Raw genomic sequence first — 229,190 nt, 5'->3', positions numbered from 1 at the left:
TCCTGCCGTCCATCAGCGGCAGTCTGATGGAGGTGCATGTGCGCCGCACCGTGAGCGGCGGCGAGCCGAGCGCAGCCGATATTCCCTCCCCCTTTGCCGACGGCGCCTGGCTGCGGCTGCAGAGTTTTCCCCTTGGAAGGTCAACCGTCATCATGTTCCGCGACATTACCGAGGATGTGCGCCGCCATCGGCTGGCCGATGCCAAGGCCGCGATCATCGAGGCGATGACCGCCCATGGCGATGTCGGCTATGTCCGCCTGTCGGTGCGCGGCACGATCGACGCGGTCGATGTGCCCTTCACCGACATGCTGAGCCTGCCGCGCGAGCGGGTGATGGGCGTGCAACTGACCGATCTGGTGCTGACCCATGGCCGCGCAGCATTCCGCCAGGCGCTGGAGCGGGCGATGCAGGGGCAGGGCGCGCAATGCGTGCAGACCATGCTGCTGAGCAATCGCGGCGAGGCGGTGGCCGTGAAGGCCTCTATCGTCGCCCTGCACGGCGCCTATGGCGCCGAGGGGGCGGTGGTGCTGATCACCGCGCTCGATGGGAGCACGGTAGTGGAGTTGCCGCGCGCCGCCGAATGAGGGCGCGCGCGGGTCAGCCGCAGCGGGCGCTGGTGACGACCATCTGATCGTCATAGCTGACGGTCAGCCGGTCAGGGCGGAAGTCCATGGTCATGGCCATATTGGGGCCGCCCCAGCGCAGCGTCTTCGCGCCCGATGCCTTGAGCAATTCCGCGCCCAAATCGGCCGTCGCCTTCTGGCCGGTGAAGCGGTCGAGCCCGTCATGGCTGCACGGCCCCTGCGCCATGGCAGGCGGCGATGCGGAGTCGGGGCCTTCACCATTGGTCCCGGCACAGGCGGTCAGGGGCAGGAATATCATCGCCATCATCGTCATCCGCATCGTCCGTCTCCTCATTCGGTCCGCGTCATTTTCAGCCGGCCATTCTTGACGGCAAAGGCCAGGCGCCCTTCGACCAGGTCCACCGCATCCCGGCCGAACTGGTCATAGCGCCAGCCTTCCAGGATCGCGAGATCGTCGCGCACGCCAGCGGCCAGCGCCTCGATATCGTCGGTGCGGGCGAGCAGGCGCGGGGCGACATTGATGTCGCGCGAGCGGATCTTGAGCAACAGCTTCAACAGGTCGGCGACCAGTGCGCCATCCTTGCCCAGGCCCGGACGCTTGGGATCGCGTTCGGGCATCTCGTCCTTGCCGAGCGGCTTGTGCGCGCCCAGCGCCGCCATCAGCCGGCCGCCAATGTCGTTGCTCTTCCAGGTGGCGGACAGGCCGCGCACCTTGCCCAGATCCTCCTGCGCGCGCGGCGGGTGGCTGGCGATGTCGGCCAGCGTCTCGTCCTTGACGATGCGGCCGCGCGGCAGATTCTTGTCCTGGGCTTCCTTCTCGCGCCAGGCGGCCAGCGCCTTGAGGCGACCCAGGACATCGGCCTTGCGGCTGGCGATGCGGACGCGCTTCCAGGCTTCGGACGGATCATTCTCGTAATTGGAGGGATCACTGATCCGCTCCATTTCCTGGTCGAGCCAGTCGCCGCGCCCGGTCTTGCGCAGTTCTTCCAGCATCTTGGGGAAGATTTCGATCAGATAGGTGACATCGCCGATCGCATAGTCGATCTGGCGCTTGTCGAGCGGGCGGCGCGCCCAGTCGGTGAACCGTGCGCCCTTGTCGAGTTGCACGCCGAGCCAGGCGTCGACGAGGTTGCCATAGCCGATCTGTTCGCCAAGGCCGAGCGCCATGGCGGCGATCTGGGTGTCGAACATCGGATGCGGCGTCTTGCCGGTCAGATTATGGACGATCTCGATGTCCTGGCCGCCGGCATGGAAGACCTTGAGCACGTCCTCATTATTGACCAGCAGGTCGAGCAGGGGCGTAAGGTCGATCCCCGGCGCCTTGGGGTCGATCGCCGCGGCCTCGCTGGAGTCGGCGACCTGGACCAGGCAGAGTTCGGGCCAGTAGCTATTCTCGCGCATGAACTCGGTATCCACCGCGACATAGGGGGATTTGGCCATGCGGGCGCAGAAATCGGAAAGCGTCTTGCTGTCGGTAATCAGCGGATGAATTTGCATATGGTCTTCGATCTTATTATGGGCTGGCCCGCGTCCTGCGGGCTGGTCGATAGTCGACAAGGCAAGCCCATAGCCGGGCCGCAACAATTTGTCATTTCCGTAAAACGAATTTGAAAGATCGAAACGCCATGCACGCCTATCGCACCCACAATTGCGGCGCCCTTCGTGAAGCCGATGTCGGCGCGAATGTGCGCCTGTCCGGCTGGGTGCATCGCAAGCGCGATCATGGCGGCGTTCTCTTCATCGATCTGCGCGACCATTATGGCCTGACCCAGATCGTCGCCAAGGCGGACAGCGAGCCGCTGCGCATCCTGGACGGCCTGCGTGCGGAATCGGTCGTGACGATCGACGGCACCGTCGTCGCGCGCGGCCCGGAAGCGACCAACCCGAAGATGGCGACCGGCACGATCGAAGTCGTGGCCGACAAGGTCACCGTGCTGTCGACCGCGGCTGAACTGCCGCTGCCGGTGGCGGGCGAGCAGGAATATCCCGAGGATATCCGCCTGCGCTATCGCTTCCTGGACCTGCGCCGCGAAACGCTGCACGCCAATATAGTCACCCGCACCAAGATCATCCGCGACATGCGTCGCCGCATGGAAGATGCCGGCTTCACCGAATATTCGACGCCGATCCTGACCGCGTCCTCGCCCGAAGGTGCGCGCGACTTCCTGGTGCCCAGCCGCATCCATGCGGGCAAGTTCTACGCTCTGCCGCAGGCGCCCCAGCAATATAAGCAGCTGCTGATGGTCGCCGGTTTCGACCGCTATTTCCAGATCGCCCCCTGTTTCCGCGACGAAGATCCGCGCGCCGATCGCCTGCCGGGCGAATTCTACCAGCTCGACCTGGAAATGAGCTTCGTCACCCAGGAAGATGTCTGGAACACGATGGAGCCGGTCATCGCATCGGTGTTCGAGGAATTTGCCCAGGGCAAGCCGGTCACCCCGGCCGGCAGCTTCCCGCGCATCCCGCATGCCGAAGCCATGCTCAAGTATGGCAGCGACAAGCCGGACCTGCGCAACCCGATCATCATCCAGGACGTGACCGAGCATTTCCACGGCTCGGGCTTCGGCATCTTCGCCAGCCTGGTCGAAAGCGGCAATGTCATCCGCGCGATCCCGGCGCCGGGCGCGGGCGCGGGCAGCCGCAAATTCTTCGACGACATGAACAACTGGGCGCGCGGCGAAGGCTATTCGGGCCTTGGCTATATCAACATCAAGGATGGCGTCCCCGGCGGCCCGATCGCCAAGAATCATGGCGAGGAAGCGACCGCCAAGCTGATCGCGGCGCTGGGCCTTGGCCCGAACGACGGCGTGTTCTTCGCCGCCGGCAAGGAAGGCCAGGCGGCGAAGCTGGCGGGCCTGGCGCGCATCCGCGTCGGCGAGACGCTCGACCTGATCGACAAGGACCGGTTCGACCTGTGCTGGATCGTCGACTTCCCCTTCTATGAATATGACGAGGACGAGAAGAAGGTCGACTTCGCCCACAATCCCTTCTCGATGCCGCAGGGCGGGCTGGACGCGCTCAACAATCAGGATCCGCTGAGCCTCAAGGCCTATCAGTATGACATGGTCTGCAACGGCTATGAGATCGCGTCGGGTTCGATCCGTAACCAGTCGCCCGAGGCGATGGTCAAGGCGTTCGAACTGGTGGGCCTCAGCCAGGCGGACGTGGAAGAGCGGTTCGGTGGTCTCTATCGCGCGTTCCAGTACGGTGCGCCGCCCCATGGTGGCATGGCCGCCGGTGTCGACCGCATCGTGATGCTGCTGTGCGGCGCGCAGAATCTGCGCGAGATCACGCTGTTCCCGATGAACCAGCGCGCCGAAGACCTGCTGATGGGGGCGCCCAGCGCCGCCGAGTTCAAGCAGCTGCGCGAACTGCATGTTCGTGTCGTGGAGCCGCAGGCGAAGGCATAAGCCTTTCCATCGGCTGGGAAGAACAGGGCTCCCGCCATCTGGCGGGGGCCTTTTTCTTTGCCGTCTTGCCTTGCTGTATTGTTATGATAACACACGTGGCGGCAAGGGAGCGTGGCGGATGATGCGGACGATCATGGCGATAGTGGCGGCGGGGCTTGCGGCGGTGTCTGTGCAGGCGACTGGTCCCGGTTTCGATCCGCGCGCTTTGAAGGCGGTTGCCGGGCCGCCCAATGAGGTGATGGTGCTGGGCACGCCCCATCTGTCGGGCTGGCCAAAGGATTTCGATGCGCAGGCGCTGGGGCCGTTGATCGACCGACTGGCGGCGTGGAAGCCGCAATCGATCGCGGTCGAAACCCTATCTGGTCTGCAGTGCGATGCGTTGCGCCGCGCGCCGTTCCGCTATGCCGAGACGGTGGAAACCTATTGCTGGGACGCGACGCCGGCGCGCCAGGCGACCGGGCTGGACGTTCCGGCTGCCACGGCCGAGGTCGAGCGGCGTCTGACCGCCTGGCCGGAGCGACCGACGGCATCGGACCGGCGCCATCTGGCGGCCTTGTTCCTGGCGGCGGCGGATCAGGGATCGGCGCTGGTGCAATGGCTGCGGCTGGACGGCGCGGACCGTCATGTGGGGGATGGGCTGGACGCCATATTGGTGGCGCGGCTGGAAACGCTGCGCCAGCGTCGCAACGAGGAGTTCCTGATTGCCGCGCCGCTGGCTGCCAGGCTGGGGCTGGAGCGGCTGGAACCGATGGACGACCACAGCGCCGACCGGCCCTATCGCAATGCCGAGGAGGAGAAGGCAGCGGGCGCGGCGATCATGAAGGCGTGGGACAATGAAGCGACGGCGCGGCGCAAGGCGGCCGATGCGGCGCTGCAGCCCGGCATCCGGACGGGGGCCGGCGTGCTGGCGCTCTATCGCGCCTATAATGCGCCGGATCAGGCGCAGACCATCTATGACAGCGATTTCGGCGCGGCGCTCAAGGAGCCTTCGCCCGAGCGTTTCGGGCGCGGCTATGCCGGCTATTGGGAGGTGCGCAACCTGCGCATGGCGGCCAATATTCGCGACGTGTTCGCCGCCGCGCCGGGCCAGCGCATGCTGGTGATCGTCGGCGCCTCGCACAAATTCTATCTCCAGGCCTATCTCGACATGATGCACGATGTGCGGCTGGTCGATACCGACGCCATACTGCACTGAGGCCGCGCTTGCTCTTGGCGGCGCGGTTCGATCTAATCAGCCGTCCCCTTGCAGGAGAGCGGCGCATGACGATCAATCTGTCGGACTATGAAACCGGGGCGAAGTATAAAGGCGATTATGATGCGGCGCTGCTGGCGCTGCAGCGTCGCCTGTCGAAGATTCAGGTCGCCCATATCCTGCATCGCCGCCGGACCGTCATCATGCTGGAAGGCTGGGATGGCGCGGGCAAGGGCGGCATCATCAAGCGGATGACCGCGGACTGGGACCCGCGTTACTATCAGGTCCACCCGATTGCCGCGCCGACGCGCGAGGAACTGGACCATCATTTCCTCTGGCGCTTCTGGACCCGGCTGCCCGCCAGCCAGAATATCGGCCTGTTCGACCGCAGCTGGTATGGCCGGGTGCTGGTCGAGCGGGTGGAGAAATATGCCACCAAGGCGGAATGGAAGCGCGGCTACAAGGATATCAATGCGTTCGAGGCGCAGCAGGTCGATACCGGCACCAACATCATCAAGCTGTTCGTCCACATCACCCAGGAGACGCAGGATGAGCAACTGGCGCAGCGGCTGGATACGCCGTGGAAACGGTGGAAGACCGGCGCCGACGATTATCGCAACCGGGCCAGGCGGGCCGAATATTGGGATGCGATGCACGACATGTTCGAGAAGACCGACACCAAGCAGGCGCCCTGGAAGGTGATCGACAATAATAACCGCAAGGCCGGACGAATCGCGGCGCTGACCTATGTCGCGGAGCGGCTGGAGAAACTGGTGCCGATGGATTTCCCGGCGGCCGATCCCGAGGTGGTCAAGCTGGCACGCGAGGCATTTGGCTATAAGCCGGCCAAATAATTCCGTAAAAACAACGATCTGTAACAAAAGCGTCATCAAATACTAAGCGGTCATTTACCCTTTTCTTCTAGGCCGGGCGCCATGTACGCGCCCCAGATGCTCGATCGGCCCGACCCGGAGCCGCATGTTGCCGCCGGCACCGCCTTGCCCTTTGCGCAGGGCTGCACTGCGGTCCGGCTGGGCCAGCCGCTCAGCCAGGCCGTCGACCGCTTCCAGGACGATGCGGCGCTGCGGCTGCTGCCGGTAGTGGACGCCGCCGATCGGCCGGTGGGGGCCATTTATGAGCGCGACATGCGGCGCATCCTGTTCAACCCCTTCGGCCATGCGCTGCTGCGCAATCCCAGTTTCGGCGGGCGGCTGGACGAACATGTGCGGCCGTGCGCGACGGTCGAACAGAGCGCCAGCGTCGAACGGCTGATCGACCTTTATGCGGCGCAGGGGAGTGATTGCGAGGGGCTGATCGTGACGCAGGGCGGCCATTATGCCGGCGTGGTCGGCGGCCTGCTGCTGCTGCGGCTGGCGGCGGAGCGGGATACGCGCGATGCGCTGGCCCGCACCCGGCGGCTGGAACATGTGACGCGCGAGAGCGGCGCATTTCGCGCGGATGTCGAGGCGCTGATCGCGGATCTGGTCGGCATGGCCGACATGCTGTCGGCGCGCGCTGAACAGGCGGTGGAGCGGGCGTCGGGCAATGGCGAGGCGGCGGCCGGCATGGCGGTCGCGGCGGAGCAGACTGCCGACAGCCTGCACGGCATCGCCAGCGGCGGGCAGGAACTGGGCGGGCTGTTCCAGGCGATGGAAAGCCAGGTGCGCGCGGCGGGCGAGGCGATCCGCGCGGCGGTGGCGCAGACGCAGGTCGGGGCCGAGCAGACGGCGGCGCTGCGCGTCGAGGCGGACGGGATCGGCGCGGTCATCACCCTGATCGACGATATTGCGCGGGCGACCAGCATGCTGGCGCTCAATGCCAGCATCGAGGCGGCACGGGCCGGCGAGGCGGGGCAGGGCTTTGCCGTGGTGGCGCGCGAGGTGAAGACGCTGGCGAGCCAGACGCGCGAGGCGGCGGCCGAGATCGGCCAGCGCATCGGCCATGTCCGGCTGGCGGTGGAGACGGTGGCGCAGGGCCATCTGCACATGGACGCGGCGATGGCGACCGCGAATGAGGTGTCGGCATCGGTCTTTTCGGCGGTGGCGCGCCATGGCGCCTTCAGCCGGTCGATCGCCGCCAGCCTGTCGGAAGCCGGATCGTCGAGCGACCATATCCGCCAGAGTGCGCGCCAGATCAGCGACAATGCAAGCGCGGCGGCGGCGGGCGCCCATGATATCGGCGTTGCGGCGGGGCAACTGGCGACGGTCGCGCACCGGCTGGATGATCGGGCGAGCCGGTTCCTACAGGCGATCCAGGCAGGCTGAACCGCACAAAGCCTCTGGTAACGGCGCAAAAAGCAGCTAGTCTTGCACCCAATGGGTCCGGCACGGGCCGAAAATGGGAGAGAAGATCATGCTTGTCATGTTCGTCGGCGTCGATCGCACCGAAACCGCGGTCAACCCTACCCAGGTGACCTTCGTCTCATCCGTGACCGACGGCACCCGCATCCGCTTTGGCGAAGGCCGCAGCGTCACCGTGACCGAACCGATCGCCGAGGTGCTGGATTCGCTCAACCGCGCCCTGCGGCCGCACGAATAGCGGTCTTTTCCCTCTTCCCCTCCGTTGCGCCTGCATGGCGACAGCCCTGTCGCGCGCCCGGCAGGTAAAAGGCCCGCCGCGCCATCGCGCGACGGGCCTTTTCAGAGCGTGAAGCCAGAGGTGGACGAAAGGCAGGATCAAGCGCCCGGTTGATCCGGTCGGGCGCGGTCGTCCTGCTTAGTCGTCATCCCCCGCTTCGGGTCCGGCCATCATCCCTTCGGCGACTTCCTCGGTCTTGCCGCGGATCGCCTTTTCCAGGCGGTCTGCCATTTCGGGATTTTCCTTGAGGAAGGTCTTGGCGTTTTCGCGACCTTGGCCGATGCGGACCGAGTCATAGGAGAACCAGGAGCCCGACTTCTCGACCAGCCCGGCCTTGACGCCGATGTCGAGCATCTCGCCGATCTTGGAAATGCCCTCGCCATACATGATGTCGAACTCGACCTGCTTGAAGGGCGGGGCGACCTTGTTCTTCACCACCTTCACGCGGGTCGCGTTGCCGACGATATCGTCGCGATCCTTGATCTGGCCGGTGCGACGGATGTCGAGACGGACCGAGGCGTAGAATTTGAGCGCGTTGCCGCCGGTGGTGGTTTCCGGATTGCCGTACATCACGCCGATCTTCATGCGCACCTGGTTGATGAAGATCACCATGCACTTGGAGCGGGCGATCGACCCGGTCAGCTTGCGCAGCGCCTGGCTCATGAGACGCGCCTGCAGGCCGACATGGCTGTCGCCCATCTCGCCCTCGATCTCGGCACGCGGCACCAGCGCGGCGACCGAGTCGACGACGAGGATGTCGATGGCGTTGGAGCGGACCAGCGTGTCGACGATTTCCAGCGCCTGTTCGCCGGTGTCGGGCTGCGACACGATCAGTTCGTCAATGTCGACGCCCAGCTTCTTGGCATAGATGGGGTCGAGCGCATGTTCCGCGTCGACGAAGGCAGCGGTGCCGCCGGCCTTCTGGGCTTCGGCGATCGCATGCAGCGTCAGCGTGGTCTTGCCCGAGCTTTCCGGGCCATAAATCTCGATGATGCGGCCCTTGGGCAGGCCGCCGATGCCGAGCGCGATGTCGAGGCCGAGCGAGCCGGTCGAGATCGATTCAATCTCGATCTTCTCGCGGCTGCCGAGCTTCATCGCGCTGCCCTTGCCGAAGGCGCGATCAATCTGGGCGAGCGCCGCCTCCAATGCTTTCTGTCTGTCCATTGTGCCTGTCTTCTTGGAATCGATGAGTGAGAGCATAGCGGTCATCGGCCTATCCCCTGTCAAGCGGATCGCGTCGAGTCACTCGGCGCCTGCCAATGATGTATCCTGTTTGTTCCTGTGGAACAAGAGGGGAACGGAAATTTCCTATCCTGCCTATTCAGTCGGCGAGAATCTTCTCCAGCGCGCGTTCCACGGCACCGATGGTGAAGGGCTTGGCGAGCGTCGGGCGATCGGCATGGCCCTGCGGCAGATCATCCGCCATGCCGCCGGTGGCGAACAGGAAGGGGATCGACTGCTGCGCCAATATGTCGGCGACCGGCCAGCTTTTTTCACCCTGGAGATTGCAGTCGAGCAGGGCGGCGTCGAACCCGCCCTCGCGCGCCAGGGCGCACGCCTCGTCCACCGACGCGGCGGTCGCGTGGAGGCGATAACCGAGCGCGTCGAGATAATCTTCCAGCATCATGCCGATCATCGCTTCATCCTCGACGATGAGGATGGACTTGCCGTCAGCCATGCGCCCTTGTCCCTTGTGCTTGCTTCCCATCGCTAGCCAAAGGGGCAGGCGATGCCCAGCATAATCGTTTGCCGGCGGCCAAGTTCATTCCGCCGCCGGTCGCATCGCCAGCGCGTCGCGCGCCGCTTCGGCCAACTGATTGACGGAAAAGGGCTTGGGCAGGAAGGCGACATTGGCGATGTCGATCGACTTGCGCAGTTGCTCCTCGGCATAGCCGGACATGAACAGCACGGGGAGGTCGGGGAAACTGCGTCGCGCCTGCGCCACCATGGCCGGGCCATCCATATTGGGCATCACCACGTCGGAGATCAGCAGGTCGATCTTCTCGCCGCCGCCCAGCACTTCCAACCCCTGTTCGCCGTCGCTGGCGGTCAGCACCTTGTAGCCCTGGCGGGTGAGGGCGCGTTCGGCCACGGCGCGGACCATATCCTCATCCTCGACCAGCAGAACCGTGCCGGTGCCCCAGGTTTCGCTGCGCTTGATCGGCGTCTTGGGCTTGGCCTGCTCGATGTCGCCGCCGGCATAGACCGGCAGATAGATGACGAAGCTGGCGCCCCGGCCCAGCTCGGATTCGGCGAAGATATAGCCGCCCGACTGCTTGACGATGCCATAGACGGTGGAAAGGCCAAGGCCCGTGCCCTTGCCCAGTTCCTTGGTGGTGAAGAAGGGCTCGAAGATCTTGGACAAGATGTCGGGCGGGATGCCCAGCCCCGTGTCGGACACGCGCAACGCGGTATAGTCGCTGATCGGCAGAATTTGCTGCCGCATCTCGCGCACGCGGTTCGCCGGCACGCCATAGGTCTGGATATTGAGCGTGCCGCCTTCGGGCATGGCATCGCGGGCATTGACCGCCAGGTTGATGATGACCTGTTCCAGCTGGCCGGGGTCGGCACGCACTGCGCCGAGGTTGCGGCCATGGCTGACGTCGAGCTTCACATTCTCGCCGAGCAGCCGCTTCAGCAGGTTGGAGACGTCGGCGACGATGTCGGGCAGCTGCAATATCTGGGGGCGCAGCGTCTGCTGGCGCGAGAAGGCGAGGAGCTGGCGGGTGAGGCCCGCCGCGCGATTGCTGTTCGACTTGATCTGGGTGATGTCGTCATAGTCGCTGTCGCCCGGCGTATGGCGCATCAGCATCAGGTCGCAATGGCCGATGATGGCGGTCAGGATATTGTTGAAGTCATGGGCGACGCCGCCGGCCAGCTGGCCGATCGCCTGCATCTTGGTCGCCTGCGCGACCTGACGCTTGAGCTTCGATTCCTCGCTATTATCCTTGAGGCTGAGCAGCACGGCGGCCTCGCCCAGGCCGCGCACGCCGGCAAGGCTGAGCGCGATCGGTTCCTCGGGCTGTTCGCGCATGCGCACGGCGATGTCGCCCGACATTTGCGGGCCGACGGCAAAGCGGCGTACTGCATCGGCCACCGCCGCCTGATCCTCGCGCACGACAAGGTCGCCGGGATAGTTGGGCGTTTCGGCATCCTTGATGCCGGCGGCGCGGGCGAACGCCTTGTTGACGAACAGCACCCGGCCGTCGCGGTCGGCCATGGCGAGGCCGAAGGGCAGCAGCGAGAGCAGGGTTTCGATATAGGAAAGGGCGGAGGTGCCGCCGCCGCCGGCCGGCTCGTCGATCAGCAGCAGCAGCATCGGGCCGTCCTGCGCGCCATTCTGGACGCCGCCCGGCTGCGACGCACGGCGCAGCGGCACCTGGAGCAGGCGCAGCGGCAGGCCGCCGCTTTCCTCGCGCGCCAGGAACAGCCGGCCCTTGTCATCGACCCGCATATGGGCGGCGAAATCGCGGCCGGTGATGTTGGCGTCGATCCGTCCGGCGGCGCGCAGCAGGAAGGCACCGTTGGCGGCGCGGATGCGGCCCTCGCCGCCGATCATCACCGCCATGATGCCGGCTTCGCCCAGTTGCCGTCCGGCTTCGCCCGTCAGCACGCGATGGACATCGTCGAGCGCGCTGGGCTGGCGCATCGGGGTGAAGCGCCAGAGCAGATAATCTTCGGAGCGACCGGTGCGGGTGATGTCGACGTCGAGGCGCAGGGTCGCATGGGCGATCGCCTCCACCTTGGCCTCGCCATCGCGCCAAGCGGCGCGGGCGGCGGCGGTCAAGCTCTCGATCAGCGAGGCATCGGCATTGACGGCCGGGGGCGAGGGGTAGCCGGGGAACCATTCGCCGAACAGGTCGCTCGCGCAGACCAGCCGGCCGGCGCGGTCGGTGACGGCGATCGCCATGCTGGAGGCGTCGGCGGCGGCGCGCGCCACGGTCCAGTCGGGCACGGCATCACTGGCGGACAGCGGCGGGGGGTAGAGGCGGCGATACCAGGCGAGCAGCGCGGCGATGGTGATGACCGTGGCGGCAAAGCTGGCGGCCAGCGCCCAGTCGCCAATGGCATAGAGGACGATCGCGGCGGAGGCGGCCGCGGCGAGCGCGAGCAGGGGCACGAAGCTGCGCGACGGGGCCTGCCCCATCCACGCCTCATCATCCCTATTTACCCGCGCGACCATCGGCGCCGTCCCCTTAAGCCCTTACAATGGAACCATGACGCCACGGATCAGATCCGGGCGATCTCTTCCAATGCGCTGCTTTCGGTGCGCTTGCCAATCCTCAATTTGCGCGCCTGCCACTTGCGCCCCATGCGTCGGCGCCAGAACCAGTCGGCGCCGACATAGCCGAGCACCGCGCTGGCGAGCGAGATGAGGAACAGGCCGAGCAGCATGGCCGGGGCGGCTTCGGAAAAGAGCCAGGCGCACCATTGGCCGATCGAGGCATGGCCATCGACCAGCGCCATGAAGCCCGAGGTGTCGGCGCTGCGGCCGAGCATCCAGTTGCCGAGCCACACCGACGCCATCAGGATCAGCGGCGTGGTGGCCGGGTTGGACAGGAAGGTCATTGCCGCCGCCACCGGAATATTGGCGCGGAAGGGCAGGGCGAAGATCGCGGCGCCGGCGATCTGGACGCCGGGGATCAGCAGGAAGATGCCGACGAACAGGCCGAGCGCGACGCCGCGCGGCACCGACCGACGGGTGAAGCGCCACAGCGAAGGTTCCAGCACGCGATGGGCGACGGGGGCAAGGACGCGGCTCTTCTCCAGCGATTCACGGGTCGGCGCGTTGGCGTGCCACCAGCGGGAGAAGCGATTGTCCATGGATCAGCTATGCGCCTTCATGATGCGCTGCTGATCGCGCTTCCAGTCGCGTTCCTTGATCGTGTCGCGCTTGTCGTGATTCTGCTTGCCTTTGGCCAGCGCCAGTTCGACCTTGGCCCGGCCCTGGCTGTTGAAATAGACCATCAGCGGCACCAGCGTCATGCCCTTGCGCGACACCGCGCTGTGCATCTTCTCGATCTCGCGCTCGTGCAGCAGCAGCTTGCGCACCCGCTTGGGCTCGTGATTTTCGCGGTTGCCATGGCTATATTCGGGGATGTTGCTGTTCACCAGGAAGACCTGGTTGCCCTTCACCTCGGCATAGCTTTCGGCGATATTGCCCTCGCCGCCGCGCAAGGCCTTCACCTCGGTGCCCTGCAGCGCGATGCCGGCCTCGAACACGTCCTCGATGAAATAATCGAAACGGGCGCGCCGGTTCTCGGCGACGATCTTCTTCTTGTCGAAGGTTGCGGGGCGGGGGCGGGCCATAGTCTGCTGCTTAACTCAATTCATCATATAGGGACGCCGGCGCGTCAAACCAGACCGGCGATCTCTAGCGCGCGATCGACCGCGGCGCGGCTCGATTCCGACGGCCAGGTAATCGGCAGCCGAAGCTCGCCGGGCATGTCGGGCCGCACGCGGGTAAGCGCATATTTGACAGGGCCGGGTGAAGAATCGCTGAACAGGGCATCATGCAGGGGATAGAGACGATCCTGCAGCGCCAGGGCACCATCCCAATCCTGCGCGGCGCAGGCCGCCTGGAAATCGGCGACCAGGCGCGGGGCGACATTGGCGGTGACCGAAATACAGCCCCGGCCGCCCATCGCGTTGAAGCCGAGTGCGGTTTCGTCATTCCCCGAAAGCTGGCAGAAGTCCGGGCCGCAGGCGAGGCGCTGCGCGGTGACCCGCCCCAGATTCCCGGTGGCGTCCTTCACCCCGACGATCGACTGATATTCCTGGCTCAGCCGGTGCATCACCGGCACGCCGATGTCGGTGATGGTGCGGGTGGGGACGTTGTAGAGGACGATCGGCAGGTCGCAGCGCTGCGCAAGATAGGCGAAATGCTGGTAGACGCCTTCCTGATTCGGCTTGTTGTAATAGGGCGCGACGACCAGCGCCGCGTCGGCGCCGGCGGCCTGCGCCGCATACATATGCTCCAGCGCGATGCGGGTGTCGTTCGATCCGCAGCCGGCGATCACCGGCACGCGGCCGGCCGCCTGGTCGACGCAGATGGCGATGACGCGATTATGCTCTTCGACCGTCATGGTCGCGCTTTCGCCGGTGGTGCCGCAGGGGACCAGCGCGCTCGACCCTTCCTCGATCTGCCAGTCGACCAGGGCGCGGAAGGCGGCCTCGTCCACCGCTCCGTCGCGGAAAGTGGTCACCAGGGCTGGAATCGACCCGGAAAACATCATTAAACTCCTTCAATTCTCCGGGCGACCGGGGCATGATCGGGCAAGCGGCGCGCTATAGCGCGTCATTCAGGGCCTGATAAGGATGCAATAGCGATTATGTCCAGCATGCCGAAGCCCGGAACTGTCGAAAGTTACCTGATCCGCATGCCTGTCATTGCTTTATTGCTCGCAACCGCCGGTGCCGGCGCCCAGACCGAAACCCCCACCGTCTATGCCCAGGCGATGGTGCAGCCTTTGCCGGGCCAGCCGGGCTCGACTCAGCCCAGCGCCTGGAACCAGGCGGCGAGCCGCGTCGGCATGCCGTCCGATCCCTCGATCGCCGGCACGATCAGCCAGTGGCGCGCCTTGCAGCAGAGCGATGGCCTCGGCTTTTCCACCTATGCCAGCTTCATCATGGCCAATCCCGGCTGGCCGGGCGAGAACCGGATGCGGCGGCTGGCCGAGACCGGGATCAATCCCGACAGCTTTGATCCGCGCCAGGTGATCGCCTTCTTCGCCCGCTTCCCGGCGCGCACCGCGACCGGCCATGCCCGCAATGCCGTGGCGCTGATGCAGGCCGGGCGGATGGATGAGGCGCGGGTGGCCGCGCGCACCGCCTGGATCACCGGCACGCTGAGCCCGACCGACGAGGCGAGGCTTTTGTCGCTGTTCGGATCGGGCTTTACCGTGGCCGACCATGACCAGCGCGCCGATGTGCTGTTGTGGAGCAATGATACGATCGGCGCGATGCGAATGCTGGCCTATGTCAGCCCGGCGCGGCGGGCGATCTATGATGCGCGTATCGCCTTTCGCCAGAAGTCGCCGGACGCCGCGATCAAGATGCAGACGGCCGAGCCGGCCGGCGGCGCGAGCGATGCGGGCTTCATTGCCGACAAGGCGACCTGGCTGCTCAACAGCGGCAACTGGATCGCCGGGCGCCAATATCTGGCCAATCGCCAGCCGCTGACCTTCCGCCCCGGCAATGCCGAAAAATGGTATGAGACGCTGCTGACCCAGGCGCGGTCGTCGGCGAACGACAGCCAGTGGAGCTTTGCCTATGGCATCGCAAGCCAGCTGGACGACGCCTATGCGCCGGGCACGGATGTGTCGACCCGGCCGATCGGCGAGCGCGACGATTATACCAGCCTTGCCTGGCTGGCGGGCACGACCGCCTTCTACAATCTCAACCGGCCGACCGATGCGGTGGCGATGTTCCGCCGCTATGCGACCGGCGGCAAGTCGCCCCAGGTCCAGGCCAAGGGCTATTATTGGGCCGGGCGCGCGGCGCTGCAGGCGGGCGATGCCGCCAGCGCCAACAGCTATTTCAACCAGTCGGCACAATTCCCCGATCAATATTATGGCCAGCTGGCGCTGGAACGGCTGGGCCGGCCGGTGCCGCCGCCGCCCGAACGGGCGGTGGCGATCTCGGCCGCCGAGCGCAGCGAGTTCAACAACCGTTCGGTGGTGCGCGCCGCCAGGGCGCTGGGCCAGATGGGCTATTGGGAAGACCAGAGCAAGTTCGTGCGCGCCATTGCCAATGGTGCGGACAGCGATGGCGATCATTTCTTGGCCGCAGAGCTGGCGCAGAATCTGGGCCGCCCCGACATGGGCGTGATGGTCGGACGTCGCGCCGTGTCCAACGGCCTGACCGGCTATGGCGCCAGCGCTTTCCCGCGCGTGCCGGTGCCGCCGACGGCGCAATATAACTGGACCATGGTCCATGCGATCGCGCGGCAGGAAAGCCAGTTCGACAAGCAGATCGTCAGCCATGCCGGCGCGCGCGGCCTGATGCAGCTGATGCCGGGCACGGCGCGCGAGCAGGCGGGCAAGCTGGGCCTGAGCTATGATGCCGGTTCGCTCAATGATCCCAGCTACAACATCATGCTGGGGTCGGGCTATTTCCAGCGCATGCTGGACTATTATGGCGGCAGCTATCCGCTGGCGGTCGCTGCCTATAATGCCGGGCCGGGCAATGTGAATCGCTGGGTCAAGGCCAATGGCGACCCGCGCCTGCCGGGCGCCGACATGCTGCGCTGGATCGAGCAGATTCCGATCTTCGAGACGCGCAACTATGTGCAGCGGGTGCTGGAAAATGCCGTCGTCTATGAAGCGATGAATCCGGAGCGGGCCAAGTTCAAGGGCAGCAATGCGGTGCTGAGCCGCTATCTGGGCAAGCAGACGCCGGGCTGATCTTTCCGGTTTGCGCGTCGGCCAAGGCTGTGGATAAGGGGCGGCATGAGCGGTCCCTATCCCAATTATATCAGCCCCGAGGGCTTTGCGAAGCTGCGCGCCGAATATGACCATCTGCTGGGTGTCGAGCGGCCGCGCATCGTCGAGGTGGTGAGCTGGGCCGCGGGCAATGGCGACCGCAGCGAAAATGGCGACTATCTTTATGGCCGCAAGCGGATGCGCGAGATCGACGGGCAATTGAAGCGCCTGTCGAAGAAGATGAAGGACGCCAAGGTCGTCGACCCGCGCCAGCAGCCCGATAAGGGGCGGGTCTATTTCGGCGCGACCGTCACCATCGCCGACGAGGATGACAATCATCGCACCGTGACGATCGTCGGCAATGACGAGACCGATGTGGATGCCGGCCGGATCGGCTGGGGATCACCGATCGCCCGTGCGCTGCGCGGGGCGGCCATCGGCGACCTGCGCCGGGTGCATCTGCCCGCCGGGGAAAAGGAATATGAGGTGATGGCGATCAGCTATCCGCAATAGGATTTCGATCGCTTAACTTCCCATATTTCCCGCACATTTCGATATAGAATTTCCAACCCCTATAATATCCTTGCGCGGGCCACCCCCATTATAGGGGCGATCAGCCCTGTAGGACAGCATCCGCCAGCCAGGCGCGGAAGGCGGCCATGGCGGGGCTGTCGGGGCGGGACAGCAGGCGGGTGAGCCAATAGCCGCCGACATCGACGCTCTCAGGAAAAGGCTGGACCAGCCGCCCGGCCTGCAGATCGGCGGCGAACATCGCGACCGGGGCGAGGGCGACGCCAAGGCCGGCGCGCGCCGCCTCCACCATCAGCAGCGAGGTGTCGAACATCGGCCCGCGCAGCGGCGGGCAGGGCGCACCGGCGGCGGCGAACCAGCGCGGCCATTCGTCGGCACGATAGGAGCGCAGTAGCGGCTCGCGCGCGAGCGCGGTGGAATCGATCAAGCGAGCGGCGAGGGCGGGCGTGCAGAGCGGGGCGAGCGGCGCGCGCAGGATCGGCTGGGCATGGGTGCCGTGCCAGGCACCCTCGCCAAAGCGGATCGCCAGGTCCAGCCCTTCGCCGGCCAGGTCGACCCGGTTATTGTTGGTCATCAGCCGCAGATCGACATGGGGGCAGGCGCGGGCGAAATCGGCAAGGCGCGGCAGCAGCCAGCCGCCGGCAAAGGTGCCAACCACGCCCAGCGTCAGCACTTCATGCAGCCGCCCGCCCTCGATCCGCTCCAGCGTGCCGCCGACCCGGTCGAACGCATCGGCCAGCACCGGGAGCAGCGCCAGCCCCTCATCGGTCAGAGCGAGGCCGCGCGGCAGGCGGCGGAACAGCGGCGCGCCGATCCGCGCCTCAAGCTGCGCGACCTGCTGGCTGACCGCGCCCTGGCTGACGCAGAGTTCGAGGCCGGCGCGGGTGAAGCTGAGATGCCGGGCGGCCGCCTCGAAGGCGCGCAGGGCATTGAGCGGCAATTGGGCGCGATCCATGGTCCAGGCATAAGATCAGCTAATGACTGTGTCGAGAATTGATGCTTTGTCGCTAGCCGGTATCTCCCGCAATCTCTGCCCATCACCAAGCATATAGGGGTAGGACGATGCGCAACTGGATGGGCGTAGGTATCAGCATGGCTGCGATGTTTCTGGGTGGCCCGGCCTGGACGAAGGCGGCGGATGATCCGTTGCTGCGGCCGATCGCGCTTGCCTCGTCCAAGCGCTGGCTGGCGCCGCAGGCGCCGATCCGGCTGCATGGCCAGACCTATCTGGTCGGGTTCGGCGGCCTCAATGTCGCGCTCATCAGGACGAGTGCCGGGCTGATCCTGATCGACGGCGCGGTGCCGCAGGCGGTGCGCGACGTGGAGGCGAACATCAGGGCGCTGGGCTTTTCGATCCGCGACGTGAAGCTGATCCTGAGCACCGAACCGCATTTCGACCATGCCGGCGGGCTGGCCGCGCTGGCCCGCGACAGCGGCGCGACGGTGGTGGCGAGCGCGCCGGCAGCGGCCGTGCTGCGCACCGGCGGCATCGATCCTGCCGATCCGCAGGCGGCCTGGCTGGAGCGTTTCCCCGCCGTCCGCCGGCTGCGCACGGTCAAGGATGGCGAGGAGATCCGGCTGGGCGACACGGTCATCACCGCCGTCGCGACGCCGGGCCATACGATGGGCAGCATGAGCTGGCGCTGGAAAAGCTGCGAGGGGCGGCAATGCGCGACCATGGTCTTCGGCTCCAGCCTCAATCCGATCGCGGCCGATGGCTATGCATTTTCCGATCCGGCGCACCGGCCGGTGGTCGACGCCTTCCGCGCGACCTTTGCCAAGGTGGGGGCAATGGATTGCGACCTGTTGATCACCGCCCATCCCGATCCGGCCGACCCGGCCAAGCTGGCGCGCCTGCGGGCGAAGCGCGTGCCCAATGCCTTCATCGATCCGACCGCCTGCCACCGCTATGCCGACCGCGCCGCCGGGATGCTGGACAAGAAGCTGGCGGCGGAAGGGGAAACGCGCAGTTACAGCCGGGGCCAATAGCCCCTTTCCCTGCCGGCCTTAATTTGCGACACTATTGTTGTAAATATAAAGGAGAGCAGGATGCAGATCGCGGGCAGGACGATATTCATCACCGGGGGCGGCGGCGGTATCGGCGGGGGGATGGCGCAGGCCTTTGCCGAGCAGGGCGGGCGCATCATCCTGGCCGATATCGATGCGGATTTTGCCGAGGCGGAGGCGGCGAAGCTGCCGGCGGGGACGGACGCGATGGCGCTGCCGATCGACGTCACGAGTCGCGACAGCTGGGCGCAGGCCAGGGCAGCGGCGGAAGCGCGCTTCGGGCCTGTGGATATCCTCTGCAACAATGCCGGGATCGCGTCGGGCTTTGCGCCGCTGATCGACATGGACCCGGCCGATTTCGACCGGCTGGTCGCGGTCAACCTGACCGGCGTCTATAATGGCATCGCCTGTTTCGCGCGAGCGATGGTCGATCGGGGCGCGGGGCATATCGTCAACACATCGTCGATGAACGGGCTCAACCCCTTCGGCCTGTTCGCCGCCTATTGGGCGAGCAAGTTCGGCGTGCTGGGCCTGTCGGATTCGCTGCGGCAGGAACTGGCGCCCCATGGCGTCGGCGTCTCCACCCTGTTTCCCGGCCTGACCCGCAGCCGCATGTCGGAATCCGATACGGTCGGGCCGGGCGCGATGGACCCGGCGCGGCTGGCGCAGATTCGCGCCAACATGATGGAGCCGATCTGGCTGGGCCGGGCGGTGGTGCGTGCGGTCGAGCAGGACCAGCCCTATATCATCACCCATCCCGAATATCGCGACGACTTGGCCCGCCGGTTCGATACGATCCTGGCGGCGTTCGGCGAACCGGCCCAGCCGGGCTATCGCACGGGGGCGTCGGCGACCGGGCGCTGACTGAGGCGCGAAAGCTCAGGCCCGAAAGCTCAGGCCCGATAGTTCAGGAACGGGCGGCGGCGAGGATCATCTCCGCCCCCTTTTCCGCGATCATCATGGTCGGCGCATTGGTGTTGCCCGACGTGATCGTCGGCATCACCGATGCGTCGATGACGCGCAGCCCGGCAATGCCATGGACGCGCAATTGCGGGTCGACCACCGCGCGCGGTCCGCTGCCCATGGCGGCGGTGCCGACCGGATGGAAGATGCTGCTGGCGATCGCGCCGATTCCTTCGAGCAGGGCGGCGTCATCCTGCCGCTCCGGGCCGGGCCGGAACTCCTGCGGCGCATAGGGGGCGAGGGCCGGCTGGCCGACGATCGCGCGGGTGACGCGCACCGCCTCGACCGCGACCTGGCGGTCTTCGGCCGCCGACAGATAATTGGGGCGGATGGCAGGCGGGGCGAGCGGATCGGCGGAATGGATCCACACATTGCCGCGGCTGTGCGGGCGCAGGTTGCAGACGCTGGCGGTGAAGGCGGGAAAGGCGTCGAGCGCGCCACCGAACGCGGCCAGGCTCAAGGGCTGGACATGATATTCGAGATTGGCGGTGGCATGGCGCGGGTCGGATTTGACGAACATGCCAAGCTGGCTGGGCGCCATCGACAGTGGCCCGGAGCGGCTGGCCAGATAGTGCAGGCCCATCCACGCCTTGCCCAGCCATGATCCGGCGCGGCCGTTGAGGGTGGCGATGCCGGTCACCCGATAGGCGCAGCGTATCTGGAGATGATCCTGCAGATTTTCGCCGACGCCCGGCCGGTCGGCCAGCACGTCGATGCCGAGTGCCGCCAGCCGGGCGCCGTCACCGATGCCCGATCGCTGGAGGATGGCGGGGCTGCCGATCGAGCCGGCCGACAGGATGACTTCGCCATCGGCCTGCGCGGTGCAGGCGTCGCCATCCAGCAGGAAGCGGACGCCGGTGGCGCGGCCCTGCGCAATCGTCACCCGGTCGATCGTCGCGCCGGTGACGATGCGCAGATTGGGGCGGTTCATGGCCGGACGCAGGAAGGCGTCGGCCGCGCTCCAGCGCCGGCCGCGCCGCTGCGTCACCTGAAAATAGCCCGAGCCCAGATTGTCGCCGCCGTTGAAGTCGGCGGTTTCGGGCACGCCATATTGGCTGGCGGCCTGGCGGAAGCGGTCGAGCAGATCCCAGCGCAGCCTTTGCCGCTCGACCCGTATCTCGCCGCCCGCGCCATGGGTGGCGCTGGCTCCGTCCTGATGATCCTCCGCCCGCACGAAATAGGGCAGGATATCGTCCCAGCCCCAGCCGATATTGCCGGCCTGGCGCCAGCCATCATAATCGGCGGCCTGACCACGCATGTAGATCATGCCGTTGATCGAACTGCTGCCGCCGATCACCCGGCCGCGCGGATAGGCGATGGCGCGGGCGCCAAGGCCGGCCTCCGCCTCGGTCTTCAGGCACCAGTCGGTGCGCGGATTGCCCATGCAATAGAGATAGCCGACCGGGATTTTTATCCACAGCCAGTCGTCCTTGCCGCCGGCCTCCAGCAGCAGCACGCTATTGCGCGGATCGGCGCTCAGCCGGTTGGCCAGCACGCATCCCGCGCTGCCCGCGCCCAGGATGATATAATCCCAGCGGCCATTATCCCGGTCCATTGCCTCTCCTCTTGTGCGCGAAGCATGGCCCGGCGGGGGCGGCGGCGTAAAGGGGAAGGGCGGGCGCGGTGGCGATATCTGGCCGGGCCATGGCCTGCAAACTGGCCATGGGCGTGGCCGGGCAAGGGGCTATGGCAGGCGGGTGACGGCGCAGGAGGATGACCAATGCAGATTGCGATACTGACGTTCGAGGGTTTCAACGAACTGGACAGTTTCATCGCCGCCGCCATCCTCAACCGGATGAAGCCGCAGGGCTGGGCCGCCTATATCACCGCGCCCGACGAGACGGTGACGTCGATGAACGGGGTGAGGGTGCAGCGACAGCGGCCGCTGGACTTTGCGGCGCAAGCGGACGCGGTGCTGATCGGCAGCGGCATCCGCACGCGCGAGATTGCGACCGATGCGGCGATGCTGGGGCGGATCACGCTCGACCCGGCGCGCCAGCTGATCGGGGCGCAATGTTCGGGCACGCTGCTGCTGGCGAAGCTAGGCCTGGTCGGCGATCTGCCGGCCTGCACCGACCTGACCACCAAGCCCTGGGTGGTGGAGGCGGGGGTGCGGGTGATCGATGCGCCCTTCATTGCCCATGGCAATGTCGCGACGGCCGGCGGATGCCTGTCGGCGCCCTATCTCGCCGCGTGGATGATCGCGCGGGGCGGATCGATGGTGGATGCGGAAGCGGCGCTCCATTATGTCGCGCCGGTGGGCGAGAAGGCCGACTATGTCGCGCGGGCACGGGCGGTGATCGCGCCTTTCGTGGAAGCGGTGCCGGCCTGACGATCGGCTATCTGCGCAGCAGGAACACCGCATGTTCGGCGAACAGATTGGCGTTCGCATGGGTGGTTTCCTTGTCCCCTTTCAGGAACCACTGGCCATCGATGGTCCAGCCGCGATCCTTTACCAGCGCGCGGAAATCATCCACCGTCACATGATGGATGTTGAGCGTGTCATACCAAGTGTCGGGCAATAGCCGCGTCACCGGCATGCGACCGCCCCACAGCAGCGACAGGCGGCCGCGCCAATGGGCGAAATTGGGGAAGGAGACGAAGGCCTGCCGGCCGATGCGCAGCAATTCCTCCACCACCAGGTCGGGGCGCCGGGTCGTCTGCAACGTCTGGCTGAGGATCGCATAGTCGAAGCTGGCGTCGGGATAATAGGCAAGGTCGGTGTCGGCGTCGCCCTGCACCACCGACAGGCCGCGGCCGACCGCGGCGGCGACATTGGAGCCGTCAATCTCCAGCCCGCGGGCATCGACCTGGCTGGTGTCGCGCAGCGCCGCCATCAGCGCGCCGTCGCCGCAGCCGACATCCAGCACCCGCGTGCCCGGCCGCACGGTGCGGGCGATCAGCGCGAGATCGGGGCGGAGGAGATCGCTCATGCCCGGCCACCGCGCAGGAAGCCGTCGACCACGCGGTTCAGTTCCGGGCTTTCGAGCAGGAAGGCGTCATGGCCGAAGGGGCTGGACAGTTCGACGAAGCTGGCCTGCGCGCCCGAGGCGTTGAGCGCATGGACGATCGCGCGGGATTCGGCGGTGGGATAGAGCCAGTCGGTGTCGAAGCTGACGAGGCAGAAGCGCGCCCGCGTCGCCGTGAACGCCCGCGCCAGCGACCCGCCATGATCCTCGGCAATGTCATAATAGTCCATGGCGCGGGTGATGTAGAGATAGCTATTGGCGTCGAACCGTTCGACGAAGCTCAAGCCCTGATGGCGCAGATAGCTCTCCACCTGGAAGTCCGCGTCGAAGCCGAAGGTCTTGGCGTCACGCCCCTGCAACCGGCGGCCGAATTTCTCGGTCAGGCCTGCTTCGGAAAGATAGGTGATATGCGCCGCCATGCGCGCCACGGCGAGGCCCGCGCTCGGCACCTTGCCATCGGCATAATAGTCGCCGCCGCGCCAGAGCGGATCGGCCATGATCGCCTGGCGCCCGACCTCGTGAAAGGCGATATTCTGGGCGCTGTGCCGCGCGGTCGAGGCGATGACGACGCAGCGTTCGACCCGGTCGGGGAAGAGGGTGGGCCAGGTCAGCGCCTGCATGCCGCCCATCGATCCGCCGATGACCGCCGCCAGCCGGTCGACGCCCAGATGGTCGAGCAGCATCGCCTGCGCCCGCACCATGTCGGCGATGGTCAGCACCGGGAAGCGCATGGCGTAAGGATCGCCCAGCGCCGGATCGATGCTGGCGGGGCCGGACGATCCCATGCAGCTGCCGATGACGTTGGAGCAGATGATGAAATGGCGCGCCGGGTCGACCGGCCGGCCTTCGCCCACCATGCGCCACCACCAGCCGGGCTTGCCGGTGACGGGATGGTCCGATGCGACATATTGGTCGCCGGTCAGCGCGTGGCAGATCAGGATGACGTTGGATTTGTCCGCGTTCATCTGCCCATAGGTCTCATAGGCGATGTCGACCGGGGACAGGCTGGCGCCGCTCGACAGCGGCAGCGGGCCGGGAAGGCGGGCCTGGCGGCGCAGGCCGAAACGTGTGTCAGGGGAAACGCTGGCCATGACATCGGGCTAAGACGAGGGAAAGAGGCTGTCAATTGGCGGGGCGGGGTGGCGATCGGCCTGCGCCGTGCCTAGATGGAGGGCATGACCGATCAGACCCGCCCGACCATCGTCGCCTATGGCCCGCTCTATCCCTATTTGACCGACCAGCTGGAGCAGCGCTTCACCGTCCATAATGTGGCGGCGGACGCGGATATGTCCGCGCTGCCGGCCGAGGTGCTGGAGGCGCGCGCGCTGGTCAGCTTCGGATCGGTCGGGGCGCCCGCCGCCATCATGGACGCGCTGCCGAAGCTGGAGATGATCGGGCTATTCTCGGTCGGCTATGACAAGGTCGATGTCGACCATGCTCGCGCAAAGGGCATCCGCGTCACCAACACGCCCGATGTGCTGACCGACGATGTCGCGGACCTGGCCGTCGGCCTTCTCTATGCGACGGTGCGCAACATCGCCGCCAATGACCGGCTGGTGCGGTCGGGCGGCTGGGCGCGGGGCGAGAAGCCGGCGCTGGCGGGCCGGGTGACCGGCGCGACCATCGGTATATTGGGGCTGGGCCGGATCGGCCGGGCCATTGCCAGACGGCTGGAGCCGGTGGCGGGCGAGATCCTCTATCACAACCGCAAGCCGGCGGCCGACACCGCCTATCGCTATGTCGCCGACGCGATCGACTTTGCGCGCCAGAGCGACGTGATCATCGTCGCTACGTCGGGCGGGCCGGAAGCGGCCAAGCTGGTCGACGGCACGATGCTGGACGCGCTCGGGCCGGATGGCGTGATCGTCAATATCAGCCGGGGCGGCGTGATCGACGAGGTTGCGATGGTCGAGCGGCTGGCCGACCGGCGCATCGCCGGCGCAGGGCTGGACGTGTTCGCGCACGAACCGCATGTGCCCGAAGCGCTGTTCGCGATGGACCATGTCGTGCTGCAACCCCATCAGGGCAGCGCCACCGTCCACACCCGCAAGGCGATGGCCGACCTGGTGGTCGCCAATCTGGACGCCTGGTTCGCCGGGGAAGCGCTGCTGACGCCGGTGGTGTAGTATGGGTGGGTCGCGGACTGTCCGAAAATCCTCTCCAAGCTTGCTTGGGGAGGGGGACCGCCGAAGGCGGTGGAGGGGCAAGTAGATGAGGTTGCGCCATTTCCCCTCCGTCAGCGCTTCGCGCTGCCACCTCCCCAAGCAAGCTTGGGGAGGAATGAGAAACGTTAGCTTCTGGCCGCTAGCCGTCCTTGCAATCTCAATGGAAGTCGCGCGATTTGGGTAGAATGCGCACGTCGCGGGGGTGACGGGCGGCGGGGGCGGCCTGTATCGGCGGTTCGGATTGCGACAATCGGTTGAGGTCAGCGGTGCGGTCATGGATGCGGCTGGCCATCAGATGGACGACGCCCTCCTTGCTGCGCTGCACCTCGCCCTCGACCAGCATCAGACGGCTGGCCATGACCGGGCGGCGCTGCAGCTCGAACAGGCGCGCCCAGAGCAGGATATTGGTGATGCCGGTCTCATCCTCGATGGTGATGAAGACGGCATTGCCCTTGCCCGGCCGCTGGCGCACCAGCACCACGCCGGCGGTGCGGACGCGCGCGCCATTCTTCGCCGCGCTGGTCTGGGCGCAGCTCAGCACGCCTTCGGCGGCGAACACCGGACGCAGGAACTGCATCGGATGGCCCTTGAGCGAGAGGCGGGTCACCGCATAATCGTCCATCACCTGTTCGGCGAGCGGCATGGCGGGCAGCATCGCATCGGCCTCCTCCCCCAGTTCGCGCGCGGCGCGGTCGTGCCGGCGGGCGGCGGCGAACAGCGGCAGTTCGTCCGACGGGGTGCGCCGCGCCTCCCATAAAGCGGTGCGCCGGTCCTGTCCCAGCGAGCGGCAGGCATCGGCATCGGCCAGCAGCCGCAGCGCCCGCGCGGGCAGGCCGGCGCGCCGGGCCATATCCTCGATGCTGGTGAAGAGGCCGCCCTGTGCCCGCGCGTCCATCATCTGCGCCGCCCATTGTTCGCGAAAGCCGTCGACCTGGCGCAGGCCAAGGCGCAGCGCCAGCGCCCGACCGGTGCCTTCGCCCTTGTCCGCGCGGCGGCTGCGCAACAGCGGTTCCAGGCCATTGTCCCAGCCGCTCATATTGACGTCGACATCATGGATGGCGACGCCATGCTCGCGCGCGTCGCGGACCAGCTGGGCCGGGGCATAGAAGCCCATCGGCTGGGAATTGAGCAGGGCGCAGGCGAAGATGGCGGGCTGGTGGCATTTGATCCAGGCCGAGACATAGACCAGCCGGGCGAAGGACAGCGCATGGCTTTCGGGAAAGCCATAGCTGCCGAACCCTTCGATCTGCTTGAAGCAGCGCGCAGCAAACTCCGCCTCATAACCGCGCGCGGTCATGCCGTTGATCATCTTCTCGCGGAAATGATGGATGGTGCCGACATTGCGGAAGGTCGCCATCGCGCGGCGGAGCTGATTGGCTTCGGAAGGTTTAAATTTGGCGGCCGTAATGGCGAGCTTCATCGCCTGTTCCTGGAACAGGGGGACGCCATAGGTCTTGCCGAGCAGGATCTTGAGTTCATCCGCCGGGCCATGTTGCGGGCTGGGTGAAGGATAGGTCACCTTTTCCTCGCCGCAGCGGCGTCGCAGATAGGGATGGACCATGTCGCCCTCGATCGGGCCGGGCCGCACGATCGCCACCTGGACGGTCAGGTCATAGAGGGTGCGCGGCCTGAGGCGCGGCAGCATGTTGATCTGCGCCCGGCTTTCGACCTGGAACACGCCGATGCTCTCGCCCTTGCAGAGCATGTCATAGACGGCCGGATCGCTGGAATGGAGGTCGACCGTCAGGCGATGGTCGCCCAACCCCTGGTCGCGCATCAGGTCGAACGCCTTGCGGATGCAGGTCAGCATGCCGAGCGCCAATATGTCGACCTTCATCAGGCCGAGCGCGTCGATGTCATCCTTGTCCCATTCGATGAAGCTGCGGTCGGCCATCGCCGCATGATGGAGCGGCACCGTCTCGTCGAGCCGGTTCTGGGTCAGCACGAAGCCGCCGACATGCTGCGACAGGTGACGGGGAAAGGGGGCGTCCAGCAACTGGCCGATCAGCGCACGCAACTGCATGATCTGGGGATTGTCGAGCGCGAAGCCGGCCTCGACGATGCGCTGGTCGCCGACATCGCCCGAATAGCTGCCCCAGACGGTGCTGGAGAGGCGGGTCGCGACATCTTCGCTGAGGCCCAGCACCTTGGCGACCTCGCGCACGGCGCTGCGCGAACGATAATGGATCACGGTCGCGGCGATGCCCGCGCGATGGCGGCCATAGCGCTCATAGATATATTGCATCACCTCCTCGCGCCGCTCATGTTCGAAATCGACGTCGATGTCGGGTGGCTCGTCCCGCTCCTCCGACACGAAGCGGGAAAAGAGCAGGTCATGCTGTTGCGGGTCGACCGAGGTCACGCCCAGCAGGAAGCAGACCATCGAATTGGCCGCCGATCCGCGCCCCTGGCACAATATGCCCTTGCTGCGCGCGAAGGCGACGATGTCGTGTACGGTCAGGAAATAATAGGCATAGTTGCGCTCGCCGATCAGCTTGAACTCCTCGTCCATCAGCGTGCGCACCTTGTGGGGGATGACCGGGCCATAGCGGGCATGGGCGGCGCTGACGGTCAGTTCCTCCAGCCATTGCTGCGCGCTCCAGCCCTCCGGCACCGGCTCGTGCGGATATTCGTAGCGCAGCTGGTCCAGGGTGAAGCGGATGGTGGAGAGGAAGCGGATCGTTTCGGCTACCGCCTGCGGACAGGTGCGGAACAGATGGGCGATCTCGGCCGGGGCATGGATATGGCGCTCGGCATTGGCCTCCAGTTTCCTGCCCGCCCTGGCGATGGTCGTGCCCTCGCGAATGCAGCTCAGCACATCCTGCAGCGGCCGCTGTTCGGGGCTGGCATAAAGGGCGTCCATCGTCGCCAGCAGCGGCACGCCGGTCCGCGCCGCCAGATCGGTGAAGCCGGCCAGCCGTCGCGCATCGCGCCCGTCGCGGCGCAGCGCGGCGCCCAGCCAGATGCGACCAGGGGCTAGGCGATGGAGGCACAGCAACAGGGCTTCCAGTTCGGTCGGGCGCGGCGGCGGCACCAGGCTCAGATGCTTCTGGCGGATCGCTTCGCCGGGCGGACGATCGGCAAAATCATAATCGACCGGGTGGCGGTGCGCCTGCTGCTCGGTCGCGCTGGCATAGGGCAGGACGATCAGTTGCAATTCGTCGAGATGACCGGTCAGATCCTCATAGCGCAGGATGCAGTCGCCCTTGATCGAGCGGAGATTGCCGACCGTCAGCAATTTGGTGAGTTCGCCCCAGCCGCGCCGGGTACGCGGATAGGCGATGATGTCGGGCGTGCCGTCGACGAACACCAGCCGGGCGCCGACCACCAGGCGCAGGTCGCTCTCGCAGCCCTGTTCCTCTTCCGGGCTAAGCATGAGCGGCAGACCGGCCTCTTCCCTGGCCGTCATCAGGGCGGCGCGCGCCTTTTCCGGGGCCTTTTTGAGGGCGACATGGGCGCGGACCACGCCGGCGACGCTGTTTCGGTCGGCAATGCCGATGCCGGTGAGGCCCAATGCCATGGCGCGTTCCACCATGTCGCTGGCGTGGGAGGCGCCGCGCAGGAAGGAGAAATTGGTGGCGGCGACCAGTTCGGCGAAGGGGGGCTCGGCCGGTGCCGGGCGCGGCGGGGCGGGTTTCGTTTTTTCTCGGGCTGCCTCGATCGCGTTCAATTCGCGCCGGTCGATCGATCGGGGTTTGGCGGGATCGGGCGGCGGGCGCCGGCCGCTCATGCGAACAGGCCGTGAATATACCAGCCGGGATGGACCGTCTCCGCGCCATAAAGGCCGTGACGGAAGATCCAGTAGCGGCGGCCGCGCGCATCCTCGACCCGATAATAGTCGCGGGTGCGGCCGGTGCTTTCGCCCTCGATCGCGCCGTCTTTGGCCTGCCACCATTGCGGCGCGATCCGTTCCGGCCCCTCGAACCGGGTGACTTCATGCAGGGTGCGGCGCCAGCGGAAGCGGTGAGGCGGGCCGTCGGGGACTTCCGCGATCACATCGATCGGTTGCGGCGGATCGAACAGATGGAGCGGGCGCATCGGCGGGTCGCCGGGCTCGCCGACCGGCGCCCAGCCTTCGGGTGCGCGATGCTCGACCGCCGGCAGCGCCAGCTGTGCCTGTTCGGGAATATGGCTGTCGCGTGGTTCCAGCCGCTGGATACGCGCACGCCCGGCGCGGATCGACAGGCGATCGACCAGCGCCTCCACGCCCTCGCTCTTGCGCGCCTCGCCCCCTTCGAGCGCGAGCTGGGTCGGCGCCATCGGGTCGGCGCGCGGCACGGTGAGGCGCAGCATGTCGAAGCCGAAGCCGGGATCGAGCGGGTCGGACAGGCTGTCGATCCGTTCCTGGAACAGGCGCATGATCGCCGGCGCATCGCGGATCGGCAGGCTGGTTTCGACCCGGATCGGGAAGGCGAGGCCGTCGCTGCGGAAGAAGACCGCCTCGAACCGGCGGCCGCCCTGGCCGCGCTCGGCCAGTTGTTCGCCGGCTTCCGCCGCCATCTCCGCCACGATCTTGATCGCATGGGCGCTGCTGCCCATCGGTTCGGCAAAGCGCCGTTCGACCCGGATCGCGGGGCGCGGGCGGCGCGGGGCAAGCGGGCGGTGGCCCAGGCCCAGCAGCGCGTGGAGCGCGTCCACAGCCTCCTCGCCGAATCGGGCGGCGAGCGCGGCGGCCGGGCGCGCGGCGAGGTCGCCGACGGTGCGCAGTCCGGCGCGGCGGAGCGCCACCGCGCTCTCCGCCTCCAGCTCCAGCGCCTCGACCGGCAGGCGGCGCACCGCCGCATCCTCGTCCGGCGCGGGGGCGGCGGGGAAACGGGCGAGCGCATGGGCGGCCTCGGGCGATGCGGCGATGGCGTGGCGCACGCGCATGCCATGCCGTTCCAGCCGGTCGGTCGCAGCCTGCGCCAGTTCCGCCTCGCCATCCCACAGATGGGCGCAGCCGCTGATGTCGAGCATCAGGCCATGGCCGGAATCGAGCGCGGCATTGGGGGTGTAACGGGCGCAACCGTCGCACAGCCGCTCCAGCCAGTCCTGGTCGCCATGGGGATCGGCCTCGAACACGCGCAGTTCCTGCTCGCGGGCGCGCGCATCGGCCAGCGTCATGCCGGCGGTAAGGCCCGCCGCCAGCGCATCGGCATCCAGCGTCGCGAGCCGCATCGCGCCGCGAACATTTTCCACCACCACCGCGGGCGCATCGCCCTGCGCGGCCCAGAGGTCAGGCCGCGCGATCCGCAGCCGATCGATCGGCAGGAAGGGGAACCAGAGCGCCAGATAGCGGCGCGCCGTCCTGCTGTCCGTCCTGTCCATGCTCATGGCGTTCATGCCGTCCGTCTCCAAAAGCCCCTTTCTCGCCATCCCATATCAGCCGCCAGGCCAGCCCGTCCGGCCCCGCCCGTCGCCGCAACAGGCTGAGGGCGAAGGCACTGTGCCCCGGCGCATTGCCGGGCAGCGGATCGGATGGGGCGGCCGCCACCTGCCAGCGGGTTTCCGCCGCGCTGGGCACCGGATCGCCGCCAACCCGCAGCAGGAAGGCGGTGACGCCCGATTGTTCGGCCGCCAGCGCCAATCGCCGGCTGGCAGTGAGGTCGAGCAGCGGGGCGCGCCCGCGCAATTCGATCAGCAGCGCGCCGAGTGCGGGGCAACGCAGCCCCTCCACCGCCGCGCGCAGCAGCATCGCGTCATCGGCCATCAGCCCGATCAGCAGCCGGGCCGGGTTCAGCCCCAGCGCCGCGAGGCCGGGGCCATAGGGCGATCCGCCCGCCCTGGCCGATGTGGTGGTGCGCAGCCAGAGCAGGGGGGCGTCATCCGCCGCCAGCCGGGCGAGGATCAGCGCCAGGCCGGCCGCCGCTCCTTCCTCCTCGGCCGCGCCGAACAGTTCATGCACCCGCCCGCGCAGGAGGCCGCCGTCGAGCGCCGCGTCCAGCCCGGCATGACCGGTCGCAAGCCGGGCACAGCCGACCGTCAGCGCTGGCGTCCGGTCCAGCGCCGCGATATGCCGCTTCAGCGCGGCGAGACTTTTGATCGACTCGCTCATTGCATTTGTTCCTGATATGTTCTTATTTCACGCCATTGGCTTCCCGAGTCAATCCGCTTGCCAATCCAGAGGACAAAGAAGGATTTCCTGATGACCGACACCGCCCGCAAACGCGCCGATTTCCGTGCCCTGCACCAGGATGGCTTCTTCCTGCTGCCCAATGCCTGGGACGCGGGCAGCGCGGTGCGGCTGGCGAAGAAGGGCTTTCGCGCGATCGCGTCGACCAGTGCCGGCGCGGCCTGGGCGGCGGGCAAGGATGATGGCGAACTGGGCCGCGACGCGGTGCTGGCGCATCTGGAGATGCTGGTTGCGGCGACCGACCTGCCGGTCAATGCCGATTTCGAGAATGGCTTTGCCGATGCGCCCGAGGATGTCGCCGCCAATGTGACGCTGGCGGCGCAGACCGGCATTGCGGCCCTGTCGATCGAGGACTGGTCGGGCGGCGCGCTCTATGACCTGCCGCTGGCGGTGGAGCGGATCGCGGCCGCGCGTGAGGCGATTGACCGGGTCGATCCGGCGCTGATGCTGGTCGGGCGCAGCGAGAATTTCCGCGTGCCCGGCATGGCGCCGAGCGAGAGCATCGCCCGCGCCGTAGCCTATGCGGAGGCGGGAGCCGACTGCCTGTTCGTGCCTTTCCTGCTGGACCATGGCGCCGTCGCCGAACTGGTCGCGGCGGTCGCGCCCAGGCCGGTCAATGTCGTCATCCATGACTATGACGCGGCCGGCATCGCCGCGCTGGCGGCGCTGGGCGTGCGCCGTTGCAGCATCGGCGCCAGCCTGGCCCAGATAAGCTGGGCGGCGTTCGACGATGCGGCCGGGCGGTTGAAGGTGGCCGAGGGGTAAACTTCCCCGTCTCCGTTCGTTTCGAGCCAAGTCGAGAAAACGTAGCGCTTCCCGCTTCTCGACACGCTCGAAGCGAACGGATGTTGGGAGAAGGCTTCGTTCTACTCCACCGTCACCAATGTCACCGACTTGGACGGCAGGGTCAGCGCCACCTGGCCCTGCGCCAGCCGCGCCGGCAGCGGGCCGGGCACGAAGGGATCGGCGCCCTCGAAGCGGATGCGGGTGTCGATGGTCGCGGCGGTCAGCGTCCGGGCGCTGGCCTTGCGCCAGGCGCCCCCTTTCAGGTCGATGCGCACCGGCCGGGCGGCGGCGGGGTCGAGATTGACGATGCTAAGATGCAGCGCGCCCGCCGCATCTTTCGACGCCGACACGCTGAGCCCCGGCAGCCGCACCGCGCCCGCGACATAGTCGGGCGCCTGCACATCGACCGGGATCATCGTCGCATTCTGATGGACCTTGTAGAGGTCGAACACATGCCAGGTCGGCGTCACCACCATCTTGGCGCCCTGCGTCAGCACCAGCGACTGGATGACATTCACCATCTGCGCGACATTGGCCATGCGCACCCGGTCGGCATGATTATTGAAGATGTTGAGGCTCATCCCGGCGATCACCGCGTCGCGCAGCGTGCTTTCGAGGTAGAGCTGCGAGGGCGCGTCCTTCTCGCTGTCGAACCAGGCGCCCCATTCGTCGACCGCGATCGCCACCTGCTTCTTGGGATCATAGCGGTCCATGATCGCGGCATGGCGGCGGATCAGTTCGTCGGTCAGATGGGCGCGGGCCAGTGCGGAGGCCCATTGGTCGGTGCCGAACCCGATATTGCGCCCCTTGTTGCGCCAGTCATTGCCGGCGAAGCTGTAGAAATGGAGCGAGAGGCCCCACATCAGCGGACGTTCGGTGTTGTAGGCGAGCGGCGTGGGGTTGGGGCGCCATTTCATCGCCTGCGCCATGACCTTTTCGGTCCATTCATAATCGTCGGTATCCGCACCCACCGCGATCAGCTTCGGCCGCTCGCCCGAATAGGCGCGCAGGAAGGCGGCATAATGACGGAAGGCGGTGGCATAGGTGTCGGCGGTCATGTTGCCGCCACAGCCCCAGCTTTCATTGCCCACACCGATGAAGGGCACGGCCCAGGGCGCGGCATGGCCATTGGCGGCGCGCTCTTTGCCCGGCTGGCTGTCGGCCGGCGCGGTCATGTACCGCATCCAGTCGTCCGCCTCGCGCACGCTGCCCGATCCGACATTGACCGACACGAAGGCCTTGGCGCCGATCTGGTCCAGGAAATCCATATATTCATGGGTGCCGAACGCATTGGTTTCGGCCGACTTGTCCCAGGCGGCGTTGATGCCGGCAGGGCGCTGCGCGGCCGGGCCGATGCCGTCGCGCCAATGATAGCCATCGGCAAAGCAGCCGCCCGGCCAGCGGATCACCGGCACCTTCACCTGGCGCAGCGCGGCGACCACATCGCTGCGGATGCCGCGCACATTGGGGATGGGGCTGCCTGGCCCGACCCATATGCCTTCATAGACGCCGCGGCCCAGATGCTCGACGAACTGGCCATAGATATTGGGATCGATGGTGGCGCCGGGCTTGCCGGTGTCGACGGTCAGGACGGCGCTGCCGCCGGGCGCAGCCGCCGGGGCCGATGCGCCGGCAAGACCGGCGAGCAAGCCCGCCGTCGCCGCCAGCAGCGCCCGCCGCGTTCGCACCCAAGCCCGTCCCGAAAGCTGCACGCTCATGCCATCCCCTTCCTCAATTTGTCTGAGTATAGGCTAGGCGGGCGGCAGGGCCGGGGTCAAGGGGCCGTAACGTCCTTGGGTTCTTCCATCCGCGTCACATGGATCGCCTGTTCGTTCATCTGGGCGCTGCCGAAGATGGTCATGAAGGCGATGTCGGTGGCGTCGCGGCCGACGGCGATGCGGACCATCCCCTCGATCGGGGCCAACCCCGTCGCGTCGACCATATGCCAGGCGCCGTCCAGCCACACCTCCACCACCGCGTGGAAATCGGGCGGATCGAGATCGGCGGCATAGACCGACACCAGCCGGGCTGGAATGTCGCGCGCGCGGATCAGCGCGGCGGTGAGGTGCGCGAAGTCGCGGCACACGCCACGCTGGGCGACGAACGTGTCGGCGGCAGTGGTGGTGATATCCGAACTGCCCGGCACATATTGCAGATTGTCATGCACCCAGCCGACCAGCGCCTGCACCAGCGGGCCGCCGTCCAGCCCTTCGAAATGGCCGCAGACGAAGCTGACGAACCTGTCCGCCTCGCAATAGCGGCTGGGCCAGATGAAGGGCAGCACATCCTGCGGCAGGCTGGGCAAGGGCGAGCGGGCGAGCGAGAAGAGATCGGGCGCGGGCCGATCGACATCGACCAGCGCCTTGTAGCGGCTCAGCATCCGCCCGGTGCCGCTGCGCGTCCAGGTGCGCCGGCCGATCGCGCTGCCGCCCATGAGGTTGGTCAAAGGCCCGGCATTGTCGATGATGTGCGATTGTTCGACGATGCGCTGATCGGCCATGGCGGCGGCCTCGACGGCCATCAATACGTCGGTCGGCCCGGAAAATTCATAGTCGAGGGTCGCTTCGATCGCGAGACGCATGGCCATCCTTCAGGAGAGATTCGGCAAGATGTCATCCTGCCGATGCTGCAGGCCGCTGTCGCGCTATTCCGGCAGCTTGCCGAACGGCAGCAGCTTGCGCGCCTGGGCGGCGGCGGCCTTGCCATTGCCGGCGCGCAGCGCGGGCAGGATGGCGGCGGCATTGCGCTTCATCAACTGGTCGAGCGGGGCGGGGGCAGGGGCATTGGCCGCCCGTTCGGCCAGCGCCAGTGCGCCGGCGACATCATTATGATCGGCGCGGATGCGCATCAATGCGGCCAGGCCCGAGTAGAAGGCGCGGTTGCCGCCCAGCGCGACCGCTTTGCCCAGGGCGGCCTCACCCACCTGCTCCTTCGCGCCCAGCACGGTGCGGGCGATGAAGCTGCCAAGCTGGTCGATCGCGTCGAGATGCCAGCCGGCGATCACCATCTGTGCCTCGGCATCACGTGGGTTGCGGGCGGCCAAAGCCTCGAACGCGGAAAGCGAGCTGCGCGCATCGGGTCGGCTGCGGGTCAGCTTGGCGCGATAGCCGATCGCGACCGCGCGTTGCAGCACCGCCTCATGATCATTGGGGGCGGTCATCAATATGCGGTCGGCGGCGCTGATGGCCTGACCGATGAGGCTGAGCGCCCGCGCCTTGTCGCTGGTCTGGAAGGCCGCCGCAGTCAGCAGCTCGCGCGGGGTTTCCGCCAGCGCGGCTGGCGCTGCGGAGAGGGCAACGGCACAGATGATCGGACGGCAGAGCGACGGGGCGAAGGGCACATATTCTCCTGTTGTGGCGGCGCCACCCTGGCGCCGGATCAATAGTCCCTGGAATAACGAAGTGCGGCGGAAGATCCCGCATTGGTGCCGGTCTTCGACAGGATGCTCAGCGTCTTCGACAGGGCGACTTCCAACTGGGTGGCGGTGAAGCCCTTCGAGTCTGTCACGACCTCCACATAGATATTGTTGGAGATATGCTGGCCGACGGCGAGCGACGTGCCGCGCCCGGTATCCTCATCACCGCCGACGATGCCGATCCGGTCGAGGCCCGATGCGCCCTGCAGCTTGCCCATCGGGTTGAGCCCGCCACTGCCGCCGCGCAGGCCGTTGAGCGCGGCCGCCAACTGGATCGCCTGGGTGGCGGACAGATTGGCGACATTGTCACCGAACAGGATGCGCGAGAGAATCTCGTCCTGCGGCAGGGTTGGCGTCGACACAAATGTGATGTCGGGCTGCTGCGCGGTGCCGGCGACGGCGATGCCGGCGCTGACATCGTCAATCTCGGTCAGCGCCTTGATTGCCAGCGTCGGGTTCATCATGTCGCCATTGAAGGTGATGACGCCCTGATCCAGGTCGAACTGATGGCCCGAGAAGCTGTAGCGGCCGCGGATCACCTCGATCTTGCCGCTGACGCGCGGCTTGGTCGCGGTGCCGGTGACGCGCATGTCGGTCTTCCATTCGGAATCGAGGCCCATGCCGGTCACATAGATCTGGTTGTCGGCGCGCAGGCGGATGTCGAGTTTCCAGTTGGTCGGCGATGCCGCGGCGGCCTTGCGGTCAGCGATGCGCTGCGCCAGCACATCCTGGCCCTCGCCCTTGCGGCGGACGCCCTGCAATTCGCGAATCTCGGTGCCACCCTGCCAGGCGACGCGATAGCGGGTCTCGGGCAGCGACAGGTCGCCCTTGATCAGGCCGCCATTTTCCGCGCTGTTGGTGATGTTGAGGGTGCCGCTGACCACGCTGGTGATCGCTTCGCTGCGGGCGAGGCGGGCATGGTCCATCTTGACCGCGATGTTCATCGGGAAGCCGCTGTCGGCGGCCAGGCCGACGGTGCCGCTGGCCTGGACCGTGCCGTTGCCGGCGCGGCCGGAAAAGTCGCGAATGTCGAGCCGGTCGTTGGTGAAGCGGCCGTCGAGCTTCATCTGGGTGACGCGGGTGCCGAAGCTCGTATTGTCATAGGTCAGCGCATTGGCGCGGACCAGGCCGTTAAGCTGCGGCGCGGTCAGTCGGCCGCCGAAATCGGCCGCGACCGCGATGCCGCCGCTCAGCCGCTGATCGGCAAGGCCGGCGAAGGAGAAGAGCACGTCGGCCGGGCCGGCATAGCGAATGCCGCCGCCCAGCGGCGCAGCCATCAGCTGTTCCGACCAGTTGGCGCCCGGTCCCGGCGGGGCCATGGTGGCGACGAAGCGGCCGATCGTGCTGTTGCCCTTGCGGATGAGGCCGCGCATGTCGCCGCCGGCGGAGGACAGCTTGCCCTCGACATTCATCGACACTGCGTCGGACACGGCGGCCAGGCTCGACCGGCGGAAATCGCTGATCGCCAGGTGCGTGGTCGCGGTCGGGAAGGCGGTTCCGCTCTGGCTGTAATCGACCATGCCGGTCGCCTTGCCGCCGATGCCCAGGCCCGGATTTGCGACATTGGCGATGGCGAGGTCGAAATCCTTGAAGCGGGCCTGCAGCGCCGTGTCCGTGCCGAAATGGCCAGCCAGATCGACCTTGCCCTGCGGCAGCACCAGGCTGACCGGTTCCAGCCGATAGCCGGTCTTTTCAGCGCGGATGATCGCCGGCTGGTTCAGGCGGAAATCGACATTGCTGGCCTTGCCCTGCAGCGCGACGGCATAGAGGTCGGGGCGCAGCGCGGCGTTGACCGCGACCGAGAAGGGCACGCCGCTGGAGCCGTCGGCGACCAGCTGGGCCTTGCCGCGCCCACCCTGATAATCGAGCTTTGCCCGCGCCTTGCGCACGACATAGTCGCCATAGGCGGCGTTCGCCATCTGCACGTCGGCGATCACCTTGGGCTGGTCGCTCAGCAGCATGGAGGCGGTGACGACGGCGCGGCCGATGACGATGTCGGCCTCGCCCGGCAGCTTGGCATTGCTGGCGGTCGCGTTGACGTCGACGCCCTGTAGCTTGCCGACGGCATTGAGTTTCACCGCACCGGTGATGCCAGACCCGTTCATCGCCAGCTGGCCGGTGAAGGGGCCGGCATTGGACTGCTGGATGCGGCCGTTCATGTCGACCCCGGCGAAGCGCGCCTTGGTCACGTCGATCGTCAGCGGGCCTTGCGCGGTGCGGATCAGCACATTGGCGAAGAAGGGGCCATAGGGCGATCCGCCGGTGGCATCGAGGCGATAGCCGGCCGGTTCGCCATTCAGCTTGGCAACGACATCGGTCAGCTGCACGCCGACATTGGGGCGCGGCGCGCGCAGCACCGCCTGCGGCCGGTCCGCTGTGCCGCGCACGGTCAGGAACAGCGGGCCATATTGTTTCGAATAGGCTTCGGTGTCGAAAGCGAGCTGGCCGTTGGTGTCATAGCTGCCCGAACCGGACTTGATCTGGAAATTGGGCGCGGCACCCTTGAGCACCGCCAGGGTGAACCTGCCCTCCGGCGTCATGCCGATCCGGCCGGACATCACAGCATTGCCGCCCAGGAAGTCGCGGACCGAGGCATTTTCCCAGCGCGCGGTGCGCACGCCGAACATCCCCGACAGGCCGAAGCCGCCCTTGGGTCCGGGGATCAGCTTGACGTCGGTGTTGAGGTTGACGATGCCGACGCCGTCGATCCGATAGTCGTTGACCCGGCCTTTCAGCGCGCCACGATAGATGGCGTTGTCGAGATCGGCGAGGATGATGGCGGTGGCGTCGATCTTGTCGCTGTCGAGCTTGAGATTGTCGCTGATCAGCTTGCCGCCGGCATAGGCAAAATCGCCCTTCACCCGCAAATTGGTCATCAGGCCGCCGGCGGCGGCATTGAGGCCGGTGACGCGCTTCGCGGTCGCATTGACCGGGATGCGGATGCGGTCGGCGTCGATCACGGCGCGGCCGCTGGCCTTCAGATTCTCGATGCCGGTGGCGTCGAAGGCGAGGGACGTGGCGCTGATGTCATAATCGATGAAGGGCGTCGCCATCGGCCCGTCGAGGATGATCGAGGCACGGACATCCTTGCCCTTCACCTTGTCCATGAAGGCGCCCGGCTGCAGCAGCGAGGCATTGATCTTGAGCGCGCTGAATGTGCTCTTGCCCAGGTCCGCCAGACCCTGCGCATCGGCCGACATGGCGGGTGAGCGCAGCGACCCCTTGAGGTTGACGCGCCGTTCGTTGAGGCCGGCGAACAGGTCGACATCGAGCTGCGGCCGGGTCAGCCGGTCGGCAATGTCGCCATAGACGAGGCCGGGGCGCAGCGGCCCCTTGGCGGTGAAGCTGCCGTCGCGGGCGGCGAGCGCGATATTGGCCAGTTCGCCCCTGGGCGTGGTGGCGATCAGCTTGCCGTTCCAAGCCTGCCAGGTGCCCTTGCCGTCGAGCGAGGCGGTCATGCCGTCGGGCAGGCCGCTCATCGCCGCGATCACGCCGCCCTTGGGCGCGGTCAGCGTGCCGCTCATCGCCAGGCGATTCTGTGCCGGCACCGCGTCCAGCTTCGCCTGCAGCCGATCGCCGCTGTCGACCACCGCATTGGCGGACAGCTGGGCACGGCCGTCGGCGATATGGACGACGCTGTCGATCGCGATCTCACGCTTCTGGCCGATCACGGGCTTGGCGAGCAGGAAACGGTCGAGCCGCATCCGGTCGACGTCGATGTCGAGGTCGGGCAGGATCGGCGCATTGGGATCGGTCGGGGTCTGGTTGAATTGCGGGCTGCGCGCCAGCACCACCAGCGGGCTTTCCAGATTCTGCACCGAAATATGGTTCTGGAGGTAGCGGAACGGGCGCCAGACGACATGCACCCTGGGGCTGACCGCGAACACGCCCTTGGGATCGCGCAGGATCAGGTCGTGGATGGTCATGTCGCTATAGATCGATCCCTCGATCCGGCCGACCTCGATCCCCATGCCCGATTCCATCTTGAGCGCGGCGATCTGCTTGATGAGGAAGCTTTTGCCCGGCTGGGTATCGAGGAACAGCAGCAGCCCCGCGACCAGCACCACGAGCCCGACGATCAGGCCGGCCAGGCCGATGGCGATCTTCTGCCACAGCGGGCGGCCCTGGCGGATCACCACGGTCTCGGTCGCTTCGGGCGCGGGGGGAGGGGTATTTTCCGCCATCAGAAGGCCTGTCCGATACCGATGTAGAGGGCGAATTTGGATTCGCCGGGCTGGCGGTTGATCGGCATGGCTATATCTGCGCGGAAGGGTCCGAAATTGGTGTAGAAACGTCCGCCCAGGCCCACGCCATAGCGGATGTCGGAAAATTGCGGGATCTGGCTTTCATAGACCTGGCCCGCATCGACGAAGGCGACGACGCCATAATTGCCGAAGCGATAGCGGCCCTCGACCGCGAATTCATTGACTGATCGGCCGCCGATCGGATCATTGTTCGCGTCCTTTGGCCCCAGTTCCTGATAGCCATAGCCGCGCACCGACCCGCCACCGCCGGCATAGATGCGCCGCGAAGGGGCGACATCGTCGCGGGCGACGCCGTTGATCGTGCCGATCTTGGTCCGCGCCGCCAGCACGAAACTGTCGGAAATCGGATAATAGCCGGCCAGGTCGAAGCTGGCGCGGACATAGGGCGAGACATTGCCCTGCAAGGACGCCTCGGGCGACACGCGCAGATTGGCGCGAAAGCCGCTGGTGGGGTTGAGCAGGTCGTTGGAGCGGTCATAGCCGACCTGCACCGGCAGGGCGCCGATGAAATAGGTCAGCCGCTTGTTTTCGCCGCTTTCGTCGATCGTGGTATTTTCGTTCGAAAGCAGGATTTCGCCGCCATAGGTATAGGTCCAGCGCTTCTGGAAGATCGGTGTCGATTGGCGCGACCAGCTGGCATTGAGGCCCAGGGTGAAGGCTTCATAGGCGTCATATTTCTGATGGTTGACGCCGGCGCCCGCCTGGAAGGTCTTGTCGCGCTTGCCCGCATTGGACCGGCGGAAGGTGCCCGATACGCCCTGTTCCTGGGTGCCGGCGATGACGCTGGCGATCAGCGCGCCTTCGGGCGGGAACAGGTTGCGATGGGTCCAGCTGCCTTCGGCGCGGAAGCCCTGTCCGGTGCCATAGCCCAGTTCGCCCGCCAGCCGCCGGGCCGGGCCGGCTTCCTGATCGACATGCAGGTCGACATATTCGGTGCCATCCGGGCCGGGCTCGCCGGTCTGGACCGGATCGACGGCGACGCTGGCGAACAGGCCGGTCGCGACCAGCGCCTTGCGCAGATCATCGACCTTGCGGCTGTCATAAAGGTCGCCTTTGTCGAAGCGGGCGATCACCGCCATATGGTCGGCGCCGAACGCCTGCTTCTCGCCGCTGGTGGTGATGGTGCGGAATGTGCCGCGCGGGCCTGGCTCGACCGGCAGCGTATAGTCGCCGGTCACGGTCGCGGGATCGAGCAAGATGTCGCGGTCGCCGATCCTGGCGAAGGCATAGCCCTGTTCCGGCAGCTTGAGCGCGACATTGGCCTCCGCCGCCTCGACCGCGGTGGCGACGATATAGTCGCCGGTCTTCAAGGTCAGGCTGTCGCGGATCAGGCCGGGCGGGATGGTCTCGGGCGCATGGATGACGATCTCGTTGATCTTGTAGCGCTTGCCCGGCGTCACCGACAGGATCGCCTTCAGCGTGCCATCCTGCTGCTGGTCGAGCGAGGCGAGGGCGGTGGCATCATAATAGCCCTCCGAATGGAACAGCCGCACCGCCAGTTGCTCGTCGGCCTGGGCGCGCTGCTGCACCATCGATGCGGTCTCGGCCTTGCCCTTGCCGTCGACCAGGGCGGATGCGGCACGGAACTCATCCTCCAGACCGGTCTTGCCGAAACCGTCGAGCTGGGTCGCGTAGCGGACCTCGGGCGTCTTTTCGTCGCTGTCATCATCGGCGACATTTTCGGGCACGGTCACGCTGTCGAGCGCGGGCAGCGGCTGGGCCAGTTCGGTTTCGACCGGCGGCTCGGTGGCGGGGGGCAGTTCGGCGCCGGTCGCGGGTGCGGTCGCGGGCGCCGTGCCGCTGGCCGGCGCGCTGCCCTGGGCACTGCCCTGGGCCGGCATCTGCTGGTCGAGCCAGTCGTCGATCGAGGGCAAGGGGGCCTTGCTGTCGGTCCCGCTATTGCTGGCCTTGTCGTCGACGCTGCCGGCGCCGGGCAGGCGCGCGTTGAACTCGTCGTCGGGCAGGATCGGTTCTTCGTCGGCGGGCGCTGTGGTGCTGGGGGCGCTGGCCGGAACCGTCTGCGCCATCAGGGGCAGGGGAGAGGCGGCTGCCATGATCATGCCCAGCGCATGCCGAACATATCTCGCCTGCCGCTTCTTCATCTGTCTGCGATGCCCCTTTCGCACCGGGCATCCCATATGTCCGGCAAACAGGCAATACGCCCAATGACTTGCAACGGTTCCGCCTGCGTGACGATTTCGCCCGGCGGCGCGGCGCTTCCATCGGTGCCCCCGCCGGTCTAGAGCCGCTTCATGACATTTGCGCTCAACATCACCCGATCGATCACTGGCCAGCCCTGGCGCTGGCGCGGCCTGGGGGCGGACGCGCGTTCGCCCGGCTATCAGCCCGACGATCTGGTGGCGCAGCTGCTGCTGGCGCGCGGCTGTCCGCCCGACGGGGTGGAGGCGCATCGCAATCCCACCATCCGCCATTTCATGCCCGACCCCAGCCTGTTCCGCGACATGGACGCGGCGGCCGAGCGGCTGGCCGATGCGGTCCAGCGCGGCGAGGATGTGCGCATCTTCGGTGATTATGACGTCGATGGCGCGACCAGCGCGGCGCTGCTGATCCGGTTGCTGCGTGACATTGGCCTGGATGCCCGGCCTTATATCCCTGACCGGCTGATGGAAGGCTATGGCCCGTCGGGCGAGGCGCTGGTGCGGCTTGCGGGGGATGGCGCGCAACTGATCGTCACCGTCGATTGCGGCGCGCAGGCGTTCGAGGCGCTCGACATGGCGAAGGCGGCCGGGGTCGACGTCGTCGTCGTCGACCATCATAAATGCGCAGCGGCGCTGCCGGTGGCGCTGGCGCTGGTCAATCCCAACCGGCTGGACGAAAATGCGGGCGCGGCCGTCCATGGCCATCTCGCCGCCGTCGGCATGGCCTTCCTGCTGGGTGCGGCCCTGCTGCGGACGTTGCGCGCGCGCGGCTGGTTTGCGACCCGGCCGGAACCGGCGATCATGGAGTTGCTCGACATCGTCGCGCTCGGCACCGTCGCCGACGTCGCGCAGCTCAAGGGGCTCAACCGCGCCTTCGTGGCGCAGGGGCTCAAGGTCATGGCCAAGCGGCGCAATATCGGCCTTGCCGCGCTGATGGACGCCAGTCGCCTCAATCGTGCGCCGCTCTGCCATGATCTGGGCTTTGCCCTCGGCCCGCGCATCAATGCCGGCGGGCGCGTCGGCAAGGCGGATCTGGGGGTGCGGCTGCTGACCACCGAAGATCCGGCCGAGGCCGCGCGAATCGCCGCCGAACTGGATCGACTGAACGAGGAACGGCGCGCGATCGAATCGATCGTGCAGGAACAGGCGGAGGCCTTGCTGGCGGCGCAGGACAATCGCGCCGTGGTGCTGGTCGCCGGGCCGGGCTGGCATCCCGGCGTTATCGGCATCGTTGCCGGGCGGCTCAAGGAACGGGCCGGCCGTCCCGCCATCGTCGTCGCGCTGGACGAGGATGGCGTGGGCAAGGGGTCGGGCCGCTCCATTTCCGGCGTCGATCTGGGCGCGGCGGTGCTGGCGGCCAAGGATAGCGGCCTGCTGGTCGCGGGCGGCGGCCATGCGATGGCGGCGGGGCTCACCGTGATGGCGGACAAGGTCGATGCGCTGGCCGACTTCCTGGATGATCGCCTGTCAGCTGCCGTTGCCCGTGCGCGGGATGGGCGCGCGCTGCTGATCGACGCGGTGCTGGCGCCGGCCGGGGTCAATCCCGACTTCGTCGCCGCGATCGAGGCGGGCGGCCCCTATGGCGCAGGCTGGCCCGCGCCGTTGATCGCCGCCGGGCCGATGCGGGTGATTCGCGCCGATGTGGTCGGCAATGGTCATTTGCGGGCGATCATGGCGGGCGATGATGGCCGGTCGATCAAGACGATCGCCTTCCGCCAGGCCGAGTCGGAACTGGGTCAGGCGATTCTGGGTGCGCCGCGCGACCGCCGCCTGTGGGTGGCGGGCCGTGCGAAGATCGACGACTGGGGCAGCCGACCCGCCGCAGAGCTGCATCTGGAGGATGCCGCCTGGGCCGATTGAGAAAGATTGCAATTTTCTTGCGCAAAGGGGGTTGACCCTTTCGCCGGTCCCGCCTAATTGCGCCCTCGCTTCGCAGCGCTGCCACGGCGGCGACAACGAACGGCCCCTTCGTCTAGCGGTTAGGACGCGGCCCTTTCACGGCTGAAACACGGGTTCGATTCCCGTAGGGGTCACCACCTTCATGACAAGGTGGTGCATCGCTTTGATAGCGAACCCGTCCCTGTCAGGGACCATCCAGCAGCATATATTGCCGATCGTTTCACGCACCGGCATTTGGTTTCCACGCGCGGCGCCCCCTCTTGTGGTTGATGGCCGAACCGCATGGAGATTGCGAAAAAAAAGGCCCGAAGCCATATGAAGCTCCGGGCCAAGAAAAGGTTGCCCCACCGGGGCCTCCTTCGGGTCGCGCTGATTCCCTAGGGAAATCTCCTCGGCATGGCCGTGATGCAGATCACATATTTTCCGAGAATCATCCTGCCCTCCTGTTCATCCGGAGCGCATAGGCTATGCCGGTAACGGAACGATCGATCGTCACCGAGGAGTGGAGGATTGCAGGTCGAGGAACAGGTCGAGGTGCTGGCAGCGGTTTTCCGATGTGATCGGAAGGCGGCAGAGCTGCTGCGCCGCGTGCTGGTTCCGCAGCAGGTCGGCGCCAAGCAGATATTGGCCCGGCAAGGGGAGGCGTCGCACCATTGCTGGCTGATCGTCGACGGCTGCGTGGCGGTGCAGACCTTTGGCATCGACGGCCAGCGCCAGCAATTGGCGCGTCATGGGCCGGGGGAGTTTTTCGGCGCCTACCCAGCGCCCACGACGCACCGGGCGGAGATAGAGGTGCTGGTCGAAAGCCGCCTGTTGCGCGCGGAGGCACAATCGCTGGCCGCGCTGGTGGCGGGCGATGCGCAGATCGGCGCGGGCATGGCCTGGCTGCTGGCGCGCCAGCTCGACCGGGCGCTGGATCGAATGGCGACCCGGTCCACCTATAGCGCGGCCGGGCGGGTCTATAGCGAATTGCTCGCGCTGGCCGATGGTCGCGACCATATCGTGCCCGCGCCGCAGGTCACCACCCTGGCGCTGAGCGCGAACACGACCCGCGAGACCGCGTCGCGCGCGATCGCCGTGCTGATCCGGCGCGGTATCGTCAGTCGGGAAGATGGTCAGATGCAGATCCATGCGCCGCGCATGCTGGCGGACATGGTCGTCTGAAGGCGCGCGCCGTCAGCTGGACGGCGGATAATAATGGCCGACCGGGCAATCGCCCTGGCGGGTCATCACTTCGCCGGCAATTTCAAACCGATATCCGGGGCCTTGCAGCGCCATGGCGGCGGCCTGTGGCCAGGGCATGCAGATGCTGCCGGCCGGTGCGGCTGGCGCCAGGAGCAGCGCCAGGCATTCCTCGCCATCGATCGGATCATTCGGCATGACCGTTTGATATTCCAGCGCCAGCCCATGGTCCGGCCAGTCCCTCAGGATCAGGCTGGCCTGGAGCATGGCGGTGGCCATATCGTCGAATGCCTGGAAATGCAGGCCATTGGCGCTTTCGCGCATGGCTGGCGCGAGGCGTGTCGTCGATGCCAGCACAGCCTTGTTGATGGCCATGGGCAGCGCATCGCCAGAGGGAGGCATTGATTGTTCGAGGATGATCTTGCGCACGGGCAATGTGCGTGACTGCCACAGCCGATAGGCAGGGGCAGGCTGATCCGAGGCACGCCCGATATGTAGCGCGATGGCCTGTGTCGCAAAGGCGTCGGCACGGCGCAGCGCCAGTCCCATGGCGATCTCGCACCCCTTGTCGATCGCCGCGTTGGACAGGCTGGTGATGGCGTCGGGCGCGTCCAGGCTGTCGGCCATGTCGATCAGGCGATCGAAGCGGGCGAGCCAATGGTCACCGAACCGGCCGACCGAACTTTGCCGAAAGACGTCGAGACTTGTCGGCAGGACGATGTGCAACTGGATGCCCCGGAAAAGGGCGCATTCGGCGATCAGGATATCGGCGCCCGCGGCGAGCGCCCCGAAGGCGGCACCCGGCGCAATCTGATCGAGCGCCGCCTCGATCTTGGTGCGGGCTTCCTCCTCATTGTCCGGCAGGCCGATGATGCCGCTGAAATAGAGGCTGGGTGGCGGGCGCAGCGGATCGAGGGGCGCGGTAGAGCGCCCCTGCCTGGTCAATATCTCGTGGAATTGCCGCAGGGTCGCGGCATGATCTTCCCAGGCGTCCGGCGCGGCCGTCATGGCCTGTGCCAGGGCGGCCTGCGCTGCGGCCTCGTCACCCAGCAGCAGATGGGCTTCGGCCGCTGTCGCCGCCAGCCAGTAGCGCGTTTCCTGCACATGATCGCCGCTGTCGAGCAGCGCCAGCACCTGGCGGGCGAGGTCGGCCGCGTCGGCGGGGCGATCGTTCAGAAAGGCGAGGGTGGCGGCATTGATGAGCGGATAGGTGGCGCGGCAGTCGCTGGCCGCCTGGAGATAGGCCTGTCGCGCCTCGTCCAGCAGCGCGGCGCGTTCGGCGCCCTCGCTGCGCAGCGCCCGATCCTTGAGCAGCCGGCCCTTGAGGGTCAGCGCATCGCTGTCGCGTGACGGCAGCAGGCCCGCCGCGCCGAACATCGTCCAGGCGCGAACGGTGTCGCCGCTGCGTGCAACCCTGCGGATTTGCGCAAGGATCGGAAGGATCATGTCGCCACCACCCCGTCGCCGCGCTCAGTCTTCCTTGGGCGGTGGATTCTTGATGTCGGGATCGATCGACAGCGGGATCCATTTGGGTTCGGTGGCACTGGGATTTTGCAGCAGGTCGATATTGATGTTGAAGCCGTGCCGCGTGCCATATTTGCCGCCCTGATTGTAGCGTGCCTGGAACCGGACGGTCTTGTAGCGGTCCTGATCGGCGCGATAATCATCATAGATCAAGCCGCCGTAAAAGGAAGAGAGCGGCTCCTCGGTCGTTATGGCGTCGTAATTTTTCGAGAAGAACAGCTGATCGCCGATCAGGTTGATTTCCACGATCGAATTTTCGGTGATGGCGATATAGTCATGATCGGTGACGCCGGGCTGTTCATAGCGCAGCGAAACCCAGCCCTCCTCGCCCTTCAGTGCGACATTGAACTGCAGCGGCGCGACGCCATCTTCCAGTTCGACCTCGATCAATGGCGCCAGGCCATATTGGGTATAATTCAGCGTCGACATCTTATTTGCTCCCCTTCGTCAATGGTTTGGCCAGCTTGCCCTGCCAGACCTGCCAGTCCTTGTTCGCCGGATCGCGCGCCACCAGGTCGGCGACGTCGGCGCGGGCCTCGGCGCGCAGCGCCTTGGCGCGATCGGTTTCACCCAGATCATAGAGCAGGTTCGACATGGAATAGCGCGCCAGCATCCAGTCCTGCAGATAGCCGGCATTTTTCGGATCACGCCGGAGCAGCGACCGCAGGATCGTATCCTGCTTTTCGCGCTGCACCAGTGCCGCCCGGTCATCCCCCTGCAAGCGCAGCGCGTCCGCCATCCAGGCATGGCGATTGGCGAGATCCGCAGCGATCGCCGGATCGCCGGGCGCCAGGCGCTGGACCCGCATCATGGTGTCGAGCGCGCCCTTGCAGCTTTGCAATGTTCTGTCGGGATTCTTCCTGGCGAGGGCGATGGTGCAGATATTGCCCTGCGCATAGCCCAGTTCTCGCCAATAGGCGTCGTTCGCCGGTCGTAACTGCACCAGCCTTTCGGCCAGCGCCTGATAGGATTGGAAGTGTGTCAGGGCGGCGTCGTTCCGATCGCGGATAAAATCGACATAGCCGAGCCAGAATTCGCTCTGGGCATGGGCGAACAGGCGTTGCGGATCGTTCGGTGCGGCGGCCAGCAGGGTTGAAGTGACGCGATAGGCCTCGCGGAACTGGGCGATGGCCTCTGGCGTGTCGCCGCGCTTGAAATCATCCTCGCCCATGGCCTGCAGGATGCGGGCGCGCCGTTCGAGCGAATCGCCCGGCAATGTTTCCAGGTCGGGCTGGTCGGCATAATAAGCGAGCGCACGCTTGTTCACCGTCTGCAGCACGTCGAGCCGGCCAACGCCCTCCAGCTTTTCCCGCAGATCGGTCAGCATGAATTCGATCAGTCCCTCTGCCTGCTGGCGCTGGCTTTCTGCCTCGCTCCTTGCCCGCGCGACAAAGACCAGCATCGCCGCCATCAATAGGACAAGAAAAAGCGCAACAAATGTGACGGCTATCACACGGCGCAACTGGCGCTGGGCGTCGCGCTGGATGATCTGGTCGAGCGGTACGCCGGTCAGGCCGGCGACGATCTTCAACCGGGCCAGTTTGGGGCCGTCGCTGTCGGCGCGGAAATCGGCGGCGATCGGTTCACGCTCTATGCCAGCGGCATCGCGCGCGATCAGCGCGGCGGGAAAGCTGTCGGCCGGCTCACCCGCGACCAGCGCGGCGATGATCGGCCGGTCGGGATGAAGTTCGCGGAACAGCGCGATTTCCGCATTGACCCAGCGCGAGGCCTTCGCCGCTGGCGAGCATAGCACCAGCAGGGCGTCCGACTGGGACAGGGCCAGGCGCACCTGTTCGTCGAGGCTGGAAGCAGCCGGCAATTCGGCGCGATCGCGAAAGATCGGGGTCAGCCGGCGCGGGACCGCCGCCCGGCCGGCCTGTATGCCGACCAGGCGCCTGGGCATCCGATAGGTTTCCAGCCAATGATGCAGCTTTCCCGCCGCGCGCTCGTCGGCATGGCTGTAGCTCAGAAAAGCACGATATTGGCGCGCCCCGACCGTGGCAGGCGCCTCCTTGACCTTGTTCATGCGCGACCCGCACTCACTCCATTGTCCCCCACCTGTCATTGTCGGCGTGAGCCCGGTCGGCGATACATGGTCGCCATCTTGTCGGATCCCGCCGCAATCTCCTTGGGGTGTGCCAGAAAAACATGATTCATCAAGGGGAAGCGTCGCATCGTCGGGATGGCGCGGTCTTCGGCGGACGCCTAGACGTCGCTCATCCCGGCCGCCTCGCGATCGTCGGCGCCCAGCGCGACGAACTGCTCGATCAGCCAGGATGCGGCCGGGCCGGGCGGGGTGTCGCGGCGCCAGATGCCCGAGAAGCGATAGGTGCCGCCGGGATGATCGGGCATGGCGAGCCGCACCAAAGTGCCGGCGACCAGATCCGCCTCGATCATCGGCAGCGGCATATTGCCCCAGCCAATCCCTTCGCGCAGCAGCGCATGCTTCGCGCCCAGATCGGCCAGGCGCCAGGTCTTGGGGCTGGCAACCGAGAAATCGCGGCCTTCGGTAAAGCGCGACCGGTCGGTCAGCACCAACTGGGTATAGTCGCGCCCGGCGCCCGGCGCGATCGCCTCCATCCGGCCAAGTGGATGATCGGGCGCCGCCACCGGCACCATCGGCACCAGTCCGGCGGACATGCTCTCAATCCCCTCGACCCCGGCCGACAGCGGCCCGGAAATGCCGATTACCGCGCCCCGGTCCAGCACCATCGCCACGATCGCGCCCAGCGCCTCGGCATGGAGCCGCAACTGTACCGTCGGAAATTCCTTCGCGAAGGCGCGCAGCACCTTGCCCAGCCGTTCGGCCGGCAACATCACGTCGACCGCCAGATTGACCTCCGCCTCCAGCCCGTCGAGCAGCCCCTTCACCTTGGCGCGCAGCCCGTCCATGCCATGGGCGATGCTGCGGGCCTCCGCCAGTAGGGCGCGGCCGGCGACGGTGAGCTGCGGCTTGCGCGTGCCTTCGCGCTCGAACAGCAGCACGCCCAGCTGCGCCTCCAGATTGGCGATGCCATAGCTGATGACCGACACGGCACGATTGAGCTTGCGCCCGGCGGCAGCGAAGCTGCCGGTGTCGACGATGGTGAGGAAGATGCGCAGCTGGTCGAAGGTCGGGGTGCCGGGATTGTTCACTGTTCGATTTCCTGGAACGTTTCGATGCATTTTATCCATCTGAACGGAAATGCGTTCAAGCGCTAATTGGGTCTTCGACAGGGCGGCCCCATCATGGATGTGCCGCCCGCAGGAGACACAAGATGATCGAACTTCGTCCTTTCGACAGCCTGGGTGGTGCCAATCATGGCTGGCTGGATGCCAAGCATCATTTTTCGTTCGCCGGCTATCATGATCCCGCTCGCGTCCATTGGGGCAATCTGCGCGTCTGGAATGACGACACGATCGCGCCGGGCACCGGCTTCCCGCCGCACCCGCACCGCGACATGGAAATCATCACCTATGTCCGCGAAGGGGCGATCACCCATCAGGACAATCTGGGCAACAAGGGCCGGACCGAGGCTGGCGATGTGCAGGTCATGTCGGCCGGCACCGGCATCACCCATTCGGAATATAATCGCGAGGATGTGACGACGCAGATCTTCCAGATCTGGATCATCCCGACCCGCGACGGCGAAGCGCCGAGCTGGGGCTCGCGTCCCTTCCCCAAGGGCGAGCGGAGCGGCCAGTTCGTGACGCTGGCGTCGGGTTACGGGAATGACAATGACGCGCTGCCGATCCGCACCGATGCGCGGGTTGTCGCCGCGACGCTGAAGGCTGGCGAGAGTGCCGAATATCCGATCGGCAAGGATCGCAAGGCCTATCTGGTCCCGGCCACCGGCGCGATCCAGATCGACGATGTGCGGGCCAATGCCCGCGACGGCGTGGCGATCCAGGATCTGGATGTCATCCGCGTGACGGCGATCGAGGATAGCGAGATCGTGCTGGTCGATGCGGCCTGACGACAAAAGGGGAGGGGCGCGGGTCATGCGCCCCTTCTTTTCCAGAATATAGAACAGAGTGACCGATTTTATCCGGCTGATCCTGAAAGTGCGATCGCGCTAGAAGGAAACCAACGAAACGGTCCAGACGAACAGGGAGCCTTCTCATGCTGAACATCGCCACCCCGCGCCTCAGCTCCGCCGAATGGCAGGACGTGAAGGCTACCTTGAGCGCCGTTGCCGATTGCGGCTGTGGCGAACCGGCGGCTGCCGGCCCGGTCCGCTCGCGGATTGGCCATGCGCTCGACGCGATCCTGGGACCGAAAAAGGCCCAGCCGGTGATGCTGGCCCCGCATCTGCACGATGTGCGCGAATTTCTCTGCGAATCCGGTCGCACCCGCGCGATTGCCGAACGCCATGTCCCCGCACTCGCCGCGCAGGGCTATAGCCGCGCCCAGATCGAGGCGCTGGCGCTGCTCGGCGCCTGACCCCATTTTCCGAAAAGAGGATAAGTCCCATGTCCATCCGCACTTCAGAGGTCGACGGCGTCGATCTGGTCATCCTGCCCCCGGTCCGCGATCTGGGCGATGGCTTCTCGGTCCGCCGCGCGCTGCCGTCCGCGCATCGCCGCATGGTCGGCCCCTTCATCTTCTTCGACCAGATGGGCGAGGCAACCTTCAACAGCGGCGAGGGGCTGGATGTGCGCCCGCATCCGCATATTGGCCTGGCTACCGTCACCTATCTGCTGGAGGGCGAAATCCTGCACCGCGACAGCGTCGGATCGGTCCAGTCGATCCGCCCCGGCGAGGTCAACTGGATGACTGCGGGCAGCGGCATCGTCCATAGCGAGCGCACCAGCGAGGAAAATCGCGCCAAGGGCAGCAAGCTGTTTGGCCTGCAGACCTGGGTTGCGCTGCCGACGCAGGCGGAGGAAGTCGATCCGGGTTTCGCCCATCACAAGGCCGACGAAATCCCGACGATCGAGGATGCGGGCACGCGCCTGACCCTGATCGCCGGCAGCTCCGATGGTCTGGTATCGCCGGTGAAGACCTTCTCCGACATGGTCTATGCCGATATCGCGTTGCAGGACGGCGCCCGCTATCAGCTCAAGGCCGAGCATGTCGAACGCGCCATCTATGTGGTGCAGGGTGAAGTCGAGGTGATCGGCCAGACCGGCGGCTTTGCGACCGGCGAACTGGTGGTGTTCAAGCCCGGCGCGGAGATCATCCTGCGTGCCAAAGGCGCGACCCGGCTGATGCTGATGGGCGGCGAACCGCTGCCCGAAAAGCGTCATATCTTCTGGAATTTCGTCTCTTCCTCGCCCGATCGGATCGAGCAGGCCAAGGCCGACTGGCAGGCCCAGCGCTTCGCCCCGGTGCCCGACGAGCATGAATTCATCCCCCTCCCGGCATAAGGAGCAGCATCATGGCCCAGGGTAGCGCCCATATCGGCAAGGACCGGTATCGCACGGAGATCGTCGTTGGCGGTCATGCCATCACTGCCGACGAGCCGAAGGCGCTGGGCGGCGCCAATCTTGGCCCGGCCCCCTATGATCTGCTGCTGGCGGCGCTGGGTGCCTGCACCGCGATCACGCTGCGCATGTATGCGGAAAAGAAGGGCTGGCCGCTGGAATCGCTCGACGTCGCGTTGCGCCTGTCGGGCAAGGAGGAAAAGCGGATCGACCGCACACTGACGATCGTCGGGCTGGACACGGAGCAGCGGGCGCGGCTGGCCGATGTTGCCGAGCGGACCCCGGTCACCCTGACCTTGAAACAGGGCCTGCCGATCGCGACGATGCTCGGCTAATGCCCAACATCCGTTCGTTTCGAGCGAAGTCGAGAAATGGCGGCGCTAACGGTTCTCGACAGGTTCGAACCGAACGGGATTAGGGATTCGTGCGCAACCGAGCCACGATTGCCCTGGCGGCGCGGGTGACATCGTCCCAGCTGATGTCGAAGCCGGCGTCATTGCCATAATAGGGGTCGGTGACCCCGCTGCCTTCCCGTCCCGGCACCAGGTCCATCAGCAGCGACAGGCTGGCGGTCCCGTCGCCGGGGCGGATGCGGCGCAGATTGGCGAGATTGTCGCTGTCGAGCGCGAAGATATGGGTGAAGCGGTGGAAATCCGCCGGCTTCGCCTGCCGCCCGCGATAGCCGCTAATGTCGATGCCATGGCGCCGCGCCACCGCCTGCGCGCGCGGATCGGGCGCGTCGCCGACATGCCAGTCGCCGGTGCCGGCCGAATCCACGACAATATCAAGACCCGCCTGTTCGGCCTCCGCCCGCAGCGCGGCTTCCGCCAGCGGGGAGCGACAGATATTGCCGAGGCAGACGAACAGGACCGACGCCTGCGTCATTCGGCAGCGGCCGTGCTGAGGCCGAGCGCCGGGATGCCGATCGAACGGCGGCCGCCGAAATCGGTCCGCGCGACGATCACGCCCAGCTTCTCCATATATTCGATCAGCCGGCGGACGCGGCCGGGCGAACTGGTGCCATAGGCGCGGGCCAGCACCGTGTCCTCGGGGCAGGGCTCGCCCTCCATCGCCGCGCGGGCGATCAGCAGGAAGGGAGCCAGCATATCTTCCGGCACCGGATCGGCGGCGCGGATCGGCTCTTCCCAGCGCGGGTCGGCCGAATCGCTCATGCCGGCGAGCGCCATGGCGAAGCGCTTGCGGAAGGCGGGCAGGTCGAGTGGCGGCTTGCGCAGCCCCTTCATCCGGCAGCGGACGCCGAAATCCTGGAACAGGGCAGCGACGCTGGGGACGGCTTCGCCCAGGTCCGCGACGATCTCGTCCAGCACGGCGATCACGATCGGCTCATTCTCGCCGAAATCCAGTTCCGGCGCGGCGGGCTTGGCCGACGGCACATCGGCGAGCTGGCGCATGATTTCCTCGGCCGGGCGGGCAGGCGGTTCGGCGCGGGGCGGGGGCGGCGGCATCGATTCTTCCTCGACCCGCGCGAACAGCAATTCCTGAAAATCCTCGCCGGTGGTGATCGGCGGCGGCATCAGCTTGTGGGTGCCACCGCGCGTGCCGGTCTTCACCGCCCCGATCTTCACCGCGACCGGGCGGCGCGCGATCGCGGGCCCAAGCCCCAGGAAACGGCCACGCTCCAGATCGCGGATCTGCTCCGCCTGACGGCGCTCCATGCCCAGCAGGTCGGCGGCGCGGGCCATGTCGATGTCCAGGAAGGTACGACCCATCAGGAAGTTGGAGGCTTCGGCGGCGACATTCTTGGCCAGCTTGGCCAGGCGCTGGGTGGCGATGACGCCGGCCAGGCCACGCTTGCGGCCACGGCACATCAGGTTGGTCATGGCCGCGAGCGACAGGCGCCGGGCTTCGTCCGACACGTCGCCGGCGGCGACCGGGGCGAACATCTGCGCCTCGTCCACCACCACCAACGCGGGATACCAATGGTCGCGCGGCGCGTCGAACAGGGTCGACAGGAAGGTCGCGGCGCAGCGCATCTGCGCTTCCAGTTCCAGCGACTCGAGGCTCAGCACCACCGACGCGCGATGTTCGCGGATGCGGGCCGCCATCTTGACGATCTCGCGCTCATTATAGTCGCCGGCATCGATCACGACATGGCCATATTCGTCGGCCAGGGTGACGAAATCGCCTTCCGGGTCGATCACCACCTGCTGCACCATCGGCGCGCTTTCCTCCAGCAGGCGGCGCAGAAGATGTGACTTGCCGGACCCGGAATTGCCCTGGACGAGCAGACGGGTGGCAAGCAGTTCCTCGACATCGACCAGCACGGGATTGCCCGTACCGTCATTTCCTATGCTGATGCTGGCGGTCACGAACGTCCTTTGGCCCAGCCTGTGGCCTGCGCGCAACCCGTATTGGGCAGTTTGCCAGCGTTGGCCGCGTAATATCTTGACCATCGCATTGTTGCGATGCAGCATCGATCCATCATGGAGAGCATAAACCCCGCCCAATCCGCGCCTGCGATCACGCAGAATCCCGACATCCGTTATCTGGGACGCCTGCTGGGCGATGTCATTCGGGCCTATGGCGGGGAGAAACTCTACAAGCAGACCGAATATATCCGCTCCGCCTCGGTCGACCGTGCGCGCGGGCTGCAGGGCGCTGACCTGACCGACACGGGCCTGGATGCCCTCAATCTCGACGACACGCTCAACTTCACCCGCGGCTTCATGCTGTTCTCGATGCTCGCCAATCTGGCCGAGGATCGGCAGGGCGTGGCGGCGGAACCGGGTGCCGATGTCGCGTCGGCGGTGGCCAAGCTCGAATCGCATGGCATCGGCAAGGATGCGGTGCTGGAATTGCTGTCGCACAGCCTGATCGTGCCGGTGCTGACCGCCCACCCGACCGAGGTGCGGCGCAAGAGCATGATCGACCACAAGAATCGCATTGCCGACCTGATGCAGCTCAAGGATGCCGGGCGGACCGAGACGGATGACGGCGAGAATCTGGACGAGGCGATCTTCCGCCAGATCGCGCTGTTGTGGCAGACGCGGCCGTTGCGCCGCGAAAAGCTGTTCGTGCAGGACGAGATCGACAATGTCCTGACCTATTTCCGCGACATCTTCCTGCCGACGCTGCCGGCGCTCTATGGCCGGTGGGAACGGGTGCTGGGCGCGCGGCCGCACAGCTTCCTTCGGGTCGGCAACTGGATCGGCGGCGACCGCGACGGCAACCCGTTCGTCCAGGCGCCGCAGCTGCGATCGGCACTGGGCCGCGGCTGCGAGGCGGCGCTGGCCTATTATATGGAATCGATCCATGCGCTGGGCGCGGAACTGTCGGTCTCGACCGAACTCGCCCATGTGCCCGAAGCGGTGCTGGCGCTGGCGGAGGCGAGCGGCGACGCGTCGCCCAGCCGGCAGGACGAGCCCTATCGCCGGGCCATTTCGGGCATCTATGCGCGGCTGGCGACCACCTATGTCCATCTGGTCGGCAAGGCGCCGCCGCGCCCGTCGGCGCTGAAGGGCGAGCCTTACGCCGCGCCGGGCGATTTCCGCCGCGATCTCGTCACTGTGGCGCAGGGGCTGGCGAGCGAGGGCGATGGCGCGCTGTCGACCGGGGGGGCGCTCGGTCGGCTGATCCGCGCGGTCGAGACATTCGGCTTCCATCTCGCGACGCTCGACATGCGGCAGAATAGCGACGTGCATCAGCGCGTGGTCGCCGAACTGCTGAAGGTCGCCGGGGTCGAGGCGGATTATGCCGGGCTGGACGAGTTTGCCCGTATCGCCCTGTTGCGCAAGGAACTGGCGACCAACCGGCCGCTCGGCACGCGCTTTGCCGAATATTCCGAGGAAACGGCGTCGGAACTGGCGATCGTCCATGCCGCCGCCGAGGCGCACCGCACCTATGGGCCGCAGTGCATCACCCATTATATCATTTCCAAGGCCGAAAGCGTGTCCGACATGCTGGAGGTCAATATCCTGCTGAAGGAAGCGGGGCTGTGGCGCGCGCCGGAAAATGGCGACCCGGCCAAGGCGGCGATCATGTCGATCCCGCTGTTCGAGACGATCGGCGACCTTGAGGCCGCGCCCAAGATCATGACCGCCTATTTCGGCCTGCCCGAAATCGCCGGGGTGGTGCAGGCGCGCGGCCATCAGGAAGTGATGATCGGCTATTCCGACAGCAACAAGGATGGCGGCTACATCACCTCGACCTGGAGCCTCTACAAGGCGAGCCAGGCGCTGGAGCCGGTCTTTGCCGAGGCTGGCGCGGCGATGCAGCTGTTCCATGGTCGCGGCGGCGCGGTCGGGCGTGGTGGCGGCTCCGCCTTCAAGGCGATCCAGGCGCAGCCGCGCGGCAGTGTGCAGGGGCGCATCCGCATCACCGAACAGGGCGAGGTGATCGCCGCCAAGTTCGGCACGCGCGACGTGGCGATGACCAATCTGGAGGCGATGACCAGCGCGACCCTGCTCGCCAGCCTGGAACCCGAGGGCGTGTCGGCGAAGGATGCCGCCCGCTTTGCGGCGGCGATGGACGAACTGTCGAAGAACGCCTTCACCGCCTATCGCGACCTGGTTTACGGCACCGAGGGGTTCAAGGAATTCTTCCGCCAGCTGACCCCGATCCAGGAAATCTCCGGCCTCAAGATCGGGTCGCGTCCGGCGAGCCGGACCAAGAGCACCGCGATTGAGGATCTGCGCGCCATTCCCTGGGTGTTCAGCTGGGCGCAGGCGCGCGTCATGCTGCCGGGCTGGTATGGTTTCGGCCATGCGATCGCCGCGTTCGAGGACAAGGCGCTGCTGGCCGACATGGCGCAGCACTGGTCCTTCCTGCAGTCGGCGCTGGCCAATCTGGAGATGGTGCTGGCGAAGTCGGACCTGGGCATTGCGGCGCGATATCTGCCGCTGGTCGAGGACCAGGCCAAGGCGGAAACACTGTTCGGGCGTATCCGTGAAGGCTGGTCGCTGACCCATGACGGGCTGCTGGCGGCCACCGGCCAGTCGCGCCTGCTGGAACGGAGCCCGACGACCGAGACGTCTATCCGGCTGCGGCTTCCCTATATCGAGCCGCTCAATCTGCTGCAGGTCGAACTGCTCAAGCGCTATCGCGCCGGCGAGGATGATGCCCGGATCAAGGAAGGCATCGAACTGTCGATCAACGCGATCGCGACCGCGCTGCGCAACAGCGGCTGAACTGGAATGCTACGGAGCGGGTTGGGGATGGCCGACCCGCTCTGTAGGATTTGTCGCGCTTAACTTCGCATATTTCCCGCACATTTTGATCGTATCGATCAATTGTGGGAAATCATGTTGCGAGCGGCCAGCCGGTCCATCCCCCTTATAGCATCGCCCTGCTGGGTAGGACAGGCGCGGTCAGGGGAGGAGGGCGACGCGCCAGGTCTCGCCCTCGATCGGGTCGCCGAAGACGGTGTGGACGTCGCTCGACACGCAGACGAAGCCATGCCGGGCATAGATGCGGCGGGCGGGTTCCAATATCTTGTGCGTCCAGAGGGTGACGGCGCGATAATGTTTGTCGCGGGCGAATTGCAGGCAGGTGGCGACCAGCGCGTCGCCGATTCCGCGCCGCCGGGCAAAGGGTTCGACATGGAGCAGGCGCAGCCGGGCGAGGCCGTTGCCCTCGTCGGTCAGGAATATCGCGCCGGCCATGACGCCGTCGATCTCCGCGATCCAGCATTGTTCGCGGTCCGGCTTGAAGTCGCGCAGGAAGGCGGCGACGGTTTCGGCCTCCAGCGTTTCGAGCGGCCGGCCCCAGCCATGGCTGGCGGCGTAGAAGATCGACTGGCGGGTGACGACCTGGCTGACCTCGCCGGTGCGGAAGGGGCGGATGGTGAAGGGGCCGCCGCTGGCGGGATCGAGCAACAGCCGCGCGCGGGTGAGCGCCTGGAGCAGATCCTGCTGCTCGACGCTGTCGAGCCGGTCCAGATCCTGGGCAACAACGGCGCGCTGGCGGCTGTCGATCTGGTCGAAGGCGGCGCGGCCGACGGTGGTGAGGCGGATCGGACGGGCGCGGGCGTCGGCCGTTTCCTGATCACGGACGATCCAGTCCTTCTTCTCGAAGCGGGCGATCATGCGGCTCAAATAGCCGCGATCCAGGTCCAGTTCGGCCTGGAGCGTGCTGGCCAGCACCGGTTCCAGCCGGGCGATTTCGAACAGCAGCCGCGCCTCGGGCAGGTTGGCGTCGCTGTCGAGGAAGCGCGCGTCGATCGCCCCCACATGGCGGGTGAAGAAGCGGTTGAAGGTGCGGATGGTTGCAATGGCCTGTTCCATGCCGACGCTTCAGCATGGAATGTTGACGGAGTCAACTATATTGGCAACTATATTGGGGCAGGCGAATGCGGGACGGCCGCAGTCCATGGCCGTCCCGCACCCCAGATCCCTTTATGGAAAGGGATGAAGGCTGGGCGGGCGGGCCGATCAATGACCGGCCCACCCGTTCATGCGATCAATATTTGACGACGACGCCGGCCATCGGGCGGATCGAATGGAAATTGCCGGTGGTGTCGGCCTGGACACGCAGGCGGACATTGCTGCGCTCGGCCGAGCTGCCAAGGTCGGCGGGCGACAGTTCAAGGCCCGCGCCATAGGTCATGCCATGATAGTCGCGGCTATCCTTGCCCAGCGCGTCGAAATTGGTCCACTGATAGCCGACCTTGCCGAAGAACATGCTGTCCTTGCCGGCCTTCACGCCGACGCGGCCGGCCGCGCCATATTCCCAGTCGATGTCGCCGCTGACGCCCTTGGACACGGTACCTTCGACGCCGAGCACGAGCGGGCCGGCGACATTATAGTTCACGCCCGCGACGCCTTCGACCATGCGGCCCTTGTAGCCGACGGGGGGAATGCCCTCCTTGCTGGTCTCGCTGTCATAATTATGCACGCCCGCCATCACGCCGACATAGGGTTCGATGCGGCGGGTGGAGCTGCTGTCTTCCTGCGCCATGGCGGCGGCAGGCAACAGGGTGGCGGCAGCAACTGCCGTGAAAAGCAGTGTCTTCATGGGGGTGACCCTTTATCTGTTTCTGAAATTGGGCCGGGGTGTGGACCCGCCGGCATGTCCCGTGCGCTGCAAGCGTCTGCGAGGACATGGGGCATCAATGGTCGGGGCCGGTGGAAGGTTTCCTGAACGAAATGCGAAATATTGCCCAGGCCATGATTATGTGTTGGAAACGACACGGTTTCTGTCAGGGGGATGAACAAAAGTCGCTTTTTCTGAACCACAGATAAATGCCCGATCTTGAACCGCTTTTCATTCACCACCAATTCAACCGCAGGGCGTTAACCGGGGTCATGAAGCATATGAGGAGACAGGCAATGACGCGGACCGGATCACGATTCCTGGCTGCGCTTGGTCTCGCGAGCGCGATGGCCCTGGGGGGCTGCGCCTATGATGACGGCTATGGTTATGGCGGCGTGAGCGTCGGCACCGGCTATTATGGCGGTGGCGGCTATTATGGCGACGGCTATTATGGACCTTATGGCTATGCGCCGGGCGGCTATGGCGGCTGGTACAATGACTATTATTATCCGGGACGCGGCTATTATGTCTATGACCGCGCCGGTGCGCGGCATCGCTGGAATGACAGCCAGCGCCGCTACTGGGAAGCGCGTCGCAAGGACCGGCCGGGCAATGGTCGGCCCGGTGACGGCAGGCCCGGTTATGGGCGACCCGGTGACGGACGTCCGGGCGATGGTCGGCCGGGCTGGGATCGTCCGGGTGACGGGCGCCCCGATGGCAATCGACCGGGCGACGGACGCCCTGGCGGTCGCCCCGGCTGGAATGGCGGTGACGGTCGGCCTAATGACGGCAATTGGAGCCGTCCGCGCCCGCCGCGCGGCAATGACACGCCCGGTCGCGGGCGTCCTGGCGCCAGCGGCGGCGACCAGCGCTATGTGCCACAGCCCGGCCAGCGCCCGCCCCAGGCGAGCCGCCCGCCGCGCGACATGGGCGGCAGCGCCCGTCCGGCGCCGCGCATGCGGTCGGACGCCGGGACAAGGGGCGGCGGCCGCGAACCGGTTCGGACCCGTCCTCAATAATGCGGGAGACGTTCATGAGGGGAATGACCGGCGCCGCGTTGTTGCTGGGCCTGGTGAGTCTGGCCGCCTGTGACGGGCGGGAGGAAAGCGCGATCGACAATCTTGCCAATGGCGCCAATGCCAGCCAGGTCGAGAATAATGTCCGGGCCGAGGCGCAGGCGCTGATGGAGCCGCTGGCGCCGCCTGCGCCCGGCACGCCCGGTGGCCTGCCGGTCGAACCGGCGCCGGCCGAGGAAGGGGCGATCGACCCCGACAGCGCCCAGGGCGCGGCCCAGGTGGTGCAGGGCTATTATGGCTTGCTGGAGGAAAAGCGCTTCAGCGACGCGCAGGATCTGTGGAACGACAAGAGCGCGATCGGCGCGCAGGATGATGCGCATTTCGCCGCGCGCTTCCGTGGCTTCAGCGAGATCCATGCCAATATCGGCAGCCCGGCCGAGATCGAGGGCGCGGCCGGATCAAGCTTCGTGACGGTGCCGGTGCAGGTCTATGGCCGGCTGAAGGCGAACGGCAAGCCCTGGTATCGGCTGCGCCAGGTGGTGTTGCGCCGGGTCGATGCGGTGCCGGGCGCGAGCGAGGCGGATCGGCGCTGGCATATCGAATCGATCGGCGCCTATGTCGCGCCGCCGGCGGACGAGTCGGACAATGCGACCCAGACCGCGCAGCTGATTTCCGCGACCGACGGCCTGGCCCGGAAACACTGACACCGGCGCGGCGGGGCCGCACCGGTGTCGGGGCTTGGCCTGCCGCCATGCCCATGAGGGCTGGCGGTGGCCTTGACGGCGTATCGCTTAGGCGACGGTCGCCTTGACGATCTTGCCCGGAGTCTTGGGCGGCTCGCCCTTGGGCAGCGCGTCGACATGTTCCATGCCCGAGGTGACTTCGCCCCAGACGGTATACTGACCGTCGAGGAAGGTGGCGTCGTCGAAGCAGATGAAGAACTGGCTGTTGGCGCTGTTCGGGTTCATTGCGCGGGCCATCGAGCACACGCCGCGGACATGCGGTTCGCGGCTGAATTCGGCCTTGATGTCGGGCAGCTTGGAGCCGCCCATGCCGGTGCCGGTCGGATCGCCGCCCTGCGCCATGAAGCCGGGGATGACGCGGTGGAAGACCACGCCGTCATAGAAGCCGTCCTTGGCAAGGGTGGTGATGCGTTCGACATGGCCGGGCGCCAGATCGGGGCGCAGCTTGATCACGACGTCGCCGCCGCTGTCGAGGGAAAGGGTAAGGGTTTCGTCGGCCATGAAAGATCCTCTCATTGGGGAAGGCGTTGATCGCCTCATATAGAGGCTTGGGATGGGGATGGAAGCGGCTGTTTGGCAAAGCCTGTCCCATCTGTTGCCAAAGCGCGTCCAACCCCATTGCAATTATATTGTGCATCGGCGAAAGCATCGAAATGTTACAGGAACCGGACAGTTGCGCGCGCCATGACCGAACGTGGCGATTTGGCCGAGCCGCGGCCGCACGAGGAACTTGCTGACGAGAGTCTGATCTCGGCCGGTATGGAGCAGGCCGAGTCGAGCCTGGACGAGGATGACCGGCTGAAGCCCGAATTCCTGTCCGCCGTGCTGGATGCGGTGGATGAAGGCGATATCGACCATGCGCGCGAGTTGGTTTCGCCGCTGCACCCCGCCGACATCGCCGACCTTCTGGAACTGACGCCCGCCGAGCAGCGTGGCGAAGTGGCCGCCGCGCTGGGCGACCTGGTTGGCGCGGAGGTTCTGTCCGAACTCAATGATTATGTGCGCGACGACCTGATCGGCGCGCTGGCGCCCGAACAGGTCGCCGAATTCGCCTCCGAACTCGATACCGACGACGCCGTCGCGATCATCGAGGACATGGAGGAGGCCGACCAGCAGGCGGTGCTGGAGGCGATGGAGCCGGAGGATCGCGCCGCGATCGAGTCCGCGCTTTCCTATCCCGAAGAATCCGCCGGCCGCATGATGCAGCGCGACCTGGTCGCGGTGCCCGAGCATATGACGGTCGGCCAGGTGATCGACTATCTGCGCGACAATGGCGACCTGACCCGTGATTTCTGGGAAATCTTCGTCGTCGATGAGGGGCATAAGCCGATCGGCACCTGTCAGCTCAGCTGGGTGCTGACCTGTCCGCGCGGCATAGCCATGGCCGACCTGATGAAGCGCGAGCAGACGCTGATCCCGGTCGACATGGACCAGGAAGAAGTGGCGCTGCGCTTCCAGAAATATGCGCTGATTTCCGCCGCGGTGGTCGATGGCAGCGGCCGGCTGGTCGGCATGATCACGGTCGACGACATCGTCCACATCATTTCCGAGGAAGCGGGCGAGGATATTCTCCGCCTGTCGGGTGCGGGCGAAGGCGACATCAACGAGCCGGTGATGGACAGTTATCGCGCGCGCGTGCGCTGGCTGCTGACCAATTTGCTGACCGCGCTGGTGGCGTCCACCATCATCGGCATTTTCGAGAATACGATCGAGAAGATGGTGGCGCTCGCCACGCTGATGCCGATCGTCGCGGGCGTGGGCGGCAATGCCGGCAGCCAGACCATGGCGGTGACGGTGCGCGCGCTGGCCACCAACCAGATTACCGGGTCCAACGCCCGCCGCACCATATTGCGCGAAATTCGCGTGGCTTTGCTCAATGGCTGCACCGTGGCGCTGGTGCTGGGGCTGGGCGTGGGGCTGGTGTTCCACAATGTCGCGCTGGGCGGCGTGATAGCCGCGGCGATGATGACCAATATTGTGACGGCCGGGCTGGCGGGTGCGGCGGTGCCGCTGGCGTTCGACCGGATGAACCTCGACCCGGCGGTGGCATCCTCCATCTTCGTCACCATGATCACGGATTCGATGGGCTTCTTCGCTTTTCTGGGGTTGGCGACGGCGGCGGGATTGACCGGCTGAACCGCCGCCCCATCTAGACGCCAATGCCGCTGCACCTGACCAAGATCGCCTTCCAGAGCGAAAGCCCCGCAACCCTCAAGGCCTGGCTGGAAAGCCATGCGGACGAGGCGCGCCTGACCACCCGTTACCTGCCCAAGCGGCTGGAGGAGATGGAGGGCGGGTCGCTCTACTGGATTCACGGCCATGCGCTGGTCGGCCGCAGTCCGATCCTGGGATTTCAGGAGACCGGGCAGGGGCGCTACTGGATCCGGCTGGCGCCGCGGCTGATCCCGGTGCGGACGGCGCCCAAGCGTGCGCATCAGGGCTGGCGCTATCTGGAGGACAAGGATGCGCCGCCCGATCTGGGCGGGGGCGAGGCGGACGATCTGGAAGCGATGCCGCCCGCCATGCTGAACGAACTGGCGCGGCTGGGGCTGGTCTGACGCCAGCCCCAGGCGAGGTTCAGATCATCGGCTTGCCATCGGCCTTCACCACGGCGCCGCCCTTCATGACGAATCCGACCTTTTCGAGCTGGCGGACATCGGCCAGCGGGTCGCCGTCGACCGCGATCAGGTCGGCATAGCGGCCGGCCTGCAACGTACCGACATCGGCGCTGCCCAGCAGGTCGGCGGCATTGGCGGTGGCGGCCTTGATCGCTTCCATCGCCGGCATGCCCGCCCGCACCATCAGCGCGAATTCCTGGGCATTTTCGCCATGGTCGGACAGGCCGAACGTGTCGGTACCGAAAGCGATCTTGACCCCGGCGGCATAGGCCTCGCGCAGATTCTTCTGCAGCAGCGGGCCGATCACCAGCGCCTTTTCGGCGGTCGAGGGATTGAGCTGTTCGGGATGTTCCTTGGCGCGCTGATAGACGCGCTCGCCCACCAGCATGGTCGGCACCAGATAGGCGCCATATTGCTTGAAGATCTTGTAGCTGCCGGCGTCGGCATAGGAACCATGCTCGATCGAATCGACGCCCAGCGCGATCGTATGGTCGATCGCCTCCTTGCCATGGGCATGGGCCGCGACCTTCATGCCCAGGCTGTGGGCGGTATCGATCACCGCCTTGATCTCCTCGTCGGTCATCAACTGATGCTTGGGATCGTCGCCGATCGACATGACCCCGCCCGAGGGCATGATCTTGATGAGGTCGGCGCCCTCGCGCTTGAGCCTGCGCACGGCGATGCGGGCGGCTTCCGGGCTGTCGATCACATTGTCGCTGATGTGCGGAATGTCGGCAAATTCGACGCGCAGGCCGTTGACCGCGTCGCCATGGCCGCCGGTCGGGCCGAGCGGCGTGCCCGCCACCCACAGGCGCGGGCCGGGGATGACGGCGCCGTCGATCGATTTCTTGAGCGCGACGATCACCTGGGTATCGGCGCCGCAGTCGCGGACCGAGGTGAAGCCGGCGAGCAGCGTGTTGCGCACGAAACCGGTCGCCTCGATCGCGTCCTCATAGGCGCTGCGCGTCACGGCGTTGCGGATCGGGTCGCCGCTGTGCCAGCCGGCGGTGATATGGTCATGGGTGTCGATCAGGCCGGGCAGCACGGTCTTGGCCGACAGGTCGATCACCTCTGCGCCGGCGGGGGTGACGAAACCGGACTGGATCGCGGTGATGCGATCATCATGGATCAGGATCGACACTTTCTCGCGCGCGGCAGCGCCGGTGCCGTCGATCATCCGTCCGGCATGGACCACGACATCCTTGGCCATTACGGCCGGCGCCGACACCGCGACCAGTGCTGCCATGCTGCATGCGGCGAGTGCCGCTGCCTTCCCCCAGATCATGTAACCCCCTGTTTAATTTGATGGCGGCAGCGTCGCGCGCAGCGAGCCGGCCGTCAACGGATTTATATCAGGCGAGGGCGTGGAGCCGATCGCCGACCATCCGCAGGTCGGCGACGAAGCGGGCCTGTTCCTGCGCCTGACGATCGGGGTCGGGCAGGCGCAGCAGATAGCTGGGATGGACGGTGATCCAGGCTTCGGTGCCGTCATCGAGCGGGATCGGCCGGCCGCGCATCTGGCTGATCGTCACCGGCTTGCCCAGCAGGGCGCGGGCCGCGGTGGCGCCCAAAGCGACGATGATGCGCGGGCGGATCAGGTCCAGTTCCTGTTCCAGCCACCAGCGGCAGGCCCTGATCTCCGGCACGTCGGGTGTCTGGTGCAGGCGGCGCTTGCCGCGCTGTTCATATTTGAAATGCTTGACGGCGTTGGTGACATAGGCGCGTGCCCGATCCACGCCGGCTTCGGCCAGTGCAGCGTCGAACAAATGGCCGGCGGGACCGACAAAGGGGCGACCGGCCAGATCCTCCTGATCGCCCGGTTGTTCGCCGATGAAGAGCAAAGATGCGTCGAGCGGCCCTTCGCCGAACACGGTCTGCGTGGCTGGCCCGTGCAGCGGACAGCGGGTGCAGGCCATCGCTTCGTTTCGCAACGCCTGCCAGGCGGCGCGGCTATTGCCGGAGCGAGCGGCCGGGCGTGGCGCAGTGGCGATCATCGCCGCCTCGCGTGCCTGGGCGCCGGCGACCAGATCGGGGATCAGGGCGGCTTCGGGCAGGTTGCGCCAATATTTGCGCGGCATTTCCGACAGCATCGCCCCGGTCTTCAATCGGGCCGGGTTGAAGATGGCGGCATAATAGCCCTTCCACACATCTTCGACCGGATCCTCGGCCGGGGCGTCGCCGCGCTGCGCGCCGGGGCCTTCGGTCAATATGTCGCCATCCCAATGGATGCTGACCTCCGGCGTCAGGATCGACCAGCGCATCGATGCGAAGCGGCGGGTGAAGAAGCCGGCATTGGCGCGGACGATATGATGGTCGGGCTCGAACCAGGCGATGAAGCGCGGGCCGTCGCCTTCATCCAGTTCGCGGAAGCGGACGAAGGCGCGCATCTTGTGGATATCGCGCCGCACCGCCTTGGCCAGATCCTCGACCCGGCGCAGCAGCGGATCGGCGCGATCCTCCATCCGGCCGGGCACCGCGCGCACCGCCAGCAACAGGCTGTAGAGCAGGGAGAAGCGGGCGGGATCGCGATGGAGGATCGCGCTTTGCGCCAGGTCGACAAAGGCGCGCGGCACGGAAAAGGCCGCATCCGCCGGAGCCGGGGGCAGGGGTGTTGCGTCGCTGCCGAACAGGTCTGGCGTGGCGCTGCCCGCGACATCCCAGAGGATGGCGTCGGCGGGAATGGCGGCCAGGGCCAGCGCGCGGGCCGCATCGCGCCAGCCCTCAAAATCGTCCGGCCCCGCCAGCGTCACCCGATGCATGGCCGTCCGGTCAGTCCTCCGCCTCGGCGCGGGCCAGTTCGGCGGGCTTGCGGCGCGCGAACAGCTTCGCCAGCTTTTCCTCCTCGGCGGCGCTCAGTTCCTTGGCGGCGTCGGGGAACATCTCTTCCTCTTCCTCCTCGATATGGTGGAGGTAGCGCTTCTTGAGCTGGTCGAAGGTGCGGCGCCAGGCATCGCCATTGAATTTCAGGCCATCCAGCTCCTCCAGGAAATCGTCGATTTCCTTATGTTCGGACACGCTGTGCTGGGCATCTTCGCGCAGGTCGGGCTGGGCGAGCATAGTGGCGTAGAGCGTCTCTTCCTCGGCGGCGGCATGGGCCGTCACCTCGATCTTGAACTGGTCGAACAGCTTCTCCAGCCGGTCGTCATCCTTTTCGCGCGTCGCCTCCGCCATCTTGTCGAACAGCTGGCGATGGGCGTCATGATCCTGTTTCAGGCGATCGAAAATGCTGGCCTTGGCCATGGGCAATCCTCCTTCATGCGATGAAGGAGGAAACGATGGCCCAGTAAAAAGGGTCCGGCGCTTAGCCGAACAGCGCGTGGAAGATGATCGCGACCGGAACCCAGAGCAGCGCGCCCAGCAGGCTGGTGCCCCAGAGCTGGAGCAGGTCGCGGCGGAAGCGCAGGCGCAGACCGGCATGGGACAGGCCGCTGTGGTCAAGCATCTGCCAGCGATGTTCGAGCGCGCGGGCGGCGATGGCGAAACCGCCGATCGCGATGATGACGCCGAGGTGCAGGACCAGCGAGCCGCCCATCTTGGCGACGATGAAGATCTGAAGCAGGCAGAAGACGACAAGGGCGGCCGCAAGATGCGTGCTGATGCGCTTGGCAAAGCCTGCGCCCTGCCGCTCCATGGCCTGATTGTCGAAAAGTGTCGCCAAAGTCCCGATCCCCTTGCTGATCGTGTTACAAGAGTTTCATGAACCGTGCTTGCGATCAACCGCAAAATTGCCTCGGCTCCCCTTAAAAAAGTTCGAGCTGGGCGGCGGGACGCCGCAACTGCGCGGACAGATCGACTCGGTCGGCCAGTTGCACCGGGCGCCAGTCGGCGGCGATCAGGAAGGGGCGCAGCTTGACGATCGACGTGGTCAGGCGCGCGACATCTTCCAGCCGCAGCTGGCGATGGCGGCGACTGGCCAGGATGCGCTCGACCGCCTTCACCCCCAGGCCCGGCACCCGCAGCAGCATTTCGCGCGGCGCATGGTTGACGTCGACCGGGAAGCTGGCGCGATGCTGCAAGGCCCAGGCGAGCTTGGGATCGATGTCGAGCGGCAGGCAGCCACTGTCCCGGTCGGTCGCGGCGGCGATTTCGGTGGCGGAATAGCCATAGAAGCGCATCATCCAGTCCGACTGGTAGAGCCGATGTTCGCGCATCAGCGGCGGGCGCTTGAGCGGCAGCACGCTGCTGGGCGAGGGGATGGGGGAGAAGGCGCTGTAATAGACGCGGCGCAGCCGGTGCCGGTCATAAAGGCTGCTCGCCCGCTGGATGATGGCGCGATCGTCAGCGGCATCGGCACCGACGATCATCTGGGTCGACTGGCCCGCCGGGGCAAAGCGGGGGGCATGGCGATATTTGCGGCGGGCGTCGCCCATATCGTCCATCTGGCTGCGCATCTGCGCCATCGCCCCCTCGATCCGACGGCCGTCCTTTTCCGGCGCCAGCCGCTTGAGGCCGGGTTCGGTCGGCAGCTCGACATTGATCGACAGCCGATCGGCATGGAGGCCGGCCTGACGCAGCAGGTCCGGATCGGCATCAGGAATGGTCTTCAGATGGATATAGCCGCGAAAATCATGATCCTCGCGCAGGCTGCGGGCGACCTCGACCATCTGCTCCATCGTATAGTCGGACGAGCGGATGATGCCGGAGGAGAGGAACAGTCCCTCGATATAGTTGCGGCGATAGAAGCTGAGCGTGAGGTCGACCACTTCGCGCGCGGTGAAGCGGGCGCGGCGGACATCGCTCGACCGGCGGTTGATGCAATAATGGCAGTCGAAGATGCAGCTGTTGGTCAGCAGGATTTTCAGCAACGAGATGCAGCGGCCGTCGGGCGCATAGGCATGGCAAATGCCCATGCCTTCGGTCGAGCCTATCCCCTTGCCGTCGCGCGAATCCCGCTTGGTCGTGCCGGACGAGGCGCAGGACGCGTCATATTTGGCGGCATCGGCAAGGATTTCGAGCTTTTTACGGGTGGACAGGGCGGACATGTGTTCATGTTACGTTCCTGATTCCGGCTTGTCCATAATCCAGATCAGGCCGGCTCCTCGTCCAGCACCTGGCGCACCTTGCCGGCGAGCTGGTCCATGGTGAAGGGCTTGGCCAGGAAGGCGACGCCGGGATCGAGCATGCCGTTATGGACGATGGCGTTGCGGGTATAGCCGGTGGTGTAGAGGACGCGCAGTTCCGGCCGGTCGGCACGGGCGCGGTCGGCGAGGATGCGGCCGTTGATGCCGGGCATGACGATGTCGGTGAAGAGCAGGTCGACCCGCGGTTCGATCGCCAGCATCGCCAGCGCCTGTTCGCCATCGGCGGCCTGGACGATGGTGTAGCCCAGTTCGCGCAGGGAATCGACCGACATGTGCCGCACCCGGTCCTCATCCTCGACCACCAGGATGATCTCGTCCCCCTGGGCACGGGGCAGATCGAGGGCGATGGCGGGCGCCACCGGATCGGCGACCGGCACGCCATAATGGCGGGGCAGATAGATTTTGATCGTGCTGCCCTGACCGGGTTCGGAATAGATTTTCACATGGCCGTGCGACTGGCGGACGAAGCCGAACACCTGGCTGAGGCCCAGGCCCGTGCCCTTGCCCACGCCCTTGGTGGTGAAGAAGGGGTCGAAGGCGCGCTCGACCACGTCGGGCGTCATGCCGGTGCCGCTGTCGGTGACCGACACCAGCACATATTGGCCGGGGATCACCTCCGCATGGGTCGCGGCATAGGCATCGTCGAGATAGGCATTGCCGGTTTCGACCGTCAGCCGGCCACCATCGGGCATGGCGTCGCGGCCATTGACGCACAGGTTCAGGATCGCCGCTTCCAGCTGGCCGGGATCGATGCTGGCCCGCCACAGGCCGCCGGACAGCACGCTTTCCACCCGCACCCGCTCGCCGATCGTCCGGCGCAGCATGTCCGACATGCCGCCGACCAGCTTGTTCACGTCGGTCGATTGCGGCGCCAGCGGCTGCTGGCGCGAGAAGGCGAGCAGCCGCGCGGTCAGTTGCGCGGCGCGCTGCGCGCCCTCGGTCGCATTGTCGAGGCCGTTGCTGATGCGCCGATCGATATCGGCGGGCAGGCGGCGCCGCGCCATGTCGAGCGAGCCGATGACGACCGCGAGCATATTGTTGAAGTCATGGGCGATGCCGCCGGTCAGCTGGCCGATCGATTCCATCTTCTGCAACTGGCGGACCTGCGCCTCCATCGCCGTGCGCTGTTCCGCTTCGCTGACCAGCCGGGCATTGGCCTCGGCGAGCGCCCGTTCGCTCGCGACCGCCTCGATCATGCGGCGGCGGGCGTTGCGCAGCGCCAGCAGGCCCAGGATGATGACCAATGCGGCGCTGACCGACAGGCTGGCGGTGACCCAGAAGGTCAGCCGGTTGGCCTCCATGCTGCGCAGGCGCAGCAGATCGGTCTCGCGCGCCTTCATGGCGGTGATATGGGCATGGATGCCGGCCATCGACATCAGGCCCGGCGCGAAGGCGTTGGGATCGACCGGGCGGTTGCGCCGTCGCAGCTCGATCCCGCCGTCCAACAGGGTCAGGCGCTGCGCCAGCATCTGGCCCAGCCGATCGGTCGCCTGCACCTGTTCCGGATTGTCGCGCACATCCTCGCGCAATTGCGCGATCTCGCGCGGCCAGTCCGCCTTGAACGTGTCGAACGGCCCCAGGAAAGGATCCTGGCGGGTCAACATATAGCCGCGCTGGGCGCTTTCGGCGGCCTGCACCCGCGACAGGATCACCGACAGGCGGTTTTCGACGCGCAGCGTGTGGTTGACCCAGCCGATCTCGGCTTGCTGGCTGCGATAGAGCCAGATGGTGCCGCCTACCGCAACGATGACGGTGGCAAGCGCGAGCAGCAGAACGACGATGGATCGTTCGGGGCGGAGCGCATTCATCTGGTCTTAATGGGCAATTAACAACGGTGGGGCAACCCGATTGTGTCTGTCATGCGACGGGTCGTTGCGGTTATGTCCGGGCACTTCGTTGAACCGGTCGGCAGATAGGGGGCGGGATGATGGACAGACGCGATTTTCTGGCGCGGGGCCTGGGCGGGCTGGGTGCCCTGTCGCTGGCGGCGGGGGGCGATGCGGCCAGCCTGTTCGATCCGCTGGCCGGGCTGGAGCCGATCCGCGCGACGCCCGATCGCATCTTTCGCATCACCGTCTGCCTGCGGCCCTTCCGCGCCGCCGGGCCGCGCATCGCGGTGGAAGAGGTGGGACGCAAGCGGGTCGTCCATCATTATGGCCATGGCGGCAGCGGCTGGTCACTGTCCTGGGGATCGGCCGAGGTTGCGGTCGGCATGGCGCTGGCGGATGGGATGACGGATATTGCGGTGATCGGCGCCGGCGCGATCGGCCTCACCACTGCGCTCACCGCCCAGCGTGCCGGGGCGCAGGTGACCATCTATGCCAAGGAGCAATTTCCCGACGTGCGATCGGCGCGGGCGACCGGCACCTGGTCGCCCGATTCCCGGATCGCGATGGAGGGTGGCGTCGATGCCGGCTTTGGCGATCGCTGGGAGGCGATGGCGCGGCGATCCTTCGCTTTCTATCAGGGGCTGCTCGGCCTGCCGGGCGATCCGGTGGAATGGACCGACCGTTACATGCTGTCGGACGGCCCGGCCGTGGCGCCCGCCGTCGAGATGCCGACGCCGCAGCGGCCCGATCGCTTCATCCGGCTGGAGGAGCGGCTGCACGACATCATGCCGCGATCGGTCGAGCTGGCGCCGGGCACCCATCCCTTCCGCACCGAACGCGCCCGGCGCAGCAGTTCGCTGACCTTCAATGTCGCCGACCTTGCCCATCAATTGACCAATGATTTCCTGATCGGCGGCGGCCGCATCGTGCCGATGGAATTGCACGAACCCCAGGATGTGACGCGGATGAAGCAGAAGACGGTCATCAACTGCACCGGCTATGGCGCGCGGGCTTTGTGGCGGGACGAGAGCATCGTGCCGGTGCGCGGCCAGATCGCCTGGCTGATCCCGCAGGCCGGCGCCACCTATGGCGTCTATCATGACAAGCTGGCGATGCTGGCGCGGCGCGACGGCATCGTGGTGCAGGAGGTCGGGGAGGACGACTGGTTCGGCTATGGCGACGCCAACGAAGCCCCCGACCGCGCCGCCGCCGAGGCATCGGTGCGCAAGCTGGCGGGCTTCTGGAAATAGCGCGGCGCCGTCCAGCCCCGCCCCCGCCTGTCAGGCGAAGACCAGCGACTGGTGCGCGCCGACCCCGGCCTTGACCCCGGATGCGGAGGCAAAGGTCGCATTGTGCATGGGGGAGGTGGCGTCGCCGGCGGCATAGACGCCGGGCACCGAGGTCAGGCCCCAGGCGTCGATGCTGATGAAGGGGCCGGTCGGGCCATCCTCCAGCGCGCAGCCGAGCTGGACCGCGACATCGCTGCTGAGCCGCGTTCTGGGAGCGGTGAAGACAGCGGCGATTTCTATCGTCCGGCCGTCGGCCAGTTGCACGGCGCTCAGCGCGGGCGCGTCACCAATCAGTGCGACCACGGGCACGCGCTCGATCGTGACGCCGCGCGCCTCCAGCCGGGCGCGTTCGGCATCGTCCGGCTCATATTGGCCCTGGGTGAAATAGGTGGATGGTCCCCAGTCGGGGATCAGCGCGGCCTGATGCGCGCACATTGGGTGGTTGGCGATGATGCCCAGGGGATGGTCGCGCACTTCATAGCCATGGCAATAGGGACAGTGCAGCACCGTCTCGCCCCAGCGTTCCGCCATGCCGGGGATCGACGGCAGCTCGTCGCTCACGCCGGTCGCCAATATCAGCCGCCGGGCCAACCGGGTTTCGCCGCTGGCCAGGGTCAGTGCGAAGCTGTCGCTGCTCTTGATGGCATGACGCACTTCGCCGGCCAGCATCCGGGCGGTGGGATAGGCGAGCAGCTGGCGCGCGGCATCGCGGATGATGGCGCGGGGCGTGCGGCCATCCTGCCCCAGGAAGCCATGGGCGGCGTCGGCAAAGCGGTTCCGCGGCAGGCCGGCATCGATCAGCAGCACATCCTGCCGCGCGCGGGCGAGCTGCATTGCCGCCGACTGGCCGGCAAAGCTGCCGCCGATCACGATCACGTCATGCATGGGTCTTCCTTTCAATGGCTGCACCGAATCACGATACTTGATAAGTTACATAATCGTGCCTCGCACATTTGCAACAATTGATGTTGCGTGATAGGCGAGCGGGAAAGGAGACGCCTGCGATGCAGCTGGATGCGCGCCTGTCGAGAATGCTGCATATCCTGATCCACATGGATCGGCTGGACGGCCCGATGACGTCGGAGCTGGCGGCGCAGATGCTGCGCACCAATCCGGTGGTGGTGCGGCGGACCATGGCGGGCCTGCGCGACGCGGGCTATGTGCGATCGGAAAAGGGGCATGGCGGCGGCTGGACCCTGGCCCGTCCGCTCGACGCGATCCGCATCCTCGACATTTATCGCGCGGTGGGCGAGCCGCGCATCTTCTCGATCGGCCCGGCCGACCCCAATCCGCAATGCCTGGTCGAACAGGCGGTCAACGCCTCCATGGCGGCCGCGATGCAGGAGGCGGAGGCGATGCTGATCGCCCGGCTGGGACAGGTGACGCTGGCGCAGATCGCGGCGGACTTCGACCAGCGCTATGCCGCGCTGCTGGCGACCGGGGCGATCGAGCCGCTGACCGGCCATTGAGCCAAGCGGCTTGCCAACCGCCTGTGGCGCGGCCATCAGGCGGGGCATGCAATGGCAATTCTGGATCGACCGCGGCGGCACCTTTACCGACGTGGTGGCACGCGACCCGCAAGGGGTTCTTCACACCGCCAAGCTGCTGTCGAGCGACCCCGAGCGCTATGCCGACGCGGCGGTCGAGGCGATCCGGCGGCTGACCGGCGCGGGCGACGGGCCGATCCCGCCCTGTACGCTGCGGATCGGCACGACCATCGCCACCAATGCGCTGCTGGAGCGCAAGGGCGAGCCGGTGCTGCTGGCGATCACGAAGGGATTTCGCGACGCGATCCGCATCGGCTATCAGGACCGGCCGGACCTGTTCGCGCGGCGGATCGACCTGCCGCCGCCGCTCCATGCCGATGTCGTGGAGATGGACGAGCGGCTGATGCAGGATGGCACCATCCTGACGCCGCTGGACGAGGTCGCGGCGCAGGCGGCGTTGCAGCGCGGCTATGATGCCGGGCTGCGCGCGGTCGCGATCGTGCTGATGCATGGCTATCGCTATCCCGCCCATGAGCAGGCGCTGGCGCGGATCGCCCGGCAGATCGGCTTCACCCAGATATCGGTCAGCCATGAGGTCGCGCCGCTCATCAAGCTGGTCGGGCGGGGCGACACGGTGCTGGCCGACGCCTATCTCTCGCCGGTGCTGCGCGCCTATGTCGACGGGCTGGGCGCGGCACTGGGCGAGGACGCCGACATGCTGTTCATGCAGTCCAATGGCGGGCTGACGCGGGGCGACCTGTTCCGTGGCAAGGACGCAGTATTGTCCGGCCCGGCCGGCGGCATCGTCGGCCTGGCTCGCACCGCCGAGCAAGCCGGGTTCGGCGAGGTGATCGGTTTCGACATGGGCGGCACGTCGACCGACGTGTCCCATTATGCCGGCAGCTATGAACGCGACAATGAGGCGCGGGTGGCGGGCGTGCGGCTGCGCGCGCCGATGATGCGCATCCACACCATCGCGGCGGGCGGCGGCTCCATCTGTTCGGTGGTCGACGGGCGTTTTCGCGTCGGCCCGGAATCGGCCGGCGCGGTGCCGGGGCCGGCCTGCTACCGGCGCGGCGGACCGCTGACCATCACCGACTGCAATGTCATGCTGGGCAAGGTGCAGCCCGATTTCTTCCCCAGCCTGTTCGGCCCCAATGGCGACCAGCCGCTCGACCGGGACGCGGTCGAGGCGCGCTTTGCCGACATTTGTGCGCAGGTGGAGGCGCAGGCCGGCCGGGTGATGAGCGCGCGGGACGCGGCGCAGGGCTTCATCGCCGTCGCCGTCGCCAGCATGGCCAATGCGATCAAGCGCATCTCGGTCGCGCGCGGTCATGATGTGGCGCGCTATACGCTGGCGAGCTTTGGCGGGGCGGGCGGGCAGCATGCCTGTCTGGTCGCCGACGCATTGGGCATGGACCGGGTGATGATCCATCCGCTGGGCGGCGTCCTGTCCGCCTATGGCATGGGCCTGGCCGACCGGCGCGCGGTGCGCGAGCGGACGCTGGCGCTGCCGCTGGACGATGCGGGCGCCGACGCGCTGACAGCGGCGATCGCAGACCTGGGGGAGCAGGCGCGCGCCGACCTGCCCGAGGCGGAGCGGAGCGAGACGGTGCTGCGGCTGCGCTATGATGGCACCGACAGCCTGTTCGACGTGATGCTGGGCGATCGGGCGGCGATGCTGGCCGAGTTCGAGGCGCAATATCAGGCCCGCTTCGGCTATGGCGGCACCGGCACCGTGTTGGTCGACATGGTGCGGGTCGAGGCGATCGCGCCGACCGCCGAGGATATGGGCAAGGTGGCGACCATCGCGACCCAGAAGGCCGCGCCGCTGGCGCAGGTGATGCTGGCGGGCACACCGGCGCCGGTGTTCGACCGGGCCGGGCTGACGCTGGACAGCGCGATCGATGGCCCGGCGCTGATCAGCGACCCGGTGTCGACCACGGTGGTCGAGCCGGGCTGGCGCGCGCGGCTCGATTTGATCGGCAATCTGCTGCTGACCCGTCATGCGCCGCGCCCGGCACCCGCCGCCGATGACGGCACCGCCGTCGATCCGGTCCGGCTGGAGGTTATGGGCGGCCTGTTCATGGCGATCGCCGAGGAAATGGGCGCTGCGCTTCAGCACAGCGCGTCCTCCGTCAATATCCGCGAGCGGCTGGATTTCTCTTGCGCCCTGTTCGATGCCACCGGCAATCTGGTCGCCAATGCGCCGCACATGCCGGTTCACTTGGGCAGCATGGGCGAAAGCATCCGCGCGGTCATGCGCCGGCGCGGGATCGGTGCCGATGGCCGGGCGATCGACGGGCGCGGCATGCTGCCGGGCGACGTCTATGCGCTCAATGCTCCTTATGATGGCGGCACGCACTTGCCCGACGTGACGGTGGTGATGCCGGTGTTCGTGGATGAGACGGCGCACGCGCCCGCCTTCTATGTCGCGGCGCGCGGCCATCATGCCGATATTGGCGGTATCTCGCCCGGCTCCATGCCGCCCGACAGCCGCAGCATTGAGGAAGAGGGCATCGTCCTCGATAATGTGCTGGTGGTGGATCAGGGCCGCTTCCTGGAGGGCGATCTGCGCGCCTTGCTGGGCTCCGGCCGCTGGCCCTCGCGCAATATCGACCAGAATATCGCCGACCTGTCCGCCCAGATCGCCGCCTGCGCCAAGGGCGCGGCCGAGCTGCAGCGGATCAGCGGCGATTATGGCGCCGATGTCGTGGCCGCCTATATGGGCCATGTGCAGGATCAGGCCGAGGCAGCGGTGCGCCGGCTGATCGATCGCCTGTCCGACGGGCACTATCGCTATGCGATGGACAATGGGGCGGAGGTGGTCGTCAACGTGACGATCGACCGGGCGGCGCGCGGCGCGACGGTGGATTTCACCGGCACGTCGGACCAGCTGCCGGGCAATTTCAACGCGCCTTTGTCGGTCGCGCGCGCGGCCCTGCTCTATGTCGTGCGGACCCTGGTGGACGAGGCCGTGCCGATGAATGACGGCTGCCTCAAGCCCATGACTTTGGTGGTGCCAGAGGGATCGCTGCTGCGGCCGCTTTATCCCGCGGCGGTCGTCGCCGGCAATGTCGAGACCAGCCAGGTCGTTACCGACGCTCTGTTCGGCGCGCTGGGCGTGATGGCGGGCGCGCAGGGGACGATGAACAATTTCACCTTCGGCAATGCGCGCCACCAATATTATGAGACGATCTCGGGCGGATCGGGCGCCGGGCCGGATTTCGACGGCGCCGATGTGGTGCAGACCCACATGACCAACAGCCGCCTCACGGACCCCGAAATATTGGAAAGCCGATTCCCGGTGCTGCTGGAGGAATTTTCCATCCGGGCCGGATCGGGCGGCGCGGGCGCGCATCATGGCGGCAATGGCGGGCTGCGCCGCATCCGCTTCCTGGAGGATATGACCGCCGGCATCCTGGCCAACCGGCGCAGCGTGCCGCCCTTTGGCCTCGACGGCGGCGCGCCCGGCGGGCTGGGGCGCAACTGGGTCGAGCGTGGCGATGGCCGGGTCGAGATGCTGGGCGCGACCGGATCGGCGCAGATGGCACCGGGCGACGTCTTCGTGATCGAGACGCCGGGCGGCGGCGGATTCGGCAAGGGCTGATCCGCCTCCGTCCGCGCGGAGCGAACGGAGGTCGGGAGGCAGGGTGCTCTAGTCCCGCCAGCTCCTGTCGGTGCGGTCGATCAGGCGGACCATCGCCTGGAAATCCGGCACGCCGACGCCGACCGGCAATTGCACCCCGGCGAGGTCGCGCTGATGCACGGCGATGACATCGGCGGGGATCTCCACCGGCGTGCCGGCGGCGCAGGCCGCGACCTGGATCTCGCAGGCACGCTGGAGCATCCATTGCATCAGGAAGGCTTCGGGCAGGCTCTTGGCCATCACCAGCGTGCCATGGTTGCGCAGCATCATGATTCGCCGCGCGCCCAGATTGGCGATCAGCCTTTCCCCTTCGTCCGGCCGGATCGTGACGCCTTCGAAGTCATGATAGGCGATCCGCCCGGCAAAGGCGGCGGCGTAGAAATTGATCGGCCGCAATCCTTCCTGCGTGGCGCTCACCGCCATGCCTGCGGTCGTATGGGTGTGGATGATGCAATGAGCGTCGGCCAGGTGGCGGTGGAACACGCTATGCTGGGTGAAGCCGGCGCGATTGACCGGATAGGGGCTGCCGTCCAGCACATGGCCGTCGATATCGATCTTGACCAGGTTGGACGCCGTCACCTCGCTGTAGAGCAGGCCGAACGGGTTGATGAGGAAGGCGTTTTCCTCATCGGGCACGCGCAGGGTGATATGATTGTAGATCAGTTCCGACCAGCCGAAATGGTCGAAGATGCGATAGCAGGCGGCGAGCTGCTGGCGCGCCTCCCATTCGGCAGGCGACATGTCGGGCTGTCTGGCGGCACTTGCCATGGCCATCCTCCTTTATATTATGGACGCCACTATCCTCCGCTCGACGCATTCTGTCGAGGGAAAGGGCGTGAAAGCCCTGCAGGGGTTGAATTTGCCCGACTCTGCTGGTAGGGCGCGCCCCACATGCCTCAGGGTGACCTGTGGCGACTCACGGATTTTTATATTCGGTCGGCCCGTCGGGAGGGTTTCATTCCTGGCGATCCGCCCGTTTTCGATTGGAGATTGACGGACTTATGCAGATCATCGTTCGCGACAACAATGTCGACCAGGCCCTCCGCGCGCTCAAGAAGAAGCTGCAGCGTGAAGGCGTGTATCGCGAAATGAAGCTGCGTCGTCACTACGAGAAGCCCTCGGAAAAGCGTGCGCGCGAAAAGGCGGCTGCTGTCCGCCGCGCCCGCAAGCTGGAGCGCAAGCGCGCCGAGCGCGACGGCGTCCGTTAAGGACTGCCGATATCAGGACGGCCGGTTCGCGGTCGTCCTGACTCTTTGCTGATTTCCCGTTCTTCATTGCGAGGCGTTCGCCCATGTCCACGACGGCTGTCCCCCTTCGTCCTATCGCCAAGGGGTCGCTGACGCGACTCTGGATCGGTGTCGCCGCGATCGCGCTGGCGGCCGGTGGTCTGGCCTGGGCAGGGCAGCAGGGCGTGGAAGCATCGCCGGCCGCCTTCCTGACGCAGAACGCCCATGCCAAGGGCGTGGTGACGACCGAGTCGGGCCTGCAGTACCAGGTGCTGGAGGAAGGCAGCGGGCCGAGCCCGACGACCGCCGACGTTGCGCTGGTGGGCTATAAGGGCACGCTGCTCGACGGCACCGTGTTCGACGAGAATCCGCAGACGCCGATGCCGGTCGATGGCGTGGTGCCGGGCTTCTCCGAAGGCCTGCAGAAGATGAAGAAGGGCGGCAAATATCGCCTGTGGATCCCGCCGCAGCTTGGCTATGGCGAACAGGCCGCCGGCCCGATCCCGGCCAATTCGGTGCTGGTGTTCGATGTCCAGCTGCACGACTTCAAGTCGCGCGCGGAAATCATGCAGATGCAGCAGCGGATGCAGCAGATGCAGGGTGGCATGCCGCAGGGCGCCGTTCCGCAGGGCGTGCCGGGCAACTGATCCGATCGATCCGAGAGTAGAGAAGGGCCCGGTTTCCGGGCCCTTTTTCTTTGGTGGTTAGAGGTTGTCTGAAAAATGCGCGAAAGGGCGCATTTTTGATGCGGTGCGGCTGCGCCAGAGGCGCAGTCCGGACAAATGCTCAGAGGCTGGCCTGATCGCCGGGCGCCGATGGCGGGAAGGCGAGGCCTTCGGCGCTGCCAATCTTTTCCTCGCCGGTGAACAGGCGGTCGAGTCGCGCCTTCACGTCGCGCCGATATTCGACGCAGGACACCGAACGCGGTGCGCCAATGTCGATATCGTCGGCGATCGCCGACTTGATCCGTTCCAGTGCGTCATTGTCGAGGATGCCGGCCCGATGCAGTTCCCGGCAGAGCTGGACCATTCCGGCGGCGGTCGCCTGGGCCCGCATGCCGACATTGGTCAGTTCGAAATGCAGCTTCTTCTGCTGCTCCATTGCCACGGTCATGCCATTCTCTCCTTTCGCTTTAGGATAGAAGCGCAGGAGCAATCGTTACGTTCCGGGACGCATTCGTCAATCGCCGTTTTTATCGTCGCTTTTCAGGATGGTCTGCCCTGCCAGAGCCTTGGACCGTTCCTCCAGATAGACCTTGATCATGGCGACGATCGGATCGGCCAGGAACAGGCCGAGGATGCCGAACAGCGCACCGAGCAATATCTGCGCCGCCAGCACCAGTGCCGGGGCCAGGTCGGTTGCGCGCTTGGCCACCATCGGCACGATCAGATAGCCGTCGATGATCTGCACCGCCATGTAGACGCCAAAGGCATAGAGGCCGGTATGGGTGCCGCCGGAAAAGCCGACAAGGACGATCAGCACGCCCGAGATGATCGCGCCGATATTGGGCAGGAAGGCGAGCAGGCCGGTGAGGATGCCGAGCAGGCCCGCCATCGGCACGCCGCCCGCCCACAGCAGCAGCCATACGCCCACGCCCTCCACCGTCATGCCGATCAGCCGGCCGAACATCAGCCGGCGCAAGGTGAAGGCCATCTTGTCGGCGACGGTGTAGAAATGGGCGCGCTTGTCCATCGGCAGCATCCAGGCGACGCCGCGCTCGTACAGCTTGGGTTCGACCGCGATGAAGATGGCCAGCACCAGCATCATGACGCCGCTGGTGATCGCGCCGACGGCGGTGCCGACGGCGGCGGTGACCCGGCCCATGGAACTCATTGCCTGCTGGGCCAGGCCCTTGAGGTCTTCGGGCGTGGTGGTGATGCCAAGCTGCTGCATCCAGCCGCCGACCCGCTCCACCTGCGCCTCGACGATGGTGCGCATCGCCTGCGCCTGGGCGGCCAGGCTGGAGCCGGTGAGGTAGAAGGTGTAGGCGAGGAAGGCGACGACGGCGAGCAACACGATCGTCAGGCGCCAGCCCCGGCCGATCGGCAGCACGCGGCCCAAGAGGCGGGTGCCGCCATCCATCATGGTGGTGAAGACCAGCGCGCCCAGGATCAGCATGATCGGCTGGGCCAGCAGCACGATCAGCGCGATGCCGATCGCCATCGCGAACCAGACGCCCGCCCGCTTGATCTCATGCTGGACCAGCGGGCTGCGCAATTCGCTGGGGCCGGGTTGCTCGATATGCTGCTGCGCGTCGCTCAAACCCGGAACCCCCTGTCAGATGCTGTGAACTATTTCGCCTCGGTAACGCTCTGGGGGCGCAGGCTGTTCCCGGCACGGCCGCCACGGAAGGCATGGAGCCAGCTGATCGGATTCCAGCTCGAATCGCCGTCCAGGCTGAAGGTGATGAATTCGGCGCGACCGCCGATCGCTTCCCACGGCACCGGGCCGCCCAGGCCATTTTCCTCCAGCGGCGCGCGGCTGTCGGCGCTGTTGTCGCGATTGTCGCCCATCAGAAAGACATGGTCGGCGGGCACGCGGACCGGGCCATACCAGTCGAGCGCGCTCGGCCCCATGTCGATCGTGACATAGGTCTTGCCGTTGGGCAGCACTTCCTGCCGCACCGGCAGTTCGCACCAGCTCTTGCCCGCCTTGTCGGTCACCAGCGCGCCAGGGAACTGCATCGGCGGGCAGGGGGCGTTGCCGTCGACCGCTATGCGCAGGGGCTTGAGCACCTTCTGCGGCACCGGCACGCCGTTCAGGATCACCTGACCGCCGCGCACCTCGACAATGTCGCCGGGCAGGCCGATGACCCGCTTGATATAATCCTCGCGCCGGTTCTGGGGCGAGACGATGACGATGTCGCCACGCTCGGGCAGATGGCCCAGGATGCGCCCCTTCAGGAAGGGCAGCGGATGGAAGCTGGGGCTGACATAGGACCAGCCATAGGGGAATTTGCTCACCACCAGCCGGTCGCCCTTCAGCAGCACCGGCATCATCGATTCCGACGGGATGTAGAAGGGCTTGGCGACGAAGCTGTGAAAGGCCAGCACGGCGAGGATGAGCAGCACGATGCTCTTCACCTCATGCCACCAGTTCACCCCGCTGTTGCCGGCCCCGCTATTGCCTGCCTCCTTGTCGTCGGCTGCCGTTTCGGGCGCGGCGGGGGGCAGGGGGTCGGTTTGGGTCATGTCGACTGCCGTCATGGAAGGGCTATGCTCGGATGGGGAGGGCGGCCCGCTCAAAGCGGCAGCGCCTCGATGATGACGAAGGCCTGCGCCCATGGATGATCGTCCGTGAGCGTCAGGTGAATGACCGGCTTGTAGCCCGCCGGCACCATCGATGCCAGCCGCTGTGCGGCACCGCCGGACAGCGCCAGCGTGGGGGCGCCGCTGGGCGCGTTGACGACGCCGATATCCTTCATGAAGACGCCGGCCTTGAAACCGGTGCCGACCGCCTTGGAAAAGGCCTCCTTGGCGGCGAAGCGCTTGGCCAGCGTGCCGGCTTTGGTAAACGGCCGGCGTTCCGCCTTGGCCTGTTCGACATCGGTGAAGACGCGCTGGACGAACCGGTCGCCGAAGCGGTCGAGCGAATTCTGGATCCGCTCGATATTGCAGAGATCGGAGCCGAGGCCGATGATCACGCTTTGGCGGCCTTCATCGGGCCAGGTCCATCTGGCGCCGCATTTCGCGGATGCTGGCTTCCAGCCCGCCGAAGATCGCCTCGCCGATCAGGAAATGGCCGATATTGAGTTCGGCGATCTGCGGGATGGCGGCGATCGGCGCGACATTGTCGAAGGTGAGGCCATGGCCGGCATGCGGCTCGATGCCGTTCTTGGCGGCGAGCGCGGCGGCGTCGGCAATGCGGCGCAGCTCGACCGCGCGGGCCTCGCCGGTCAGATGGGCATAGGCGCCGGTATGAAATTCGACCACGGGCGCGCCAAGCTGGATCGCGGCCTCGATCTGGGCGGCGTCGGCCTCGATGAACAGGCTGACGCGGATGCCGGCCTCGGTGAGTGCGGCGACGATCGGGCGCAGCACTTCGATCTGGCCGGCGGCGTCCAGGCCGCCCTCGGTCGTGCGCTCCTCGCGCTTTTCCGGCACGATGCAGGCGGCATGCGGCTTGTGCTTGAGGGCGATGCCCAGCATTTCCTGCGTCGCCGCCATTTCCAGGTTCAGCGGCACGTCGAGCGCCGCCATCAGCATCGCGATATCCTCGTCGCGGATATGGCGGCGATCCTCGCGCAGATGCGCGGTGATGCCGTTGGCGCCGGCCTTCACCGCCAGCAGCGCGGCCTTGACCGGATCGGGATGTTCGCCGCCCCGCGCGTTGCGGATCGTCGCCACATGGTCGATATTGACCCCCAGGCGCAGCGGAACGGCGGCCATCTTATTGCTTCCGGCTGCCGGGCTTGATCGCTGGCACCGCTTCCAGTTCGGGCGGCAGCTGATCGGCGTCATAGACCGGGAAATTGATGCTCACGAGCGGGTAGAAGGGGACGCCCAGGTCCACTTCGCCGGCCGAACGATCGACCAGCGCCACTTCGGCGACGACGATGCCGCCTTCGCGCTCGACCGCCTCGATCGCCTGGCGCGAGGACAGGCCGGTGGTGACGACGTCTTCCACCATCAGCACTTTCTGCCCCGGCGATATGGCAAAGCCGCGGCGCAGTTCGAACACGCCCTCGGGCCGTTCGAGGAACACCGCATCCTTGTCGAGCGCGCGGCCGACTTCATGGCCGATGATCAGGCCGCCCATGGCGGGCGACACGACCAGGTCGATCTCCTGGCGCAGCTCGCGCGGCAGCTGCTGCACGGTGGCGCGGGCCAGCTTGCCGGCGCGCTCGGCATTCATCAGCACGCGGGCGCACTGCAGGTAATTGGCGCTGCGGCGGCCCGACGACAGGATGAAATGTCCTTCGAGCAGCGCACCTGCTGCCCGGAATTCTGCCAATACTTCTTCGTCGGTCATTCCGCCCTGTTCCACTATTCCGTTGCGGGAGGTCGCGCAAAAACGGCGCCCGGCCCGCCCATATCGCACGGGCATGACATGCCCATGATCGCGCACCTGTGCGCGAGGTGCGAGATAGGCGGGAGCGGGAGGCGTTGCAACAGCGAAGAAAATCTGGTCCACACTGACTTGAGGCAGAAAAATTCGTTGCCTATAAGCCGCCACATAGACCGAACGGGCGGGCACGACGCGAAAGTGGACGTTCCCGTTGCAGCGGCAACAAGGGGTTAGGGGTAGATGAGGCTATGAAAAAGGTGAGATCGCTCATTCTGGCCGGCTTGCTGGCAATGGCGCCGGCAACGGTGATGAGCCCGATGGCATTGGCGCAGGAGAATGCCGCCGCTGCCGCCCCCGCTGCTGACAATGCAGCTATATCGACCGAATCACCCGACAATGCGACGGCCCCTGCGGCCGAAGCCGCGCCCGCCGCCAAGGTCGCCGCGCCGCCGCGGATGAAGCCGACCGAAGGCATCGGCATGCCCAAGCCCGGCGAGATCACGCTGCAGGAGCAGTTCACCTCCACCGGCCACACCGCGCGCTGGCTGCACGACAAGATGCTGCTGCCGCTCATCACCATCATCTCGGTCTTCGTGCTGCTGCTGATGCTCTATGTGATGGTGCGCTATCGCCGCTCCGCCAACCCGGTGCCGTCCAAGACCTCCCACAACACTGTCATCGAAGTGGTGTGGACGCTGGTCCCGGTCCTCATCCTGCTGGTGATCGCGATTCCCTCGATCGGCCTGCTGGCCGACCAGTATAAGCCCGCGCCCAAGGATGCGCTGACCGTGAAGGTCACCGGCTATCAATGGTATTGGGGCTATGAATATCCCGACAACGGTATCCCCGAATTCGTGTCGAACATGCTGCCCGAGGACAAGGCGAAGGAAAATGGCGAGCCCTATCTGCTCGCGCCCGACAATCGCCTGGTCCTGCCGGTCGGTCGTCCGGTCAAGCTGATCATCACCGGCGCCGACGTGATCCACAGCTTTGCCGTGCCTTCGCTCTGGGTGAAGATGGACGCCGTGCCCGGACGCCTGAACGAGAAGAGCTTCACCATCGAGAAGCCGGGCGTCTATTATGGCCAATGTTCGGAACTGTGCGGCGCACGCCACGGCTTCATGCCGATCGCGATCGAGGCGCTGCCCCCGGCTCAGTTCGACCAGTGGGTCCAGTCGCAGGGCGGCACGCTGAAGGGCGCAGCGGCGGAGAAGACGGCTGAAGCCGCTGCCGCTACTGCTGAAAAGAAGATCTGAGGGGTAGGAACGTCATGACCACCATCACCGCCGACCATCATGGCGATCATCATGGCGACCATGCCCATGATCATCATGATGCCGACCACAAGCCGGCCTTCTTCCAGCGCTGGTTCATGTCCACCAACCACAAGGACATCGGCACCCTCTATCTGATCTTCGCGATCATGGCCGGCCTGATCGGCGGCGCCATTTCCGGCCTGATGCGCATGGAATTGCGCGAGCCGGGCATCCAGTTCCTGCATATCTGGGCGCAGTGGAGCGACGGTCCCGCCGCGACGCTGGACCAGGCCTATCACCTCTGGAACGTGCTGATCACCGCCCATGGCCTGATCATGGTCTTCTTCATGGTGATGCCCGCGATCATCGGCGGCTTTGGCAACTGGTTCGTGCCGATCATGATCGGCGCGCCGGACATGGCCTTCCCGCGGATGAACAATATCAGCTTCTGGCTGCTCATCCCCGCCTTCCTGCTGCTGCTCGGCTCCACCTTCGTGCCCGGCGGCACCGGCAATGGCGCGGGCACCGGCTGGACCGTCTATGCGCCACTGTCGACCAGCGGGTCGGCCGGCCCGGCCGTCGACATGGCGATCCTGTCGCTGCACATCGCCGGCGCCAGCTCGATCCTGGGCGCGATCAACTTCATCACCACCATCCTCAACATGCGTGCGCCGGGCATGACCCTGCACAAGATGCCGCTGTTCGTCTGGTCGGTGCTGGTTACCGCCTTCCTGCTGCTGCTCGCGCTGCCGGTTCTGGCCGCGGCGATCACCATGCTGCTGACCGACCGCAATTTCGGCACCACCTTCTATGATGCGGCCGGTGGCGGCGATCCCGAACTCTACCAGCATCTTTTCTGGTTCTTCGGCCACCCCGAAGTCTATATCATGATCCTGCCGGGCTTCGGCATCGTCAGCCAGATCGTCTCGACCTTCAGCCGCAAGCCGGTGTTCGGCTATCTCGGCATGGCCTATGCCATGGTCGCGATCGGCGTGGTCGGCTTCGTCGTCTGGGCGCACCACATGTTCACCACCGGCATGTCGGTGAATGTGAAGATGTATTTCACCGCCGCCACCATGGTCATCGCGGTGCCGACCGGCATCAAGATTTTCTCGTGGATCGCCACCATCTGGGGCGGGTCGATCAGCTTCAAGACGCCGATGGTATGGGCGCTGGGCTTCATCTTCCTGTTCACCGTGGGCGGCGTGACCGGCGTGGTGCTGGCCAATGGCGGCGTCGATGACGTGCTGCACGACACCTATTATGTGGTCGCGCACTTCCACTATGTGCTCTCGCTGGGCGCGGTCTTCTCGCTGTTCGCGGGCTTCTATTACTGGTTCCCGAAAATGACGGGGCGCATGTATAATGAAGTGCTGGGCCAGCTCCATTTCTGGGTCTTCTTCATCGGCGTGAACCTGCTGTTCTTCCCGATGCACTTCCTGGGCCTGAGCGGCATGCCGCGCCGTTATCCCGACTATCCCGAGGCGTTCGCCTATTGGAACAAGATCGCGACCCACGGCTATGAGATCATGGCGGTCGGCGTGCTGATCTTCCTGGTCAATGTCTTCTGGTCGCTGTTCGCCGGCAGACGCGCCGAGGGCAATCCCTGGGGCGAAGGCGCGACGACGCTGGAATGGACGCTGACCAGCCCGCCGCCCTATCACCAGTTCGAGACCCTGCCGGTCATCGACTGATTGCCATGCGGGTGCCCGGCCTAGACCGGGCACTCCATCCCCCTGCGGCGGGGCAGATGGGTAGGACCGTCTGTCCATTTGCCGGAATCGGTCAGGGCCTGTATGGGGCGCCGGCTGATCGAAGAGGAGTTTATGGCCAGTTCGCCGCTTTCGTCCGGGGCTAATGCCCCCGTCCTGCCCGCTCATTGGCGCGATTTCGTCGCGCTGACCAAGCCGCGCGTGATGACGCTTGTGGTGTTCACGGGCCTGTGCGGGCTGCTCGCCGCGCCCGGCCATATCCATCCGGTGCTGGGCTTTACCGCGATATTGTGCATCGCGCTGGGCGCCGGCGCGGCCGCCGCGCTCAACCAGTGGTGGGAAGCCGACATCGACGCCAAGATGAAGCGCACCGCCAGCCGGCCGCTGCCCGCCGGCCGGATGGAGCGGCAGACGGCGCTGCATTTCGGCGTCGGCCTGTCCTTCTTCTCGGTGATCCTGATGGGGATGGCGACCAACTGGCTGGCCGCTGCGGTGCTGACCGTCTCGATCCTCTTCTATGTCTTCATCTATACCATCTGGCTGAAGCCCCGGACGGCGCAGAATATCGTCATCGGCGGCGCGGCCGGCGCCTTCCCGCCGGTGATCGGCTGGGCGGCGGTGACGGGCGACATCACCGCGCTGCCGATTGCGCTGTTCATGCTGATCTTCTTCTGGACGCCGCCCCATTTCTGGGCGCTCGCGCTATTCGTGAAGACCGATTATGCCGCCGCCGGCATCCCGATGCTGCCGGTCGTGTCGGGCGAGGTCGTGACCCGGCGCCAGATCCTCTTCTACACCTTCATCATGGCGGTTGCCGCGCTGGCTCCGGTCGCGCTGCAACTGACCGGCGCGATCTATGGCACGGCGGCGCTGGTGGGCACCGCGATCTTCGCGGCCATGGCCTTCCAGGTCTATCTGCGCCGCGAAACCGATCCCGCGCGCATGGCGCCGGAAAAGCGGCTGTTCAAATATTCGATCCTGTATCTCTTCCTGCTGTTCGGGGCAGTGGTCGTCGACCGCTGGCTGCTGGCATGAGTCCGGAAGATCAGGATCAGGTGCGCGCACGGCAAAAGTCCCGTGCGCTGGTGACCGGGCTGCTGCTCGGCTTCCTCGCCATCCTCTTCTTCGCCATCACTTTGGCGAAGATCGGCGCGAGCCATAATATCTGATGGCCTCGCTCCCGCCCTCGCCCTTTGACCGCGACCGCCGCAACCGGCGGACGCTGGTGGCGATGGCGGGCATCGGCCTGGCGATGCTTGGCCTCGGCTTCGCCTCGGTCCCGCTCTACCGCATCTTCTGTCAGACGACCGGTTTCGGCGGCACGACCCAGCGCGCGGCGGCCGATGTGAAGCTGACCCCGGTGGCCGGGCGGACCATGTCGATCCGCTTCGATTCCAATGTCCAGCCCGGCATGCCCTGGGAATTTCGCCCCGAACATCGCACCGACACGGTGACCGTCGGCGCCCGCGACATGGCGATTTTCATTGCGAAGAACCTGTCCGACAAGCCGGTGACCGGCACCGCCAGTTTCAACGTCACGCCGACCCAGGCTGGCGCCTATTTCACCAAGATCCAATGCTTCTGCTTCACCCAGCAGACGCTGCAGCCCGGTGAAGAAGTGCGCATGCCGGTGATCTATTATGTCGATCCCAAGATATTGCAGGATCCCGACAACAAGGACACGCAGCAGATAACGCTCAGCTACACCTTCTATCCTGTTGAGCAGGGGAAGCAGCCAAGCTAAGCTGACGAGAATAACCGAAAAACAGGGAAGAGGTAGAAACCGTCATGGCAGGCGCCAAGAACCACGATTATCATATCCTTCCGCCCAGCATCTGGCCGCTGTTCGGCTCGATGTCGGCGCTGGTGATGGCGATGGGCGCGATCATGTGGATGCATCCCGACGCGATGCCCGCCGGCGGTGGCTGGATCTTCCTGATCGGTGTGGCCGGTGTCCTCTTCACCATGTTCAGCTGGTGGAGCAATGTGATCGCCGAGGCGCATGCCGGCGATCATACGCCGGTGGTTCAGCTGCATCTGCGCTATGGCATGATCCTGTTCATCGCGTCCGAAGTCATGTTCTTCGTCGGCTGGTTCTGGGCCTTTTTCGACTTCTCCCTCTTCCCCAGCGAACTGGCGCCGATCGAGGGCATGTTCCCGTCCAAGGGCATCGAGGTGATGAACGCGTTCGAGCTGCCCTTGCTCAACACGCTGATCCTGCTCTGCTCGGGCACCACCGTCACCTGGGCGCATCATGCGCTGATCCACGGCGATCGCGAAGGGCTGAAAAAGGGCCTGTGGTGTACGGTGATCCTGGGCGCGCTGTTCAGCTGCATCCAGGCCTATGAATATATGCACGCGCCGTTCCCGTTCGGCGGTTCGCCCTATAGCTCGGCCTTCTATATGGCGACCGGCTTCCATGGCTTCCATGTGCTGGTCGGCACCATCTTCCTGGTGGTGAACCTGATCCGCGCCTATAAGGGCGACTTCACCCCGCGCCAGCATTTCGGCTTTGAAGCGGCCGCCTGGTACTGGCATTTCGTCGACGTGGTGTGGCTGTTCCTGTTCGCCGCCATCTATGTCTGGGGCGGCTGGGGCGCGCCGATCCACGGCGGCTGATGATTCAAGCATGACGGCGAAGGCGACAGGCATGGACCTGCTTGCGGCCTCCGCCCGCGGCCTTTGCCCCCGTTGCAGCGCACCGACCCTGTTCGAAGGGCCGGTGCGTTTTGCGTCGCGCTGTCGCCAGTGCGGGCTGGACTATGGCCAATATAATGTCGGCGACGGGCCGGCGGCTTTCCTGACGCTGATCATCGGCGCGGTCATGGTCGCGCTGGCGCTCACGCTGGAACTGACGGTCCATCCGCCGCTGTGGCTGCACCTGCTGCTCTGGGCGCCGCTGACCGCCGGCGCCGTGGTCGGCAGCCTGCGCGTCGCCAAGGGCGCGCTGCTGACGGTCGAATATCGCAAAAATGCCCGCGAGGGACGGGTGGTGGAGAAGAAGGACGCATGAGCGGACGGCGCATCCCGATTGTTCCGACCGTGCTGGTCTGTGTCGCGATCGCTGTCATGATCGCGCTCGGCATCTGGCAGTTGCAGCGCCGGGGCGAGAAGGAAACCATGCTGGCGTTGGCGGCCAGCAATGTGTCGCGCCCGGCCGTCGCCTTCCCCAAAATGCCGCCGGTGCCCGATGAACTTCTGTTCCGCCCGTCGTCGGTCCATTGCCTGCGCGTCGTCGGCTGGCAGGTGGAGGCCGGGCGCGCCGCCGACGGATCGACCGGCTATCGCCATATCGCCCAATGCACGACCGGCGCCGAAGGGCCGGGCGCGCTGGTCGCTGTCGGCGTCGGCCAGAAGCCGGATGACAAACCGGCCTGGACCGGCGGGCAGGTCGAAGGCTGGATTTCGCAGGAGCCCGATCATCGCTCGCTGATCGCGCGGGCAGGGGGCAGGACCATGCCGCTGCGGCCGATGCTGGTCGCGCGCGCCGCACCGCCGGGCCTGAAACCCATGGCACCGCCCAGCACCGCCGACGTGCCCAACAATCATCTCGCCTATGCGGTGCAATGGTTCATTTTTGCCGCGCTGGCGGCAATAATCTATCTGCTTGTCCTGCGCCGACGCAATGCGGAGCCGCCAAGGCCGTCGTAAAGGCTTGCCCCGGCGCGCGCGCGTCGCTACCGCGCTTTCCCATTATGCAATATGTCAGCACCAGGGGAAGCGCACCGGCGCTCGGTTTTGAAGATGTCACGCTGGCGGGCCTGGCGTCCGACGGTGGGCTTTATGTGCCGGAGAGCTGGCCGCAATTTTCCGCTGCCGACATTCGCGCCCTCGCTGGCCTTTCCTATGTCGAAACCGCCGTGCGCGTCATGGCGCCGTTCGTCGCCGGATCGCTGAGCGAAGAGGAACTGCGTGAGCTGTGCACCGCTGCCTATGGCCGGTTCAGCCATGACGCGGTGACGCCGCTGGTCCAGCTCGACAATCGCCACTGGATGCTGGAGCTGTTCCATGGTCCGACCCTGGCGTTCAAGGATGTCGCGCTCCAGCTGCTCGGCCAGCTGTTCGAGCGCTTCCTGTCGCGCCGCGACGACCATCTGACCATCGTCGGCGCCACATCGGGCGACACCGGTTCGGCCGCGATCGACGCGGTCGCCGGCCGCGAGAAGGTCGACATCTTCATGCTGCATCCCGAGGGCCGGGTGTCCGACGTGCAGCGCCGCCAGATGACCACGGTGCTGGCGCCCAATGTCTACAACATCGCGATCGACGGCAGCTTCGACGATGCGCAGGCGCTGGTGAAGCGCATGTTCAACGACGCTGACTTCAAGGCGCGCTTCAACCTGTCGGCGGTGAACAGCATCAACTGGGCGCGGCTGATGGCGCAGGTCGTCTATTATTTCTACGCCGCCGTGCGGCTGGGCGCGCCCGATCGCCCGATTGCCTTCTCGGTGCCGACCGGCAATTTCGGCGATGTCTTCGCCGGCTATGTCGCGTCGAAAATGGGCCTGCCGATCGCCAAGCTGGTGGTCGCCACCAACGTCAACGACATATTGCACCGCGCTTTGTCGGAGGGCGACTATAGCCAGGGCCAGGTCGTGCCGACCGCGACGCCCAGCATGGACATTCAGGTCAGCTCCAATTTCGAGCGGCTGCTGTTCGATGCCGGCGGCCGTGACGGCGTTGCGCTCGCCCAGCAGATGCAGGGTTTCGAGGCGAGCAAGGCGATGCGCCTCACCAATGCTCAGCGCGAGGGCGCGGCGAACCTGTTCACCTCCGCCCGGATCGATGCCGACGGCATGACCATGGCGATGCGCTGGGCGTTCGACGCCGCCGGCCAGGTGATCGACCCGCACAGCGCCATCGGCCTCGCCGCCGCGCGCGAGGCGGACATCGACCCGTCGATCCCGGTGGTGACGCTGGCGACCGCCCATGCCGCCAAGTTCCGCGACGCGGTGGAGCGGGCGACCGGCACGCGGCCACCGCTGCCTGCACGGGTCGGCGACCTGTTCGCGCGCGAGGAAAGCTATGCCAAGCTGCCCGGCACGTTCGAGGCGGTGACCGCCTATGTCGCGGAGCGGGCGACGCCGCGCGGCTGATCGCGGGTTGATCCCCTCTCGACAGGAGCGGCGCAAGAGACGATGAGGCCGAAATGGAACTCAAGACTCTCATCGGCGAACCCTGGTCCGACTATGGCCTGATCGACTCGGGCAACGGTCGCAAGCTCGAACGCTATGGCCGTTTCCGCTTCATCCGCCCCGAACCGCAGGCGATGTGGGCGCCGGCGACCGAAGACTGGCGCGCCGACGGCGAATTCATCCCCGGCTCTGACGAGGATGGCGGCGGCCGCTGGTATTATGACAAGCCGGTCCCGGCCGAGGGCTGGCCGCTGCACTGGAAGGAAGTGACCTTCCAGTCGAGCTGTACCCCCTTCCGCCATCTCGGCTTCTTCCCCGACATGGCGCCGGTGTGGGATTTCATGCGCGCCAGCACCGCCGACAAGCCCGAGGCCGAGGTCATGAACCTGTTCGGTTATACCGGCGTCGGGACGCTTGGCATGTCGGCGGCCGGCGCGCGCATGGTCCATGTCGATGCGTCGAAGAAATCGGTGGCGCAGGCGCGGGCGAACGCCGACCTGTCGGGCATGGGCGGCCGGCCGATCCGTTGGATCGTCGAGGATGCGGCCAAGTTCGTCGCGCGCGAAGTGCGGCGCGGCCGCCGCTATGACGGCATATTGCTCGACCCGCCCAAATATGGCCGCGGCCCCGACGGCGAAGTGTGGCGGCTGGAGGAGGATCTGCCGGGCCTCATCGCCAATTGCCGCCAGTTGCTGGACGCGGACAGTCGCTTCCTGTTCCTCACCGTCTATGCGGTGCGCATGTCCGCGCTGGCGATCGGCGAATTGCTACGCCAAGCCTTTGCCGACCTGCCCGGCGAGGTGGAAGCGGGCGAACTGACCGTGCGCGAGGAAGCCCGCGGCCTGCTGCTCCCCACCGCCATCTGGGCGCGCTGGAAGCGCTAAACCGCCTATAAGCCCTCTCCCGTTTACGGGAGAGGGTTGGGTGAGGGCTTTTCTACGACTGCCCTCATGATAGACTCTGCCAATGCCCAGCATCGGCCCGACCAGTCCCAACGCTTCACGTCTGCGGCGCAACGCAACTGAATGTGAGCAACGGCTATGGGCCGTCTTGCGCAATCGCCAGCTTGAAGGTTTCAAGTTCCGGCGCCAGGCGACGGTCGGGCCATTCGTGGTCGATTTTCTCTGCGCCGAATATCGCTTCATCGTCGAGATCGATGGCGGGCAGCATGATGAACGGACGGATGCGTCGCGCACGACGCAGCTGCAATCGGCGGGCTATGTGATCCACCGGTTCTGGAATCATGATGTGGTCGAGAATTTCGACGGCGTGGTGGAGCGGATCAGGCTGGAATTGCTTGCCGTTCGAGAGACGTAAGCAAGAAGACCCTCACCCAACCCTCTCCCGCCTGCGGGAGAGGGCTATTACGCGCGTTGCCTTACTTCCCGACCTTGATTTCGAACAGTTTCGGCCAGTTCTTGCCGGTGATGAAGACGCGGTCGGTCTTCGCGTCATAGGCGATGCCGTTGGCGACGGCTTCGCTGTCGGTGACGCCGGCCTGCTTGCGCAGCGGGGCGACATCGATCCAGTCGATCACGCCGCCGCTGCGCGGGTCGATCCGGGCGATCTTCGTGTCATACCAGACATTGGCCCAGATCTCGCCCTTGACCCATTCCAGCTCGTTCAGCCGATCGACCGCGCGGCCGTTCCAGGTGACGGTGATGCGGCGCTGTTCGTTCAGCGTCTCGGGATCGAGGAAGCGCAACTGCGCGCTGCCGTCGCTCATGATGATCGACCGGCCATCCTGGGTCAGGCCCCAGCCTTCGCCTTCATAGCGGAAGGTGGAGAGGGGCGAGAAATCGTCCAGCTTCCAGACAAAGCCCTGGCGGTGGCGCCAGGTCAGGCTGACCAGCTTACCGCCCCAGTTGACGATGCCCTCGCCGAAATAGGGCTGCTCGACCACGCGGCGCTGTTCGACTTTGCCGGTCTTGAGCGCGACCTTGCGGATCTCCGACTGGCCTTCAAGGCCGGTGCTCTCATAAAGCGCGCCGTCGAGGTAGAAGAGACCCTCGGTGAAGGCCGCCGGATCATGCGGATAGGCCTTGACCAAAGTCCAGGGGGTTTCCGCCCCGGCCGGCGCGGTCAGGGTAAGGGCGCAGGCGAGCGCCAGCAGCCCTTGCCTCATTCGGCGGCCTGCGCGGCGATCGCGGTGGCGAGCCAGGCGGGCAGGGTGGCGGGGGCGATCGCCTCCACCCGTTGCAGTTCGATCGAGAGGCCAAGGTCGGGCAGGGCGGCGCGCTGGCGCTTTTCGTCGGCCTGTTCCAGCGGCACCGCGACCAGCCGCCGGTTCACCTTGTTGCGATAATGCATGCGGGCGGTGTTTTCCTGACCGACATAGCAGCCCTTGTCATAATCGACGCCGTGCAGCTCCTCGGCATTGGTTTCGAGCCACAGAATCTGGTCCTGCCCCAGTTCCGCCGCGCCTTCGAACACCCCAAGCGACAGCCGATGGGCGCGGAACGCGGCGGCGGCGTCGCCATCGCTCGCCGGCGCCAGCCAGCGCGCGCCCAGTTCAGGCAGGCGCGGGTCGCGGGGTCTGTCGGCGGCATCGAGCGCCCAATGCACCGCCAGCGACTCGTCGCGGGCAATCACCACCTTGCGGCGCAGCCGGTATATGGTCAGCCGCTTGGCCAGCGCATCTGCCTGCGCCGCCTCGCAGTCGATCAATATATCGCCGTCATCGCCCCACAGGATGAAGTCGAACAGCGCCTTGCCCTGCGGCGTCAGCAGCGCGGTCCAGCGCGCTTCGCCGTCTTTCAGCGTCAGCACGTCGCGGGTCAGCAGCCCCTGCAGGAAGGGACGCGCCTCTTCGCCGGAAATGCGCAGCACCGCGCGGTCGGTAAGGGTGGTATCGGTCATCGGCTTTAGGTAGGACGGCGGCACGACTTCGCCAAGCGGTTCGCGCGAACAGCAGACAGGAATATCGCCATGACCCAGACCTTCGACATGATCCTCAAGAACGGCACCGTCCATACGCCGGGCGGCGCGGAGCAGGTGGATGTGGGCGTGCGCGGCGGCAAGATCGTCGCCATCGGCACCAGCCTTGGCGATGCGGGCGAAGTGATCGACTGTACCGGCCTTGACGTGCTGCCGGGCTGCATCGACAGCCAGGTGCATTTCCGCGAGCCGGGGCTGGAATATAAGGAGGATCTGGAATCGGGCAGCCGCGCCGCGGTGCTGGGCGGCGTCACCGCCGTGTTCGAAATGCCCAACACCAATCCCAATACCGACACTGCCGAGCGGGTGCATGACAAGCTGAAGCGCGCCCATCACCGCATGTGGTGCGACCATGCCTTCTATGTCGGCGCGACGGCAGAAAATGCCGAGCAGTTGAAGGAACTGGAGCGCATTCCCGGCACGTCCGGCGTCAAGATCTTCATGGGCGCATCGACCGGCAGCCTGCTGGTGGATGATGACAATGCGCTGGCCCGCGTGCTGGCGTCGGGTACCCGCCGCGTCGCCATCCATGCCGAGGACGAGACGCGGATGAACGCGCGCAAGGATTATCGGGTCGAGGGCGATCCGTCCTCGCATCCCGTGTGGCGCGACGATGAAAGCGCGATGATCGCGACGAAGCGGATCATCGCGCTCGCCCGCAAGGCGCGCCGCCGCATCCACATCCTGCACGTCACCACCCCGGCGGAGCTGGAATATATCGGCCAGAACAAGGATGTCGCGACCTGCGAAGTCACACCGCAGCATCTGACCCTGGCCGGCGAGGATGCCTATCCGCGCCTGGGCACCTATGCCCAGATGAACCCGCCGATCCGCAGCGCGGCGCATCGCGACGGCCTGTGGTTCTGGCTCAACCAGGGCGTGCCCGACGTGCTGGGCAGCGACCATGCGCCGCACACGATCGAGGAAAAGGCGAAGGTCTATCCCGCCTCGCCCAGCGGCATGCCGGGCGTGCAGACGCTGGTGCCGCTGCTGCTCAATCATGTCGCCGAAGGGCGGCTGACGCTGCGCCGCTTCATCGAACTGACCTCGTCGGGGCCGCAGCGCGTGTTCGGCCTCACCTGCAAGGGCCGGATCGCGCTCGGCTATGATGCCGACTTCACCGTGGTCGACCTCAAGAAGAAATGGACCGTCGGCAAGGATTGGCTCGCCTCGCGCTGCGACTGGTCGCCGTTCGACGGCATGGACCTGACCGGCAAGGCGATCGGCACCATCATCCGCGGCAACCGCGTGATGTGGGAAGACAGCCTGGCCAATCAGGCGGTCGGCGAGCCGGTCCGGTTCGAGGCGACCGAATTCAACTGATCGGGATCAGGCCGTCGCCACCGACGGCCTGCAGCCCCCTCCCGTAAACGGGAGGGGAATGGCGGGAAACCACCCATCTCAGACATGAAAATGGCCCTGACCATCCGAAGACGATCAGGGCCGCAAGTCGTACGGAAAAGAATTCCGGGCCGGTCGCTCAGCCGCGTTCGCCGAGCAAGATCAGATTAGAAGCGGAAACCGCCCGTTACCGCGATCTGATGGCGCGACGCGGCGATGCCGGTGTTGAAACCGTCATAGCTGTAATTGCCATAGTCGCTGTAGCGATATTCGAGACGGGCAAAGTTTCCTGCGTTCGCGAATTCGATGCCGCCGCCGACGCGGTAACCGTCAAGGTTGTCGCCTTCGCTGGCGCTGTCGCCATCATAGCTGACCGAGAGCTTCGCGCGGGCGTTGGTGTAGCCGCCCTTGGCATACAGCATCAGGTTCTGCGACACCGGGAAACCAAGGCGCGCGCCGACATAGAGGTCGCGGCCAGCCGACAGCTTCCAGCGATCGCCATCGACAAGAACGTCGGTTGCGGTTTCCTTGACGGTGGAGTCGCTGACTTCACCTTCAACGCCGATTACCAGAGTGCCGATGTCATAGTCATAGCCAGCGGTCAGGCCATAGAGGAAGCCGCCCTTGCTATCGTCGAGATCGTCGTAGGACAGATTGACACTGTCATAGCCAACGGTCGCACCGACCTTAAAACCGCCGAAATTCGAGGCTTCCTGCGCGTATGCGGGAGCCGACACAGCAGCCAGAGCGGCCGCCGCGAAAAGAACGTTCTTCAAATTACAAACCCCTGATATTGATGCACAAAGTTATCGTGCGACCCTTGCTGGCTCAAATAGGGGGTGAAGCCGTTAGGGCAACCTTGGTTTCGTTTCCAAACCGTTTCGAGGATGGATTGTGACAATTATGTCGCGTTGCGATTTGTCGGGATGGATTGACGATGATTGGGGTTATCGTCCCCGATATGGCTCACATGCGATGCCATCCCCGTCGCCATCCATATGTGCCCCATAGCCCGGCTGCCCCCGGTGGATTGGCGCAGCGCCGGCTGCACGGGCGTCGGCGCAATTCCGATACGACCATGTTCCCGACCCCGTTGGAGTTTGGGCGCGTGGGCTGCGCTGAGGAGTGGCGCTAGAACCTGAAGGCTGCTGGGCGTCCAGTTCGTCCGCCGACATCGGGCGATCCCGGATCGTGTCGCGGGTCGGTCGCCACTCTGATGTGACTTCGTCGGCGGCGCTGGCTTCGGGGACCGTCGTTGAGGAGGACATGTATCTGCTACCACCGCCCACGGCGACGCCGACCAGCCCGGCGACCGCAAACGACTTCAAGGCGAAATTGTTACGCATGTGGGGCATATTGTCGATCGAGAGTAAAGGATCGGTTTGCATTCGAGGGCGGTGCCGATCCGGTGCCCCATTGGCGCGACTCGCTTTGATGGGAGCCGTGCTGCCGCGCGGCGGTCAGAGGGTTTCCGGCTTTGAAGTGGGGGGCCTGCCAGCGGGCCTGTTCGAGATTGCATCAGTGATATGGATAGCCATGGGACAAGCGCGAGGCGGCGTGCCAACGATTATGTCCAGTATCAAACATTCTCTTCCAAAACCCGTCAGTCCGCTTCCCACCCATTCCGGCCGCCCCGATAAAAGCCCTGTCCTACAGCCATGTGCCCGGTATAAACTTCCGGCCGGCTCCTTCCTATCGTCAACCCATTCTATTCCGGTCGTTTTTTCCGATCGGCCCAATATCCCTCATGGCGCACACGCGTAAACTTCCACGCGCTTGCAGCTAAGGCATTGAAAAGATGTTGTTATGATCGGGGCAAAACGTCATCGGGCAGCCGCTATCGCCGCCTGATCGGCATAGTTTCGCCTCTTGCGACCAAGTAATCCCGCTGTTTGGGCCTTTTCGCCCACCATGCACGCCCATCCGCTACCCTGAACGGGTCTGTCCAGACCGGGGTCAGGCCGTGGCCAGCCGGTTGCGGCGGGCGGCGGCATAGCTGTCGCTGGCGAAGAGGATGAGGCCCAGCCAGATCAGGCCGAAGCTCAGCATCTGCCCCTGGCTCAGCGTCTCGCCCAGCAGCACCACGCCGCACAGAAATTGCAGCGTCGGCGCCAGGTATTGCAGCAGCCCCAGCGTCGCCAGCGGCAGGCGCTGGGCGGCGGTGGCGAACAGCACCAGCGGCACGGTGGTGACGCCGCCGGCCAGGATCAGCAGGCCGGTGGTCGGCACGTCCTGGCCAAAGCTGATGCCGCCATGGCCCGACAGCCAGATCAGGTAGCCGATCGCGGGTGCGACCAGCAGCAGCGTCTCGACGCCGAGGCCCGTCATCGGCGCAATCGGGGTGAGCTTGCGGATCAGGCCATAAAGGGCGAAGCTGATCGCCAGCGCCAGGCTGATCCACAAGGTGGTGAGCGCGGCCGCAGCCAGGATGGCGACGCCGATCGCGGCGATCGCGATCGCCAGCATCTGTCCGCGCCGCAGCCTTTCCTTGAGTATGACGACGCCGAGGCCCACGCTGACCAGCGGGTTGAGGAAATAGCCCAGGCTGCAGGCGACGACATGGCCGTCATTGACCGCCCAGACATAGACCAGCCAGTTGATCGCGATCATCACCGCCGATGCCATCAGCGGCAGGACCAGCCGGGGCGTCCGCAAGGCGGTTATGAAGGCCGCCAGTCCCTTGCGCGCGGCCAGCAGCACCAGGATCAGGATGACCGACCAGATCACCCGCTGGGTCACGATCTCGATCGGGTCGACATGATGTAGCAGGCGGAAGAAGAGCGGCAGCATCCCCCAGATGCTGTAGGTGCCGATCGCGGCGATGACGCCCTTGCGGGCTTCGCTTTCCGCTATGGTCACAGGATTCCGCCGCCCAGGAACAGGCGCAGCGCGCCGAAGGCGGCGACGATCAGGCAGAAATTCTGCCCGCCCTTTTTCGACGACATCAGGCCGATGAAGGCGCCGAACAGCGCCATCGGCACCAGCAGCCAGTTGAGCGCGCCGAGCAGCGGAAACACCGCCGGGATCATCAGGACAAGGGTGACAAGACCGATCAGGGCTGACAGAAGGTTGAGCATAGTCCGACTGATGGCGGCTTTGCTGTCCCGGAACAAGACAAGCGACCATGCCACCCTGCAGAAACTGGCCCTGCGATGGGGTAGGGGCGTCTATGCACCCTGAATGCGAACGGAAAGTCCCGCTATCCGTTCTATGTGCCGGGTTATGAAGGAGCGAGGCGGATGGCGATTTCCAGACAAGTTGGTGTGATGGCGTTGCTGCTGGCGCTCGCGGCCTGTGGCAAGGGCGGCAAGGACGGCAATCTTGCCGCGCTGGACGACCAGTTGACCAACAATGCCGCGGACCCGGCGGTCAAGGGCGCGCTGGCCGATGATATCGTCGTCGATCCCAATCTGGTCGGCCAGTCGAACCGCAATGCCGTGCGCAGCGCCGATCGTGCCGCCAATGGCGCATTGCCGGTGCTGAGCGGCGACGCCGGCAAGGCGCAGGCGGAAGCGGCCAAGCTGGTCGGCGGCAAGCTGCTGTCCGCCCCGGCGCCGGTCAGCGGTCCGATCAAGAACAGTCCGATGACGCTGGGCGGGCTGGCGCGCGAACAGGCGCAACTGGGCGGCGGGGGAAATGCCGGCTGCGCCAAGAAGCTGGTCTATGGCATGCAATGGGCCAGCCGCATGCCCGATCCCTTCACCCTCTATCCCGGCGCGCAGCTGACCGAGGCGGCGGGTGCGGAGAAGGATGGCTGCACCCTGCGCGCGGCGAGCTTCGTGACGCCGGTGCCCAAGCAGGGCGTGATCGATTATTATTATACCCAGGCCCGCCGCGCCGGCTTCGATGCGGAACATCGCATCGTCGAGGGCGACAATGTGTTGGGCGGCACGCGCAAGGCCGATGGCAGCGCCTATTTCATCGTCTTCACCAATGCGCCGGGCGGCAAGACGGGCGTCGACATCATCGCCGACCACGGCCGATAAGCGTAAGGGGGGCTTCGCCCTCTTTTGCTGCACAGGGTCGCTTTGTTTCCAAAACGGAAACGATCTGTCGTCCTTTTGCCGGCTACAAGCCCGACCCGTGCATCGCTACATCCCCTGCAACAACAGGTGGGATCAAGGCGATGCAACACTCCGTCTTCAACCGGGCCGATACGGCCAATGACAATGTCGGCGAACCCTTTGACGCGCAGGAGCGCCAAGTGCTCTGGCTGGCCGATAGCGATCCGGCCAGTTCCGTGCCTTCGGTCCGCGCGCCGCTCGGCCGCTTGCGCAGCTTCCTGCGCGGCCCGGAACCGACCTACACCCTGGCCAATCCGCGGCTGGAAACGCTGCGCCAGAGCGCGATCATCCTGCGCACTGGCCGGTCGCTGACCGGCGAGGAGCTGGAGGCGTTCGATGCGGCGGGTTTCTCGCGCGAGCAGCTCGACCTGCTGCGCGTGCTCTACATGACCGGGGATGCCCGGCGGGCGGTGGTCCGTGCGGCCTGATCCTTCAGGCGGCGCGTTGCGCCAGCCGCCGATGCAGGCGCTGGAGATGCTGCGCGCATTCCATCTGGCGCATCCGCGTGTCGTCACGCGGCTGGCGCTGTTCTTCCTGATCCTGTTCGTGGAAATCGTCTTGTTCAGTGGCATCAACGGCATGGTCGATGATCTGCTGGTCTCCTTCGTGGCGACGGTCGCGGCGTCGCTGCTGTTCCTGCCGATGATGGTCAGCGGCCAGGCGCGGTGATCGTGGATGCCGCGCCCGGCTGGCGCCAGCCGGGCGGAGCGTGTAGCACCGGTCCGACGCGGAAGGAGAGCGGACGGGACGGCGCCATGGATCTGGATGATTTGCGCAGCTTTGCCCAGGTCGTGCGCCATGGCGGCTTCAGCGCGGCGGAGCGCGCCACCGGCGAACGCAAGGCGAAGCTCAGTCGCCGGGTTGCGCGGCTGGAACAGGTGCTGGGCGTCCGCCTGATCGAGCGATCGACCCGCAATCTGCGCGTGACCGATGTCGGCCGCGAAATCTATCGCCAGTGCGAGACGATCGCCGAGGGGATCGACGCCACCCAGGCGATCGCCGCGCGTGCCCGGTCGCAGATCAGCGGCAATCTGCGCATCGCCTGCCCGCCGGGGCTGGCCCGTTATCTGCGCACCGATGTCTTTGCCCGGTTCCTGCTGCTCTATCCCGACGTCCATCTGGAAATGCATATCAGCAGCCAGCGGATCGACCTGATCCAGGAACGGTTCGATGCCGCCTTTCGCGTGGATATCGACACCGTGCATGATCAGGCGCTGACGATGCATCAATTGGGACGGCTGGACCGCATATTGGTTGCCGCGCCGGCGGTGGCGGCGCAGGTCGCGGCAACGACCATCGCCAGCCTTGCCGACCTGCCGACGCTGAGCGTGGGCGAGCATGTCGAACATGATGAGTGGCTGTTGATGAACGGGCAGGGGCGACAGCATGTCGTCGCCCATCATCCCCGATTCTGCAGCAATGATTCAGCGACGGTGCGCGATGCGGCGGTGGCCGGGCTGGGCGTGGCGCTGCTGTCGTCAGCGGCCTGTTCGGTCGAGCTGCAACAGGGACGGCTGGTGCATGTCCTGCCCGACTGGCGGACCAGCGAGGGCATCGTCCACGTCCTCTTCACCGCGCGCACCGGCATGTCGCCGACCCTGCGCGCGTTCATCGACTATGTCGCGGAAAGTTTTCCGTCGCTGACGAGCGGCCCGCTGGCCTGAATGGCCGTCAGCGCAAGCCGGCTTCCTTGGTCAGGCTGTACAGCCCGCCGACGATCAGCCCGAGCGCCAGCATGTGCGCCGAAAATTCGAAAACAATATCAACCATCATCGATCCCCACCGATTGGAAGCGATCCTTCTGCGGCCATGCGCCTAACAAGCCGTTAATGCTGATGGGAAAGAGGGGCGCCCGGCACGATGCTTGACGCTTGTTTGTCCCGATCATAGCATTGGGGCCAAATTTGGTGGAGCGTTCGGAGACTGGGTTCCATGGAAGAAAATGTCCAGGAACGTGGCGCCGGATACCGCTATTCGCGGCGTGCGACCCTGCCGTTGATCCGGCAATTGTCGGTCGTGCCCAACTGGCGCAACGCGCTGCTGCTGGCGCTGCAATGGGCGGTGATGATCGCCGCCTGCGTGATCGCGATCCGGGCCGATCGCTGGCCGGCCTATCTGATCGCCGGCATCGTCATCGGCACGCGGATTCAGGTTCTGGCGGTGATGATGCATGAGGCCTGTCACGGGATGCTGTTCAGCAACCGGCGCGTCAACGACCTGATCGGCGACCTGTTCGTTGCCTATCCGCTCGCGCTGAGCATCGATCTCTACCGTGTCGCCCATATGGTGCATCATCGCCATACCAACACGATGCGCGACTATGATTATCGGGTGCAGCGCAAGGATGCCGACCAGCATTTCCCGAAAAGCGGGCGCGCCATGGTCGTGCTGCTGCTGCGCAGCCTGTCCGGCCTCAACTATTATCGGGCGGCGCGGGCGGCACGAATCTGGTCGCCCTTGTCCAATTTCCACAATCCGATGCGCTTCGGCTTCGATTTCCGGCTGGCGCTGCGCGTCCGCTACATCGTCTGGGCGGTGCTGGTCTATGGCGCGATCCTGTGGTCGCCCTGGCGCTGGCAGATATTGGGGCTGTTCATGATTCCCCAGTTCATCTGGGCCAATGTGTTCAACCGGTTGCGGGCGATGGCGGAACATAATGGCGTCACCGACGAGACGGAAATCCGCGGTACCCGCACCGTCATCCCGACCCTGATCGACCGGATCCTGATCGGGCCGCTCAATGTCAGCTATCATCTGGAACATCATCTGTTCCCGTCGGTGCCCTGGCATAATCTGCGCCGCTTGCACCGGCATCTGATGGCATCCGATCCGCTCTATGCGCGCGATGCGCACGTTACGCAGGGCTATTGGGGGGTGATCCGGGAATTGATGCCGCCGCCTGCGGTCAGTGGTCCCGATCGGCAGCAGGTTCCGGTCGAGACGAATCCGTAATTCGAAGGGGCGCACGGATCAGGGAATGACCAGTTCCATCCCCGCCTTCACCCGGTTGAGCGCCAGATAGCTGTGATAGCTGGCGACCGATTCATTTTCCGCGAACAGGCGGCGGGTGATCGCTTCATAACTGCGCATGTCGGGTGCGACGATCAGCATGATGAAGCTGCGGCCGCCGGTGACATAATAGCATTGTTGCACTTCGGGCGCGTCGCGGAACAATTGCTTGGCCTTGTCGACGCGCGCCGCCTTTTCATCGACCAGATTGACCTCGACGATCGATGTGACGCCCAGGCCCACCTGATCGGGATCGACGATCGCGACATTGCGCACGATCACGCCGCTGCGCTCCATCGCGGCGATGCGGCGCTGCACGGCGGCGGTCGACAGGTTGACCGCCTCCGCAATTGCGCGCTGGGGCATGCGGGTGTCGCGCTGGATCAGGCGCAGAATCGCCCGGTCGAAATGGTCGATCTTGGTGGTCTGGCTCATGAAATGAGTAATTGTTGCATTTGACCGGCCAATCAAGAGCGCCTTTCTCATGTCGATGATGATATTTCCCGTCACCTGAATTTTCGACAGGCGGAAGGCGAGCATGAACCAGTCACGAGCATCCGGCGCGATCCTGGCCGGCATCTTTTGCGGTATGGGAGCAGGGGCGCTCTGGGGCCTCGTCTTCCTGGCGCCTGAGATCGTGCCGGGCTTCAGCCCGCTTGAACAGGCGATCGGCCGTTATCTGGCCTATGGGCTGATGTCCGTGCTGCTGGTTGCGCCGCGCTGGCGGGCGATCCGGCCGCTGCTGACGCCGCGCATCCTGTGGGCGCTGGCCTGGCTCGCACTGGCAGGGAACCTCTTTTATTATGTGCTGCTGGTGAGCGCGGTGCAGATGGGGGGCATTGCCATGACCTCACTGGTGGTCGGCTTCCTGCCGGTGGCGGTGACCATCGTCGGCAGCCGGCAGGCCGGCGCGGTGTCGCTGCGGCATCTGGCGCCGTCGCTGCTGCTTTGTGTCGCGGGTGCGCTGTGCATCGGCTGGCAGGCGATCGTCATGCCGGGCGGGGGCGCGGTGGCGACGCGGATCATCGGCTTTGCCTGCGCGGTCGGGGCGCTGATTTCCTGGACCGCCTTTGCGATCGGCAATGCCCATTGGCTGCGGCGGATGGACGGTATCACGTCGCAGGACTGGAATTTCCTGATCGGCCTTGCCACCGGCGCGCAGGCGCTGCTGTTCCTGCCGTTGGTGCCGTGGCTGGGCAGTGGCACGCATGATGCGGCCGACTGGACCCGCTTTGCGGCTGTCGTGATCGCTGTCGCTCTGTTTGCCTCGATCGTCGGCAATGCGCTGTGGAATCGCATGACCCGGCTGCTGCCGCTGACCATGGTGGGACAGATGATCCTGTTCGAAACCGGCTTTGCCCTGCTCTATGGTTTCATCTGGGAAGCGCGGCTGCCGACGCCCTTGGAGGGCACGGCATTCGTGTTGGTGATCCTCTCGGTGCTGAGTTGCATCGCCGCCCATCGCCGTCCCGTCCCGGCGGAGGCCAGCATCGCCGCCTGAATGCGTCCTTTCCCCTTTGGCGGAATCGCGATAGGGCGACAATCATGACCAATATCTTCCTTGTTATGGGCGGCGGCGCGGTTGGCGCGGCGCTGCGTTATCTGCTGGGGCGGTTCGCCGGGCAGATGGCGCCCGGCGCGGCCTGGCCCTGGGGCACTTTTGCCGCCAATCTGATCGGCGGTTTCGCCATGGGCCTGCTCGCCGGATGGCTGGCGCGTGGCAGCACGGCGTCGGGCGAACCGATGCGGTTGCTGCTCGGTGTCGGCGTGCTCGGCGGTTTCACCACCTTTTCCTCCTTCAGCCTGGAGACGATGCTGATGATCGAGCGCGGCCAGATCGGCCTGGCGCTGGGCTATGCACTCTTCTCGCTGGTCGGCGCGGTGGCCGCGCTGGCGCTGGGTCTTACGGTTATGCGGAGTGTTGCGGCATGAAGGGGCGTCCTCCCGGCAAATCCGGCGGTCCGGCACGGGGCGGCAAGCCCGGCGGTAGCAGCGCGAAACCCGGCGGCCGCAGCGGCGCGCCCGGTCGCGCCCGCGGCGGCGCCAAGGCGGCGAGCGCGCGCAAGCAGGATGGCGACCGGCCGTTCAAGTCAGGCGGCAAGCCCGGCACCAAGTCAGTGGGCAAGCCTCGCACCAAGGCCCCCGTCGCCAAGGCGGCGACACCGACCCCGGCGGTCGCGGCCAAGTCCAATCCGGCCAAGGGCGTCAGCCTGGACGTGCGGCAATATCGGGTGCAGGCCGATGACGATGGCATCCGCCTCGACCGCTGGTTCCAGCGGCATCTGCCCGATGTCGGCTTCAACATCGTGTCGCGCTGGTCGCGTACCGGCCAGTTGCGTGTCGATGGCGCCCGCGCCGCGCCCGGCGACCGCATCGCCGAAGGCCAGATGATCCGCGTGCCGCCGGCGGAGCCCAAGGTGGCGGCGGCCGACAAGCCCAAGCGCGTCCGCGTCATCGACCTGACCGAGGACGAGATCGCCTATGTCCAGGACATGGTGATCCACCGCGACAAGCAGGCGATCGTCATCAACAAGCCGCCCGGCCTCGCCACCCAGGGCGGGACCAAGACCGACGAGCATGTCGACCGGCTGCTCGACGGGCTGATCTTCGACGCGGAATCCCGGCCCAAGCTGGTCCATCGCCTCGACAAGGACACGTCGGGCGCACTACTGCTCGCCCGCTCCAGCCGCTCGGCCGCGCATTTCGCCAAGGCCTTTTCCAGCCGCACCGCGCGGAAAGTCTATTGGGCGATCGTCATCGGCGTGCCCAGCATCGACGATGGCATGATCGAACTGCCGATCACCAAGCAGCCGGGCACCGGCGGCGAGAAGATGCATGTGGACGAGGAAGAGGGCCTGCCCGCCCGCACCCGCTATCGCGTGATCGAGCGCGCCGGCAATCGCGCCGCCTGGGTCGAGTTGCAGCCCTATACCGGCCGCACCCACCAGTTGCGCGTCCATATGGCGGCGATCGGCCACCCGCTGGTTGGCGACGGCAAATATGGCGGCAAGGACAGTTTCCTGTCCGGATCGATCAGCCGCAAGATGCACCTCCATGCCCGCCGCATCCGCGTCGACCATCCCGATGGCGGCCGCATCGACATGAAGGCGGAACTGCCCGAACATTTCCTCAACAGCCTGGTCGCGCTCGGCTTCGACCTGTCGCTGGGCGATATGCCGCTGGATGACGAGATCGACCGGACGCCGACCCGCGAGGACGAGAAGAAAGCGGCCCGCGCCCATGCCAAGCAGATCCGCAAGGGCCGGCGCGGCGAACGGCGCGGTCGCGGCGAGAAATAAGGGGCGGGGCATGAGCAACCGCCTTGCCGTCTTCGATTGCGACGGCACGCTGGTCGATAGCCAGCACAGCATCTGCACCGCGATGGCCCATGCCTTCGAGGGCGAGAAGCTGACACCGCCCGACCGGCTGGCGATCCTGTCGATCGTCGGCCTGTCGCTGCCCCATGCGATGGCCCGGCTGCTGCCCGATGCGGAGCCGGACTATCACCAGTTGCTGACCGATCGTTACAAGGCGGCCTTCCACGCCCTGCGCAGCGCCAATGCCGTGTCCGAACCGCTCTATCCCGGCATGGCCGACCTGGTGCGGGCGCTGGACGGCGATGGCTGGCTGCTGGGCGTCGCCACCGGCAAGTCCGATCGCGGCCTCAACCTGTGTCTTGCCCATCATGATCTGGCGCATCATTTCGTGACCCTGCAGACCGCCGATCGCCACCCGTCCAAGCCGCACCCTTCGATGCTGCTGCAGGCGATGGCGGAGGCGGGCGCGGTGGCCGAAACCACGGTGATGATCGGCGATACCCATTTCGACATCGACATGGGGCTGGCCGCCGGTACCCGCGCGATCGGCGTCGGCTGGGGCTATCATGCGCCGGCCGAACTGGTGCAGGCCGGCGCCCATGCGGTGGCGATGGACAGCGACGAATTGCGCCGCCATATCGACGCGCCATGAACGACATGCCTCCCATCCCGCCGGTCGACCCGGAAAAGATCGCGCGCCAGCGCCATTTCGCGCTTGGCCTGTTCCGCCTGTCGGGTGCCTTCCTCGTCATGTTCGGTTTCCTGGCGATCATGCAGCGCTTTTCCTGGGTACAGGGCGACAAGGCCAAGGCGTTCGGCCTGATCATGGTCGTCGCCGGCCTGTTCCAGTTCATCATCGTGCCGCGCCTGATGCTGGCCCTGTTCAAGCGGAGCCGCCCGTGAAGCGTTTCTACAAGGATGTGACGGTCGAGCCGGTCGAGGGCGGTTTCGCGATCCGGCTGGATGGCCGCCCGGTGCGCACGCCGGCCCGCGCTGAACTGGCGCTGCCCAATGCAGTGCTGGCGGAGGCGGTGGCGCAGGAATGGCGCGACCAGGGCGAGACGGTCGATCCGGCGACGATGGCGTTCACCGGCCTTGCCAATGCCGCGATCGACCATATCGCCGGCAACCGCGCGAAATTCGCGGCCGACATTGCCGAATATGGCGGCACCGACATGCTCTGCTACCGGGCCGAGGGGCCGGAGGCGTTCGTCGCGCGTCAGGCCGCCGCCTGGGATCCGCTGCTCGACTGGGCGAGTGCCCGGTACGACGTTGCCTTCGTCACCACCCAGGGCATCATCCATGTCGCCCAGCCCGACGCGACGCTGGAACGGCTGGCGGCGGCGGTGGACGGACTGGATCCCTTCACCCTGGCCGGCCTGTCGCGGCTGGTGACCTTGAGCGGCTCGCTGGTCTGCGGCCTGGCGGTGCTGGAAGAGGCGTTCGACGCAGATTCCGTATGGGAAGCGGCCGAGATCGACGAGCGCTGGCAGGCCGAACAATGGGGCGAGGATGCCGAAGCGCTGGCCCGTTCGGCGCGCCGCGCGGGCGAGTTTGCCGTGGGTCGAGCCTTTTGCGGGATGGCACGAGCCTAGGGGGCTGGGAACGGGACCGCTCGTTCGTTCATTCTTGTGTTGGCGGATGCCCTGACTGCATCCGCCACATTGGATCAACGACCAGGGAGACCCTGACCTTGCAGTCCCGCCTTTTGGTTCCTGCCTTTCTTGCCCTTTCCACCCTCGCCGCACCGGCCCTGGCACAGGATGCCCCGGCAGCCAGCGCTGCCCCCGCCGCCGGCCAGATGACCCCCGAACAGATCAACGCCTTCAACCAGGCGGTGACCGATTTCACCGCCGGCCAGACCGCGCTGCAGGCGGGCGACAATGCCACCGCCGCAACCAGATATGAGGCGGCGATGCCCGCCATCCGCACCGCGGTGGAGGTCGACCCGACCAAGATCGACAATGTCAATTTCCTCGCCAACGCGCTTTATGCCGATGCCGCTGCCCAGGGCGCGCTCGGCAAGATGGACAAGGTGATCGCGCTTTATGGCGAATCCCTGCCGCACTGGCGCAAGGTGGTGGAGGCCAAGCCCGCCGATGCCACCAGCCGCAATATCCTGGCCGGTATCCTGATCCAGTTGGGCAACCAGAAGCTGGGCGCGCAGGACAAGGCCGGCTCCGCGCCGCTCTATCAGGAAGCGCTGGGCCTGGCCCGCAAGTCGGCGGCGGCCAATGCGGCCGATCCGGTGACGAAGAATATCCTGCTGTCGGCGCTGATCGGCGCCAGCCAGGCGACCGACGATGCCGCGCTCAAGACCGAAGCGGCGACGATGAGCAAGGCGATGCTGGCCGACGGTTCGGTCGATGCGTCGAACAAGCCTGCCGCCCAGGCGCTGAGCGGCGTCAAGGCCGGCTGAGCATGAAGAGGCCTCGCCCGGTGATCCGGGCGGGGCCTTTGCCGGTCAGGCTTCGACCATGCCGGTAATCTTGTTGGCATAGACCATGCGGCCCGGCCCCAGCATACCCAATACCTGCGGCACCATGTGGCGGGCGAGCGCGAAACAGCCCTCGCTGCGGCCGCACTTGCCCCAGGCAGCGACATGGTCCTCGCTGACATAGTCGGCGCCATGGATGACGATGGCGCGCATTTCGGCATTGTTGTTCTGCGGATCGAGCCCCGCCAGCCGCATTGACCGGCCATGCTGGCCATCATAGACGGTCAGCGTCTTGTAGGCGCCCGACGAACTGGCAAGCGAATTGGGCTCGTTGGAAAAGCTCTGCAGCCAGCCCGAATGGCCCGGATCGGACCCGCGGCCGTGCGACACCAGATAGCTGTTGGCCTGGCCACCGATCAGGTCGACGATATGGAACCGAAATTCCTTCGACGGCGCGTTGAAGTCGGCGATGGCGATGCGGTCGCGCAGGGTGAAGTCGCGCGCATGCTGGTCGAGCGCGGCCTTCGCCTCTTCCAGCAGCAGCGCATAGGGCTTGCGCGAAAAAATCGGTGCGGCCGATGGAGTCGCGGGAACCGGAGGGCGGTTCGCGGGTTCAGGCGCTACCGGTAGTGCGGCCTTGCCAACACTATCGGTCAAAAACGAGAAGGCGAGTCCGCTTAAAGCGAACTTCGTGAATTTGCGGCGATCCATGTGCCGTCTATAACAAATCAACGCCCCCGCTCCAAGACGGGGGCGCCCTTCGTCACAGGCTGCTATTGCCCGCTTCGTCCGCTCCCTGGCTCCCCTCGCCGTTTTCGCGCAGGCGTGAGGTCATGCCGCTGGCTTCGGCATCATCCAGAATCTGCTGCTGTTCCGACACGGACGGCGGCGGTGCCGGAGTCGGGGTGACGACATTTTCCGGCTCGGGCGGCAGCGCTTCCGGCTCGTTCACGATGACATTCTCGACCGGCGGTTCGACCAGATTATTGGTCGCCGGGGCTTCCTCTTCCTTCTGGCCGCAGGCGGCAAGCAGCAGCGCGCCCGACAGGGCGGCGAAGGTCAGGGGGCGGGCAAAATGGCGCATGGGGATCAGTCCTTGGCTGCGGGGGCGGTCGAATTGACCGCAGTGGGGTCGACGCGGCGGCTGGAGGCCTCGATCTTCTGGGCCAGCAGCTTGTCCCAGTCATAGGGATCGGCGCGGAAGTTCATGGTGCCGTTGCTGCTGGCAAAGGCGGTCCAGTAGAGCAGATAGACCGCGACCTGCGAGGGCAGCGACACGCGCTGGGTCTTGTTGGTGTCGATCAGGCTCTGGATCTGGCCCGACAGGCTGGGATCGCTCGCCACCATGAGTTCGGCCAGCGATACCGGCTTTTCCAGGCGGATGCAGCCATGGCTGGCAAGCCGGTCATAGCTGGAGAATTTCCCGCGCGAAGGCGTGTCGTGCAGATAGACGGCGAAGGGATTGTTGAAATCGAACTTCAGCCGGCCGAGCGCGCTGTTGGGACCGGCGGGCTGGACGATGCGCTCGCCGCCCTCGGGCGTCTTCACGATCTTGTAGCCCTGCTTGGCCAGGGTTGCGCGGCCCTTGGGGAACAATTCCTTCCTGGCGATCGACATCGGCACGTTCCAGGGCGGATTGACCACGATGGAATGGATGTTCGACGACAGCATCGGCGTCTGGTTAGTCGGGCTGCCGGTGACGGCGCGCATCGATGTGACGGGTTCGTCGCCCTGGAACACGGTCAGCACGGCGGCGGCGATGTTCACCTGGACGCGGTTTACCGGCAATTCGCGCGGCATCCAGCGCCAGCGTTCCATATTGGCCATGATCGCGGCGATGCGATCATCCACCGACACGTTGAGCGCGGTCAGGGTGCGTGCGTCGAGCAGGCCGGTGGGGTTGAGGCCATAGCGGCGCTGCGCGCGTTGCAGCGCGGCGGTCAGCGGCTCGGTGCCGGTGACGCTCTTGTCCTCCAGCGCCAGGCGGGCGCGCACGACATCGGCCGAGGCGCCGGCCGACAGGCTGGGCCAGCCGCCGGTGTCGCGGATCTTCTCATAGGTGGCGAGGCCCTTGCGCAGCCCGTCATAGCCCGAATAGGGCGGGGTCAGGCTGGCGGCCCATTGCGGCAGCCGATCCTCGGCAATCGCCTTGGCGAGCGAGGGGCGCGGATCGAAGGCGGCAGGGCGCAGCGCCCAGACCTCCAGAAAATCGGCGGTATCGACCCGGCCGGTGCTGAGCGCGCGGCCGCGATCCAGCAGTGCGTTCAGCAATTGCTGCCCGTGCATCGGCGCGGTCGGCTTGCTGCGCGCCATCAGCCCTTCGGCCATGCCGCTCTTGAGCCATTCATTCGCCCAGTCATCCTGCGCCTGGGACAGGGCAGGCAGCGGCACGGGCGGGGGCATCACCGCCATCGGCGGAGGCAGCACGACCTGGCCGGCCGGCGGCGCGCTCTGGGTCGGTGTCACCGCCGGTGGCTGCGCGACGGCCGGGATGGCGGCGGCGGCCAGCAGGGGCAGGGCGAGGAAACGGATCAAATCGGGACGGTTCATGCTGGACCAGATAGCGCAAAGCGGCCATCTATCAAATCGCGATAGCGGGAAAAGATCATGCTGCACGTCGTTCACCATCCCGCCTATGTCTCCCCGGCCACAGACGGCCAGCAGGCGCGCTTCGACAAATATGGCCTGGTGATGGACGTGCTGGCCGAAAGCGGCGCGCCGATGACCGTTCATGCGCCCGATCCGATGCCCGCGTCCTGGATCGCGGCGGTGCATGATCCCGCCTATGTCGAAGAGGTGCTGGCGCTCGCTGTGCCGCCCGAAAAGGAACGGCGGATCGGCTTTCCGGTAACCGAGCGGGTGATGCGCCGGGCGCTGCTGTCGCCCGGCGGCACCTGGCTGGCGGCGAAGCTGGCGCTGGTCCATGGCTATGCCGCCAATGCCGCCGGGGGCAGCCACCATGCCCTGGCCGACAGCGGCGCGGGCTATTGCGTGTTCAACGATCTGGCGATCGCGGCCAACCGGCTGATCGCGGAGGGGGATGTGAACCGCATCCTGATCCTCGACCTCGACGTGCATCAGGGCGATGGTACGGCGTCGCTGATGGCGGGGCGGGGCGATGTCTTCACCCTGTCGATCCATGCGAAGAAGAATTTCCCGGTGCGCAAGGCGCGCTCGACGCTGGATCTGGGCCTGGCCGACGATACCGGCGACGCAGACTATCTGGCGGCGCTGGGCGAGATGCTGCCGCGCGTGCTGAATGATTTCGTGCCGGACCTGATCCTCTATCAGGCCGGAGTGGACGGTCATGTGGATGATCGGCTGGGCCGGCTGGCGCTCAGCGACGAGGGGCTGGCCGCGCGCGACGGACTGGTGATGGGTCAGGCGCTGGCGCGCGCCATTCCGGTCGCCAGTTGCATGGGTGGCGGCTATGGCGCGGACCGGATGGCGGTCGCGCGGCGCCATGCCGCCTGCATGCTGCGGATGGCGTCAGTGGAGCGTGCTGTCTGACGCGCTGGGCTTCGCGGCGCGCCCTTCCATCAGCTTCGCGGCGATCAGCCCGGCCACGCTCAGCGCGACCAGATCGCTCAGCGCCAGATAGAGGCTGTAGCCCCAGGGCGCATGGTTGAACACGGCCTGGCCGATATGCAGCCACAGCACCGTGGCGAGCGCGAACAGGATCGACACCCGCGCCCGGCTGTTGAAGTCGCCGGTGACGAAGCGCAGCGCGAGCGCAATCAGCACACCGGTCGCCAGCGCCAGCAGCAGCCCGCCGATCAGGCTGGAGCCGTCCATCACCGGGAAGCCGCCATTATTGTAGAAAAGCATCGCCACCGGCCCCTTGCCATAGAGGATCGTGCCCTGCGCCGTGGCGGGATCGGGGATGACATAAACGCCGGTGCCGCTGCGGGCCAGCGCCTGCGCCATCGCGGCCTGGAGATTGGCGCTCGCCTGCGGATCGGCACGACTGAGCGCCAGCGCGCTCAGGGGCGTGCCCCAGAAGAGGAAGCCGATGATGAACATGGCGAAACCGCCAAGCAGTCCGCCCAGGATGGTCCGCAGCATCATAGCCTCACTCCCCGTTCCAACGCGCTCCGACAGTGGAGGCTGATCTACAAACGCCGGGAAGGCAATGTCTTTCCGTGGAGCGGATCAATCCTTTGGACGGGCGGCCTTTTCGACCAGGCCCGACAGGCCTTCGCGCCGGTCCAGTTCGTCGAGCACATCGTCGAAGGGAATGCCGCAATCGGCCAGCAGCACCAGCAGGTGGAAGAGGAGGTCCGCGCTTTCGCCGACCAATTCGGCCCGATTATCGGCCATGGCGGCGATCACCGCCTCGACCGCTTCCTCGCCGACCTTCTGGGCGATCTTGCCCCGGCCGCGGGCGGTCAGCTTCGCCACATAGGATGCCGATGGATCGGCCTTCCGTCGCTCGGCGATGGTCTGTTCGAGGGTTTGAAGGGTCGCGCGCATGGGCTGCATCAAGCGTCCCGCGCGCGACCCGTCAAATGAATTTTACTTCTGCTTGCGGCGCGCGAAGAAGACGCGGCCGGCCAGAACGGCGGCGCCCATGCCGAACAGCGCCATCTGTTCGGGTTCAGGCACCGGGGTCGGCGTGCCACCGCTGCTGCCGCCCGACGAGGTGCCGCCGCCGCTGGAGCCGCCGCACTTGAACCAGCAGAAGGTGGCGTTGGCCGGGGCGGGGATGGCGAGGCCCATCAGGCTGGCCGAACCCGCTACGAGAAGAAGTTTGCTGATCTGCATAAAAGTCACCCTGTTTCAAAATGGACAAATCGCTTCGAAACGACCCTGCGCCCTGTCTACGCAGTAACCGTGCCAATTTTGCCAAGTGACGTTTTTCTGCGGTTGGCGACCGATGGCCGCCAAAAGCCCCATATGGTTAATGTCAATTAACCCGACATTTTGGCGCTTTTCTGCGCTTTAATGGCCCCGAACGGGGATGCCGGCGCGGGCCAGCGCCTGATGCGCTTCAGCAATAGTATGTTGACCGAAGTGAAATATCGAAGCGGCCAGCACCGCGCTGGCATGGCCTTCGACCACGCCCGCGACCAGATGGTCGAGCGTGCCGACGCCGCCGCTGGCGATCACCGGGATCGACACGGCATCGGCGATCATGCGGGTCAGCGCCAGGTCATAGCCCTGCTTGGTGCCATCGCCATCCATCGAGGTGACGAGCAGTTCGCCTGCGCCAAGCTCCGCCAGGCGCAGTGCATGTTCCAGCGCGTCGATGCCGGTCGGCTTGCGGCCGCCATGGGTGAAGATTTCCCAGCGCCCCTCGCCCACCTTGCGGGCATCGACCGAGCCGACGATGCACTGCGCGCCGAAGCGATCGGCGATGTCGGCCACCAGTTCGGGGCGGGCGACGGCGGCGCTGTTGACCGCCACCTTGTCCGCGCCCGCCAGCAGCAGGGCGCGGGCGTCCTCCGCGCTGCGCACGCCGCCGCCGACGGTGACGGGCATGAAGCAGACTTCCGCGGTGCGGCGCACCACGTCCAATATGGTGCCGCGTGCCTCATGAGTCGCGGTGATGTCGAGGAAGCAGAGTTCGTCGGCGCCGGCCGCGTCGTAGAGCTTGGCCTGCTCCACCGGATCGCCGGCATCCTTGAGGTCGACGAAATTGACGCCCTTCACCACGCGGCCATTGGCAACGTCGAGGCAGGGAATGACGCGGGTGCGGACGGTCATTGAAACAGGCTCCCAGATCCGGTGGGGAGGGGGTCAGGCCGCCGCCTGCGCGACCGCTAGCGCGGTCTTGAGGTCGAGGCGGCCGTCATAGATGGCGCGGCCGGTGATGACGCCTTCGATCCCGTCATCGGCATGGAGGCTGAGGACGCGGATATCCGCGATCCCCGCCACGCCGCCGCTGGCGATCACCGGCATGTCGGTGGCGCGCGCGAGATCGACGGTCGCATCGATATTCACGCCCTTGAGCAGGCCGTCGCGGCCGACATCGGTGAAGAGCAGGCTGGCGACGCCCGCATCCTCGAACCGGCGGGCGAGGTCGATCACCGGCATGTCGCTCTTTTCCGCCCAGCCGTCGGTGGCGACGAAGCCGTCGCGCGCATCGACCGCGACGACGATGCCGCCGGGGAAGTCGCGCGCGGCCGCCTTGACGAAGGCGGGGTCTTTCAGCGCAGCGGTGCCGATCACGATGCGCGATACGCCCAGGTCAAACCAGCGTTCGACCGATTCCCGGTTGCGGATGCCGCCGCCGAGCTGGACATGGCCGGGAAAGGCCTCGACGATGCGTTCGACCGCTTCGGCATTGACCGCATGACCGGCAAAGCTGCCATCCAGATCGACGACATGGATATGCTGGGCGCCGGCCGCGGCAAAGATCAGCGCCTGCGCGGCGGGATCGTCGCCATAGACGGTGGCACGGTCCATGTCGCCCTCGGCCAGGCGGACGACCTGGCCGCCTTTGAGGTCGATGGCGGGGAAGACGATCAGGGACATTATCCGATTTCCGTTCGGTTCGAGCTTGTCGAGAACCCACGCGCAACGGTTCTCGACAGGCTCGAACCGAACGGGGGTAGGGGCGGTATCACGGCTTCCAGTCCAGAAAGCGCGCGAGGAAGGACAGGCCGTAGCGCTGGCTCTTTTCCGGGTGGAACTGGCAGCCGATGATGGTGTCGCGCGCGACGGCGGCGACCAGCGGCCCGCCATGGTCGGTGACGGCGGCGACATGGGCCGGATTTACGGCCTCAAAATGATAGCTGTGCAGAAAATAGGCCTCGCCGGCCTCGATCAGCGGCGGCTCGCCGTTCAGCACCACATCGTTCCAGCCCATATGCGGCACCTTGATCGAGGCATCGGTCGGTTCGATCAGGCGCACCGTGCCGGGAATCCAGCCCAGCCCCTCATGCCGGCCGAACTCCTCGCCGGCGTCGGCGAGCAACTGCATGCCGACGCAGACGCCCAGAAAGGGGATGCCGCGCTGGTTCACCGCCTCGTTCATCGCGTCGACCATGCCGGGGATCGCGACCAAGGCATCGCGGCAGGCGCGGAAGGCGCCGACGCCGGGCAGGACGATGCGGTCGGCCTTCGCCACGACATCGGCATCGGCGGTGATGGTCACATCATCGGCGCCCGCCTTGCGCAGGGCATTGTGGACCGAATGGAGATTGCCCGCGCCATAGTCGATCAAGGCAATGATCATGGCAGCAGCGTGTCCAGATTGACGCTGGCGGCACGCGCCGGGAGGAACTCGATCAGGTCGAACGATGCCGCGCCGTTGACGACGAAGGGATCGGTCGCGGCCTTCGCCGCGATCTCGTCACGTTCGCCGCGCGCCAGCAAAATGCCGCCGGTGCGCGGTTCGCGCCGGCCGGCGAGCAGCAGCCAGCCATCGGCAATGCCCTGGTCCAGCCAGGCCCGATGATCGGCCAGATGGCCGTCCAGCACATCGATCGGCGCCGTATAGGTCAGCGAAATGATGAACATGGGGTCGGCCTTTCTATGGAAATGATGCTTAGAGCATGCCCTTGGTCGAGGGGATGGCGTCGGCCTTGCGCGGGTCGATCTCCACCGCCTGGCGCAGCGCGCGGGCCAGGCCCTTGAACGCGCTTTCGACGATATGATGATTGTTGCTGCCATAGAGCAGCTCGATGTGCAGCGTGATGCCGGCGGCCTGGGCCAGGCTGTGGAAGAAATGCTCCACCATCTCCGTGTCCCATTCGCCGACCTTGGTGACGGTGAAGGGCAGCTTGCACACCAGCCAGGGGCGACCGGAAATGTCGAGCGCGACGCGGCTCAGCGTTTCGTCCATTGGCGAATAGACGCTGCCGTACCGGCTGATGCCGCGCTTGTCGCCCAGCGCCTTGGCCAGCGCCTCGCCGATTGCGATCGCCGTATCCTCGGTGGTATGATGCTGGTCGACATGCAGGTCGCCGACGGTCTTGACGGTCATGTCGATCAGCGAGTGACGCGACAGCTGCTCGATCATATGGTCGAGGAAACCGATCCCGGTGGAGACGGTGTAAAGACCGGTGCCGTCGAGGTTGACGGTCACGTCGATCTGCGTTTCCGCAGTGTTGCGGTGAATCTCGGCCGTGCGCATGCGCGCCCTATAGCGCGTCGCGCGCGCCATGCAATCTGATGATGTACCTCTCGGGCGGGGGTTGACCGCCGCTTTCGCGTCGTTAGGACATATGCCCCATGAGTGAAGACCTGCCCGACAGCCTGATTCCCTATGACGAAATCGTGCAGGAGGCCCTGCGCGCGGTCGTCGGCCGCGTGCTGGGCGAAGTGCAGCAGACCGGCGGCCTGCCGGGCGCGCATCATTTCTACATCACGTTCAAGACGCATGCCGCCGGGGTGGATATCCCCAAGCATCTATCGGAACGTTTCCCGGACGAGATGACCATCGTCCTCCAGAACAAGTTCTGGGATCTCAAGGTCAGCGACCGCCATTTCGAGGTCAGCCTGACCTTCAACCAGGTCGCGGCGCATCTGGTCATTCCCTTCAGCGCGATCACCGCCTTCGTCGATCCCGCCGTCAATTTCGCGCTGCAGTTCCAGGTTCAGGCCGACGAAGAGCCCGAACCCCATGACGTGGCCGAAAATGACGCGCCGCTGGTCACGACCGAGGATGGCTCCAACGTCGTCACGGTGGATTTCGGCAAGAAGAAGTGAGCCCGGCGGCCGGCATCGGCCGCAGGCTCAAAATTCGTGGCGATAGGAGAAGCGCAGCTTCTGGCTCGTCCCGAAACTATTGTCGACATAGCTGATATTGGCGCCGACCGTGTCGCGACGCGTAAGATGGTAGGACAGGCCACCACCCAGCGCCACGCCCGAAAAATCATGGGTGCCCTTGGTCACATTGCCGCCCGCCATCGCGGTCAGCTTCGGTCCCAGCGGCCGCAACAGGAACAGCCCGACATAGCCGCTGTTGCTGCTGAGCGCGATCGGCAGGCCATCGCTCTGGTCGATATCGCTGACCGGGCCATGCCCATTGGTATAGGTATAGCCGAAGGGCACGAATATCTGCAATTTGCCGGTCTTCAGCCCGATTTGCGACAGGGGCACGAAGCCGCCGAGCGAATAGCGCGTCTGTTCCACGCCCGAATCGAAATGACTCTTGCCGGCCGAGAAGGTCAGGATCGCGACCGGGAGCAGATAGGATGCGCCGACCGACCAGAGGCCCGATTCCGACACGCGGGCATTGAATTTCAACTTGGGGCCGACCGCGACCGATCCGGACAGCGAAAATTCGTCGGAGGCGCGGGTGATGCCGACCTTGGTCGCGATCTTGGTGGGGTCGTCGGACGATTTTTCTTCTTCTGCTGCGTGGACCGGAGCCGTCGTGGCGGCAAGGCAGAGGAGGAGGGCAAGGACGGGGCGATCGGACATGCGGTTTTCCTCCTGGATGCCGGGCAGGATATCGGGCCGCGTGCGCCGATCAATTGCGGTAAACCCCGGTAAAGGCGCAGATCCTGCCTCTGCATGACGGCCTGTGGCCCGCCGTGCGGATGGGCCATAGGGATATGCGATATTCGCAAGTTTCGCCTTGGAATTTCCCGCCCCGGCCCTACATCGGAACCAGTTTTGCGATTGATTCTTAACTGGGAGTTCTGAATGTCCGCTACCCGCACCGAAACCGACAGCATTGGCGCCATCGAGGTGCCGGCCGACGCCTATTGGGGCGCCCAGACCCAGCGCAGCATCGAGAATTTCCCCTTCGGCGCGACCGAGCGGATGCCGATCGGCATCGTCCATGCGCAGGCGATCGTGAAGCAGGCGGCGGCGCGGGTGAATGCGAAACATGGCCTAGACGCGACGATCGTCGCGGGCATCGAGAATGCCGCGCAGCAGATCGTCTCCGGCGCGCTCGACGACCAGTTCCCGCTCGTCATCTGGCAGACGGGCAGCGGCACCCAGACCAACATGAACGTCAATGAGGTGATTGCCGGCTATGCCAATGAGCAGCTGGCCGGCACGCGCGGCGGCAAGAGCCCGGTCCATCCCAACGACCATGTGAACATGAGCCAATCGTCGAACGACAGCTTCCCGACCGCGCTCCATGTCGCGACCGTGCTGGCGACCCGCGACAAGCTGATCCCGGCGCTGGAGAAGCTGACCGGCGTACTGACCGCCAAGGCAGAAGGCTGGGGTCATATCGTCAAGATCGGCCGCACCCATACGCAGGATGCGACGCCGCTGACGCTGGGCCAGGAATTTTCCGGCTATGCCGCGCAGCTGGTCAGCAGCAAGGCGCGGATCGAGGGGGCATTGAACGGCAATATCCGCAAGCTGGCGATCGGCGGCACGGCGGTCGGCACCGGTCTCAACGCACCCGATGGCTGGGCGGACGACATGACGGCGGCGATCAGCGACATTGCCGGCACCCCGTTTGAAAGCGCACCCAACAAGTTCGAGCAGCTGGCCGCCAAGGATGGCCTCGTCTTCTTCTCCGGCGCGCTCAACACGCTGGCGGTGGCGCTGACCAAGATCGCCAATGACATCCGCTTCCTGGGCTCCGGCCCGCGCTCGGGCCTGGGTGAGCTGGACCTGCCCGCCAATGAGCCGGGCAGCTCGATCATGCCGGGCAAGGTCAACCCGACCCAGTGCGAATCGCTGACCATGGTGGCGGCGCAGGTGATCGGCAATCATCAGGCGGTGACCGTCGGCGGCATGCAGGGCCATTTCGAACTCAATGTCTTCATGCCGCTGATCGGCGCCAATGTGCTGCGCTCGATCCATCTGCTCAGCGTCGGCATGGAAAGCTTCGCCGACCGCTGCGTCGAAGGGATGCAGGCCAATGAGGGCCGGATCGCCGAACTGGTCGAACGCTCGCTGATGCTGGTGACCGCGCTGGCGCCCGAGATCGGCTATGACAATGCCGCGACCATCGCCAAGCATGCGCACAAGAAGGGGCTGACGCTCAAGCAGGCGGGCCTCGAACTGGGGCTGGTCGATGAGCCGACCTTCGACCGGCTGGTGCGGCCGGAAAATATGGTCTGATCCAGATCAACTGGCGGAACCGGGGCGGGTGCGATACATTAATCCCCTATGAAGAAAACGCCCGCCCCGACCGCCGCAAAGCTTCCGTCCACCGCGACGCGCGTTCGCAAGTCGAGCCTGTTTCGCAAGGCGGCACGGCTCGGCGCGACGGTGGTGGCCGCACGGGTCGCCGCCGACACGGGCAAGAAGGGCGTGATCGGCCTGATCGCCGGGGCCGGCGCCAAGCGCCTCATCATGCGCTATCCGGTCGGCGCCATGGTCCTTACCGGCGCCTATCTGGCGGGCAAGCTCTATGAGGCCAAGCGCGAGGCGGACCGCAAGATGGCGACCAAGCTGCTGACCGACGCCAGCGCCAAGCCGATCCTGATCGACGAGGCGCGTGCCGCCCGCAAGAAGGCGGGCTAAAGCGCGCCCTGCCAGGCCTTGATCGCGTCGATCGGCCAGGCGAGCATCAGGACATTGAGTGTCAGATTGTCGCGGATCACCGCCAGTGCCAGCAATTCAAAGCCGATCGCGACGATGATTGTCAGCCAGACGGGCGCGCGCGACGCGAACAGGAAGCCCAGGGCCATCATGCCGATATCGCTCATCGAATTGAGGATGGAATCGCCTGAATAGCCGAGTGCGATCGTCGCCGTGCGGTAACGGTCGATGATGATCGGTGAATTTTCGAGGATTTCCCACACCGCCTCGATCGCCACCGCCACCGACAGGCGGACGCCGAGCGGCCTGCGTCGCATCAGAAAATGGGTCGCGCCATAGAAGAGGAAGCCGTGGATGACGTGGCTGAGGCTGTACCAGTCGGACAGATGCTGGCTGTTACCGCTGTCGATCGGCCCATGCCATAGCGCGATCGTGCCGCAGGTGCAGATCGGCGGGCGGCCCATCAGATAGAGGATCGCGGCAGCCGCCAGCGCGATCAGCAGGGCGAGGATAAAGCCCCGCTGTTTCATTCCTTTACGCGATCGCGCCAAGCCTCTTCTCCCCCAACCTCTTGCAAAATGCCGTCCACGACGCCACTAGCGGCCATGGCCGACAACATTCCCACCGACACCCCCGATTTCAAGCGCCGCGGCGTTCTCTTTGTCCTGTCCTCGCCCTCGGGCGCCGGCAAGTCGACGATTGCACGCAAATTGCTGGCCTGCGAACCGGACCTGTCGATGTCGGTGTCGGCGACGACGCGGACGATCCGGCCGGGCGAAGTCGATGGCAAGGATTATCATTTCGTCGACCTGGAAGAGTTTCGCCGCATGGCGAACGACCATGAGTTCCTGGAATGGGCGCATGTCTTCGGCCAGCGCTATGGCACGCCGCGCGCGCCGGTCGAGGCGATGCTCAAGAGCGGCAAGGATGTGCTGTTCGACATCGACTGGCAGGGCGCGCAGCAGCTGCATCAGATTGCCGGCGGCGACGTGGTCCGCATCTTCATCCTGCCGCCCTCGATGGAGGAGCTGGAAAAGCGTCTGCGTGGTCGCGCGACCGACAGCAATGAAGTGATCGAGGGCCGCATGGCGCGCGCCGCGGGCGAGATCGCCCACTGGGACGGCTATGACTATGTGCTGTGCAATGTCGACGTCGAGGAATGTTTCGAGCGCGTGCGCACCATCCTGCACGCCGAACGGATGAAGCGCAGCCGCCAGACCGGCCTCATTGGCTTCATCCGTCGCCTCAGCCGCTATCATCAGGAAGATTGAAATCTAGTGGATTGATTTTGACATTTGCATCCCTTGTCGATGGGCTGGATTTGCAAATGTCAAAATCGTAAAATCCACTAGAAACAAATATTTCTAGTGGTCCGAACAGATTCTGACATTCGTGTGCGACATCGCCTCAAGCGGTATCGAATGTCAGAATCGGACCACTAGCGGCCAACGGGGCCGCTATTTCTCGAATCCTGCCGGGTCGGCCCAGTCGGGGTGGACCCAGGCCATCACCTTGAACAATGTCCCCATCTCCGCTTCGTCGGTGAGGCGGTGGCGCTGCGCCTCCAGTTCGGCGGCGCGCTGCGGGCTGCCCTTGGCCAGCACGGAAGCGCGCACGTCGATGCCCAGATGCTGCAGGAAATGGCCCTGCGTCACCGCGCCATGGACGCGCAGCCCGGCCTGGCGCGCGACATTGGCCAGCATCATGAAATCGACATGGGTGGTAAGGTCGCTCTCGCCCGGATCGGTGAAGGGATCGGTGAACTGGTGGTTCTTCACCGCCTGCAGCGTGTCGCCCAGGGCCGGGCCTTCATAACCATAGTCGATGATGATCGCGACGCCGCCCTGGCGCGCGATCCGGCTGGCAAGGGCATAGCCCGCGGTGGCACCGGCCTGCGCCACTTCGATGATCGCGCCCTCGGGCGCCTGCGCGGCGATCGGCGGCAGGCCCGATTCGATCCGGCGATAGCCCGGCACCGCCATGAAGCGGCCTTCTTCCTCGCGCCGGATCACCACCCGTTCACGCCATTCGTCGCCGACGCGGATCATCTGCCGCACGGGCAGGGCATCGAAAAATTCATTGGCGACCACCAGCAGCGGCGACTGGTCGGGCAGGCTTTCGACGCTGTCATGATGGACGACATGGGGAATCTGGGCGCGCTGCCGCTCGCGCAGGGTCGGGCTGGTCTCGACGAAATGGATGCGCGAGGTGACGTCGGCGCCCTCCAGCGCGCGCAGCGCATCGCCTGCCAGCGTGCCGCGCCCCGGCCCCAGCTCGACATAGAGCGGATCGGCGCGCCGGCCCGATCGCAGCCAGACATCGGCCAGGCACAGGCCGATCAGTTCGCCGAACATCTGGCTGATTTCCGGGGCGGTGGTGAAGTCCCCCTCCAGCCCCAGCGGATCGCGCGTGCCATAATAATGCTGGTTCGCCTCGCCCATATAATGGGCGATGGAGATCGGCCCGCCGGCGTCGATCTGGCGGGCCAGGCGCTCGGGCAGGCCCATCGCGCCGGGCAGGGCGTCAGCTGACACTGGCGCTGCCCGCGATCGGTTCGACGCGCACACGCCGGCCCTTGGCGGTGACGATCAGGTAGAGGCCGCCCAGGATCATCGGCACGCACAGCCACTGGCCCATGTGCAGGCCGGTGCGAGCGGCAAATTCCATCAGCTGGGCATCAGCCTCGCGGAAATATTCGACGCCGAAGCGGAACACGCCATAGAAGAAGACGAACAGGCCGACCAGCATGCCCGGCTTGTAGCGCGCCTTGGTCTTCCAGAAGGCGAAGGCAAGGATGCAGAACAGGATGATGCCTTCGAAAAAGGCTTCGTAAAGCTGGCTCGGATGGCGGGCGAAGGGGCCGCCGGTCGGGAAGATCATCGCCCAGGGCACGTCGGTTTCCTTGCCCCACAGTTCGCCATTCACGAAATTGGCGAGGCGGCCGAAGAACAGGCCGAAAGGCACGACGCAGGCGACATAGTCATGGATGCGCAGCCAGCTCAGCTTCTCCTTGCGCGCCATGTAGAGGATGCCGAGCGACACGCCCGCCGCGCCGCCATGGAAGGACATGCCGCCATTCCACAGCTTGAAGATGTCCAGCGGATGCTGGAGGATTTCGGGCTGGTAGAAGAAGACATAGGCGAGCCGGCCGCCGATGATGATGCCCAGCGTCGCATAGAAGATCATGTCGTCGGCATGGCGCCGGGCCATCGGCGAACCGGGCTGGGCAATGAGCTTCAACAGATACCAGTAGCCGATCAGGATGCCGGCCAGATAGGCCAGGCTATACCATTTGAGCGTGAAGAAGCCCAGGTCCAGGGCGACGGGGCTGAGCCCCAGCTGGTCGAAGCGGATGGCGCTCGAAGCGGCGGCGACAAGGTCCAGGATCAAAATGGCATTCCCTCGGCAATCAGGCCTGCGGCCATAGAACAAGCGGCCGGCAAGATGAAGAGGGGCGATCCCGATTGCAGGATGATCGGGGCAAATAGGCCGGACATGCCCGGCGCGGCGACGTCAGGCCGCTTCGCTACAGTCCAGCAGCGCCGCGCGATCCCGGATTTCCACCATGCGGCGGCCGGGCAGGGCGATGATGCCGATCCGCTTGAGGTCGGTCAGCTGCCGGCTCACCGTCTCGATCGTCAGGCCCAGCACGTCGGCGATCTGCTGGCGCGACAGCGGCAGGTCGAACCGGTCGAGCGGGGGCTGGCCTTCGCGGGCCAGCCGGCGCGACATGTCGAGCAGGAAGGTGGCGATCTTCTCGCGCGCATTCTTGCGGCCGAGCAGCAGCATCCAGCTGCGCGCCCGGTCGAGATCGTCGAGCGTGCGTTGCAGCAGCCGATGCTCCAGCTCGGGATGCTCGCGGGCAAAGCCGTCAAAGGCGCCGCGGGTGAAAAGGCACAGGCGCGCGTCGGTGAGCGCCGTGACGCTGTGCGGCGTGCTGCGGCCGAAGGGGCGGCCGATGAAGTCGGATGGATAGACCACGCCGACAATCTGCTCGCGCCCGTCACCGGTCGAGGCCGACAATTTGAGCGTGCCGTCGATCACATTGGCGACGATGGTGGCGTCGTCGCCTTCCCACATCACCGTCTGCCCCGCCGCGATCGTGACGCGCCGGCCCAGGCGATTGAGCGCGCCGCGCTCATCCTCTTCCAGCGTGGCGCAGATGGCGCGGTCGCGCACCTCGCAGCGCTGGCAGAAGCTGGCGTCGGAGCAGGGGGCAGGAACGGGCATGCCGCCGGGCAGGGTTTGCGCGAGATCAAAATGCATGTTCATGACCGCTGCTTGGCGCGGCGGCGGGGCGGGCACTATCCGTAAATCCCCTATGGGACTTTCTGTCCTATTCGACCCCCGCCTGGAAGGCGATGCGCAGCGTTTCCGACAGGCTGTGGACCTGCAGCTTCTGCATCAGGTTGGCGCGATGAATCTCCACTGTGCGCGGGCTGATGCCCAGGTCATAGGCGATCGTCTTGTTGGGCAGGCCGTCGACCAGGCCCTTGAGCACTTCGCGTTCCCGATCGGTCAGGATGTTGAGCCGGGCGCGGGCGGTCTCGCGCTGGCTGTTGCGGCCCTGGTCGGCGCTTGCCTGCGCGCAGGCGGCTTCGATCGCGGCGAGCAATGCCGCCTTCTCGAACGGCTTTTCGATGAAATCGGTGGCCCCGGCCTTCATCGCGGCGACCGCCATGCCGACATCGCCATGGCCGGTCATGATGATGACCGGCAGCATCATGCCGCGCGCGCGCAACTCGCGCTGCACTTCCAGCCCGTCAATGTCGGGCATGCGCACGTCCAGCAGCACGCAGCCGCCCTCCAGCGTCCCGACCTCCTTCAGGAATTCGGTGCCGCCCGAGAAAAGCCGCACCGAAAAGCCGCTGGTCTTGAGCATGAAAGAGAGAGACCGGCGGATCGCCTCGTCATCATCGACGACATGGATGGGCTGGTCGGTGGGCAGGCTCATGGCAGGCGGTCCGCAGAATCGAGAGTGAAGTGGAAGGCGACGCCGCCCCAGTGCGAGGCGTCGGCCCAGATCCGTCCGCCATGCCCCTCGACGATGGTGCGGCTGATCGACAGGCCTACGCCCATGCCGGCGGGTTTCGTCGTGCTGAACGGGGTGAAGAGCGATCGCGCGACCGCCGGATCGAGGCCGGGGCCACTGTCGGCGATGATGAGTTCGACCTGTCCGTCCTCGGCCGGCACCGCCGACAGGCGCAGGATGCGGCGATTGCGGCCGTCCATCGCCTCGACCGCGTTGCGCACCAGGTTGATGATGACCTGCTGCACCTGCACCCGGTTGGCGATCACCCGGCCGACGCGCGGGTCGACGACGATGTCCATGTCGATGCCCCGGCTGTCGATGCCGATGAAGGCCAGCGCGACCCCCTCGGCCAGCAGCGTGGCGGCCGGTTCGGCCTGGCGATCGGCTTCGCCTCGGCGGATGAACTCCCGCAGCGACCGGATGATCTGGCCCGCGCGCATCGCCTGGCGCGCGGCTTCGTCCATCGCCTCGCCCAGCAAGTCGCGGTCGACCGGTGCATCGGTGCGCAGCAGGTCGCGGCCTGCCTCCATATAATTGGCGATCGCAGTCAGCGGCTGGTTCAGTTCATGCGCCAGCGCCGCAGCCAGCGTGCCCATCGCCGTGACGCGGGCGGCATGGCTGAGTTCCGCCTGCAGATCCTGCAGGCGGCGCTCGGCCTTCTGCCGATCGGTCAGGTCCCGCACGAAGCCGGTGAACAGCTTTTCGCCATGGTCCTGCACTTCGCCGACCGCCAGCTCGATCGGAAAGGTGGAGCCATCGCGCCGGCGCGCGGTGGTCAGTCGGCCGATGCCGATGATCCGCTTTTCGCCGGTGTCATGATAATGTTGCAGGTAGGAATCATGGCGCTCGCGATCGGGCGAGGGCATCAGCATCGCGACATTGCGGCCGAGCACATCGGCCTCGGCATATTGGAACATGCGCTGGGCGGCCGGGCTGAACGAGACGATATGCCCGGTCGCGTCGATCACGATCAGCGCATCGGGCACCGTTGCCAGGATCGATCCCAGCAGAGCCTGTTCCCGGCTGGTCGCATTATCCTGCGGATCGCCATCGTTGAACGCCATGTCCGATCACTGACCGTAAATCAGTGCGCCAGCAAGAGCGGAACCCGTGTTTCGGCCAGAATATAGCGGGTTACGCCGCCAAAAATGGTTTCCCGCAGCCGGCTGTGGCCAAAGGCACCCATCACCATCCAGTCGATCGACAGTTCCTGGCAGGCATGGGACAGCGCTTCTTCCACGCTGCGATCCTTGCGCGGCCATTCGTGAATCTCGACCGCAATGCCGTGGCGCGAGAGATATTCGGCCGCGTCGGTCGGCGGGAAGTCGCGCTTCGACCGCTCGTCCACGGTGACGACATGGACTTCGCTCGCCACCCGCAACAGGGTGCGGCTCGCGGTCAGCGCCGACGCCGCCTCATGCGATCCGTCCCAGGCAACCATCGCGCGGCCGGTGCAGCGAAAGCCCTTGGCCATGCTCGGGATCGCCAGCACCGGGGCGCGGCTGTTGACCGCCAGGTCGGCGACGATCGGCGCTGGATCATCGGCCTGCCGGCGGCCCGGCGGCGGCAGGGAAACGAGCATCGCGTCGGCCAGGCGACCGGTTTCCAGCAGGCCCTGGACCAGGTCGCCGCTGCGATAATGCCAGTCCCACGCCATGCCCTCGCGCCGCAGGCGCTCTTCCAATCCGAGCCGCATTTCCTCGTCCCGGCGGCGCACCGCATCGATCGCCTCGGGCACCAGATAGCCGCTGCCATAAAGATCTGCGGCGACCAGTTCGGGCAGCGGCGCGATCTGCAGGCAACTGATATGGGCGCCGGTCGCGCGCGACAGGTCGAACGCGGCCTGCAGGCGGCTTTCCATGCCGTTGTCCGCGCGGATGTGCAGCAAGATGGTCTTCATCGAACATGTCCCGACAAGAGGGCGCCGATGCAGCGCCGCATGATCGTCATCCTGACTAGTAGCCCGCTCGGCTCGTCTCTATCCGCAAATTTCCCTATTTCGATCGCCGATCCAATGGCACATTCGGGGGGCAACGATCATAGCAAGGGATGCCTTCTTCATGACCGACAAGGATATTCTGGAAACCCGCACCGGCATTCGCGTCCAGGTGCGCCCGGCGCAGGATGGCGATGCCAAGGCGCTGGCCCATTTCTTTTCGGCCGTATCCGATGATGATCGCCGCTTCCGCTTCCTCAGCAGCGCGCCGGGCGTCAGCGCCGGGCAGATTCATGATCTGATCCATGGCGACCCCGATAATTGCGAGACCTTCCTGGCGACCGACGAGAAGGGCGCCATACTGGCGGCCGCGACCCTGGCCGCCGATCCCGACCGGACACGCGCCGAAGTCGCTATTTCGGTGCGCGCCGACCATCGCGGCAAGGGCGTGGGCTGGAGCATGCTGCGCCACGCCACCGACCGCGCGCAGGAAATGGGTGTCGGCCTGCTGCAGGCGATCGAGAGCCGCGCCAATCATGCCGCGATCGAACTGGAGCGCGAACAGGGCTTTGTCGCCCGCAGCGTCGATGACGAGCCGTCGCTGCTGATCCTGGAAAAGCGTTTCTGATCGCATGGCTGGTAAAATGATGAAGGGGCCGGAGCGGCGATCCGCTCCGGCCCCTTCCTTCTGGTCCACCCCCCGGAGGATCAGAAGCGCATGCCGACGCCCACGCCGAACACGAAGGGATCGAGCGATACCTTGACGTTCTGGGTGCCGGCCGCCGCGGTGGTCAGCCGCACCTTGGTGTCGATGTCGATATATTTGACGTCGAGGTTGAGGAAGATCTTGTCGTTGAGGTCGATGTCGACCCCGACCTGGCCGGCCCAGCCGAAGCTATCGGACATATGGACCTTGGTCTTGCCGACCGCATCCTCCAGCCCGCTCGACGCATCCTCGTTGTAGAACAGCGTATAGTTGACGCCGGCGCCGATATAGGGGCGGACATGGCCTTCGACGATCGGGTGATATTGCATCGTCAGCGTCGGCGGCAGCACCCAGGTGGAGGCCAGCTTGCCGATCCCGCCGGTGGTGCCGCTGCGGCCGCTGGCGCTATGCTTGGTGGTCGCGGCGATCAGTTCGAAGCCGATATGGTCGGTGGCCATGTAGGTGACGTCGACTTCGGGCGCGATGCCGTTGTTCACCGACACCTTCTCGCCGGGGAAGCCGGGCAGGATGCTGCCGCTCTTTTCGGTGGGGGCGACCATGATGCCGCGCACGCGCACCAGCACGTCGCCCTGCTTGGCTTGGGCCGGGGCGGCGGCCAGCGCCGTGCCCATGGCGCCCATCGCGGCGACAATCATCATCTTTTTCAAGTGCATGTCTTTTCTCCATCCCTGATCGTGGGTCAGTGATGGCGCTCTGCTCCCGATCGGGGCGGCCTTCCTTGATGCGGCGCAATCGGCGATTTGATCCTGCGCAATGTTCGGCATCGGGCGCCATGGCAGGCGGGGCGCCATGTTCCGCTATCATCCCGACCTGCTCGCCGCGCCGGTGCCGCGCTACACCAGCTATCCCACTGCTGCCCAGTTCGGCGAGGATGTCGGCGCGACCGACATGGCGCAGCGGCTGGACGCGATGTCGGCGGACGCGCGCCTGTCGCTCTATGTCCATATCCCCTATTGCCATGACATTTGCTGGTATTGCGGGTGCAACACCGGGGCGGCGACCCGGCCCCGCCGCCTGTCCGCCTACGTCGATGCGCTGGAGCGGGAAATGGCGCTGGTTTCGGCGCGGCTGGGCGGGCGTGGCCGCGTCACCCATGTCGCCTTTGGCGGCGGCAGTCCCAATTCTCTGCCGCTGATCGACTGGGTCCGGCTCAATCATCAGTTGCTGCTCTGCTTCGACGCCAGCGCGGCGGCGATGGCGGTGGAACTGGACCCGCGCCGGATCGACCGGGCCTGGATCGACGCCATGGCCAAGGTCGGGGTGACGCGCGTCAATCTGGGGGTGCAGACCTTTGCCACCCATGTGCAGCAGCGGATCGGCCGGGTGCAGCCGGCCGAGACGGTGGCGATGGCCGTCGGTGCGTTGGCCCGTGCGCGCATCCAGGTGGGGTTCGACCTGATGTATGGCCTGCCGGGGCAGAGCGAGGCGGATCTGGCGCAGACGCTGGAGGACAGCATTCGCCTGTCTCCCTCGCGCATCGCGCTGTTCGGCTATGCCCACATGCCGCGCCTGCTGCCGCGCCAGCGGCGGATCGACGCGACCGAATTGCCGGGCGTCGAACAGCGCTTTGCGATGGCGAAGCTTGGCCATGCGATGCTGACGGCGGCCGGCTATCAGGCGATCGGCTTCGATCATTTCGCGCTGCCCGACGATCCGCTCGCGGTGGCCGCCGCTGCCGGAAGGCTGCGCCGCAATTTTCAGGGCTTTACCGAGGATGACAGCGATGCGCTGATCGGCATGGGCGCGAGCGCGATCAGCCAGTTTCCCGACCTGATCGTCCAGAATGAGAAGAATGCGGGCGCCTATCGTGAAGCGCTGTCGGACCATCGGCTGCCCGCGGCCCGTGGAGTGCGGCGCAGTGCCGACGACCAGCGGCGGGGCGCGTTGATCGAACGGCTGCTGTGCGACGGTCGGGCGGCCTGTGGCGACCTTGCCGAACCGGCGCTGCTCGACCGGTTCGAGCGGATCGGCCTGCTCCGGCGGGAGGGGGACGAGTTGCTGCTGCAACCCGGCGCGGCGCCCTATGCCCGGTCCATCGCCGCCTGTTTCGATGCCTATCTGCGTCCGGCCGAAACGCGCTTCAGCGTCGCGGTCTGATCGCCGGCCCGGCCACTGCCGGGCCGGCGATCGCACGTCGGATCAGAAGCGCACGCCCACGCCCATCCAGACACGGGCCGGGTCGATCAGATAGCCCGCCGTGTCATAGTTGAGCCGCTTGTCGAGCAGGTTCTGCACCCCGGCATGGACGGTGAAGGCGGGCGTGATCTTGTAGGATGCGCCCATGTCCACCACCGTATAGTCGGGCGACACGATATTATTGCCGCTGATCTGCGCCTCGGTGACGGCTTCCTCGCCGCGATAGACGGCGCGCACGAAGGCGGAGAAGCGCTTATCCGGGCGCCAGTTGAGCGAGGCGCTGGCCTGCTGCTTGGGCGTGTCGTTAAGTGCCGCGCCGATATTGGCGCCGCTCAGCTGTTCCGAATCCGTCAGCGTGCCGGTGGCGTTGAGCCGCAGCGTGTGGGTCAGCGGCACGTCGACCGAGACTTCGACGCCGCGTACCCGCGCTTTGTCGACATTGACATAGGTCGTGGGAGGACGGCCGATCGAGCTGAGCGGTTCATCGACGCACCAGGCCCCCGCCACTTCGCAGGTCACGCGCGTGATCTTGTCGTTGAAGCGGGTGTCATAGGCAGTGACGCTGGCGTTGAAGCCATTCCGCGAGAAGAGCAGGGCAGCCTCGATCGTGCGGGAGGTTTCGGCTTCTAGGTCGGGATTGCCATAGATGGTGCCGCCACGGCTGGTCTGGCCCCAGTCGGGAATCGTCTGGCGCAGGCTCGGCGCGCGGAAGCCCTGCGAATAACCGCCCTTCAGCGTCAGGGACGGGGTGATGTTCCACACCGCATAGACGCGCGGGGTCCAGTGGACGCCATATTGTTCGTCATGGTCCATGCGGATGCCGCCGGTCAGCGCCAGTCCGTCGAGCAGCTTCAGCTCATTTTCGGCAAACAGCGCCCAGCTGGTGCGGGTGGTGCCGGTGGTGGTCGATCCCGACAAAAGGTTGCCGGTCAGGTCCGACAGATCCTCATAGCGATAAAAGCCGCCGACGGTCAGCGTGTTGGACGGCAGCGGGATCACCCACAGGCTTTGGCCGACCGTGTTCTTGATCCGCTTCTGCGCCTCGACATCTTCGGCATCCTCATATTGCAGATAGGATTCGGAACTGGCGAAGCCCCACTGGCCGCTATGGCTGATCGATGCGACCTTGCGCTTCTGGGTCTGGGTGGTTTCGGTGCCGAGCGGCGCGGTCGCCGATGTCTCGGTCGTCTCGCCGGCAACCTCGATCACCTTCTGCCGATAATAGCCGCCCTCCAGCAGGATCTGGTGGTTGGCGCTGAGGTTGAAGCCCAGCTTGCCGGCCAGGCTGTCATCATGCCGCTCGGGCGTGCCGCCGATTTCCGTGTCGCCCTCGCGCCGGTTCATCGATCCCTGCAATTGCAGGCCGATGCCGTTGGTGACGGGGCCGGACAGATAGAAATTGCCGTCGGTATAATTGCCGAAATTGTCCGCCAGCTGCATCGTGCCGTTGACGCGTGCGCTGCCGCGCCAATGATCGCTGATCCGGCGGGTGATGATGTTGACGACGCCGCCCATCGCGTCCGATCCGTAGAGCGAGGACATGGGGCCACGCACCACCTCGATGCGCTCGATCGCTTCGAGCGGCGGCAGCAGGCCACCTTCGCTGACATTGCCGCCATTGGTGCGGGATTCGCGCGACGACAGCCGCTTACCGTCGACCAGGATCAGCGTATATTGCGGCGCCATGCCGCGGATCGAGATGTCGCGGCTATTGCCTTCGCCCGGCGTGACGGTGACGCCGGGGATTTCCATCAGCGCATCGGTCACTTCGCGATAGGGCATGGCGTCCAGCGTCTCGCGGGTGATGACGCTGATCGAGGCTGGCGCGTCGCGGACCTCCTGTTCGCGGCCGGCGGCGGTGACGACGATCTGGTTGGAATCCTGGTCGGCCTCGGCCGCCAGCGCCTGCTGTGCGCTGGTCAGCGCGACAAGGGCCGCGGTCGCCCGCAGCAAATGGATGGATGGCATGGAAATCCCCTGTTCTGGATAGACGGGCACCCGCCAGCCACCCGGCCGGACGGGTGCCGGAAATCAGTGGTGCGGGCCGGGCCCGATCGGTGGAACGAATATCATGGCGGGTTCATTTGCGATCGATTGTCAATTGCAAGTGGCCGTTGCCAGAAGCGCGGGGCGGCGCCAAATATCGATATCGGATAAGGCTTATGCGGCCTTGCTATGGGGCAGGGCTGCGTCGCTGCCGCAATGGTCGGCGAACATGTCGCACAGCCAGGCGATGGCCGGGTCGCGATGCGACCGCTCGTTCCACAGCAGCCGATAGCCGAAGGTGCCGACCAGGTCCGGCGCGGGCAGGCAGGCCAGGTCATGGGTCCGGGCGATTGCCTCGGCCGCGCGCGTCGGCAGCGTCATCAGCGCGTCCGATCCCCGGATCATGTGCGGTGCCGCCTGGAAATAGGGCAGGCGGGCGATCACCCGCCGGCGCGGCGCCAGATCGCCCAGGCGCAGTTCGATCCGGTCGAAGCCGCTGTCGCTGACGACGAAGCTGATATGCGGGCAGGACAGGAAATCCTCGACCGACAGGGATCGGTCGGTCGGATGCGCCGCCAGCTTGTGATGGCGATCGACGACGCAGCTGAACGTTTCGGTGAACAGGAAGCGCTCATAGGTCTGGGCCGGATCGGGATCGAGCCCGCTGATGATGAGGTCGATCTCGCCTGCGGTCAGCCGCGCCACCATGTCGCCGGTCAAAGGCACGATGTCGATCGCCGCCAGCGGCGCCGCGCGGCCGATATGCGGCAGGGTCGGCGCCACCACGGCGGCGACGCCGAAATCGGTCGATGCGACGCGGAATCGGCGATCAAGCGTCGCCGGATCGAAACAGGGCGGTTCCAGCAGGCCGGCGGTCGTCGCCAGCCAGTCCTGGAGCGAGGGCGCCAGTTCCTCCGCCCGCCGGGTCAGTTCCATGCCGCCGGCGGTCCGCACCAGCAGCGGATCGCCCAGCAGGCTGCGCAACTGCGCCAGCGACCGGCTGACCGACGGCTGGCTGACGCCCAGTTGCTGCGCCGTGCGGGTGACGCTTTTCGTGCGCAGCAACAGGCCCAGTATCACCAGGCTGTTGAGATCGAAATGCACGCCGCCAAGCAAGAGAGACCGGTCCGTTCCTTAAGGATAATGCGGACCATTCTTAACTTCAGGGGTGGTCAGGGTCCAGTCCCGTTGCATTTCCGGACTGTTGCGCGGCGCGATCGGTGCCGATTGACAGGCCCCTTAATCCGGATTTATGAAATAACCTGTATCACATCTTCGTCGATCAAGAGGCTGTGCGCCTGCAATCATTGTGTCCGGGGCAACAGGTGCGACGATGATGAAAGGGATGGGCGCCGTCTGTGCGGCGCTCGACGCCGTGACGGTCGATCCAGCATATAAGGGCCGCGCGGTCTGGATGGGAGGATGCCATGACACGCCGTTTCCGGACGTTGCTTCTCTGCGCCTGCGCGACTCTGCCCACCCTGCCGATCGAGGCCCAGGCGCAGGATAAGGCGCAGGACAGGGCCAGCGTGACCCAGGACATCATCGTCACCGCCCGCCGGACCGAGGAACGGCTACAGGACGTGCCGATCTCGATCACCGTGTTCAATCAGGAAGAACTGGCCAACCGCAATGTCGTCAATGCGCAGGATCTGGCCGCCTATACCCCCTCATTGTCCGCCAACGGCAATTTCGGCAGCGAAAATAGCAGTTTCGCCATCCGCGGCTTTGCCCAGGACATCGGCACCGCGCCCTCGGTCGGGGTCTATTTCGCCGATGTGGTCGCGCCGCGCGGCGCCTCCAACGGCCTGCCCTCGGGCGATGGCGCTGGGCCGGGTGCCTTTTTCGACCTGCAGAATGTCCAGATATTGAAGGGGCCACAGGGCACCCTGTTCGGCCGCAACACGACTGGCGGCGCGATCCTGCTGGTGCCGCAGAAGCCGACCGACGAATTTTCCGGCTATGTCGAAGGATCGGTCGGCAATTTTGACATGTGGCGCGGTCAGGCGGTGGTCAACGCGCCGCTCGGCGACCGGGCGCGGATGCGCATCGGGGTCGACCGGCAGAAGCGCGACGGCTATATGCGCAACGGCAGCGGCATCGGCCCCGACCGGTTCGGCGATGTCGATTATATCGCGCTGCGCGCCAGCCTGGTCGTCGATCTGACCCCCGATCTCGAAAACTACACCATCCTCTCTTACAGCGATTCCAGCAATAACGGCCCGATCCAGAAGCTGGTCGCGGCCGCGCCGGAGGGGCTGGGCCAGCTCGCCTATGGCCAGTTGCTGCGCCAGGGCAACGGTTTCTATGATGTCATGCAGTCACTGGAGGATCCCTATTCCAGGACCGAGCAATGGCAGTCGATTAACACCACCAGCTGGCAGGCGAGCGATACGCTGACGGTCAAGAATATCGTCAGCTATGCGCAGTTGAAGCAGCGCATGAACGCGCCGCTGTTCGGCACCGATTTCGTCGTGGATTTCGCCGCGATCAATCCTTTCCTCGCCGCGCTGGGCAGCTATCATCTGCCCTTCACCACGGTGACGTCGATTCCGGGCGGCTATACCGCCAACCAGTCGACCTTTACCGAGGAACTGCAAGTGCAGGGGCGCTCGGGCGATGGCCGGCTCAACTGGCAGGCGGGGGCCTATCTGGAGGTCAGCGAACCGCTGGGCATGAGCGGCAGCCAGTCGCCCTTCCTGGCGTCCTGCACCGATTCCGCCACGCTGCAATGCACCGATCCGATGGGCTTCCTGTCCAATCTCGATCCGACCATCCCGGCGTTCGCCAAGCCGATCCATGCCGGCACCGTCAATTACACGGCGGGGCGCACCAATTTCCACAATGTCGGCCTCTATGCGCAGGCGACCTATGCACTGACCGAGCAATTGAAGCTGACCGGTGGTTTCCGCTACACTTGGGATCATTCGCGCAATGTCAGCGACCAGCGCACCTATATCGTCGCCTATCCGCCGCAATATGGCGCCTTCAATCCGGTCGCACCCTATCGCTGCACCAATCCGCAGGCGGCGGCGACCAATTGCGTGTCGCACTATTATCAGTCGTCGGAAAAGCCGACCTGGCTGGTCGACCTGGATTACAACCCGACCCAGGACATATTGCTCTACGCCAAATATGCGCGCGGCTATCGCGCCGGCACGATCGTGCCGAACATCACCGCGCCGCTCAACATCGTCGAGCCGGAGAAGGTGGACAGCTATGAGCTGGGCCTCAAGACCAGCTTCGGCGGGGCGCTGCGCGGCACCTTCAACCTGGCCGGCTTCTATAATGATTTTTCCAACCAGCAATTGCAGGTCGGCTTCAATGCGCGGCCGCTGTCGGGGCAGGCGTCCACCGCCGCGCCGGTCAATGCCGGCAAGTCGGAGATATGGGGGCTGGAGGCCGATGCCTCGCTCACCCCGTTCCAGGGACTGGTGCTGACCGGCGGCTACAGCTATTTGCGCACCAAGATCAAGTCGGTGCCCGATTTCTCCAGCTTCAACGATCCCAATTATATCCTTGCCGCGCCGTTCCAGCCCGGCGATCCCGAAGTGCTGTCGCCGCGTCACAAGGTCACGGTCAGCGGCACCTACACCCTGCCGCTGGACGAGGAGAAGATCGGCCGCATCTCCTTCGGCGCGACCTTCACCCATCGTTCCTCGATGCTGGTCAACTATACCGACCGCACCAATCCCGATCCGTCGATCGCCGCGCTCAGCACACTGGCGCCGCTCGATCTGCTGAACCTCAACGCCAGCTGGAACAGTATCGCCGGCGCCCCCATCGACCTCAGCCTGTTCATGACCAATGTGACCAAAGAAAAATATTACAGCTTCATCGCCGGGCTGGGTTCGCCCAGCGTCAATTTCGAGACGGCGACGCTGGGCGAGCCGCAAATGTATGGCGCGCGCCTGCGCTTCCGCTTCGGCGGATGAACGGGCGCCGACGACTGCGAAAATTGATCCATGTCTAGGACGGCGCTTCCGGCGGCTGATAGGTTGCATGGCAATCAAGCGGAGTCGGTTCGATGGACGTGATCACGGATGCTGCCTATCTGTTTCGCCGGTCGCGCGACGAGACGCGCAAAGCCGACGAAGCCCGTGCGCGCGGCGATGCGGTGTGCGTGATTGCTGCGCACAATGAACTGGCGCTGCGCTACAAGGTTCGCGCCCTGTCGCTGTCCAGCGGCGCGGTCCCCTGCATCGACGCGACCGGGCGACGATCGGCCTAGGGGCGATCGACATTCAGATGATGACGTGACGAAAATGGTGGTTTTCCGTGACCCGGAGCGCAGCGTACTTAAAGTACGTGAGCACCGGAAGCGCGGAGAACCGCCATTTGCAGGCCGTCAGGGCTGAATGTCGATTGACCCTAATCCTTCTCGCCCTGCAGGCTGATACGGCCGGTTTTCAGCCCCGGCGCGCTGACCTGTAGCGTGATTGCGCCCGGCTTGCCGGTGCCGCGCAGGAAGGCGACCGCCTTGCCGCCCACCGCCGCGCGCTGCGGCGAGGCAAAGGCGGTATGGTCGGTGACGCTGCCATTGTCGAAGGCGACGACGCGGCCCGGCCCCGATACCGTCGCGCTGAGCAGCGGCGTGGCGCCGGGCACCAGCACGCCCTTCGCGTCCACCACTTCGGCCCGCACCGCGACGACATCGTCGAAGCCGCCGCCGACTGCCTTGGCCTCCGGCACCAGCCGAATTGCAGCGGGCGCGCCGGCGCTGCGCAGAATATCTTCCGCCACCTTTGCGCCGCCGCGATAGCCGACCGCGCGCAACTCGCCCGGCGCATAGTCGACGTCCCATGTGATCGCGCTGTCGTCCGCGTTGCGCGGCTTGCGCCCCAGCGACTGGCCGTTGAGGAACAGCTCGACCTCGTCGCTGTTGCTGTAGACCTCGACCTTTTCCTTGTGCGCGGCGCGATTGTCGGGCGACCAGTCGGCTAGCGCGCCCGGCCCCTTGGGTTGGGGCAGGGCGATGCCGACCATGGTCGGCATTTCGCTGATGTCGATCACCTCGGTCACGCGCCGGGCCAGCTTCACCACCGGCTTTTCCGACCACCAGCTCGCCCGTTCCCAGCCGATCGGCTTCACGCCATCGACCCGGTCGACCAGACCGGACGGGTTGCTGATCGCCGGCCAGCCGGCCCGGTCCGCCTCGCCCAGATAATCGACGCCGGTCCACAGGAACATGCCGGCATAGGCCGGGTCGTCGCGCACCACGAGCCAGCTTGACCGGTTCTTGCTGTTCTCCGTGCCGATGATCTTGCGGCTGGGCTTGTCGGCATGCGCCTTGGCCAGTTCATTCTCGCGATAATTCTGGCCCACCACGTCCAGCAGGTCGGCGGTGCCATTGTCATAATCATGGGTGGTGTTAGGGCGGAACAGCGCCATCGTCACCGGCCGGGTCGGATCCTCGGCATGGAAGATGTCCTGCAGGCGGGTGATGATCGACTGCGCCACCAGCGGATAGGGCGTATCGTGAATCTCGTTGCCGATCGACCAGATGACGATGCTGGGATGATTGCGATCGCGCCGCACGAAATCGCGTGCATCGATCGACGACCAGTCGGTGAAATAGAGGTGATAATCCTGCGGATTCTTCGCCACCGTCCACATGTCGAAGCCCTCGTTCATGACGATCAGGCCGAGCCGGTCGCACAGGTCGAGAAATTCGGGCGAGAAGGGGTGATGGGCGGTGCGCACCGCATTGATGCCCAGCGCCATCAGTCCCTTGAGCCGCCGTTCATAGACGGCCAGCGGCACCGCCATGCCGAACGGTCCGCCATCGGCATGGATCGCCACGCCCTTCAGCTTGATGTTGCGGCCATTGAGCCAGAAACCGCTCGCCGCCTCGAACCGGGCATCGCGCATGCCGAAGGGGACGCGTTCCTCATAGAGCAGCCGCCCGTCGGTCGCGCGCACACGCAGCAGCGCCTGGTGCATCGCCGGATCGCCAATGTCCCAGCGGCGCGGATCGGCCAGGGTGCCGGTGACATCCATCTGGGTCGCGCGCCCGGCGGGCAGGCTGATGCTCTGGCCGGTGAAGGTCGCGATGCTGCGGCCGTCCGGCCCCTCGATCACCGCCTCCAGCCGCGCCTCGACCGGGGCACTGCCCTGGTTCATCACGCTGCTGCCGATGGCAAGGTCCGCGCTCTTCGCGTCGAGCCTGGCCACGCGCACCGTGCTGCCCCAGGTTTCGGCATGGACATCACCCAGGGTGATGATGCGGACATGGCGGTAGATGCCGCCGCCCGCATACCAGCGCGAGGCTGGCTGGGCGGACGTGTCGGCACGCACCGCCAGTACATTCTCCTGCCCGGCGGGTTTCAAATGCTGGGTGATCTCGTAGCGGAAGCTGGCATAGCCGCTCGGCCGATGGCCGACATGCTGGCCGTTGATCCACACGCCCGACCGTTCCATCACCCCGTCGAACTCGACGAAGACGCGCTGGCCGGCGCTGGCAGGCGGCAGGGTGAAATGCTTGCGATACCAGGCGACGCCGGTGGGCAGGAAGCCGCCCGATCCGGTCGCGGGCGCATGTTCGTCGAACGGCCCGGCGATCGCCCAGTCATGCGGCAGGTCGACCGACTGCCAGCTTGCATCGGCAAAGCCGGGCTGTTCCGCGGTCGCGACATCGCCCTGATGGAAGCGCCAGCCGGCATCGAAATTCTGCGCGCCGGTCGGCTGGGCAAAGGTGGGGGCGGGCAGAGCGATCAATAGCGCCAGCGCCAGACCGGCGGCACTCCGCCCGATCATCCTGCGCATCCGTGCGGTCCGTCCCGTCGCCATATCGGCCCCCTCTCCAGAATATGTCCACTATGTGGCGCTGTGGCGCCCTATGTGGGTATATGGCTACAGGAGTGGCGGGCCGATGCCAAGCGGCTTTGCTGGCCCTGCGGAACGGGCGGTGACGCGACAGGCAAATCTCCTACGAAGTTCACAGTGTCGTGCGCGGATTCGAGCGAAATGCGCCGCAAACGCCCCCATGACGCGCCTGCCACGCGACGGCGACGCGTCGGTCGGGTCATGATGCGGGTCATCCCGACGCGTCGCCGACGCGACATCCAGGCGACAGATCAGCGCTGCTGATGCGCGTGAACGGAGGGAGGCATGGAGGGGGCGGGCCATCCGACAGGATAGATCAGAGAAAGGCCGAGTAGGAAAGCGGGTGTCCGGAAGCGTCCCGCGCGTCATCGGTGTCGGTGCGGACTGAGGGCCATGCTTGCAGGCAAGCTACAAAATTATTGGGACAATTGCATGTCCAGGCCAAGCAAGCTGGCAAGTTTGAAGGTGGCGAACAGCAGGCCGACGAGCAATAGCGCCAGGATCGCGCTTATCTTGCCAACGGCGGTCAGGACATCGCCTTTCCGTGCCTTCCTGTCCTGATCATAATGCCATTTGACGGCAAAGAACATGCCGGTGCCGAGGACCGCAATCTTGAATATTATGAATATGACAGGGAATGAATCCATCACCCAAATTATTCCGGTGTAATTCTTGAAGCTAATGATTTTTTTACGTCGCTGGAACGGTGGCGAACATTGGACATAATGCCCGCCCTCGATCGAGGCCGCTTTCAGTGTCAGACCTGACCCGCTGGTGGAAAGCGAGGATGTGCCCCTTCAGCGCACCTTGAAACTATATGTGCCGCTGACCGGCTGATGGTCATTGCCCATCACCGTCCATTGAAGATCATAGCTGCCGGTCGGCAGGGCGCGGGGCAGGGTGATGACCAGGCCCTTGCCATCGGCGGCCGCGGCGGTGGTGAAGCCCTTGATCGGCATTGGCGGATGATCGGCCATGCCCGGCATGCCGGTCATGGTGAGCGTGATGCTGCTATGGTCGGCCTGCAGCGCTTCGGAAAAGCCCAGGGTCAGCCGGGTCGGCTTGGCAACGCTGGCATTGGCGGCGGGGTTGGCCGCAACGAGCTGCGGCTTGGCGAAGGCGGCGCCGGGCAGGGCGGTCAGCACAAGGGCAGCAGCGATCAGGGGCAGGCGGGGCATGGCAAACTCCGAAAAAATGCGCGTCTTGCAGGGGAATACGCATTGTCCTGTCGCATCCCTCACGCGCCGCGCTATTTTGTTCGAGGGATGGGCCGGCCGGATGCGTATCGTCAGGCAGGACATGAAGGACGGGACGATGGACGATCTGGATGACATGCTGGCCGGGCTGCGCGACGCGCCGGCGGCGGCGCGCTTCGACGGGCTGGAGGCTGCGGTGATGCAGGGGCTGGACCGCCGCCGCGAACGCAGCGTCGCGCGGCGCAGCCTGATGCTGGCCGGCGTGATGGCGATCGGCATCGGCTGGATCGGCAGTAGCGTGCCCGCGCAGCCGGCGCAGGCGGCGCCCGGCCCGCTGCTGATCGGCATGTCCGACTATGCGCCCTCGCGCCTGCTGGAGCGATAGGCATGGGCAAACGCTATTGGCTGGTGGCGCTGGTCGCCTTTGCCGCGGCGCTGGCCGCCGTGCTGGTTGCGCGCACCTGGCTCGCGCCCGCGCCGCCGGTGGAGAATGAAGTTCATGCCCTGCTCCATGATCGGCTGACGCTGGACGCCGGCCAGAAGCAGCGCATCGCCGATCTGGAAGCCGCCTTCGCCCAGCGCAAGGCGGCGCTCGACGCGGAAATGCGCGCCGACAATCAGCGGCTGGCCGCGGCGATCGCCGCCGAACATGGCTATGGCCCGCGCGTCGCCCAGGCGGTCGACCGGTCGCACCAGGCAATGGGCGAATTGCAGAAGGAAACATTGAAGCACATCTTCGCGATGCGCGGCGTGCTGCGGCCCGATCAGGCCGCGCTGTTCGACGCCGCCGTCGTCAAGGCGCTGACCCAGCCTGCCGGGTGATAGCCGACGATCCCGATGATGCCACGCTGGCGGCGCAGGCGCTGGCCGGGCGGCAGGCGGCCTATGGCGCGCTGATGCGGCGGCACCGCGATGCCGTCTATCGGCTGGCCCGCGGCCATGTCGGCGATGCGGACGCGGCAATGGACATCGTGCAGGAAAGCTTCGTCGCCGCCTTTGCGTCGCTGGCCCGCTATGATGGACGCCGGCCCTTTCGCGGCTGGATCGCGCGGATCACGATCAACAAATGCCATGACTGGGCCCGCCGCCGCGCGGTGCGTCGCTTTTTCAGCTTCGCCCGGCCGATCGAGGACGCCGCCCATGTCGCCGACGCGGCGCCCGATCCCGAGCAGGCGGCCCAGTCCCGCGCTGGCGTCGCCCGGATCGAGGCGGCGGTAGCGGCGCTGCCGGTGGCGCTGCGCGAGGTGGTTTTGCTGCGCGGGATCGAGGGCATGAGCCAGGCCGAGGTCGCGGCGATATTGGCCGTCAGCGAAAAGGCGGTGGAAACCCGCCTTTACCGTGCCCGCCGGCAATTGCAGGAGATGTTGAGGGAAAGCGACGCGAACCGCGTATAGAGCAGCATGACCGACCTGCCTTCCCTCCCTGTCGACCGCCGCAGCCTGATCCGGGGGGGCGCCGCGCTTGCACTGGCGCAGGCCTTGCCCGGCTGGGCCGCCACCGGCACGCAGGACGCGGCGCAGGGCGCGCTGTCGGGCGAGGCGATCGCGCTCAGCATCGGCGACGGGCATTTTGCGACCGGCGGCCGATCGGCCCATGCGATCAGTGTCAATGGCGGCACACCGGCGCCGCTCATCCGCCTGCGCGAGGGGCAGCATGTCAACATCGCCGTCACCAACCGGCTGAAGGAGGATAGCTCGATCCACTGGCACGGGCTGATCCTGCCCTTCCAGATGGATGGCGTGCCCGGCATCAGCTTCCCCGGTATCGCGCCGGGCGAAACCTTCACTTATCGCTTCCCGGTGCGGCAGGCCGGCACCTACTGGTATCACAGCCATTCCGGCATGCAGGAGGCGATGGGCCTTTATGGCCCGATCATCATCGATCCCGCCGGCGCCGATCCGGTGGCCTATGACCGGGAGCATGTGATCCTGCTCGCCGACTGGAGCCCGGTCCATCCGCACAGGTTGCTGCAACGGCTCAAGCAGATGGGCGGCTATTACAACATGCAGCGCCAGACGCTGGCCGGGTTGCTGGCGGGGAAGGATCAGGCCCTCAAGGACCGGATCGACTGGGGCGCGATGCGCATGGACCCGACCGATATTTCCGACGTCACCGGCGCGACCTACAGCTATCTGGTGAACGGCATGGGCACGGCCGAAAACTGGACCGGCCTGTTCGCGCCGGGCGAGCGGGTGCGGCTGCGCATTATCAACGCGTCGGCGATGACCAATTTCAATGTTCGCCTGCCCGGCCTGCCGATGACCGTGATCCAATGCGACGGGCAGGATGTGCAGCCGGTCGAGACCGACGAGTTCCAGATCGGCATTGCCGAAACCTATGACGTGATCGTCCAGCCCGGCGAAGCGAAACCCTATGCCCTGATTGCCGAGGCGATCGACCGGTCGGGCCTGGTCCGCGCCACCTTGGCGCCGCAGGTCGGCATGGTCGCGCCCGTGCCGGCCCGGCGCGCCCGGCCGCTGCTGGGCATGAAGGATATGGGCATGGACATGGGCGGCATGGATATGGGCCATGGCGGCGTGATCGACCTCAGCCAGCCGGCCAATGAAAGCATGTCCGGCCACAGCATGAAGATGCGCGACAAGTCGGTCGCGCCCGGCGTGAAAATGGGGCCGGGCGTCGCCACCCTGTCGCCGATGCCGGCCGATCGCACCGCCGACCGGCCGACGGGGCTGGAGGATGTCGATCATCGCGTGCTGACCTATGCCGATCTGCGGTCGCTGACGCCGAACAGCGACCTGCGCACGCCGACCCGATCGCTCGACATCCACCTGACCGCGAACATGGAACGCTATATGTGGTCGTTCGATGGGGTGAAGCTGTCCGAAGGGGCGGAGCCGATCGCCTTCCGCCATATGGAACGGGTGCGCGTGACCCTGATCAACGACACGATGATGCCCCATCCCATCCATCTGCACGGCCATTTCTTCGAACTGGTGACCGGCGAGGCTGCGCATAATCCGCGCAAGCATACGGTGAATGTGCTACCCGGCGGCAAGGTGAGTTTCGACCTTACCGCCGATGCGCTGGGCGACTGGGCGTTCCACTGCCATATGCTGATGCACATGCATGCCGGGATGATGCGGGTCGTGACGGTCCGCCACGAGGAGGACGCGGCATGAAGCTGATCGCGCTCCTGCTGCTCGCCGCCGCTGCGCCGGTGCAGGCCCAGACGATGGATCATAGCCAGATGGACCATGGAGCGATGGGCCACAGCATGCCCACCACCGACGCCGCCATCCCGCAAGGCACGGCCCCGCCGGTGCCGACCGACCATGCCGCCGACGCGCTCTATGACCCCGCCGCCATGGCCAGCGCCCGCGCGGCGATGATCGCGGAAGGGGGCGGCATGACCTATTCGCAATGGATGCTCGATCGGCTGGAATATCGCGCCGGCAAGGGCGCGGATGGCTATGCCTGGGAAGGCGAAGGCTGGATCGGCGGCGACATCAACCGCTTCGCGGTCAAGAGCGAGGGTGAGGGGACGGTCGGCGGATCGCTCGAACGGGCCGAGGTGCAGGCGCTCTACAGCCGGGCGATCGACCCCTGGTTCAACCTGCAGGCGGGCGTGCGGCAGGATTTCGGCGAAGGGCCGGACCGCAGCTATGCGGTGATCGGCATCGACGGCCTGGCGCCTTACTGGTTCGAGGTCGGGGCCGAAGCCTTCCTGTCGACCAGGGGCGACGCCCATCTGCGGCTGGAGGCGAGCTATGACCAGCGCATCACCCAGCGGCTGATCCTGCAGCCCGCCGCCGAGTTCAATCTGGCGGCGCAGGCCGTGCCCGAACTGGGGATCGGCGCCGGCCCGTCCGATATCGAGCTGGGGCTGCGGCTGCGCTACGAGATTGCCCGCGAATTCGCGCCCTATGTCGGCGTCAATTGGGAACGCAAGCTGGGCGACACGGCCGACCATGCCCGTGCTGCCGGCGATAGGCCGTCGGCCACCAGCCTAGTGATCGGCCTGCGCGCCTGGTTCTGAGAGGCGCTTGCAGCCCGCCTGATATTCGATTATCGATCCCGCCGATCCTGCGCCGCACGGCATGGGATCATGATCGCGCCGGTGTCCCGAAAGGGGCTTAATAGGGAATGCGGTGCGGACGGGTGACTGTCCAAATCCGCAGCTGTCCCTGCAACTGTAAGCGGTGAGCGCGATGTACATGTGCGGACGGCAGAATGACCGATCCGCCAGCCACTGGGCCGGACGCTAAATCCTGCGAGGCCTGGGAAGGCCGTGCATCAAGCGATGACCCGTGAGCCAGGAGACCTGCCGGCGTCTGGTCGCTCTTGCCTTGGTCCAGGGGATGGCCGCGGCACGGTAACTTCCGTCTGAGCGACGAACGAGCGGCTGGGGCCGCTGCGACAAACGCGCGTCGGTTGCCCATGGGCGCCCGGCCGGCGCGTGTGTCGGACGTTCGCGCGCGTGCCGCTCGTGAAGGTTGCCCCCGCCCGTCGAACGCGGCGCCGGATGGGGGAATATATGAAGTCCATTATCGTTTCGCGGGCCGCCTTGGCCCTTTCGCTCGCCTTTGCATCGCCGGCTCTGGCCGACGAAGGAGAAGGCGACAGCATCGTCGTCACCGGCACCAGCCTGGAAGAGACGCTGCCGCAGCAGCTGTCGCGCTATGGCCATGCGATCGAGATCGTCACCGACACGCAGATCCGCGATGCCGCCGCGATCGATACCGCCCGCGCGCTCGAAGGGGTGCCGGGCCTGTTCATCCGGTCGCAGTCCGGGCCGTTCAGCTATGTCGACATTGCGTTGCAGGGATCGCGCACCAAGGATGTGCTGTGGACGATGGACGGCATCCGCCTCAACAACCGCCTCTATGGCGGCACCTCGCCCAACGACACCATGGCCGCCAGCATGATCGAGCGGATCGAGGTGCTGAAAGGCGGCGAAAGCCTGTTCTACGGCACCCAGGCGGCGGCCGGTGTCATCAATGTCGTCACCCGCGACTTCAGCGATGATCTGGGCGGCCAAGTCAATGCCAGCCTCGACAGCTTTGCCGGCACTAGCCTGGATGGCTATGTTCGCGGCGCGATCGGCCAGCATCGCTTCGTGGTCTGGGCCAATCGCAGCCAGTCGGACGGCTATCGTCCCTATGACGTGATGCAGCCCAGCGCCACCGATCGCGCGCGCGGCTATGATCTCTGGTCGGCGGGCATCAAATATCAATATGATATCGCGCCGGACCTGCGCCTCAACGCGCTCTACCAGCACACCAAGGCCGATCTCGACAATATCAGCGCGACCCGGACGAAGGAGAGCCGCAACGACCGCAATGAGGAAGTGGCCAGCCTGCGCCTCGATTATACCGGCGAGGATGGGGTGCAATTCTTCCTCAAGGGCTATTTCCACGACTGGAAGACCGCCTATGTCCAGATCCGCAACCCCATTCCGGCGGGGCCGCCGCAGGTCATCTACCCGGCCGGCACCTTCTGGGGCTATCAGGATTATGGCGGCAGCGCGGTGGTGCAGCTCAACATGCTGCGCGGCATCGACACGCTGATCGGCTATGATTTCCAGAGCTTCAACGGCCGCGACGACGTCCTGCTGATCGCGCCGACCGATGAACAGGTCCATGCCGGCGTCTTCCAGCTGCGCACCAATGACGAATTGTCGAGCAAGGGACGGATCGCCGCGGGCCTGCGCTACAACAAGGCGAAGGGATCGGAAAAGACGATCTGGAACGTCTCGGGCCGTTATGATGTGAGCGAGGCGCTGTTCGTGGAGGCCAATGGCGGCACCTCCTTCGTGCTGCCCGACGCCTCGCAGCTCTATGGCAATGATCCCTGTTGCGAGGTCGGCAACCCGAATTTGAAGCCCGAGGAAAGCCTGAACCTCAACGCCGCGCTGGGTGGCGCGCTGGCGGGCGGGGCGATCCGGTGGAAAGCGACCTGGTTCAACCGGCGCATCACCGACCTGATCGACACCACCTATGATGATCCGGCCTTTCCGGAAGGCACCTATATCAACGTCAGCGACAAGGTGCGGGCCAGGGGCGCCGAACTGGAGCTGAACGCGAATTTGACCGGTGGCTGGGGCCTGTCGGCCAGCTACACCTGGTCGCGCGTCCGCAATCAGGGCAGTTCGGTGCAGCGCGATCGCAATCCGGAACAATATGGCCGCGCCGCGATCGTCTATGCGCCGCAGACCGGCCACTTCGGCGCCAATCTGTCGGCCAATTGGGTGGGCGATGTCTGGTCGACCGCATCGGGCTTTGGCCGGATGAACTATGGCAATTATGCCGTGGTCGATGCGGGCGCGCATCTGTGGCTGGATCAGGCGCGGCGCAACCGGTTCGGCATCAATGTCGAAAATCTGTTCCACCGCGATTACGCCTCCACCGGCTATCGCTCGGCGGTCAGCGATGCAGGAGTATTGGACGGCAGCAACAGCCGCTTCCTCTACTTCTACCGGGGCGTGCCGCGCACGCTGCGGGTCAGCTATGGCCTGAGCTTCTGACCATGATGCGGCCGGTCCTGCTGCTGCATCGCTGGCTGGGCATCCTCATCGGCGCCGTCATGACGCTGTGGTGCCTGTCCGGCTTCGTGATGCTCTATGTCGACTATCCGCGCCTGACACCGGCCGCGCAGCTTGGGGGGCTTACGCCCCTCAAGCTGTCGGCTGAAAGGGCGGGGATGTTGCCCGACGCCATGATGCTGTCCGCCGCCCGGATCGAGATGATGGCGGGGTGGCCCGTATTGCGGGTGACGCCCGCGCTCGATCCGACGCGCACCATTCCCCAGATGCGAGTATCCGCTGGCACCCATGACTGGGCGTCGGGGAAAGCGGTCGAGCAGGTCGATCCGCAAAATATCCACAGGATCGCGCGCGAATTCGGACGCAACAGCGCCATTGCCGGCCCGGTCGGGCAGGTCGCCCAGACGGAGATGGACCAGTGGACGGTCCAGACCTTCCGCCGCAATGCGCCGCTCTACCGTGTCGATTACGCCGATGCGGCCGGGACGCAGGCCTATGTCTCGGGCAAGAGCGGGGAAGTGGTGCAGCTCACCACCCGTTTCCAGCGCTTCTGGGGCTGGCTCGGCGCGGTGCCGCACTGGCTCTATCCCACGATCCTGCGGCAGGATGGCGCGCTGTGGAGCCAGGTCGTCATCTGGACCTCGCTGATCGGCTGCTTCCTCACGATCACGGGCCTGTGGGTCGGCATCGCCCGGCTGCGCCGTCGCCGCGACGGCAGCATCGGATCGCCCTATCGCGGCCTGTGGTGGTGGCATCATATGGCCGGGCTGTTCTTCGGCATCCTGACGCTGACCTGGGTGGCGAGCGGGCTGCTGTCGATGAACCCCTGGGGGCTGCTCGACAGCGAGGCGATGATGACGGAGCGCCAGCGGTTGAACGGCGACTTCGCCTGGGGCGATGCGCGCCGGGCGATCGCGGCGCTGCCCGCCTTGCCGACGGGTATCGTCCGGCTGGAGGTAGTGCCTGTTGCCGGTGCCATCCATCTGGTGGCGATCGATCGCGCTGGCAAGGCGCAGCGTTTCGACGCTGCTGGCCGGCTTGCCGCTTTGTCCGAAGCGGGGTTGCGCGCGGCGCTCCAGGATGGCTCGCCGATCGGCTCGATCGTCCTGCTGCGCCAGGAGGATGCCTATTATTACGGTCACAAGGCTAGCGTCGCCCTGCCGGTATGGCGCGTCATCCTGGCCGATGACCAGGCGACACGCCTCTATGTCGATCCCGCGTCCGGCCGTCTGATCCGCGCCTTCGACCGCAATGGCCGGGCCTTCCGCTGGATGCAGGACGGGCTGCACCGGCTCGACTTCCCGCTGCTGCGCACCCGTCCCTGGTGGGATCTGATCGTCCTGCCGCTGCTCGCCATGGTCACGCTCGTTTGCGGGACGGGGACGTGGATGGGCCTTTCCAAGCTGCGGCGCGATCTGCGCCGCGTCCGCAATCGCCGGCGGCGCGCCCGCGCCCTACGGCCCCTGATCGGAGAAACCGCATGACCGCCACCCCTTTGCAGGCGTCGCTTCGGCGACGCAGCGTGCCGCTGATCGCGGCGCTCGTCCTTGCCAATCTGGCCGTCTGGGGCTGGGCCTTCGCCCTGTTCGGCGACCGGCCGGTGATGATGGGCACGGCCCTGCTCGCCTGGGGCCTTGGCCTGCGCCATGCGGTCGATGCCGATCATATCGCCGCGATCGATAATGTGACGCGCAAGCTGATGCAGGATGGTCAGCGGCCGCTGACCGTGGGCCTGTGGTTCGCGATCGGCCATAGCGCGATCGTGCTGATCGCCGCGCTGGGCCTTGCCTATGCGGTCAGTGCGCTGGCCGGGCTGGAGCGGTTCCGCGCTGCCGGCGGCGTGGTGGCGACGCTGATTTCCGCCACCTTCCTGTTCGCTATCGCGATCATGAATCTGGTGATCCTGCGCCAGGTCTGGGTCACCTTCCGTCGGGTGCAGGCGGGCGGCACATATGTCGAGGCGGATCTCGACATGCTGACCGGCGGGCGCGGGCCGCTGTCGCGCCTGTTTCGTCCGGTCTTCCGCCTGATCTCGCGCCCCTGGCAGATGGCGCCGCTCGGCTTCCTCTTTGGCCTCGGCTTCGACACCGCGACCGAAGTGGCGATATTGGGCCTCTCCGCCGCGCAGGCGAGTGACGGCTTTGCGCTCGGCCCGGTGCTGGTTCTGCCCCTGCTGTTCGCGGCGGGCATGGCGCTGGTCGATACGGTCGACGGCATGCTGATGATGGGCGCCTATCAATGGGCGTTCGTGAAGCCGCTGCGCAAGCTCTACTACAACATCGTCATCACCGCCCTGTCGGCGGCCGTGGCGATCGGCATCGGCACGATCGAGACGCTGGCGCTGCTGGGCGACAAGCTGGGCCTCTCCGGCGGCATCTGGGACGTTGCCGCCACGCTGGGCGAGCATTTCAATGATCTGGGCTTCGCGATCATCGGCCTGTTCATCGCCTGCTGGATCGCCAGCGCGCTCTTCTATCGCTGGAAGGGCTATGACGCGATCGAACTGACCCCGGCGGGCGAGGTGCGGGCTTAGCCTATTCCGTTCGGGCTGAGCTTCGGTTTCGCCCAGCCCGAACGGCAGTTTTTACCCCTCGCGCGCGACCTGGAAGCCGGCGAAGGACTGGCTGACCGGCATCAGTTCCAGCGTGTTGATGTTGAGATGCGCCGGCTGGTTCGCGACCCAGAGCAGGGTGGCGGCGATATCCTCCGCCGTCATCGGATTGGCATTGCCATAGAGGGTGTCGGACGCCTGCTGGCTGCCGGTGCGGATCAGCGTGAATTCGCTCTCGACCATGCCCGGCTCGATCGAGGTGACGCGCACGCCGGTGCCGTGCAGGTCCGACCGCAGGCCGAGCGAGAATTGGCGCACGAACGCCTTGGTGCCGCCATAGACATTGCCGCCGGTGTAGGGATAGGTCGCCGCGACCGAACTCAGATTGATGATCCCGCCCTTGCGCGCGACGAGGCCCGGCAACAGCTTGTGGGTGACGGTGACGAGGCCGGTGATGTTGGTCTCGATCATCTGCTGCCACTGGGCGAGGTCGGCCGACTGGGCCGGCGCAGTGCCGAGCGCCAGGCCGGCATTGTTGACCAGCATGTCGATCGCGCGGAAGGCTTCGGGCAGGCTGGCCAGCGCCGCATCGATCGCGGCTTCATCGCGCATGTCGAACACCAGCGGGCAGAAGGCGTCACCGATTTCGGCGGCCAGCTTTTCCAGCCGATCGGCGCGACGGCCGGTGCCGATCACCTGCCAGCCATCGGCGGCAAAGGCGCGGACGGCGGCTTCGCCGATGCCGGCGGTCGCGCCGGTGATGAGGACGGTCTTGGTCATGGGGCGCTCCTGTCTTTTGTCGTCAGCCCAATAGCGAGATCAGGCGGCCCCGCCCAGCGCCTTCACCAGCGCGACGCTGGCGCGCATCCGCTGGGTCTGAGCGATCAGCACCGCGCGCTGGGCGTCAAGCGCGTCGGTCTGGGCCGTCACCACCTCCAGATAGTCCGACGCGCCATCGCGATAGCGGGTCAGTGCCAGATCGCTGGTGCGCTGCGCGGCGTCGGCGGCGCTGCGCTGATGGCCGATCTGGTCGGACAGGTGATGATTGGCGGCAACCGCATCCTCGACCTGGCGGAAGGCGGTCAGCACCGTGTCGCGATAGCCGGCAGCCAGTTCCTCATACTCCGCGCGCGACATCTTCACCTGCGCGCGGCGCTTGCCGCCGTCGAACAGGTTGAGCAGCGCCGATGCTGGACCAAGGCCCCAGAAGCTGTTGGGGGTGGAGAACAGGTCGCCATGGGTGGTTTCCCAGCCGCCGGTCAGGCCCAGCGTCAGCGTCGGGAAGAAGGCCGCCTTGGCGACGCCGATGCGCGCATTGGCGGCGAACATGCGCCGTTCGGCCGCCGCGATGTCGGGCCGGCGTTCCAGCAGTTGCGAGGGCGCGCCGGTCGGCACGTCCGGCGCGGCGAGCGGCTGGGTGCGGGCGGCGATGCTGAAGTCCGACGCGATCGCGCCGACCAGCGCGGCGATCTCATGCTCGGTCGCGGCGCGTTCATTGGCGATGGCGGAGATGTCCGCCTTCGCATTGTCCAGCACCGTCTTGGCGCGATTGACGTCGATGCCCGACGACACGCCGCCCTTGTGGCGCCGGTCGGTCAGGTCATAGGCCTTGCCGAAGGCTTCGACCGTCTGGTGCAGCAGTTCCGCCTGTGCATCCAGCCCGCGCAGCCGCGCATAGGCGTCGGCGACCGCCGCCTGCAGGCTGAGCCTGGCGGAGGCGAGATCGGCATTGCTGGCGTCGGCATCGGCCCGCGCCGCCTTCACGCTGTTGCGGATGCGGCCCCACAGGTCGAGCTCATAGTCGAGGCTGCCGCCTACCACATAGTCATTATAGGTAACGGCGCTGCCATTGCCCTGGAATCGGTTGCCCGACACGCGGCGGCGGCTGGCATCGGCGCCGGCACTGATTTGCGGGAACAGGTCGGCATTTTCCACCCGTGCGGCGGCGCGCGCCTGGTCGTAGCGGGCCAGCGCGGCGGCCAAAGTCGGGCTGGCCTGCTCGGCGCGGGTTTCCAGATCATTGAGGACGGGATCGTTGAACGCCTCCCACCAATTGCCGCGCGGTGTGGCATCGGCCGGCTGGGCGGCGGTCCAGCCCGCCACTTCCTTATATTCGGCGGGGGCGCTCGTCTGGGGCGGCTGATAGGCCGGCGCCATCGAACAGCCGGCCAGCAAGACCGCCGCCAATGTCACGCCTGCGCCGCCGATCCGGCGGTCAGCGCGCATGCGTCGCACCCTTTCCGCCGGCGGGCGCCGACGCCTGCACCTTCACCATGTCGCCGGTGCGGATCGCATCGGGAGGGGTGTCGACGATCCGGTCATTGGGGCTGAGGCCGCTGGCGATCTGCACCGTGGCGCCCTCGTCACGGGCGATGGCGACCGGCTTCATGGTGATGCGATTGTCCGCACCCACCACGGCGACGCTGGGGCCGTTGTTGCTGTAGAGGATCGCGCTGCCCGGCAGGGTCATGCCATTGCCTTGGCCGGCGCCGACCTTGAAGCTGACCTGGGCGAAGGCACCCGGCTTCAATGCGCCGTCGGGATTTTCCGCCTGCAGCTGGACCAGCACGGCGCCCGACTGCGCATCGACCGCGCCTGAACTGCTGGTCAGGGTCGCGTTGAAGCTGCGGCCGGGATATTCGGGCAGGGTCAGGGTCGCGCCCATGCCCGGCCGGACCGAGGCGGAATAGCCCTGTGGCACGCGGACATAGATGCGCATGCGATGGACGTCGGACACGGTGAACAAAGGCTGGGCGGCGGCATTGCCGGACACCACCAATGCGCCGATCTGGGCCGAACGGCTGGTGACGACGCCGTCGAATGGCGCGGCGAGGCGGGTGAAGCCCTGCTGGGCCTTCAGTCGCTTGACGTTGGCGAGCGCCGCGTTGGAGACGGCGGTGCGGGCGGCAAGATCGCCGGCCTTCTCGTCGGCTTCCTGGCGCGAGACGGCGTCCTGCGCCAGCATCGCGCTCCAGCGCTTCGAGGTGGTTTCGGCGAGGCGCTGGTTGGCGAGCGCGGTCTGATAATCGGCCTGCGCGGCGGCGACCTGCTGGTCGAGGTCTGGCGCGTCGAGCACGGCGAGCGGCTGGCCCGCGCGCACCCGGTCGCCGATATCGGCCAGCCAGCGGCGGACATAGCCATTGGTGCGGGCATAGATGGCGGCGCTGTTATAGGCCTGCACATTGCCGGGCAGGACCAGGTCATTGCCCTCGCCATTCACCGTCGGCTTGACCACCGCGACGGTCGGCACCGATGCGTCGGCGGCGGTTTCGCGCAGTTCGTTGGTGGCGCTGATGCGCGAGGCGACGCCCACGCCGACCACGACGAGCGCGACAACGGCCGCGCCGATGCCGATCTTCTTCAGCGTGCCGCTGTCGGGGCCGGCCTGCTCGGGATTTTCGATGCTGTTATGGTCAGACATGGCTTGGCTGAATTTCCATGTTGTTGGCCTTCGCAGCCTTGCGGCCGTGGACGAAGGCGAAGACGGTGGGGACGAAGAAGAGGGTGGCGATGGTGGCGCAGATCAGGCCGCCGACGACGGCGCGGCCCAGCGGGGCATTTTGTTCGCCGCCTTCGCCCAGGCCCAGGGCCATCGGACCCATGCCGATGATCATGGCGAGCGCGGTCATCAGCACCGGGCGGAAGCGGACCATGCCGGCCTCCAGCGCAGCCTTGGTCGCGTCGCCCAGTTCAGCGAGCCGTTCGCGGGCGAAGCTGACGACCAGGATGGAGTTGGCGGTCGCCACGCCCATGCACATGATCGCGCCGGTCAGTGCCGGCACCGACAGGGTGGTGCCGGTCATGAACAGCATCCAGATGATGCCGGCCAGCGCCGCGGGCAGGGCGGTGATGATGACGAACGGGTCGACCCAGCTCTGGAAGTTGACGACGATCAGCAGGTAGATGAGCACGATCGCACCGGCGAGGCCGAAGCCAAGGCCCGAGAAGGCGGTGTTCATCGTCGCATATTGGCCGCGAATGGTGATGGTGGCGCCCTTGGGCTCCTCCGCCTTCAGCGACTTGATCGCCCGGTCGATGTCGCCCGCCACCGCGCCCAGGTCACGGCCCTGCGTGGTGGCGAAGGTGTCGAGCACCGGTGCGATATTATAGTGCGACACGACCGGCACGGTGTTGGAGCGGACGATGGTCGCCAGGCCGCCCAGCGGCTGAACCGCGCTGGCGCCCGCACCCGACACCGGGACGTTGGACAGGTCGCTCATCGACCCGACCAGATATTCGGGCGCCTGCGCGACGACCGGATATTGGACGCCATTCTGCGGGTTCACGAAGAAGACCGGTGCGGTCTGCGAGGTGCCGGCCAGCGAGCTGGCAAGGCTGGTGGTCACGTCCCGTTCGGTCAGGCCATATTGGCCGACGCGGGAGCGATCGACATCGACATCCAGCTGCGGCGCACGTCCGGGCTGCTGGATGCGGGCGTCGGCCAGGCCCGGAATGGTGGTGATCTTCGCCAGCAGCTTCTGCGCATAGGCGCGGTTCGCCTCCGCATCCTTGCCCGCGATCTGGATGTCGATCGGCGCGGGCGCGCCAAAGTTCAGGATCTGGCTGGTGATGTCGGCGGGCAGGAAGGCGAAGGTCGTGCCGGGGAAGCGGCGCGGCAGTTCACGGCGCAGCTGCGAGACGAACTCGTCGGTCGGGCGATGGCCCTTGTTGAGCGCGATCAGCATGTCGCCGTCCTGCGGACCGATGGTGCCGCTGTTGTTGTAGACGGTGTTGATGGAGCTGACCGGCAGGCCGATATTGTCGGTGATCGATCCCAGCTGGTCGGCCGGGATGATCTTGCGCACTTCGCGTCCGATCTGGTCGAAGCGGGCGGCCGTATCCTCGATCCGGGCGCCGACCGGCACGCGGATATGCATGGCGATCTGGCCGGAATCGACCGAGGGGAAGAAGTTGCTGCCCAGGAACGGCAGCAGGCCGAAGGACAGCACCACGACGGCCATGAAGCCGATCAGGAAGGGCTTGCGGGCGCCCAGCGCGCGGTGCAGCATCCCGACATAGGAGGTGCGGACCTTCTCGAACCGATATTCGAAGCCGCGCTGGAAGCGGACGAACGGGTTCCTGGACGTCGCGGTGCCGGCCAGATGCTCGTCCTCGTCACCGACATGGTGCGGTTTCAGCAGATACATCGCCATGGTCGGCACCAGCGTGCGCGACAGGATGAACGACGCGATCATCGCGAACACCACCGACAGCGCCATCGGCACGAACAGGAAGCCGGCGACGCCGGGCAGGAAGAACATCGGCACGAACACGATGCAGATGCAGAGCAGCGAGACGAAGGCCGGCGTCACGATCTGTGCCGCGCCGTCCAGGATCGCCTCGATCACGCCCTTGCCCTGTTCCAGGTGCCAGTTGATATTCTCGATCGTCACGGTCGCGTCGTCGACCAGGATGCCGACCGCCAGCGCGAGGCCGCCCAGCGTCATGACGTTGAGGGTCTGGCCGAACATTGCCAGCGCCGCGATCGCCGCCAGAATGGCGAGCGGGATCGACAGCGCGATGATGACGGTCGAGCGCCAGCTGCCCAGGAACAGCAGGATCATCAGCGAGGTGAGCGCTGCGGCGATCGCGCCTTCATGGATGACGCCCTCGACCGCGGCCTTCACGAACAGCGACTGGTCGCCGATCGGCAGGATCTTGAGCGTGTCGGGCAGGGTAGCCGAAATCTTCGGCAGCGCCTGCTTCACCCCGTCGACGATGGCGAGGGTGGAGGTGCTGCCGTTTTTCAGCACGGTCAGCAGCGCGGAACGGCTGCCTTCCACATGGACGATATTCTGCTGCGGACCGGCGCCGTCGCGGACATAGGCGACGTCGCGCATGTAGATGGTCGCGCCGTTCACCACCTTGACCGGCAGGTCGTTGAGCGCGGCGATCGATTCCGGCGCATTGTTCAGGCGGACGCTATATTGGGTCGCGCCGATCTTGACGAAGCCGGCCGGGTTGATCTGGTTCTGCGCGGCGATGGCGTTGCCGACATCCTGCGCCGACAGCCCCTTGGACTGGAGCGCCAGCGGGTTGAGGTCGATCTGCACCTGGCGCTGCTTGCCGCCCGAGGGGAAGGGCATGGCGAGGCCGGGGATGGTCACCAGCTGCGGCCGGATCTGGTTCTGGCCAAGGTCGAACAATTGCTGTTCCGACAGGCCCTTGCCCGACAGCGCGAGCTGCAGGATCGGCACGGTCGATGCGCTGTAGTTCAGGATCAGCGGCGGGGTGACGCCCGGCGGCATCTGGCGCAGCACGGTTTGCGAGATCGACGTCACCTGCGCGGTGGCGGTGCGGATGTCGGCGCCGGGCTGGAAATAGATCTTGATGACGCCAATGCCCTGCAGCGACTGGCTTTCAATATGTTCGATGTCGTTGACCGTGGTGGTCAGCACGCGCTCATAGGGGCCGACGATGCGGCCCGACATGTCCTCGGGCGACAGGCCGGCATATTGGAAGGCGACCGCGATCACCGGGATGCGGATATTGGGGAACATGTCGACCGGGGTGCGCGCGGCGGACAGGATGCCCACGATCGCGATCAGGATCGCCATGACAATGAAGGTCAGCGGGCGATGCAGGGCAACCTTGACGATACCGATCATTCACGACTCCCGGCGCATCTCCCGGCGGAACGATGCCGGGGTGCGAAAATTTGGCGCCTCTCCAGAAGGAATGCCCTTATTTTACGGGTTCTGCAGCCGGGTTGCCAGAGCGGCATGGCGGCATGAGCCTATGAACGGCATTCATGAATGTGACGGCAATCCGCTGGTCGGCCGCAATATGACACGCGCAGCGGGATCGGGGGCGAATCCGCGCACAATGCCATGGGACGATGAGGACCACCGCCACATCCGCGATGGGCCATGCGCCCTTGGACATTCTGCGTCTAATATATAATATGGCATAATCGATATTTCTGACGAATGGATCAATGGATCTCCGCCATCTCCGCTATTTCCTGACTGTTGCCGAGGAAATGCATTTCGGCCGGGCCGCGCTGCGCCTGGGCATATCGCAACCGCCGCTCAGCCAGCAGATCAGGGCGCTGGAGGAGGAACTGGGCGTGCGCCTGTTCGACCGCACTAGCCGCCGTGTCCGCCTGACCGAAGCGGGGCGGCTGTTCGAGCCGGAGGCGCGGGCGACATTGGTGCAGGCGGATCGCGCCAGCCAGACCGCGCGCCGGGCGCAGCGTGGCGAGATCGGCCATCTGGGTCTGGGCTTCACCGCGTCCGGCCCGTTCGTGCCGCAGATCGCCAGCGCCCTCTATCGCTTTCGCCAGACCTATCCGCAGGTCGAACTGATCCTGCGCGAACAGGGGCGCGACGAGCAGATCGAGAATGTGCGCAACCATCAGCTCGACATCGGCCTGGTGCGCGACTTCCTGCCGCCGGTCCTGCCCGAGGACATGGTGTCGCACTGCCTGTTGACCGAGGATATGCTGCTGGCGCTGCGCGACGATCATCCGCTGGCATTGCGCAAAGAAGATCCCAGCATCACCGATCTCGCCGGCGAGCCGCTGGTCCTCTATGGCGCGCCCAATGGTGCGGGCTTTACCGAGCATTTCTTCGCCCAGTGCGAGGCGGCGGGGTTCGTGCCGCGGATCGCGCATGAGGCGCGCAGCCTGGCGACCTTGCTGGGCCTCGTCTCCGCCGGGTTCGGCCCGACCGTGATCGCGCGGTCGATGGCCCGGCTGCATGTCGACAATGTCGTCAACCGCCGCTTCACCTCGCCCGTCACCAGTTCGCTATGGATGATCCACCATCGCACCCTGTCGCCCCCGGCCGAGGCGTTCCGTGCGACCGTGCTGGAGGACAGCCCGACGCGCTGACATGGCTCAGGGCGTCGGGGTGGCACCATCCTGCGCGAACCAGGGTTCGGCCAGTCTGGCTGGCGTCGGCCAGATTTCGTCCAACGTCGCGGGATCATAGAGCCGGCCATTCTTCATGACGGCGCCGATCTTCTGCGCATTGGCGATGTCGGCCAGCGGGTCGGCGTCCAGGATCAGCAGGTCGGCAAACTTGCCCGGCTCCAGGCTGCCGACATCGTCGCTATGGCCGATCACCTCGGCCGACCCGATCGTCGCAGCCTTCAGCGCCTCCATCGGCGTCGCGCCGCCAGCGGCAAAGGCCTGCAATTCCCACTGATAGCCCAGCCCCTGGATCTCGCCATGGCTGCCAAGGCCGACGAGGCCGCCGGCGCGCTGGATCTTCACCGCGTCGGCCGCGATCTGCTGCCAGCTCTGCGCTTCGGGCGGCATCCAGTGGCGGTTGCGCAGCTTGTCGCTGACGATGCCGGCCGGCACGAAATGGGTCCATTTCGCATCATCCTGTGGCCGCTTGTTGATGATGAAGTCGAACAGCGCCGGGGTGGTGCCATAGGCGACGAGGATGGTCGGCGTGTAGCTGGTGCGGCTCTGCGCGAACAGGCGGACGATATCCTCGCGCAGCGGCGATACCGGGATGCTGTGCTCATTGCCGGAAAAGCCGTCGATCGCGTGGGTCAGGTTCAGCACCATGTCGCTCGCGCCTTCGGTCGTGGGCATCATGCCCAGTTCCGCCGCTGCCTCGACCATGAACTGGCGTTGGGCGCGGTCGCCGATCATGTAGCTCTTGATATTGCGGGTGCGATAATGGTCGCGATAGCGGGTGAGGACGTCGACCGCATCCTGCTTGCTGTGGATTTCCGCGTTCACGAACACGCCCGGCCCGGTCGACCAGGCGCGCGGCCCCCGCATCATGCCGGCATCGATCATGTCCTGATAGGCGAAGATGTCGGTGGTGAAGGGCTGCGGGTCGAGCGCCGACGTGACACCGAAGGCGAGGTTTGCGGCAAAGTCCCAATGGCCGCGTTCCTGGATGCCGCGCCGTATCTCGAACCAATGGGCATGGGTGTCGACGAAGCCGGGGACGATATATTTGCCGCTCACATCGCGGATCGTCGCGCCCTGTGGCACGGCGACCGATCCGCTGGCGCCGACCGCGACGATGCGATTGTCGGTGATGACGATGTCGGCATTGCGGATCACATCCTGCCCGCCCGCCATCGGCATGACGGTCGCGCCGCGCAGCACGACGCTGCCGCGGGGCACATCGCGCGGCAGTTCGACCGGCAATGCGAAGCTCTGCGCCACCGCCTCGGCCGTGCCCGGCGCAGCAGACAGCGCCTGAACGGTCGGCAACCGGCGGAAGGTCGATCCGACCGACCAGGTGACGGTCGCGCCCCTGTCGGCCCAGTCGATGAAATCGGCGCCGACCCGTGTCAGCTTGCGTCGCGCCACCGCCGGCGTGTCGAGATTGACGGTCGCCGGCTCGCCGCCATTGGCCGGCGGGATATCGACCAGATAGGCCTGGCTGAACGACTTGATGAGTGCGCGTCTGCCGTCCGGGCTGATCCGCACATCCTCGACCGGCGCCGGGCCGGGGAAATATTGGCCCAGCCCATGGGCCAGCACGCGCAACAGCGGCTGCGGATCGCCCCCCGCCAGCGGCACCGATGACAAGCCGCCGGCGCCGTAGAAATAGAGGGTGTCACTTTCGCCGCCGAACTGCGGCTGGCGCGCACCCATGGCATGGGCGACCAGCCGCGCTGCGCCGCCGCCGACGGGCATGCGGATGATGTCGGTCGGGCGCGCGGGATCGATCTCCGACGCGGTGCGCAGCCGGTCATACTGGTTCGCGCGCAACGCCACCAAGCCCTTGCCATCGGGGGTAAAGACGGGCTGGCTGTAAAAGGCCGGGACCTGGGTCAGCCGACGCGCCGTGCCGCCCGTCGCCGGGATCGTCCAGACATGGCCGCCTTCCTTGGCGGTCCAGCTGACATAGGCGATGCTCTTGCCATCGGGCGACCAGCTCGGCTGGAAGGCATCGGCCGCGACAAGGCGTTTGGGTGTCATGTTCGCTGTCAGCTTCTGGACATACAGCCCGCCCAGAGCGGTGAAGGCGACGCTGCCGCCGTCGGGCGACTGGCGCGGCGCCTGCACCACGCGGACGCGCACCGGCCCGGTCTCTTCCGTCTGCCGCACGCGGGTCAGCGGGCCGAGGCCCAGTTGCACCGGCGCGGTGAAGGGGATGTCGCTGATCTTGCCCGATGCAATGTCGAGCCGCCTGATCCCGCCGCCGACGCTCATTAGCATCGCCTTGTCACCCGGCAGGAAGCTGAAGCGCGGTAGCAGGTCGGCATAATAGCCGCCATCCTGGCCGTCCCGGTCGATCGGGAAGGCGATCCATTTGTCCTCGCCGGTCTCCAGATTGCGGAGCCTGAGACCGTCCTTCTGGCCCTGCCGGCTGGCATAGGCGAGCAGCTTGCCATCATGCGACAGCGCCGGGCGCATCGCGCCCCCGGCCGACTGGATGATCGTCTCGTCCTGTCCGCTCTTGAGGTCGCGGCGCGCGATCGACCAGTTGGGCAGGTCATTCTCGGTCCAGGTATGGCCGCGCTTGGTCGCATAATAGAGATAGCGGCCATCGGGCGCCGCGACCGCGCCCATGGCGTTCATCTTCGCGTCCCAATTGTCGGGCGATCCCGCCTTGGTGATCTGGATGCCGCTGCCGCCATCGCGATCATACATGAACAGCTCGAACGCCAGGATCGAATGGACCGTGCGCGAGACATAGACATAGCGGCCATCGGGCGACCAGGCCGGCGAGGAATAGATGGCGAGCGACTGGTCCTGCGACAGCTGTTTTAGGCCGGTGCCATCGGCATTGGCGATCCAGAGATTGGTGACGCCCGACCGGTCGGAAAGGAAGGCAAACTGCTTTCCGTCGGGCGAGAAGACCGGATTGCGCTCGAACGCCATGCCGGTCAGCAGCGGCCGCGCCGCGCCCCCGCCTGCGTCCAGCGCATAGATGTCGCCCAGCAGGTCGAACAGGATCGTCTTGCCGTCCGGCGACATGTCCGGCTGCATCCAGGTTGCCTCATGCGCGTCATAGCGCAGCGTCCGGGTGGGCGTCAGGCTCAGCCCCTTGCTGTCCTGCGCCAGCGCGGGATGGGCACAAAGCAGGGACGCACCCAGCAGCAGGGAGGCAAGAGAACGCATTGCGGCCTTTCGGTCAGAAGCTAGGAAGGCAGATAGGGAACGGGGCCGCAACCTTGCGGATGCGGCCCCGTTCTTCAAGGCGGTTAGAGGCTCCAGTCGGCACGCAGGCCGATGGTGCGCGGCCGGATGATCGAGCCCTGCGGCGTCGCCGCATCGTTCGCGAACGGGGCGTTCAGCACGCCATATTTGTCGAACACATTGTTGGCGAAGGCCATCAGCCGGACCTTCTCGCCCAGGCTGACCGAGGCGCGCAGGTCGAACACGTTGAAGTCGCCACGGCGCGAGACATCGTCGAAGCTGGTCGGCGCCGACGAGAGGTAGCGGTGCGCGATGTCGAAGCTGGGGGCGCCGGTCACATCGGCGAAGCTGAGCGTCAGATTATTGGCGATCGACCATTTGGACGAGCCCGGCAGCGTCGTGCCCTTGGCATAGCCGCCCAGCCCCGCGACGTCGAACGGATAGGGCAGGAATTCGGTCAGTTCCGCATCCTGCCAGGTGACGTTGGTGGTGAAGTGGACGATCTTGTTGACATTCACCGTGCCGGAAAATTCCACGCCGTTGACGCGCGCGCCGCCGGCATTGACGACATAGGAATAATAGGACGGGCCGGGGCCGAAGAGGCGCGCCTGGATATTGTTCCAGTCGAGATGGAAGCCGGTCAGGTCGATGGCGAAGCGGCCGTCGGGCGTCTGCGCCTTCACGCCGATTTCGTAATTCTTGACCTTGTCGCTCTCATAGGCCTCCGGAATGCTGGGCAGCAGGCCGGCATTGGGGTTGATGCCGCCGACGCGATAGCCCTGCGAATAGGTGGCATAGACCATGACATCCTTCGACGGGCGCCAGGCGATCGTCGCCTTGGGCAAGAAGCCGTCTTCCTTCTGGTTGACGCTGCCGCTGCTGTCGGTCGGCGTGTAGCCGCCTTCATAGCCGCCCAGCGCACCGGCCTGGTTCAGCACGTCGGCCTTGGCGGTGGTGTCATAATAGCGACCGCCCAGCGTGATCTCGATCTGCTCCACCGGCTTGTAGGACAGTTCGCCGAACACGCCGAAATCCTCGTTCGTGCTCTTGGTGAAATAGCCATAGAGGCGGTCGCCGGGCGTCAGCTGCGCGCCGGAATAGCCCCCGAACAGATCGGGATTGGCGTCGATATAGTCGGCGGCACCGGCCTGGAAAATCTGGTCATAGCTGTTCTTCTTGGCCTGCAAATAGCTGACGCCGACCAGCCATTTGAACGGACCGTCGCCGGCCGAGGCGAGGCGGGCCTCAACCGTCTTGATGAGCGCATCGGCCTCGCCCAGCGAATAGGCCGCACCATTGCCGGTGGTGACGCCGGTCACATAGGCATAGGGGTAGGAGAAGATGGTGGTGTTGGTCTTCTTGGTGATCGACCCCAGCACCGTCAGATTGGCGATGTCGCTCACTTCTTGGTCCAGCCGCAGGCTGTTCATCCAGAATTTCGTCTTCTGGGTTTCGGCGCGCGGCAGGTTGCGGACATAGGGGTTTGGCAGGTCGAGATAGGTCTGGTCGTCCAGCTTGCTGTCCTGCCAGCTCGACAGATAGGTGACCTTGGTCGTCTCGCCCAGATTGGCGACGATCGATCCGCGCAGGCCGCGGGTGCGATAATCGTTCGAGCCGTTCACGCCGATGCCGGGATTGTCGAGATAGCCCGCGTCCGACCGCTGCAGCGCGACCAGGCGCAGCGCCAGCTGATCGGCGACCAGCGGGATGTTGATCATCGCCTTGGCGGCATAATTGAGTTCGCCCGAGGCATTCTTGGTGGTGCCGACCAGGCCCGATGCGGCGGCGTCGACCTTGGACGGATCGGCGACATTGGCGACATAGTTGACCAAGCCGCCCAGCGTCGAGGAGCCGAACAGCGTGCCCTGCGGCCCGCGCAGCACTTCCACGCGCTGCAGGTCGAACGTGTCGACGTCGGGGATGCCGATCGGGAAGCCCGGCTCCACCACCGGCACTTCGTTGAGATAATAGCCGACCGTGGTCTGGCCCTGCTCATGATAGGTGGTGGCGGCGACGCCGCGGATCACGACTTCGGAAATGCCGGGCTGGTAATCGTTGAACACCACGCCGGGCAGGCGGACGATATAGTCCGACAGGCTGTTGGCGTTCATCTTCTTGAGCTGCTCGCCGGTGACGGCGCTGATCGGCAGGGCGACCTGGCGGATATCCTCGTCGCGCTTGCCGGCGGTGACGATGATCGTCTCGCTGTCGCTGGCGGCCGGGGCCTGGGCAAGGGCGGTGCCGGACAAGATGGTCGCGGCCGCCATGGCGGTGAAACTCACAGTCTTGAGATGCGTCAGTCTGTTCATTGTCATTCCCCTTATGATGTGAGAACCGGCCTTGTTCCGGCCGGCTTTCTCCCTTGCTCTGTTGTTAGATGTCGCTCCCTTCGCCAAAGCGCTGGCGACCGCCGACGATCGTGCGCAGCACCTTGGTCGCGCCAATCTTCGCCGGATCGATCGCGAACAGATCGGCGTCCAGCACCGCGAAATCGGCCAGCATGCCGGGCTTCAGCAGGCCCATCCGGTCGTCGCTGAAACCGGCAAAGGCGTTGGTCGCGGTATAGGCATGCAGCGCCTGGAGCATGCTGATCTTCTGCTCGGGCAGCCAGCCGCCAGGGTTTGCGCCGTCGATCGTCTGGCGCAGCACGGCGGCGGCGACCCCGGTCAGCGGATCGAGCGGCGCCACCGGCCAGTCCGATCCGAAGGCGACCTTCGCCCCGGCGTCGAGCAGCGACTTGAACGCATAGGTGCCCTTCAGCCGCTCGGCGCCGACACGCTGGATCGCCCATCGTCCATCGTCGATCGCATGATAGGGCTGGACCGATGCAATGACCTGCTGCTGCGCGAAGCGCGGGATCGCGGCCGGCGCCAGATGCTGGGCATGTTCGATGCGGAAACGGCGGTCGCGCTTGCCATTCTTCGCGGCGGCGGCGGCAAAGATGTCCAGCGCCTCGTCATTCGCCTTGTCGCCGATGCCGTGGATGGTGATCTGCAGGCCAGCCGCATCCGCATCGTTGGTCCATTGCTGGACATCGGCGCGCTTGTGGATCGGGAAGCCTTTATTGTCGGGCGCGTCGTCATAGGGGCGATAGAACATCGCCGTGCGCGACCCCAGCGATCCATCATATTGCAGCTTCAGTCCGCCCCAGCGGACCCAGTCGTCGCCGCGCCCTTCAGCCTCGATCAGCGCCTTGAGCTTCGCCCAGTCCTGCAGGGGCACGAAGGAATAGAAGCGCATGTCGGTCTCGCCCTTGGCACGCAGGCGGCGCAGCGTGTCATGGGTGATCCAGTCCAGTTCGGTGGTGTGGACCTGCACCACGCCCTTGGACAGGCCATGGGCGATGCCCTGGCGCGCGGCATCCTCCTTGTCGGCGTCGGTCGGCGCGGGGATGGCGCGCTTGACCAGGTCCATCGCCGCATCCTTCAGGATGCCGGTCGGGTTCCCATCCTTGTCGCGCACGATCATGCCGCCGGCTACATCGGGGGTGTCGCGGTCGATCCCGGCCAGTTTCAGCGCCAGCGAATTGAGCGCCAGCATGTGCAGGTCCAGTCGCTGCACCGCGACCGGGGTATGGGGCGTCACCGGGTCCATCCAGCTGCGGTCGGGCAATTCGCCGCCCCATAGCTCCGCGTCCCAGCTGCCGCCCTGCAACCATTGGCCGGGCTTCAGGCTCTTGGCCGCCTCGCCGACGATGCGGGCAAATTCCTGCGGGCTCTTCGCCTCGCGCAGATTGGGCTGGCTCAGCAGATAGGAACCGGTGAGGAAATGGGTGTGCGCGTCGGTGAAGCCGGGCATGACGAAGGCGCCGCCCAGATCGATGATACGGGTGGTCTTGCTCGACTGCGCCTTGACCGCCGCCGCGCCGATCGCGGCGATGCGTCCGTGGGCGATGCCGATCGCCGATCGCGCCGTCGGCATGCCCTCGCCGGTCCAGACCGTCGCATTGACATAGGCGGTGTCGAGCACCTGTCCCTTCGCCCACAGGCTGCTGCTCAATGCCAGTCCGGCCAGGCCGGTCGCACCCCCGGCCAGCATCTCGCGTCGGCTGAACATCATTGCTCTGCTCCCTCGTGGCTGGTTTCGTCCAGCCGGTCCTCATTGTAGATCTGCATCCAGTCGCGCAGGCCGCCGGGGGCCAGGCTGCCGACAATCTCGTTGATGCCCTGGCGGCTTTCGTCGCGGCCCAGCTTGAACCGGCCATCGATCGCGCGGACATGGGCACGAAAGCCGATAATATGCTTCATCATCGGTTCCAGCCGCGCGCCGGCGTCATCGATATGCCAGGGGGCGACGCGGCCCGCCTCCATCCGGTCGGTCAGCGTCTCGATCGACTCGCGCGTCGCTTCCGGCAACAGCTCGACATCGACGGTCAGCACCGCCATCGCATAGTTCCAGGTCGGCACCCATGTCGGGTTCGACTGCATTTCGGGTGAGATATAGCCCTGCGGCCCGTTCACCAGCACGGTGGCGCGGGGCGCCGCGCGCAGTTGCGCGACCTGCGGGTTGGACAGGGCAAAATGGCCCAGCAACGACACCAGCGCACCGTCCGCGTCGCATTCGGCCAGCAGCGGCAGCGGCGTCGCGCCGAAGCCGGCCTCGCTATGGGAGACGATCCAGCAGAGCGGATGGTCGCCGATCAGGGTGACGATGTCGTCCGGGGAGCGGGGCGCATATTTCATATGCATGACACTGCGCCGGCATTGGACCCGCCCGAAACATCCAATTCGGGAAAGTGAAGGGGTCCAAGTAAGATCAGGGTTCGGCGCAGCGGCGCAGCGCCTGCAACACCTCTTTCGCCTCCTCCTCGGTCAGGCTGGCAAAGCCGATGCGCAGCCCCCGCTCGGTCCCTTCCTCGGCCGCATAGCTGTGCGAGGAGGCGAAGCTGAGGCCGATCTCGGGTGCTCGCGCTTCCAGCCGGTCGAGCGCCGCCATGTCCTTGAACTGCAACCAGAAGGCGAGGCCGCCATCGGGCAGGCGATAGTCGATCAACCTGTCCATTTCGCTGTCAAGATTGCGCGCGAAGGCATCGCGCCGCCGGGCGTAGATCTGCGCGGTCTTGCGCACATGGCGCCGCACCTCGCCGCTCTCCAGCAGTTCGGCGGCGGCCTCCTCCGTCACGGTATTGCCCATGCCGTCGATCAGCGAGATCTGATAGGCCAGCGCGTCGACGACCTTGGGCGCGGCGGCGATGTAACCGATGCGCAAAGCCGGCACGAGCAGCTTGGACATCGACCCGGCATAGATCACCCGCGCCGGGGCGTAGCTCGCCATCGGCAGCAGCGGCTGCGCGCCGAAGTGGAACTCATGGTCATAATCATCCTCGATGATCGCGAAGGCGAATTGCCGCGCCAGCTCCAGCAGGCGCAGCCGCCGCTCGGGCCGCATCGACACGGTGGTCGGAAACTGGTGATGCGGCGTCACGAAGATGGCGCGGACGCGATGCTTGCGGCAGGCGCGTTCGACATCGGCGACGTCGACCCCGTCCTCGTCCAGCCCGACCGTGACGATCTTGGCGCCGCAGGCACGGAAGGCGGCGACGGCCGGCTCATAGGTCAGCCGTTCGACCAGCACCGCGTCGCCCGGCCGGATCAGGATGCGCGCGGTCAGGAACACGCCCATCTGGCTGCCGCGGGTGATGCAGATATTCTCAGCGCTGACCATCAGCCCGCGCTGGCGCCGCAACATGCTGGCGATCTCCTGTCGCAGCCGTGGCGACCCGCGCGGGTCGCGATAGTGAAGCGCATTGGCGCGCGAGGCCCCCTCCGCCGCCTTGCGATAGGCGCGGGCGAGGAGGTCGGCGGGAAACAGGCGTCCGTCGGCGACGCCCTCGTCCAGCTTGCGCCATTTGCCCGCCGGGATGGCGATCAGCCGGTCGGGTGCGGCCAGGAAGGGATATTCGGTTTCGTCCGGCTGGCGGGTGTCGGGGGCGATCGGCGGGGCAGGGGCATCGTCGCTGCTGGGCAGGGAGGTCGACACGATCGTGCCGCGCGTGCCTGCGCTCACCAGCCAGCCCTGCGCGATCAGTTCCTCATAGGCGGTGACGATGGTCTTGCGATTGACCTCCAGCGCGGCGGCGAGTTCCCGGCTGCTTGGCAGGAACTCGCCGGGCAACAGCCGGCCGCGCTCGATCTCGTGAATCAGCCCATGGGCGATCTGCATGTAGCGCGGGCTGTCCGGCGCGATCCGCACCCGTTCCTTGAGCGGCAGGGTCCAGGGGCGCAACATCCGCGTGGCGATCAGCGCCGCGATGCCGCCAGGGCCATGTCGGCAAGGGCGATCGTTCCGAGCGGCCCGGCGCGGTCGCCCAGTGCCGGGTGGGCGACATAGTCGTCCATCGATGCGATCGTCGCAGCCGCGCCATAGGCCGCCAGGCTGGCGGTCAGTCCATCGCGGATCAATGGCATCAACTGGGGCTGGCCCATGGCGACCCCACCGCCGATCAGGATACGCTGGGGCAGGCTGGTCAGCGCCAGATTATGGCACATTGCCGCCAGTGCATGGGCGACGAACGACCATTGCGGATCATCAGCGGACACGTCGCGTCCGCGTTGGCCGGTCCGCGCCTCGATCGCGGGACCATTGGCCAGTCCCTCCAGGCAATCGCGATGGAAGGGGCAATTGCCTGCAAAATCGTCGCCGGCGGCGCGCGGCACGCGCATATGCCCGGCCTCGCTATGGCCCAGTCCGCGCACGGGCATGCCGGACACGATGCTGCCCACGCCGATGCCGGTGCCGACCGTGACATAGGCCCAACTGGTCAACCCCTGCGCCGCGCCCCAGCGACCCTCGGCCAGCGCTGCACCATTGACGTCGGTATCGACCATGAAGGGGCGTCCGGCCGCGAGGTGGGTGATGTCCGTTCCGCTCCAGCCAGGCTTGGGCGTGCTGACGATCGAGCCGAAGCTGGCCGACGCCGGATCAAGATCAAGCGGTCCGAAGCTGCCGAGGCCCAGCGCTGCGAAATCCCATCCGGCCAATGTCGCGGCCACCGCTGACAGGGTCTCGGCAGGCGTGGTGGTCGGAATTTCCACCTGCGCCTGGATATCGTCCGGCCCGGTGCCCAGGATGCAGATGCACTTGGTGCCGCCCAGTTCTACGCCTGCCAGCATTGGTTCATGCTCCCCAGATCATCTCGGCATAGGCAAGGAAATTGCCGCCCAATATCTTCTCGATGCGGGCCGTCGAATAGCCTTTGGCGCGCAGCAGCCCAACGAGCTTGCGGAACTGGTCCGGGCCGCGCAGGTCGACGACGAAGGGGTAGGTGTCGGATCGTTCGCCCTTGGCGCTGATCCCGGCGGCCTGGCGCGCGGCGATTTCCTTGGCCAGCACCGCCTCATAGGCCTTCAGGTCGTCGATCTGCGTCACCGTGCCGTCGGTGCCAATGCCGACATGATCCTCGCCGCACAGCTTCACCGCATGGTCGATATGGGCGACGACATGCTCGGCGCGGGCATGGCCAGACAGGTCGAGGAAGGGCATGAAATAGATGCCGATGAAGCCGCCGCGATCGGCGACCAGCTTGAGTTCCGCATCGGTCTTGTTGCGCGGCAGGTTGGTGACGGCGCGGCAGCCGGTATGGTTGATCGAGATCGGCTGTTTGGAAATGCGTGCCGCCTCCAGGCAGGTCTGCTCGCCGCTGTGGGACAGGTCGACCATCACCCGCTGCGCATTGCAGCGCGCGACAACCTCGCGCCCGAACGGGGTGAGGCCGCGATTGCCCGGCGCCATCGACCCGTCGCCCAGTTGGTTGGCGGGGTTGTAGGTCAGCTGGAAGATGCGCACGCCCAGATTGGCGAAAATATCGACCCGGCTGGCATCCTGGCCCATCATCGCGCCATTCTGGAATCCGTAGATCAGGCCCACTTTCCCTTCCGCCTTGGCGCGGCTTATGTCGGCGGCGGTCAGGATCTTCATCAGGTCGCGGCTGTTGGCACGTATCTGCGCATCAGTCTCCGCTACCTCGCGCACGCTCTGGACGAACGGGTCATCCGATCCGGAGACATAGCCAATGGTGATGTTGACGGCAGTCAAGCCGGACGCATGGGCTTCCGCCAGCACGCGCGGGCTGAACTGCGGGACCAGTGAATCGGCGGGCTGGTTGGGATCGCCCAGGCCACCGAGCGCATTGATGACGATCATGTCCTTGATCGGATCGGCCTCCACGCCTGCCGCGCGCGCGCCGCTGGCCGCCAGCATCGCGGCCGACACGCCCATGAAATTCCGCCGATCCAGCTTCATTCGTCGTCCCCCATCTCGTCCTTGGTCACCGGCACATAGGCGTTGCGGGCATAGGCCTTGCCGCGCTTCACCACCGTCTCGATCGTCTGGATATTGGCGATGTCGGCGACCGGATCGCCTTTGAGCACCACGAAATTGGCGAGCTTGCCCGGTTCGATCGAGCCCATTTCATTGCCCTGCCCGGCCGCCTGCGCGCCGACCAGCGTGGCGGACCGGATCACCTCGACCGGCGGCATGCCGACATTGCGGGCAAGGAAGAGCAGTTCCTCATGAACGGCGGGCCACTGATCCTCGACCTCGCCGACGAAATCGGTGCCGGTGGAGATGGGGACGCCCATCTTCCACGCCTGACGGGTGAGGCGGGTGGTGAGGTCGCCGGTGCAGCGCAGCGGCTTCGCCTTGGGATCGGCCTTGCGCTTGGCCTCATATTTCACGAACAGCGCGCCGGTTGCGTCGAGGATCGTGCCCTGTTTCAGCATCGCGCGGAACAGGTCGGCCATCACCGGGTCATCATCGCCCGGCGCCAGCAGATTTTCATGCACCGGCGTCCGGTCTTCATACGCCGCCAGCATCACCGGCTCGCGCTGATAGGCGAGATAGCAGACATGGCTGATCGCGTCCGGCCCGGCGGCGATCACGTCGGCCGGGCGGGTGGGGAAGACCGAACTATGCGCCCAGACCAGCATATGCTGGCGATGGGCGGCGGCGGTCACGGCTTTGACCTGCCGCGGAGTGAGGTCGGCATAGACCTTGATCGCGCTGGCCGATGTGCCACGCGCCAGGGTGATGGCTTCCTTGAGGTCGGTCCTGTCGTCGATCGCCTGCATCCAGGGCGCGGTGCCCGGCGTCACCCCTTGGCTGGCGGCGGCGACACGCGGATCGGCGAAGAAGGGGCGGCCGGCCATGATCGCGGCATAATAGATGTCGGGCGCAGGGATCTCGGCCATGCGCGCCTCGCGCGCCAGTTCGCCGACCGAGCGCAGATCGTCGGCCATGTCGCGCACCGCCGTCACCCCGCCATAGAGATTGCGGCGCAGCATCGCCTTGGCCTGCACGGCATTGGGCGGGGTTGCCATATGGACATGGCTGTCGATCAGGCCGGGGATGACATAGCGGCCGGCCAGATCGACCTGCTTCGCGCCGGCGACATCGGCGGCGGGCAGGCCGCCATGCGGCGCCAGCGCGACGATCCGGTCGCCGCGCACCAGCATGTCCTGATTGCCGCGCGGCGCCGCGCCGGTGCCGTCGATGATGGTGGCGCCGCTATAGAGTATCACTTCCTCGGCCGGTTTGGGCGGCTGGGCAAAAGCGGCGAAGGGCAGGGCGCAGGCGATCAGGGCGGCAAGGCGGGCAGTTTTCATCATCTGTCCTTATTCGCCGGGCCGGTAGGTGCGGACGGCATGGGCCTTGATATCTTCGGGGTAGAAATAGACCGGGCGCAGATCGCCCTTGGCATAGAGGTCGACCTGATCGGCGAAATGGGGCGAGTGGGGATCGCCGCTCTCGCCCCCGGCGCTGACCGCGCGGGCGACGACCTTCGGCCCGAATTCGACCGCCGCGACGAAGCTGTTGCCCTTGGTGCCATAATAGCGCTTCGTCCCCGGATAGCGCGCCGCGCCGAAGGCGGCGAGCGATCCCCATTGCGACGAGGCGAAGGGAATGGGCGTGCTGGGCTTGGCATCGTCGAACGTCTGGACGATCGCGCCGTCATTGCGCTGGTAGCGGTTGATCTCGCCCCAGGGCACGGCGATGCTGCCGAAATCGGTGGTCAGCCGCTCGACCGCCTCGCGCAGTGCCGCGAGCTTCTGCGCGTCGGTCGCGCGGGTCGCCATATAGTCGATGGTGGACAGGCCCGCCTCCTTGGCGGCCGGGGCCACCGCCTTCCACAGTGCCTCGCCCCAGAAGACCGCGAGCGAAGTCTCCGTCGAAGTCAGGCTCCATTTATAATCCCAGCCGCGCAGGCTCTGCACCGCATCGGCCAGCGCCGGATCGGGCGCCCTGTCCTGGGCCGCGATCAGGCCCGGAACCAGCCGCGCGAAGCCGGTCAGATAGGGATCATAGGCCGCGCCGATCAGGCTATCGAGGGTGAAATGCTCATTGGCCGACAGCACGATCTGCGCATGGGGGCCGCGCGGATTTTCGCCGGCCTGGTCCATGTAGCGGGGAAAGGCCGCGCGCTGTGGGCTATCCGCGCCGGCGGCCGTCCAGGGCCAGTTATTGGTGTTCATCGCCCAGCCGCCCTTCGGGTTCACCGCCTGGGGCAGGCTGGACAGGTCATGCAGGCCGCGCCAGTCGGTCGCCGGATCGCTGCCGTCCACGGGCTTCGTATAATCGAAGCGATCGTCGCGGATCGGCACGAATTGCGGGTGGAGATAGGCGATCTCGCCCCTGTCGTCGGCCAGCAGCGTGTTGTTGCTGCTGTTCGCCTTATTCTCCGCGACCTTGAGGAAGCTCGCATAATCGCTGGTCTTGGTGCGCAGATAGCTTTGTTCCAGCGCCGGCACCGGCTTGTTCATCAGCGCGAAGGCGATCCACTTGTCGCCTTCGGTCCGCACGATCGGGCCATGATGGGTGGAGTAGCCGGTGAAGGCGCGCTGGGCGAGCTTGCCGTCCGGCGTGCGGTAGGAAATGGCGATGGTCTTTTCGGTGACCGGCCGCAATTCCTTGCCATAGCGGTAGAAGAGGCGATCGCCCTGCGGCACGATCGTCTCGGCAAATTCGTCGACATTGTCGATGCCGCTCGACGTGTGCATCCAGCCGATATGGCGGTTGAAGCCCTGATAGATGAAGAACTGGCCCCAGGTGACCGCGCCATAGGCGTCCAGCCCTTCGTCGCTGCTCATCTGCAGTTCGGACCGGAAGAAGAAGCTGGTGTGCGGGTTGATCATCAACAGCGCATGGCCGCCTTCCGTCCGGGACGGCGCGATGGCAAAGCCGTTCGACCCCTGCGGCTCGCGATAGGCCAGGCCCTGTTCCAGCATGGTCAGCGCCACCGGCTTCTTCTCGTAAAAGGCCTGTAGCTGGGTCAGCGGCACCCGCTCGATATCGCCGCCGATGCTGCCTTCGGTGAAGCTCAGTGCCATCCACGGCTCGAACCGGGTGATGACGCGCGGCTTCACCATCGGATGGGTCGAGAGATAATAATTCAGGCCATCGGCCCAGGCCTGCATCAGCTTCTTGAGCCAGGCCGGGCTGCGGGCATAGTCGGCCTGCAGCCGGGCAGGATCGATGAACAGGCGCTGGCGCAGATCCTGCCAGATCGCCTTTTCGCCCTCGGCTTCGGCGAGGCGGCCCAAGTTGACCAGATAATTGGTCTCGATCCGGTTGAAGTCGTCTTCGGCCTGGGCATAGACCATGCCGAACACGGCGTCGGCATCGGTTGCGCCATGGACATGGGCGATGCCCCACTGGTCGCGGGTGATGGTGACCTTGGCCGGCGAGAGCGCGGTCGGCGATTGGGCAAGGGCAGGGCAGGCGGCAAGAGCGACCAATGCCCCCGCAAGGGAGGTGGCGCGCGGCAGGAATTTCGTCATAGAGAGGGGGAGTAATGAAGGGGGCGGGGCGGCGCAAGCAGCCTCCCGTCAAGGGGGATGATATCGATGCACAGGCTTTTGATCCTGCTGGCCTTTCTGTTCGTCGCGCCGATGCCGGCGGGGGCGGAGCAGGCCGCGCCGGCGCTCTATCTGCTGCGCCCCGATGCCGTGTTCGACGGCGCGACGTCGCATCGCGGATGGGCGGTGCTGGTGCGCGGCAACCGGATCGAGGCGGCCGGACCGGGGATCGCGGTGCCGGCTGGGGCAAGGGTGATCGGCCTGCCCGGCAAGACCCTGCTCCCCGGCTTGATCGAGGGCCATTCGCACCTCTTCCTGCACCCCTATAACGAGACAAGCTGGGACGATCAGGTGCTGCACGAGCCGCTGGCGCTGCGCACCGTGCGGGCCACGGTGTCGGCGCGGGCGACGCTGATGGCGGGCTTCACCACCGTGCGCGATCTGGGCACCGAAGGGGCTGGCTATGCCGATGTCGGCCTCAAGCAGGCGATCGAGCAGGATATCGTCGCCGGGCCGCGCATGCTGGTCGCGACCCGCGCGCTGGTGGCACCGGGCGCTTATGGCCCGCGTGGCTTCGAGCCGGGCGTCGTCGTGCCGTTGGGCGCGGAGGAAGCCGGCGGTCCCGATCTGGTGACGGCGGTGCGGCGACAGATCGCGGCCGGCGCCGATGTCGTGAAACTCTATGCCGACTATCGCTGGGGCAAGGGCGAGCCGAGCCGGCCGACCTTCACCCAGGCGGAAATGGCAGCGGCAGTGGAGGCTGCGCACAGCGCCGGGCGCAAGGTCGCGGCCCATGCCGCCACCGACGAGGGGATGCGCCGGGCGATCCTGGCCGGGGTCGACACGATCGAGCATGGCTATGAGGGGAGCGCCGCGACCTTCGCGCTGATGAAGGCGCATGGCGTCGGCTATTGCCCGACCCTGGCGGCGTCCGATGCCACAGCGCGCTATCGCGGCTGGACCGGCACGGAACCGGCGCCGGCAGCGGTCGTCCAGGCGCGCCAGGCCTTTGCCCGCGCGCGGGTGGAGGGCGTCACCCTCTGCCTGGGCGGCGATGTCGGCGTGTTCGCCCATGGCGACAATGCCCGCGAGGCGGAGCTGATGGCGGCCGCCGGCATGGCGCCCCGCGACGTGCTGGTCGCGGCGACCAGCGGCAATGCGGCACTGTTCGGCATTGCCGACCGGCTGGGCGCGGTGAAGCCGGGCCTGCTCGCCGATCTGGTCGCGGTCGAGGGCGATCCGACCCGTAGCATCGACGCATTGCGCCAGGTCGGCTTCGTGATGAAGGACGGCGTCATCTACAAGGGGCCGGGCGCGCAGCCATGAGCCAGGGCGATCACGCGTTCCTGGGTCATCCGCGGGGCCTCGCCTATCTGCTGTTCACCGAAGCGTGGGAGCGTTTCTCCTATTATGGCATGCAGTCGCTGCTGGCCCTCTATCTGGTCAAGCATCTGCTGCAGCCGGGGCAGGCCGACGGCCTGCTCTTCTTCGATGCCTTTCGCCAGCTTTATGGCGGGCTGGACGGCCAGCCGCTCGCCTCCGCCATTGTCGGCACCTATTTCGCCAGCGTCTATGTGACGCCGATCCTGGGCGGGCTGGTCGCGGACCGGCTGCTGGGCCGGCATCGCACGGTGCTGCTGGGTGCATTGACGATGATGGCGGGCCATTTCCTGATGGCGGTCCAGGCCGCCTTCCTGCCCGCGCTCGGCTTGCTGGTGCTGGGCAGCGGCCTGTTCAAGGGCAATCTAGCCAGCCAGATCGGCGCGCTCTATCGCCATGATGACCCGCGTCGCGATGGCGCGTTCCAGCTTTATTATCTGGGGATCAATATCGGCCTGATCGCCGCGCCGCTGGTGATCGGCACGCTGGCGGAAACGCGCGGCTGGCATGTCGGCTTTGCCGTCGCCGGGGTTGGCATGGTGATCGCCACGATCATCTATCTCGCCGGACGCAGGCATCTGCCGGTTGACGATTATCGCCCCAGATCGAACGGGCGCGGGCGCATGACCGGGCAGGATCTGCGTGGCCTGCTGGGCATCGTCCTGCTGATCCCGCTGCTGGCGGTGGCGCTGTTGCCCAACAATCAGATATTCAACGCCTATCTGATCTGGGGCGACGCGCATCTGGAGCTGACGTTGGGCGGGCTGCGCGTGCCGACGAGCTGGCTCATCACCCTCGATGCGGGGCTGGGCCTGGCGATCCTTGCCGGCCTGCCTTTCGTCTATCGCCGTTATGCGCGCCACCGGCCCGAACCCGGCGATCTTGCCAAGCTGACGATCGGGTCGCTCTTTGCGACGGGGGGCATGCTCTGCCTGGCACTGGGATCGGCGCTGGCGGGTGCGGACGGCAGAACGGGGCTTGGCTGGGCGATCACCTTCCATCTGCTCAACGGCATCGGTTTTGCCCATATATTGCCGGTCAGCCTGGCGCTGTTCACCCGCGCCGCGCCGCCGCGTCAGGCCGGGCTGGCGATCGGCCTCTATTATCTCGTCTTCTTCCTGGGCAATATCCTGGTCGGCTGGGTGGGGGGCTTCTACGCCCGCATGCCGGCCACTGCCTTCTGGCTGCTGCATGCCGGGATCGCTGCGGGATGTGGCGCGATTTTCCTGATATTGACGCTACGGAAAGCGATTTTTCGGTCGGATTGACGCTTTTTTCACGTTCGACCAACACCTGGCCTCACACTGACCATGTCATTCCCGATCCTGCGAGCGCGGGCATCCGACGCGCGCCGACAGGAGGGAATGATGACTGCCGATTTCGATCCCGCCGATTTTGACGGCGACAGCGCGCTCGATACCGACATGGCCGGTTTCGACATCGACCCCAAGCTGCGGCCGGTGCGGCACCTGCCGCTGTTGGTGCAGGCCAGCGGCCGCTACAATTTCGTGCGCTCGCCGCGCTTCCCGATGCCGCGCGCGCTGCCCGGTGCGGTCGATCGCTTCGACGATGATATCAATGCGCTGACGCTCTATACGCGCGAGGAACTGCGGCTGGACGTCGATGGCCGCTATCCGCAGATGACGGTCAGCGGCACGCGCGCCGGCCCGCTGGGGCCGGTGGTCAGCTGGGTTGCGGCGCTGACCCGGACCGGTGCCAATCATTATAGCGGCCAGATCTGGTTCAAGGATGGTCAGGTCGGCGCCATCCCCCATACCCAGATCAGCCTCAAGGTGACGAAGAGCCTGCTCGCCGCCCAGCGCAAGGTCGAGGCGACCTTCAGCGGCGGTGGCGCGGCGAGCTTCGTGCGCACCTATCAGTTCAGCTCTGCAAGCTTCCGTCCGGCCGAGTTCGAATATGACACGGTGGCCGGCGCGACCCGCGTGACGGAGATCGGCACGCACGATCATCCCAATCATCCCGCGACCATGGCCAGCGAGACGCTGAGCCTTGACACCGTCTATCGGCGGGCGGGATTCAACGTCAGCGACGCGCCCGGCAATGGCGCCATCCCGCTCGGTGCGGCCGGCGCCGATCAGCGCTGGACCGACCAGGAAATGCATGACGCGATGCAGATCTACTGGTCGCGCTTTGCCGACAAGCCGCAATGGTCGTTGTGGGTGCTGTTCGCCTCGCTCCATGTGCAGGGCAGCAGCCTGGGCGGCATCATGTTCGACGATATCGGGTCGAACCATCGCCAGGGGACGGCCATCTTCACCGACGCTTTCATCGCCCATCCGCCGGCGGGCGATGCCGATCCCGACGCCTGGGTGCGGCGGATGCGCTTCTGGACGGCCGCGCATGAGGTCGGCCACGCCTTCAACCTGGCGCATAGCTGGCAGAAGTCGCTGGGCACGCCCTGGATTCCGCTGGCCGACGATCCCGAAGCGCGCAGCTTCATGAACTATCCCTATGCGGTGGCGGGCGGCCAGGCGGCCTTCTTTGCCGATTTCGACTTCCGCTTTTCCGATCCCGAACTGCTGTTCATGCGCCATGGCCCCGAACGCTTCGTGCAGATGGGCAATGCCGACTGGTTCGACCAGCATGGCTTCTCGCAGGTGGCGTTGGACCCCAATGAGGAGTTCGGCCTGACTCTGTCTGTCAATGCCCGCGACAATCGCCTACCCTATCTGTTGCCGCCGGTGGTCGAGATGGCACTGGTCAACCGCAGCGGCCGGCCCAAGCTGGCATCGGCGGCGCGCCTGTCGGAACGGGCAGGCCTGACCCTGATCATCAGCAAGGATGGCCGGCCCGCGCGCCAATGGTCGCCCTATTCGCGCCATTGCGGCGAGAGCCTGGAAATCATTCTGGGTCAGGGTGAGGCGCTCTATGACAGCGTGCTGGTCGGCGCTGGCCGCAATGGCTGGGACATGGCCGAACCGGGCCGTTACACCATCCAGGCGATGCTGGTCGTCGATGGCCGGGCCGTCATCTCCAACGCGCTGGAGGTGAAGGTGGAGCCGCCCGAAAGCCGCGAGGAAGAGCGGCTGGCGCAGGATATCTTCACCCCGGAAGTCGGCCAGGTGCTGGCCGTCAACGGCACGCGCGGCGTCCAATCGGCGGTCGATGCGCTGAGGGCGGCCACGCGGATGCGCCAGCATCCGCTCGCGCGCCAGGCGGCGGTCGCGCTCGCTGGCCCGTTGGCCGACGAATATAAGCTGCTGCAGGTGGATGAGCGGGCACGGCCCGGTGAGACCCCTGCTGCGGCCGCCCGCCGCATCGAGGTTTATGACGCCGATCTCAAGGAAGCACGCCACCTGCTGGCGATCGCGACCGAGGGCAGCGCCGATGCCGCCGTCAATGCCGTTGGCCATACCCGGTTCCTGCGCGAGGCAGGCAAGCTGGCTCGCGCGCTGGATGGCGGGGTTGCCCCGGCGCTGCGTCAGACGGGGCTGGGCTTCGACGCGGTTCGGGCGGGCGATGTCATCGGCGGCTTCAACCTGGGCCAGGACATGCAGCGCATGCTGGCCCTCAAGGCGAACGGCCTCAGTATCTGATCCATGCAGGCGCATCGCCTGTCATGGCGGTGCGCCCCATTATTCCGAAAGGGGACCAACAATGTCGGAATTTCGCAAAATCACCATCGCACTCGAACAGGGATTCAAGGATGACAGCGTCCGTATCTCGATCGGCGATAGGCTGGTGCATTGGCTCGACCATGTGAAGACCCGCGCCAAGATCGGCGTCGCCCACACGCTGGAACTCAGCCTGCCGGCCGGCAATGATCCGGTGCAGGTGGAATTGCCGAGCAAGGATGTGCGCATCTCGATCGAACCGGGGATGGGCGAGGCATGCTATTGGGGCGTGTCGGTCAGCCCGAACGGCAAGGCCATGTATGTGAAGCGCTCAGTCGAACCCTTCGCTTATGTCTGATATGCTCCGTGCGGCGTTGATAGGGGTTTCCCTTATTGTCCTCGCCCTGCTTGTCATTACGGTCCCGCAACCTACTTTTGATCCGTCACGAACTATGGGGGTATATATGGCTGAATCCTACGACTCCGACGCCAATTATGTCATCAAGCTGACCGACCCGGCCGATCCGGCCAAGGTCGTTGGCTATGCCTTTGTCGAGCAGGTCCATTATCTGGCCGCCGATGATGACGGCGATGATGCCAAGGCGGCGATCGCTGGCGTGGCCGGACTGTTCACCGATGGTCCGGTTCTGGACGCGGTCGCCCTGCCGGGGCAGCAGCGCGCCACCCGCGCCTATTTTGCCGAGATCGGGTCGGGCAAGGCCGACTTCGCCTGAGGCCGATCGCGCCCATGAAGATGTTCCGGCGCGGGGCGCATCGCTCCCGCCGTCCTGCCGACACCCTCGCACGGATCGCGCCTGCGGCTCGTGCGCTGGGCGTCACGCGGCTGGCCGATGTGACCGGCCTCGACCGCATCGGCATCCCTGTATTCCAGGCGGTCCGTCCCCTGTCACTGTCGCTGTCGGTGTCGCAGGGCAAGGGCGCCACGCCTGATGCCGCGCGTGTCTCCGCGCTGATGGAAGCGATCGAACTGCATCACGCCGAAACCTGTCCCGCCAGCAGCCACAGTTGTGCCGATGCCGGCGAAGCCCGGCTCTGGAGCCAGATGGCACGGGCCGACAAGCAGGGCGCTTCCTTCGATCCGGTACGACCACGCGGCTGGGTCGAGGCGATCGACCTGCTGAGCGGCCGGCCCATGCGGATACCCCATGGGCTGGTGACGATGGATTTCACCGTGCCGGCCGAACCCGATCTGTGGCCCAACAGCAATGGGCTGGCATCCGGCAACACCCCGGCCGAGGCGCGCTGTTCGGCGCTGTGCGAACTGATCGAGCGCGAGGATCATGCCCGCTGGCTGGAACGGGGACTGCGCGCGCGCCGGGCGAGCGCGATCGATCTGGACAGCGTGACCGACCGGCTGGGCCGCAGCCTGATCGCGCGAGTGCGGCGCGCGGGCCTGTCGCTATCCTTGTGGGACATGACCGGTCCGATCGGCGCGGCGGTGATCGGCTGCGCGATCACGGAACGCGGTGCCGTCCGCAGCGTGCAATTGCCGCCGGCAATGGGGGCGGGATGCCATCCCGATGCCGGCGTCGCACTCGCTCGCGCCATTTGCGAGGCGGCGCAGACCCGTGCCGCGCTGATCGCCGGTGCGCGCGACGATATCGATCCGGCGCGCTATCGCGATGCCGGGCAGCAGCGGCAGGGCTTCCTGTTGGCGATGCTCGATTTCGCGCCGGCAACCCGACCCTGGTCGGCGGTGCCCTCCGTGGCGCATGACGGGGCGGAGGATGATCTGGCCTGGCTGCTCGATCGCTGTGCGATGGTGGGGGCAGGGCCGGTCGCCTGTCATGACCTGACCCGGCCCGACCTCGGCATCGATGTGGTGAAGCTGCTGGTGCCGGCCTTTGGCGATCATGATCGGCCATCGCGCACAGGCACGATGCAAGCGGCGATGGAGCCGGCATGAGTCTGCATGCGATTGTCTTTGCCGGGCCGAGCCTGGGCGGTTCCGTGATGGCCTTGCCCGATGGTGTCGAGTTGCGCGGGCCGGCGCGGCGCGGCGACATGCTGCGCGCCGCGATCGAACGACCGGCCGCGATCGGCCTGATCGACGGACTGTTCGAAACCACGCCATCGGTCTGGCACAAGGAAATCATCCAGGTGATGGCCGAGGGGATCGCCGTCTATGGCGCGGCCAGCCTGGGCGCATTGCGCGCGGCGGAACTGGCGCCGTTCGGCATGGTGGGCATCGGCGCGATCGCGCAGGCTTACAGGACGGGGCAGATCGAGCGGGACGATGCGGTGATGGTCAGCCATGCGCCGGCGGAATTGGGACATCGCGCGATGACGCTGGCGCTGGTCGATGCCGAGCATGCGATCGCGCAGGCGGAGATGGCGGCAGGCGACCGCGCACTGCTGCTGCGGCTGGCGCGGCGGATGAATTTCCGCGATCGCAGCTGGGCGCTGATCGGCGACGCCTTCCGCCAGGCGACCGGGCGCGACCTGCCACCGATCGATCAGGGGCTTAGCCTCAAGCGCAAGGATGCGGAGCTGTTGCTGTGGACGATTGCTGGCCCGGTGGCCGTGCCGCATGTCGCGCCGCCGCCGCAAAGCTTCTTCCTGCGCAGCCTGCGCGCGGAGATCAGCGCGGCGTGATGCGCAATCCGGCCTGTTCCAGCCCGGTTAGGAACAGGCTGCGTTCGGCCGGCCCCTGCAGCGGCAGGAACTGGATCATGGTGTCGACCAGATCGGCGTCGCGGGCTGGAGCATCGCCTTGCCACAGGCTGGCGAAACGCTGGCGCAGTTCGTCGATCACCGGGGCGGCCTGCTTCGCGCCGCCCAGCATGCCCAGATTGGCGCCCCGCACCGCCAGATAATGGATCGATCGATTGCGGCCGATCTCGAACTGGGTTTCCGCTGCCTCATGCTCGCCCGACAGGGCGTAGAGCACGGCCAGATCGGAAAAATATTCGTCCGACGGAAAGGGGTTCAGTTCGAAGGCGCGGGCGATCAGGCGCTGCGCTTCCTTCATCTCGCCCAGATGGACGAGGCCGAAGCCGATCTCGTTGATGCCGTCGGCGTGAAAGGGCGTCAGGTCGAGCGCGGTCATGAAGCCCTGCATCGCCTGCTTCATGTCGCCGCGCCGCAAATAGCACCAGGCGAGGCGCGACTGCACGCCGCCATGGGTGGGTTCCAGCGCGACCGCGCGGGTGCAGAGGTCGAAGGCGCGGGCGCGCAGCGGCGCGGCATCATGGCCCGCCATCAACTGCATGAAATCGGTGTTGTAGAGGCGCGCCAGTTGCAGATAGGCGTTGGTCAGGCGCGGCTCCAGCAGGATCGCGCGTTCCAGCAGGTCGGCGCCTTCCTGCACCTCGGCCAGGTTGGCGGCGGCCAATATCTTGGCGCGGGCGGTGAAATAGAGCGGATAGGCGTCCGACCCGCTGGGCACACGTCCTTCCATCAGCTTGCCGACATCGCGTTCGACCACCGGCAGGATGGCGCCAGCGATCCGGGCGACCAGATCGTCGATCGCGGCGAGCAATTCGCCCTGGCGCACGGTCAACTGGCGCGTCCAGACCAGGAAGCCGCTGTCGATCCGCGTCATGCGCAGATTGATGCGCCAGCCGTCGCCATCAGCGCGGACCGACCCGTCCAGCGCATAGCTGGCGATCGAGGCGGGGGCGGCCGCCTTCATCCGCTCGGCCGATGGCGCGTCGACTGACAGGATGCGCAGGTCGCGCATGCCACCCAGGGCGGTCTGCAGATCGTCATGGCAAATGCTGGTGAGCAGGGCGCCGTCCGGGCCGCTATCGCCGATCAGCCTGAAAGGGGCGATCACCAGGATCGGCGGCTCGACATTGGCCTGCGGGATTGTGGCGACAGCGGGCGCGGCGGTCGCGCGCGGGGCGGGAGCGATGACCGATCCGACCGTCGTCAGTTCGCGCAGCAGTCTTTCGGTGTCGGGCGACACGCGGGCATCCAGATCGCGTTGCAGCCCGGTCTCCAACTGGCGGTAGCGGCGGTGGAGCGCGACATGGTCGCCGGCCTTCTGGTCGAGCGCCATGCCGAGCCGGGCGATCCGTTCATCGCCGGTGTCGAGCCGCTGCAACTGGGTCAGGATCGCCCGGCGCAGGTCGAGCAGATCGTCCTGGCCATTGCGCTCGACAGCGTGCAGCACATCCTGGACGATGCGCTCGCGCCAGCGTTGCCGTTCGATCATCAGCCAGTCGTCGAAGCTGCGATCCAGTCCCTCCAGCCCGTCCAGTATCGCGCTACCCGCGCCATCCAGGATACGGGCCAGTCCGTTCAGGTCGTTGGCGGCGGCGCAGGCCAGTATCTCGCCCAGGTCGCTGGAAAAGCCACCCTCTGCCAGATGCAGGTCACGCCGTTCGATTTGGATGAGCGGGGCGGCCGGATGCGCACGCAGGTCGGTCAGTGCCTGGCGCAGGCTGGCGCGGGCCTGCACCTCGCCCCGGTCGCTCCACAACAGGCCGACCAGCCGGTCGCGGCTGGCGCGGCGATCGGGCTCCAGCGCAAGATGGGCAAGCAGGGCACAGGCCTTGCGGCTGCGCGGGCTATGGTCGCGTCCGTCCGCCTCGTCGATCAGGCGGAAATCGCCGAGCAATCGAAAGCGAAACCGAAGCTCGCCAGCCGCTGTCACCATCATGCCCTTTATTGCTGGCGGCCTGCAGTGCCGGGCCGCCGATCGATCCGCCCTAACACAGCTTGCTGAACAGGGCGACGGTCCGTTTAGGCTGCGTCACGATCGAGGGCCATAGCCAATTCAGCGGTCGAACAGCTTGATCTCCGCCAGCCGGATCGCCTTGCCCTGGGGCTGGCGCATCAGCACCCGCCACTGGCGCGCGGCGCGGCCGGCAAAGCGCAGGTCGGTCACGCCATTGGCGAGCGGCGCGCCCTTGGGCGTCGCGACATCGCGCCATTGGCCATCGACCATGGCCTGCAGGCGATAGGATTGCGGCACGGCAAACTGCTTGCCGTCGGCGAAGAAGGCGAGTTCGGCGCGGCCGATGGACACCGGTTTGCCCAGGTCGATGGCATACCATTGGTTGGCCTCTCCGGGCGCGGAGGACCAGCCATTGGGCAGTTCGGGGAAGAACCAGGTGCGGCCGTCGATCGCGTCATGGACATTTTCGGGGTCGGTGTTGCTGGATGCGCTGCCGATCGGGAACTGGCCGCGCACCAGTTGCACGGCGCGGTTGATCGGCCGGGCGACCGGCGCATTGGCGACGCGCGCCACCGGCAGCTCGATCCGGCCCAATGTCTCGCGCCGGGCGACTTCCTTGCCGTCGACCTCGACCGACAGGCCCTTGCCCCGGCCATAATGGCTGCCGTCCGCGTCCCAGGTCACGGCGATGCGATGGCCATGATAGGGCACGTCCTGCGCCCGGAACCAGGCCAGCGCCTGCGGATCGCCGGCGTCGGGCAGCAGCGGGTTCACCTCCAGCACGTCGTCGACGCGGGGGCGGATGCCGACCAGACCGCCCAGGATCAGGTCATTATAGCCCGAATGGAAATAATGATGGCTGCGATCGAGGCCGACGATCGGCTTGCCGGTTTCGGGATGATAATCCTCCTCCAGATCGAGCCGGTTCCCCTGATAATGGAGCGCGGTATATTGGCGCAGCAGGCGCATATAGTCGCTGCGGGTCACCGGGCCCTGCTGGGCATGATGATCGAGCAGATTGGCCATGGCGATCAGCACCTGGGTCGTCTGATAGGGCCAGATCGGGCCGTTCCACTGGCATTCCGGTGCATCGCCCAGATAGCGATATTGCCGCATATAATATTCGTAATTCGCTTCGACCGTGCGCATGCCCGCCTTGCCGGCGAGCGAGGCGGGGTCGAGCAGATGCGCCCAGGCGCCGGCATATTTGGCGTCGTCCGGGACCAGGTCGAACATCCAGGGGAGGTAGCCGACCAGTTCGCGATTGCGGATCGGATCCCAATATTTGACGTGCGGATTCTTGCGGCTCTCGTGCCGGTCGATGAAATGGTCGAGCTTCTCGCTCCACAGGTCGGCAAGGACATGGTCCTTCAGCGCCTGTGCCCGCGCCTCATATTCCTGCGCCATGGCGGTGTCGCCGGCCATGGTCGCCATCTTCGCCAGCGCGCGGGCATTGGCATACATGTAGCTGTTGACCGAGGGGCGGAAGGCGTCGCCACCGCGGAAGCCGTCCTTGCCGCCCGAAGCGTCGATCGAGGAGACGGTATATTCGGTCGCGTCGAGCAGCGGCTCGACGAAATAGAGCCCCTTGTCGAAGTCGAACTTCTCGTCCCACAGGCGGTAGATATGGCGCATCACCGGCAGATGTTCGAGCACGCCCGCCTTGTCGCCATCGATCAGGTAACGGCCCCAGACCGAGTCCGCCATATAGTCGGTGAAGTGGCGGTCATTGCCGCCGCGATACATGAAGCGGATATAGTCGTCGGCAAAGCGCCGGTCGTTCAGCCAGCGCCCTTCGGCCAGATGAAAGCCGGTCGCGTCGTTGAGGCTGGCATAGGGATGGCGCTGCCAGTCGACATCGTCGAAAAATTCGGTGGTGATATACCCTTCTTCGCCCAGGTCGCGCTGATGCCCGCGATAGAGCTGCCAGCGATAATAATAGACGGCGTCGATCTTGGGGTCGGCGGATTCGAAGAAGGGGATGCGATCCTGATACCAGGGCGCGTCATTGCCGAAGCGCTGCACCGCGATCGCATGGGTATCGAGGCCGGCGGAGCGGGGAGGGGGAGAGGCGGCGCCCATGCCGATCATGGCAGCCCCTGCCAGCAGAAGCATCCTCATCGCGCGCATCGTCCGTCTCCCTGTATCCTGAAACAAATATGGCGGCCGTTCCGGGGAGTTGGAGAGGGTTCCCGGAACGACCGCCATGAAAATGGGGCGCAGCGAGGAGACGCCACGCCCCATCGGGCACTCAGTCAAACTTGAAGCGAACACCCAGAGCGAAGGTCCGATCAATCAGCAGCGTGCTGGAGTTGAACTCCGTCGGATTGCCGACATCGCCGAACTTGTAATAGTTCTGCTGCTTCGCCTTGGTGATGTTCACCGCGTCGAAAGTGACGCCGATATCGTCATTGACGTTCCAGGTCAGCTGGAAGTCCAGGCTCTTTTCGGGCGCGCGCCACATGCCGATCGGGTTGGCGAAGGAGCGGCCTTCATTGTTGTTCAGGAAGCCCTTGCGCCAGATGTAGGACAGGCGGGCACCGACCGGGCCGCTGTCATAGGCCAGCGTGGCGTTATAGGACAGCTTCGACACGCCGAAGAAGGCCGACTTGGCGGTGCCGGTGATCTCACCTTCATTGTTGACGACCGGGATCGTCTGTTCGGAATCCAGGATCGTCGCGCTGCCGGTGAAGCCCAGGCCATCGAGGATCGACGGCAGATAGGACGGGAAGTAGGTGAGACCCAGTTCCACACCCTTGAGCGTGCCGTTCGAGGCGTTTTCAGGCCGGGTGATGTTGAAATATTCGGTATAGGTTTCGTTGCGCGGCAGATAGTTGTTCGGGATGAACTCACGCACGGTCAGCGGCACAACCAGACCGTCGATCTTGCGACGGAAAGCGGTCGCATAGATGGCGCTGTTGCGTTCGAAATACCATTCGATCGCAAGGTCCATATTCTTCGAATGGGTCGCACGCAGATTGGCGTTGCCCGACGAACCCGAGCCAAAGCCGATGCGGGAGAGATCGCCCGTCAGCGCCAGATTGGGGTTGAGATCGCCAAAGGCCGGACGGCGCAGCGTTTCGCCATAGTTGAAGCGGATGCGCAGATTGTCGGTCAGATTATAGCGCGCGGTGAAGGACGGCAGGAACTTTTCCGAACCGGTCGACACGGTGGTGCGCGCGAAATTATTGCCGCGGTCGAAATAGTCGTACAGCGTGTCGATCGCAACGAAGCGCACGCCAGCCTGAAGCTGCAGCGGGCGACCGAAGATTTCGACTTCACCATCAGCCATGACATAGGCGGCCAGATTGGTTTCGTTGATGCCGAACACATGGCCGAAAGTCATTTCGTCCGACAGCAACAGGCCGGGGGCTACGGAACGATAGAGGCTGCGGACAGCATCCTTGTCCATGCTGCGCGGGTCAGCCAGCACCCAGCTGGTCGGGATGTCGGCGCGTCCGTCGAAGAAGCCGCTGTTGGTGAAGGGAGTGCCCTGGCTGAAGGCCGCCAGTGTCATGCCCGGCAGGCCGCCGGCGCCCTGATCGCGGACGTAGGAATCGGCATTGCGATCATCGAAGCGGAAGCCGGCCTTGATGCGACGCAGGAAGCCTTCATCCCACTTATATTCGCCGTCCAGCATCATGGTCAGGGCGCTGCCGGTGTTCTTGGTGCCGCTGTCGAACAGGTTGCCGACGGTCCACTGGCTTGCATCGGTCAGCACGCCCTGATTGGCGAAGCTGTAGGCAGGCAGGCCGCCACCGGCGTTGAAATCGACGTCGATGTCGAGCGGGCCGCGATCGGTACGGATAGCGAAGAAGGAGGTTTCGTTCTTGCTGTCCTGATAGGCGATGTCGGCGACGATCTTGCCGCGCTCACCCACGTCCCACTTGGCGTTCAGCGCATAGACATAGCTGTCTGTCTTGTTGGTCGCCATGTCGCCGCTGTTGAAGCCGGCGACCGCGCCCATCTGGCGCGACTTGATGATGTTGGTGCCATCATAGAGTTCAAAGCTGTTGGCCACGTCGGCGGGCAGGTTGCCCCACCAGTCGGCAAAGCTGAAGTGCAGGCTGTTGAAGGTTTCCCCACGGAAGCCGGTGTAGAACACCTCGGCGGTGTAAACCGAACTGTCATTGGGCGCCCACTGGAGCGCAGCGTTGACCGACGGACGCTCGCGCTTGCCGTAGAGGTCGGAGGCGATGACGGCGTCACGCGAGAGATAATAGGGCGTTTCGACGCCGTTGATGTTGAGTGTCGAACCCGGTGCGGTCGGCAGGCCGGCGTCGAGGCCCGGCGTCCAGTTCTCGTTGGTCGCGCCAGGGAAGATACGCTGCAGCGGGGTCAGGCCCGAACCTTCGGGCGGATTCTCGGTGGCGAAGGGCACCATGGCGCCGGCCTGGAGATTCTGGTTACGATAATGGGCACGGGTGTAGCTGCCGTTGATCAGGAAGCCGATGTCGCCGATGCCGGTTTCCCAGCGATCGCTGACCAGCAGAGCGACGTTCGGATTGAACTTGTCCGCCAGCTCCGAATAGACGCCGCGCGCCAGGCCGGAAATGGTGAAGCCATCGAAGTCGAGCGGGCGACGGGTCTGGACGTCGATCTGGCCGGCAAGGCCGGTTTCGAGCTGGTCGGCCGAACGCGTCTTGTAGACATCGACCTGCTTCACGAGGTTGGCCGAGATGTCTTGCAGGGCGAAGGACGTGCCGGCGGCAGTGAAGATGTTGCGGCCGTTAAGGGTGGTCAACGGGTCGGTCAGGCCGCGAATGGTGATGGTCGCCGCTTCGCCGCCGGCGCGGTCGGTAACCTGGATGCCGGTTACGCGCTGAAGCGCTTCGACGACATTATTGTCAGGCAATTTGCCGACGTCTTCGGACACGATCGAATCGACGATCTGGGTCGATTCCTTGCGGACGTTCAGGGCGCCGACGATCGACGCGCGCACGCCGGTGACGACGATATCTTCGGTCGGTGCTTCCTGAGTAACGGTCTGCGGAGCGGCGTCGGTCTGCGCGAAGGCGGCGCCCGACAGGGTCAGCGCGACAAGCGACGCAGAACAGAGTGCGATCGGCCGGATAGCCATTTTCAAGTCCTCCCCAAGGGGCTGGCCCGTTGCCATGCCCACGAATTACTCGGACTAATTATTTCCACATGCTGAGAAGCGCAAGTGAAATATTGGGTCGGGGTTGCGCTACGTGGCACCCATGTTGCAAATTTGCCGCAGCGATTCTGGCCCGGTTTTTCGGGCGTTTCAGGCCATAAAAGGCCGAAAGGCCATGGGCTTGCGCGGCTTTTGGCGGCGCGAGCCCATGGCCCTATTTGTCAGACTCGGCGAGTCGCGTTCAGTCGGCGTACCATTGCGTGCGCGGGTCCTTGCTGCGCGCGAGGCCGATGCGCCCGTCGATTGCGGCGAGATGCTTGCCGGCGACGGCGATGGTCGCGAAGCGGACCGTACCCTGGGCCGCATCCTCGAACCGGACGAACTGGCTGCGCAGCGCGAAATCGGCGCTGCGATCATCCTTCATCAGGCTGACCGTGCCGTCCTTGGCCGCGACCAGATAATGATCGGGCAGCAGGATGGGGGAGAGCATCACGCTCTTCGCGCCGGCGCGGCCGGGCGACTGGCGGAACTGGGTCTGGGCGAGCGCGGGATTGCCCGCGATCAGCTCCGTGCCCTGATGGGCCAGCAGCGCCTTGGGATCGGCAGCCGAGACGAACCGTTCCGGCATCGCGCCATTGCCCACGGGCACGCCGAAGTCCGGGGTGCCGTCGGCCTGGAAATAGAGGCGCTGGACGCGGGTGTGGCGGTCCGGGTTGAACAGCGGGTCGCCCTGGATCGCCTCATAGTCGCGGCCATGATAGACGAGGATGTCGCGGCCCTTCTCGTCCACGGTGAAGCTGTTGTGGCCGGGGCCATAGACGCTGGTTTCGGTGCAGGTCTTGAACACCGGCTGGGGCGACTTGGTCCAGCTCTTAGGATCGAGCAGGTCGGCATTCTCGTCGGCGGTCAGCATGCCCAGGCAATAGCGCGCGTCGGTGGCGCTGGCCGAATAGGTCATGAACAGGCGACCATTGCGATGCAGGACGGCGGGGGCTTCGGCCACCTTGTAGCCGCGCACTTCCCAGTCGAGCGTGGGCACGGTCAGGCGGGTCGCCTTGCCGGCCAGATTCAGTGGCGATTCCAGCTTGGCGATGTAAAGGTTGCTGTTGGTGTTGATGCCCGGTTCCTTCTGGGCCCAGGCGAAATAGCGCACGCCCTTGTGGACGAAGCTGGTGGAATCGAGGTTGAAACTGTCCCAGGGGGCCTGGAATTCGCCCAGTACGCTCCATTTGCCGGTCATCGGATCGGCGCCGTCGCATACCACGGCATAGGTGCGGATGCGGAACACGTCGTCGCCGCCGCCGCTCGGGCCGGCGGCGAAATACATGTACCATTTGCCGTCGATCTGGTGGAGTTCGGGCGCCCAGATGAAGCCGGAGCGCGGGCCGCTTGCCTCATGGCGCCACAGCACCGCCTCCTCGGCGGTGGCAAGGCCGGCCAGCGTCTTGGAGCGGCGCAGCACCAGACGGTCATATTCGGGCACCGATCCGGTCATGTAATAATAGCCGTCATCATGCAGGAAGACCTGCGCGTCGGCGCGCTGCTTGACCAGCGGATTGACCGGAACCGGGGCGGCAACGGCCGGAGCGGCGGCACCGGCGCGCGCGGCGATCGGCGCGGCCGACAAGGCGGCAGTGCTGGCAAGGAAGCCACGGCGGGACAGGGCGAAATTCATTCTTCTCTCTCCTGATGCCGCGGCGGGACGCGGCGATAGTCAGACAATTGGATCAATAATCGGCAACGGGCCAGCCGTCAGCCCCCCAGCGCACCGGCGCAATGCGCAGGGTCGGGGCGCCGTTCGCCTGTTTGTCATAGGCATGGTAGACGACATAGTCCTTGCCATCGCGATCATGCAGCCAGCCGGCATGGCCGGGGCCGCGGAAGCGCTGCTGTTCCTGCAGGTCGGCGCGCAGGAAGATGCTGCCGCCGCCTTCCATCAGCGGGCTGCCGTCCTTGCCTAGATAGGGACCGGTGATGTCCTTGGAGCGGCCCATCACGGTGTAATAGGTGCTGTTCACGCCCTTGCAGCAATAGTCATAGCTGACCATCAGCCAATAATAGCCGCCATGATCGACGATGAAGGGCGCTTCCACCGGCGCCGGGCCGCCGGCGGGGGCCGGGCGACGCGCGATCGAATAGGGCTTGGCCTTGGGATCCTTGGGCTTGCCGGTCCTGGGATCCAGCTCGAACAGCTTGATACCGGTCCAGAAGCTGCCGAGGCTCAGCCAGTGGCGGCCATCGCGGTCGATGATGAAATTGGGATCGATCGCGTTATAATCATCCTCCCTGGTCGACATGACGACCAGCCCCTCGTCGCGCCAGCCGAAATTCTTCGCCTTGGGGTCGAGTGTCGGGCTGGTGGCAAGGCCGATGGCCGAGCGGTTCGAACCGAAGGTCGAAACCGAATAATAGAGGCGATAGCGGCCGTTCACATAGGAAATGTCGGGCGCCCACATGCCGTTGCTGCCGGGGATCGCCTGCTTGGCCCAGTCGGGCAGGGCGGTGAAGACGGGCTTGCCGGCGGTCCAGTGGACAAGGTCGGGCGAGGTCCGCGTCTCGATCAGCCGGTCGCCATGGCCGGTGCTGAAGACATGATAGGTGCCGCCTTCGCGGATGATGACCGGATCATGGGTGGGGACGAGGTCGCCGGTCAGCCGGTCGTTGAGCGTGGTGGCGGTCGGCGCAGTCGGTGCCTGCGCGATCGCGCTGCCGGCCAGCAGGGCAAGGCTTGCCAAGGTGATGATGGTCTGCCGCATCTGCCGGCCTCTCCCCAAATTATCGAAAACGAAAAATGGGCGGGCAGCCCCGAAGAGCCGCCCACCCAGTTGGCGAAAAGCCTTATTGCAGTTCGAGCACGACCACCGACTTGGGCGGCAGCGCGACGGTCAGCGTGCCGCCGCTGACCTGTGCGCCGGTGAAGGCGACGGGCTTGACGGTTTCGGGCGCGTCGAACGTGTTGTGCGAATTGATCGCCGACGCCGTCAGGATACGACCGGTGACGCCGCTGGCGCTCAGGCCATCGAGCTTCACGGTGACGGTGTTGGTCTGGTTCGGGTCGAGGTTCGACAGGCCGACATGGACCTTGCCGTCCTTGCCCTTGACCGCCGAGCCGCTGACCGCCGGCATCGTGTACTGATCCTTCGCATACCAGGGCGACTGGATGTCGATCGGCAGCACGGTGGCGTCCTGCCAGGGCTTGTACATCTCGAAGACATGATAGGTGGGCGTCAGCACCATCTTCTTGCCGTCGGTCAGGATCATCGCCTGCAGCACGTTCACCATCTGCGCGATCGCGGTCATGCGGACGCGGTCGGCATGCTTGGCGAAGATGTCGAGATGGATCGAGGCGATCAGCGCGTCGCGCAGCGTATTCTGCTGGCGCAGGAAGCCGGGATGCGTGCCCGGATCCTGGGCATACCAGCTGCCCCATTCGTCGACCGCCAGGAAGACGCGCTTCTTGGGATCGTACTTGTCCATGATCGCGCTGTGCTTGGTGATCAGCTCGTCCATGTGCATCGCGCCGTTGAGTGCGTCGGCCCAGCCATTTTCGTCGAAATCGACGGCGGGTGCGCGCGGCGGCCAGCCACCGGCGGGGTGGACATAATAATGGAGCGAGACGCCATCGAGCTTGTCGCCCGCGACGCGCATCATGGTTTCGGTCCAGTTATAGTCGTCGACATTGGCGCCGGCGGCGACCTTCATGATCTTGGTGCCGGCGGGCGCCTTGACGAACGTGGCGTAACGACGGGTTTCGTCGGCGGCGAATTCGGGGCGCATGTTGCCACCGCAACCCCACAGCTCGTTGCCGATGCCGAAATAGGGAACGGCCCAGGGTTCCTTATGGCCGTTCTTGGCGCGCAGTTCGGCAAGGCTGCCGGCGGGCGCGGTCATATATTCGACCCATTCGGCCATTTCCTGCGGCGTGCCATTGCCGACATTGCCGGCGATATAGGCTTCGGCGCCGACCTGGCGCAGCAGCTCGAAAAATTCGTGCGTGCCGACGGTGTTGGGTTCGGTCACGCCGCCCCAATGGGTGTTGACCTTGACCGGGCGGTCCTTCTTGGGGCCGATGCCCTCACGCCAGTGATATTCGTCGGCGAAGCAGCCGCCGGGCCAGCGGATCACCGGCACCGACAGGTTGCGCAGTGCGGCGACGACGTCGTTGCGGAAGCCGTTGGTGTTGGGGATGGACTTGTCGTTGCCGACCCACAGGCCGCCATAGATGCCATTGCCCAGATGCTCGGCAAACTGGGTGAAGACGCGCTTGTCATAGACGGCGCCGGGCTGGTCGGCATGGATCGTCGCCGTGGTCGGCTTGCCGCCGGTCTGGGCGTGCGCGGCCGGGGCGAGCGCGGTGGCGCACAGCAGCAGCGCGGCCGTGGTACGGCGCAGGGCTTTCAACATTCCTCTCTCCTCTCGAATGTCAGTCGTGAAATGCGTCGGTGGTTTCCCGCTTGCCGCGCAGGAAGGCGTCGGCGACCAGGCGCAGCGGGTCGGTGTCGACATCGCTGCGGCCACCGCGGATCAATGTGGCGAAGCGGCTGTAGAGGCCGGCATATTCGATATCCTCGCCATGTTCGGTGCCGCTGGGCAGCGACAGCACGGCGCCGCCATGGCTGAGCTTCAAGGGGCCGGCATCGGTTTCGACGATGATGTCCCAGCTTTGCGGGCCGGTCTGGCGCCAGTCGAGATCCATGTGGATTTCGGCGCCGGCGGTGTCGCGGAACAGGATGTCGGCGGCGATCGGCGCTGCGCGGTTTTCCGGCAGCACCAGGGTCGCGTCCTTCAGGAAGAAGGGGCGCGGCAGGATATGGGTCGCGATCGACAGGGCGTTGATGCCGGGGTCGAACACGCCCAGGCCGCCGGGCTGCCAGATCCAGGCCTGGCCCGGATGCCAGACGCGGACATCTTCACGCCAGATGATCGACACCTTGTCGATCCGCCGTTCGGCAAGCCAGGCGCGGGCCGGGGCGACGCCGGCGGCAAAGCGCGAATGCCAGGCCGCGAACAGGCTGGCCCCGACCTTGTCGGCACGGGCGCTGAGCGCGGCCACTTCAGCCAGGGTCGCGCCGGGCGGCTTTTCCAGGAAGACATGGATGCCCTTGGCCAGGGCCTGCGCCGCCAGGTCGTAACGGACCTGGGGCGGGGTGCAGAGCGCGACCGCATCGACGGCCGGACCCTGTTCCAGCAATTCGTCCAGGCTGGCATGGTGCGGCACGTCGTCCAGCCCGGCGTCATGCGGGCTGACCGTCGCGGCAAGACTGAATGCGCTGTTCCCACGGATGGCGGGGACATGCTGGTCGCGTGCAATCTTGCCGATGCCGATGATCGCGATGCGGATCGGGTCCATCGCTTCAGAGCGCCTGTACGGTCACTTCGACAGGTTCGGCACGCTTGAGCGCATTGCGCACCGGCAGGGTGAACGGCGCGGCGATGATTTCGAACACATCACCTTCCTGCGTCTGCACGCCGTCGCTGAAGGACAGGGTGGCGGTGCCGAAGAAATGGACATGGACGTCGCCGGGGCGGCGGAACAGGTCATATTTGAAATGATGATGTTCCAGGTTGGCGAAGCTGTGCGACATATTGCCTTCGCCCGACAGGAACGGCTTTTCCCAGATGGTCTGGCCGTCGCGCAGGATGCGGCTGGTACCCTCGATATGTTCGGGCGGGGTGCCGACCAGCAGTTCCGGGCCAAGCGAAGCCTGGCGCAGCTTGGAGTGGGCGAGCCACAGATAATTGTGGCGCTCGGTCACATGGTCGCTGAACTCGTTGGCGAGCGCGAGGCCGAGGCGATAGGGCATGCCGTCGGGGCCGATGATGTAGATGCCGGCGATTTCCGGTTCCTCGCCGCCATCCTTGGCAAAGGCTGGCATGGTGAGCGGGTCGGTCGGGCCGACGAGCTGCGAGCCGTCACCCTTGTAGAACCATTCGGGCTGCTGGCCGGTCTGGCCAGCGGCGGGCTTGCCGCCCTCCAGCCCTTCCAGGAACATGCGCATCGAATCGGTCTGCTTTTCGACGGCGGCCGCTTCGCGGTGCATCTTGTCGCGACCCTCGGCCGAGCCGAGATGGGTGAGGCCGGTGCCGGTCAGCTGGATATGGGCGCCATCCTCATGGTCGATCGGGGCGAGCAGTTCGCCGGCCTCGAAAGCGACACCGATGTTGACAGCATCACCCTTGCCCGCGGCGGCGACCGCTTCGGCCAGGCTGATCTTGCGGTCGATGGCATGCAGCGCGAGCGCGCGGATGCTGTCGAAACCGGGAACGAAATGGGCGGTTTCACCTTCGGCCGCGATCACGGACCGGACGCCGTTTTCGGCGCGGTGCTGCAACAGACGCAATGTCATGAAAAACTCTCCTCCCGCGCGCCGATCCATGGCGCTGGTATTGGCTAGACAATCCCGCTTTGCGCCAAGCTGGCGCGCTGCCTGGAAAGGTCGGGCAATCAGCCGAATGGCGGCCGCCTTTTCCCTTTCCATCCCTTAATTACTCCGACATATTACAGGAAGATGGTAATGGCAATGATTGTCTTTTAAGAAGAGCCATGCCTGATGAGGGGCAGGCCGAGAGGAGCGTGAATGGAACAGGGGAAGCCGCCCGGAAATGGGGCAGGGGCGGACAATGGCGGAGGGGCGGCCAAGCCGACGCGCGGCCCCGGTCGCCGGCTGCATGGCGCGATCGCGCACAAGCTGGGCATGGCGATCTTGTCCGGCCAATATCAGCCCGGCGACACGCTGTCGGGCGAAGTCGCCTTTGCCGAGGAACTGGAAGTATCGCGCAGCGCCTATCGCGAGGCGATCCAGGTGCTGACCGCCAAGGGGCTGGTCGAAAGCCGGCCCAAGGCGGGCACCCGCGTGCTGCCGCGCAATCGCTGGAACCTGCTGGACCCTGAAGTGCTGGCCTGGGCCTTTGCCGGCGAACCCGACATCCAGTTCGTGCGCGACCTGTTCGAGCTGCGCGCCATCGTCGAGCCGGCAGCAGCGCGGCTGGCGGCGATGCGGCGCGACAAGGAGGATCTGCGCATCATGAAGGATGCGCTGACCGCGATGCGCCGCCATACGCTGGCGACCGAGGCAGGGCGCGCGGCCGACCGCGATTTCCACAATGCGATCCTGAACGCGACGCGCAATGATGCCTTGCTGACGCTGACTGCCAGCATCGGCGCGGCGGTCAACTGGACCACCCAGTTCAAGCAGCGCGCCCGCGCCCTGCCGCGCAACCCGATTCCCGACCATGTCCGCGTCTATGACGCGATCGCGGCGGGCGATCCGGTCGCGGCGGCCGAGGCGATGGGTGTGCTGGTCGACCTGGCGCTGGAGGATACGGCGAGCACGATGGGGCGCTGAGGGGAGGCGCCGTAGGCGCCTAGCAAAACAACCCAAACAGAAAAGGCCGGGGTGGCGATCCACCCCGGCCTTTTCTGTTTGGGTCCAAGCCTGACGTTTAGTGCAGTTCCGGCTCCGGCAGCGCCTGCGTCGTCTTCGATCCCCACAGGGCGTAGAAGAGGACATAGAGTTCGCAGGCGGCGGTCAGCAGGAAGCTGGTCTGCAGGCCATAATGGTCGGCCATCCAGCCCTGCACCACGACCAGTGCGCCACCGGCGATTGCCATCACCAGCAGGCCCGAACCTTCTTCGGTCAGCGGGCCGAGGCCCTTGATGCCGAGGGTGAAGATGGTCGGGAACATGATCGAGTGGAACAGGCCGACCAGGATCAGCGACCACATGGCGACCGGGCCGGTGGTGAAGACGGTGACCATCATCACGATGAAGGCACCGACCGAGAAGGCGGCGAGGACATGGCCCGCGTCGAACTTTTGCATGATCGCCGAACCGGCGAAGCGGCCGACCATCATGCCGCCCCACAGCAGCGACAGATAATTGCCGGCCTGCTCATGGGTCAGGTTGGCGATGGTCGGCTGGCTGACGAAATTGACGAACAGGTTGGCGACGCCGATTTCCGCGATCAGATAGATGAAGATCGCCGGGATGCCGAACACCAGGTTGCGGTGCGACCAGAGCGAATGCTTCTTGCGCTCTTCCTTGGCCAGGCGCGAGGTCGCGCTGCCCATGGCGGGCAGGGGGAAGCGGGCGATGACGAAGGCTAGCACCACCAGCACGATCGCGACCAGCACATAAGGCAGGATCACCGACTGGGCGTCGGCCAGGCGTTCGGCCTGGGTCAGGACGACTTCGCCCTGCGCCGTGCCGGCCTTCGACCGGCCGAGGATCAGATAGGCGCCGAACATCGGGGCCAGCATCGTGCCGGCCGAGTTCATCGCCTGCACCAGGTTGAGGCGCGACGAGGCGGTTTCCGGTTTGCCGACGACCGCGACATAGGGGTTGGCGGCGACCTGCAGCAGGGTGATGCCGCTAGCGATCACGAACAGCATGACCAGGGTCACGCCATAGGAGGGGATCGATGCGGCGACCGTCATGCCCAGCGCGCCGGCAGCCATGATCAGCAGGCCGATCACCAGCGACTTCTGATAGCCGACCCGCTCGATCAGCTTGGCCGAGGGAATCGAGGCGACGAAATAGGCGATGAACCAGACCGATTCGATCAAGGTCGTCTGGGTATAGCTCAGCTCGAACACGCTGCGCAGATGCGGCAGCAGCGTGTTGTTGATGACGGTGATGAAGCCCCACATGAAGAAGAGGCTGGCCAGCAGCGCGAGCGCGGGCCCATAACGCGTGCCGGGGTTATGCGTTGCGACCGGCGCAGCGCCTGAGGAAATCGGTCCTGCCATTCATCCTTCTCCAGTGCAGTTCCACTAGCTGACGAGACCGATCTAGGGTTGCGTCCGCTTATTTTGTCGGAGTATATCCCCCGTAACCGCCCGTCAATGGGCGTAGGTTTCACGAGAGGAAGTCCATGCGAAAGGTCGTCGATTTGAAAACAGCGCTGTCATACGCACTGGCCCTGTCGCTCGCAAGCGGCACGGCGATGGCGGCGGATGCCAGCCGTGCCCCGGCCGGCAAGCTGGCGGACGGCACCGCGATCGAGACGATCACGCTGAGCAACAGCCATGGCGTGTCGGCCAAGATCCTGAGCTATGGCGCGACGCTCCAGTCGCTGTCCGGCCCGGATAAGGACGGCAAGAGCGCCGATGTGCTGCTCGGCTATGACGATCTGGCCGGCTATGTCGACCATCCCAACTTTTTCGGCGTGACCGTAGGCCGCTATGCCAACCGCATCGCCGGCGGCAAGTTCAGCCTTGATGGCAAGGCCTATCAGCTGCCGCTCAACGACAAGGTCAATTCGCTGCATGGCGGCGGCAAGGGCTTCGACAAGCAGGTGTGGAAGGTCGTGTCGGTCAAGAGCGGCCCGGTCGCGACGCTGATACTGTCGCTGGTCAGCCCCGATGGCGATTCGGGCTATCCCGGCAAGCTGGACGTCACCGTCACCTACACGCTGGATGAGAGTGGCAATCTGGGCATTGCGTTCGACGCGAAGACCGACAAGCCGACCATCGTCAACATGACCAACCATGCGATCTTCGACCTGGGCGGCGAAGGCTCGACCGACGGCGCGCTGGGCCATGTGCTGACGATTCCGGCCAAGGCCTATACCCCGGTCGATGCCAACCTGATCCCGACCGGCGAACTGAAGCCGGTGGAAGGCGGCGTGTTCGACTTCCGCAATGGTCGCCGCGTTGCCGACGGCATTCGCGATGGCCATGATGCGCAGATCATCGCGGGCCGCGGCTATGACCATAATTTCGCGCTCGACAAGGGGCTGACCAAGATGCCGGGCCTGGCCGCGCGTCTGGAAGATCCGGCATCGGGCCGCGTCCTCGAAGTGCTGACCACCGAGCCGGGCGTACAATTCTATACCGGCAATTTCCTGGACGGCACCTTCATCGGCAAGAACAGCCATGTGTATCGCATGGGTGACGGCATCGCGCTGGAACCGCAGAAATTCCCCGACTCGCCCAATCAGCCGAGCTTCGTTTCGGCGCGGGTCGATCCGGGCAAGCCCTATCATCACCAGATGGTCTATCGCCTGTCGGTGAAGCGCTGACATGACCGCCTGGCGCAAGATCGAACGCGGCGATATCCGCGACACGCTGGGGGAGGGGACGCTCTGGTCCGCCCGTGAAAATGCCGTCTATTGGGTCGATATCCTCGCCCCGGCGCTCAACCGCCTGTCGCTCGACGATGGCCAGGTGTCGCGCTGGGCCATGCCCGAACCGCTTGGCTGGGTGGCCGAGCGGGCGCAGGGCGGCTTCATCGGTGGTTTCCAGAGCGGCTTTGCCAGCTTCACGCTGGACCCGCTGGCGATCACCCCGATCCATGATCCCGAACCGCATCTGCCCGGCAATCGCATGAACGATGGCAAGGCGGACAAGGATGGCCGCATCTGGTGCGGCACGATGGACATGGCCGAAGGGCAGGATGTCGGCGCGCTCTATCGCCTCGATCCCGATGGTTCGGTCACAGTGATGGACGATGGCTATCGCGTGCCCAACGGCCCGGCCTTCTCGGCCTGCGGCGAGTATCTCTATCATAGCGATACCGGCCGCCGGATCATGTATCGCTTCTGCCGCGGCCCGGACGGAACGATTCACGATCGCCAGCCCTTCATCACCTTCACCGAAGCCGATGGCCATCCCGATGGCATGACGGTGGATGCCGAAGGCTATTTGTGGGTGGCCCATTGGGGCGGTTCGCGGATCAGCCGCTTTTCGCCCGAGGGTAAGCTCGATCGGGCGATCGAACTGCCAGCCAAGCAAGTGACCAACATCACCTTCGCCGGTCCCGACCTCGACCGCATGTTCGTCAGCTCGGCCGCGATCGGCCTGCCCGAATCCGACTATGACGGCGCCTTTTTCGAGGTGGAATGCGGTGTGAAGGGCCTGCCGACCAATCTCTACGGCGGCTGATACAAGCCGACCGACAGAAAATAAGCCGCCGGCCTGCAAGGGCTTGGCGGCTTTTTTCATGTCCTGCGACGAGCCGTGGCAAATCGCTGTTGCAACCCCTGCGGCTACGCGCTAATGCGCAGGACAACGTTGTCACTCCCCTCTCCAAAAGGGTGGCAATGCTTCATCCCGGTCGATGGCCGGCGACTGCACGCGCTACGCTGTCGGCCGGGATGTGCCTTTCCCCTGAAATCGCTGGAAAATCGGGCGCTGCTCAGGCGGGGCGGCGCAGGCGCAATGTCGCGCGCAGGCCGGGTGCGGCATCGCCCAGCAGCAGTGCGCCATGATGCAGCCGTGCCACGGCCTCGACCAGCGACAGGCCCAGCCCCGATCCGGGCTTGGTGCGCGACGGGTCGAGTCGGCCGAAGCGTTTCATCGCCGCCTCATGCTGGTCGGCGGGAATGCCCGGCCCATTGTCGCTGACACTGATGCTGAGCGCGTCGCTATCCATCGCGGCTTCAAGCGCGATGCTGTCGCCGCCCTCGGCATATTTCAGCGCATTCTCGACCAGATTGGCGATCGCCTGGCTCACCAGTTCGCGGTGGAGCGGGAAGGCGAGGCCGGCGGGGGCGGCGACATGGAGGGTGAAGCCGCTATCCTCGATCAGCGGGCCATAGACTTCGGCCAGATCCTTCAGCAGTTCGGCGATGGGCGTGTCGCGCATCCGGTCGCTGCCGAAGCCTGCCTCGGTACGGCTGATGAGCAGGGCGGTCGAGAGCATCCCCTGAAGCGTCTGCGCCTCGCGATGGACCTTTTCCAGCGCGTCGAGCGCCTGGTCGTCGCGGGTCTGGGTGCTGGCCTGCTCGACCACCGAGAGCAGGCGGGTGACGGGGGATTTCAGATCATGGGCCAGGCCATCGGTCATCATCCGCAACTGGCTGACCAGCGCGTCGATGCGCTCCAGCATGGCGTTGATCGACAGGCCCAGCCGATCGAAGGCGTCGCCGCTGCCGTCAGTGGCGACCCGGCGATGGAAGGCGCCGACGGCGACCGCATTGGCGGTGTCGGCGATCGCGGAGATCTGGCGTGCCAGCACCCGGCCGAGCAGGATGGCGATGATGAGGGTGAGCAGCAGGCTCATCAGGAAGGCGATGGTCAGCGCCTCCTCATAGATGCGGGTCAGTTGCAGGCTGTGGGACGTGACGATGCCGGCGAGCAGGCGGCCGCCATCGGGCAGGCGGGATGTGCTGACGCCGATCGGCTCGGGCTGTTCGCCGCCGATGCGATACAGCTCGATCGTGCGCCAGGGGGTATTGTCGGGAATTGTCGTCGGCCAGGCGCCCAGATTGCCGGCGACGATCCGGCCCTGCGCATCGGTCAGCAACAGCACGATGCGTTCGCTGCGCACGGTGGGCAGGCGCCGTTCGATATCCTGCCGCAGCCCGGCCGCGCCGCGCTCCCGCGCGACCCGCAGCAATTCGTCGCGCAGGTCATGGACGGCATCGCGGTCGGCGGCGACGACGGTGCGCTGGCTCGCCTGCTGCACGAACAACAGCACGCCGCCGGTCACCAGGAACTGGCAGAGGAAGGCGAGCCCGACGAAACGGCCGATGGTCGACCGGGCAAAGCCGCGCCAGCCGGTCGCAGCCCCGGCCCGCGCCTCCACCTCAGCCATCGAGGCCCAGGCGATAGCCCATGCCACGCACCGTATGCAGCAGCGGCCGGTCCGATACGTCGTCCAGCTTGCGGCGCAGGCGGCTGATATGCACGTCGATCACATTGGTGCCGGGGTCGAAATGATAGTCCCACACGCCTTCCAGCAACATGGTGCGGGTGACGACCTGGTCGGGGTGGCGCAGGAAGAATTCGAGCAGGCGAAATTCGCGCGGTTGCAGGTCGATCGCCTTGCCGGCGCGCTTCACCCGGCGGGCGAGCAGGTCCATGTCGAGATCGTCATAGCGCAGGCTGGTGACGACCGCGGCATTGCCGCCGGCCTTGCGCAGCAGCAACTGCACCCGCGCGAGCAGTTCGGCAAAGGCGAAGGGCTTGGTCAGATAATCGTCGGAGCCGCTGGTGAGCCCCTCGACCCGGTCCTCGGGCGTCCCGAGCGCGGAAAGGAAGATGACCGGGGTTTCGATGCTGGCGGCACGCAGCGCCTTCAGCATCGCCATGCCGTCCATCGCCGGCATCATCCGGTCTAGGATGATCGCGCCATAGCTGCCGTCGCTGGCGAGGAACAGGCCGTCACGGCCATTATCCGCCTGATCGACGGTAAAGCCCGCCTCGGTCATGCCCTTGACGATATAGGCGGCGGTGGCGGCATCATCCTCCACCACCAGAATCTTGTGGCTCATGCGCGCGGCCCCCTAATCTGGCGAACGGTCGAGCGCCACCATGCGGACGGCATCCTGATGCCGCAAGCCCAATATGAGATGGGCGTTGCCATGCTGGCTGAGATAGGCATTGGCCTGGTCCAGCGAGGCGATCGGCGTGCCGTCGATACGGATGAGGTCGTCGCCCACGGCGATGCCGGCGCGGGCTGCCGGGCCGCTCGATTCCATGCTGGTGACGACAAGGCCGGTGCCGGCCGGCTCGGCATTTTCCAGCGTCAGCCCCGGCAGCAATTGGGCGCTGGCGCCCGACACGCTGCCATGATCCTCCGCATCGCGGCGGACGTGCAGGAAGAAGGCGCCGCTCATCAACGCCGCACACAGCGCCAGGCCGATCAGCAGGCGGCTGGTTGCGGTCTTGTCTATGCGCGGGGCCTCCATGTTCCTGGCCATGTCCTGAGCTGTGTTTGCGGGTAGAATGGGCGAGGCGGGGTTACGTGTCATGTTACACTTTGTTCATGCCTGGGGCCGCCGCAGCCGGCGTGACCGAGACGCGACCCGACCGCTCCAGCTTGCCCCATCCCACGACCCAGCCGCCAATGGCCGATGCGATCGCGCGCACCACCACCCAATACATGATCTGACGATAGACGAAGCGCTGGGCAACCAGCAGATGGGCGGGGTAGCGCACCTTGTTGCCGTCGAGCCGATAGGCCATCCAGCCGCAGGCAATATCGATGCCGGTGAACACCAGCCAGTAGAGCGCCATGGTCGCGACGTCGCCGCTGGTCTGGGCCCAGCCATGCTGCTGCACGCGCAGGATCGTCCCGGCGATCGACAGCAGCAGCGCCAGATCGATCAGCGGCGAGATGGCGGCAAAGACGATCTGGAACAGCCAGGCCTGCGGCATACCGACCAGCGCGAGGCCGGTCGGCTTGCGGCTGCGCAGGATGGCGGCATGTTTCCACAGGCATTGCAGCGTGCCGAAGGCCCAGCGATAGCGCTGCTTCGACAATGCCCTGAAGCTTTCAGGCGCCTCGGTCCAGGCGACCGCCTCGGGATCGAAGGTGACGCGCCAGCCGGCGCGCTGGATCGCGATGGTCAGATCCTGATCCTCGGCCAGCGTGTCTTCGGGATAGCCGCCGACCGCATCCAGCGCCGTCCGGCGCCAGGCACCGACGGCGCCGGGCACCACGGTCATGGCGTCGAAGCCGGCGAGCGCGCGCCGCTCCAGATTCTGCGCGGTGATATATTCCAGCGCCTGCCAGCGGGTGACGAGATTGACCCGGTTGCCGACACGGGCGTCACCGGCCACCGCGCCGATCGCCGGATCGGCGAACCAGCGCGCCAGCCGCGCGATCGTGAGCGGCTCGAACTGGGTGTCGGCGTCGAGCGCGATCAATATCTCGCCGGTGGCATCCTTGAGGGCGCGGTTAAGCGCCGCCGCCTTGCCGCCATTCTGCAAGGTCAGCAGGGTGACGCGCGGATCGTCGGCAAAGGCGCGGGTGACGATGGCGCTGGTCTCGTCCTTCGACCCGTCGTCGGCGACGATCAGCTGCAATGCGGGATAGTCGCTGGCCAGCACACGGCGCACCGATGCCTCGATCACCCGCGCCTCATTATAGGCAGGGATGATGACCGAGACGGTCGGCTGATAGACCAGCGGGGCCGGGCGATCACGCCGGGTCTGGAACCAGGCGAGGAAGGTCATCAGCAGCGCGCGGGCGATGCCGAGCGAGATGGCGACATAGAAGATCCAGCCGAGCAGGGCCGAGATGACGGCCAAGGTGATGAACATGCCGACATCGACGCGCACGGCGGTCAGGTCGCCGGCACGGACCGGCGGCATTGCTGCTTCGCGCGACAGGCCGGCAAGGCGCGACACCGGTACGAAGCGATAGCCTTCCTTCTGCAAGGTGGTGATGATCTGCGGCAGGGCGGCGACCGTCTGTGAGCGTTCGCCGCCACCGTCGTGCAGCAGGATGATATTCCCGGACCGTTCGGCATCGGCGGCATGGACCTGATCGATCACCTGGCGGACGATCGTATCGGTGCCGGGCCGCTGCCAGTCATTGGGATCGACGTGCAGGCCGACGACGGTATAGCCCGCCTTCTGCGCGGCCAGTGCCGGACCCAGTTCGTCCGCCGTGGTCGGTTCGGCGTCGCCGAAATAGGGGGCGCGGAACAGCTTCATGCTGCGCCCGGTATAGGCCTGGACCAGCCGCTGGGTGGCGTTGAGTTCGAGGCGCGTGCTCTCGTCCGACCAGGTGGCGAGATTGGGATGGCTGTAGCTATGGTTGCCGATCTCGTCGCCGTCGGCGACGATCCGCTGCAACAGGCCGGGATGCTCCAGCGCATTTTCGCCGATGACGAAGAAGGTACCGGGCACATGATGCTGTTCCAGCACCGCCAGGATCTTGGGCGTCCAGGTCGCGTCCGGGCCGTCGTCAAAGGTCAGCGCCAGCATCTTGGGTTGGGCGCCGCCGGTCCGCCGCACCTGATAGGGGGTGGGCAGGACATGATAGGTTTCGCGCAGGATCGTCCCCTGCGGGCCAAAGGCGATCGAGCGGCTGCCGTCGGTCGGCGTGGCGGTGATGCGCAATATCTCGCCCGATCCCTCGACATCGGTGTCGAGCTTGCTCGCGACCTGGCGCAGGTCGGGCCGGCTGCCGTTGCGGAAGGCGGTGAGATCGGACCAGATGCCCGGATCCTCGCTGCCCAGCCGCCACAGCGCTACGCCCTGGATGCCCAGACGGCGCAGCGCCTGCAGCTCGTTCCAGCTGGCGGCGGCGTCGAGCATCCAGACCTGATGGCGATGGCCGTCATCATCATAGGCGAAGCCGGCATTGCCGCTGGCGGGGTCGAAGCTGACCGGGGCGTCGCTGTCATGGGCGGCGAGCCAGGCTTCGTCGAGCGACAGGGCATCGGCGCCGCCATCATGCCAGTCATAGCCATAGCTGCCGAGCGCGACGATGATGCGATCGCGGCCGACGCGGCGGCTGGCATCCTCGACCGCGCGGGCGAACCAGTCCTGCGCCGCGATCGGGCCGGGCGTGCCGCCCTGCCAGTGCTGGTCATAGGCCATGAAGATGACATGGTCGGCGATCTGGCCGAGGCGGGCGAGCGGCCATTCCTCGCCGGCGGGGGCGGTCACCGCCAGCTTGGCGCGGGCGGGCAGGTCGCTGCGCAACTGACGCAGGAAATGGAGATAGGCGGGCAGCGCGCCGGACGGCAGCGATTCAAAGTCCATCACCAGCCCGGCATCATGATGCGCCGCGACCGAGGCGGCGAGCCGCTGGGCGAGCTGGCGGCTGGCGGCCGGATTGGCGAGCAGGCGGGCGGTGCCGGCGCCGTTCCAGCCATGGGCGTCGAGATTTTGGACCATCGGCAGCAGCTTGGGCGGTCGGCCCATGCTGGCGATCATCTGGTCCAGGCGCGGGTCGGCATGGAATCGGGGCGCGGGATCGCTGCCCGGCACGGTCACAAGGGCGGGCACGACCCAGTCGAGCTGGCCGACATGACGGCGCAGCGAGGCGATGCTGCTTTCGTCATCGGGGACATAGAAGCCGACATTGAGCGGACGGGCCTGTGCGACATGGCCGGGCCAGCGCGGCAGCCATTTGGACAGGTCATGGCGCAGCCGCGACATGCCGGTCAGATGCGCGGCGCGTGGCTGGGGCAAAGGCAGCGCCAGATCGCCTTCCGACGGGACGGCGATCAGCGTCGTCGCAAAGGCAATGGTGGCGGCGATGATGGCGCACAGCAGGGCGGCGAGGGCGCGCCGCGCCCAGATGCCGCGCCGGCCGGTGGGATCGAAGAAAATGGGTCTGGTCATGGCCTGTGGTCCGCGCGTCGCTACTCCTCTGCGACGATGACGCGGCAATAGGCCGGCCCGGCTTCCCGCCGGATGATCCCATCATGAAATCTTGGTCATGAACCTTATCGCGCGGTCCAGCGATCAGCGAGGCGCACCGGCTTCCACAGGTCGGGGCCCATCAACAGCAGCGCCATCCCGCCGCTGGCACAAAGAAAGGCCAGCGCGGCGAGCGACAATTGGCCGATGGTGACCGCTGGATGGCCATGGGCGAGCGCAGCCAGGGCGCGCCCTTCGGGCCAGAGCGTGGCCAGCAAGGCTAGGCCGAGCAGGCGCAGGCCGATCTTCAGGGTCCAGCGGGGACGCCAATCTTGCATCGCATGCCGCCTCCGTTGCGGCGGCATCGCAATTAAGCGGACGGGCATAGGGATGCGAGACAGGGAACCGGCAGATTGCGTAGGGATTTCATAGCATTTGAGGCGCATACGGGCCGTCCGGGCCGGAATCATATACGAATCCTATGCCGGGGAGGGCAGACCCCTATGGTTTTCAAATGGCCTTTCATGGCATGGCGGCCCGATAGAAAGACGAAGGGCACGCATAGATGACTGAACAGGGGGATCCGGCCGCAGGCCAGGATCGCACGCCGCATGGCCGACCGGCTGCGCTTGCGCTCGGTGCGCTGGGCGTGGTGTTCGGCGACATCGGCACCTCGCCGCTCTATGCGCTCAAGGAAAGCTTCGTCGGCCATCACCCGCTGACGGTCGATCCGCTGCATATCTATGGCGTCCTCTCGCTGATCTTCTGGACGATGACGCTGATCGTCACCGTCAAATATGTGTTCATCGTCATGCGCGCCGATAATGATGGCGAAGGCGGCAGCATGGCGCTGCTGGCACTGATCGGCCGGCGGCTGGGCGAGACCCGCTGGACCCCGGCGATCGCGATGCTGGGGGTGCTGGCGACCGCGCTCTTTTATGGCGACGCGATCATTACGCCGGCCATTTCGGTGCTCTCGGCGGTCGAGGGCCTGACCATCGTGCAGGCGAGCCTGGCAGATATGGTGCTGCCGATCGCGATCCTGATCCTGATCGCACTATTCCTGATCCAGCGCTTCGGCACGGCGATGGTCGGCATGGCCTTTGGCCCGATCATGGCGATCTATTTCATCACGCTCGCCGCGCTCGGCATCGCCAATATCGTGCAGCACCCCGAAATCATCGGCATCGTCAATCCGCTCTGGGCGATCCGCTTCTTCGCGATCGACCCCAGGCTCGCCTTCCTGGCGCTCGGCTCGGTCGTGCTGGCGGTGACCGGGGCGGAGGCGCTCTATGCCGATATGGGCCATTTCGGGCGCAAGGCGATCAGCATCGCCTGGCTCTATGCCGCCTTCCCCTGCCTGATGCTCAACTATCTGGGGCAGGGGGCGCTGCTGCTCGACAATCCGGCGGCGGCACAGAATCCCTTCTTCCTGATGGCGCCGGACTGGGCGCGTCTGCCGCTGGTGATCCTGGCCACCATGGCGACGATCATCGCCAGCCAGGCGGTGATCTCGGGCGCATTCTCGGTTACGCAGCAGGCGGTGCAGCTGGGCTTCCTGCCGCGCCTGCGCATCCTGCACACCAGCGCTTCGGCGGCGGGGCAAATCTATGTGCCGCTGATCAACTGGCTGCTGCTGATCTTCGTCATCCTGCTGGTGCTGGGCTTTGGCAACAGCAGCAATTTGGCGGCCGCCTATGGCATCGCAGTGACCGGCACGATGGTCATCACCGCCTGCATGCTGGGCGTGCTGACCTTCAGCGTATGGCGCTGGCCACTGCCGGCGGCGGCGGGCGTCACCGGCCTGTTCCTGATCATCGACGGCGCCTATTTCGCGTCGAACGTGACCAAGATCCCCGATGGCGGATGGTTCCCGCTGCTGGTCGCGGCGGTGGTCTTCACCGTGCTGACCACCTGGGCGACCGGGCGGCGGATCATGCGCCATTATCTGCGCGAAGGGGCGATGGAGCTGGACCTGTTCGTGCGATCGACGCTGGCTTCGCTCAAACGCGTGCCGGGGACGGCGATCTTCCTCTCCTCCACCACCGACGGCGTGCCGCCGGCGCTGCTGCACAATGTGAAGCATAACAAGGTGCTGCACGAACGGGTCATCATCCTGACCGTGCGCACCCAGGGCGTGCCGCATCTGCCGTTGCAGGGGCGCACGACGGTGGAGGATCATGGATCGGGTTTCTACCGGCTGATCCTGCGCCATGGCTTCATGGAGGATGTGGATATTCCGGCGGCGATGAAGTCGGTCCATGACTGTGGCGGGCCGATCAGCGTCAAGGACACCAGCTATTTCCTCAGCCGCCAGACGCTGATTCCGTCGGAACGGCCGGGCATGGCGATGTGGCGCGAAAAGCTGTTCGCCTGGATGATCCGCAATGCCGAAAGCCCGATGGCCTTCTTCAACCTGCCGACCAACCGCGTGGTCGAGCTGGGGTCGCAGATCGAGATCTAAGGCTTTCCTCGTTGCCGTCATCCTGACGAAAGTCAGGATCCATTCGGCGCTATGGCTGTGAGGAAGCTTTGAATGGATCCCGGATCAAGTCCGGGATGACGTTCGGAGAGAAGTCAGTCTGCGCCCTGTTTCAGGCGGTAGCCGATCCCCAGTTCGTTGCTGATGATCTGGGGGCGTTGCGGGTCAGCCTCCAGCTTCTGACGCAGGCCGCGCACCAGCACGCGCAGATATTCGACATGATGGGCATGTTCGTTGGGCCAGACATGGTCCATGATCTGCTTGTGGGTGATGACCCGGCCGGGAAAGCGCGCCAGCTGCTCCAGCACGCCATATTCCTTGGGCGTCAGATGCACCTCGACCCCGCCCTTCGTGACGATATGGGCGACTAGGTCGATCGTCAGGTCGCCGGCCGTCACCTTGGTCGATCCGCCGTCGCGCGTCATCCGGTTGCGCAGCGCCACCCGCACGCGGGCAAGCAGTTCGTCGGTATCGAACGGCTTGGTCAGATAATCGTCGGCGCCCAGGTCCAGCGCGGCGACCTTCTCATCGGTGGCGTCACGCGCCGACACGATGATCAGCGTCGTGTCGCTTTCCTTCTTGATGATCGGCACCAGCTCCAGCCCGTCGCGATCGGGCAGGCCCAGGTCCAGCAGGGTGATGTCGGGCCGCTCGCTGCGCAGCTTGTCCAGTGCTTCGCGCGCGGTCTGCGCCTCGATCGTGGCATAATCGGCGCGGGCGAGGGCGGCCTGGATCAGCCGGCGGATCTGCGGTTCGTCGTCGACGATCAGCAGGCTGTGGCGCGGCTTCATGCGATGTCCTTTTCCATGATGTCGGTGAGGATGAGGGATTGGGGAATATGCAGGGTGAAACAGGCGCCGGGCGGGTCGGCAACGGTGCGCGCCGATACGGTAAGGCCCATCGCCTCGGCAAAGGCCTTGACGATGGCGAGGCCCAGGCCGGTACCGGTCTTCGACCGGTCAGATCCTTCCAGCCGGGTGAAGGTGTCGAACACCCGCGCTTCCATGCCGGCCGGAATGCCCGGCCCCTGGTCGATCACCGACAGGCTGATGGCGTCGGGTTCGCGCAGGCTGCGCACGGTCACCGGCGTGCCGGGATCGCCATAGCGGCCGGCATTGTCGAGCAGGTTGATGAGGATATGGTGCAGCAGCACCGGATCGACCCGGACCAGCGGGATGTCGGGCGGGATCTGCACGTCGAGCTGGCGATCGGCCAGCGCGCTGCGGCTGTCATGGGCGGCGCTGGCGACCGCATCGAACAGGTCGGTCGCCTCCGCCCGCATCGGCAATGCGCCGGCCTCCACCCGCGCCATGTCAAGCAGATTGGCGACGAAGCGGGACAGGCGCTGGGCCTCGCCATCCAGCGTATCGATCAGCTCGGGCGAGGGATGGGTGCGCAGCTCGCGCGTGGCCGAAATGATGGTGGTGAGCGGCGTGCGCAGATCATGGCTGACCGAGGAGAGCAGGGCGGAGCGCAACCGGTCGCGCTCGCGAATCTGCCCGGCTTCGAGCATCGCCTCCTCCAGCGCCATGCGGTCGAGCGCGATCGCGGCCTGGTCGATCAGGCTCATCAGCAGCGGGAACTGATCGGATCGGACCGGTTCGCCGGCATCCTCGCGCGCGAGGCCGATCACGGCCAGCACTGCGTCCTTGGCGGTCACGGGCAGGAACAGCCAGTCCGACGCGGTGAGGGTGGAGGAGCCGCGCCCGGCCGGCTCGCCATGCTCCATCGCCCAGCGGGCGGCGGCGCGCTCGATCTCGTCCAGCCGGTCCTCGGGCGGATAGGCAGCGCGCAATTGCGGCCCTTCATCCGACGGGATCATCAGCACGGTGCGCACGTCGAACAGCCGGGCGATCTCGGCGCAGATGGCGTGGCGGATTTCCTCCAGGCTGGGCGAGGCGGTGAGTTGGCGCGAGAAGCCGGCCAGCGTCGCATTCTGCCGGGCGCTGGACTGGGCAAGGACCGACTGGGCGTGCATCCGCGCGGCAAACTGACTGGTGACCACCGCCACCCCCAGGAAGACGAGGATGGAGATGACATTTTCCGGATTGCTGACGGTCAGCGTGCCCGTGGGCGGCAGGAAGAAGAAATTATAGGCAAGGCTGGACGCCAGGCCGGTGGCAAGACCCGTGCGCAGGCCATGACTGGCCGCCGCGAACATCACCGGCACCAGATAGAGAAGGGCGATATTGCCGAGGTCGATCACCTCCAGCATCAGCCGGCCGAGCAGGGTCATGCCGATCACTGCCAGCATCGACCAGACATAGCCGATCGGATCGCCCCAATGGCCGCTGCTGGCGGTGCGGGGGCGCGGCGCGCTTTCCTCGCCGGGCATGACATGGACGGCGACCGGGCCGATGTCGCGCACCAGCCGGTCAACCACCGACCCATGGCGCAGCTCGAACCACCAGCTGCGTGCCGACTTGCCGATCACGATCTGGGTGGCGCGCGCGTCGGCGGCGAAACTGCGCAGCCCGTCGGCGACGCTGGGGGCGGGGATGGAGGCGGTCTCGGCGCCGAGACGGGAGGCAAGGGCAAGCGTATCGGCCAGACGCTGCCGGTCCTCGTCCGACAACTGCGGCCCACGCGGGGTTTCGATATGGATGGCGGTCCAGGGGGCGCGCAGCGCATCGGCCAGCCGCTTGGCGGAACGGACCAGGCCGGCGGCGCTCGGCTGTTCGCTCACCGCCACGATCACCCGCTCGCCGGCGGCGAAGCTGCCCGCCAGCGCATGGGCGCGGACATAGTCGAGCATCTGGGCATCGACCGCCTGGGCGGCGCGGCGCAGCGCCAGTTCGCGCAGGGCGGTCAGGTTCGACTTGGAAAAGAAATGGTTGAGGGCGCGGCTGGCTTCCTGCGGGATATAGACCTTGCCGTCCTTCAGCCGCTCGATCAGCTCGTCGGGCGGAATGTCCACCACTTCGATCTCGGCATGTTCCAGGATCGAATCGGGCACCGTCTCACGCACGCGGACGCGGGTGAAGGAGGCGACGACGTCGTTGAGGCTCTCGACATGCTGGATGTTGATCGTCGAATAGACGTCGATGCCGGCGGCCAGCAATTCCTCGACATCCTGATAGCGTTTGGGGTGGCGACTGCCCGGCGCATTGCTGTGTGCCAGTTCGTCGACCAGCGCCAGCTGCGGATGGCGCGCCAGGATCGCGTCGATGTCCATCTCGCCCAGGCTGTGGCCCTGATGGTCGACGGTGCGGCGGGGGATGATCTCATGGCCATGGACCAGCGCTTCGGTCTCGCGCCGGCCATGGGTCTCCACCACGCCGACGACGACATCGACGCCTGCCTCGCGCCGCTGCCGTCCTTCGGTCAGCATCTCCCATGTCTTGCCCACCCCCGGTGCGGCGCCGAGAAAGACCTTCAGGCGGCCACGGCCTTCCTGCGCGGCTGCGCGCAGGAAGGCTTCTGGATCAGGGCGATGCTGTTCGTTCACTTGGTCCGTTTAGCGTCAATTGCATCCAGCCGTCGATTGAGATCGAACAGATTGACGCGGGGTTCGCCGATGAAGCCCAGCAGGGGCTGCTCGACGCTCTGTTCTACCAGGCTGCGGACGCGCGCCGCATCGATCCCGCGCGCGGCGGCGACGCGATCGACCTGATAAAAAGCTGCCTCGGGGCTGATATGGGGGTCAAGCCCCGAGGCAGAGGTGGTCACCAGATCGGACGGAACAAAACGACCAGGTGTAGCAGCTTGAAGAGTCTCGACGTCGGTCTTGACGCGGTCGGCCAGCGCCTGGCTGGTCGGACCATAGTTGGAGCCGGAGGAGGCAAGGCCGTCATAGCCCTTGCCCGCCGCCGACGGACGGCTGTGGAAATAGATGTCCGAGGTGAAGGCCTGACCAATGATGGTCGAACCGACGACCTTGCCCTGATCCTCGACCAGGCTGCCATTGGTCTGGGACGGGAACACCGCCTGGCCGATGCCGGTCAGCGCCAGTGGATAGGCAATGCCCAGCAGCAGGGCGAAGAGCAAAGTCATGGTCAGGGCCGGACGCAGGGCGGATTTGAAATCGATAAACATGGGTTTGTCCTTCCTCAGGCGAGGCCGAGGCCGTTGACGGCAAGGTCGATCAGCTTGATCCCGGCGAACGGCGCGATCAGGCCACCCAGGCCATAGATTGCGAGGTTGCGGGCCAGCAGCGGACCGGCGCCGATCGGGCGATAGGTCACGCCCTTGAGCGCCAGCGGCACCAGACAGGGAATGATCAGCGCGTTGAAAATGATCGCCGACAGGATCGCGCTTTCCGGCGTGGCCAGCCCCATGACGTTGAGGATGCCAAGGCCCGGATAGAGCGCGACGAACATGGCCGGGATGATCGCGAAATATTTGGCCACGTCATTGGCGACCGAGAAGGTCGTGAGCGCGCCGCGCGTCATCAGCAACTGCTTGCCCAGGCCCACCACCTCGATCAGCTTGGTCGGATCGCTGTCCAGGTCGACCATGTTGCCGGCTTCGCGGGCGGCCTGGGTGCCGGTGTTCATGGCGACGCCGACATCGGCCTGCGCCAGGGCAGGGGCGTCGTTGGTGCCGTCGCCGCACATCGCGACCAGGCGGCCGCCCTGCTGTTCCTTGCGGATCAGGGCCAGCTTGTCCTCCGGCGTTGCCTGCGCCAGGAAGTCGTCGACCCCGGCCTCGGCCGCGATGCTGGCGGCGGTCAGCGGGTTGTCGCCGGTGATCATCACCGTGCGGATGCCCATCTGGCGCAGTTCACCGAACCGTTCCCGGATGCCCGCCTTGACGATATCCTTGAGGAAGATCGCGCCCAGCAGCTTGCCGTCCTTGGCCACCGCCAGCGGGGTGCCGCCGGCACGGGCGATCTCGTCGGTGATGCGGCGCAGTTCGTTGGCGACCGGGGTGGAACCCAGGCCCGGATTGGCCTTCAGCACCGAATCCACTGCCCCCTTCTGGATCGTCGATCCATCAATGGTGACGCCGGAAATCCGGGTCTGTGCGGTGAAGGGAATGATCTCCGCATTGGCGGGCAGGGCATCTACCGACTGGTTGAAGCCTTCGCGGGCCAGCAGCACGATCGAACGGCCCTCGGGCGTCTCGTCGGCCAGGCTGGCGAGCAGCGCGGCTTGTGCGAGCTGGGCCGGGGTGGCACCGCCGACCGGACGGAATTCGGTCGCCTGACGATCACCCACGGTGATGGTGCCGGTCTTGTCCAGCAGCAGCACGTCGATGTCGCCTGCCGCCTCGACCGCGCGGCCCGACTTGGCGAGCACGTTGAAGCGCACCAGACGGTCCATGCCGGCAATGCCGATCGCCGACAGAAGGGCGGCGATGGTGGTCGGGATCAGGGTGATCAGCAGGGCCGCCAGGATCGCCACCGGAATGGCGCCGCCGGCATAGCTGGCGAAGCTGGGGATGGTGCCGACCGCGATCAGGAAGATGATGGTCAGGCCCACCAGCAACAGGGTGAGGGCGATCTCGTTCGGCGTCTTCTGCCGCTCGGCACCCTCGACCAGCGCGATCATGCGATCGAGAAAGCCCTGGCCGGGATTGACGGTGACGCGGACGCGGATCTCGTCGGAAATGACGCGGGTGCCCGCCGTCACGGCCGAACGGTCGCCGCCCGCCTCGCGGATCACCGGCGCGGATTCGCCGGTGATGGCCGCTTCGTTGACGGAGGCGACGCCGGAGACGACCTCGCCGTCGGACGGGATCAGGTCGCCGGTCTGGACCAGCACCACGTCGCCCAGCTTCAGCGCGCTGGCGGCGACATTTTCATAGCTTTCGCCATGGCCCTTCAGCCGCTTGGCGGTCAGGTCCGCCTTGGTCGCGCGCAGCGAGGCGGCCTGCGCCTTGCCACGGCCTTCGGCCAGCGCCTCGGCAAAGGTGCCGAAGAGGACCGTGAGCCAGAGCCAGATCACCAACTGCAGCTTGAAGCCGACGGCCAGGCTGTCCTGCCCGACAAGGAGCAGGACGGTCAGCAGGACCGCGACGATCGCGGTGGTGAACATCACCGGGTTGCGGATCAGTTCCTTGGGATTGAGTTTGCGGAAGGCGTCTCGACAAGCCGGGACGATCAGGTCCGCCGTGAAGAGCGATTTTTGTTCGGACCGAGCCATGTGCATGGATCCTTAGAAAAGCTGGCCACGGATCATCGCGAGATGATCGGCGATGGGGCCAAGGGCGAGGCTGGGCAGGAAGGTCAGGCCGCCCACGATCAGCACGATGCCGACCAGCAGACCGGTCCACAGTGCCCCGGTGGTGGGGAAGCTGCCGGCGGTTTCGGGCGTATATTTCTTCGCGGCCAAGCTGCCTGCGATGGCCAGCATGGGAATGATGATGAAGAAGCGGCCGATCCACATCGCGACGCCCAGCATCCCGTTATAGAAGGGACTGTTGGCCGACAGGCCGGCAAAGGCCGAGCCATTGTTGCCGACGGCGCTGGTGAAGGCGTAGAGGATTTCGCTGAAGCCATGCGGTCCCTTGTTGAGCGGCCCGGCCAGGCCCGCGTCGGTGACGCTGGCGATGGCGGTGAAGCCCAGGATGATCAAAGGCAGCACGGCAATGGCGAGCACGGCCAGCTTGACTTCGCGGCTCTCGATCTTCTTGCCGACATATTCCGGCGTGCGGCCGACCATCAGGCCCGCGACGAACACGGCCAGGATGGCGAACAGCAGGAAGCCGTAGATGCCTGCGCCGACGCCGCCGATGACGACTTCGCCCAGCTGAATGTTGAACAGCGGGATCATGCCGCCCAGTGCGGTGAAGCTGTCATGCATGGCGTTGACCGCGCCGCAGCTTGCCGCCGTGGTGACGACTGCGAACAGGGAGGAGGCAGCCATGCCGAAGCGGACTTCCTTGCCTTCCATATTGCCACCGGCGACGCCCAGATTGTGGAGCACCGGATTGCCGGCCGCTTCCTGCCAATAGGTGACGGTGACGCCGGCGAGGAAGATCACCAGCATGGCGGCGAGGATGGCCCAGCCCTGGCGCGGATTGCCGACGGCCTTGCCGAAGGTCCAGGTGAGGCCGAAGCCGATCACGAAGATCGACAGCATCTGCACCAGATTGGTCAGCGCGGTCGGGTTCTCGAAGGGATGGGCGCTGTTGGCGTTGAAGAAGCCGCCACCATTGGTGCCCAGCATCTTGATCGCTTCCTGGCTGGCGACGGGGCCGAGCGCCAGGGTCTGCTTCACGCCTTCCAGCGTGGTCACGTCGACCGACCCGGCCAGCGTCTGCGGTACGCCGCTCGCGATCAGGAACAGGGCATAGACGATGCAGATCGGCAGCAGCAGATAGAGGGTCACGCGGGTGACATCCGCCCAGAAATTGCCGATCGTCGATGCGCTGCGCCGGGCAAAGCCGCGGAACAGGGCGAAGGCGAGGGCAATGCCGGTGGCGGCCGACAGGAAGTTGTGGATGGTGAGGCCCAGCATCTGGCTGAGGTTCGACATGGTCGACTCGCCCGAATAGCTTTGCCAGTTGGTGTTGGTGGTGAAGCTGACCGCCGTGTTGAAGGCGAGGTCGCTGCTGGTGCCGGCAAAGCCCTGCGGGTTGAGCGGCAGCAGCCCCTGCAGGCGCAGCACCGCATAGGTGAAGAACAGCAGCGCGACGTTGAAGAGCAGCATGTGAACTGCGTAGCGGCGCCAGCTCTGTTCGGCGTCCGGATCGATCCCCGACAAGCGGTAGAAGCCCCGTTCGATCGGGCCGAACACGGCGTGAAGCGGCGTGCGGCGGCCCTCATAAAGGGCGAAAAGCCACAGGCCCATCGGCTTGGTCAGCGCCAGCAAGATGCCGACAAAGGCTGCGATCAGCAGCCATCCCTGGAAGGTCATGTACGGCCCCCCTTAAAAGCGTTCGGGCCGTGCGAGCACGGCAACGAGATAGACGAGAAGCCCGGCGGCGTTGATCGCCGCGAGCCAGAGGTCGATGGTCATGGCATCCCTCCTTCAGGCGTCGCCGCACAGCCGGACATAGCCGAGGCTAGCCGCCGTGAGCGCCAGGATGATGCCGATCCACAAGAGATCCTGCATGGGGGTAACTCCCGCATCACGCCCGCCGCGGGAGGCGGACAGGGTCGTTAGCGAGCGCCCGATTAGGCCCCTCTTCCGTTTGAATGCGAGACGCGGGGCGGGGCGGCCGCATAGTATTTGCGTATGATTTTTCAGCAGGCCTGAGAGCCTGTCTGGAAATGTGCGGAAGAGCGCATTTTCGATACGGCACCGGCCCGCACCCCCACCCGACCGCCCAGACATAGTACCCTGATGGGTGGTCGGGTGGGGGTGCGGGCCGGTGCGGATGCGCCGGAGGCGCATTTCCAAACAGACTCCAAGACGGATAGCTTTTCTACCGCGACGGCCAGCATTGCTTGGGGGACGATTCTCTATACCATCGGTAGATAAGCCGCCCGAGTCGGCAGAGAGGACGCATATATGGCCTATCAGGATCAGGACGGACCGTTGACGCGCCTGCGCGATCGGCTGGCGCAGGCCCTTTTCAGGGAACCTGCCGTCGTGCTGTTCGAGCGCGATGCCGATGACCGTAGCGCGCCCATGTCGCGTAGCGATCGCGAACGCCAGCCGCAGGATGCCTGCGCCTGATCGGGGAAACCCTGTGTTTCCAGGGCGAAAGTCCAACGCCTCTTCGCAGCGGCGGAACATCCGCTAGATAGATTTCCAACAGCATGGCGCGCCGATCGCGTCATCGCCTTGAAGGAGATCCAGATGGCCACCAGCCCGCGCGAAGTTACCCGTCCCGTCGATCCGCTGATCCTGGAGCGCTGGTCGCCCCGCGCCTTTGACGGCTCCGCGATCCCCCAGGCAGATATCGACACGCTGTTCGATGCCGCCCGCTGGGCGCCTTCGGCCTTCAACTACCAGCCCTGGCGCTTCCTCTATGCCCATCGCGACAGCGCCGACTGGGCGCGCTTCCTCGACCTGCTCTTTCCGTTCAACCAGGGCTGGGTGCAGCATGCCGGGGCGCTGGTCTTCGTCATTTCCGACACGCTGATGGCGGCGCAGGGATCGGAAGACTACAAGCCTTCGCACAGCCACAGCTTCGATGCGGGCGCCGCCTGGGCGACGCTGGCGCTGCAGGCGACGCGGCTTGGCTATCATACCCATGCGATGACCGGCGTCGATTTCGACAAGGCCCGCGCCGAACTGGCGGTGCCGGATCGTTTCCGGATCGAGGCGGCGATCGCGATCGGGCGGCAGGGCGACAAGGCGAGCCTGCCCGAAGCGCTGCAGGCGCGCGAGGCGCCGAGCGGTCGGCACGAGATCGAGACATTCGCCCATCAGGGCAATTTCATCGTCTGAAAAAAAGGGCGGCGTTTTTTGAAACGCCGCCCTTTCTGTATCAGGTCGTGGTCCAGCCGCCGCCCAAAGCGCGGAACAGGTCCACCTGGGCAAAGGCGACCGAGCGGTTGGCGGTCGCCAGGTCCGCGTCGGCCGAAGCCTGGGTGCGTAGCGCATCCAGCACGGTCAGGAAGTCGATCTGCCCCTCGCGCTGGCGCGCCAGGCTGATCCGTGCAGCCCGAGCCGCCTCGTCCCGCGCCGATTGCAGCGTCGCCCGCCGCTCCAGCGCATTGGCGTAGGTGGACAGCGCCGTCTCGGTTTCCTCCAGCGCCTGCAGCACCGTGCCGTCAAAGGCGGCAAGCGATCCGTCGCCATCCGCCTTTGCCGCCGCGATCTTTGCCCGATTGGCTTCCTGATTGGGGAAGGCCCAACTGATCAGCGGCCCCAGCAGGAAGTTGAGCGGTCCGGCGCCAAACAGATTGCCGCCGCCGACCGCCGTGGTGCCGATCGATCCGCCCAGCGTGATGCGCGGATAGAGGTCGGCGGTGGCCACGCCGACCCGCGCTGTGTCGGCCGCCAGCCGCCGTTCGGCCGCGCGCACGTCCGGCCGCCGCGCCAGCAGTGCCTGGCCGTCGCCGACCGGGATCGGCTGTGTCACATTCGGTGTCACGGTCGCGTTCTGGACGGACGCGGGCAACTCCTGCGGCGTCCGGCCGGTCAGCGTCGCCAGCCGGAACAGGGCGGCATTGCGATCGGCGACCAGATTGGGGATCAACGCCTGCTGCTGTTCGCGCAGTGTCGTCACTCGGATAACATCCAGCCGGTCGGACCGGCCGGCGTCGAAGCGGGCGCTGGTGATGCGGATCGACTTGTCGAGCAGGTCGACCGTTTCCTTCGCGACGGCAAGCCGCTGGGCCGAGGCGGTGGCGTCGACATAGGCGCGCACCGTATCGGCGACGACGGCAACCCGGACCGCATCGGCATCGGCCTGGGCCGCGCCGACATCGCCGCGCGCGGCCTCTATGCTGCGCTTCACCCGGCCGAACAGGTCGACCTCATAGGCGACGTCCAGCCCCATATCGACGGTCCAGTTTTCCCGGTCCATGCCGGGCAGGGTCTGGGCCTGCGACACCCGGCCATAGGTCGGGGAGCCGCTGATATTGGTGCTAGGCAGCCGGTCGGACCGGGCGCCGCGCAACTGGGCGCGGGCACGTTCCAGTCGGGCGACGGCGACGCGGATGTCGGTATTGGCCTTCAGCGCATCGCCGACCAGCCCGTCGAGCAGCGGGTCGTTATAGAGCCGCCACCAATGGTCGTCGGCGGCGCTCTGGGCGACCGCCGGGTTCGCTGCCCCGATGAAGGGGGCGGCCGCCGTGGTCGGGGTGGCGGGGGCCTTGTAATCCGGCCCGGCGGCGCAGGCCGTCAGGGCACTGGCGCCGAGCAACAGGGCAATCAGGTTCCTTGTCATGGCTTTTGTCCTCATTCAGCCGGCTGCAATGCAGCGGCATCATCGGCTTCCGGGCGCCGGCGGCGGGCGAAACGATCGCCCAGCGCACGGCACACGACATAGAAGGTGGGGGTGAAGAGCAGGCCGAAGGCCGTCACGCCGGTCATGCCGAAGAAGACCGCCGTGCCCAGCGCCTGGCGCAGTTCCGCACCGGCTCCGTTGGCGATCACCAGCGGCACCGCCCCCAGGATGAAGGCGAAGCTGGTCATCAGGATCGGGCGCAGACGGGTCTGGGCAGCCTGGACGGCGGCTTCGACCGGGCTCAGCCCCTGTTCCTCTTCCGCCTGCTTGGCGAATTCGACCACCAGGATGGCGTTCTTCGCCGCGAGCGCGATCAGCACGACCAGACCGATCTGCGTCAGGATGTTGTTGTCCATCCCGCGCAGGTTCACGCCCAGCATGGCCGCGAACAGGCACATCGGCACGATCAGGATGATCGACAGCGGCAAGGTCAGGCTTTCATATTGCGCCGCCAGCACCAGGAAGACGAAGAAGACCGCCATGCCGAAGACGATGCCTGCGGTATTGCCGGCACTGATCTGCTGATAGGCAACGCCGGTCCATTCGCTGGCATAGCCGGCAGGGGCGGCGTCGGCGAGCTTCTCCATCGTGCTCAGCGACTGGCCCGACGAATAGCCCGGTGCCGTGTCGCCATCGATTTCCACCGCGGGCAGCAGATTGTAGCGGACCACGCGATAGGGGCCGGTCTTGTCGCGGAAGGTGGAGACCGAACCGATCGGCACCATCTGGCCGCTGTTCGACCGGGTCTTCAGGTTGGCGATGTCGGCCACGGTGCCGCGATGTTCGGCATCGGCCTGGGCGGTCACGCGATAGGTGCGACCGAGCAGGTTGAAGTCGTTGACGAAGGCAGAGCCGAGATAGACCTGCATCGCTTCGAACACGCGCTCGGGCGGCACACCCAGCAGGTCGGCCTTGCGGCGATCGACATCCGCGAAGATGCGGGGGGTGCCGACGTCGAACAGGGTGTAGACCTGTGCCAGGCTTGGGCTCTGATTGGCCTTGCCGATCAGTTCGCCGGCGACCTTGTTGAGTTCCGCATAGCCGCGATCCTCCCGGTCCTCCAGCATCAGGCGATAACCACCGGCCGAGCCAATGCCCTGGATCAGCGGCGGCGGCACCAGCAGGATGCGCGCCTTGTCATAGCCCGCAACCGCCTTGTTCGCCTGATCCATGATGCCAGTATAGGTGGCGCCTTCCGCCTTGCGCTCGGCAAAGCTCTTGAACGGGAAGTAGATCGCCGCGCTGTTGGGCGCCTGCGTCTGCGAGGGGCCGTGGAAGCCGGCGAACATCACCGCACCGCGCAGCCCCTTGATCGGCAGGATCTTCGCCGCGACCTCGCGCGTCACCTTGTCGGTGCGCTCCAGCGATGCGCCCGAGGGCAGCTGGACGACGGCCAGGAAATAACCCTGATCCTGCGCCGGGATGAAGCCGCCGGGCGTCACCCAGAACAGGGCGATGGTGGCGGCGATCAGGCCGGCATAGGTCAGCAGCATCTTCTTGGGCCGGGCGACGAGGAAGCGGGTGAGGCGCGCATAGCCCGCGCTCATCCGATCAAAGCCCTGGTTGAAGCGATCCGCCGCCTTGGCCGCGACCTGGCGCCAGCGCGGCGCATTGTCGAGATCATGGGCGCCATGCTTGGGCTTCAGCAGCAGGGCGGCTGCAGCCGGCGACAAGGTGAGCGAAAGGATCAGCGAGATGACCGTCGCGGTCGAGATGGTGACCGCGAACTGCTGGTAGAAGGCACCGGAAATGCCGGTGATGAACAGGGTTGGCACGAACACGGCGCACAGCACCAGCACGATCGCGATCAGCGCGGTCGACACTTCGTCCATCGACACGCGCGCCGCCTGCAGCGGGCTCATGCCATTTTCGATATTGCGTTCGACATTCTCCACCACGACGATCGCGTCGTCGACGACGATGCCGATCGCCAGCACAAGGCCGAACAGCGACAGGTTATTGAGCGAATAGCCCACTGCCGCCAGCATCGTGGCCGTGCCGATCAGCGAGACCGGGATCGCGATGATCGGGATGACCGCCGCGCGCCAGTTCTGCAGGAAGATGAGGATGACGAGGACAACCAGGATCACCGCTTCGAACAGCGTGTGATAGACGGCGTCGATCGACTGACTGATAAATTCGGTGGGGTTGTAGATGATGCTATATTCCAGGCCCTTGGGGAAGCGCTTGGACAGTTGCTCCATCTCCGCCTTGACCTTCTCCGCCGCGTCGAGCGCGTTGGAGCCGGGGCGCTGCATCGTCGCGATGACGACCGTCGGCTTGTTCGACAGATAGGTGTTGGTGCCATAATCCTGCGCGCCCAGTTCAACGCGGGCGACATCGCGCACGCGCACCTGGTGGCCATCGGCGTCCGAACGGATCACGATGTCGGAAAACTGATCGGGCGTGGTCAGGCGGCCCTGCATCTCGACGCCAAGCTGGAAAGCCTCGCCCCGGTCATAGGGCGGCTGGCCGATCGAGCCGGCCGATACCTGGACATTCTGTGCCCGCAGGGCGGAGACGATCTCTCCGGCGGTCAGGTCCAGCGCGGCGGCACGATCGGGATCGATCCAGATGCGCATCGCATAGTCGCGCGAACCGAACAGCTGCACGTCGCCCACGCCGTCCAGCCGGGCGAGCCGGTCGCGCACCTGGGTCAGGGCATAGTTGGAGATATAGTCGCGGTCATAGGTGCCGTCGGGTGACTGCAGGTTCACGACCATCAGGAATTCGGGCGTGGTCTTGCGGGTCACGACGCCCAGCCGCTGCACCTCTTCGGGCAGGCGGGGGATGGCGACGGCGACGCGGTTCTGCACCAGAACCTGCGCGGCATCCAGGTCGGTGCCGATCTTGAAGGTAACGGTGATGACGACCTTGCCATCGCCGGTCGACTGGCTGCTCTGATAGAGCATGTCGTCGACGCCGTTGATTTCCTGTTCGATCGGCGCGGCCACGGTCGACGCGACCGTTTCGGCCGATGCGCCGGGATATTGGGCGGACACGGTGACCGTGGGCGGCACGATGTCGGGATATTGGGACACCGGCAGGCCGATAAAGGCGAGCGCACCGACCACGGTGATGACCACCGCGATGACGGCGGCGAAGATCGGCCGGTCGATGAAGAAACGGGAGAAACGCATCGGATCGTCCTTTGCGAAAGGCGAAAGGGATACCGCGCGATCCGGCTAGGCCGGATCACGGGCAGGGAATATCAGGTCGACCTCTCATTCCGTTCGCCCTGAGCTTGTCGAAGGGCCCGGCTGAGCGAAGCGAAGCCACTTCGCCTGCGGCTCAGTGGAAGGCTTCGACTTCGCTCAGCCCGAACGGAGGAGAGGGCAATTACCGGGCGAAGGTGGCCTGGGCGGCGACCGGGGCGGCGCTGTCGACCGGCGTGACGGGCGCCGGGGTCGGGGTGATCCGGGCCGGCTTCACCGCAACCTTGGCACCGGGCATCGCTGCCTGGAGATTGGTCACGATCACCCGGTCCTTGGGATCGAGGCCGCTGCGGATGATGCGCAGCCCGTCGACGATCGGGCCAAGCTCGACCGGCTTCACCGCGACGCTGTCCTCCTTGTCCACCACCAGCACGGTCTTGCGTGCCTGGTCGGACTGGATCGCCTCGTCCGGGACCAGCAGGGCATTGGCCTTGCCGCCATTGGCCAGGCGCATATTGCCGAACAGGCCGGGGGTCAGGAAATTGCCCGGATTGTCGAAGACTGCGCGAATGCGGATCGTGCCCGACCGGGGATCGAGCCCATTGTCGGTGAAGTCCAGGCGGCCCTTGTGGTTATAGTCCGCCTCATCCTGCAACCGCACCTCGACCGCGCCGCCATTCTCCTTGTCGCGCTGCGACTTGAGATAGAGCGCTTCGGAGGCGTCGAAGTTGAAATAGATCGGATCGAGCTTGTTGACCGTGGTCAGCAGCGACGCGGTGCTGCCTTCTCCGCCCGAGACCAGATTGCCGATGTCGACGCGGCGATCCGACACGCGGCCGGAGATCGGGGCGCGGACCTGGGTGAATTCTACATCCAGTGCCCGGCTGCGTTCGCGGGCCTGCGCGCCGGCCAGGGCGGCCTGTGCCGCCTGCAGACGCGAGCGGAGCGAGTCCACTTCGCTCGCCGACACGGCTTCGTCGCCGGTCAGCCGCTGGACGCGGCCATAATCATTCTGGGCCAGCAGCAGCTCGCTTCGGGCGGACGCGACGCTGGCGCGCGCTTCGGCCAGGGCGGCCTGGAAAGGACGCTGGTCGATGGTGAAGAGCAACTGCCCCTGACGGACGAAATCGCCGTCGCGGAAGTGGATGGCGGTCACCGCGCCTGATACGCGGGGGCGGATCTCGACCGTCTGGCTGGGGGCGAAGCGGCCGACATAATCATCCCACTGCGTCACGCTGCGGGCGAGCGGCGCGGAAACGCCGACCGCCGCCAGCGGGGCGGCCGCGGCCTGGGCGGACGGGCGGTCGACCAGCTTCCAGCCGATGCCGAACAGGGCGATGAGGGCGATGGCAGCGATGCCGCAATGCTTGCGCGACCAGCGGTTGCCCGGTGGCGCGTGAACGTCCGACGCGCTGCCGTCGGCTGTGATCTTGGTGAACTGGTTCATGGATTAGCTCCGGGGGGCGCGGGCGGTGCGGCCCGCGCTGATGGTGGCGAGCAGCAATTCGAGCTGCGCGGTGGAAAAGCCGGCCGCGCGGAAGGCGGCGAGGGCGGAAAGCGACACGGCATAGCCCTTGTGCCAAGCCTCGACGGCCAGGCGGCGCAGTGCCTCCAGCCGTTCGCTGGCCAGGGTGGGGCTATGTTCCTCGCCCCAGATCCACTTGCGCAGACGGGCGAAAGAACCGGGGCCGCGCAGCGAGCGCAAGCCGTCGGTGCGGGCAAGGTCGACGATCTGCCATTCCTGGGCGGAAAAGCTGGTTGCCTGGGCCTCAACACTGATGGCGGGTACGGCGGGAGTGGGGCGGGTGGCGCCGACCGCCATCTGCGGACCGGCAAGTGCCTGGGCGAAATCAAGGAAAGCCAAGGCTTGTTCCTTCCTGCGATCTGAAGCGGGCGCACGGCTCCACGCGGAAAAGCGCGGATCGCGTCCCGAAAAACTCGCCCGAAGATGCGGGCATGCGTCCTTGCGGCGCGAACGGCACAAACCGTCGCGAAGAGGGCGCAAAGATGATGAATCAGGAGGAACCCGTTACCGGGAAACCGCCCCTTTGGGTGACGCTATCGTCGACAGCGCCGATGGTGGAATTGCTGCATGATGACCTCCCTGGGCTACACACCCAGCATCATTGTGTACCGTATGGTATATATTAACGGGGGCTGTCCCGTCAACCGTCTTTTTGTACCGGGAGGTATTTTATTTGCAGTGCGGCAATTTCAAGACCCGCATCGCTGCAAAAGCGAAATAAATTCCGCTATTTGCTCGGCCACATGGTGAGGGTGGTGTCGATCAGCTGCTCCAGCCGATCGCGCGGAACACCGGCACCGGCCTGAACGGCCATGCCCTGGATCACGGTCGAGAGATAACAGGCGAGCGCCTGGGGCTCGACTCCGGCGGGCAGGTCGCCCTCTGCCTGGGCGCGTTCGAACCGGTCGAGCAGGGCGCGGTCGGACGAGGCACGGCGGGCCAGCACTTCGTCGCGGATACATTCGGAATGGGCGGTGCCACCGACCGAACTGATGACGCCCATGCACCCCTGGGGATCTTTGTTGCCGGTCTGGATCGCCAGCGATCCGCGCAGCATGCGCTCGGCCACGGCCTTGGCGGTCGGTGCCTCCAGCGACGACTTCACATAGCAGAGCTTGTCGCGCTCATAGAGGTCGAGGGCCTTGCGGAATAGGGCTTCCTTGTTGCCGAAACAGGCATAGAGGCTGGGCTTGGTGATGCCCATCGCCTCGGTCAGTTCCGCCAGCGATGCGCCTTCATAGCCGCGCCGCCAGAAGACCTGAAGCGCAGCCGCCAGGGCTTCCTCGGGATCGAACTCCCGCGGGCGGCCCCTGCCACTCTGTGTTGCCGTGATTTCCATACCGACCGGTATATAGGGATGATGGCCGCCTACGTCCATAGGGCGTGCAACATCATCGCTGGTCAGTTTTTATCTGATGGGGGAATATTTGGATGCCCGACAAGGATTCGAACCTTGATTGACGGAGTCAGAGTCCGCTCTCTTACCATTAGAGGATCGGGCATCATCAGCAGGGCTTGCCCCGCTTGGGAGGCCGCAGATAGGCGGGGATTCAGAGTCGGTCAAGCGCTTTGTGCAGCCTTTCCGCAGTTTTTTGTCGATCCTTCTGATCGCCGACCGGCTGCCTTTACCGGACAAAGAAAAGCCCGCCGGATCATCGCTGATCCGGCGGGCAATATGTCGGTCTCTCTCAAAACCGGGCTGGGAGCCGCTCCCCATGTAGGAAGCGGCTCCCGCCTTTTCAAAGTCAGTCCATGTCCTGCGTGGTGAAATCATCACCCTGCACGGCACCCAGCGGATCGTCGCCGATCGCGGCTTCCGGACCCTGGGCCAGTTCGGCCGCATGTTCCTCGGCCGCGCTCTTCGGCGCGATCAGGTCGACCTGAGCCGAAGCGCGCAGCGCGGCCCGCATCGCCGCGTCACGCGACGAGGCGGCAACGCGCAGGCGGTTCATGCCGGCACCGGTGCCCGCCGGGATGAGGCGGCCGACGATGACGTTTTCCTTCAGGCCAACCAGCGTGTCCTTCTTGCCCTGGACCGCCGCTTCCGTGAGGACGCGGGTGGTTTCCTGGAAGGACGCCGCCGAGATGAACGAACGGGTCTGCAGCGAGGCCTTGGTGATGCCGAGCAGCACCGGCTTGCCGGCAGCGGGGGCGAAGCCCGGCTGCAGCTTGCTGTTGATCTCGTCCATTTCCTCGCGGTCGACCTGCTCGCCCACCAGCAGGGTGGTGTCGCCGGACTCGATGATCTCGACCTTCTGCAGCATCTGACGAACGATCGTCTCGATGTGCTTGTCGTTGATCTTCACGCCCTGCAAGCGATAGACTTCCTGGATTTCGGCGACCAGATATTCGGCCAGCGGCTCGATGCCGAGCACTTCCAGAATGTCGTGCGGATCGGGCGAACCACCGATCAGGTTGTCGCCACGCTTCACGTAGTCGCCTTCCTGAACGTCGATCACCTTGCTCTTGGGGATCAGATATTCGACCGGCTCGCCGCCATCCTCGGGATTGATGGCGATCTTGCGCTTCGCCTTGTAATCCTTGAGGAACTGCACGCGGCCCGAGACCTTGGCAATGATGGCATTGTCCTTGGGCTTGCGGGCTTCGAACAACTCGGCAACGCGCGGCAGACCACCGGTGATGTCGCGGGTCTTGGCCGCTTCACGGCTGACACGCGCCAGCACGTCACCGGCCTGAACCTCTGCACCATCGTCGACCGACAGGGTCGCACCGACCGCCAGCATGTAGCGGGCGGCTTCACCGCTATTGTCGTCCATCAGGGTCAGACGCGGACGCAGATCTTCCTTCGTCCGGGCGGCACCACGATGCTCGATGACAACGCGCTGTGCGATGCCGGTGGCTTCGTCGGTCTGTTCGGTCAGCGTCTTGTTGTCGATCAGGTCGACATACTTAACGATACCCGGCTTTTCCGTGATCACCGGCATGGTGAACGGATCCCACTCGGCGAAGCGATCGCCCTTCTTCACGGCATCGCCATCTGCGAACAGGATGGTGGCACCATAAGGCAGGCGGTGCGTTTCGCGTTCGCGACCTTCGCTGTCGATGATCGCGACTTCGCCGTTACGGGCCAGCGACAGGCGACGGCCATTCTTGTCGGTGATGGTCGGCATGTCGCGCAGCTCGATCGTGCCGTCCGACAGGGCTTCCAGGTTCGACGTTTCGTTGAAGTTCGCCGCGCCGCCGATGTGGAAGGTACGCATGGTCAGCTGCGTGCCCGGTTCACCGATGGACTGTGCCGCGATGACGCCGACCGCCTCACCGATGTTCACCGGCGTACCACGGGCGAGGTCACGGCCGTAGCACTTGCCGCAAACGCCCATCCGGCTTTCGCAGATCAGCGGGCTGCGGATCTTCACGGCCTGCGTGCCGATCGCCTCGATCTGGGTGATCATGGCTTCGTCCAGCAGGGTGCCGATCGGGATGATGACGGTGCCATCCTTGCTGTCGACGATATCCTGCGCCGTGGTACGGCCCAGAATGCGCTCGCCCAGCGAGGCGATGACCGAACCACCCTGTACGATGGCCTTCATCTCCAGCGCCTTTTCGGTGCCGCAATCATCCTCGACGATGGTGCAGTCCTGCGACACGTCGACCAGACGGCGGGTCAGGTAACCCGAGTTTGCCGTCTTGAGCGCGGTGTCGGCCAGACCCTTACGGGCACCGTGGGTCGAGTTGAAATATTCAAGAACGGTCAGACCTTCCTTGAAGTTCGAGATGATCGGCGTTTCGATGATCTCGCCCGACGGCTTGGCCATCAGGCCGCGCATGCCGGCCAGCTGCTTCATCTGGGCCTGCGAACCACGGGCACCCGAGTGCGCCATCATGTAGATCGAGTTGATCGGCGCCAGACGGCCGGTCTTGGGATCCTTGGGCTGGGCACGGATCTCGTCCATCATGGCGTTCGCGACCTGGTCGCCGCAACGGCTCCAGGCGTCGATCACCTTGTTGTACTTTTCCTGCTGCGTGATCAGACCGTCCTGATACTGCTGCTCATAATCCGCCACCAGTGCCTTGGTCTCGTCGACCATCGTCACCTTGCTGTCGGGGATGACCATGTCGTCCTTGCCGAAGCTGATGCCGGCCTGGAACGCGTGGCGGAAGCCCAGCGACATGATGGCGTCGGCGAACAGCACCGTGTCCTTCTGGCCGGTGTGACGATAGACCTGGTCGATGACGTCACCGATTTCCTTCTTGGTCAGAAGGCGGTTGACGACGTCGAAGGGCACCTTGTGCGACTTGGGCAGGCATTCGCCCAGCAGCATGCGACCCGGCGTGGTCTCGAAGCGCTTCATATACTGCTGACCATTTTCGTCGGTCTGCGGCACGCGGCTGATGATCTTCGAGTGCAGGGTGACCGCCTTGGCATAGAGGGCCTGATGGACCTCCTGCATGTCGGACAGCAGCATGCCTTCGCCCGGCTCGCCTTCGCGTTCCATCGACAGGTAATAGATACCCAGGACCATGTCCTGCGAGGGAACGATGATCGGCTTGCCGTTGGCAGGCGACAGGATGTTGTTGGTCGACATCATCAGCACGCGCGCTTCCAGCTGGGCTTCCAGCGAGAGCGGCACGTGGACGGCCATCTGGTCACCGTCGAAGTCGGCGTTGAAGGCCGAGCAGACGAGCGGGTGCAGCTGGATCGCCTTGCCTTCGATCAGCACGGGCTCGAACGCCTGGATGCCGAGGCGGTGGAGCGTCGGCGCGCGGTTCAGCATGACCGGGTGCTCGCGAATGACTTCGTCGAGGATGTCCCAGACTTCCTTGCGCTCCTTTTCGACCCACTTCTTGGCCTGCTTCAGGGTCATGGACAGACCCTTGGCGTCGAGGCGGGCGTAGATGAAGGGCTTGAACAGTTCGAGCGCCATCTTCTTGGGCAGGCCGCACTGATGCAGCTTGAGTTCCGGACCGGTCACGATGACCGAACGGCCCGAATAGTCGACGCGCTTGCCGAGCAGGTTCTGACGGAAGCGGCCCTGCTTGCCCTTGAGCATGTCGGACAGCGACTTGAGCGGACGCTTGTTGGCACCGGTGATGACACGGCCGCGACGGCCGTTATCGAACAGGGCGTCGACGGCTTCCTGCAGCATGCGCTTTTCGTTGCGGACGATGATGTCCGGCGCACGCAGCTCCATCAGGCGCTTCAGGCGGTTGTTGCGGTTGATGACGCGGCGATACAGATCGTTGAGATCCGAGGTCGCGAAGCGGCCACCGTCCAGCGGCACCAGCGGGCGCAGTTCCGGCGGGATGACCGGCACGACGTCCAGGATCATCCATTCGGGGCGGTTGCCCGATTCCAGGAAGCTCTCGACGACCTTCAGGCGCTTGATGATCTTCTTGGGCTTCAGTTCCGACTTGGTGACGGCCAGTTCGTCCAGCAGCGCCTGCTTCTCGCCTTCCAGGTCGAGATCCATCAGCATCTGCTTGACGGCTTCGGCGCCGATGCCGGCCGAGAAGGCGTCCTCGCCATATTCGTCCTGCGCGTCGAGCAGTTCGTCCTCGGTCAGCAGCTGATATTTCTCCAGCGGGGTCAGGCCCGGCTCGGTGACGATATAGCTTTCGAAATAGAGGACGCGCTCAAGCTGCTTGAGCTGCATGTCGAGCAGCAGGCCGATGCGCGAGGGCAGCGACTTCAGGAACCAGATGTGGGCAACCGGCGCGGCCAGTTCGATATGGCCCATGCGCTCGCGGCGGACCTTCGACACGGTCACTTCCACGCCGCACTTTTCGCAGACGATGCCCTTGTACTTCATGCGCTTGTACTTGCCGCACAGGCACTCATAGTCCTTGATCGGACCAAAGATGCGGGCGCAGAACAGGCCGTCACGCTCGGGCTTGAACGTGCGATAGTTGATGGTTTCCGGCTTCTTGATTTCGCCGAAGGACCAGCTGCGGATGCGCTCCGGGGAGGCCAGGCCAATCTGGATCTGGTCGAAGGTTTCCGGCTTCTGGATCGGATTGGCGAAGTTCGTCAGTTCGTTCATATCTCAAGTCCCTCTAGAGGGTGTAATTTTCGGGCGAAGCAGGGGAGGGGGCGCTGCCGGAGCAGCGCCCGCGCATCCCTTATTCCGCCGCAGCCGCCATGCCGTCGTCGTCAATCTCGTCCATCGCGGCGAGTTCGACGTTGAGGCCCAGCGAACGCATTTCCTTGACCAGCACGTTGAAGCTTTCGGGAATGCCGGCCTCGAACGTGTCGTCGCCCTTGACGATCGCCTCATAGACCTTGGTGCGGCCGACCACGTCGTCCGACTTCACCGTCAGCATTTCCTGCAGCGTGTAGGCGGCGCCATAGGCCTGGAGCGCCCACACTTCCATTTCACCGAAGCGCTGGCCACCGAACTGCGCCTTACCGCCCAGCGGCTGCTGGGTGACGAGCGAGTAGGGGCCGATGGAACGTGCGTGGATCTTGTCGTCGACAAGGTGATGCAGCTTCAGGACATATTTGTAGCCAACGGTCACCTTGCGGTCGAACACGTCGCCGGTACGGCCGTCGAACAGCGAAACCTGGCCGGATTCGTCCAGGCCCGCCAGCTTCAGCATCGCCGACACGTCGGATTCGACGGCACCGTCGAACACCGGCGTCGCCATCGGCACGCCTGCACGGACATTCTGCGCCAGCTCGACGATCTGCTCGGGGCTGCGCGCCTCGATTTCGGCGACATAATTGTCGCCATAGATCGTCTTGAGCAGTTCCTTCACCGCCTCGGGGGGCTGGCCCGCCTCGGGGTTCGGATTGGCTTCGCGCCATGCGTCCAGAGCCTGGCCGATCTGGGCGCCCAGGCCGCGTGCGGCCCAGCCCAGATGGGTTTCGAAGATCTGACCGACGTTCATGCGCGACGGCACGCCCAGCGGGTTCAGCACGAAGTCGACGGGGGTGCCGTCTTCCAGGAAGGGCATGTCTTCGGCCGGCAGGATGCGGCTGATGATACCCTTGTTACCGTGACGGCCGGCCATCTTGTCGCCCGGCTGCAGCTTGCGCTTCACCGCGACGAACACCTTGACCATCTTCAGCACGCCCGGCGGCAGCTCGTCGCCGCGCTGCAGCTTGTCGACGCGATCCTCGAACTTCTCGACGATCAGCTTCACCGCTTCGTCATACTGCGCCTTGACGGCTTCGATGCCGGTCTGACGGACATCATCCTCGACCGCGAACTTCCACCATTCGTGACGCTCGACTTCGCCCAGCAGAGCCTCGTCGATCACAACGCCCTTCTTGACGCCCTTGGGCGCGGCAGTGGCGGTCTGGCCGATCAGCATTTCCTGCAGACGGTTGAAGGTCGCACGGTTGAGGATGCCGCGTTCGTCTTCACGGTCCTTGGCGAGACGGTCGATTTCCTCCCGCTCGATCGCCATGGCGCGTTCGTCCTTGTCGATGCCGTGACGGTTGAACACGCGGACTTCGACGACGGTACCGGCAACGCCCGGCGGCAGGCGCAGGGACGTGTCGCGCACGTCGCTTGCCTTCTCACCGAAGATCGCGCGGAGCAGCTTTTCTTCCGGGGTCATCGGCGATTCACCCTTGGGGGTGATCTTGCCAACCAGAATGTCGCCCGGCTCCACTTCGGCGCCGATGTAGACGATGCCAGCCTCGTCGAGGTTACGCAGCGCTTCTTCACCGACGTTCGGAATGTCGCGGGTGATGTCTTCCGGCCCCAGCTTGGTGTCGCGGGCCATGACCTCGAACTCCTCGATATGGATCGAGGTGAAGACGTCGTCCTTCACGATCCGCTCGGAGATCAGGATGGAGTCTTCGTAGTTGTAGCCGTTCCAGGGCATGAACGCGACGAGCACGTTGCGGCCCAGCGCCAGCTCGCCGAACTCGGTCGACGGGCCGTCGGCGATGACGTCGCCGGCCTGCACCAGTTCGCCCACCTTCACCAGCGGACGCTGGTTGATGCAGGTGTCCTGGTTGGAGCGCTGGAACTTCTGCAGCGTGTAGATGTCGACGCCCGACTGGCCGGGTTCGACATCGCCGGTGGCGCGGATCACGATACGGGTCGCGTCGACCTGGTCGATGATGCCGGCGCGCTTGGCGGCGATCGCCGCGCCCGAGTCACGGGCCACGGTGCCTTCCATGCCGGTGCCGACGAACGGCGCCTCGGCACGGACCAGCGGCACCGCCTGACGCTGCATGTTCGATCCCATGAGCGCGCGGTTGGCGTCGTCATTTTCCAGGAACGGAATGAGCGAGGCCGCGACCGACACCAGCTGCTTGGGGCTGACGTCCATCAGGGTGATGTTGTCGCGCGGGGCCATCAGGAATTCGCCGGCTTCACGGGCGGAGATCAGGTCTTCCGCCAGCGTGCCGTCGGCATTGGTTTCGGCGTTGGCCTGCGCGATCGTGTGCTTGGCTTCTTCCATCGCCGACAGATAGACGACGTCGTTGGTCACCTTGCCGTCGATCACCTTGCGGTACGGGGTTTCGATGAAGCCATATTTGTTGACGCGGCTGAAGGTGGCCAGCGAGTTGATCAGACCGATGTTCGGGCCTTCGGGCGTTTCAATCGGGCAGATACGGCCATAATGGGTCGGGTGAACGTCGCGGACTTCGAAGCCGGCGCGCTCACGGGTCAGACCACCCGGCCCAAGCGCCGACACGCGGCGCTTGTGGG

General features: G+C 65.9%; 199 protein-coding genes, 2 tRNA genes and 1 riboswitch (2 of these 202 cut by a window edge). Of the genes, 85 read left to right on the top strand and 116 right to left on the bottom strand.

Going from position 1 to position 229,190, the window contains the following annotated elements:
* Nucleotides 1-584, top strand: the 3' portion of a protein-coding gene (locus tag DIZ22_RS14705; protein ID WP_010337303.1) for a PAS domain-containing protein. 352 nt of this gene lie to the left of the window's left edge; only the last 584 of its 936 coding nucleotides appear in the window; the start codon falls outside the window, past its left edge; the stop codon is at nt 582-584.
* 13 nt (nt 585-597) lie between these two features.
* On the opposite strand, the gene DIZ22_RS14700 is transcribed toward DIZ22_RS14705, so the two are convergent.
* The gene (locus DIZ22_RS14700) at nt 598-897 is read right to left on the bottom strand and encodes an I78 family peptidase inhibitor (RefSeq protein WP_029547677.1); all 300 of its coding nucleotides are present in this window, start codon (nt 895-897) and stop codon (nt 598-600) included.
* A gap of 17 nt (nt 898-914) precedes the next feature.
* Nucleotides 915-2,081 carry a ribonuclease D gene (rnd, locus tag DIZ22_RS14695; protein ID WP_010337305.1) on the bottom strand — a complete coding sequence of 389 codons (1,167 nt, stop codon included), beginning with the start codon at nt 2,079-2,081 and terminating at the stop codon, nt 915-917.
* A 128-nt stretch (nt 2,082-2,209) separates the two neighbouring features.
* Between rnd and aspS the strand changes: the two genes are divergently transcribed.
* The 5 genes from aspS (at nt 2,210) to DIZ22_RS14670 (ending at nt 7,724) form a co-directional block, all read left to right on the top strand.
* Entirely contained in the window at nt 2,210-3,994 is a 1,785-nt protein-coding gene (gene aspS, locus DIZ22_RS14690) for an aspartate--tRNA ligase (protein WP_010337306.1), read from the top strand.
* Nucleotides 3,995-4,112: 118 nt separating this feature from the next.
* The gene (locus DIZ22_RS14685; protein ID WP_010337307.1) at nt 4,113-5,189 is read left to right on the top strand and encodes a DUF5694 domain-containing protein; all 1,077 of its coding nucleotides are present in this window, start codon (nt 4,113-4,115) and stop codon (nt 5,187-5,189) included.
* A gap of 65 nt (nt 5,190-5,254) precedes the next feature.
* Nucleotides 5,255-6,040 (top strand): polyphosphate kinase 2, encoded by a 786-nt coding sequence (locus tag DIZ22_RS14680; protein WP_010337308.1) that lies wholly within the window; start codon nt 5,255-5,257, stop codon nt 6,038-6,040.
* 81 nt (nt 6,041-6,121) lie between these two features.
* Nucleotides 6,122-7,450, top strand: a complete 1,329-nt coding sequence (locus DIZ22_RS14675) for a methyl-accepting chemotaxis protein (protein ID WP_010337309.1) — start codon at nt 6,122-6,124, stop codon at nt 7,448-7,450.
* A gap of 88 nt (nt 7,451-7,538) precedes the next feature.
* The gene (locus DIZ22_RS14670; protein WP_004208680.1) at nt 7,539-7,724 is read left to right on the top strand and encodes a hypothetical protein; all 186 of its coding nucleotides are present in this window, start codon (nt 7,539-7,541) and stop codon (nt 7,722-7,724) included.
* A gap of 177 nt (nt 7,725-7,901) precedes the next feature.
* Here the strand turns inward: DIZ22_RS14670 and recA are convergent, their stop codons facing one another.
* From recA to dapA, 6 genes are all read right to left on the bottom strand, one after another.
* Nucleotides 7,902-8,972: a recombinase RecA gene (recA, locus tag DIZ22_RS14665; protein ID WP_004208679.1), complete on the bottom strand. Its 1,071-nt coding sequence runs from the start codon at nt 8,970-8,972 to the stop codon at nt 7,902-7,904.
* 112 nt (nt 8,973-9,084) lie between these two features.
* Nucleotides 9,085-9,441: a response regulator gene (locus DIZ22_RS14660; protein WP_004208678.1), complete on the bottom strand. Its 357-nt coding sequence runs from the start codon at nt 9,439-9,441 to the stop codon at nt 9,085-9,087.
* Between the two features lie 84 nt (nt 9,442-9,525).
* Nucleotides 9,526-11,910, bottom strand: a complete 2,385-nt coding sequence (locus tag DIZ22_RS14655; RefSeq protein ID WP_122928364.1) for an ATP-binding protein — start codon at nt 11,908-11,910, stop codon at nt 9,526-9,528.
* An 83-nt stretch (nt 11,911-11,993) separates the two neighbouring features.
* Complete coding sequence (locus tag DIZ22_RS14650; protein ID WP_010337313.1) at nt 11,994-12,587, bottom strand: DUF2062 domain-containing protein; 594 nt, start codon at nt 12,585-12,587, stop codon at nt 11,994-11,996.
* Nucleotides 12,588-12,590: 3 nt separating this feature from the next.
* On the bottom strand, nt 12,591-13,073 hold the full coding sequence (gene smpB / locus DIZ22_RS14645) for an SsrA-binding protein SmpB (RefSeq protein ID WP_010337314.1): 483 nt from the start codon (nt 13,071-13,073) through the stop codon (nt 12,591-12,593).
* A gap of 44 nt (nt 13,074-13,117) precedes the next feature.
* Nucleotides 13,118-13,996 carry a 4-hydroxy-tetrahydrodipicolinate synthase gene (gene dapA / locus DIZ22_RS14640; RefSeq protein ID WP_010337316.1) on the bottom strand — a complete coding sequence of 293 codons (879 nt, stop codon included), beginning with the start codon at nt 13,994-13,996 and terminating at the stop codon, nt 13,118-13,120.
* 99 nt (nt 13,997-14,095) lie between these two features.
* Here dapA and DIZ22_RS14635 point away from each other — a divergent pair, with 99 nt between their 5' ends.
* Together DIZ22_RS14635 and greB are read left to right on the top strand one after the other, a co-directional pair.
* Nucleotides 14,096-16,168 carry a lytic transglycosylase domain-containing protein gene (locus DIZ22_RS14635; protein ID WP_122928363.1) on the top strand — a complete coding sequence of 691 codons (2,073 nt, stop codon included), beginning with the start codon at nt 14,096-14,098 and terminating at the stop codon, nt 16,166-16,168.
* A 45-nt stretch (nt 16,169-16,213) separates the two neighbouring features.
* Nucleotides 16,214-16,699, top strand: coding sequence for a transcription elongation factor GreB (greB, locus tag DIZ22_RS14630; RefSeq protein WP_010337318.1), 486 nt, complete (start codon nt 16,214-16,216; stop codon nt 16,697-16,699).
* A gap of 100 nt (nt 16,700-16,799) precedes the next feature.
* Here the strand turns inward: greB and DIZ22_RS14625 are convergent, their stop codons facing one another.
* Nucleotides 16,800-17,672: a LysR family transcriptional regulator gene (locus DIZ22_RS14625; RefSeq protein WP_010337319.1), complete on the bottom strand. Its 873-nt coding sequence runs from the start codon at nt 17,670-17,672 to the stop codon at nt 16,800-16,802.
* 107 nt (nt 17,673-17,779) lie between these two features.
* On the opposite strand from DIZ22_RS14625, the gene bla reads away from it, so the two are divergent.
* Both bla and DIZ22_RS14615 read left to right on the top strand, forming a co-directional pair.
* Entirely contained in the window at nt 17,780-18,706 is a 927-nt protein-coding gene (gene bla / locus DIZ22_RS14620; protein ID WP_010337320.1) for a subclass B3 metallo-beta-lactamase, read from the top strand.
* A gap of 60 nt (nt 18,707-18,766) precedes the next feature.
* Nucleotides 18,767-19,588 carry an SDR family oxidoreductase gene (locus DIZ22_RS14615; RefSeq protein ID WP_048938079.1) on the top strand — a complete coding sequence of 274 codons (822 nt, stop codon included), beginning with the start codon at nt 18,767-18,769 and terminating at the stop codon, nt 19,586-19,588.
* Nucleotides 19,589-19,631: 43 nt separating this feature from the next.
* Here the strand turns inward: DIZ22_RS14615 and DIZ22_RS14610 are convergent, their stop codons facing one another.
* Nucleotides 19,632-21,242 carry a GMC family oxidoreductase N-terminal domain-containing protein gene (locus DIZ22_RS14610; protein ID WP_048938078.1) on the bottom strand — a complete coding sequence of 537 codons (1,611 nt, stop codon included), beginning with the start codon at nt 21,240-21,242 and terminating at the stop codon, nt 19,632-19,634.
* 165 nt (nt 21,243-21,407) lie between these two features.
* Between DIZ22_RS14610 and DIZ22_RS14605 the strand changes: the two genes are divergently transcribed.
* Nucleotides 21,408-22,019, top strand: coding sequence for a DJ-1/PfpI family protein (locus DIZ22_RS14605; protein WP_010337323.1), 612 nt, complete (start codon nt 21,408-21,410; stop codon nt 22,017-22,019).
* A 7-nt stretch (nt 22,020-22,026) separates the two neighbouring features.
* Here DIZ22_RS14605 and metW read toward each other — a convergent pair whose 3' ends face one another.
* Entirely contained in the window at nt 22,027-22,620 is a 594-nt protein-coding gene (gene metW / locus DIZ22_RS14600; RefSeq protein WP_010337324.1) for a methionine biosynthesis protein MetW, read from the bottom strand.
* Nucleotides 22,617-23,747, bottom strand: a complete 1,131-nt coding sequence (locus DIZ22_RS14595) for a homoserine O-acetyltransferase (protein WP_010337325.1) — start codon at nt 23,745-23,747, stop codon at nt 22,617-22,619. The genes metW and DIZ22_RS14595 overlap by 4 nt, the downstream gene beginning before the upstream one ends.
* Nucleotides 23,748-23,822: 75 nt before the next feature.
* Between DIZ22_RS14595 and DIZ22_RS14590 the strand changes: the two genes are divergently transcribed.
* Nucleotides 23,823-24,782 carry a 2-hydroxyacid dehydrogenase gene (locus DIZ22_RS14590; protein ID WP_010337326.1) on the top strand — a complete coding sequence of 320 codons (960 nt, stop codon included), beginning with the start codon at nt 23,823-23,825 and terminating at the stop codon, nt 24,780-24,782.
* A gap of 196 nt (nt 24,783-24,978) precedes the next feature.
* Here DIZ22_RS14590 and DIZ22_RS14585 read toward each other — a convergent pair whose 3' ends face one another.
* The 3 genes from DIZ22_RS14585 to DIZ22_RS14575 are packed head-to-tail and all read right to left on the bottom strand — an operon-like array spanning nt 24,979 to nt 30,855.
* A complete protein-coding gene (locus tag DIZ22_RS14585) occupies nt 24,979-28,551 on the bottom strand; it encodes an error-prone DNA polymerase (RefSeq protein ID WP_122928362.1) in 3,573 nt (1,190 codons plus the stop codon).
* Nucleotides 28,548-30,143 carry a DNA polymerase Y family protein gene (locus DIZ22_RS14580; protein WP_170319006.1) on the bottom strand — a complete coding sequence of 532 codons (1,596 nt, stop codon included), beginning with the start codon at nt 30,141-30,143 and terminating at the stop codon, nt 28,548-28,550. Before DIZ22_RS14580 ends, DIZ22_RS14585 begins: the two co-directional genes overlap by 4 nt.
* The gene (locus tag DIZ22_RS14575; protein ID WP_010335713.1) at nt 30,037-30,855 is read right to left on the bottom strand and encodes a hypothetical protein; all 819 of its coding nucleotides are present in this window, start codon (nt 30,853-30,855) and stop codon (nt 30,037-30,039) included. Before DIZ22_RS14575 ends, DIZ22_RS14580 begins: the two co-directional genes overlap by 107 nt.
* 90 nt (nt 30,856-30,945) lie before the next feature.
* Here DIZ22_RS14575 and DIZ22_RS14570 point away from each other — a divergent pair, with 90 nt between their 5' ends.
* On the top strand, nt 30,946-31,698 hold the full coding sequence (locus DIZ22_RS14570) for an isocitrate lyase/phosphoenolpyruvate mutase family protein (RefSeq protein ID WP_010335714.1): 753 nt from the start codon (nt 30,946-30,948) through the stop codon (nt 31,696-31,698).
* A gap of 101 nt (nt 31,699-31,799) precedes the next feature.
* On the opposite strand, the gene DIZ22_RS14565 is transcribed toward DIZ22_RS14570, so the two are convergent.
* The 5 genes from DIZ22_RS14565 to DIZ22_RS14545 form a co-directional block, all read right to left on the bottom strand.
* Nucleotides 31,800-33,437, bottom strand: a complete 1,638-nt coding sequence (locus tag DIZ22_RS14565) for an alpha-L-arabinofuranosidase C-terminal domain-containing protein (RefSeq protein ID WP_048938076.1) — start codon at nt 33,435-33,437, stop codon at nt 31,800-31,802.
* A gap of 56 nt (nt 33,438-33,493) precedes the next feature.
* Complete coding sequence (locus tag DIZ22_RS14560; protein WP_010335716.1) at nt 33,494-34,300, bottom strand: transglutaminase family protein; 807 nt, start codon at nt 34,298-34,300, stop codon at nt 33,494-33,496.
* A gap of 63 nt (nt 34,301-34,363) precedes the next feature.
* On the bottom strand, nt 34,364-35,059 hold the full coding sequence (locus tag DIZ22_RS14555; RefSeq protein ID WP_122928361.1) for a hypothetical protein: 696 nt from the start codon (nt 35,057-35,059) through the stop codon (nt 34,364-34,366).
* Nucleotides 35,060-35,097: 38 nt separating this feature from the next.
* Nucleotides 35,098-39,318 carry a translocation/assembly module TamB domain-containing protein gene (locus tag DIZ22_RS14550; protein ID WP_048938075.1) on the bottom strand — a complete coding sequence of 1,407 codons (4,221 nt, stop codon included), beginning with the start codon at nt 39,316-39,318 and terminating at the stop codon, nt 35,098-35,100.
* Nucleotides 39,318-41,501 carry a BamA/TamA family outer membrane protein gene (locus tag DIZ22_RS14545; RefSeq protein ID WP_048938074.1) on the bottom strand — a complete coding sequence of 728 codons (2,184 nt, stop codon included), beginning with the start codon at nt 41,499-41,501 and terminating at the stop codon, nt 39,318-39,320. The genes DIZ22_RS14550 and DIZ22_RS14545 overlap by 1 nt, the downstream gene beginning before the upstream one ends.
* 150 nt (nt 41,502-41,651) lie before the next feature.
* On the opposite strand from DIZ22_RS14545, the gene recJ reads away from it, so the two are divergent.
* From recJ to DIZ22_RS14530, 3 genes are all read left to right on the top strand, one after another.
* Nucleotides 41,652-43,418 carry a single-stranded-DNA-specific exonuclease RecJ gene (gene recJ / locus DIZ22_RS14540; RefSeq protein ID WP_048938073.1) on the top strand — a complete coding sequence of 589 codons (1,767 nt, stop codon included), beginning with the start codon at nt 41,652-41,654 and terminating at the stop codon, nt 43,416-43,418.
* 101 nt (nt 43,419-43,519) lie between these two features.
* A tRNA-Glu gene (locus DIZ22_RS14535) sits at nt 43,520-43,594 on the top strand.
* Between the two features lie 373 nt (nt 43,595-43,967).
* A complete protein-coding gene (locus DIZ22_RS14530; protein WP_004208652.1) occupies nt 43,968-44,621 on the top strand; it encodes a Crp/Fnr family transcriptional regulator in 654 nt (217 codons plus the stop codon).
* A gap of 12 nt (nt 44,622-44,633) precedes the next feature.
* On the opposite strand, the gene DIZ22_RS14525 is transcribed toward DIZ22_RS14530, so the two are convergent.
* The 4 genes from DIZ22_RS14525 to DIZ22_RS14510 all read right to left on the bottom strand — a co-directional run bounded on the left by DIZ22_RS14525 (nt 44,634) and on the right by DIZ22_RS14510 (nt 49,298).
* On the bottom strand, nt 44,634-46,085 hold the full coding sequence (locus DIZ22_RS14525; protein WP_122928360.1) for a TRAFs-binding domain-containing protein: 1,452 nt from the start codon (nt 46,083-46,085) through the stop codon (nt 44,634-44,636).
* Between the two features lie 24 nt (nt 46,086-46,109).
* Nucleotides 46,110-46,592 (bottom strand): nucleotide synthetase, encoded by a 483-nt coding sequence (locus DIZ22_RS14520; protein WP_037510897.1) that lies wholly within the window; start codon nt 46,590-46,592, stop codon nt 46,110-46,112.
* Between the two features lies 1 nt (nt 46,593).
* The gene (locus DIZ22_RS14515) at nt 46,594-48,189 is read right to left on the bottom strand and encodes a toll/interleukin-1 receptor domain-containing protein (RefSeq protein WP_048938071.1); all 1,596 of its coding nucleotides are present in this window, start codon (nt 48,187-48,189) and stop codon (nt 46,594-46,596) included.
* Between the two features lie 179 nt (nt 48,190-48,368).
* Entirely contained in the window at nt 48,369-49,298 is a 930-nt protein-coding gene (locus tag DIZ22_RS14510; RefSeq protein WP_004208648.1) for a LysR family transcriptional regulator, read from the bottom strand.
* A gap of 122 nt (nt 49,299-49,420) precedes the next feature.
* Between DIZ22_RS14510 and DIZ22_RS14505 the strand changes: the two genes are divergently transcribed.
* From DIZ22_RS14505 to DIZ22_RS14490, 4 genes are all read left to right on the top strand, one after another.
* Nucleotides 49,421-50,119, top strand: coding sequence for a pirin family protein (locus DIZ22_RS14505; RefSeq protein ID WP_004208647.1), 699 nt, complete (start codon nt 49,421-49,423; stop codon nt 50,117-50,119).
* Nucleotides 50,120-50,265: 146 nt separating this feature from the next.
* Complete coding sequence (locus DIZ22_RS14500; protein WP_048938070.1) at nt 50,266-50,586, top strand: hypothetical protein; 321 nt, start codon at nt 50,266-50,268, stop codon at nt 50,584-50,586.
* Nucleotides 50,587-50,615: 29 nt separating this feature from the next.
* Nucleotides 50,616-51,512 (top strand): pirin family protein, encoded by an 897-nt coding sequence (locus tag DIZ22_RS14495; RefSeq protein WP_048938069.1) that lies wholly within the window; start codon nt 50,616-50,618, stop codon nt 51,510-51,512.
* Between the two features lie 11 nt (nt 51,513-51,523).
* Nucleotides 51,524-51,904: an OsmC family protein gene (locus DIZ22_RS14490; protein ID WP_048938068.1), complete on the top strand. Its 381-nt coding sequence runs from the start codon at nt 51,524-51,526 to the stop codon at nt 51,902-51,904.
* A gap of 79 nt (nt 51,905-51,983) precedes the next feature.
* Here DIZ22_RS14490 and DIZ22_RS14485 read toward each other — a convergent pair whose 3' ends face one another.
* Both DIZ22_RS14485 and DIZ22_RS14480 read right to left on the bottom strand, forming a co-directional pair.
* Entirely contained in the window at nt 51,984-52,454 is a 471-nt protein-coding gene (locus tag DIZ22_RS14485) for a low molecular weight protein-tyrosine-phosphatase (protein WP_048938067.1), read from the bottom strand.
* Entirely contained in the window at nt 52,451-53,899 is a 1,449-nt protein-coding gene (locus tag DIZ22_RS14480) for an ATP-binding protein (RefSeq protein ID WP_004208642.1), read from the bottom strand. The genes DIZ22_RS14485 and DIZ22_RS14480 overlap by 4 nt, the downstream gene beginning before the upstream one ends.
* A gap of 114 nt (nt 53,900-54,013) precedes the next feature.
* Between DIZ22_RS14480 and ppc the strand changes: the two genes are divergently transcribed.
* Entirely contained in the window at nt 54,014-56,716 is a 2,703-nt protein-coding gene (ppc, locus tag DIZ22_RS14475) for a phosphoenolpyruvate carboxylase (RefSeq protein ID WP_107917551.1), read from the top strand.
* Between the two features lie 180 nt (nt 56,717-56,896).
* Here ppc and DIZ22_RS14470 read toward each other — a convergent pair whose 3' ends face one another.
* The gene (locus DIZ22_RS14470) at nt 56,897-57,811 is read right to left on the bottom strand and encodes a helix-turn-helix domain-containing GNAT family N-acetyltransferase (protein WP_107917552.1); all 915 of its coding nucleotides are present in this window, start codon (nt 57,809-57,811) and stop codon (nt 56,897-56,899) included.
* A 175-nt stretch (nt 57,812-57,986) separates the two neighbouring features.
* The gene (locus DIZ22_RS14465; protein ID WP_004208639.1) at nt 57,987-58,541 is read right to left on the bottom strand and encodes an outer membrane beta-barrel protein; all 555 of its coding nucleotides are present in this window, start codon (nt 58,539-58,541) and stop codon (nt 57,987-57,989) included.
* A gap of 314 nt (nt 58,542-58,855) precedes the next feature.
* Here DIZ22_RS14465 and DIZ22_RS14460 point away from each other — a divergent pair, with 314 nt between their 5' ends.
* Together DIZ22_RS14460 and DIZ22_RS14455 are read left to right on the top strand one after the other, a co-directional pair.
* Complete coding sequence (locus DIZ22_RS14460; protein WP_010339597.1) at nt 58,856-59,578, top strand: hypothetical protein; 723 nt, start codon at nt 58,856-58,858, stop codon at nt 59,576-59,578.
* A gap of 14 nt (nt 59,579-59,592) precedes the next feature.
* A complete protein-coding gene (locus DIZ22_RS14455; protein ID WP_029548002.1) occupies nt 59,593-60,279 on the top strand; it encodes a hypothetical protein in 687 nt (228 codons plus the stop codon).
* Between the two features lie 87 nt (nt 60,280-60,366).
* Here DIZ22_RS14455 and DIZ22_RS14450 read toward each other — a convergent pair whose 3' ends face one another.
* Complete coding sequence (locus tag DIZ22_RS14450; RefSeq protein ID WP_004208636.1) at nt 60,367-60,819, bottom strand: peptidylprolyl isomerase; 453 nt, start codon at nt 60,817-60,819, stop codon at nt 60,367-60,369.
* A gap of 183 nt (nt 60,820-61,002) precedes the next feature.
* On the opposite strand from DIZ22_RS14450, the gene mgtE reads away from it, so the two are divergent.
* Nucleotides 61,003-62,454: a magnesium transporter gene (mgtE, locus tag DIZ22_RS14445; protein ID WP_010339599.1), complete on the top strand. Its 1,452-nt coding sequence runs from the start codon at nt 61,003-61,005 to the stop codon at nt 62,452-62,454.
* A 23-nt stretch (nt 62,455-62,477) separates the two neighbouring features.
* Entirely contained in the window at nt 62,478-62,876 is a 399-nt protein-coding gene (locus DIZ22_RS14440) for a DUF1489 domain-containing protein (RefSeq protein ID WP_010339600.1), read from the top strand.
* A gap of 19 nt (nt 62,877-62,895) precedes the next feature.
* Here the strand turns inward: DIZ22_RS14440 and DIZ22_RS14435 are convergent, their stop codons facing one another.
* The 6 genes from DIZ22_RS14435 to DIZ22_RS14410 all read right to left on the bottom strand — a co-directional run bounded on the left by DIZ22_RS14435 (nt 62,896) and on the right by DIZ22_RS14410 (nt 69,825).
* Nucleotides 62,896-64,221 carry an amidohydrolase family protein gene (locus DIZ22_RS14435; protein ID WP_010339601.1) on the bottom strand — a complete coding sequence of 442 codons (1,326 nt, stop codon included), beginning with the start codon at nt 64,219-64,221 and terminating at the stop codon, nt 62,896-62,898.
* A 67-nt stretch (nt 64,222-64,288) separates the two neighbouring features.
* Nucleotides 64,289-65,695 (bottom strand): UdgX family uracil-DNA binding protein, encoded by a 1,407-nt coding sequence (locus DIZ22_RS14430; protein WP_010339602.1) that lies wholly within the window; start codon nt 65,693-65,695, stop codon nt 64,289-64,291.
* Nucleotides 65,696-65,705: 10 nt separating this feature from the next.
* Nucleotides 65,706-66,176, bottom strand: coding sequence for a hemerythrin domain-containing protein (locus DIZ22_RS14425; RefSeq protein ID WP_010339603.1), 471 nt, complete (start codon nt 66,174-66,176; stop codon nt 65,706-65,708).
* A gap of 61 nt (nt 66,177-66,237) precedes the next feature.
* Complete coding sequence (locus DIZ22_RS14420) at nt 66,238-66,594, bottom strand: hypothetical protein (RefSeq protein ID WP_010339604.1); 357 nt, start codon at nt 66,592-66,594, stop codon at nt 66,238-66,240.
* A gap of 82 nt (nt 66,595-66,676) precedes the next feature.
* Nucleotides 66,677-67,918: a putative DNA modification/repair radical SAM protein gene (locus tag DIZ22_RS14415; RefSeq protein WP_048937449.1), complete on the bottom strand. Its 1,242-nt coding sequence runs from the start codon at nt 67,916-67,918 to the stop codon at nt 66,677-66,679.
* A 44-nt stretch (nt 67,919-67,962) separates the two neighbouring features.
* A complete protein-coding gene (locus DIZ22_RS14410) occupies nt 67,963-69,825 on the bottom strand; it encodes a CHASE3 domain-containing protein (protein WP_010339606.1) in 1,863 nt (620 codons plus the stop codon).
* A gap of 116 nt (nt 69,826-69,941) precedes the next feature.
* Between DIZ22_RS14410 and DIZ22_RS14405 the strand changes: the two genes are divergently transcribed.
* Nucleotides 69,942-71,096, top strand: a complete 1,155-nt coding sequence (locus DIZ22_RS14405) for an FAD-dependent oxidoreductase (RefSeq protein WP_010339607.1) — start codon at nt 69,942-69,944, stop codon at nt 71,094-71,096.
* Between the two features lie 30 nt (nt 71,097-71,126).
* Here the strand turns inward: DIZ22_RS14405 and DIZ22_RS14400 are convergent, their stop codons facing one another.
* On the bottom strand, nt 71,127-72,020 hold the full coding sequence (locus DIZ22_RS14400) for an NAD(P)/FAD-dependent oxidoreductase (RefSeq protein ID WP_010339608.1): 894 nt from the start codon (nt 72,018-72,020) through the stop codon (nt 71,127-71,129).
* 119 nt (nt 72,021-72,139) lie between these two features.
* On the opposite strand from DIZ22_RS14400, the gene DIZ22_RS14395 reads away from it, so the two are divergent.
* Together DIZ22_RS14395 and DIZ22_RS14390 are read left to right on the top strand one after the other, a co-directional pair.
* Nucleotides 72,140-72,604: an Rrf2 family transcriptional regulator gene (locus DIZ22_RS14395; RefSeq protein ID WP_004208622.1), complete on the top strand. Its 465-nt coding sequence runs from the start codon at nt 72,140-72,142 to the stop codon at nt 72,602-72,604.
* A gap of 46 nt (nt 72,605-72,650) precedes the next feature.
* Complete coding sequence (locus DIZ22_RS14390) at nt 72,651-76,232, top strand: hydantoinase B/oxoprolinase family protein (RefSeq protein WP_122928359.1); 3,582 nt, start codon at nt 72,651-72,653, stop codon at nt 76,230-76,232.
* Nucleotides 76,233-76,280: 48 nt separating this feature from the next.
* Here DIZ22_RS14390 and DIZ22_RS14385 read toward each other — a convergent pair whose 3' ends face one another.
* Nucleotides 76,281-77,039: a class II aldolase/adducin family protein gene (locus DIZ22_RS14385; protein WP_029548003.1), complete on the bottom strand. Its 759-nt coding sequence runs from the start codon at nt 77,037-77,039 to the stop codon at nt 76,281-76,283.
* A 233-nt stretch (nt 77,040-77,272) separates the two neighbouring features.
* On the opposite strand from DIZ22_RS14385, the gene rpsU reads away from it, so the two are divergent.
* Together rpsU and DIZ22_RS14370 are read left to right on the top strand one after the other, a co-directional pair.
* Nucleotides 77,273-77,479 carry a 30S ribosomal protein S21 gene (rpsU, locus tag DIZ22_RS14375; protein ID WP_004208618.1) on the top strand — a complete coding sequence of 69 codons (207 nt, stop codon included), beginning with the start codon at nt 77,273-77,275 and terminating at the stop codon, nt 77,477-77,479.
* 83 nt (nt 77,480-77,562) lie between these two features.
* A complete protein-coding gene (locus DIZ22_RS14370) occupies nt 77,563-78,144 on the top strand; it encodes an FKBP-type peptidyl-prolyl cis-trans isomerase (RefSeq protein WP_004208617.1) in 582 nt (193 codons plus the stop codon).
* Nucleotides 78,145-78,283: 139 nt separating this feature from the next.
* Here DIZ22_RS14370 and DIZ22_RS14365 read toward each other — a convergent pair whose 3' ends face one another.
* From DIZ22_RS14365 to pyrE, 6 genes are all read right to left on the bottom strand, one after another.
* Nucleotides 78,284-78,610: a hypothetical protein gene (locus DIZ22_RS14365; RefSeq protein WP_004208616.1), complete on the bottom strand. Its 327-nt coding sequence runs from the start codon at nt 78,608-78,610 to the stop codon at nt 78,284-78,286.
* 66 nt (nt 78,611-78,676) lie between these two features.
* The gene (locus DIZ22_RS14360; protein WP_010339611.1) at nt 78,677-79,759 is read right to left on the bottom strand and encodes an AI-2E family transporter; all 1,083 of its coding nucleotides are present in this window, start codon (nt 79,757-79,759) and stop codon (nt 78,677-78,679) included.
* Nucleotides 79,760-79,788: 29 nt separating this feature from the next.
* Nucleotides 79,789-80,703: a signal peptidase I gene (lepB, locus tag DIZ22_RS14355; protein ID WP_010339612.1), complete on the bottom strand. Its 915-nt coding sequence runs from the start codon at nt 80,701-80,703 to the stop codon at nt 79,789-79,791.
* A gap of 35 nt (nt 80,704-80,738) precedes the next feature.
* On the bottom strand, nt 80,739-81,140 hold the full coding sequence (gene acpS, locus DIZ22_RS14350) for a holo-ACP synthase (RefSeq protein WP_010339613.1): 402 nt from the start codon (nt 81,138-81,140) through the stop codon (nt 80,739-80,741).
* Between the two features lie 13 nt (nt 81,141-81,153).
* Complete coding sequence (locus DIZ22_RS14345) at nt 81,154-81,885, bottom strand: pyridoxine 5'-phosphate synthase (protein WP_010339614.1); 732 nt, start codon at nt 81,883-81,885, stop codon at nt 81,154-81,156.
* A gap of 1 nt (nt 81,886) precedes the next feature.
* Nucleotides 81,887-82,468, bottom strand: a complete 582-nt coding sequence (gene pyrE / locus DIZ22_RS14340; RefSeq protein ID WP_004208611.1) for an orotate phosphoribosyltransferase — start codon at nt 82,466-82,468, stop codon at nt 81,887-81,889.
* A gap of 284 nt (nt 82,469-82,752) precedes the next feature.
* On the opposite strand from pyrE, the gene coxB reads away from it, so the two are divergent.
* The 11 genes from coxB (at nt 82,753) to DIZ22_RS14290 (ending at nt 91,924) form a co-directional block, all read left to right on the top strand.
* The gene (gene coxB, locus DIZ22_RS14335) at nt 82,753-83,760 is read left to right on the top strand and encodes a cytochrome c oxidase subunit II (protein ID WP_004208610.1); all 1,008 of its coding nucleotides are present in this window, start codon (nt 82,753-82,755) and stop codon (nt 83,758-83,760) included.
* Between the two features lie 14 nt (nt 83,761-83,774).
* The gene (gene ctaD / locus DIZ22_RS14330; protein WP_004208609.1) at nt 83,775-85,454 is read left to right on the top strand and encodes a cytochrome c oxidase subunit I; all 1,680 of its coding nucleotides are present in this window, start codon (nt 83,775-83,777) and stop codon (nt 85,452-85,454) included.
* A 132-nt stretch (nt 85,455-85,586) separates the two neighbouring features.
* Nucleotides 85,587-86,507 carry a heme o synthase gene (locus DIZ22_RS14325; protein ID WP_048937459.1) on the top strand — a complete coding sequence of 307 codons (921 nt, stop codon included), beginning with the start codon at nt 85,587-85,589 and terminating at the stop codon, nt 86,505-86,507.
* Complete coding sequence (locus tag DIZ22_RS21840; RefSeq protein WP_010339616.1) at nt 86,504-86,641, top strand: hypothetical protein; 138 nt, start codon at nt 86,504-86,506, stop codon at nt 86,639-86,641. Before DIZ22_RS14325 ends, DIZ22_RS21840 begins: the two co-directional genes overlap by 4 nt.
* Nucleotides 86,641-87,216, top strand: a complete 576-nt coding sequence (locus DIZ22_RS14320; protein ID WP_010339617.1) for a cytochrome c oxidase assembly protein — start codon at nt 86,641-86,643, stop codon at nt 87,214-87,216. Before DIZ22_RS21840 ends, DIZ22_RS14320 begins: the two co-directional genes overlap by 1 nt.
* 44 nt (nt 87,217-87,260) lie before the next feature.
* Entirely contained in the window at nt 87,261-88,091 is an 831-nt protein-coding gene (locus DIZ22_RS14315; RefSeq protein WP_004208605.1) for a cytochrome c oxidase subunit 3, read from the top strand.
* Between the two features lie 10 nt (nt 88,092-88,101).
* Nucleotides 88,102-88,485, top strand: coding sequence for a DUF983 domain-containing protein (locus DIZ22_RS14310; RefSeq protein ID WP_010339618.1), 384 nt, complete (start codon nt 88,102-88,104; stop codon nt 88,483-88,485).
* Complete coding sequence (locus tag DIZ22_RS14305) at nt 88,482-89,123, top strand: SURF1 family protein (protein ID WP_010339619.1); 642 nt, start codon at nt 88,482-88,484, stop codon at nt 89,121-89,123. The genes DIZ22_RS14310 and DIZ22_RS14305 overlap by 4 nt, the downstream gene beginning before the upstream one ends.
* Nucleotides 89,124-89,167: 44 nt before the next feature.
* Nucleotides 89,168-90,568 (top strand): threonine synthase, encoded by a 1,401-nt coding sequence (thrC, locus tag DIZ22_RS14300; RefSeq protein ID WP_010339620.1) that lies wholly within the window; start codon nt 89,168-89,170, stop codon nt 90,566-90,568.
* 53 nt (nt 90,569-90,621) lie between these two features.
* Nucleotides 90,622-91,491, top strand: coding sequence for a class I SAM-dependent methyltransferase (locus tag DIZ22_RS14295; RefSeq protein ID WP_010339621.1), 870 nt, complete (start codon nt 90,622-90,624; stop codon nt 91,489-91,491).
* A gap of 166 nt (nt 91,492-91,657) precedes the next feature.
* Nucleotides 91,658-91,924, top strand: coding sequence for an endonuclease domain-containing protein (locus DIZ22_RS14290; protein ID WP_010339622.1), 267 nt, complete (start codon nt 91,658-91,660; stop codon nt 91,922-91,924).
* Nucleotides 91,925-91,985: 61 nt separating this feature from the next.
* Here DIZ22_RS14290 and DIZ22_RS14285 read toward each other — a convergent pair whose 3' ends face one another.
* Both DIZ22_RS14285 and DIZ22_RS14280 read right to left on the bottom strand, forming a co-directional pair.
* The gene (locus DIZ22_RS14285; RefSeq protein ID WP_010339623.1) at nt 91,986-92,732 is read right to left on the bottom strand and encodes a glutaminyl-peptide cyclotransferase; all 747 of its coding nucleotides are present in this window, start codon (nt 92,730-92,732) and stop codon (nt 91,986-91,988) included.
* Nucleotides 92,729-93,466, bottom strand: coding sequence for a folate-binding protein YgfZ (locus DIZ22_RS14280; protein WP_010339624.1), 738 nt, complete (start codon nt 93,464-93,466; stop codon nt 92,729-92,731). Before DIZ22_RS14280 ends, DIZ22_RS14285 begins: the two co-directional genes overlap by 4 nt.
* A 69-nt stretch (nt 93,467-93,535) precedes the next feature.
* Here DIZ22_RS14280 and DIZ22_RS14275 point away from each other — a divergent pair, with 69 nt between their 5' ends.
* Nucleotides 93,536-94,867, top strand: a complete 1,332-nt coding sequence (locus tag DIZ22_RS14275) for a dihydroorotase (protein ID WP_010339625.1) — start codon at nt 93,536-93,538, stop codon at nt 94,865-94,867.
* A gap of 185 nt (nt 94,868-95,052) precedes the next feature.
* On the opposite strand, the gene DIZ22_RS14270 is transcribed toward DIZ22_RS14275, so the two are convergent.
* The 4 genes from DIZ22_RS14270 to DIZ22_RS14255 form a co-directional block, all read right to left on the bottom strand.
* Nucleotides 95,053-95,661, bottom strand: coding sequence for an outer membrane beta-barrel protein (locus DIZ22_RS14270; protein ID WP_010339626.1), 609 nt, complete (start codon nt 95,659-95,661; stop codon nt 95,053-95,055).
* A 171-nt stretch (nt 95,662-95,832) separates the two neighbouring features.
* A complete protein-coding gene (locus DIZ22_RS22255) occupies nt 95,833-96,060 on the bottom strand; it encodes an excalibur calcium-binding domain-containing protein (protein WP_010339627.1) in 228 nt (75 codons plus the stop codon).
* Nucleotides 96,061-96,841: 781 nt separating this feature from the next.
* Complete coding sequence (gene rarD, locus DIZ22_RS14260; protein ID WP_199909709.1) at nt 96,842-97,738, bottom strand: EamA family transporter RarD; 897 nt, start codon at nt 97,736-97,738, stop codon at nt 96,842-96,844.
* A 2-nt stretch (nt 97,739-97,740) separates the two neighbouring features.
* The gene (locus DIZ22_RS14255; protein ID WP_004208594.1) at nt 97,741-97,962 is read right to left on the bottom strand and encodes a hypothetical protein; all 222 of its coding nucleotides are present in this window, start codon (nt 97,960-97,962) and stop codon (nt 97,741-97,743) included.
* Between the two features lie 162 nt (nt 97,963-98,124).
* Between DIZ22_RS14255 and DIZ22_RS14250 the strand changes: the two genes are divergently transcribed.
* From DIZ22_RS14250 to DIZ22_RS14230, 5 genes are all read left to right on the top strand, one after another.
* Nucleotides 98,125-98,871: a hypothetical protein gene (locus DIZ22_RS14250; protein WP_029548006.1), complete on the top strand. Its 747-nt coding sequence runs from the start codon at nt 98,125-98,127 to the stop codon at nt 98,869-98,871.
* A 140-nt stretch (nt 98,872-99,011) separates the two neighbouring features.
* Nucleotides 99,012-99,377, top strand: coding sequence for a hypothetical protein (locus tag DIZ22_RS14245; RefSeq protein WP_010339630.1), 366 nt, complete (start codon nt 99,012-99,014; stop codon nt 99,375-99,377).
* Nucleotides 99,367-99,618: a hypothetical protein gene (locus DIZ22_RS14240; protein WP_234415716.1), complete on the top strand. Its 252-nt coding sequence runs from the start codon at nt 99,367-99,369 to the stop codon at nt 99,616-99,618. The genes DIZ22_RS14245 and DIZ22_RS14240 overlap by 11 nt, the downstream gene beginning before the upstream one ends.
* Before the next feature lie 86 nt (nt 99,619-99,704).
* Nucleotides 99,705-100,613 carry a LysR substrate-binding domain-containing protein gene (locus DIZ22_RS14235; RefSeq protein WP_010339632.1) on the top strand — a complete coding sequence of 303 codons (909 nt, stop codon included), beginning with the start codon at nt 99,705-99,707 and terminating at the stop codon, nt 100,611-100,613.
* 268 nt (nt 100,614-100,881) lie between these two features.
* Complete coding sequence (locus tag DIZ22_RS14230; RefSeq protein WP_010339633.1) at nt 100,882-101,901, top strand: fatty acid desaturase family protein; 1,020 nt, start codon at nt 100,882-100,884, stop codon at nt 101,899-101,901.
* A gap of 18 nt (nt 101,902-101,919) precedes the next feature.
* On the opposite strand, the gene DIZ22_RS14225 is transcribed toward DIZ22_RS14230, so the two are convergent.
* Nucleotides 101,920-102,498, bottom strand: coding sequence for an Lrp/AsnC family transcriptional regulator (locus tag DIZ22_RS14225; protein WP_010339634.1), 579 nt, complete (start codon nt 102,496-102,498; stop codon nt 101,920-101,922).
* Between DIZ22_RS14225 and DIZ22_RS14220 the strand changes: the two genes are divergently transcribed.
* The 7 genes from DIZ22_RS14220 (at nt 102,497) to DIZ22_RS14190 (ending at nt 107,694) form a co-directional block, all read left to right on the top strand.
* Nucleotides 102,497-103,459 (top strand): DMT family transporter, encoded by a 963-nt coding sequence (locus tag DIZ22_RS14220; RefSeq protein ID WP_010339635.1) that lies wholly within the window; start codon nt 102,497-102,499, stop codon nt 103,457-103,459. The genes DIZ22_RS14225 and DIZ22_RS14220 overlap by 2 nt on opposite strands.
* Nucleotides 103,460-103,503: 44 nt before the next feature.
* A complete protein-coding gene (crcB, locus tag DIZ22_RS14215; protein WP_010339636.1) occupies nt 103,504-103,890 on the top strand; it encodes a fluoride efflux transporter CrcB in 387 nt (128 codons plus the stop codon).
* Entirely contained in the window at nt 103,887-105,257 is a 1,371-nt protein-coding gene (locus tag DIZ22_RS14210; protein ID WP_010339637.1) for an RluA family pseudouridine synthase, read from the top strand. Before crcB ends, DIZ22_RS14210 begins: the two co-directional genes overlap by 4 nt.
* Before the next feature lie 10 nt (nt 105,258-105,267).
* Entirely contained in the window at nt 105,268-105,927 is a 660-nt protein-coding gene (locus tag DIZ22_RS14205; protein WP_010339638.1) for an HAD-IA family hydrolase, read from the top strand.
* Nucleotides 105,924-106,178 (top strand): hypothetical protein, encoded by a 255-nt coding sequence (locus tag DIZ22_RS14200; protein ID WP_004208582.1) that lies wholly within the window; start codon nt 105,924-105,926, stop codon nt 106,176-106,178. The genes DIZ22_RS14205 and DIZ22_RS14200 overlap by 4 nt, the downstream gene beginning before the upstream one ends.
* Nucleotides 106,175-106,870 (top strand): ATP12 family protein, encoded by a 696-nt coding sequence (locus DIZ22_RS14195; protein WP_010339639.1) that lies wholly within the window; start codon nt 106,175-106,177, stop codon nt 106,868-106,870. Before DIZ22_RS14200 ends, DIZ22_RS14195 begins: the two co-directional genes overlap by 4 nt.
* 98 nt (nt 106,871-106,968) lie before the next feature.
* Entirely contained in the window at nt 106,969-107,694 is a 726-nt protein-coding gene (locus tag DIZ22_RS14190) for a hypothetical protein (protein ID WP_048937444.1), read from the top strand.
* A 45-nt stretch (nt 107,695-107,739) separates the two neighbouring features.
* Here the strand turns inward: DIZ22_RS14190 and DIZ22_RS14185 are convergent, their stop codons facing one another.
* From DIZ22_RS14185 to DIZ22_RS14175, 3 genes are read right to left on the bottom strand one after another with little or no spacing between them, the layout of a single operon-like run.
* Nucleotides 107,740-108,423 carry a murein L,D-transpeptidase catalytic domain family protein gene (locus tag DIZ22_RS14185; RefSeq protein WP_010339641.1) on the bottom strand — a complete coding sequence of 228 codons (684 nt, stop codon included), beginning with the start codon at nt 108,421-108,423 and terminating at the stop codon, nt 107,740-107,742.
* 52 nt (nt 108,424-108,475) lie between these two features.
* Nucleotides 108,476-108,796: a hypothetical protein gene (locus DIZ22_RS14180; protein ID WP_010339642.1), complete on the bottom strand. Its 321-nt coding sequence runs from the start codon at nt 108,794-108,796 to the stop codon at nt 108,476-108,478.
* A gap of 5 nt (nt 108,797-108,801) precedes the next feature.
* Nucleotides 108,802-110,262 (bottom strand): L,D-transpeptidase family protein, encoded by a 1,461-nt coding sequence (locus DIZ22_RS14175; RefSeq protein ID WP_017500103.1) that lies wholly within the window; start codon nt 110,260-110,262, stop codon nt 108,802-108,804.
* A gap of 57 nt (nt 110,263-110,319) precedes the next feature.
* Here DIZ22_RS14175 and DIZ22_RS14170 point away from each other — a divergent pair, with 57 nt between their 5' ends.
* Nucleotides 110,320-111,222, top strand: coding sequence for a histone deacetylase (locus DIZ22_RS14170; RefSeq protein WP_048937442.1), 903 nt, complete (start codon nt 110,320-110,322; stop codon nt 111,220-111,222).
* On the opposite strand, the gene DIZ22_RS14165 is transcribed toward DIZ22_RS14170, so the two are convergent.
* The 8 genes from DIZ22_RS14165 to hisB form a co-directional block, all read right to left on the bottom strand.
* Nucleotides 111,202-111,780 (bottom strand): hypothetical protein, encoded by a 579-nt coding sequence (locus tag DIZ22_RS14165; protein ID WP_004208574.1) that lies wholly within the window; start codon nt 111,778-111,780, stop codon nt 111,202-111,204. The two genes, DIZ22_RS14170 and DIZ22_RS14165, sit on opposite strands and share 21 nt — an antisense overlap.
* A gap of 84 nt (nt 111,781-111,864) precedes the next feature.
* A complete protein-coding gene (locus DIZ22_RS14160; protein WP_029548007.1) occupies nt 111,865-112,185 on the bottom strand; it encodes a phosphoribosyl-ATP diphosphatase in 321 nt (106 codons plus the stop codon).
* Between the two features lie 42 nt (nt 112,186-112,227).
* Nucleotides 112,228-112,476 (bottom strand): PEP-CTERM sorting domain-containing protein, encoded by a 249-nt coding sequence (locus tag DIZ22_RS14155; protein WP_004208572.1) that lies wholly within the window; start codon nt 112,474-112,476, stop codon nt 112,228-112,230.
* 177 nt (nt 112,477-112,653) lie between these two features.
* Nucleotides 112,654-113,418 (bottom strand): imidazole glycerol phosphate synthase subunit HisF, encoded by a 765-nt coding sequence (gene hisF / locus DIZ22_RS14150; protein ID WP_010339646.1) that lies wholly within the window; start codon nt 113,416-113,418, stop codon nt 112,654-112,656.
* 33 nt (nt 113,419-113,451) lie between these two features.
* Nucleotides 113,452-114,189, bottom strand: a complete 738-nt coding sequence (gene hisA / locus DIZ22_RS14145) for a 1-(5-phosphoribosyl)-5-[(5-phosphoribosylamino)methylideneamino]imidazole-4-carboxamide isomerase (protein ID WP_004208570.1) — start codon at nt 114,187-114,189, stop codon at nt 113,452-113,454.
* Between the two features lie 88 nt (nt 114,190-114,277).
* Nucleotides 114,278-114,892, bottom strand: a complete 615-nt coding sequence (gene hisH, locus DIZ22_RS14140) for an imidazole glycerol phosphate synthase subunit HisH (RefSeq protein ID WP_010339647.1) — start codon at nt 114,890-114,892, stop codon at nt 114,278-114,280.
* A complete protein-coding gene (locus DIZ22_RS14135) occupies nt 114,889-115,176 on the bottom strand; it encodes a YciI family protein (RefSeq protein ID WP_004208568.1) in 288 nt (95 codons plus the stop codon). The genes hisH and DIZ22_RS14135 overlap by 4 nt, the downstream gene beginning before the upstream one ends.
* 28 nt (nt 115,177-115,204) lie before the next feature.
* Complete coding sequence (hisB, locus tag DIZ22_RS14130; RefSeq protein WP_007710360.1) at nt 115,205-115,792, bottom strand: imidazoleglycerol-phosphate dehydratase HisB; 588 nt, start codon at nt 115,790-115,792, stop codon at nt 115,205-115,207.
* 98 nt (nt 115,793-115,890) lie between these two features.
* Between hisB and DIZ22_RS14125 the strand changes: the two genes are divergently transcribed.
* Nucleotides 115,891-116,367 (top strand): ClpXP protease specificity-enhancing factor SspB, encoded by a 477-nt coding sequence (locus DIZ22_RS14125; RefSeq protein WP_004208566.1) that lies wholly within the window; start codon nt 115,891-115,893, stop codon nt 116,365-116,367.
* A 27-nt stretch (nt 116,368-116,394) separates the two neighbouring features.
* Here DIZ22_RS14125 and DIZ22_RS14120 read toward each other — a convergent pair whose 3' ends face one another.
* The gene (locus DIZ22_RS14120; protein ID WP_010339648.1) at nt 116,395-117,084 is read right to left on the bottom strand and encodes a hypothetical protein; all 690 of its coding nucleotides are present in this window, start codon (nt 117,082-117,084) and stop codon (nt 116,395-116,397) included.
* Between the two features lie 225 nt (nt 117,085-117,309).
* On the opposite strand from DIZ22_RS14120, the gene fumC reads away from it, so the two are divergent.
* Nucleotides 117,310-118,695 (top strand): class II fumarate hydratase, encoded by a 1,386-nt coding sequence (fumC, locus tag DIZ22_RS14115; protein ID WP_048937441.1) that lies wholly within the window; start codon nt 117,310-117,312, stop codon nt 118,693-118,695.
* Nucleotides 118,696-118,743: 48 nt separating this feature from the next.
* Entirely contained in the window at nt 118,744-119,100 is a 357-nt protein-coding gene (locus DIZ22_RS14110; protein WP_004208562.1) for a hypothetical protein, read from the top strand.
* Here the strand turns inward: DIZ22_RS14110 and DIZ22_RS14105 are convergent.
* Nucleotides 119,097-119,648 carry a DUF2585 domain-containing protein gene (locus tag DIZ22_RS14105; protein ID WP_048937440.1) on the bottom strand — a complete coding sequence of 184 codons (552 nt, stop codon included), beginning with the start codon at nt 119,646-119,648 and terminating at the stop codon, nt 119,097-119,099. The genes DIZ22_RS14110 and DIZ22_RS14105 overlap by 4 nt on opposite strands.
* Before the next feature lie 75 nt (nt 119,649-119,723).
* Between DIZ22_RS14105 and gmk the strand changes: the two genes are divergently transcribed.
* Complete coding sequence (gene gmk / locus DIZ22_RS14100) at nt 119,724-120,389, top strand: guanylate kinase (RefSeq protein ID WP_004208560.1); 666 nt, start codon at nt 119,724-119,726, stop codon at nt 120,387-120,389.
* A gap of 186 nt (nt 120,390-120,575) precedes the next feature.
* On the opposite strand, the gene DIZ22_RS14095 is transcribed toward gmk, so the two are convergent.
* The 6 genes from DIZ22_RS14095 to DIZ22_RS14070 form a co-directional block, all read right to left on the bottom strand.
* Nucleotides 120,576-121,625: an SAM-dependent methyltransferase gene (locus tag DIZ22_RS14095; RefSeq protein ID WP_170978474.1), complete on the bottom strand. Its 1,050-nt coding sequence runs from the start codon at nt 121,623-121,625 to the stop codon at nt 120,576-120,578.
* Nucleotides 121,626-121,641: 16 nt separating this feature from the next.
* A complete protein-coding gene (gene lgt / locus DIZ22_RS14090) occupies nt 121,642-122,508 on the bottom strand; it encodes a prolipoprotein diacylglyceryl transferase (protein ID WP_004208558.1) in 867 nt (288 codons plus the stop codon).
* Between the two features lie 123 nt (nt 122,509-122,631).
* Complete coding sequence (locus tag DIZ22_RS14085) at nt 122,632-123,390, bottom strand: Crp/Fnr family transcriptional regulator (RefSeq protein ID WP_010339652.1); 759 nt, start codon at nt 123,388-123,390, stop codon at nt 122,632-122,634.
* Between the two features lie 64 nt (nt 123,391-123,454).
* Nucleotides 123,455-124,072 (bottom strand): response regulator FixJ, encoded by a 618-nt coding sequence (fixJ, locus tag DIZ22_RS14080; protein WP_048937438.1) that lies wholly within the window; start codon nt 124,070-124,072, stop codon nt 123,455-123,457.
* Nucleotides 124,069-125,214 (bottom strand): PAS domain-containing sensor histidine kinase, encoded by a 1,146-nt coding sequence (locus DIZ22_RS14075; protein ID WP_004208555.1) that lies wholly within the window; start codon nt 125,212-125,214, stop codon nt 124,069-124,071. Before DIZ22_RS14075 ends, fixJ begins: the two co-directional genes overlap by 4 nt.
* Nucleotides 125,215-125,234: 20 nt before the next feature.
* Complete coding sequence (locus tag DIZ22_RS14070; protein WP_048937437.1) at nt 125,235-126,050, bottom strand: universal stress protein; 816 nt, start codon at nt 126,048-126,050, stop codon at nt 125,235-125,237.
* A 160-nt stretch (nt 126,051-126,210) separates the two neighbouring features.
* On the opposite strand from DIZ22_RS14070, the gene DIZ22_RS14065 reads away from it, so the two are divergent.
* Nucleotides 126,211-126,714: a GNAT family N-acetyltransferase gene (locus DIZ22_RS14065; RefSeq protein ID WP_010339656.1), complete on the top strand. Its 504-nt coding sequence runs from the start codon at nt 126,211-126,213 to the stop codon at nt 126,712-126,714.
* Nucleotides 126,715-126,794: 80 nt separating this feature from the next.
* Here the strand turns inward: DIZ22_RS14065 and DIZ22_RS14060 are convergent, their stop codons facing one another.
* Nucleotides 126,795-127,466 (bottom strand): OmpW family outer membrane protein, encoded by a 672-nt coding sequence (locus DIZ22_RS14060; protein ID WP_004208552.1) that lies wholly within the window; start codon nt 127,464-127,466, stop codon nt 126,795-126,797.
* Between the two features lie 136 nt (nt 127,467-127,602).
* On the opposite strand from DIZ22_RS14060, the gene hemN reads away from it, so the two are divergent.
* The gene (gene hemN / locus DIZ22_RS14055) at nt 127,603-128,910 is read left to right on the top strand and encodes an oxygen-independent coproporphyrinogen III oxidase (RefSeq protein WP_048937458.1); all 1,308 of its coding nucleotides are present in this window, start codon (nt 127,603-127,605) and stop codon (nt 128,908-128,910) included.
* Nucleotides 128,911-128,952: 42 nt separating this feature from the next.
* On the opposite strand, the gene DIZ22_RS14050 is transcribed toward hemN, so the two are convergent.
* Together DIZ22_RS14050 and DIZ22_RS14045 are read right to left on the bottom strand one after the other, a co-directional pair.
* The gene (locus DIZ22_RS14050; protein WP_122928358.1) at nt 128,953-130,917 is read right to left on the bottom strand and encodes a TonB-dependent receptor; all 1,965 of its coding nucleotides are present in this window, start codon (nt 130,915-130,917) and stop codon (nt 128,953-128,955) included.
* Between the two features lie 192 nt (nt 130,918-131,109).
* Nucleotides 131,110-132,039: a LysR family transcriptional regulator gene (locus DIZ22_RS14045; RefSeq protein ID WP_234415717.1), complete on the bottom strand. Its 930-nt coding sequence runs from the start codon at nt 132,037-132,039 to the stop codon at nt 131,110-131,112.
* 323 nt (nt 132,040-132,362) lie between these two features.
* Between DIZ22_RS14045 and DIZ22_RS14040 the strand changes: the two genes are divergently transcribed.
* Together DIZ22_RS14040 and DIZ22_RS14035 are read left to right on the top strand one after the other, a co-directional pair.
* Nucleotides 132,363-134,870, top strand: coding sequence for a TonB-dependent receptor (locus DIZ22_RS14040; RefSeq protein WP_048937434.1), 2,508 nt, complete (start codon nt 132,363-132,365; stop codon nt 134,868-134,870).
* A 92-nt stretch (nt 134,871-134,962) separates the two neighbouring features.
* On the top strand, nt 134,963-135,166 hold the full coding sequence (locus tag DIZ22_RS14035) for a hypothetical protein (protein WP_010339662.1): 204 nt from the start codon (nt 134,963-134,965) through the stop codon (nt 135,164-135,166).
* Between the two features lie 140 nt (nt 135,167-135,306).
* Here the strand turns inward: DIZ22_RS14035 and DIZ22_RS14030 are convergent, their stop codons facing one another.
* From DIZ22_RS14030 to DIZ22_RS14020, 3 genes are all read right to left on the bottom strand, one after another.
* Nucleotides 135,307-137,691 carry a glycoside hydrolase family 2 TIM barrel-domain containing protein gene (locus DIZ22_RS14030; protein ID WP_234415718.1) on the bottom strand — a complete coding sequence of 795 codons (2,385 nt, stop codon included), beginning with the start codon at nt 137,689-137,691 and terminating at the stop codon, nt 135,307-135,309.
* 485 nt (nt 137,692-138,176) lie between these two features.
* Nucleotides 138,177-138,407, bottom strand: a complete 231-nt coding sequence (locus DIZ22_RS14025; RefSeq protein ID WP_037521144.1) for a hypothetical protein — start codon at nt 138,405-138,407, stop codon at nt 138,177-138,179.
* Nucleotides 138,408-138,557: 150 nt separating this feature from the next.
* Nucleotides 138,558-138,938 (bottom strand): copper resistance protein CopC, encoded by a 381-nt coding sequence (locus DIZ22_RS14020; protein WP_048937432.1) that lies wholly within the window; start codon nt 138,936-138,938, stop codon nt 138,558-138,560.
* Between the two features lie 100 nt (nt 138,939-139,038).
* Between DIZ22_RS14020 and DIZ22_RS14015 the strand changes: the two genes are divergently transcribed.
* From DIZ22_RS14015 to DIZ22_RS13980, 8 genes are all read left to right on the top strand, one after another.
* Nucleotides 139,039-139,341 (top strand): hypothetical protein, encoded by a 303-nt coding sequence (locus DIZ22_RS14015; RefSeq protein WP_017500954.1) that lies wholly within the window; start codon nt 139,039-139,041, stop codon nt 139,339-139,341.
* A 2-nt stretch (nt 139,342-139,343) separates the two neighbouring features.
* Nucleotides 139,344-139,778 (top strand): periplasmic heavy metal sensor, encoded by a 435-nt coding sequence (locus tag DIZ22_RS14010; protein WP_048937431.1) that lies wholly within the window; start codon nt 139,344-139,346, stop codon nt 139,776-139,778.
* The gene (locus DIZ22_RS14005) at nt 139,775-140,350 is read left to right on the top strand and encodes an RNA polymerase sigma factor (RefSeq protein WP_048937430.1); all 576 of its coding nucleotides are present in this window, start codon (nt 139,775-139,777) and stop codon (nt 140,348-140,350) included. The genes DIZ22_RS14010 and DIZ22_RS14005 overlap by 4 nt, the downstream gene beginning before the upstream one ends.
* Before the next feature lie 6 nt (nt 140,351-140,356).
* Nucleotides 140,357-142,096 (top strand): copper resistance system multicopper oxidase, encoded by a 1,740-nt coding sequence (locus tag DIZ22_RS14000; protein ID WP_048937429.1) that lies wholly within the window; start codon nt 140,357-140,359, stop codon nt 142,094-142,096.
* A complete protein-coding gene (locus DIZ22_RS13995; RefSeq protein WP_048937428.1) occupies nt 142,093-142,953 on the top strand; it encodes a copper resistance protein B in 861 nt (286 codons plus the stop codon). The genes DIZ22_RS14000 and DIZ22_RS13995 overlap by 4 nt, the downstream gene beginning before the upstream one ends.
* A 62-nt stretch (nt 142,954-143,015) precedes the next feature.
* Nucleotides 143,016-143,261: riboswitch (cobalamin riboswitch) on the top strand.
* A 190-nt stretch (nt 143,262-143,451) separates the two neighbouring features.
* Nucleotides 143,452-145,440: a TonB-dependent receptor gene (locus DIZ22_RS13990; protein WP_048937457.1), complete on the top strand. Its 1,989-nt coding sequence runs from the start codon at nt 143,452-143,454 to the stop codon at nt 145,438-145,440.
* 2 nt (nt 145,441-145,442) lie between these two features.
* Nucleotides 145,443-146,942 (top strand): peptidase, encoded by a 1,500-nt coding sequence (locus DIZ22_RS13985; RefSeq protein ID WP_048937427.1) that lies wholly within the window; start codon nt 145,443-145,445, stop codon nt 146,940-146,942.
* Nucleotides 146,939-147,991 carry a HoxN/HupN/NixA family nickel/cobalt transporter gene (locus DIZ22_RS13980; RefSeq protein WP_037508315.1) on the top strand — a complete coding sequence of 351 codons (1,053 nt, stop codon included), beginning with the start codon at nt 146,939-146,941 and terminating at the stop codon, nt 147,989-147,991. Before DIZ22_RS13985 ends, DIZ22_RS13980 begins: the two co-directional genes overlap by 4 nt.
* 51 nt (nt 147,992-148,042) lie before the next feature.
* Here DIZ22_RS13980 and DIZ22_RS13975 read toward each other — a convergent pair whose 3' ends face one another.
* From DIZ22_RS13975 to DIZ22_RS13960, 4 genes are read right to left on the bottom strand one after another with little or no spacing between them, the layout of a single operon-like run.
* Nucleotides 148,043-148,789 (bottom strand): SDR family NAD(P)-dependent oxidoreductase, encoded by a 747-nt coding sequence (locus tag DIZ22_RS13975; protein WP_122928357.1) that lies wholly within the window; start codon nt 148,787-148,789, stop codon nt 148,043-148,045.
* 39 nt (nt 148,790-148,828) lie between these two features.
* On the bottom strand, nt 148,829-150,235 hold the full coding sequence (locus tag DIZ22_RS13970) for an efflux transporter outer membrane subunit (RefSeq protein WP_122928356.1): 1,407 nt from the start codon (nt 150,233-150,235) through the stop codon (nt 148,829-148,831).
* Nucleotides 150,225-151,430, bottom strand: coding sequence for an efflux RND transporter periplasmic adaptor subunit (locus DIZ22_RS13965; protein ID WP_048937425.1), 1,206 nt, complete (start codon nt 151,428-151,430; stop codon nt 150,225-150,227). Before DIZ22_RS13965 ends, DIZ22_RS13970 begins: the two co-directional genes overlap by 11 nt.
* Nucleotides 151,423-154,617, bottom strand: coding sequence for an efflux RND transporter permease subunit (locus tag DIZ22_RS13960; protein ID WP_122928355.1), 3,195 nt, complete (start codon nt 154,615-154,617; stop codon nt 151,423-151,425). The genes DIZ22_RS13965 and DIZ22_RS13960 overlap by 8 nt, the downstream gene beginning before the upstream one ends.
* A 329-nt stretch (nt 154,618-154,946) precedes the next feature.
* Between DIZ22_RS13960 and DIZ22_RS13955 the strand changes: the two genes are divergently transcribed.
* The gene (locus tag DIZ22_RS13955) at nt 154,947-155,843 is read left to right on the top strand and encodes a LysR substrate-binding domain-containing protein (protein ID WP_048937423.1); all 897 of its coding nucleotides are present in this window, start codon (nt 154,947-154,949) and stop codon (nt 155,841-155,843) included.
* 6 nt (nt 155,844-155,849) lie between these two features.
* Here the strand turns inward: DIZ22_RS13955 and DIZ22_RS13950 are convergent, their stop codons facing one another.
* From DIZ22_RS13950 to DIZ22_RS13910, 9 genes are all read right to left on the bottom strand, one after another.
* Nucleotides 155,850-159,053, bottom strand: a complete 3,204-nt coding sequence (locus tag DIZ22_RS13950; protein WP_048937422.1) for an amidohydrolase family protein — start codon at nt 159,051-159,053, stop codon at nt 155,850-155,852.
* 83 nt (nt 159,054-159,136) lie between these two features.
* On the bottom strand, nt 159,137-161,380 hold the full coding sequence (locus DIZ22_RS13945; protein ID WP_048937421.1) for a TonB-dependent receptor: 2,244 nt from the start codon (nt 161,378-161,380) through the stop codon (nt 159,137-159,139).
* 64 nt (nt 161,381-161,444) lie between these two features.
* Nucleotides 161,445-163,130: an amidohydrolase gene (locus tag DIZ22_RS13940; protein ID WP_122928354.1), complete on the bottom strand. Its 1,686-nt coding sequence runs from the start codon at nt 163,128-163,130 to the stop codon at nt 161,445-161,447.
* A complete protein-coding gene (locus DIZ22_RS13935) occupies nt 163,127-163,759 on the bottom strand; it encodes an FMN-binding negative transcriptional regulator (protein ID WP_048937419.1) in 633 nt (210 codons plus the stop codon). The genes DIZ22_RS13940 and DIZ22_RS13935 overlap by 4 nt, the downstream gene beginning before the upstream one ends.
* 67 nt (nt 163,760-163,826) lie before the next feature.
* A complete protein-coding gene (locus DIZ22_RS13930; RefSeq protein WP_048937418.1) occupies nt 163,827-165,299 on the bottom strand; it encodes a PLP-dependent aminotransferase family protein in 1,473 nt (490 codons plus the stop codon).
* 11 nt (nt 165,300-165,310) lie between these two features.
* The gene (locus DIZ22_RS13925; RefSeq protein WP_048937417.1) at nt 165,311-166,183 is read right to left on the bottom strand and encodes an ROK family protein; all 873 of its coding nucleotides are present in this window, start codon (nt 166,181-166,183) and stop codon (nt 165,311-165,313) included.
* 4 nt (nt 166,184-166,187) lie between these two features.
* Nucleotides 166,188-167,312, bottom strand: coding sequence for a membrane dipeptidase (locus DIZ22_RS13920; protein WP_048937416.1), 1,125 nt, complete (start codon nt 167,310-167,312; stop codon nt 166,188-166,190).
* Nucleotides 167,309-168,673, bottom strand: coding sequence for an amidohydrolase family protein (locus DIZ22_RS13915; protein WP_048937415.1), 1,365 nt, complete (start codon nt 168,671-168,673; stop codon nt 167,309-167,311). The genes DIZ22_RS13920 and DIZ22_RS13915 overlap by 4 nt, the downstream gene beginning before the upstream one ends.
* 9 nt (nt 168,674-168,682) lie before the next feature.
* Entirely contained in the window at nt 168,683-170,845 is a 2,163-nt protein-coding gene (locus tag DIZ22_RS13910) for a penicillin acylase family protein (protein WP_048937414.1), read from the bottom strand.
* 66 nt (nt 170,846-170,911) lie between these two features.
* Between DIZ22_RS13910 and DIZ22_RS13905 the strand changes: the two genes are divergently transcribed.
* The 7 genes from DIZ22_RS13905 to DIZ22_RS13875 all read left to right on the top strand — a co-directional run bounded on the left by DIZ22_RS13905 (nt 170,912) and on the right by DIZ22_RS13875 (nt 178,434).
* Nucleotides 170,912-172,189, top strand: a complete 1,278-nt coding sequence (locus DIZ22_RS13905) for an amidohydrolase family protein (protein WP_122928834.1) — start codon at nt 170,912-170,914, stop codon at nt 172,187-172,189.
* Entirely contained in the window at nt 172,186-173,511 is a 1,326-nt protein-coding gene (locus tag DIZ22_RS13900; protein WP_048937412.1) for a peptide MFS transporter, read from the top strand. The genes DIZ22_RS13905 and DIZ22_RS13900 overlap by 4 nt, the downstream gene beginning before the upstream one ends.
* Before the next feature lie 96 nt (nt 173,512-173,607).
* Nucleotides 173,608-175,800 (top strand): hypothetical protein, encoded by a 2,193-nt coding sequence (locus DIZ22_RS13895; protein WP_234415719.1) that lies wholly within the window; start codon nt 173,608-173,610, stop codon nt 175,798-175,800.
* A gap of 61 nt (nt 175,801-175,861) precedes the next feature.
* Complete coding sequence (locus DIZ22_RS13890; protein WP_004208507.1) at nt 175,862-176,176, top strand: hypothetical protein; 315 nt, start codon at nt 175,862-175,864, stop codon at nt 176,174-176,176.
* 106 nt (nt 176,177-176,282) lie between these two features.
* A complete protein-coding gene (locus tag DIZ22_RS13885) occupies nt 176,283-176,552 on the top strand; it encodes a hypothetical protein (protein ID WP_048937411.1) in 270 nt (89 codons plus the stop codon).
* Between the two features lie 14 nt (nt 176,553-176,566).
* Entirely contained in the window at nt 176,567-177,745 is a 1,179-nt protein-coding gene (locus tag DIZ22_RS13880; RefSeq protein WP_048937410.1) for a YcaO-like family protein, read from the top strand.
* Nucleotides 177,742-178,434 (top strand): TfuA-like protein, encoded by a 693-nt coding sequence (locus DIZ22_RS13875; protein WP_048937409.1) that lies wholly within the window; start codon nt 177,742-177,744, stop codon nt 178,432-178,434. The genes DIZ22_RS13880 and DIZ22_RS13875 overlap by 4 nt, the downstream gene beginning before the upstream one ends.
* On the opposite strand, the gene DIZ22_RS13870 is transcribed toward DIZ22_RS13875, so the two are convergent.
* From DIZ22_RS13870 to araD1, 8 genes are all read right to left on the bottom strand, one after another.
* A complete protein-coding gene (locus tag DIZ22_RS13870; protein ID WP_122928353.1) occupies nt 178,421-180,445 on the bottom strand; it encodes a trifolitoxin synthesis, TfuA in 2,025 nt (674 codons plus the stop codon). The two genes, DIZ22_RS13875 and DIZ22_RS13870, sit on opposite strands and share 14 nt — an antisense overlap.
* A 117-nt stretch (nt 180,446-180,562) precedes the next feature.
* Nucleotides 180,563-182,584, bottom strand: coding sequence for a discoidin domain-containing protein (locus tag DIZ22_RS13865; RefSeq protein WP_234415720.1), 2,022 nt, complete (start codon nt 182,582-182,584; stop codon nt 180,563-180,565).
* Nucleotides 182,585-182,714: 130 nt separating this feature from the next.
* A complete protein-coding gene (locus DIZ22_RS13860) occupies nt 182,715-185,543 on the bottom strand; it encodes a TonB-dependent receptor (RefSeq protein WP_010338082.1) in 2,829 nt (942 codons plus the stop codon).
* Between the two features lie 259 nt (nt 185,544-185,802).
* Nucleotides 185,803-187,236, bottom strand: coding sequence for a glycoside hydrolase family 43 protein (locus DIZ22_RS13855; RefSeq protein ID WP_048937407.1), 1,434 nt, complete (start codon nt 187,234-187,236; stop codon nt 185,803-185,805).
* A gap of 52 nt (nt 187,237-187,288) precedes the next feature.
* On the bottom strand, nt 187,289-188,317 hold the full coding sequence (locus tag DIZ22_RS13850; RefSeq protein ID WP_048937406.1) for an arabinan endo-1,5-alpha-L-arabinosidase: 1,029 nt from the start codon (nt 188,315-188,317) through the stop codon (nt 187,289-187,291).
* 82 nt (nt 188,318-188,399) lie between these two features.
* Nucleotides 188,400-189,965 carry an alpha-L-arabinofuranosidase C-terminal domain-containing protein gene (locus DIZ22_RS13845; protein WP_048937405.1) on the bottom strand — a complete coding sequence of 522 codons (1,566 nt, stop codon included), beginning with the start codon at nt 189,963-189,965 and terminating at the stop codon, nt 188,400-188,402.
* Nucleotides 189,966-189,984: 19 nt separating this feature from the next.
* Nucleotides 189,985-190,911, bottom strand: a complete 927-nt coding sequence (locus DIZ22_RS13840; protein ID WP_048937404.1) for a Gfo/Idh/MocA family oxidoreductase — start codon at nt 190,909-190,911, stop codon at nt 189,985-189,987.
* 4 nt (nt 190,912-190,915) lie between these two features.
* The gene (araD1, locus tag DIZ22_RS13835) at nt 190,916-191,908 is read right to left on the bottom strand and encodes an AraD1 family protein (RefSeq protein WP_048937455.1); all 993 of its coding nucleotides are present in this window, start codon (nt 191,906-191,908) and stop codon (nt 190,916-190,918) included.
* A 231-nt stretch (nt 191,909-192,139) separates the two neighbouring features.
* Between araD1 and DIZ22_RS13830 the strand changes: the two genes are divergently transcribed.
* Nucleotides 192,140-192,907, top strand: coding sequence for a FadR/GntR family transcriptional regulator (locus tag DIZ22_RS13830; RefSeq protein WP_010338088.1), 768 nt, complete (start codon nt 192,140-192,142; stop codon nt 192,905-192,907).
* Nucleotides 192,908-193,004: 97 nt separating this feature from the next.
* Here the strand turns inward: DIZ22_RS13830 and DIZ22_RS13825 are convergent, their stop codons facing one another.
* Nucleotides 193,005-194,309 (bottom strand): sugar MFS transporter, encoded by a 1,305-nt coding sequence (locus tag DIZ22_RS13825; RefSeq protein ID WP_004208494.1) that lies wholly within the window; start codon nt 194,307-194,309, stop codon nt 193,005-193,007.
* A 125-nt stretch (nt 194,310-194,434) separates the two neighbouring features.
* Between DIZ22_RS13825 and DIZ22_RS13820 the strand changes: the two genes are divergently transcribed.
* Complete coding sequence (locus DIZ22_RS13820; protein WP_048937403.1) at nt 194,435-195,583, top strand: aldose epimerase family protein; 1,149 nt, start codon at nt 194,435-194,437, stop codon at nt 195,581-195,583.
* A 1-nt stretch (nt 195,584) separates the two neighbouring features.
* Nucleotides 195,585-196,445: an SMP-30/gluconolactonase/LRE family protein gene (locus DIZ22_RS13815; protein WP_048937402.1), complete on the top strand. Its 861-nt coding sequence runs from the start codon at nt 195,585-195,587 to the stop codon at nt 196,443-196,445.
* 253 nt (nt 196,446-196,698) lie between these two features.
* Here DIZ22_RS13815 and DIZ22_RS13810 read toward each other — a convergent pair whose 3' ends face one another.
* The 5 genes from DIZ22_RS13810 to DIZ22_RS13790 all read right to left on the bottom strand — a co-directional run bounded on the left by DIZ22_RS13810 (nt 196,699) and on the right by DIZ22_RS13790 (nt 202,945).
* Nucleotides 196,699-198,099 carry a HAMP domain-containing sensor histidine kinase gene (locus DIZ22_RS13810; RefSeq protein ID WP_048937401.1) on the bottom strand — a complete coding sequence of 467 codons (1,401 nt, stop codon included), beginning with the start codon at nt 198,097-198,099 and terminating at the stop codon, nt 196,699-196,701.
* A complete protein-coding gene (locus DIZ22_RS13805; RefSeq protein ID WP_004208490.1) occupies nt 198,092-198,778 on the bottom strand; it encodes a response regulator transcription factor in 687 nt (228 codons plus the stop codon). Before DIZ22_RS13805 ends, DIZ22_RS13810 begins: the two co-directional genes overlap by 8 nt.
* Nucleotides 198,779-198,790: 12 nt before the next feature.
* The gene (locus DIZ22_RS13800; protein ID WP_010338093.1) at nt 198,791-199,195 is read right to left on the bottom strand and encodes a PDZ domain-containing protein; all 405 of its coding nucleotides are present in this window, start codon (nt 199,193-199,195) and stop codon (nt 198,791-198,793) included.
* 64 nt (nt 199,196-199,259) lie between these two features.
* A complete protein-coding gene (locus tag DIZ22_RS13795) occupies nt 199,260-202,589 on the bottom strand; it encodes a glycosyltransferase (protein WP_048937400.1) in 3,330 nt (1,109 codons plus the stop codon).
* A 104-nt stretch (nt 202,590-202,693) separates the two neighbouring features.
* Nucleotides 202,694-202,945 (bottom strand): hypothetical protein, encoded by a 252-nt coding sequence (locus DIZ22_RS13790; protein ID WP_048937399.1) that lies wholly within the window; start codon nt 202,943-202,945, stop codon nt 202,694-202,696.
* A gap of 227 nt (nt 202,946-203,172) precedes the next feature.
* Between DIZ22_RS13790 and DIZ22_RS13785 the strand changes: the two genes are divergently transcribed.
* Nucleotides 203,173-205,071: a potassium transporter Kup gene (locus DIZ22_RS13785; protein WP_048937398.1), complete on the top strand. Its 1,899-nt coding sequence runs from the start codon at nt 203,173-203,175 to the stop codon at nt 205,069-205,071.
* Between the two features lie 113 nt (nt 205,072-205,184).
* Here the strand turns inward: DIZ22_RS13785 and DIZ22_RS13780 are convergent, their stop codons facing one another.
* From DIZ22_RS13780 to kdpF, 6 genes are read right to left on the bottom strand one after another with little or no spacing between them, the layout of a single operon-like run.
* Nucleotides 205,185-205,880 (bottom strand): response regulator transcription factor, encoded by a 696-nt coding sequence (locus DIZ22_RS13780; protein ID WP_004208485.1) that lies wholly within the window; start codon nt 205,878-205,880, stop codon nt 205,185-205,187.
* On the bottom strand, nt 205,877-208,537 hold the full coding sequence (locus tag DIZ22_RS13775; RefSeq protein ID WP_048937397.1) for a sensor histidine kinase KdpD: 2,661 nt from the start codon (nt 208,535-208,537) through the stop codon (nt 205,877-205,879). Before DIZ22_RS13775 ends, DIZ22_RS13780 begins: the two co-directional genes overlap by 4 nt.
* Complete coding sequence (gene kdpC / locus DIZ22_RS13770; RefSeq protein ID WP_048937396.1) at nt 208,534-209,124, bottom strand: potassium-transporting ATPase subunit KdpC; 591 nt, start codon at nt 209,122-209,124, stop codon at nt 208,534-208,536. Before kdpC ends, DIZ22_RS13775 begins: the two co-directional genes overlap by 4 nt.
* Before the next feature lie 14 nt (nt 209,125-209,138).
* Nucleotides 209,139-211,175 (bottom strand): potassium-transporting ATPase subunit KdpB, encoded by a 2,037-nt coding sequence (gene kdpB, locus DIZ22_RS13765; RefSeq protein ID WP_048937395.1) that lies wholly within the window; start codon nt 211,173-211,175, stop codon nt 209,139-209,141.
* A gap of 12 nt (nt 211,176-211,187) precedes the next feature.
* A complete protein-coding gene (kdpA, locus tag DIZ22_RS13760; protein WP_048937394.1) occupies nt 211,188-212,891 on the bottom strand; it encodes a potassium-transporting ATPase subunit KdpA in 1,704 nt (567 codons plus the stop codon).
* A 12-nt stretch (nt 212,892-212,903) separates the two neighbouring features.
* Nucleotides 212,904-212,993 (bottom strand): K(+)-transporting ATPase subunit F, encoded by a 90-nt coding sequence (gene kdpF, locus DIZ22_RS13755; RefSeq protein WP_048937393.1) that lies wholly within the window; start codon nt 212,991-212,993, stop codon nt 212,904-212,906.
* A gap of 495 nt (nt 212,994-213,488) precedes the next feature.
* On the opposite strand from kdpF, the gene DIZ22_RS21835 reads away from it, so the two are divergent.
* The gene (locus DIZ22_RS21835) at nt 213,489-213,656 is read left to right on the top strand and encodes a hypothetical protein (RefSeq protein ID WP_164488896.1); all 168 of its coding nucleotides are present in this window, start codon (nt 213,489-213,491) and stop codon (nt 213,654-213,656) included.
* Nucleotides 213,657-213,779: 123 nt separating this feature from the next.
* A complete protein-coding gene (locus DIZ22_RS13750; RefSeq protein WP_048937454.1) occupies nt 213,780-214,373 on the top strand; it encodes a nitroreductase family protein in 594 nt (197 codons plus the stop codon).
* Nucleotides 214,374-214,413: 40 nt separating this feature from the next.
* Here DIZ22_RS13750 and DIZ22_RS13745 read toward each other — a convergent pair whose 3' ends face one another.
* The 8 genes from DIZ22_RS13745 to rpoB all read right to left on the bottom strand — a co-directional run.
* Nucleotides 214,414-215,820 carry a TolC family protein gene (locus DIZ22_RS13745; protein ID WP_048937391.1) on the bottom strand — a complete coding sequence of 469 codons (1,407 nt, stop codon included), beginning with the start codon at nt 215,818-215,820 and terminating at the stop codon, nt 214,414-214,416.
* Nucleotides 215,821-215,831: 11 nt separating this feature from the next.
* The gene (locus DIZ22_RS13740; RefSeq protein WP_048937390.1) at nt 215,832-219,020 is read right to left on the bottom strand and encodes a multidrug efflux RND transporter permease subunit; all 3,189 of its coding nucleotides are present in this window, start codon (nt 219,018-219,020) and stop codon (nt 215,832-215,834) included.
* Nucleotides 219,021-219,219: 199 nt separating this feature from the next.
* Entirely contained in the window at nt 219,220-220,482 is a 1,263-nt protein-coding gene (locus DIZ22_RS13735; RefSeq protein ID WP_048937389.1) for an efflux RND transporter periplasmic adaptor subunit, read from the bottom strand.
* 3 nt (nt 220,483-220,485) lie between these two features.
* Nucleotides 220,486-220,899 (bottom strand): hypothetical protein, encoded by a 414-nt coding sequence (locus tag DIZ22_RS13730; protein ID WP_048937388.1) that lies wholly within the window; start codon nt 220,897-220,899, stop codon nt 220,486-220,488.
* A 388-nt stretch (nt 220,900-221,287) separates the two neighbouring features.
* Nucleotides 221,288-221,899 (bottom strand): TetR/AcrR family transcriptional regulator, encoded by a 612-nt coding sequence (locus tag DIZ22_RS13725; RefSeq protein WP_026109006.1) that lies wholly within the window; start codon nt 221,897-221,899, stop codon nt 221,288-221,290.
* A gap of 89 nt (nt 221,900-221,988) precedes the next feature.
* A tRNA-Gln gene (locus tag DIZ22_RS13720) sits at nt 221,989-222,062 on the bottom strand.
* A gap of 243 nt (nt 222,063-222,305) precedes the next feature.
* Entirely contained in the window at nt 222,306-226,562 is a 4,257-nt protein-coding gene (rpoC, locus tag DIZ22_RS13715; RefSeq protein WP_004208472.1) for a DNA-directed RNA polymerase subunit beta', read from the bottom strand.
* A gap of 79 nt (nt 226,563-226,641) precedes the next feature.
* Nucleotides 226,642-229,190: the 3' portion of a DNA-directed RNA polymerase subunit beta gene (gene rpoB / locus DIZ22_RS13710; RefSeq protein WP_004208471.1), read on the bottom strand. 1,609 nt of this gene lie beyond the right edge of the window; the window shows 2,549 of its 4,158 coding nt (coding positions 1,610-4,158); the start codon falls outside the window, past its right edge; the stop codon is at nt 226,642-226,644.

It is taken from the genome of Sphingobium sp. LF-16 (genome assembly GCF_003711185.1).
In the GTDB taxonomy this organism is placed as follows: Bacteria; Pseudomonadota; Alphaproteobacteria; order Sphingomonadales; family Sphingomonadaceae; genus Sphingobium; species Sphingobium yanoikuyae_A.
The sequence above is the reverse complement of the archived record's forward strand: the minus strand, read 5'-3'. Positions and strand labels throughout refer to the sequence as shown.

Bases quoted from the DNA above. Each gene is read 5' to 3' on its own strand.
- ctaD (WP_004208609.1), top strand. From the start codon at position 83,775: ATGACCACCATCACCGCCGACCATCATGGCGATCATCATGGCGACCAT.
- hisF (WP_010339646.1), bottom strand. From the start codon at position 113,418: ATGACCGTCCGCACCCGCGTCATTCCCTGCCTCGACGTTGCCAATGGC.
- DIZ22_RS14160 (WP_029548007.1), bottom strand. From the start codon at position 112,185: ATGCGCGCGACCCTTCAAACCCTCGAACAGACCATCGCCGAGCGACGG.
- DIZ22_RS14030 (WP_234415718.1), bottom strand. From the start codon at position 137,691: ATGATCGGGCGGAGTGCCGCCGGTCTGGCGCTGGCGCTATTGATCGCT.
- DIZ22_RS14450 (WP_004208636.1), bottom strand. From the start codon at position 60,819: ATGGCCGACGAAACCCTTACCCTTTCCCTCGACAGCGGCGGCGACGTC.
- DIZ22_RS14255 (WP_004208594.1), bottom strand. From the start codon at position 97,962: ATGCTCAACCTTCTGTCAGCCCTGATCGGTCTTGTCACCCTTGTCCTG.
- DIZ22_RS14205 (WP_010339638.1), top strand. From the start codon at position 105,268: ATGAGCAACCGCCTTGCCGTCTTCGATTGCGACGGCACGCTGGTCGAT.
- DIZ22_RS13795 (WP_048937400.1), bottom strand. From the start codon at position 202,589: ATGACCAGACCCATTTTCTTCGATCCCACCGGCCGGCGCGGCATCTGG.
- DIZ22_RS13875 (WP_048937409.1), top strand. From the start codon at position 177,742: ATGAGTCTGCATGCGATTGTCTTTGCCGGGCCGAGCCTGGGCGGTTCC.
- DIZ22_RS14625 (WP_010337319.1), bottom strand. From the start codon at position 17,672: ATGGATCGCGCCCAATTGCCGCTCAATGCCCTGCGCGCCTTCGAGGCG.
- coxB (WP_004208610.1), top strand. From the start codon at position 82,753: ATGAAAAAGGTGAGATCGCTCATTCTGGCCGGCTTGCTGGCAATGGCG.
- DIZ22_RS13825 (WP_004208494.1), bottom strand. From the start codon at position 194,309: ATGGCAGGACCGATTTCCTCAGGCGCTGCGCCGGTCGCAACGCATAAC.
- DIZ22_RS14235 (WP_010339632.1), top strand. From the start codon at position 99,705: ATGGATCTGGATGATTTGCGCAGCTTTGCCCAGGTCGTGCGCCATGGC.
- DIZ22_RS13800 (WP_010338093.1), bottom strand. From the start codon at position 199,195: ATGGAGGCCCCGCGCATAGACAAGACCGCAACCAGCCGCCTGCTGATC.
- DIZ22_RS13935 (WP_048937419.1), bottom strand. From the start codon at position 163,759: ATGCATATGAAATATGCGCCCCGCTCCCCGGACGACATCGTCACCCTG.
- DIZ22_RS14520 (WP_037510897.1), bottom strand. From the start codon at position 46,592: ATGTCGACGCTGAATTATACCCAATATGGCCTGGCGCCATTGATCGAG.
- DIZ22_RS14225 (WP_010339634.1), bottom strand. From the start codon at position 102,498: ATGCTCGCCTTCCGCCTGTCGAAAATTCAGGTGACGGGAAATATCATC.
- DIZ22_RS14085 (WP_010339652.1), bottom strand. From the start codon at position 123,390: ATGAACATGCATTTTGATCTCGCGCAAACCCTGCCCGGCGGCATGCCC.
- DIZ22_RS21840 (WP_010339616.1), top strand. From the start codon at position 86,504: ATGAGTCCGGAAGATCAGGATCAGGTGCGCGCACGGCAAAAGTCCCGT.
- DIZ22_RS13985 (WP_048937427.1), top strand. From the start codon at position 145,443: ATGATGCGGCCGGTCCTGCTGCTGCATCGCTGGCTGGGCATCCTCATC.
- DIZ22_RS14095 (WP_170978474.1), bottom strand. From the start codon at position 121,625: ATGGGCCTGCCCGAGCGCCTGGCCCGCCAGATCGACGCCGGCGGGCCG.
- DIZ22_RS14550 (WP_048938075.1), bottom strand. From the start codon at position 39,318: ATGGCGGAAAATACCCCTCCCCCCGCGCCCGAAGCGACCGAGACCGTG.
- DIZ22_RS14040 (WP_048937434.1), top strand. From the start codon at position 132,363: ATGACACGCCGTTTCCGGACGTTGCTTCTCTGCGCCTGCGCGACTCTG.
- DIZ22_RS13735 (WP_048937389.1), bottom strand. From the start codon at position 220,482: ATGAACCAGTTCACCAAGATCACAGCCGACGGCAGCGCGTCGGACGTT.
- DIZ22_RS14390 (WP_122928359.1), top strand. From the start codon at position 72,651: ATGCAATGGCAATTCTGGATCGACCGCGGCGGCACCTTTACCGACGTG.
- DIZ22_RS14505 (WP_004208647.1), top strand. From the start codon at position 49,421: ATGATCGAACTTCGTCCTTTCGACAGCCTGGGTGGTGCCAATCATGGC.
- DIZ22_RS13945 (WP_048937421.1), bottom strand. From the start codon at position 161,380: ATGAACAGACTGACGCATCTCAAGACTGTGAGTTTCACCGCCATGGCG.
- gmk (WP_004208560.1), top strand. From the start codon at position 119,724: ATGGCCGACAACATTCCCACCGACACCCCCGATTTCAAGCGCCGCGGC.
- DIZ22_RS14180 (WP_010339642.1), bottom strand. From the start codon at position 108,796: ATGCGCCATTTTGCCCGCCCCCTGACCTTCGCCGCCCTGTCGGGCGCG.
- DIZ22_RS14635 (WP_122928363.1), top strand. From the start codon at position 14,096: ATGTCCAGCATGCCGAAGCCCGGAACTGTCGAAAGTTACCTGATCCGC.
- DIZ22_RS14015 (WP_017500954.1), top strand. From the start codon at position 139,039: ATGCGTATCGTCAGGCAGGACATGAAGGACGGGACGATGGACGATCTG.
- DIZ22_RS13725 (WP_026109006.1), bottom strand. From the start codon at position 221,899: ATGGAAATCACGGCAACACAGAGTGGCAGGGGCCGCCCGCGGGAGTTC.
- DIZ22_RS14675 (WP_010337309.1), top strand. From the start codon at position 6,122: ATGTACGCGCCCCAGATGCTCGATCGGCCCGACCCGGAGCCGCATGTT.
- DIZ22_RS13930 (WP_048937418.1), bottom strand. From the start codon at position 165,299: ATGTTGCGCCCCTGGACCCTGCCGCTCAAGGAACGGGTGCGGATCGCG.
- DIZ22_RS14125 (WP_004208566.1), top strand. From the start codon at position 115,891: ATGAGTGAAGACCTGCCCGACAGCCTGATTCCCTATGACGAAATCGTG.
- DIZ22_RS14155 (WP_004208572.1), bottom strand. From the start codon at position 112,476: ATGCAGATCAGCAAACTTCTTCTCGTAGCGGGTTCGGCCAGCCTGATG.
- DIZ22_RS14315 (WP_004208605.1), top strand. From the start codon at position 87,261: ATGGCAGGCGCCAAGAACCACGATTATCATATCCTTCCGCCCAGCATC.
- dapA (WP_010337316.1), bottom strand. From the start codon at position 13,996: ATGTTTTCCGGGTCGATTCCAGCCCTGGTGACCACTTTCCGCGACGGA.
- DIZ22_RS14685 (WP_010337307.1), top strand. From the start codon at position 4,113: ATGATGCGGACGATCATGGCGATAGTGGCGGCGGGGCTTGCGGCGGTG.
- DIZ22_RS14320 (WP_010339617.1), top strand. From the start codon at position 86,641: ATGGCCTCGCTCCCGCCCTCGCCCTTTGACCGCGACCGCCGCAACCGG.
- DIZ22_RS14060 (WP_004208552.1), bottom strand. From the start codon at position 127,466: ATGCACTTGAAAAAGATGATGATTGTCGCCGCGATGGGCGCCATGGGC.
- DIZ22_RS14210 (WP_010339637.1), top strand. From the start codon at position 103,887: ATGAAGGGGCGTCCTCCCGGCAAATCCGGCGGTCCGGCACGGGGCGGC.
- DIZ22_RS13960 (WP_122928355.1), bottom strand. From the start codon at position 154,617: ATGATCGGTATCGTCAAGGTTGCCCTGCATCGCCCGCTGACCTTCATT.
- DIZ22_RS14430 (WP_010339602.1), bottom strand. From the start codon at position 65,695: ATGCATCGGGTGACGCTGGCGGGGCCGGACGATTTTGAGGGCTGGCGC.
- DIZ22_RS14175 (WP_017500103.1), bottom strand. From the start codon at position 110,262: ATGAACCGTCCCGATTTGATCCGTTTCCTCGCCCTGCCCCTGCTGGCC.
- DIZ22_RS14590 (WP_010337326.1), top strand. From the start codon at position 23,823: ATGGAGGGCATGACCGATCAGACCCGCCCGACCATCGTCGCCTATGGC.
- DIZ22_RS13830 (WP_010338088.1), top strand. From the start codon at position 192,140: ATGGAACAGGGGAAGCCGCCCGGAAATGGGGCAGGGGCGGACAATGGC.
- DIZ22_RS14105 (WP_048937440.1), bottom strand. From the start codon at position 119,648: ATGAAACAGCGGGGCTTTATCCTCGCCCTGCTGATCGCGCTGGCGGCT.
- DIZ22_RS14075 (WP_004208555.1), bottom strand. From the start codon at position 125,214: ATGGCGTTCAACGATGGCGATCCGCAGGATAATGCGACCAGCCGGGAA.
- DIZ22_RS14470 (WP_107917552.1), bottom strand. From the start codon at position 57,811: ATGGAACAGGCCATTGCAACCATCCGCACCTTCAACCGCTTCTTCACC.
- DIZ22_RS14400 (WP_010339608.1), bottom strand. From the start codon at position 72,020: ATGCATGACGTGATCGTGATCGGCGGCAGCTTTGCCGGCCAGTCGGCG.
- DIZ22_RS13850 (WP_048937406.1), bottom strand. From the start codon at position 188,317: ATGCGGCAGACCATCATCACCTTGGCAAGCCTTGCCCTGCTGGCCGGC.
- DIZ22_RS14485 (WP_048938067.1), bottom strand. From the start codon at position 52,454: ATGACGCAGGCGTCGGTCCTGTTCGTCTGCCTCGGCAATATCTGTCGC.
- mgtE (WP_010339599.1), top strand. From the start codon at position 61,003: ATGACCGAACGTGGCGATTTGGCCGAGCCGCGGCCGCACGAGGAACTT.
- kdpC (WP_048937396.1), bottom strand. From the start codon at position 209,124: ATGTTTATCGATTTCAAATCCGCCCTGCGTCCGGCCCTGACCATGACT.
- DIZ22_RS14465 (WP_004208639.1), bottom strand. From the start codon at position 58,541: ATGAAGACACTGCTTTTCACGGCAGTTGCTGCCGCCACCCTGTTGCCT.
- DIZ22_RS13980 (WP_037508315.1), top strand. From the start codon at position 146,939: ATGACCGCCACCCCTTTGCAGGCGTCGCTTCGGCGACGCAGCGTGCCG.
- DIZ22_RS14250 (WP_029548006.1), top strand. From the start codon at position 98,125: ATGGCGATTTCCAGACAAGTTGGTGTGATGGCGTTGCTGCTGGCGCTC.
- DIZ22_RS14570 (WP_010335714.1), top strand. From the start codon at position 30,946: ATGACCGACACCGCCCGCAAACGCGCCGATTTCCGTGCCCTGCACCAG.
- DIZ22_RS13865 (WP_234415720.1), bottom strand. From the start codon at position 182,584: ATGAGGATGCTTCTGCTGGCAGGGGCTGCCATGATCGGCATGGGCGCC.
- DIZ22_RS14605 (WP_010337323.1), top strand. From the start codon at position 21,408: ATGCAGATTGCGATACTGACGTTCGAGGGTTTCAACGAACTGGACAGT.
- DIZ22_RS14655 (WP_122928364.1), bottom strand. From the start codon at position 11,910: ATGGGGCAGGCCCCGTCGCGCAGCTTCGTGCCCCTGCTCGCGCTCGCC.
- DIZ22_RS14395 (WP_004208622.1), top strand. From the start codon at position 72,140: ATGCAGCTGGATGCGCGCCTGTCGAGAATGCTGCATATCCTGATCCAC.
- DIZ22_RS13750 (WP_048937454.1), top strand. From the start codon at position 213,780: ATGGCCACCAGCCCGCGCGAAGTTACCCGTCCCGTCGATCCGCTGATC.
- hemN (WP_048937458.1), top strand. From the start codon at position 127,603: ATGTTCCGCTATCATCCCGACCTGCTCGCCGCGCCGGTGCCGCGCTAC.
- DIZ22_RS14275 (WP_010339625.1), top strand. From the start codon at position 93,536: ATGACCCAGACCTTCGACATGATCCTCAAGAACGGCACCGTCCATACG.
- DIZ22_RS14405 (WP_010339607.1), top strand. From the start codon at position 69,942: ATGATGGACAGACGCGATTTTCTGGCGCGGGGCCTGGGCGGGCTGGGT.
- aspS (WP_010337306.1), top strand. From the start codon at position 2,210: ATGCACGCCTATCGCACCCACAATTGCGGCGCCCTTCGTGAAGCCGAT.
- greB (WP_010337318.1), top strand. From the start codon at position 16,214: ATGAGCGGTCCCTATCCCAATTATATCAGCCCCGAGGGCTTTGCGAAG.
- rpsU (WP_004208618.1), top strand. From the start codon at position 77,273: ATGCAGATCATCGTTCGCGACAACAATGTCGACCAGGCCCTCCGCGCG.
- smpB (WP_010337314.1), bottom strand. From the start codon at position 13,073: ATGGCCCGCCCCCGCCCCGCAACCTTCGACAAGAAGAAGATCGTCGCC.
- metW (WP_010337324.1), bottom strand. From the start codon at position 22,620: ATGAGCGATCTCCTCCGCCCCGATCTCGCGCTGATCGCCCGCACCGTG.
- DIZ22_RS14575 (WP_010335713.1), bottom strand. From the start codon at position 30,855: ATGAGCGAGTCGATCAAAAGTCTCGCCGCGCTGAAGCGGCATATCGCG.
- hisA (WP_004208570.1), bottom strand. From the start codon at position 114,189: ATGTCCCTGATCGTCTTCCCCGCCATCGACCTCAAAGGCGGCCAGGTC.
- fumC (WP_048937441.1), top strand. From the start codon at position 117,310: ATGTCCGCTACCCGCACCGAAACCGACAGCATTGGCGCCATCGAGGTG.
- DIZ22_RS14660 (WP_004208678.1), bottom strand. From the start codon at position 9,441: ATGGCTGACGGCAAGTCCATCCTCATCGTCGAGGATGAAGCGATGATC.
- DIZ22_RS13955 (WP_048937423.1), top strand. From the start codon at position 154,947: ATGGATCTCCGCCATCTCCGCTATTTCCTGACTGTTGCCGAGGAAATG.
- DIZ22_RS13740 (WP_048937390.1), bottom strand. From the start codon at position 219,020: ATGCGTTTCTCCCGTTTCTTCATCGACCGGCCGATCTTCGCCGCCGTC.
- kdpF (WP_048937393.1), bottom strand. From the start codon at position 212,993: ATGACCATCGACCTCTGGCTCGCGGCGATCAACGCCGCCGGGCTTCTC.
- DIZ22_RS14415 (WP_048937449.1), bottom strand. From the start codon at position 67,918: ATGTCCGCCCTGTCCACCCGTAAAAAGCTCGAAATCCTTGCCGATGCC.
- DIZ22_RS14345 (WP_010339614.1), bottom strand. From the start codon at position 81,885: ATGGCCGCCGTTCCGCTGCGCCTGGGGGTCAATATCGACCATGTGGCG.
- recA (WP_004208679.1), bottom strand. From the start codon at position 8,972: ATGACCGCTATGCTCTCACTCATCGATTCCAAGAAGACAGGCACAATG.
- DIZ22_RS14650 (WP_010337313.1), bottom strand. From the start codon at position 12,587: ATGGACAATCGCTTCTCCCGCTGGTGGCACGCCAACGCGCCGACCCGT.
- araD1 (WP_048937455.1), bottom strand. From the start codon at position 191,908: ATGACATTGCGTCTGTTGCAGCACCGCGCCGAAAACGGCGTCCGGTCC.
- DIZ22_RS14310 (WP_010339618.1), top strand. From the start codon at position 88,102: ATGACGGCGAAGGCGACAGGCATGGACCTGCTTGCGGCCTCCGCCCGC.
- DIZ22_RS14325 (WP_048937459.1), top strand. From the start codon at position 85,587: ATGGCCAGTTCGCCGCTTTCGTCCGGGGCTAATGCCCCCGTCCTGCCC.
- DIZ22_RS14020 (WP_048937432.1), bottom strand. From the start codon at position 138,938: ATGCCCCGCCTGCCCCTGATCGCTGCTGCCCTTGTGCTGACCGCCCTG.
- DIZ22_RS14435 (WP_010339601.1), bottom strand. From the start codon at position 64,221: ATGATCTGGGGGAAGGCAGCGGCACTCGCCGCATGCAGCATGGCAGCA.
- DIZ22_RS13995 (WP_048937428.1), top strand. From the start codon at position 142,093: ATGAAGCTGATCGCGCTCCTGCTGCTCGCCGCCGCTGCGCCGGTGCAG.
- DIZ22_RS14615 (WP_048938079.1), top strand. From the start codon at position 18,767: ATGCAGATCGCGGGCAGGACGATATTCATCACCGGGGGCGGCGGCGGT.
- DIZ22_RS13845 (WP_048937405.1), bottom strand. From the start codon at position 189,965: ATGTTGAAAGCCCTGCGCCGTACCACGGCCGCGCTGCTGCTGTGCGCC.
- DIZ22_RS14495 (WP_048938069.1), top strand. From the start codon at position 50,616: ATGTCCATCCGCACTTCAGAGGTCGACGGCGTCGATCTGGTCATCCTG.
- DIZ22_RS14610 (WP_048938078.1), bottom strand. From the start codon at position 21,242: ATGGACCGGGATAATGGCCGCTGGGATTATATCATCCTGGGCGCGGGC.
- DIZ22_RS14595 (WP_010337325.1), bottom strand. From the start codon at position 23,747: ATGGCCAGCGTTTCCCCTGACACACGTTTCGGCCTGCGCCGCCAGGCC.
- DIZ22_RS14515 (WP_048938071.1), bottom strand. From the start codon at position 48,189: ATGAACAAGGTCAAGGAGGCGCCTGCCACGGTCGGGGCGCGCCAATAT.
- DIZ22_RS14220 (WP_010339635.1), top strand. From the start codon at position 102,497: ATGAACCAGTCACGAGCATCCGGCGCGATCCTGGCCGGCATCTTTTGC.
- DIZ22_RS14285 (WP_010339623.1), bottom strand. From the start codon at position 92,732: ATGAGGCAAGGGCTGCTGGCGCTCGCCTGCGCCCTTACCCTGACCGCG.
- DIZ22_RS14455 (WP_029548002.1), top strand. From the start codon at position 59,593: ATGAGGGGAATGACCGGCGCCGCGTTGTTGCTGGGCCTGGTGAGTCTG.
- DIZ22_RS13885 (WP_048937411.1), top strand. From the start codon at position 176,283: ATGGCTGAATCCTACGACTCCGACGCCAATTATGTCATCAAGCTGACC.
- bla (WP_010337320.1), top strand. From the start codon at position 17,780: ATGCGCAACTGGATGGGCGTAGGTATCAGCATGGCTGCGATGTTTCTG.
- DIZ22_RS13785 (WP_048937398.1), top strand. From the start codon at position 203,173: ATGACTGAACAGGGGGATCCGGCCGCAGGCCAGGATCGCACGCCGCAT.
- rnd (WP_010337305.1), bottom strand. From the start codon at position 2,081: ATGCAAATTCATCCGCTGATTACCGACAGCAAGACGCTTTCCGATTTC.
- DIZ22_RS14545 (WP_048938074.1), bottom strand. From the start codon at position 41,501: ATGAAGAAGCGGCAGGCGAGATATGTTCGGCATGCGCTGGGCATGATC.
- kdpA (WP_048937394.1), bottom strand. From the start codon at position 212,891: ATGACCTTCCAGGGATGGCTGCTGATCGCAGCCTTTGTCGGCATCTTG.
- hisB (WP_007710360.1), bottom strand. From the start codon at position 115,792: ATGCGCACGGCCGAGATTCACCGCAACACTGCGGAAACGCAGATCGAC.
- DIZ22_RS14670 (WP_004208680.1), top strand. From the start codon at position 7,539: ATGCTTGTCATGTTCGTCGGCGTCGATCGCACCGAAACCGCGGTCAAC.
- DIZ22_RS14525 (WP_122928360.1), bottom strand. From the start codon at position 46,085: ATGATCCTTCCGATCCTTGCGCAAATCCGCAGGGTTGCACGCAGCGGC.
- rpoC (WP_004208472.1), bottom strand. From the start codon at position 226,562: ATGAACGAACTGACGAACTTCGCCAATCCGATCCAGAAGCCGGAAACC.
- DIZ22_RS13870 (WP_122928353.1), bottom strand. From the start codon at position 180,445: ATGATGGTGACAGCGGCTGGCGAGCTTCGGTTTCGCTTTCGATTGCTC.
- DIZ22_RS14000 (WP_048937429.1), top strand. From the start codon at position 140,357: ATGACCGACCTGCCTTCCCTCCCTGTCGACCGCCGCAGCCTGATCCGG.
- DIZ22_RS13895 (WP_234415719.1), top strand. From the start codon at position 173,608: ATGATGACTGCCGATTTCGATCCCGCCGATTTTGACGGCGACAGCGCG.
- DIZ22_RS14365 (WP_004208616.1), bottom strand. From the start codon at position 78,610: ATGACCGTGGCAATGGAGCAGCAGAAGAAGCTGCATTTCGAACTGACC.
- pyrE (WP_004208611.1), bottom strand. From the start codon at position 82,468: ATGACCGACGAAGAAGTATTGGCAGAATTCCGGGCAGCAGGTGCGCTG.
- DIZ22_RS13900 (WP_048937412.1), top strand. From the start codon at position 172,186: ATGAGCCAGGGCGATCACGCGTTCCTGGGTCATCCGCGGGGCCTCGCC.
- lepB (WP_010339612.1), bottom strand. From the start codon at position 80,703: ATGACGGCAGTCGACATGACCCAAACCGACCCCCTGCCCCCCGCCGCG.
- DIZ22_RS13890 (WP_004208507.1), top strand. From the start codon at position 175,862: ATGTCGGAATTTCGCAAAATCACCATCGCACTCGAACAGGGATTCAAG.
- hisH (WP_010339647.1), bottom strand. From the start codon at position 114,892: ATGATCATTGCCTTGATCGACTATGGCGCGGGCAATCTCCATTCGGTC.
- DIZ22_RS14010 (WP_048937431.1), top strand. From the start codon at position 139,344: ATGGGCAAACGCTATTGGCTGGTGGCGCTGGTCGCCTTTGCCGCGGCG.
- DIZ22_RS14065 (WP_010339656.1), top strand. From the start codon at position 126,211: ATGACCGACAAGGATATTCTGGAAACCCGCACCGGCATTCGCGTCCAG.
- DIZ22_RS13840 (WP_048937404.1), bottom strand. From the start codon at position 190,911: ATGGACCCGATCCGCATCGCGATCATCGGCATCGGCAAGATTGCACGC.
- DIZ22_RS22255 (WP_010339627.1), bottom strand. From the start codon at position 96,060: ATGTCGGCGGACGAACTGGACGCCCAGCAGCCTTCAGGTTCTAGCGCC.
- DIZ22_RS13965 (WP_048937425.1), bottom strand. From the start codon at position 151,430: ATGTCTGACCATAACAGCATCGAAAATCCCGAGCAGGCCGGCCCCGAC.
- DIZ22_RS14035 (WP_010339662.1), top strand. From the start codon at position 134,963: ATGGACGTGATCACGGATGCTGCCTATCTGTTTCGCCGGTCGCGCGAC.
- DIZ22_RS13790 (WP_048937399.1), bottom strand. From the start codon at position 202,945: ATGCAAGATTGGCGTCCCCGCTGGACCCTGAAGATCGGCCTGCGCCTG.
- kdpB (WP_048937395.1), bottom strand. From the start codon at position 211,175: ATGGCTCGGTCCGAACAAAAATCGCTCTTCACGGCGGACCTGATCGTC.
- DIZ22_RS13780 (WP_004208485.1), bottom strand. From the start codon at position 205,880: ATGAAGCCGCGCCACAGCCTGCTGATCGTCGACGACGAACCGCAGATC.
- DIZ22_RS13855 (WP_048937407.1), bottom strand. From the start codon at position 187,236: ATGAATTTCGCCCTGTCCCGCCGTGGCTTCCTTGCCAGCACTGCCGCC.
- DIZ22_RS14370 (WP_004208617.1), top strand. From the start codon at position 77,563: ATGTCCACGACGGCTGTCCCCCTTCGTCCTATCGCCAAGGGGTCGCTG.
- DIZ22_RS14565 (WP_048938076.1), bottom strand. From the start codon at position 33,437: ATGAGCGTGCAGCTTTCGGGACGGGCTTGGGTGCGAACGCGGCGGGCG.
- recJ (WP_048938073.1), top strand. From the start codon at position 41,652: ATGACATTTGCGCTCAACATCACCCGATCGATCACTGGCCAGCCCTGG.
- DIZ22_RS14585 (WP_122928362.1), bottom strand. From the start codon at position 28,551: ATGAGCGGCCGGCGCCCGCCGCCCGATCCCGCCAAACCCCGATCGATC.
- thrC (WP_010339620.1), top strand. From the start codon at position 89,168: ATGCAATATGTCAGCACCAGGGGAAGCGCACCGGCGCTCGGTTTTGAA.
- DIZ22_RS14500 (WP_048938070.1), top strand. From the start codon at position 50,266: ATGCTGAACATCGCCACCCCGCGCCTCAGCTCCGCCGAATGGCAGGAC.
- DIZ22_RS14135 (WP_004208568.1), bottom strand. From the start codon at position 115,176: ATGTTCATCATTTCGCTGACCTATACGGCGCCGATCGATGTGCTGGAC.
- DIZ22_RS14560 (WP_010335716.1), bottom strand. From the start codon at position 34,300: ATGCGTCTCGCGATCGAAGCGACCCTCGACTATGAATTTTCCGGGCCG.
- DIZ22_RS14295 (WP_010339621.1), top strand. From the start codon at position 90,622: ATGGAACTCAAGACTCTCATCGGCGAACCCTGGTCCGACTATGGCCTG.
- DIZ22_RS21835 (WP_164488896.1), top strand. From the start codon at position 213,489: ATGGCCTATCAGGATCAGGACGGACCGTTGACGCGCCTGCGCGATCGG.
- DIZ22_RS14070 (WP_048937437.1), bottom strand. From the start codon at position 126,050: ATGAAGACCATCTTGCTGCACATCCGCGCGGACAACGGCATGGAAAGC.
- DIZ22_RS13920 (WP_048937416.1), bottom strand. From the start codon at position 167,312: ATGAAGCTGGATCGGCGGAATTTCATGGGCGTGTCGGCCGCGATGCTG.
- DIZ22_RS13975 (WP_122928357.1), bottom strand. From the start codon at position 148,789: ATGACCAAGACCGTCCTCATCACCGGCGCGACCGCCGGCATCGGCGAA.
- DIZ22_RS14410 (WP_010339606.1), bottom strand. From the start codon at position 69,825: ATGAATGCGCTCCGCCCCGAACGATCCATCGTCGTTCTGCTGCTCGCG.
- DIZ22_RS13990 (WP_048937457.1), top strand. From the start codon at position 143,452: ATGAAGTCCATTATCGTTTCGCGGGCCGCCTTGGCCCTTTCGCTCGCC.
- DIZ22_RS13880 (WP_048937410.1), top strand. From the start codon at position 176,567: ATGAAGATGTTCCGGCGCGGGGCGCATCGCTCCCGCCGTCCTGCCGAC.
- DIZ22_RS14440 (WP_010339600.1), top strand. From the start codon at position 62,478: ATGCCGCTGCACCTGACCAAGATCGCCTTCCAGAGCGAAAGCCCCGCA.
- DIZ22_RS14280 (WP_010339624.1), bottom strand. From the start codon at position 93,466: ATGACCGATACCACCCTTACCGACCGCGCGGTGCTGCGCATTTCCGGC.
- DIZ22_RS14680 (WP_010337308.1), top strand. From the start codon at position 5,255: ATGACGATCAATCTGTCGGACTATGAAACCGGGGCGAAGTATAAAGGC.
- DIZ22_RS14170 (WP_048937442.1), top strand. From the start codon at position 110,320: ATGCTGCACGTCGTTCACCATCCCGCCTATGTCTCCCCGGCCACAGAC.
- DIZ22_RS13810 (WP_048937401.1), bottom strand. From the start codon at position 198,099: ATGGCTGAGGTGGAGGCGCGGGCCGGGGCTGCGACCGGCTGGCGCGGC.
- DIZ22_RS14120 (WP_010339648.1), bottom strand. From the start codon at position 117,084: ATGTCCGATCGCCCCGTCCTTGCCCTCCTCCTCTGCCTTGCCGCCACG.
- DIZ22_RS13905 (WP_122928834.1), top strand. From the start codon at position 170,912: ATGCACAGGCTTTTGATCCTGCTGGCCTTTCTGTTCGTCGCGCCGATG.
- DIZ22_RS13805 (WP_004208490.1), bottom strand. From the start codon at position 198,778: ATGAGCCACAAGATTCTGGTGGTGGAGGATGATGCCGCCACCGCCGCC.
- DIZ22_RS14580 (WP_170319006.1), bottom strand. From the start codon at position 30,143: ATGAACGCCATGAGCATGGACAGGACGGACAGCAGGACGGCGCGCCGC.
- DIZ22_RS14185 (WP_010339641.1), bottom strand. From the start codon at position 108,423: ATGGATCGCCGCAAATTCACGAAGTTCGCTTTAAGCGGACTCGCCTTC.
- DIZ22_RS13745 (WP_048937391.1), bottom strand. From the start codon at position 215,820: ATGACAAGGAACCTGATTGCCCTGTTGCTCGGCGCCAGTGCCCTGACG.
- DIZ22_RS14385 (WP_029548003.1), bottom strand. From the start codon at position 77,039: ATGGCAAGTGCCGCCAGACAGCCCGACATGTCGCCTGCCGAATGGGAG.
- DIZ22_RS13815 (WP_048937402.1), top strand. From the start codon at position 195,585: ATGACCGCCTGGCGCAAGATCGAACGCGGCGATATCCGCGACACGCTG.
- DIZ22_RS14245 (WP_010339630.1), top strand. From the start codon at position 99,012: ATGCAACACTCCGTCTTCAACCGGGCCGATACGGCCAATGACAATGTC.
- DIZ22_RS14110 (WP_004208562.1), top strand. From the start codon at position 118,744: ATGAAGAAAACGCCCGCCCCGACCGCCGCAAAGCTTCCGTCCACCGCG.
- DIZ22_RS14200 (WP_004208582.1), top strand. From the start codon at position 105,924: ATGAACGACATGCCTCCCATCCCGCCGGTCGACCCGGAAAAGATCGCG.
- ppc (WP_107917551.1), top strand. From the start codon at position 54,014: ATGGAGAGCATAAACCCCGCCCAATCCGCGCCTGCGATCACGCAGAAT.
- DIZ22_RS13910 (WP_048937414.1), bottom strand. From the start codon at position 170,845: ATGACGAAATTCCTGCCGCGCGCCACCTCCCTTGCGGGGGCATTGGTC.
- DIZ22_RS13860 (WP_010338082.1), bottom strand. From the start codon at position 185,543: ATGGCTATCCGGCCGATCGCACTCTGTTCTGCGTCGCTTGTCGCGCTG.
- DIZ22_RS13940 (WP_122928354.1), bottom strand. From the start codon at position 163,130: ATGATGTTCAGCCGACGCGAGATGCTGGCCGGGGGTGCGACCGGCCTG.
- DIZ22_RS14425 (WP_010339603.1), bottom strand. From the start codon at position 66,176: ATGGCCAAGGCCAGCATTTTCGATCGCCTGAAACAGGATCATGACGCC.
- DIZ22_RS14700 (WP_029547677.1), bottom strand. From the start codon at position 897: ATGACGATGATGGCGATGATATTCCTGCCCCTGACCGCCTGTGCCGGG.
- DIZ22_RS13950 (WP_048937422.1), bottom strand. From the start codon at position 159,053: ATGCGTTCTCTTGCCTCCCTGCTGCTGGGTGCGTCCCTGCTTTGTGCC.
- fixJ (WP_048937438.1), bottom strand. From the start codon at position 124,072: ATGAGCCTGCCCACCGACCAGCCCATCCATGTCGTCGATGATGACGAG.
- DIZ22_RS13915 (WP_048937415.1), bottom strand. From the start codon at position 168,673: ATGAAAACTGCCCGCCTTGCCGCCCTGATCGCCTGCGCCCTGCCCTTC.
- DIZ22_RS14490 (WP_048938068.1), top strand. From the start codon at position 51,524: ATGGCCCAGGGTAGCGCCCATATCGGCAAGGACCGGTATCGCACGGAG.
- DIZ22_RS13970 (WP_122928356.1), bottom strand. From the start codon at position 150,235: ATGCGCGCTGACCGCCGGATCGGCGGCGCAGGCGTGACATTGGCGGCG.
- crcB (WP_010339636.1), top strand. From the start codon at position 103,504: ATGACCAATATCTTCCTTGTTATGGGCGGCGGCGCGGTTGGCGCGGCG.
- DIZ22_RS13925 (WP_048937417.1), bottom strand. From the start codon at position 166,183: ATGCTGGCAGGCGTAGAACTGGGCGGCACCAAGTGCATCTGCATCCTG.
- DIZ22_RS14050 (WP_122928358.1), bottom strand. From the start codon at position 130,917: ATGCCATCCATCCATTTGCTGCGGGCGACCGCGGCCCTTGTCGCGCTG.
- DIZ22_RS14025 (WP_037521144.1), bottom strand. From the start codon at position 138,407: ATGGATTCATTCCCTGTCATATTCATAATATTCAAGATTGCGGTCCTC.
- DIZ22_RS13820 (WP_048937403.1), top strand. From the start codon at position 194,435: ATGCGAAAGGTCGTCGATTTGAAAACAGCGCTGTCATACGCACTGGCC.
- DIZ22_RS14305 (WP_010339619.1), top strand. From the start codon at position 88,482: ATGAGCGGACGGCGCATCCCGATTGTTCCGACCGTGCTGGTCTGTGTC.
- DIZ22_RS14230 (WP_010339633.1), top strand. From the start codon at position 100,882: ATGGAAGAAAATGTCCAGGAACGTGGCGCCGGATACCGCTATTCGCGG.
- DIZ22_RS14165 (WP_004208574.1), bottom strand. From the start codon at position 111,780: ATGATGCTGCGGACCATCCTGGGCGGACTGCTTGGCGGTTTCGCCATG.
- DIZ22_RS14460 (WP_010339597.1), top strand. From the start codon at position 58,856: ATGACGCGGACCGGATCACGATTCCTGGCTGCGCTTGGTCTCGCGAGC.